This window comes from Enterobacter sp. J49, assembly GCF_002148625.1.
GTDB classification, from domain to species: Bacteria; Pseudomonadota; Gammaproteobacteria; order Enterobacterales; family Enterobacteriaceae; genus Enterobacter; species Enterobacter ludwigii.
Window position 1 is genome coordinate 1 of the sequence record NZ_MWPY01000024.1, and the last position, 230,184, is coordinate 230,184.

Annotated in this window: 214 protein-coding genes, 8 tRNA genes and 1 pseudogene (1 of these 223 only partly in view); 132 read left to right on the forward strand and 91 right to left on the reverse strand. The window is 55.6% G+C overall.

Annotation, left to right across the window (positions count from 1 at the left end):
- Positions 1-289 precede the first annotated feature (289 nt).
- Together BJP35_RS05400 and BJP35_RS24820 are read left to right on the forward strand one after the other, a co-directional pair.
- On the forward strand, positions 290-646 hold the full coding sequence (locus BJP35_RS05400) for a putative T6SS immunity periplasmic lipoprotein (RefSeq protein WP_025203316.1): 357 nt from the start codon (positions 290-292) through the stop codon (positions 644-646).
- 413 nt (positions 647-1,059) lie between these two features.
- A complete protein-coding gene (locus BJP35_RS24820; protein WP_369797172.1) occupies positions 1,060-1,134 on the forward strand; it encodes a hypothetical protein in 75 nt (24 codons plus the stop codon).
- A gap of 83 nt (positions 1,135-1,217) precedes the next feature.
- Here the strand turns inward: BJP35_RS24820 and BJP35_RS05405 are convergent, their stop codons facing one another.
- The 6 genes from BJP35_RS05405 to BJP35_RS05430 all read right to left on the reverse strand — a co-directional run bounded on the left by BJP35_RS05405 (position 1,218) and on the right by BJP35_RS05430 (position 5,464).
- Complete coding sequence (locus tag BJP35_RS05405) at positions 1,218-1,430, reverse strand: hypothetical protein (protein ID WP_014171502.1); 213 nt, start codon at positions 1,428-1,430, stop codon at positions 1,218-1,220.
- Positions 1,431-1,499: 69 nt separating this feature from the next.
- A complete protein-coding gene (locus BJP35_RS05410; protein ID WP_086462949.1) occupies positions 1,500-2,459 on the reverse strand; it encodes a LacI family DNA-binding transcriptional regulator in 960 nt (319 codons plus the stop codon).
- A gap of 77 nt (positions 2,460-2,536) precedes the next feature.
- The gene (locus BJP35_RS05415) at positions 2,537-3,442 is read right to left on the reverse strand and encodes an ROK family protein (RefSeq protein ID WP_014171500.1); all 906 of its coding nucleotides are present in this window, start codon (positions 3,440-3,442) and stop codon (positions 2,537-2,539) included.
- A gap of 41 nt (positions 3,443-3,483) precedes the next feature.
- Positions 3,484-3,813 (reverse strand): PTS lactose/cellobiose transporter subunit IIA, encoded by a 330-nt coding sequence (locus BJP35_RS05420; protein WP_014171499.1) that lies wholly within the window; start codon positions 3,811-3,813, stop codon positions 3,484-3,486.
- A gap of 2 nt (positions 3,814-3,815) precedes the next feature.
- Positions 3,816-5,138, reverse strand: coding sequence for a PTS sugar transporter subunit IIC (locus tag BJP35_RS05425; RefSeq protein WP_086462950.1), 1,323 nt, complete (start codon positions 5,136-5,138; stop codon positions 3,816-3,818).
- Between the two features lie 14 nt (positions 5,139-5,152).
- Positions 5,153-5,464, reverse strand: a complete 312-nt coding sequence (locus tag BJP35_RS05430) for a PTS sugar transporter subunit IIB (RefSeq protein ID WP_014171497.1) — start codon at positions 5,462-5,464, stop codon at positions 5,153-5,155.
- Positions 5,465-5,633: 169 nt separating this feature from the next.
- Here BJP35_RS05430 and BJP35_RS05435 point away from each other — a divergent pair, with 169 nt between their 5' ends.
- The 5 genes from BJP35_RS05435 to manA all read left to right on the forward strand — a co-directional run bounded on the left by BJP35_RS05435 (position 5,634) and on the right by manA (position 13,291).
- Positions 5,634-6,905 carry a PTS sugar transporter subunit IIC gene (locus tag BJP35_RS05435; RefSeq protein WP_020883745.1) on the forward strand — a complete coding sequence of 424 codons (1,272 nt, stop codon included), beginning with the start codon at positions 5,634-5,636 and terminating at the stop codon, positions 6,903-6,905.
- Positions 6,906-7,113: 208 nt separating this feature from the next.
- On the forward strand, positions 7,114-8,451 hold the full coding sequence (locus BJP35_RS05440; RefSeq protein WP_025203318.1) for a carbohydrate porin: 1,338 nt from the start codon (positions 7,114-7,116) through the stop codon (positions 8,449-8,451).
- A gap of 11 nt (positions 8,452-8,462) precedes the next feature.
- Positions 8,463-10,658, forward strand: coding sequence for a CBM35 domain-containing protein (locus BJP35_RS05445; protein ID WP_047743581.1), 2,196 nt, complete (start codon positions 8,463-8,465; stop codon positions 10,656-10,658).
- Positions 10,659-10,709: 51 nt separating this feature from the next.
- On the forward strand, positions 10,710-12,128 hold the full coding sequence (locus BJP35_RS05450; RefSeq protein WP_032678911.1) for a glycoside hydrolase family 1 protein: 1,419 nt from the start codon (positions 10,710-10,712) through the stop codon (positions 12,126-12,128).
- Entirely contained in the window at positions 12,125-13,291 is a 1,167-nt protein-coding gene (gene manA / locus BJP35_RS05455) for a mannose-6-phosphate isomerase, class I (RefSeq protein WP_047743579.1), read from the forward strand. The genes BJP35_RS05450 and manA overlap by 4 nt, the downstream gene beginning before the upstream one ends.
- A 77-nt stretch (positions 13,292-13,368) precedes the next feature.
- Here the strand turns inward: manA and BJP35_RS05460 are convergent, their stop codons facing one another.
- The 5 genes from BJP35_RS05460 to BJP35_RS05480 all read right to left on the reverse strand — a co-directional run bounded on the left by BJP35_RS05460 (position 13,369) and on the right by BJP35_RS05480 (position 19,879).
- Positions 13,369-14,439: an ABC transporter ATP-binding protein gene (locus BJP35_RS05460; protein ID WP_020883751.1), complete on the reverse strand. Its 1,071-nt coding sequence runs from the start codon at positions 14,437-14,439 to the stop codon at positions 13,369-13,371.
- Complete coding sequence (locus BJP35_RS05465; RefSeq protein ID WP_020883752.1) at positions 14,432-16,201, reverse strand: iron ABC transporter permease; 1,770 nt, start codon at positions 16,199-16,201, stop codon at positions 14,432-14,434. Before BJP35_RS05465 ends, BJP35_RS05460 begins: the two co-directional genes overlap by 8 nt.
- 78 nt (positions 16,202-16,279) lie before the next feature.
- Positions 16,280-17,368, reverse strand: coding sequence for an ABC transporter substrate-binding protein (locus tag BJP35_RS05470; protein WP_020883753.1), 1,089 nt, complete (start codon positions 17,366-17,368; stop codon positions 16,280-16,282).
- A 168-nt stretch (positions 17,369-17,536) separates the two neighbouring features.
- Positions 17,537-18,238, reverse strand: coding sequence for a response regulator (locus BJP35_RS05475; RefSeq protein WP_014171487.1), 702 nt, complete (start codon positions 18,236-18,238; stop codon positions 17,537-17,539).
- Positions 18,239-18,241: 3 nt separating this feature from the next.
- Positions 18,242-19,879 (reverse strand): sensor histidine kinase, encoded by a 1,638-nt coding sequence (locus BJP35_RS05480; protein WP_032678909.1) that lies wholly within the window; start codon positions 19,877-19,879, stop codon positions 18,242-18,244.
- Positions 19,880-20,057: 178 nt separating this feature from the next.
- Between BJP35_RS05480 and yjdI the strand changes: the two genes are divergently transcribed.
- Together yjdI and BJP35_RS05490 are read left to right on the forward strand one after the other, a co-directional pair.
- On the forward strand, positions 20,058-20,288 hold the full coding sequence (gene yjdI, locus BJP35_RS05485) for a 4Fe-4S mono-cluster protein YjdI (protein ID WP_020883756.1): 231 nt from the start codon (positions 20,058-20,060) through the stop codon (positions 20,286-20,288).
- A 10-nt stretch (positions 20,289-20,298) separates the two neighbouring features.
- Positions 20,299-20,571: a GNAT family N-acetyltransferase gene (locus BJP35_RS05490; RefSeq protein ID WP_047743577.1), complete on the forward strand. Its 273-nt coding sequence runs from the start codon at positions 20,299-20,301 to the stop codon at positions 20,569-20,571.
- A gap of 28 nt (positions 20,572-20,599) precedes the next feature.
- Here BJP35_RS05490 and BJP35_RS05495 read toward each other — a convergent pair whose 3' ends face one another.
- On the reverse strand, positions 20,600-21,211 hold the full coding sequence (locus tag BJP35_RS05495) for a LysE family translocator (protein ID WP_014171483.1): 612 nt from the start codon (positions 21,209-21,211) through the stop codon (positions 20,600-20,602).
- 116 nt (positions 21,212-21,327) lie between these two features.
- Between BJP35_RS05495 and BJP35_RS05500 the strand changes: the two genes are divergently transcribed.
- Entirely contained in the window at positions 21,328-21,801 is a 474-nt protein-coding gene (locus BJP35_RS05500; RefSeq protein ID WP_032670215.1) for an Lrp/AsnC family transcriptional regulator, read from the forward strand.
- Positions 21,802-21,833: 32 nt separating this feature from the next.
- On the opposite strand, the gene BJP35_RS05505 is transcribed toward BJP35_RS05500, so the two are convergent.
- Both BJP35_RS05505 and BJP35_RS05510 read right to left on the reverse strand, forming a co-directional pair.
- Entirely contained in the window at positions 21,834-23,063 is a 1,230-nt protein-coding gene (locus BJP35_RS05505) for an amino acid permease (protein WP_047743576.1), read from the reverse strand.
- A gap of 118 nt (positions 23,064-23,181) precedes the next feature.
- Positions 23,182-23,643 (reverse strand): multidrug/biocide efflux PACE transporter, encoded by a 462-nt coding sequence (locus BJP35_RS05510; protein WP_014171480.1) that lies wholly within the window; start codon positions 23,641-23,643, stop codon positions 23,182-23,184.
- A gap of 103 nt (positions 23,644-23,746) precedes the next feature.
- On the opposite strand from BJP35_RS05510, the gene BJP35_RS05515 reads away from it, so the two are divergent.
- The 3 genes from BJP35_RS05515 (at position 23,747) to BJP35_RS05530 (ending at position 26,886) form a co-directional block, all read left to right on the forward strand.
- Positions 23,747-24,613 carry a LysR family transcriptional regulator gene (locus tag BJP35_RS05515; RefSeq protein ID WP_014171479.1) on the forward strand — a complete coding sequence of 289 codons (867 nt, stop codon included), beginning with the start codon at positions 23,747-23,749 and terminating at the stop codon, positions 24,611-24,613.
- Between the two features lie 93 nt (positions 24,614-24,706).
- Entirely contained in the window at positions 24,707-25,885 is a 1,179-nt protein-coding gene (locus tag BJP35_RS05520) for an acetyl-CoA C-acetyltransferase (RefSeq protein WP_020883759.1), read from the forward strand.
- A gap of 317 nt (positions 25,886-26,202) precedes the next feature.
- Complete coding sequence (locus tag BJP35_RS05530) at positions 26,203-26,886, forward strand: porin (RefSeq protein ID WP_014171477.1); 684 nt, start codon at positions 26,203-26,205, stop codon at positions 26,884-26,886.
- Positions 26,887-27,038: 152 nt separating this feature from the next.
- On the opposite strand, the gene BJP35_RS05535 is transcribed toward BJP35_RS05530, so the two are convergent.
- Positions 27,039-28,214 (reverse strand): oligogalacturonate lyase family protein, encoded by a 1,176-nt coding sequence (locus BJP35_RS05535; RefSeq protein ID WP_020883760.1) that lies wholly within the window; start codon positions 28,212-28,214, stop codon positions 27,039-27,041.
- 298 nt (positions 28,215-28,512) lie between these two features.
- On the opposite strand from BJP35_RS05535, the gene kduI reads away from it, so the two are divergent.
- From kduI to BJP35_RS05550, 3 genes are all read left to right on the forward strand, one after another.
- A complete protein-coding gene (gene kduI, locus BJP35_RS05540) occupies positions 28,513-29,349 on the forward strand; it encodes a 5-dehydro-4-deoxy-D-glucuronate isomerase (protein ID WP_020883761.1) in 837 nt (278 codons plus the stop codon).
- Between the two features lie 63 nt (positions 29,350-29,412).
- Positions 29,413-30,174, forward strand: a complete 762-nt coding sequence (kduD, locus tag BJP35_RS05545) for a 2-dehydro-3-deoxy-D-gluconate 5-dehydrogenase KduD (RefSeq protein WP_014171473.1) — start codon at positions 29,413-29,415, stop codon at positions 30,172-30,174.
- Positions 30,175-30,469: 295 nt separating this feature from the next.
- Positions 30,470-31,903, forward strand: coding sequence for a sugar porter family MFS transporter (locus tag BJP35_RS05550; protein WP_226777985.1), 1,434 nt, complete (start codon positions 30,470-30,472; stop codon positions 31,901-31,903).
- Positions 31,904-31,941: 38 nt separating this feature from the next.
- On the opposite strand, the gene BJP35_RS05555 is transcribed toward BJP35_RS05550, so the two are convergent.
- Genes BJP35_RS05555 through BJP35_RS05570 form a run of 4 tightly spaced genes read right to left on the reverse strand, consistent with a single transcriptional unit; the run spans position 31,942 to position 36,168 of the window.
- On the reverse strand, positions 31,942-33,228 hold the full coding sequence (locus BJP35_RS05555) for an ABC transporter substrate-binding protein (protein WP_020883762.1): 1,287 nt from the start codon (positions 33,226-33,228) through the stop codon (positions 31,942-31,944).
- A 14-nt stretch (positions 33,229-33,242) separates the two neighbouring features.
- Complete coding sequence (locus BJP35_RS05560; RefSeq protein WP_020883763.1) at positions 33,243-34,370, reverse strand: ABC transporter ATP-binding protein; 1,128 nt, start codon at positions 34,368-34,370, stop codon at positions 33,243-33,245.
- A gap of 12 nt (positions 34,371-34,382) precedes the next feature.
- Complete coding sequence (locus tag BJP35_RS05565; RefSeq protein WP_047743575.1) at positions 34,383-35,285, reverse strand: carbohydrate ABC transporter permease; 903 nt, start codon at positions 35,283-35,285, stop codon at positions 34,383-34,385.
- The gene (locus BJP35_RS05570; protein WP_014171468.1) at positions 35,278-36,168 is read right to left on the reverse strand and encodes a carbohydrate ABC transporter permease; all 891 of its coding nucleotides are present in this window, start codon (positions 36,166-36,168) and stop codon (positions 35,278-35,280) included. Before BJP35_RS05570 ends, BJP35_RS05565 begins: the two co-directional genes overlap by 8 nt.
- 540 nt (positions 36,169-36,708) lie before the next feature.
- Between BJP35_RS05570 and wzz(fepE) the strand changes: the two genes are divergently transcribed.
- The gene (gene wzz(fepE) / locus BJP35_RS05575; RefSeq protein ID WP_032670189.1) at positions 36,709-37,833 is read left to right on the forward strand and encodes an LPS O-antigen length regulator Wzz(fepE); all 1,125 of its coding nucleotides are present in this window, start codon (positions 36,709-36,711) and stop codon (positions 37,831-37,833) included.
- A 40-nt stretch (positions 37,834-37,873) separates the two neighbouring features.
- On the opposite strand, the gene BJP35_RS05580 is transcribed toward wzz(fepE), so the two are convergent.
- The gene (locus BJP35_RS05580; protein ID WP_020883766.1) at positions 37,874-38,197 is read right to left on the reverse strand and encodes a cupin domain-containing protein; all 324 of its coding nucleotides are present in this window, start codon (positions 38,195-38,197) and stop codon (positions 37,874-37,876) included.
- 136 nt (positions 38,198-38,333) lie between these two features.
- On the opposite strand from BJP35_RS05580, the gene BJP35_RS05585 reads away from it, so the two are divergent.
- A complete protein-coding gene (locus BJP35_RS05585; RefSeq protein ID WP_020883767.1) occupies positions 38,334-39,026 on the forward strand; it encodes an aspartate/glutamate racemase in 693 nt (230 codons plus the stop codon).
- On the opposite strand, the gene BJP35_RS05590 is transcribed toward BJP35_RS05585, so the two are convergent.
- The gene (locus BJP35_RS05590) at positions 39,021-39,944 is read right to left on the reverse strand and encodes a LysR family transcriptional regulator (RefSeq protein ID WP_014171464.1); all 924 of its coding nucleotides are present in this window, start codon (positions 39,942-39,944) and stop codon (positions 39,021-39,023) included. The genes BJP35_RS05585 and BJP35_RS05590 overlap by 6 nt on opposite strands.
- 122 nt (positions 39,945-40,066) lie before the next feature.
- Between BJP35_RS05590 and lysA the strand changes: the two genes are divergently transcribed.
- A complete protein-coding gene (gene lysA / locus BJP35_RS05595) occupies positions 40,067-41,329 on the forward strand; it encodes a diaminopimelate decarboxylase (protein WP_047743574.1) in 1,263 nt (420 codons plus the stop codon).
- On the opposite strand, the gene BJP35_RS05600 is transcribed toward lysA, so the two are convergent.
- Entirely contained in the window at positions 41,299-42,336 is a 1,038-nt protein-coding gene (locus tag BJP35_RS05600; protein WP_032678896.1) for a LacI family DNA-binding transcriptional regulator, read from the reverse strand. The genes lysA and BJP35_RS05600 overlap by 31 nt on opposite strands.
- A 300-nt stretch (positions 42,337-42,636) precedes the next feature.
- Here BJP35_RS05600 and BJP35_RS05605 point away from each other — a divergent pair, with 300 nt between their 5' ends.
- The 4 genes from BJP35_RS05605 (at position 42,637) to BJP35_RS05620 (ending at position 46,734) form a co-directional block, all read left to right on the forward strand.
- On the forward strand, positions 42,637-43,962 hold the full coding sequence (locus BJP35_RS05605; protein ID WP_047743573.1) for a PTS sugar transporter subunit IIC: 1,326 nt from the start codon (positions 42,637-42,639) through the stop codon (positions 43,960-43,962).
- A 7-nt stretch (positions 43,963-43,969) separates the two neighbouring features.
- Positions 43,970-45,397, forward strand: a complete 1,428-nt coding sequence (locus BJP35_RS05610; protein ID WP_047743816.1) for a glycoside hydrolase family 1 protein — start codon at positions 43,970-43,972, stop codon at positions 45,395-45,397.
- A gap of 90 nt (positions 45,398-45,487) precedes the next feature.
- Positions 45,488-46,261 carry a GntR family transcriptional regulator gene (locus tag BJP35_RS05615; protein ID WP_047743571.1) on the forward strand — a complete coding sequence of 258 codons (774 nt, stop codon included), beginning with the start codon at positions 45,488-45,490 and terminating at the stop codon, positions 46,259-46,261.
- Positions 46,258-46,734 carry a GNAT family N-acetyltransferase gene (locus tag BJP35_RS05620; protein ID WP_014171458.1) on the forward strand — a complete coding sequence of 159 codons (477 nt, stop codon included), beginning with the start codon at positions 46,258-46,260 and terminating at the stop codon, positions 46,732-46,734. Before BJP35_RS05615 ends, BJP35_RS05620 begins: the two co-directional genes overlap by 4 nt.
- Here BJP35_RS05620 and galR read toward each other — a convergent pair.
- On the reverse strand, positions 46,695-47,711 hold the full coding sequence (gene galR, locus BJP35_RS05625; RefSeq protein ID WP_020883772.1) for an HTH-type transcriptional regulator GalR: 1,017 nt from the start codon (positions 47,709-47,711) through the stop codon (positions 46,695-46,697). The two genes, BJP35_RS05620 and galR, sit on opposite strands and share 40 nt — an antisense overlap.
- Before the next feature lie 424 nt (positions 47,712-48,135).
- On the opposite strand from galR, the gene aas reads away from it, so the two are divergent.
- Positions 48,136-50,295 carry a bifunctional acyl-ACP--phospholipid O-acyltransferase/long-chain-fatty-acid--ACP ligase gene (aas, locus tag BJP35_RS05635; protein WP_020883773.1) on the forward strand — a complete coding sequence of 720 codons (2,160 nt, stop codon included), beginning with the start codon at positions 48,136-48,138 and terminating at the stop codon, positions 50,293-50,295.
- A complete protein-coding gene (lplT, locus tag BJP35_RS05640; protein ID WP_025203340.1) occupies positions 50,288-51,481 on the forward strand; it encodes a lysophospholipid transporter LplT in 1,194 nt (397 codons plus the stop codon). The genes aas and lplT overlap by 8 nt, the downstream gene beginning before the upstream one ends.
- Positions 51,482-51,559: 78 nt before the next feature.
- On the opposite strand, the gene BJP35_RS05645 is transcribed toward lplT, so the two are convergent.
- From BJP35_RS05645 to BJP35_RS24560, 4 genes and pseudogenes are all read right to left on the reverse strand, one after another.
- The gene (locus BJP35_RS05645; protein ID WP_025203341.1) at positions 51,560-52,600 is read right to left on the reverse strand and encodes an NADP(H)-dependent aldo-keto reductase; all 1,041 of its coding nucleotides are present in this window, start codon (positions 52,598-52,600) and stop codon (positions 51,560-51,562) included.
- 132 nt (positions 52,601-52,732) lie between these two features.
- Positions 52,733-52,951, reverse strand: a complete 219-nt coding sequence (locus tag BJP35_RS05650) for a YgdI/YgdR family lipoprotein (RefSeq protein WP_020883776.1) — start codon at positions 52,949-52,951, stop codon at positions 52,733-52,735.
- A 128-nt stretch (positions 52,952-53,079) separates the two neighbouring features.
- Entirely contained in the window at positions 53,080-53,772 is a 693-nt protein-coding gene (gene mutH / locus BJP35_RS05655; protein WP_032678891.1) for a DNA mismatch repair endonuclease MutH, read from the reverse strand.
- Between the two features lie 154 nt (positions 53,773-53,926).
- A pseudogene (locus BJP35_RS24560) lies at positions 53,927-53,992 on the reverse strand (hypothetical protein); the annotation flags it as partial.
- 463 nt (positions 53,993-54,455) lie between these two features.
- On the opposite strand from BJP35_RS24560, the gene rppH reads away from it, so the two are divergent.
- The 12 genes from rppH to recD all read left to right on the forward strand — a co-directional run bounded on the left by rppH (position 54,456) and on the right by recD (position 72,806).
- Positions 54,456-54,986, forward strand: coding sequence for an RNA pyrophosphohydrolase (gene rppH, locus BJP35_RS05660; protein WP_013098553.1), 531 nt, complete (start codon positions 54,456-54,458; stop codon positions 54,984-54,986).
- Positions 54,987-54,998: 12 nt separating this feature from the next.
- Positions 54,999-57,245 carry a phosphoenolpyruvate--protein phosphotransferase gene (ptsP, locus tag BJP35_RS05665; RefSeq protein WP_014171450.1) on the forward strand — a complete coding sequence of 749 codons (2,247 nt, stop codon included), beginning with the start codon at positions 54,999-55,001 and terminating at the stop codon, positions 57,243-57,245.
- Positions 57,246-57,458: 213 nt separating this feature from the next.
- Positions 57,459-58,334: a prolipoprotein diacylglyceryl transferase gene (gene lgt / locus BJP35_RS05670; RefSeq protein WP_014171449.1), complete on the forward strand. Its 876-nt coding sequence runs from the start codon at positions 57,459-57,461 to the stop codon at positions 58,332-58,334.
- 6 nt (positions 58,335-58,340) lie between these two features.
- Positions 58,341-59,135 carry a thymidylate synthase gene (thyA, locus tag BJP35_RS05675; protein WP_014171447.1) on the forward strand — a complete coding sequence of 265 codons (795 nt, stop codon included), beginning with the start codon at positions 58,341-58,343 and terminating at the stop codon, positions 59,133-59,135.
- Between the two features lie 184 nt (positions 59,136-59,319).
- Positions 59,320-59,784: a prepilin peptidase-dependent protein gene (locus tag BJP35_RS05680; RefSeq protein ID WP_047743567.1), complete on the forward strand. Its 465-nt coding sequence runs from the start codon at positions 59,320-59,322 to the stop codon at positions 59,782-59,784.
- Positions 59,775-60,335, forward strand: a complete 561-nt coding sequence (locus BJP35_RS05685; protein WP_047743565.1) for a prepilin peptidase-dependent protein — start codon at positions 59,775-59,777, stop codon at positions 60,333-60,335. The genes BJP35_RS05680 and BJP35_RS05685 overlap by 10 nt, the downstream gene beginning before the upstream one ends.
- The gene (locus tag BJP35_RS05690; RefSeq protein WP_047743564.1) at positions 60,332-60,733 is read left to right on the forward strand and encodes a DUF2509 family protein; all 402 of its coding nucleotides are present in this window, start codon (positions 60,332-60,334) and stop codon (positions 60,731-60,733) included. The genes BJP35_RS05685 and BJP35_RS05690 overlap by 4 nt, the downstream gene beginning before the upstream one ends.
- On the forward strand, positions 60,718-61,041 hold the full coding sequence (locus BJP35_RS05695) for a prepilin-type N-terminal cleavage/methylation domain-containing protein (protein WP_014171443.1): 324 nt from the start codon (positions 60,718-60,720) through the stop codon (positions 61,039-61,041). Before BJP35_RS05690 ends, BJP35_RS05695 begins: the two co-directional genes overlap by 16 nt.
- 12 nt (positions 61,042-61,053) lie before the next feature.
- A complete protein-coding gene (gene recC / locus BJP35_RS05700) occupies positions 61,054-64,428 on the forward strand; it encodes an exodeoxyribonuclease V subunit gamma (RefSeq protein ID WP_047743562.1) in 3,375 nt (1,124 codons plus the stop codon).
- 139 nt (positions 64,429-64,567) lie between these two features.
- Positions 64,568-67,450: a pitrilysin gene (gene ptrA / locus BJP35_RS05705; protein WP_086462951.1), complete on the forward strand. Its 2,883-nt coding sequence runs from the start codon at positions 64,568-64,570 to the stop codon at positions 67,448-67,450.
- Positions 67,447-70,989 carry an exodeoxyribonuclease V subunit beta gene (gene recB / locus BJP35_RS05710; RefSeq protein WP_047743558.1) on the forward strand — a complete coding sequence of 1,181 codons (3,543 nt, stop codon included), beginning with the start codon at positions 67,447-67,449 and terminating at the stop codon, positions 70,987-70,989. Before ptrA ends, recB begins: the two co-directional genes overlap by 4 nt.
- Positions 70,986-72,806, forward strand: a complete 1,821-nt coding sequence (recD, locus tag BJP35_RS05715; RefSeq protein ID WP_086462952.1) for an exodeoxyribonuclease V subunit alpha — start codon at positions 70,986-70,988, stop codon at positions 72,804-72,806. Before recB ends, recD begins: the two co-directional genes overlap by 4 nt.
- 34 nt (positions 72,807-72,840) lie before the next feature.
- Here the strand turns inward: recD and argA are convergent, their stop codons facing one another.
- A complete protein-coding gene (gene argA, locus BJP35_RS05720) occupies positions 72,841-74,172 on the reverse strand; it encodes an amino-acid N-acetyltransferase (RefSeq protein ID WP_020883786.1) in 1,332 nt (443 codons plus the stop codon).
- A gap of 227 nt (positions 74,173-74,399) precedes the next feature.
- Here argA and amiC point away from each other — a divergent pair, with 227 nt between their 5' ends.
- Positions 74,400-75,653: an N-acetylmuramoyl-L-alanine amidase AmiC gene (amiC, locus tag BJP35_RS05725; protein WP_020883787.1), complete on the forward strand. Its 1,254-nt coding sequence runs from the start codon at positions 74,400-74,402 to the stop codon at positions 75,651-75,653.
- A gap of 87 nt (positions 75,654-75,740) precedes the next feature.
- On the opposite strand, the gene BJP35_RS05730 is transcribed toward amiC, so the two are convergent.
- From BJP35_RS05730 to BJP35_RS05740, 3 genes are all read right to left on the reverse strand, one after another.
- Positions 75,741-75,817, reverse strand: a tRNA-Met gene (locus BJP35_RS05730).
- A 44-nt stretch (positions 75,818-75,861) separates the two neighbouring features.
- Positions 75,862-75,938, reverse strand: a tRNA-Met gene (locus BJP35_RS05735).
- 44 nt (positions 75,939-75,982) lie between these two features.
- A tRNA-Met gene (locus BJP35_RS05740) sits at positions 75,983-76,059 on the reverse strand.
- A 209-nt stretch (positions 76,060-76,268) separates the two neighbouring features.
- Between BJP35_RS05740 and mltA the strand changes: the two genes are divergently transcribed.
- Positions 76,269-77,366 carry a murein transglycosylase A gene (gene mltA / locus BJP35_RS05745; protein WP_025203349.1) on the forward strand — a complete coding sequence of 366 codons (1,098 nt, stop codon included), beginning with the start codon at positions 76,269-76,271 and terminating at the stop codon, positions 77,364-77,366.
- Between the two features lie 76 nt (positions 77,367-77,442).
- Positions 77,443-78,249: a tRNA cyclic N6-threonylcarbamoyladenosine(37) synthase TcdA gene (tcdA, locus tag BJP35_RS05750; RefSeq protein WP_006811804.1), complete on the forward strand. Its 807-nt coding sequence runs from the start codon at positions 77,443-77,445 to the stop codon at positions 78,247-78,249.
- Here tcdA and csdE read toward each other — a convergent pair.
- Both csdE and csdA read right to left on the reverse strand, forming a co-directional pair.
- Entirely contained in the window at positions 78,240-78,686 is a 447-nt protein-coding gene (gene csdE / locus BJP35_RS05755; protein WP_014171435.1) for a cysteine desulfurase sulfur acceptor subunit CsdE, read from the reverse strand. The genes tcdA and csdE overlap by 10 nt on opposite strands.
- Positions 78,686-79,891 carry a cysteine desulfurase CsdA gene (csdA, locus tag BJP35_RS05760; RefSeq protein WP_047743553.1) on the reverse strand — a complete coding sequence of 402 codons (1,206 nt, stop codon included), beginning with the start codon at positions 79,889-79,891 and terminating at the stop codon, positions 78,686-78,688. Before csdA ends, csdE begins: the two co-directional genes overlap by 1 nt.
- Before the next feature lie 202 nt (positions 79,892-80,093).
- Here csdA and BJP35_RS05765 point away from each other — a divergent pair, with 202 nt between their 5' ends.
- From BJP35_RS05765 to rlmM, 4 genes are all read left to right on the forward strand, one after another.
- Positions 80,094-80,321: a YgdI/YgdR family lipoprotein gene (locus tag BJP35_RS05765; RefSeq protein WP_003862759.1), complete on the forward strand. Its 228-nt coding sequence runs from the start codon at positions 80,094-80,096 to the stop codon at positions 80,319-80,321.
- Positions 80,322-80,670: 349 nt separating this feature from the next.
- Positions 80,671-81,588: a glycine cleavage system transcriptional regulator GcvA gene (gene gcvA, locus BJP35_RS05770; protein WP_014171433.1), complete on the forward strand. Its 918-nt coding sequence runs from the start codon at positions 80,671-80,673 to the stop codon at positions 81,586-81,588.
- A 39-nt stretch (positions 81,589-81,627) separates the two neighbouring features.
- Positions 81,628-82,023, forward strand: a complete 396-nt coding sequence (locus BJP35_RS05775; protein WP_008499646.1) for a DUF423 domain-containing protein — start codon at positions 81,628-81,630, stop codon at positions 82,021-82,023.
- On the forward strand, positions 82,016-83,116 hold the full coding sequence (rlmM, locus tag BJP35_RS05780; RefSeq protein ID WP_025203351.1) for a 23S rRNA (cytidine(2498)-2'-O)-methyltransferase RlmM: 1,101 nt from the start codon (positions 82,016-82,018) through the stop codon (positions 83,114-83,116). Before BJP35_RS05775 ends, rlmM begins: the two co-directional genes overlap by 8 nt.
- A 57-nt stretch (positions 83,117-83,173) precedes the next feature.
- Here rlmM and xni read toward each other — a convergent pair whose 3' ends face one another.
- From xni to queF, 5 genes are all read right to left on the reverse strand, one after another.
- Positions 83,174-83,929, reverse strand: a complete 756-nt coding sequence (gene xni / locus BJP35_RS05785; RefSeq protein ID WP_047743551.1) for a flap endonuclease Xni — start codon at positions 83,927-83,929, stop codon at positions 83,174-83,176.
- Positions 83,930-84,041: 112 nt separating this feature from the next.
- Positions 84,042-85,409, reverse strand: a complete 1,368-nt coding sequence (locus BJP35_RS05790) for an L-serine ammonia-lyase (RefSeq protein ID WP_020883793.1) — start codon at positions 85,407-85,409, stop codon at positions 84,042-84,044.
- A gap of 65 nt (positions 85,410-85,474) precedes the next feature.
- On the reverse strand, positions 85,475-86,770 hold the full coding sequence (locus tag BJP35_RS05795) for an HAAAP family serine/threonine permease (protein WP_020883794.1): 1,296 nt from the start codon (positions 86,768-86,770) through the stop codon (positions 85,475-85,477).
- 513 nt (positions 86,771-87,283) lie between these two features.
- Entirely contained in the window at positions 87,284-88,648 is a 1,365-nt protein-coding gene (ppnN, locus tag BJP35_RS05800) for a nucleotide 5'-monophosphate nucleosidase PpnN (protein ID WP_032680379.1), read from the reverse strand.
- Between the two features lie 116 nt (positions 88,649-88,764).
- Positions 88,765-89,607, reverse strand: a complete 843-nt coding sequence (queF, locus tag BJP35_RS05805) for an NADPH-dependent 7-cyano-7-deazaguanine reductase QueF (protein ID WP_014171427.1) — start codon at positions 89,605-89,607, stop codon at positions 88,765-88,767.
- A 69-nt stretch (positions 89,608-89,676) separates the two neighbouring features.
- Between queF and syd the strand changes: the two genes are divergently transcribed.
- The 8 genes from syd to BJP35_RS05845 all read left to right on the forward strand — a co-directional run bounded on the left by syd (position 89,677) and on the right by BJP35_RS05845 (position 98,073).
- Positions 89,677-90,222 (forward strand): SecY-interacting protein, encoded by a 546-nt coding sequence (syd, locus tag BJP35_RS05810; protein WP_020883796.1) that lies wholly within the window; start codon positions 89,677-89,679, stop codon positions 90,220-90,222.
- Between the two features lie 630 nt (positions 90,223-90,852).
- A complete protein-coding gene (locus BJP35_RS05815; protein ID WP_032678877.1) occupies positions 90,853-91,182 on the forward strand; it encodes a YqcC family protein in 330 nt (109 codons plus the stop codon).
- Positions 91,179-91,964, forward strand: coding sequence for a tRNA pseudouridine(65) synthase TruC (gene truC, locus BJP35_RS05820; RefSeq protein ID WP_047743547.1), 786 nt, complete (start codon positions 91,179-91,181; stop codon positions 91,962-91,964). The genes BJP35_RS05815 and truC overlap by 4 nt, the downstream gene beginning before the upstream one ends.
- Before the next feature lie 15 nt (positions 91,965-91,979).
- Positions 91,980-92,429, forward strand: coding sequence for a flavodoxin (locus tag BJP35_RS05825; protein WP_014171421.1), 450 nt, complete (start codon positions 91,980-91,982; stop codon positions 92,427-92,429).
- A gap of 372 nt (positions 92,430-92,801) precedes the next feature.
- Entirely contained in the window at positions 92,802-94,157 is a 1,356-nt protein-coding gene (locus BJP35_RS05830; RefSeq protein WP_020883799.1) for an MFS transporter, read from the forward strand.
- Positions 94,157-95,497 carry an enolase C-terminal domain-like protein gene (locus BJP35_RS05835; protein ID WP_025203355.1) on the forward strand — a complete coding sequence of 447 codons (1,341 nt, stop codon included), beginning with the start codon at positions 94,157-94,159 and terminating at the stop codon, positions 95,495-95,497. The genes BJP35_RS05830 and BJP35_RS05835 overlap by 1 nt, the downstream gene beginning before the upstream one ends.
- 15 nt (positions 95,498-95,512) lie before the next feature.
- On the forward strand, positions 95,513-96,850 hold the full coding sequence (gene gudD, locus BJP35_RS05840) for a glucarate dehydratase (protein WP_020883801.1): 1,338 nt from the start codon (positions 95,513-95,515) through the stop codon (positions 96,848-96,850).
- Between the two features lie 77 nt (positions 96,851-96,927).
- Positions 96,928-98,073 (forward strand): glycerate kinase, encoded by a 1,146-nt coding sequence (locus BJP35_RS05845; RefSeq protein WP_025203356.1) that lies wholly within the window; start codon positions 96,928-96,930, stop codon positions 98,071-98,073.
- A gap of 46 nt (positions 98,074-98,119) precedes the next feature.
- Here the strand turns inward: BJP35_RS05845 and barA are convergent, their stop codons facing one another.
- Positions 98,120-100,879: a two-component sensor histidine kinase BarA gene (gene barA, locus BJP35_RS05850; protein ID WP_047743543.1), complete on the reverse strand. Its 2,760-nt coding sequence runs from the start codon at positions 100,877-100,879 to the stop codon at positions 98,120-98,122.
- A 57-nt stretch (positions 100,880-100,936) separates the two neighbouring features.
- On the opposite strand from barA, the gene rlmD reads away from it, so the two are divergent.
- The 5 genes from rlmD (at position 100,937) to eno (ending at position 108,621) form a co-directional block, all read left to right on the forward strand.
- Positions 100,937-102,235, forward strand: a complete 1,299-nt coding sequence (gene rlmD, locus BJP35_RS05855; RefSeq protein WP_047743540.1) for a 23S rRNA (uracil(1939)-C(5))-methyltransferase RlmD — start codon at positions 100,937-100,939, stop codon at positions 102,233-102,235.
- A gap of 51 nt (positions 102,236-102,286) precedes the next feature.
- On the forward strand, positions 102,287-104,518 hold the full coding sequence (gene relA / locus BJP35_RS05860; RefSeq protein WP_047743539.1) for a GTP diphosphokinase: 2,232 nt from the start codon (positions 102,287-102,289) through the stop codon (positions 104,516-104,518).
- Between the two features lie 69 nt (positions 104,519-104,587).
- A complete protein-coding gene (gene mazG / locus BJP35_RS05865; RefSeq protein ID WP_086462953.1) occupies positions 104,588-105,379 on the forward strand; it encodes a nucleoside triphosphate pyrophosphohydrolase in 792 nt (263 codons plus the stop codon).
- A gap of 223 nt (positions 105,380-105,602) precedes the next feature.
- Positions 105,603-107,240, forward strand: coding sequence for a glutamine hydrolyzing CTP synthase (pyrG, locus tag BJP35_RS05870; protein WP_014171412.1), 1,638 nt, complete (start codon positions 105,603-105,605; stop codon positions 107,238-107,240).
- Between the two features lie 82 nt (positions 107,241-107,322).
- A complete protein-coding gene (gene eno / locus BJP35_RS05875; protein WP_014885045.1) occupies positions 107,323-108,621 on the forward strand; it encodes a phosphopyruvate hydratase in 1,299 nt (432 codons plus the stop codon).
- A gap of 52 nt (positions 108,622-108,673) precedes the next feature.
- Here eno and BJP35_RS05880 read toward each other — a convergent pair whose 3' ends face one another.
- On the reverse strand, positions 108,674-109,783 hold the full coding sequence (locus BJP35_RS05880) for an SDR family oxidoreductase (protein ID WP_044857973.1): 1,110 nt from the start codon (positions 109,781-109,783) through the stop codon (positions 108,674-108,676).
- Between the two features lie 359 nt (positions 109,784-110,142).
- Positions 110,143-110,967: a MurR/RpiR family transcriptional regulator gene (locus BJP35_RS05885; RefSeq protein WP_047743534.1), complete on the reverse strand. Its 825-nt coding sequence runs from the start codon at positions 110,965-110,967 to the stop codon at positions 110,143-110,145.
- A gap of 166 nt (positions 110,968-111,133) precedes the next feature.
- Between BJP35_RS05885 and BJP35_RS05890 the strand changes: the two genes are divergently transcribed.
- Genes BJP35_RS05890 through queE form a run of 3 tightly spaced genes read left to right on the forward strand, consistent with a single transcriptional unit; the run spans position 111,134 to position 114,126 of the window.
- Complete coding sequence (locus tag BJP35_RS05890) at positions 111,134-112,693, forward strand: maltose/glucose-specific PTS transporter subunit IIC (RefSeq protein WP_047743531.1); 1,560 nt, start codon at positions 111,134-111,136, stop codon at positions 112,691-112,693.
- Positions 112,693-113,400, forward strand: coding sequence for an N-acetylmannosamine-6-phosphate 2-epimerase (locus BJP35_RS05895; protein ID WP_047743530.1), 708 nt, complete (start codon positions 112,693-112,695; stop codon positions 113,398-113,400). Before BJP35_RS05890 ends, BJP35_RS05895 begins: the two co-directional genes overlap by 1 nt.
- Before the next feature lie 54 nt (positions 113,401-113,454).
- A complete protein-coding gene (queE, locus tag BJP35_RS05900; RefSeq protein ID WP_020883810.1) occupies positions 113,455-114,126 on the forward strand; it encodes a 7-carboxy-7-deazaguanine synthase QueE in 672 nt (223 codons plus the stop codon).
- Positions 114,127-114,154: 28 nt separating this feature from the next.
- Here the strand turns inward: queE and queD are convergent, their stop codons facing one another.
- On the reverse strand, positions 114,155-114,517 hold the full coding sequence (gene queD, locus BJP35_RS05905; RefSeq protein WP_014171404.1) for a 6-carboxytetrahydropterin synthase QueD: 363 nt from the start codon (positions 114,515-114,517) through the stop codon (positions 114,155-114,157).
- Between the two features lie 306 nt (positions 114,518-114,823).
- Between queD and cysJ the strand changes: the two genes are divergently transcribed.
- From cysJ to cysH, 3 genes are read left to right on the forward strand one after another with little or no spacing between them, the layout of a single operon-like run.
- Positions 114,824-116,629 carry an NADPH-dependent assimilatory sulfite reductase flavoprotein subunit gene (cysJ, locus tag BJP35_RS05910; protein WP_047743527.1) on the forward strand — a complete coding sequence of 602 codons (1,806 nt, stop codon included), beginning with the start codon at positions 114,824-114,826 and terminating at the stop codon, positions 116,627-116,629.
- Positions 116,629-118,341 (forward strand): assimilatory sulfite reductase (NADPH) hemoprotein subunit, encoded by a 1,713-nt coding sequence (cysI, locus tag BJP35_RS05915; protein WP_047743525.1) that lies wholly within the window; start codon positions 116,629-116,631, stop codon positions 118,339-118,341. The genes cysJ and cysI overlap by 1 nt, the downstream gene beginning before the upstream one ends.
- Positions 118,342-118,356: 15 nt before the next feature.
- Positions 118,357-119,091: a phosphoadenosine phosphosulfate reductase gene (gene cysH, locus BJP35_RS05920; protein WP_014171401.1), complete on the forward strand. Its 735-nt coding sequence runs from the start codon at positions 118,357-118,359 to the stop codon at positions 119,089-119,091.
- 54 nt (positions 119,092-119,145) lie between these two features.
- Here cysH and BJP35_RS05925 read toward each other — a convergent pair whose 3' ends face one another.
- The gene (locus BJP35_RS05925) at positions 119,146-120,189 is read right to left on the reverse strand and encodes an aminopeptidase (protein WP_032678868.1); all 1,044 of its coding nucleotides are present in this window, start codon (positions 120,187-120,189) and stop codon (positions 119,146-119,148) included.
- 246 nt (positions 120,190-120,435) lie between these two features.
- Here BJP35_RS05925 and cysG point away from each other — a divergent pair, with 246 nt between their 5' ends.
- The 13 genes from cysG to rpoS all read left to right on the forward strand — a co-directional run bounded on the left by cysG (position 120,436) and on the right by rpoS (position 131,518).
- Positions 120,436-121,785 (forward strand): siroheme synthase CysG, encoded by a 1,350-nt coding sequence (gene cysG, locus BJP35_RS05930; RefSeq protein ID WP_218778079.1) that lies wholly within the window; start codon positions 120,436-120,438, stop codon positions 121,783-121,785.
- Positions 121,786-121,794: 9 nt separating this feature from the next.
- Positions 121,795-122,703, forward strand: a complete 909-nt coding sequence (gene cysD, locus BJP35_RS05935) for a sulfate adenylyltransferase subunit CysD (RefSeq protein ID WP_006811770.1) — start codon at positions 121,795-121,797, stop codon at positions 122,701-122,703.
- Between the two features lie 9 nt (positions 122,704-122,712).
- Entirely contained in the window at positions 122,713-124,140 is a 1,428-nt protein-coding gene (cysN, locus tag BJP35_RS05940) for a sulfate adenylyltransferase subunit CysN (RefSeq protein ID WP_047743522.1), read from the forward strand.
- Positions 124,140-124,745 carry an adenylyl-sulfate kinase gene (gene cysC / locus BJP35_RS05945; protein WP_014171397.1) on the forward strand — a complete coding sequence of 202 codons (606 nt, stop codon included), beginning with the start codon at positions 124,140-124,142 and terminating at the stop codon, positions 124,743-124,745. The genes cysN and cysC overlap by 1 nt, the downstream gene beginning before the upstream one ends.
- Before the next feature lie 58 nt (positions 124,746-124,803).
- Positions 124,804-125,130, forward strand: a complete 327-nt coding sequence (locus BJP35_RS05950) for a DUF3561 family protein (protein ID WP_014171396.1) — start codon at positions 124,804-124,806, stop codon at positions 125,128-125,130.
- A gap of 166 nt (positions 125,131-125,296) precedes the next feature.
- Positions 125,297-125,608, forward strand: a complete 312-nt coding sequence (ftsB, locus tag BJP35_RS05955; protein WP_008499609.1) for a cell division protein FtsB — start codon at positions 125,297-125,299, stop codon at positions 125,606-125,608.
- A 19-nt stretch (positions 125,609-125,627) separates the two neighbouring features.
- The gene (ispD, locus tag BJP35_RS05960; RefSeq protein ID WP_040018909.1) at positions 125,628-126,338 is read left to right on the forward strand and encodes a 2-C-methyl-D-erythritol 4-phosphate cytidylyltransferase; all 711 of its coding nucleotides are present in this window, start codon (positions 125,628-125,630) and stop codon (positions 126,336-126,338) included.
- Positions 126,338-126,817: a 2-C-methyl-D-erythritol 2,4-cyclodiphosphate synthase gene (ispF, locus tag BJP35_RS05965; RefSeq protein WP_014171394.1), complete on the forward strand. Its 480-nt coding sequence runs from the start codon at positions 126,338-126,340 to the stop codon at positions 126,815-126,817. Before ispD ends, ispF begins: the two co-directional genes overlap by 1 nt.
- Complete coding sequence (truD, locus tag BJP35_RS05970) at positions 126,814-127,863, forward strand: tRNA pseudouridine(13) synthase TruD (RefSeq protein ID WP_014171393.1); 1,050 nt, start codon at positions 126,814-126,816, stop codon at positions 127,861-127,863. The genes ispF and truD overlap by 4 nt, the downstream gene beginning before the upstream one ends.
- Complete coding sequence (gene surE, locus BJP35_RS05975) at positions 127,844-128,605, forward strand: 5'/3'-nucleotidase SurE (RefSeq protein WP_047743520.1); 762 nt, start codon at positions 127,844-127,846, stop codon at positions 128,603-128,605. Before truD ends, surE begins: the two co-directional genes overlap by 20 nt.
- Positions 128,599-129,225 carry a protein-L-isoaspartate(D-aspartate) O-methyltransferase gene (locus tag BJP35_RS05980; RefSeq protein WP_020883820.1) on the forward strand — a complete coding sequence of 209 codons (627 nt, stop codon included), beginning with the start codon at positions 128,599-128,601 and terminating at the stop codon, positions 129,223-129,225. The genes surE and BJP35_RS05980 overlap by 7 nt, the downstream gene beginning before the upstream one ends.
- Positions 129,226-129,341: 116 nt before the next feature.
- Complete coding sequence (gene nlpD / locus BJP35_RS05985; protein WP_020883821.1) at positions 129,342-130,466, forward strand: murein hydrolase activator NlpD; 1,125 nt, start codon at positions 129,342-129,344, stop codon at positions 130,464-130,466.
- Between the two features lie 59 nt (positions 130,467-130,525).
- A complete protein-coding gene (gene rpoS / locus BJP35_RS05990; protein WP_013098493.1) occupies positions 130,526-131,518 on the forward strand; it encodes an RNA polymerase sigma factor RpoS in 993 nt (330 codons plus the stop codon).
- Positions 131,519-131,570: 52 nt separating this feature from the next.
- Here rpoS and BJP35_RS05995 read toward each other — a convergent pair whose 3' ends face one another.
- Both BJP35_RS05995 and BJP35_RS06000 read right to left on the reverse strand, forming a co-directional pair.
- On the reverse strand, positions 131,571-131,948 hold the full coding sequence (locus BJP35_RS05995) for a DUF4440 domain-containing protein (protein ID WP_047743518.1): 378 nt from the start codon (positions 131,946-131,948) through the stop codon (positions 131,571-131,573).
- The gene (locus tag BJP35_RS06000) at positions 131,945-133,153 is read right to left on the reverse strand and encodes an MFS transporter (protein WP_047743516.1); all 1,209 of its coding nucleotides are present in this window, start codon (positions 133,151-133,153) and stop codon (positions 131,945-131,947) included. Before BJP35_RS06000 ends, BJP35_RS05995 begins: the two co-directional genes overlap by 4 nt.
- A 107-nt stretch (positions 133,154-133,260) precedes the next feature.
- Here BJP35_RS06000 and BJP35_RS06005 point away from each other — a divergent pair, with 107 nt between their 5' ends.
- A complete protein-coding gene (locus tag BJP35_RS06005; RefSeq protein ID WP_047743514.1) occupies positions 133,261-134,148 on the forward strand; it encodes a LysR family transcriptional regulator in 888 nt (295 codons plus the stop codon).
- Here BJP35_RS06005 and BJP35_RS06010 read toward each other — a convergent pair.
- A complete protein-coding gene (locus BJP35_RS06010; RefSeq protein ID WP_025203368.1) occupies positions 134,145-134,552 on the reverse strand; it encodes a MarR family winged helix-turn-helix transcriptional regulator in 408 nt (135 codons plus the stop codon). The genes BJP35_RS06005 and BJP35_RS06010 overlap by 4 nt on opposite strands.
- A 171-nt stretch (positions 134,553-134,723) precedes the next feature.
- On the opposite strand from BJP35_RS06010, the gene BJP35_RS06015 reads away from it, so the two are divergent.
- From BJP35_RS06015 to BJP35_RS06025, 3 genes are read left to right on the forward strand one after another with little or no spacing between them, the layout of a single operon-like run.
- Complete coding sequence (locus BJP35_RS06015; protein ID WP_047743512.1) at positions 134,724-135,326, forward strand: non-oxidative hydroxyarylic acid decarboxylases subunit B; 603 nt, start codon at positions 134,724-134,726, stop codon at positions 135,324-135,326.
- The gene (locus BJP35_RS06020) at positions 135,316-136,743 is read left to right on the forward strand and encodes a non-oxidative hydroxyarylic acid decarboxylases subunit C (protein WP_025203369.1); all 1,428 of its coding nucleotides are present in this window, start codon (positions 135,316-135,318) and stop codon (positions 136,741-136,743) included. Before BJP35_RS06015 ends, BJP35_RS06020 begins: the two co-directional genes overlap by 11 nt.
- Before the next feature lie 10 nt (positions 136,744-136,753).
- Positions 136,754-136,990 (forward strand): non-oxidative hydroxyarylic acid decarboxylases subunit D, encoded by a 237-nt coding sequence (locus BJP35_RS06025; RefSeq protein WP_014171381.1) that lies wholly within the window; start codon positions 136,754-136,756, stop codon positions 136,988-136,990.
- Positions 136,991-137,088: 98 nt separating this feature from the next.
- On the opposite strand, the gene mutS is transcribed toward BJP35_RS06025, so the two are convergent.
- On the reverse strand, positions 137,089-139,650 hold the full coding sequence (mutS, locus tag BJP35_RS06030) for a DNA mismatch repair protein MutS (RefSeq protein ID WP_086462955.1): 2,562 nt from the start codon (positions 139,648-139,650) through the stop codon (positions 137,089-137,091).
- A gap of 113 nt (positions 139,651-139,763) precedes the next feature.
- Positions 139,764-139,994, reverse strand: a complete 231-nt coding sequence (locus tag BJP35_RS06035) for a SymE family type I addiction module toxin (protein WP_020883826.1) — start codon at positions 139,992-139,994, stop codon at positions 139,764-139,766.
- A 174-nt stretch (positions 139,995-140,168) separates the two neighbouring features.
- On the opposite strand from BJP35_RS06035, the gene BJP35_RS06040 reads away from it, so the two are divergent.
- A complete protein-coding gene (locus BJP35_RS06040; protein ID WP_025203370.1) occupies positions 140,169-140,513 on the forward strand; it encodes a nitrous oxide-stimulated promoter family protein in 345 nt (114 codons plus the stop codon).
- Between the two features lie 66 nt (positions 140,514-140,579).
- Here the strand turns inward: BJP35_RS06040 and flhA are convergent, their stop codons facing one another.
- The 6 genes from flhA to hypA all read right to left on the reverse strand — a co-directional run bounded on the left by flhA (position 140,580) and on the right by hypA (position 146,328).
- On the reverse strand, positions 140,580-142,652 hold the full coding sequence (gene flhA / locus BJP35_RS06045; RefSeq protein ID WP_020883827.1) for a formate hydrogenlyase transcriptional activator FlhA: 2,073 nt from the start codon (positions 142,650-142,652) through the stop codon (positions 140,580-140,582).
- 63 nt (positions 142,653-142,715) lie between these two features.
- Positions 142,716-143,726 (reverse strand): hydrogenase expression/formation protein HypE, encoded by a 1,011-nt coding sequence (hypE, locus tag BJP35_RS06050; RefSeq protein WP_086462956.1) that lies wholly within the window; start codon positions 143,724-143,726, stop codon positions 142,716-142,718.
- Positions 143,723-144,844 carry a hydrogenase formation protein HypD gene (gene hypD, locus BJP35_RS06055; protein WP_086462957.1) on the reverse strand — a complete coding sequence of 374 codons (1,122 nt, stop codon included), beginning with the start codon at positions 144,842-144,844 and terminating at the stop codon, positions 143,723-143,725. Before hypD ends, hypE begins: the two co-directional genes overlap by 4 nt.
- 3 nt (positions 144,845-144,847) lie before the next feature.
- On the reverse strand, positions 144,848-145,120 hold the full coding sequence (locus BJP35_RS06060; RefSeq protein WP_032678854.1) for a HypC/HybG/HupF family hydrogenase formation chaperone: 273 nt from the start codon (positions 145,118-145,120) through the stop codon (positions 144,848-144,850).
- The gene (gene hypB, locus BJP35_RS06065; protein WP_086462958.1) at positions 145,111-145,974 is read right to left on the reverse strand and encodes a hydrogenase nickel incorporation protein HypB; all 864 of its coding nucleotides are present in this window, start codon (positions 145,972-145,974) and stop codon (positions 145,111-145,113) included. The genes BJP35_RS06060 and hypB overlap by 10 nt, the downstream gene beginning before the upstream one ends.
- Positions 145,975-145,977: 3 nt before the next feature.
- Complete coding sequence (gene hypA, locus BJP35_RS06070) at positions 145,978-146,328, reverse strand: hydrogenase maturation nickel metallochaperone HypA (protein WP_014171370.1); 351 nt, start codon at positions 146,326-146,328, stop codon at positions 145,978-145,980.
- 210 nt (positions 146,329-146,538) lie between these two features.
- On the opposite strand from hypA, the gene hycA reads away from it, so the two are divergent.
- The 9 genes from hycA to hycI all read left to right on the forward strand — a co-directional run bounded on the left by hycA (position 146,539) and on the right by hycI (position 154,402).
- Positions 146,539-147,003, forward strand: a complete 465-nt coding sequence (gene hycA / locus BJP35_RS06075; RefSeq protein WP_086462959.1) for a formate hydrogenlyase regulator HycA — start codon at positions 146,539-146,541, stop codon at positions 147,001-147,003.
- Positions 147,004-147,073: 70 nt separating this feature from the next.
- Positions 147,074-147,682: a 4Fe-4S dicluster domain-containing protein gene (locus tag BJP35_RS06080; protein WP_014171368.1), complete on the forward strand. Its 609-nt coding sequence runs from the start codon at positions 147,074-147,076 to the stop codon at positions 147,680-147,682.
- Positions 147,679-149,493, forward strand: coding sequence for a formate hydrogenlyase subunit 3 (gene hycC, locus BJP35_RS06085; RefSeq protein WP_086462960.1), 1,815 nt, complete (start codon positions 147,679-147,681; stop codon positions 149,491-149,493). The genes BJP35_RS06080 and hycC overlap by 4 nt, the downstream gene beginning before the upstream one ends.
- Before the next feature lies 1 nt (position 149,494).
- The gene (locus BJP35_RS06090) at positions 149,495-150,418 is read left to right on the forward strand and encodes a respiratory chain complex I subunit 1 family protein (protein ID WP_014171366.1); all 924 of its coding nucleotides are present in this window, start codon (positions 149,495-149,497) and stop codon (positions 150,416-150,418) included.
- A 15-nt stretch (positions 150,419-150,433) separates the two neighbouring features.
- Positions 150,434-152,143 carry a formate hydrogenlyase subunit HycE gene (gene hycE / locus BJP35_RS06095; protein ID WP_073396497.1) on the forward strand — a complete coding sequence of 570 codons (1,710 nt, stop codon included), beginning with the start codon at positions 150,434-150,436 and terminating at the stop codon, positions 152,141-152,143.
- Between the two features lie 94 nt (positions 152,144-152,237).
- Complete coding sequence (locus BJP35_RS06100) at positions 152,238-152,780, forward strand: formate hydrogenlyase complex iron-sulfur subunit (RefSeq protein ID WP_014171363.1); 543 nt, start codon at positions 152,238-152,240, stop codon at positions 152,778-152,780.
- Positions 152,780-153,547 (forward strand): NADH-quinone oxidoreductase subunit B family protein, encoded by a 768-nt coding sequence (locus BJP35_RS06105; RefSeq protein ID WP_014171362.1) that lies wholly within the window; start codon positions 152,780-152,782, stop codon positions 153,545-153,547. Before BJP35_RS06100 ends, BJP35_RS06105 begins: the two co-directional genes overlap by 1 nt.
- Positions 153,544-153,954 (forward strand): formate hydrogenlyase maturation HycH family protein, encoded by a 411-nt coding sequence (locus BJP35_RS06110; RefSeq protein ID WP_020883837.1) that lies wholly within the window; start codon positions 153,544-153,546, stop codon positions 153,952-153,954. The genes BJP35_RS06105 and BJP35_RS06110 overlap by 4 nt, the downstream gene beginning before the upstream one ends.
- Complete coding sequence (hycI, locus tag BJP35_RS06115) at positions 153,947-154,402, forward strand: hydrogenase maturation peptidase HycI (protein ID WP_014171360.1); 456 nt, start codon at positions 153,947-153,949, stop codon at positions 154,400-154,402. The genes BJP35_RS06110 and hycI overlap by 8 nt, the downstream gene beginning before the upstream one ends.
- 87 nt (positions 154,403-154,489) lie before the next feature.
- Here hycI and BJP35_RS06120 read toward each other — a convergent pair whose 3' ends face one another.
- Both BJP35_RS06120 and ascF read right to left on the reverse strand, forming a co-directional pair.
- Positions 154,490-155,914, reverse strand: coding sequence for a 6-phospho-beta-glucosidase (locus BJP35_RS06120; RefSeq protein WP_086462961.1), 1,425 nt, complete (start codon positions 155,912-155,914; stop codon positions 154,490-154,492).
- Between the two features lie 18 nt (positions 155,915-155,932).
- Positions 155,933-157,384 carry a PTS cellobiose/arbutin/salicin transporter subunit IIBC gene (gene ascF, locus BJP35_RS06125; protein ID WP_020883839.1) on the reverse strand — a complete coding sequence of 484 codons (1,452 nt, stop codon included), beginning with the start codon at positions 157,382-157,384 and terminating at the stop codon, positions 155,933-155,935.
- 214 nt (positions 157,385-157,598) lie between these two features.
- Here ascF and BJP35_RS06130 point away from each other — a divergent pair, with 214 nt between their 5' ends.
- The 4 genes from BJP35_RS06130 (at position 157,599) to BJP35_RS06145 (ending at position 162,545) form a co-directional block, all read left to right on the forward strand.
- Positions 157,599-158,612: a LacI family DNA-binding transcriptional regulator gene (locus tag BJP35_RS06130; protein WP_078774232.1), complete on the forward strand. Its 1,014-nt coding sequence runs from the start codon at positions 157,599-157,601 to the stop codon at positions 158,610-158,612.
- Positions 158,613-158,746: 134 nt separating this feature from the next.
- Complete coding sequence (gene hydN, locus BJP35_RS06135) at positions 158,747-159,292, forward strand: electron transport protein HydN (RefSeq protein ID WP_023308960.1); 546 nt, start codon at positions 158,747-158,749, stop codon at positions 159,290-159,292.
- A gap of 6 nt (positions 159,293-159,298) precedes the next feature.
- Positions 159,299-161,521 carry a carbamoyltransferase HypF gene (hypF, locus tag BJP35_RS06140; RefSeq protein WP_086462962.1) on the forward strand — a complete coding sequence of 741 codons (2,223 nt, stop codon included), beginning with the start codon at positions 159,299-159,301 and terminating at the stop codon, positions 161,519-161,521.
- Position 161,522: 1 nt separating this feature from the next.
- Positions 161,523-162,545 carry a HoxN/HupN/NixA family nickel/cobalt transporter gene (locus BJP35_RS06145; RefSeq protein WP_059306139.1) on the forward strand — a complete coding sequence of 341 codons (1,023 nt, stop codon included), beginning with the start codon at positions 161,523-161,525 and terminating at the stop codon, positions 162,543-162,545.
- Between the two features lie 121 nt (positions 162,546-162,666).
- Here BJP35_RS06145 and norW read toward each other — a convergent pair whose 3' ends face one another.
- Together norW and norV are read right to left on the reverse strand one after the other, a co-directional pair.
- On the reverse strand, positions 162,667-163,800 hold the full coding sequence (gene norW, locus BJP35_RS06150; protein ID WP_086462963.1) for an NADH:flavorubredoxin reductase NorW: 1,134 nt from the start codon (positions 163,798-163,800) through the stop codon (positions 162,667-162,669).
- Positions 163,797-165,236 carry an anaerobic nitric oxide reductase flavorubredoxin gene (norV, locus tag BJP35_RS06155; protein WP_025203384.1) on the reverse strand — a complete coding sequence of 480 codons (1,440 nt, stop codon included), beginning with the start codon at positions 165,234-165,236 and terminating at the stop codon, positions 163,797-163,799. Before norV ends, norW begins: the two co-directional genes overlap by 4 nt.
- Before the next feature lie 187 nt (positions 165,237-165,423).
- Here norV and norR point away from each other — a divergent pair, with 187 nt between their 5' ends.
- Complete coding sequence (gene norR, locus BJP35_RS06160) at positions 165,424-166,938, forward strand: nitric oxide reductase transcriptional regulator NorR (protein ID WP_086462977.1); 1,515 nt, start codon at positions 165,424-165,426, stop codon at positions 166,936-166,938.
- On the opposite strand, the gene gutQ is transcribed toward norR, so the two are convergent.
- From gutQ to srlA, 7 genes are all read right to left on the reverse strand, one after another.
- On the reverse strand, positions 166,935-167,900 hold the full coding sequence (gene gutQ, locus BJP35_RS06165; RefSeq protein WP_020883846.1) for an arabinose-5-phosphate isomerase GutQ: 966 nt from the start codon (positions 167,898-167,900) through the stop codon (positions 166,935-166,937). The genes norR and gutQ overlap by 4 nt on opposite strands.
- Positions 167,893-168,666, reverse strand: a complete 774-nt coding sequence (locus tag BJP35_RS06170) for a DNA-binding transcriptional repressor (RefSeq protein ID WP_014171348.1) — start codon at positions 168,664-168,666, stop codon at positions 167,893-167,895. The genes gutQ and BJP35_RS06170 overlap by 8 nt, the downstream gene beginning before the upstream one ends.
- Before the next feature lie 63 nt (positions 168,667-168,729).
- Complete coding sequence (gene gutM, locus BJP35_RS06175) at positions 168,730-169,089, reverse strand: transcriptional regulator GutM (protein WP_020883847.1); 360 nt, start codon at positions 169,087-169,089, stop codon at positions 168,730-168,732.
- Between the two features lie 61 nt (positions 169,090-169,150).
- The gene (gene srlD / locus BJP35_RS06180) at positions 169,151-169,930 is read right to left on the reverse strand and encodes a sorbitol-6-phosphate dehydrogenase (RefSeq protein WP_014171346.1); all 780 of its coding nucleotides are present in this window, start codon (positions 169,928-169,930) and stop codon (positions 169,151-169,153) included.
- A gap of 15 nt (positions 169,931-169,945) precedes the next feature.
- Positions 169,946-170,308 (reverse strand): PTS glucitol/sorbitol transporter subunit IIA, encoded by a 363-nt coding sequence (gene srlB / locus BJP35_RS06185; protein WP_020883848.1) that lies wholly within the window; start codon positions 170,306-170,308, stop codon positions 169,946-169,948.
- A gap of 12 nt (positions 170,309-170,320) precedes the next feature.
- Complete coding sequence (locus BJP35_RS06190) at positions 170,321-171,280, reverse strand: PTS glucitol/sorbitol transporter subunit IIB (RefSeq protein ID WP_063925522.1); 960 nt, start codon at positions 171,278-171,280, stop codon at positions 170,321-170,323.
- Positions 171,277-171,840: a PTS glucitol/sorbitol transporter subunit IIC gene (srlA, locus tag BJP35_RS06195; protein WP_014171343.1), complete on the reverse strand. Its 564-nt coding sequence runs from the start codon at positions 171,838-171,840 to the stop codon at positions 171,277-171,279. The genes BJP35_RS06190 and srlA overlap by 4 nt, the downstream gene beginning before the upstream one ends.
- Before the next feature lie 274 nt (positions 171,841-172,114).
- On the opposite strand from srlA, the gene mltB reads away from it, so the two are divergent.
- The 19 genes from mltB to BJP35_RS06290 all read left to right on the forward strand — a co-directional run bounded on the left by mltB (position 172,115) and on the right by BJP35_RS06290 (position 186,899).
- A complete protein-coding gene (mltB, locus tag BJP35_RS06200) occupies positions 172,115-173,215 on the forward strand; it encodes a lytic murein transglycosylase B (protein ID WP_025203388.1) in 1,101 nt (366 codons plus the stop codon).
- A 248-nt stretch (positions 173,216-173,463) separates the two neighbouring features.
- Positions 173,464-174,117, forward strand: a complete 654-nt coding sequence (locus BJP35_RS06205; RefSeq protein WP_086462964.1) for a metal ABC transporter ATP-binding protein — start codon at positions 173,464-173,466, stop codon at positions 174,115-174,117.
- Positions 174,114-174,974 carry a metal ABC transporter permease gene (locus tag BJP35_RS06210; RefSeq protein WP_025203390.1) on the forward strand — a complete coding sequence of 287 codons (861 nt, stop codon included), beginning with the start codon at positions 174,114-174,116 and terminating at the stop codon, positions 174,972-174,974. Before BJP35_RS06205 ends, BJP35_RS06210 begins: the two co-directional genes overlap by 4 nt.
- Before the next feature lie 14 nt (positions 174,975-174,988).
- A complete protein-coding gene (locus tag BJP35_RS06215; RefSeq protein ID WP_025203391.1) occupies positions 174,989-175,867 on the forward strand; it encodes a metal ABC transporter substrate-binding protein in 879 nt (292 codons plus the stop codon).
- 129 nt (positions 175,868-175,996) lie between these two features.
- Positions 175,997-176,494: a nicotinamide-nucleotide amidase gene (gene pncC, locus BJP35_RS06220; RefSeq protein WP_020883854.1), complete on the forward strand. Its 498-nt coding sequence runs from the start codon at positions 175,997-175,999 to the stop codon at positions 176,492-176,494.
- 89 nt (positions 176,495-176,583) lie between these two features.
- Positions 176,584-177,642, forward strand: coding sequence for a recombinase RecA (gene recA, locus BJP35_RS06225; RefSeq protein WP_020883855.1), 1,059 nt, complete (start codon positions 176,584-176,586; stop codon positions 177,640-177,642).
- Positions 177,643-177,710: 68 nt separating this feature from the next.
- Entirely contained in the window at positions 177,711-178,211 is a 501-nt protein-coding gene (recX, locus tag BJP35_RS06230) for a recombination regulator RecX (protein ID WP_086462965.1), read from the forward strand.
- 131 nt (positions 178,212-178,342) lie between these two features.
- Positions 178,343-180,970, forward strand: a complete 2,628-nt coding sequence (gene alaS / locus BJP35_RS06235; protein ID WP_086462966.1) for an alanine--tRNA ligase — start codon at positions 178,343-178,345, stop codon at positions 180,968-180,970.
- A 241-nt stretch (positions 180,971-181,211) separates the two neighbouring features.
- On the forward strand, positions 181,212-181,397 hold the full coding sequence (gene csrA, locus BJP35_RS06240; protein ID WP_000906486.1) for a carbon storage regulator CsrA: 186 nt from the start codon (positions 181,212-181,214) through the stop codon (positions 181,395-181,397).
- Between the two features lie 343 nt (positions 181,398-181,740).
- A tRNA-Ser gene (locus BJP35_RS06245) sits at positions 181,741-181,833 on the forward strand.
- Positions 181,834-181,837: 4 nt separating this feature from the next.
- Positions 181,838-181,914: transfer RNA gene (locus BJP35_RS06250), tRNA-Arg, on the forward strand.
- Between the two features lie 64 nt (positions 181,915-181,978).
- A tRNA-Arg gene (locus BJP35_RS06255) sits at positions 181,979-182,055 on the forward strand.
- A gap of 161 nt (positions 182,056-182,216) precedes the next feature.
- A tRNA-Arg gene (locus BJP35_RS06260) sits at positions 182,217-182,293 on the forward strand.
- Positions 182,294-182,451: 158 nt separating this feature from the next.
- Positions 182,452-182,528: transfer RNA gene (locus tag BJP35_RS06265), tRNA-Arg, on the forward strand.
- Between the two features lie 264 nt (positions 182,529-182,792).
- The gene (yqaB, locus tag BJP35_RS06270; RefSeq protein WP_014171331.1) at positions 182,793-183,359 is read left to right on the forward strand and encodes a fructose-1-phosphate/6-phosphogluconate phosphatase; all 567 of its coding nucleotides are present in this window, start codon (positions 182,793-182,795) and stop codon (positions 183,357-183,359) included.
- Entirely contained in the window at positions 183,356-183,784 is a 429-nt protein-coding gene (locus tag BJP35_RS06275) for a YqaA family protein (RefSeq protein ID WP_032678833.1), read from the forward strand. Before yqaB ends, BJP35_RS06275 begins: the two co-directional genes overlap by 4 nt.
- Before the next feature lie 83 nt (positions 183,785-183,867).
- Positions 183,868-185,412, forward strand: a complete 1,545-nt coding sequence (gene gshA / locus BJP35_RS06280) for a glutamate--cysteine ligase (protein ID WP_014171329.1) — start codon at positions 183,868-183,870, stop codon at positions 185,410-185,412.
- A 152-nt stretch (positions 185,413-185,564) separates the two neighbouring features.
- Positions 185,565-186,080, forward strand: coding sequence for an S-ribosylhomocysteine lyase (gene luxS / locus BJP35_RS06285; RefSeq protein ID WP_008499539.1), 516 nt, complete (start codon positions 185,565-185,567; stop codon positions 186,078-186,080).
- Positions 186,081-186,134: 54 nt separating this feature from the next.
- On the forward strand, positions 186,135-186,899 hold the full coding sequence (locus BJP35_RS06290) for a helix-turn-helix transcriptional regulator (RefSeq protein WP_047742201.1): 765 nt from the start codon (positions 186,135-186,137) through the stop codon (positions 186,897-186,899).
- Here the strand turns inward: BJP35_RS06290 and leuA are convergent.
- From leuA to BJP35_RS06355, 13 genes are all read right to left on the reverse strand, one after another.
- Positions 186,896-188,545, reverse strand: a complete 1,650-nt coding sequence (leuA, locus tag BJP35_RS06295) for a 2-isopropylmalate synthase (protein ID WP_047742203.1) — start codon at positions 188,543-188,545, stop codon at positions 186,896-186,898. The two genes, BJP35_RS06290 and leuA, sit on opposite strands and share 4 nt — an antisense overlap.
- Before the next feature lie 96 nt (positions 188,546-188,641).
- A complete protein-coding gene (gene emrB, locus BJP35_RS06300; RefSeq protein ID WP_020883860.1) occupies positions 188,642-190,189 on the reverse strand; it encodes a multidrug efflux MFS transporter permease subunit EmrB in 1,548 nt (515 codons plus the stop codon).
- Between the two features lie 16 nt (positions 190,190-190,205).
- Positions 190,206-191,378, reverse strand: a complete 1,173-nt coding sequence (gene emrA, locus BJP35_RS06305; protein ID WP_020883861.1) for a multidrug efflux MFS transporter periplasmic adaptor subunit EmrA — start codon at positions 191,376-191,378, stop codon at positions 190,206-190,208.
- A 127-nt stretch (positions 191,379-191,505) separates the two neighbouring features.
- Positions 191,506-192,036: a multidrug efflux transporter EmrAB transcriptional repressor EmrR gene (gene emrR, locus BJP35_RS06310; protein ID WP_014171323.1), complete on the reverse strand. Its 531-nt coding sequence runs from the start codon at positions 192,034-192,036 to the stop codon at positions 191,506-191,508.
- Positions 192,037-192,350: 314 nt separating this feature from the next.
- Positions 192,351-193,535 (reverse strand): MFS transporter, encoded by a 1,185-nt coding sequence (locus BJP35_RS06315; RefSeq protein ID WP_047366131.1) that lies wholly within the window; start codon positions 193,533-193,535, stop codon positions 192,351-192,353.
- Positions 193,536-193,684: 149 nt separating this feature from the next.
- Entirely contained in the window at positions 193,685-194,683 is a 999-nt protein-coding gene (gene proX, locus BJP35_RS06320; RefSeq protein ID WP_014171321.1) for a glycine betaine/L-proline ABC transporter substrate-binding protein ProX, read from the reverse strand.
- Between the two features lie 9 nt (positions 194,684-194,692).
- Positions 194,693-195,757, reverse strand: coding sequence for a glycine betaine/L-proline ABC transporter permease ProW (proW, locus tag BJP35_RS06325; RefSeq protein WP_014171320.1), 1,065 nt, complete (start codon positions 195,755-195,757; stop codon positions 194,693-194,695).
- Entirely contained in the window at positions 195,750-196,952 is a 1,203-nt protein-coding gene (proV, locus tag BJP35_RS06330; protein WP_014171319.1) for a glycine betaine/L-proline ABC transporter ATP-binding protein ProV, read from the reverse strand. The genes proW and proV overlap by 8 nt, the downstream gene beginning before the upstream one ends.
- A gap of 333 nt (positions 196,953-197,285) precedes the next feature.
- On the reverse strand, positions 197,286-198,245 hold the full coding sequence (nrdF, locus tag BJP35_RS06335; protein ID WP_086462967.1) for a class 1b ribonucleoside-diphosphate reductase subunit beta: 960 nt from the start codon (positions 198,243-198,245) through the stop codon (positions 197,286-197,288).
- Between the two features lie 9 nt (positions 198,246-198,254).
- Entirely contained in the window at positions 198,255-200,399 is a 2,145-nt protein-coding gene (gene nrdE / locus BJP35_RS06340) for a class 1b ribonucleoside-diphosphate reductase subunit alpha (RefSeq protein ID WP_086462968.1), read from the reverse strand.
- Complete coding sequence (gene nrdI / locus BJP35_RS06345) at positions 200,372-200,782, reverse strand: class Ib ribonucleoside-diphosphate reductase assembly flavoprotein NrdI (protein WP_032678828.1); 411 nt, start codon at positions 200,780-200,782, stop codon at positions 200,372-200,374. Before nrdI ends, nrdE begins: the two co-directional genes overlap by 28 nt.
- The gene (gene nrdH, locus BJP35_RS06350; protein WP_020883865.1) at positions 200,779-201,018 is read right to left on the reverse strand and encodes a glutaredoxin-like protein NrdH; all 240 of its coding nucleotides are present in this window, start codon (positions 201,016-201,018) and stop codon (positions 200,779-200,781) included. Before nrdH ends, nrdI begins: the two co-directional genes overlap by 4 nt.
- 252 nt (positions 201,019-201,270) lie before the next feature.
- Entirely contained in the window at positions 201,271-201,597 is a 327-nt protein-coding gene (locus tag BJP35_RS06355) for a DUF883 domain-containing protein (RefSeq protein WP_014171314.1), read from the reverse strand.
- A 160-nt stretch (positions 201,598-201,757) separates the two neighbouring features.
- Here BJP35_RS06355 and BJP35_RS06360 point away from each other — a divergent pair, with 160 nt between their 5' ends.
- Positions 201,758-202,102 carry a DUF2002 family protein gene (locus tag BJP35_RS06360; protein WP_006811693.1) on the forward strand — a complete coding sequence of 115 codons (345 nt, stop codon included), beginning with the start codon at positions 201,758-201,760 and terminating at the stop codon, positions 202,100-202,102.
- Positions 202,103-202,134: 32 nt separating this feature from the next.
- On the opposite strand, the gene alaE is transcribed toward BJP35_RS06360, so the two are convergent.
- Positions 202,135-202,584, reverse strand: a complete 450-nt coding sequence (gene alaE / locus BJP35_RS06365) for an L-alanine exporter AlaE (RefSeq protein ID WP_020883866.1) — start codon at positions 202,582-202,584, stop codon at positions 202,135-202,137.
- Between the two features lie 493 nt (positions 202,585-203,077).
- On the opposite strand from alaE, the gene stpA reads away from it, so the two are divergent.
- Positions 203,078-203,482, forward strand: coding sequence for a DNA-binding protein StpA (gene stpA / locus BJP35_RS06370; RefSeq protein ID WP_020883867.1), 405 nt, complete (start codon positions 203,078-203,080; stop codon positions 203,480-203,482).
- A gap of 38 nt (positions 203,483-203,520) precedes the next feature.
- On the opposite strand, the gene BJP35_RS06375 is transcribed toward stpA, so the two are convergent.
- The 3 genes from BJP35_RS06375 to BJP35_RS06385 all read right to left on the reverse strand — a co-directional run bounded on the left by BJP35_RS06375 (position 203,521) and on the right by BJP35_RS06385 (position 204,610).
- The gene (locus BJP35_RS06375) at positions 203,521-203,700 is read right to left on the reverse strand and encodes a hypothetical protein (protein WP_014171310.1); all 180 of its coding nucleotides are present in this window, start codon (positions 203,698-203,700) and stop codon (positions 203,521-203,523) included.
- A gap of 79 nt (positions 203,701-203,779) precedes the next feature.
- Positions 203,780-204,301: a rhodanese family protein gene (locus BJP35_RS06380; RefSeq protein ID WP_014171309.1), complete on the reverse strand. Its 522-nt coding sequence runs from the start codon at positions 204,299-204,301 to the stop codon at positions 203,780-203,782.
- 9 nt (positions 204,302-204,310) lie between these two features.
- Positions 204,311-204,610, reverse strand: coding sequence for a helix-turn-helix transcriptional regulator (locus BJP35_RS06385; protein ID WP_020883869.1), 300 nt, complete (start codon positions 204,608-204,610; stop codon positions 204,311-204,313).
- Between the two features lie 179 nt (positions 204,611-204,789).
- Here BJP35_RS06385 and BJP35_RS06390 point away from each other — a divergent pair, with 179 nt between their 5' ends.
- Complete coding sequence (locus BJP35_RS06390; protein ID WP_032678825.1) at positions 204,790-204,948, forward strand: YqaE/Pmp3 family membrane protein; 159 nt, start codon at positions 204,790-204,792, stop codon at positions 204,946-204,948.
- Here the strand turns inward: BJP35_RS06390 and BJP35_RS06395 are convergent.
- Entirely contained in the window at positions 204,945-205,874 is a 930-nt protein-coding gene (locus tag BJP35_RS06395) for a LysR substrate-binding domain-containing protein (protein ID WP_020883871.1), read from the reverse strand. The two genes, BJP35_RS06390 and BJP35_RS06395, sit on opposite strands and share 4 nt — an antisense overlap.
- A 320-nt stretch (positions 205,875-206,194) precedes the next feature.
- Here BJP35_RS06395 and BJP35_RS06400 point away from each other — a divergent pair, with 320 nt between their 5' ends.
- The 6 genes from BJP35_RS06400 (at position 206,195) to BJP35_RS06425 (ending at position 213,810) form a co-directional block, all read left to right on the forward strand.
- Positions 206,195-206,800: an ankyrin repeat domain-containing protein gene (locus tag BJP35_RS06400; RefSeq protein WP_020883872.1), complete on the forward strand. Its 606-nt coding sequence runs from the start codon at positions 206,195-206,197 to the stop codon at positions 206,798-206,800.
- A gap of 106 nt (positions 206,801-206,906) precedes the next feature.
- The gene (gene fdrA / locus BJP35_RS06405; protein WP_047742215.1) at positions 206,907-208,448 is read left to right on the forward strand and encodes an acyl-CoA synthetase FdrA; all 1,542 of its coding nucleotides are present in this window, start codon (positions 206,907-206,909) and stop codon (positions 208,446-208,448) included.
- The gene (locus BJP35_RS06410; protein ID WP_047742217.1) at positions 208,448-209,863 is read left to right on the forward strand and encodes a DUF1116 domain-containing protein; all 1,416 of its coding nucleotides are present in this window, start codon (positions 208,448-208,450) and stop codon (positions 209,861-209,863) included. Before fdrA ends, BJP35_RS06410 begins: the two co-directional genes overlap by 1 nt.
- A gap of 11 nt (positions 209,864-209,874) precedes the next feature.
- Positions 209,875-211,419, forward strand: coding sequence for a hypothetical protein (locus BJP35_RS06415; RefSeq protein ID WP_047742219.1), 1,545 nt, complete (start codon positions 209,875-209,877; stop codon positions 211,417-211,419).
- A gap of 44 nt (positions 211,420-211,463) precedes the next feature.
- Positions 211,464-212,414, forward strand: coding sequence for a carbamate kinase family protein (locus tag BJP35_RS06420; RefSeq protein ID WP_047742221.1), 951 nt, complete (start codon positions 211,464-211,466; stop codon positions 212,412-212,414).
- 16 nt (positions 212,415-212,430) lie between these two features.
- Entirely contained in the window at positions 212,431-213,810 is a 1,380-nt protein-coding gene (locus tag BJP35_RS06425) for an amidohydrolase family protein (protein WP_020883877.1), read from the forward strand.
- An 18-nt stretch (positions 213,811-213,828) separates the two neighbouring features.
- Here BJP35_RS06425 and BJP35_RS06430 read toward each other — a convergent pair whose 3' ends face one another.
- Complete coding sequence (locus BJP35_RS06430; RefSeq protein WP_020883878.1) at positions 213,829-214,749, reverse strand: LysR substrate-binding domain-containing protein; 921 nt, start codon at positions 214,747-214,749, stop codon at positions 213,829-213,831.
- A gap of 281 nt (positions 214,750-215,030) precedes the next feature.
- Between BJP35_RS06430 and BJP35_RS06435 the strand changes: the two genes are divergently transcribed.
- The 5 genes from BJP35_RS06435 to BJP35_RS06455 all read left to right on the forward strand — a co-directional run bounded on the left by BJP35_RS06435 (position 215,031) and on the right by BJP35_RS06455 (position 219,812).
- Positions 215,031-216,362 (forward strand): MFS transporter, encoded by a 1,332-nt coding sequence (locus tag BJP35_RS06435; RefSeq protein WP_032678819.1) that lies wholly within the window; start codon positions 215,031-215,033, stop codon positions 216,360-216,362.
- A 36-nt stretch (positions 216,363-216,398) separates the two neighbouring features.
- Entirely contained in the window at positions 216,399-217,148 is a 750-nt protein-coding gene (locus tag BJP35_RS06440; RefSeq protein WP_047742224.1) for an SDR family NAD(P)-dependent oxidoreductase, read from the forward strand.
- A 12-nt stretch (positions 217,149-217,160) separates the two neighbouring features.
- Positions 217,161-218,006: a transketolase gene (locus tag BJP35_RS06445; RefSeq protein ID WP_047742226.1), complete on the forward strand. Its 846-nt coding sequence runs from the start codon at positions 217,161-217,163 to the stop codon at positions 218,004-218,006.
- Positions 218,006-219,004, forward strand: a complete 999-nt coding sequence (locus tag BJP35_RS06450) for a transketolase family protein (RefSeq protein WP_020883880.1) — start codon at positions 218,006-218,008, stop codon at positions 219,002-219,004. Before BJP35_RS06445 ends, BJP35_RS06450 begins: the two co-directional genes overlap by 1 nt.
- Before the next feature lie 73 nt (positions 219,005-219,077).
- Positions 219,078-219,812 (forward strand): class I SAM-dependent methyltransferase, encoded by a 735-nt coding sequence (locus tag BJP35_RS06455; protein ID WP_047742228.1) that lies wholly within the window; start codon positions 219,078-219,080, stop codon positions 219,810-219,812.
- On the opposite strand, the gene BJP35_RS06460 is transcribed toward BJP35_RS06455, so the two are convergent.
- A complete protein-coding gene (locus BJP35_RS06460) occupies positions 219,806-220,408 on the reverse strand; it encodes a short chain dehydrogenase (RefSeq protein ID WP_025203409.1) in 603 nt (200 codons plus the stop codon). The genes BJP35_RS06455 and BJP35_RS06460 overlap by 7 nt on opposite strands.
- 97 nt (positions 220,409-220,505) lie before the next feature.
- Here BJP35_RS06460 and BJP35_RS06465 point away from each other — a divergent pair, with 97 nt between their 5' ends.
- From BJP35_RS06465 to BJP35_RS06475, 3 genes are all read left to right on the forward strand, one after another.
- Positions 220,506-221,414: a LysR family transcriptional regulator gene (locus BJP35_RS06465; protein ID WP_032678815.1), complete on the forward strand. Its 909-nt coding sequence runs from the start codon at positions 220,506-220,508 to the stop codon at positions 221,412-221,414.
- A 65-nt stretch (positions 221,415-221,479) separates the two neighbouring features.
- Positions 221,480-222,661, forward strand: coding sequence for a PLP-dependent aminotransferase family protein (locus tag BJP35_RS06470; RefSeq protein ID WP_047742230.1), 1,182 nt, complete (start codon positions 221,480-221,482; stop codon positions 222,659-222,661).
- An 85-nt stretch (positions 222,662-222,746) separates the two neighbouring features.
- Positions 222,747-223,265, forward strand: a complete 519-nt coding sequence (locus tag BJP35_RS06475) for a DUF6622 family protein (protein ID WP_047366118.1) — start codon at positions 222,747-222,749, stop codon at positions 223,263-223,265.
- A gap of 2 nt (positions 223,266-223,267) precedes the next feature.
- Here BJP35_RS06475 and BJP35_RS06480 read toward each other — a convergent pair whose 3' ends face one another.
- Positions 223,268-223,687: a hypothetical protein gene (locus BJP35_RS06480; protein WP_020883886.1), complete on the reverse strand. Its 420-nt coding sequence runs from the start codon at positions 223,685-223,687 to the stop codon at positions 223,268-223,270.
- Positions 223,688-223,756: 69 nt separating this feature from the next.
- Here BJP35_RS06480 and BJP35_RS06485 point away from each other — a divergent pair, with 69 nt between their 5' ends.
- The gene (locus BJP35_RS06485; protein ID WP_240485673.1) at positions 223,757-224,515 is read left to right on the forward strand and encodes a helix-turn-helix domain-containing protein; all 759 of its coding nucleotides are present in this window, start codon (positions 223,757-223,759) and stop codon (positions 224,513-224,515) included.
- On the opposite strand, the gene nudI is transcribed toward BJP35_RS06485, so the two are convergent.
- The 5 genes from nudI to BJP35_RS06510 all read right to left on the reverse strand — a co-directional run.
- Positions 224,487-224,912 carry a nucleoside triphosphatase NudI gene (gene nudI / locus BJP35_RS06490; RefSeq protein WP_032680438.1) on the reverse strand — a complete coding sequence of 142 codons (426 nt, stop codon included), beginning with the start codon at positions 224,910-224,912 and terminating at the stop codon, positions 224,487-224,489. The genes BJP35_RS06485 and nudI overlap by 29 nt on opposite strands.
- A gap of 171 nt (positions 224,913-225,083) precedes the next feature.
- The gene (locus tag BJP35_RS06495) at positions 225,084-226,253 is read right to left on the reverse strand and encodes an HlyD family efflux transporter periplasmic adaptor subunit (RefSeq protein WP_086462978.1); all 1,170 of its coding nucleotides are present in this window, start codon (positions 226,251-226,253) and stop codon (positions 225,084-225,086) included.
- Between the two features lie 10 nt (positions 226,254-226,263).
- Positions 226,264-228,462 carry a type I secretion system permease/ATPase gene (locus BJP35_RS06500; protein WP_047742233.1) on the reverse strand — a complete coding sequence of 733 codons (2,199 nt, stop codon included), beginning with the start codon at positions 228,460-228,462 and terminating at the stop codon, positions 226,264-226,266.
- On the reverse strand, positions 228,459-229,862 hold the full coding sequence (locus BJP35_RS06505; RefSeq protein WP_047742234.1) for a TolC family outer membrane protein: 1,404 nt from the start codon (positions 229,860-229,862) through the stop codon (positions 228,459-228,461). Before BJP35_RS06505 ends, BJP35_RS06500 begins: the two co-directional genes overlap by 4 nt.
- Positions 229,863-229,941: 79 nt before the next feature.
- Positions 229,942-230,184, reverse strand: partial view of a BapA/Bap/LapF family large adhesin gene (locus BJP35_RS06510; protein ID WP_086462970.1) — the end only. It continues 10,932 nt past the right edge of the window; only the last 243 of its 11,175 coding nucleotides appear in the window; the start codon falls outside the window, past its right edge; it ends in the stop codon at positions 229,942-229,944.

Here is a 230,184-nt window from a genome sequence, read left to right on the forward strand (position 1 = left end):
CGCGATCAATAACCTGCTTGACTGCTTCAATTTTAAACTCTTCGGGATAACGTTTACCGCTCATGGGCACCTCTCTTTAAGTCATCTTAAATGACTCTGAGGTGTCTGTTAAACCCGTGGCGATTCAAGCCTCTATTTTGGCTGATTACTGGTTACTGCTGGTTTATGGTATCAATAAGTGGTCTTACTATCAGAGACCAGGGCGCATGGGGATGTACAGGGGCGTTGATATGTTGCAGGATGTCCCCTCGCTTTATCAGAAAATCGTAACAGGGAAGGGGCGTTAAAAATGAAGAATAAAATATTGCTGGGTGTTGTATTCCTCTTAACGGGATGCCCTGGGCCTGGTGATCGAATGGTAGATCGCGAATCTACAACGGCATTAATCAAAGATAATCAAGTTTGTGTGGTGTCACCACTGGAGCCGCAGGAACGGATCACTGCTATTCAAATCAATAGCGATAATAGCGACTCTCTTCACAAGATTTTCGATGACAAGCCTGTTTATGTACCGAAGGGTGAGTGTCTTCCAGTATTTGGATTTAAGTTTACATCTGGAAAACGATATAACTTCGCGTATGACGTCCAATCTGATAAGTCAGAATCTCATTTAGTCACCGCAGAATTTTCGTATCCCAAAGGATAAGGGGGCAGAATGCCCCCAAGATCTTACTTCTTCAAGTCACCAGTATATTGATATTCCATTGTGACTATTGTTTCCATACATCCGCTTGAGGATGGTTGAGAACATACTCAGGTATAACCGCCGTGACCTGCCCCCCATTCATTAACACATCACAATGTAAGTTATATCTGTATAAACCACGTGAGGACATCCCCTTAAAAAAGTGTTTTTTGACAAATACATCATCTGTATCCTCCGCCAGGCCAAACCGGGGTTTTGCATTGAGACGCTGTCTTAAGGATGCTATTTAAGACGCCATCTTCTGGAACTTATGCAAGAAGTCTGGCGGTATGGAAGTATCCGAAGTGAAGCGGGAAGCCGTGGGTGTTATGTCTGAGTGAATATGGCTTCAGCGATATTTTCATGCCCGGAAAATCATAAATGGATTGCGGCAGGGCTATAACGAGTACAGACCTCATTTATCGCTTAATGATCAGACTCCATCTTAATTTGTCGCAGGACTGACTTTTAATCAAAAAAATAGGGGGGTAAATTCTTACCGCCTGGTAATAAATCCACCCCTTCAAAACAATCAGGACTGTTTTGCCGCTTTACTCTGTGGGCAATCGTTGCCGCCCTGCATCACAACTTTTTCACTGCGCGAAGCATCGCCATACACGCATAATGTACCTTCATCGGTATGAATTTGCTCTTTCAGCGGCAGGGGCGTTTCCTGGGCGATGGCATAGCAGGAGAGCGCCGGGAAAAGGGTGAGGGCACTTATGAACAGAAAGGTTTTCATCATCTCGCTCCAGAACAGGGATAACGTTTATTGTGTTATCACACCCTTAAGCCGGCAATCGCTGCGTACCCGCTAGCTTTTTTCCATCACCGACTGGCGAGGTGTGAGTTTACCAATCACGGGGGAGAGCTCTGACGTGCGAACAGGTCGGCCATCCACCAGGCTTTTAATGCGCTCAACGCACTGAGTGAGCAACTGATCCATTGGCCACGAGATACAGGTCAGCTGTGGATAGAGCTGGGTTGCCAGAGGCGAATCTTCCAGACTCAGCAGCGATACTTCCTGCGGAACGGAAATGCCAAATTCCCGGAACAGACGCATCGCTTCAGCGGCATAGGCATCACGTTTAACCACAATGGCGGAAAACTTGCTCAGGCTGTTGATGAGCGTCAGCAGCGCCTGTTCAACATCTTCATTCGCCGTTAACACCAGCTGGCGATTAAACGGCAAAGAGTAGTTTTGCAGGACGTTGCGATAGCCTTCCACCATCTTTTTACTGTTGTCATCGTGTTCGCTGTCAATCACCAGTGCGATATTGCGATGGCCCTTACCCGTCATGTAACGACAGGCGCTTTCCGTCGCAAAGGCAAAGTCATATCCCTGAGGTTTCGCATCCACCACGGGACGATCGAAGGAGATAACATTCTCTGCGCTACCGGCCGCAACCGGCCCAAAGACTACGATAGCAACGCACTGGCGCTGAAGATCATCGACGGTGACAGCCTGCTCAACAGGATCATTTACGTACTCTACGATGAGCGTTTTATTCAACGCTTTCATGGCGCGGGAGAGCGCAGGCAGCAAACGTGCTCCGCTGCTTTCATCCTTCGCAGAGAGAACCAGACCAACGTAGCTTGATGACTGACTTGCCAGGTTTTGCGCGGCAAAGCTTGGGCGATAATTAAGCTCTTCTACGGCGCGCAGCACGGCTTCACGGCTCTCTTCGCGCACGCCGCGCGTCCCCGTCAACACGCGTGAGACGGTTGCTCGTGAGACATTGGCTAATCGTGATACATCGTCAATCGTTGGCATAGCATTTTCTGCGTGGTGGGTTTTGGTTATCTTAACATAACCCACCTTAAGAATCTTAGCGCCCCCCACAGGCGGTTTCACGTTTGCGCGGCGTGCAAACCCGGTAGCCACGCCGCGCCACGCACGCCACTGGCGTCGCCGTAACGGGCCGGGACGATACGGGTACGGCAGCTTTCCGAGAAGATGTAGGGCCTGATGGCGGCCGGAAGTTCGTCGTACAGCTGGCTGACATTTGATAACCCACCGCCCAACACAATAACCTGCGGATCAAGAATATTGATCACCGAGGCCAGACTGCGGGCAAAGGCGTCGATAAAGTGGCGCCAGTGGGCCCGCGCGGTCAGGTCTCCCTGGGCCGCCGCTTCAATGATGGCCTGCGCGCTCAGTTCGCTGGGATAACGGCGGGCAAAGCCGGTGCCAGAGATAAAGGTTTCGATACAGTTATGTTTTCCGCAATAGCAGGACTGCGCCGGACCATCCGTCTCGGGGGCATAGCCAGGCAACGGGTTATGTCCCCATTCGCCAGCGATGGCGTTTGGCCCCTGAAGCAGACGCTTATGTACCGCCACGCCACCGCCGCATCCGGTACCGACAATTACGCCAAAGACGGTTTCTGCTTCTGCGCCTGCGCCATCAACCGCTTCAGACAGCGTGAAGCAGTCCGCGTCATTGGCTATCCACACGGGCTGATTGAGCTGCTTTGCTAAATCATGCTTCAGGTCGTGACCGTTGAGCACCAGGCAGTTGCAGTTTTTAATTAGCCCGCTTTGTGGGTCGATGGCCCCCGGCAGGCCAATACCGATACTGAATGGCACTTCACCTACCGCGCGCGCTTCACCGATAAACGCCAGCAGATGGTGCATAAAGGCGTCATAACTCTCTTTTTGCGTCGGACGACGCTCACGCCAAAGGCATTCGCCCTGAGGCGAAAGCAGGACGGCTTCCATTTTTGTGCCGCCAATATCGAGTCCAAGATAGTGCATACGTTCCTCGAAAAGGAGAGGCCAGCGCCTCTCCTGAATGGTTATGCCTGACGAGTGCGGTACAGCTCGATCAGCTCCGTCACCAGTTCTTTCGCCAGAATCGAGGTCATCAAATGATCCTGAGCGTGCACCATCACCAGCGTCATTTTGGTTTTGCCTTCCCCTTCGTCAGCTTCGATCAGTTGGGTTTGCACCAGATGCGCTTCACGGGCGAAGTGCGCCGCCTCTTTCATCCGCGCGTCGGCTGAGGCAAAGTCACCTTTTTTTGCGAAGCCAAGCGCTTCGTAGCAGAGACTGCGTGACTGACCGGCATTGATAATAATGCCCATGACCTGTTCTTCTAATTCCATCAGTAACCTCTGTGTTTTCACTATCAGGCGGACTGTGCCGCTTCTTCAGATTGTTCAACCGCATTTTCATGCTCTTGTTCCAGCAGTTGCTTCTCGTACGCTTTGAGGAACGGGAAGTACATGGCCGCTGAGGTCACCATGCACAGCAGGCAGAGGATCACCGGGCTAAAGCTCCAGTTGGCCGCCCAGGATGCGCCGATAGGGGCAGGCGTTGTCCACGGTGTCATCGAGACCACGCGACTGACCAGGTCGAAATCAAGGGCAAAGTAGGCGAGGGTGGCATTGACCATCGGAACCAGCACGAACGGCAGGAAAAAGAGCGGATTCATGATGATAGGGGCACCGAATAAAATCGGTTCGTTGATATTAAACATCCCCGGCACCACGCCCATACGCCCAATGGTACGCAGATGTACTGCTTTGCTGCGCAGCAGCAGTAACGCCAGCGGCAGCGTGGAGCCGACCCCGCCAATCAGCAGGTAGTGATCCCAGAATCCCTGAACGTAAATGTGCGGGATCGCCTGACCGGCAGCCATTGCTGCCTGGTTAACCGACAAGTTCGCCATCCAGAACGGGTTCATAATTCCGGTGACAATCAGCGCGCCGTGGATGCCCGCAAACCACAGAACCTGACACACCAGCACCGAGAGCAGAATGGCAGGCAGCGTATCGGAGGCGGCAACCAGCGGTTTCACCAGCGACATAATCGCTTCCGGAATAATCATGCCGAGCTGGGCCTCAATGAAGAGGTTGAGCGGGTGCAGAGTGACAACAATTGCCAGCACCGGGATCAGAATTTCGAACGAACGCGCAACGCCCGTAGGCACTTCTGGCGGCAGGCGGATGGTAATATTGTGACGCTTCAGGAAGGCATACAGCTCGGTAGAGTAGATAGCCACCAGAATGGCCGTGAAGATCCCTTGCCCGGAGAAATAGGCGGTAGAAATCTGCCCGTTTTTTAACGGCGCAGCCACCAGCAGAAATGCCATCAGCGACAGCATGCCGGCGGTAAGGGCATCCAGATCGTGATGTTTGGCCAGGCTCGCGGCGATCCCGACTGAAATGAAGATCGTCATGATCCCCATGCTGAAGTTGAACGGCAGCATCAGGGCTTCACGGTGATCCAACGAGAATTGCAGCCATGCCCGGGCGAAACCCCAGGACGTGTCGGGTGAGAAGGGCGGGAAAATAAACACCAGCATAAAGGAACCGACGATCATGAACGGCAGGGCGGTGATAAAGCCGTCACGAATCGAGGTCACATACTTCTGCTGCCCGACGGCGCCTGCCATCGGGGTAATTTTCTGTTCAATGACCTGGATAAGTTTCGCGTACAGAGAGCTCATGGGTTTTCCCTTCGTTATTTGTTATCTATCAGGGAGAGGGCGAAATCGAGAACGGCGCCCCCTTTTTGCATGCCGTAATCCATCATGTTGATAGGCTCAACACGGATCCCGTATTTATCAGCTTGTTTCTGAAGATCGCTTTGCATGTACTTCACCTGCGGTCCAAGCAGCACCACCTGATAGTGACCGACCTGCTCGGCGAATTCGGCCACGCCAAACGCTTTGATCTCCGCTTCCAGGCCACGCTTTTGCGCTTCGTCGACCATTTTTTTCACCAGCAGGCTGGTGGACATCCCGGCAGAACAACACAACATGATTTTTTTCATAACGTCTCCTTTGAACTTATGGCTGGAATATAGTCATCATGGAACAAAACGGAAAGCGCTTTCCGTTGGTGGATAAGGTAATTGTGACCGCGATCACCTGAGGGAATCTTTCCCTTTGTCCGGATGTGCGAGATCATCGCGGCTATTCACGAACTATTAAGGTCGAGTTATGAACATTCATTTGATGAATGTTGCTGTGGATTTGATTGAGCAACGTCTCACACCAGCAGCCAATATAATCACCAGAAATCAACATATTACCGCGATGCGGGACGGCTTTTCCCTCGCCATGCCTTTTGTGATTGTGGGAAGCCTGATGGTGCCACTGCTGTTTCCACCGTTCGCCATTTCAAGTGCATCGCGCCTCGGACACGTCTATCTGCTGCTGCGTCCGATGCTGTTGCCAACCTTTGAGCTGACGCTCGGACTGGTGGCGCTGATTGTCGCGTTTGGTGCCAGCGCCAGTCTGGCCAAGCAGTATCAACTGCCGGAACGGCTGTGTGGACTCACCGGTTGCCTCTCCTTTTTGCTGTTCATTGGCTTTCGGGATAACGGTGCAACGAATATTTTTCTGGGCGGGATGGGGCTTTTTACTGCGCTCATTTCAAGCGCTTACTCTATTGAAATAATAAGGTTTTTCTACAAGAGAGGGTGGTGCATTCGTCTGCCGGAGGAGGTACCGGTGATGACGCGAAATGGTTTCCAGCTGCTGATGCCGCTGCTGGTGATCATGCTCTCCATTAGCGTAATGAATGCCGTGATGCTGCAGACGACCGGACAAATTTTGCCACAGCTGATTGGCGAGGCGTTACGCCCGCTTATCGTGGCATCCGATACCCTTACGGCGGTGCTTATCTCCTTGTTTCTGTGTAATCTTTTATGGTTCGTCGGTATTCATGGCGCCCTGATCATTACGGGCATCATGAACCCGTTCTGGCTCACCTATCTGTTTGAAAACCAGCGGGCCCTGGCCGCCGGGGAAGCCGTGCTGCCACATATTTATCTGCAGGGATTCTGGGATTTTTATCTGCTGATTGGCGGTATCGGCTCTACGCTGCCGCTGGTCTTTATGGCGATGCGAAGCCGATCCCGGCAGTTAAAGAGCGTCGGGAAAATTGGCCTTCTGCCGTCGCTGTTCAACATTAACGAGCCGATATTGTTTGGTTTCCCCGTCATCATGAACCCGGTTTTTTTACTGCCCTTTGTGTTTGTACCGCTGATAAATGCCTGTATAGCTTGGTATTTAACCCAGCTTGGCGTGCTCGACAGAGCCGTCGCCATGCTGCCCTGGTCTATGCCTTCACCGCTGGGCGCAGCCTGGTCGGCGAACGGCAGCTGGAAAAATATGTGCATGTGCCTGTTCGCCTTTTTCAATGCATGGATGCTCTATCGCCCCTTCTTCAAGGTTCATGAACGCCAGTTGATGCAGCTGGAAAAATAATCCCCGCCTCCCTGCTTCTGCCCGTTCCTGATGGGCAGAAGATTATTTCGTGACATTCTTCACAAAAATTTTCTCTTTGATCTTAAATTTGTGATTCAATCCGGCAAACATGGAAAGCGCTTTCCGTTTGTGGATGTACATTTCCGAATTTGATCCTTACATTTCCCCTGTACGTTTAACCGTGAAAATAAAAATTCAAAGGGAACCTATGCAAACGTTAATGAAATCAATACCTCTGTCCTTGATTGCTCTTACTGTCATCAGCGGTTATGCCAGCGCCGATGAGAAATATGATTTCGCCCTCCACGGCTATTTACGCTCGGGTATTCTTGCCAATAGCGATGGCAACCGGGTCGATTCGGTGGGGCTGATGCCTGACGGGAAATGGCGTCTGGGTAACGAAGAAGATACCAAAATTGAGCTGATCCCGACGGTAACGCTGAAGTCGGATTCAGGCGCAGTCGCACGTATTCAGGCCAACCTGACGCACCAGACCAAATGTACCGCCGACTGGAACTGTACTGACGATGACGGCAAAGAGACCCAGTTCCGCGAAGGGTTTGCTGAATTAACGAATCTCGATTTTGCCCCGGACATGACCTTCTGGGCCGGTAAACGCTACAGCAGCTCCAACCTTTCCAGCCACCAGTTCGACTGGGAGTACATTCAGTACAACGGAACCGGGGGCGGGTTCGATAACCTGGATTTAGGCTTTGCGCGCTTTGATGCGGGTGTGTATGCCTTCTCGACCACCGACGAAGCCAAAGCTTATCCGGTAGATCTGGGGGATCAGGGCTATCCGGATGACTATTCGCTTAACCTCTGGTTTAAAAAGATCGGCGGCACCGGGCTCGATGTCGAACTTATCGGCCACCACATGAACCGCAATGAAAACCATCCTACCTCGGCTGAGAAGGGGTACGGCGTGACGGCGCTGTACAACTTTGACAGCTTCTACGGCCTGACCAACGGGTACTCCCGCATCGCTTTCCAGTATGGCAAAGGCCTGGCCGCCGCGGATTCGCTGGGTAAAAACGGCTGGGGCTGGGCAAACCTTGAGGATACGCAATCCTGGCGCGTCGTGCTGGACAGCATGGCCAACCTGGGTGACGTGGAAGTATCGACCTTTGCGTTTTATCAGAAAGACAAAAACTACCGCTGGTGGACCAACGACGATGACGGCTGGGGACGTTCCATGTGGGTAGCGGGTATCCGTCCGTATCATCAGATAACCAAAAACTTCGCCATGCAATATGAGGTGGGCTACGAATATCTGGATGATAAAAACTACATGGGCGTAAACGGTAAAGGGAAAGGTGGCCTGACCAAGGTGACCATTGCGCCGACCCTGACCTTTGATTCAGGTTTCTGGAGCCGTCCGCAACTGCGCTTCTTTGCCACCTACGCAAAATGGGATAAAGGCGTCTCGGATGCGATGGACAGAAATTACGACTGGAGCACTGGCACCCTGAGTCCGGGGGGATATTCACGTAGCGGCGATACCGATACGCTGAATTTTGGTGTGCAGGCTGAAGTCTGGTTCTGAGGAGAAAAGAGATGGCTTTCCCGATTCGAAAACTGCTTCTCGTCTCCTTACTCTCCGCGCTGGGAAGCGCGGGGGCTCTGGCGGCTGAGCAATCCCATTTTGAACACTTTATTACTCGCGATGGCGCAGCGTTAAAAGATGGCGATCGCGTCTTTCGCTTCGCCGGGATCCACGCCCCGGAGCTGCATCGTATAGAAGATGACGCACGCGGAACCTGTAAGGCCGATCCGCGCGGCTGGGGGCAATACTTTAGATGGCCGACTGCCGAAGAGCAGGAGAACTGGATCAAAGCGCTGGTGCAAACCGGTGCTAAAGCACAGCGCGTATATGTGCTTTCCGTGCAGCAGGAAAATGATGCTGCCTGCGGACGTGAGACACATATTCTGGCACCGGCAACGCCGGACGGCATGCCGCGGCTGAATGAAACGGCCATGAAAGTGTATGACAACATGATTGCCGAGGCGGATAAGCAGGGGCTGCGCCTGATTCTGCCGTTTATTGACCACTGGTGGTGGTGGGGGGGACGGGAACAGCTGGCCGCGTTTTATCATGAAAAGCCGGAAGATTTTTATCGAACTGACAGTAAAACCTACCGTGCTTATCAGGATGTGATCCGTCAGGTGATTACCCGTACCAACACCATTACGGGACGCCATTACTACGATGAAAAGGCGATCATGGCCTGGGAAACGGGTAATGAGCTGGAAAACACCAATGCTGATTTCCTGCAGAAAACGTCGGCCTGGATCCGCAAGTGGGCGCCTCATCAGCTTGTCGTCGATGGTACCTATAAAAAGGTGAATGATTTCGCGCTCAACGATCCGAACGTCGACATCATCAGTAACCACTATTACACCAACGCCGAGAACAACCACCCCGAGCAGGTTCGTAAAGATCTGGAGGCGATTGGCGGCAAAAAGGTCTATCTGGTTGGCGAATTTGGTCTGCTCGATCAAAAAGACCTTAACACTATCATGCAGGCCATTGTGCATACCGAGGTCAATGGCGCGCAGGCGGCTGGGGGCTTTATCTGGGGCTTCCGTGGTCATCGCCATGATGGTGGTTTTTACTGGCACAAAGAGTTTACCGGGCACTACAGCTACCATCTGCCTGGCTTCCCGGTCGAGGGCAAAGCAAACCAGGAGATGGAGGTCGTCAATCTGGTGCGAACCGCCTCGGCGCAAATGGCGGGGCTGAGCCAGGCGCCGGCTCTGCCGGTCCCGGAAGCGCCTAAGCTGCGCGAGAGCAACTCACCGTTTGCCATTAACTGGATGGGATCCCCCGTCGGGCGTTATTACGATGTGGAGAGAGCGACTCAGCCACACGGCCCGTGGACTCGCGTTGGTCAGGATATCTCTGACGGCAAAAATGAGTGGGATCCGGCAAAAATGGATCTCTTCCGTGATGACTATCGCAGCCTGACGTTGGGCCAGACTTACTACTACCGGGTGATCGCAAAGAACGAAAGCGGTCAGTCTGCGCCTTCAAACGTGATTCGCCTTGAGCATACGCAGAAAAACCTGCCGCCGGTCATCACTCTGCAGGAGGCGCTCTCTACCACCGTGGATAAAGGCGTTCAGCTCACCGCGGCCTGGCAGGATGACAATCTGCCGGAGCCGAAGGTCAGCCTGGCATGGCATCACGAAGGCAAGGATAACGTCCACTTTTGTGACAGCACCAAAGCGGAAACCCGTGCCTGGTTCTCGGCTCCCGGTGACTATGCGTTGACCTTTACCGCTGACGATGGACTGCTGAAAAGCAGCAAGACGGTAAACGTTAGCGTGAAGGCCACGGCGGGACCCGTGCCGGCGGACTACTGTCATTTTGGCGGCGGAACGCTGGACGTCAGCAAGGGGAAACTGAACATTACCAAGAGCGATAAAGATACGTTAGCGATTGGTGAAGACGGTTTCCTTGGCCCTTTTGCCAATGACGGAGACAGCGTGACCTGGCAGGTTAACGCCCCCTGGGACGGTAAGTTTGCCCTGCACGTGAAATTTAACGGCAAATGGGGGAGTAAGAAAAACTCGTTCATTGTGAACGGCGGAACGCCGGTGAGCATTGAATTCCCGCAAACGGATGAGAAAGGCCAGACGATGATCGTACCGGTCACGCTCAGGGCAGGGGACAACACCATTAGCTTTGGCAAGTTCTCTGGCGACTGGGGATATATGTTCATCAAATCAATTGAAGTCACTGCAGAGTAGTTATTTGGCTGCCCTGTTCGGGGCAGCCCTTTTTTTCATTCAGGAGGCGTTATGAACCGGTATCAATTCCCGGAAGGTTTTTTTTGGGGCGCAGCGGCATCAGGTCCGCAGACGGAAGGCATAGCCAATAAGCCGCACCGTTCTGTCTGGGACAGCTGGTTTGCCGAACAACCGGAGCGTTTTTTTCAGCAGATTGGTCCGCAGCACGTTTGTGAAACCTACAGTAAATATAAAGAAGACGTTGCCCTGATGAAGCAAACGGGGTTTAACTCGTTTCGAACCTCTATTCAGTGGTCGCGTCTGATCGATGATTTCAAAACCGGACAGCCAAACCGCGACGCCGTCCGCTTCTATAACGATTACTTCGATGAAATGATTGCCAACGGCATCGAGCCCATCATCAATCTTTACCATTTTGATATGCCCGAGGCGCTGCAAAAAGCATATGGCGGATTTGAGTCATCCTACGTAACCGAGCTTTTTGCCCGCTTCGCCCGCACCGCGTTCGAGCTGTTTGGCCATAAGGTGAAATACTGGATAACCTTTAATGAGCCGATCGTGCCGGTGGAAGGCGGTTATTTATATGACTTCCATTATCCGTGTAAAAAAGATGGCAAACTGGCGGCTCAGGTCGCCTTTAATATTATGCTGGCGCACGCCAGGGCGGTGAATGTCTACCGTGAAATGGGCTTGCCGGGTGAGATTGGTGTCGTGCTCAACCTCACGCCTTCTTATACCCGCAGCGACAGCGAGGCCGATAAAAAAGCGGCCTGGTATGCCGACCTGCTGTTTAACCGCAGCTTCCTCGACCCGCTGGTTAAACATGAATTCCCCAAAGAACTGTGCGAAATCTTAACCGCAAACGGCTGCTTACCAGAGGTTTCACGGCAGGATGTGGAGACGATCCTGCAGTCGAGAATTGATTTTCTGGGGGTGAATTATTATGTGCCGAGAAGGGTGAAAGCGCGGGAAAGCGTTTACGCGCTCGATTACTTCACGCCGGAAGTCTATTTCGAAAATTACATTGATCCTCAGGGACGGTTTAACCCTTATCGCGACAATAACGAGATCCACCCGGAAGCTATCTATGACATTGCCTGCAATATTCGCGATAACTACGGCAACATCAAATGGTATCTGGCGGAAATTGGCATCGCGATGGATCTGCAGTCCGAAGGGCCGGTGCAGGCCGATGGCGTGATAGATGACACCTTCCGTATCGCTCTGATGGAGGAACATCTGGCTCAGCTGCATCGTGGTATCGCTGACGGCGCCAACTGTTTTGGTGTTCATCAGTGGACCTTCATTGATAACTGGTCCTGGATCAACAGCTTCAAGCGGCGATATGGCTTCTGGCGTCTGGATTTAGCCACCGGGGAGCGACAAATCAAACGTAACGCATTGTGGTTTGCGCAGCTGGCGGCTGAAAATGGCTTCACCCCTGGCGAATGTGAAAAGGATACGCAATGAGTCAGCCTTTTTACCGGATGCGTAACGGCATCAAAAATTACGCCTGGGGCAGTCGCGTAGCGCTTAATCATCTTTTTGGCCTGCTCAACCCTGACGATCAACCCCAGGCCGAGGTCTGGATGGGAAGCCACCCCGCAGGCTGCTCGGAGATTGAAACCGATACAGGGTTACGCTCTTTACAGGACCTTATTTCACAGAGGCCGGCAGAGATGTTGGGCGCGTGCGCGGGAGAAACTGCGGGGCAGTTGCCCTACCTGCTGAAGTTGCTGTCAGCGGAGCGCGCACTGTCGCTGCAGGTACATCCCAATAAGCGCCAGGCAGAAGACGGGTTCGCCCGTCAGGGCAACCTGCCCGGAGAGGATTACACCGATGCGAACCATAAGCCCGAGCTGGTTTTTGCCCTGACGCCTTTTATGGCCATGAACGGCTTCCGGCCGTATCAGGAGATTGCTAATCACTTTTTGCGCCTGGATGCCCCGGCCCTGACGTCCGCGCTGTCGCTGTTTCGCAACAACCTGCATGCTGAAGGGCTTAAGGCCTTTTTTACGCGTCTGATGGCGCTTGAGCCGGCGGAAAAAGAGGGCGTGCTGACGTGTCTTGAAGCGCGACTTGCATGCGGGGTGTTTGCTCCGGTAGCGCCCTTTATCGAACGGCTACTGCGAGACTACCCGGGGGACATCGGGGCTCTGGCCCCGCTGTATCTGCACTGCATTACGCTTGCGCCGGGTGAGGCGATGTTCCTGCGCGCCGGTACGCTACATGCTTATGTGAATGGTACGGCAGTTGAGGTCATGGCCAGTTCTGACAACGTGCTGCGTGCGGGCTTAACCCCCAAGAACATCAACGTGGCAGAATTGGTGCGCTGTACGGTGTTTGACGAAACCCCAGCCGACCGCCTCAGGATGCATCCGCAGCGGGAAGAGGGGATGCAGCAATACCCGATCCCGGTAACGGATTTTCGCTTTAGCGTCATTGAACATTGCGAGCAGCAAAACATCCGGACAGACCGTGCGCAAATTCTGCTGGTGCTGAAGGGGAGTGCCACGCTCAGCCACGCCGAGGGTGCCACCATGACGCTGAACGCCGGTCAGTCCGCGTTCATCCCGGCGGTCACAACCTTATGGACGTTGACTCAGCACGGGCAGTCTTGCCTGGTAAGCTGATGACGTAAGGCTTTCACTGCCGTGTGCAGGCAGTATGTCGGGCATAAAAAAGGCTGCTTATCGCAGCCTTTTTACATTTAGTTTTTCGGGAAGATCCACACGTGCTTTTCAGGCAGCGAAAGGTGGCAGTGCAGCGGGTCCCGGGCCTCGTGACCATAGGCGCGAATGACAAAATCATCCCCCGGCGTGCGGAACAGGTATTCCCAACGGTCACCGAGATACATGCTGGTCAGTAACGGGAGCGCCAGCTGGTTTTCCCCCGGCCCCTCGACCACCGCCACGCGCTCGACGCGGATCACCGCGGTGGCGTCTTCACCGCTTCGTACCCCTTCACCGGCCTGGCCCCACAGCACCCAGCCTTTGCCTTCGATACGCGCTTTGCCGTCGCGTACTTCCGTTACCTTGCCGTGCAGGCGATTATTGCTGCCCATAAACTCAGCGGTAAACAGCGTTTTCGGCGAGCCGTACATCTCCTGCGGTGTGCCCTGTTGCTCGATTTTACCGTTGTTAAGCAGCAGGATACGGTCGGAAATCGACATCGCCTCATTCTGGTCGTGCGTTACCATCAGCGCGGATAAGCCCAGCTTGATAATCAGTTCACGCAGGAATACGCGAGCCTCTTCGCGCAGCTTGGCGTCGAGGTTAGAGAGCGGTTCATCCAGTAAAATGACCGGCGGGTTGTAGACCAGCGCCCGGCCAATTGCCACGCGCTGCTGTTGTCCACCGGAGAGCTGGTGCGGGTGGCGTTTGCCCAGATGGCCCAGCCCGAGCTGGTCCAGCACGTCCTGTACGCGCTGCTGGATCTCTTTGGCCGGAACCTTGCGCAGCTTGAGCGGATAGGCCACGTTTTCAAAAACGGTTTTGTGCGGCCACAGCGCATACGACTGAAACACCAGGCCCAGGTTACGCTCTTCCGCCGGGATCTCACTGCGCGGCGTGCCGTCATAGACTTTGTTTTTGCCAATGATAATCGAGCCCTGAGTCGGTTTTTCCAGGCCCGCCACCGCACGCAGCAGGGTGGTTTTCCCGCTGCCGGATGGCCCCAGCAGGGACACCACTTCGCCGCGGTTGAGGTTCATGGAGACCCCTTTTAAAACAGGATTGTCACCGTAGGTCAGGTGCAGATCGTTAACCGCTAATTCAATCATGTATTTTGACTCCGAAACGAAGGGCAATGCCCAGACCTACCACCACCAGCAGGATGTTAATAAAAGAGAGCGCCGCCACAATATCAATGGCTCCCGCGGCCCAGAGGGATACCAGCATTGAGCCGATGGTTTCCGTGCCGGGTGAAAGCAGGTATACACCCGTTGAATATTCGCGTTCAAAAATCAGGAACATCAGCAGCCACGAACCGATAAGGCCGTAGCGGGAGAGCGGGATCGTGACATGGCGGGTGATCTGGCCACGCGTAGCCCCCGTACTGCGGGCGGCCTCTTCAAGCTCCGGCGCGACCTGCAGCAGGGTGGACGAGATGAGTCTCAGCCCATACGCCATCCAGACCACCGTATAGGCCAGCCAGACGCTGAAAATGGTGCTGCGCAGCGAACGTAGCCAGACAATCAGGTTTTCGCGCATCCAGTCGCTCCAGGCGAACCCGGAAAGCCAGCCCGATTTCAGCGAGTTATCCAGCCACATTGGCAGGAACAGGAACACCCAGAGAAAGGCCAGACCCGCGAGCAGGCCAGGCACGGCGCGCGGCACCAGGACGCTGTAATCCAGGAAACGCGTGGTATTGTCCGGTTTGCGGTGCATGGCGATACCGACAAACAGGTAGCACGCCACGGCCAGCGCGCCGCCAATGACCCCAATGGACATGGAGTTGACGATGGCGCGCAGCAGGTTCGGCTGCGCCCATATCGTGCGAAAAGTACTCAGGGAAAGCTCGTCCCACAGCGAAACGCCCACGCCCCAGTTTGAGATAAACGCGCGCAATACCACGCCGAGCAGGGGAACGCCGATCGTGACGGTAAGCCAGAAGGCGACCACCGCGCCCGCCACCCAGCGCCATTTACCCAGAGGTAAGGCCCGGGCCTGAGACGCTTTGCCTTTCATGGTCACGAATCGGTTGGCGGTACGCATCAGGCGACGCTGCAGCATGACCAGCGGAATGGTGATACAGATAAGCACCACCGCAACCGCCGCCATCAGGTGGTAGGAAGGGGTACCAAGCTTGTTGGTCAGCTGGTACAGGTAGGTTGCCAGCACCATGTTGCCTTCCGGATCGCCGAGGACCAGCATCAGACCAAACACTTCAAGACCGAGGAAGAACAGCAGAACGATGGCGTACAAAATGGACGGTCGCACCATCGGCAGGCTGACCGAGGTCATCACCTGTAACGGCGACGCACCCGCGGTACGTGCGGCCTCTTCCACATCGGAACCGACGCTTCGCAGCGCGGACGAAATATAGAGATAGGCATGCGGAACATGCGTCAGGCCAGCAATGACCACGATGCTCGACATGTCGTAGATATTCCACGGTACGAAACCAATCAGCGCCTGCGCCCAGAGGGATAAAAAGCCCACCGGACCGGCGGCCACCACGTAGCCGAATCCCAGCACCATTGGCGACACGAAAACCGGAACGAGGATCAGCGGTTCAATCAGGCGGCGGCCGGGCAGGTCGGTACGCACCATCAGAAAGGCCAGCACGCCCCCTAACGGAATGGCGATGATGACCAGCCCGAAAGCGAGAATAAAACCGCTTTTCAGCGCCTTATAGAAATCAGGGTCGGTGAAGATAAAACCAAATGATTCAAGGCTCCACTCTTTTGCCGGTGAAAAGAACGGGGCGGACAAGAAGCTCTGTATCACGATAAACGACAGCGGCGTGTAGATAACCAGGGCGGTTATCAACACGACAATACCGCGCGGCAGGCTTTGCCACTTTCTGCGTAATGTATTCATGGGGTATCCCTGGTGTTGCAGCCCAGCAAAACGAACTCAGGTAACAGGAGCGCGACGACCCGCGTCGCGCTCAGACGCTTATTTGGCGGCGGCGGTACGCCACTGTTTGATGTACTCCAGGCGTTTTTTCGGCTGCAGATACTCCAGCAGGCTTTCATCAACCGGGATAGGTTTCAGCGCATTGCCGAGCACTTTCGTCAGGCCGTCGATATCATTTTTGCCGTCGATATCGTTACGAATGGACGGGATATCCGCCTGGCTTGCCAGAATACTTTGTCCTTTTTCAGACAGGACGTAGTCCAGCCACAGTTTCGCGGCATTGCTGTTTTGCGCCTGCTGGCTGATGAACGACACGCGTGATAACACCAGGGTGTAATCTTTTGGATAGGCGATCCCCAGCGACGGATCGTTCTTCGCACGCGCTTCCGCGTAGGAACCGAGGATATTAAAACCGATCAGGTTTTCCCCTGATGACACCCTCTCCATCATGGTGCCGGTTGAAGACTGAACGGCTAGGCCCCCTTTGGCGATATCGGCCAGGGTTTTGAAGTAGTTAGGATCGGCCTTGTGATCCTGCACCGAGAGCATAAAGCCCAGACCCGATTTTTCGATGTCGTAGGTGGTGACTTTGCTCTTGAATTTATCCGTCTGGCTGGCAATAAGCTTAGCCAGCGCCGCATGGGAATCTGGCACGTCGCCCGCCGGGATCAGCCGTTTGTTGTAGATAAACACGACGGGTTCATAGGTGGTGCCGTAGGCTTTATCTTTCCAGACCGCCCATTTCGGCAGCTGGCTTTGCTCCGGTGATTTGTACTCCATGGCGTAGTCGGTAGCGAGCTTCAGCCCGGTGTCCATGGAGGAGCTCCAGACCACATCGCCGCTACCGCCACCCGAGGCCTGTTCGCTGATAAAACGGTTGTACAGCTCGGTGCTGTTCATGTCGTTATATTCAACTTTTATGCCCGGATAGGTTTTTTCGAAGCCCTCAATCAGCGGCCCGGCAGCTTTGGTGTCGGTGGTGGAGTAGATCACCACTTTGCCCTCTTTGGTCGCGGCATCGACCATTTTTTGATAGTCAGCAGGATAGCCCTGCGGCAAAGCAGACAGTGCGGAAGCAGAACACAGTACGGTAGCGGTAATCAGAGAAATTCGGAAGATGTTCGACATTATAGTTAACCTTTTAGTTACATTTGAGGAACTAATTGTCAACATAGCGTATGGCTCCGCGCCGACAATAGGGGGGCGCGGGTTGCGGTTCCGAAGTGTGATTGTCGGCGTCGTTTCAGCAATTAACACCATAAAATCCGCGACGCTTAGCAAACGAACGGTTGCGGATTACGTTTTCTCCGCCGCTTTGCGGTAAAGCCTTCTGGGATGACCGATATTGCCATACAGCATTTCGATGCTGATTAACCCACTTTCCACGCAGTATTCCAGATAACGGCGGCCCGTGGTTTTGCTGATCCCGACGTATTCCACCACCTCTTCCACCGACATTGTTTTTTCGGGGTGTTCCGCAAATAAACGCTTAATACGGTCCAGGGTGTGGGGCTCAATACCCTTTGTGGACGGGGTCTGCGAGGTGTCCGCGGCGGGGAGGTTAAACAGGCGATCCAGCGCATGCTGGTCGACAACCTTCACCTGCTGCACGGTGTGGATGAAACGCATAAAACGCTCCAGCGAGGCGTGCAGACGCTGGAAAAAAACGGGCTTAATCAGGTAGTCAAACGCGCCGCTGCGCATGGCATGGCTACAGGTCTGCATATCGCTGGCTGCGGTGATAAAGATCACCGAGCATTCATAGCTTTTCAGGAGCGGGTTATCGATTAACGCCACGCCTTTACCGTCCGGGAGATAATTGTCCAGCAGTATCAGCCTCGGCTGATGCTGGCGTATCAGGTTACACGCCTGCTCAATCGACGCGGCAATGCCCACCACGCGCAAATGGAAATTTTGCTCGATATACTCGCGATGCAGTTCCGCCAGGTGCGGCTCATCCTCAACAATCACAACATCAAGTGCTCGGGTCGTGGTCATGCGTTAGCCCTGTCGAACGGGGAGTGGATTGGGAATAAACACAGAGAATATCGTGCCTTGAGGAGCGTTATCCGTTATCTCAATGCTGCCGCCCGCCTTGTTGATATAGCCTGCCACCAGAAACAGGCCAATACCGTGCTCTGTGCCCACAATGTCGTTCTCGCTTTCCGGCTTACTGCTGAATCCCTGGCGGAAAAGATGCGGTTTCATCGCCTCATCCACCCCGCAACCCCGATCGGCCACCTCTATCAGCAACTCCTGGTTGCGATCGGAAATGTAAAGCTCTACAGGTGCGGGAACCGGGGCTTTCAGGGTGGCGTCAACGGCGTTATCCAGCAGGTTGCCAATCACCGACACCAGCTCCGTTTCCGTGATGCTGGCAGGCATGCGGGTGAGCTGGCAGGCGGGATCAAACTGCAGTTCAACGCCCTTTTCCCGGGCGCTGACATATTTCCCTAGCAGCAATCCGCACAGGGCCGGCGAGACAAAATGGGCTGAGACGAAGTCCAGCACGCGCTGCGCTCCTTCTGACTGTGCCTGGATGTAACGGATCGCCTCGTCATAGTGTTTCATCTGCAGCAACCCCACCAGCGTGGCGGTCCAGTTCAGCTGTTCATGACGCATAATGCGCAGGTTATCCGCATAGCGTTTAATCTGGCTTAGCTGGCTGCTGAGAGTGTTGATATCATTCTTGTCGCGAAAGCTATAAACCCAACCGCTTTCAACACCAGGTTCAACCTCAATCGCCACGCGGTTCACAATCACCTCGCGCTGGTTAAGCACCGCAATCTGGTCGTGGCTGCCGCGGCTAACCGAGGCGTAGCGCTGAGATAAAAAACCGGGGGACGTTTGCAGAACGTCTTCCAGCGGTTTGCCGATAAGCGCTTTCTCACTTTGATGAATATCCAGCATCTCTCTGGCGGCACGGTTAATTAAAATCAGCTGCTTTTCTTCATTGACGGCAAATACCCCTTCATACATTGCTTCCAGCAGCGCGCGTTGCTGTAAGACCAGTTGCGCAATATCTTTTGGCTCAAGGCGGAACATCTGCTTTTTAAGATTGCGGGTAAACAACCAGGAAAAAATAAACAGTAACAGCAACAGACCCATACCGTATAACCCGGACTGCCAGAGAATACGCGCATTGATATTAGCAATGTACGACGTCAAATAACCGACCGAGACAATCCCAATCACCTGATGCTGCGCATTAAAGATGGGCGCTTTGCTGCGCAGTGATACCCCAATCCCACCCTTACGCACCGAAATAATTGTTTTGCCTTGTAATACCTCCGCATTATCCCCGCCGATCATCGGTAAATTGATGCGTTCCGGTGATTCTGAATGATAGAGATGCTGTTCCCGGGTATCGCCAATGACAATATAACTGGCATCACTTTCGGCCCGTATAGGCTGAATTAAACGGGCGATGGCGGGGATATTTCTGGCCGCGACGTTTTCCGCCAGACCCGGCATCAACGCGATTTCGCTGGCCTGAACCCGGGCGCGCTGGCCGAGATCGTGATGCAATTGCCGGTCAATAAAATGAAACAGGATGGTTCCCAGCAGAACTAACAGCAGGCAGGAGAAGCACACCAGCGCTAAAAAAAGTTTTACCTGAAAAGAGAGTCTGCGTTTCATACGACCTGACGCGGGGAGTCTGATTAGAGCGGTCTGCGCAGACTGACATGAGGAAATGGGGGATGCAATCTGGCGAAAACAGAGTTGTGACCTGGCTTTTCGTTTTGGGGGTTATAGCTATCAGGATCGCGTAAGGCTATGCTTCATTCAGCACCCGAATAATTACAGAGGCAATGTCGTGGATAAAGCGCTACTGGATGCAGGCTACCGGGCCTATACCGGAGAGAAAATTGACGTTTACTTCAACACCGCGATCTGCAAACACTCAGGAAATTGCGTGCGCGGGAGCGCTAAGCTCTTCAACCTGAAACGTAAACCGTGGATTATACCGGATGAAGTGGACGTCGAAACGGTTGTACATGTGATTGATACCTGCCCGAGCGGTGCGCTGAAGTATCGCCAAAAATAAGCGAGGAACCATGGATATTCTGGAAGGCCATAACAAGTTTTACGTCAACGATGCTGACGGTAACCAGGTTGCAGAGATTGTCTTCGTACCGACCGGTGAGCATCTGAGCATTATTGAGCACACCGATGTGGATCCGAGCCTGAAAGGGCAAGGTGTGGGTAAAAAGCTGGTGGCAAAAGTGGTCGCGAAGATGCGCGGTGAAAATCGAAAAATTATCCCGCTATGCCCGTTTGCCAAACATGAGTTTGATAATACGCGGGAATATGACGATATTCGGGCGTAGAAACACACCGGCAATGGCCGGTGTTTTTTCATCCGATCTGTTCAAACAGCAGCACCACCGCAATCACTACCATCATTCCCCCTGATGCTCTGCTCACCAGACGCGCGGCCTGCGGGCGGGTGGCCAGGATGGCTTTTGAACCGTATCCCACCAGCAGATAGACCAGCGTACAGGTGATGAGGTGTAGCAAGCCCAGCGCGGACATCTGCATCGCAACCGACCAGCTTCCCTTCGGGTCAGTAAATTGTGGAAGCAGGGCCAGGAACAGCAAAAAAACTTTCGGGTTAAGGCCGCTGATACATAATCCCTTCACCGCCCACTGTTTCCAGTTTGCCGCCGAGGTTGTGGCGCTTTCCGGTGCGCCAGGAGCGCGTAACAGTGAGATACCAAGCCACAGCAAGTAAAGCGCTCCCGCTATCGTCAGCCCGGATAATGCCAGCGGATGTTGCGCCATCATGACGCCCACGCCCGCGACCACAATCAGTGTCGCCAGCAGATGCCCGGACATGAGGCCCATCACTGCGGGTACCACGCGCCGCCCGTGGATGCCGGCGCTAATAGCGTAAGCCCAGTCGGCGCCCGGCGTCATGATGAGCAGGAAAGACACCACCCAAAACCCAGCCACAATACTCATTTCCATCGTCTGTAAAACTCCAGAATTACGCCCGTCAACAGAGAGAAAGCATATCGGTATCCGGACGAAATGAGTTTTCAATGTTATGCTCAAAAGACGGTGAAATTGACAAAATCTTCCACATGGACAGCATCGATCGAAAAATTCTTGCGCAGTTGCAGGCTGATGGCCGTTTATCTCTTACGGAGCTGGCTGAACGGGTGAACCTGAGCCTCTCGCCGTGTCACCGGCGCGTGCGGGCACTGGAGCAGAGCGGGGCCATTACGGGATACCGGGCCAGTCTCGATCCCGCCAAAATGGGGTTTAACTTTCTGGCGATCGTGTTTGCGACGCTGAAAGAGGGCGACAGAAAGGCGGTGAGCGCATTTGAGGAGGCGGTGGAAGAGATCCCGCAAATTGTGCTGGCGCAGCGTTTATTTGGCGATCCTGATTATCTGATGCACGTCGTGACCCGCGACCTGCCGGCTTTTCAGAAACTCTATGATGAGAAGCTCTCTGCGATGCCCGGCGTTCAGCATCTTCGCTCAACGCTGGTCATGAAAACGGTCGTGCAGGACAGGCCGTTTCCGCTCGACATCTCAGGGCGTGACGAATAACGCGCCCGGCAGAACGCCGGGCGCAGGGGCGTTTAACCTACAAACATCACTGACACGCACAGTACGCCAACGATCAGCGTCAGCAGGTTGCCGACAGATCGGTACGGTTTCAGGGACGGGATCAGGTACGTCGACAGCGTCGGCATGATAAACAGGATCATGGCGATAAGCGGACCGCTGATGGCATAAATCATCGAAATGGCATTCGGATTAATGCAGCACACCGCAAAGGTGATTAACGACACCCCCATGATGGAGATCGCGCGGTTAAAGGCGCGGCTCTTTTTCACGCCCACCTGGTTCAGCGATGACTTCACAATCTCCGTCGCCCCTTCGATCACCCCAAAATAGGTGCCGAGGAACGATTTCGACATGGCGATAATCGCCACAATAATCCCGGAAATCCCCAGCCATGCCGGAGAAGAGGGCATCATCGACAGCGCCGACAGAATGGTTACCCCTTCCTGTTTTGCCGAAACGATATAGGACGGTGGAATAGAGAGCAGGCAGCTGAACACGAAGAACAGCACGCTCAGGCAGATAATCAGGTACGCCACCTTCATGATTTTCTTGCACTTGTCCATGGCGGCGTCGCCAAACTTCTCACGGCGGTCAACGGCAAACGTCGAGATAATCGGCGTATGGCTGAAAGCGAATACCATCACCGGGATCGAAATCCAGACCTGATGCAGCGTATGGCGGTCAAATGCCATCTGGCTTGTGAGCAGCGCGGGTTGCCAGCTTCCGGTCAGATAGAGCGAGACAAACAGGAAGTAGGCAATCAGCGGAAACACCAGGAAGCCCATCACTTTTATGGTGATATGCCGTCCCATCAGGAAGATCAGATTTAACACCAGCACCACGCCAAAACTGACCAGCACGCGAACGGCGGTATCCACCGTCATGTGTTTTGCCAGTTGCTCAGTGAACGAGTTGGTGATGGCCACTGCATAAATCTGCACCACCACGAAGAAGGCGATGAAATAGAGCGTGGTGATCAGGTTGCCTATCTTCCTGCCGTAATAATGGGAAACGGCGCCGGTGATCCCTTCATTGCCTTTTGTTTTCGACGACAGGATGAATTGTGCCAGCGCGCGGTGCGGCCAGTAGGTTAATGGGTAGGCCACAAGGGCAGTGATAAACAGGACGATAGCGCCTGCGGAGCCCAGCTGAATGGGCAAGAACAGCGTTCCTGCGCCCACGGCCGTGCCATAGAGAGCGAAACTCCAGAGAGTCTCATCTTTTGACCAAATTTTCGACATTAGAGCAACGTATCAACTATCAAACCAACAGAATGGAGCGCAATTTACCATAATTATGGGTTGAGAGCGCAGTTGCTTCGAAGGAGTTTGGCCGGAGCGGGCGTCCGGCCAGAGGGAATTAGCCTGCGAGGGCGCGTCGCTGCTGGCGACGTTTAAGGAATTTCTCGCGCAGCGTATCGTAAGCCCAGTTATAGAACATGGTGTACGGCAGGAAGAACAGGAAGAAACCAATTTCCAGTGTGAATGCCTGCAGCAGCGTGACGCCCAGCACCGCGGCGACTATCGACACGCCGATCACAATAAACCCGCACTCGAATCCCAGCGCATGCAGTGCGCGGATTTTTGCCGTGCGTGTGATGCGGTGAACCGGCCAGAAACGGTCGAAGCCGACGTTATAGATAATGTTCCAGAGCATGGCCGTGGTTGCCAGGATAATGGTCAACCCACCCATCTCCACCACGGAACGTTGCATAAGCCACGCCGCCGTCGGGGCGAGGATCGCCGTGGCAATCCCTTCGAAACAGACGGCATGAAAGATCCGCTCCGGCAGTTTACGTTGGAGTGCATCCTGATGTTGCATAGTTTTAGACCTCGTGAATACGCATTTTGGCGTTGATGCGGCCTATTGTTATCGCTAAAGGTGATATATTAAAGATGGTATCCATCGATAAAGTAGATAGTGCATGCGTTATTCACCTGAAGCCCTTACCGCATTCGTTGAGACCGTCGCGGCGGGCTCTTTTTCTGCCGCCGCGCGTCGGTTACGTAAAAGCCAGTCGACCGTGAGCACATCGATCGCCAATCTTGAAGCCGATCTGGGCTTCGATCTGTTTGACCGTTCGGCCCGTCAGCCGGTGTTAACCGCCCAGGGCGAACAGGTGCTGGGTTATGTGCAGGCGATCCTCGCGGCCAGCACGCGGCTTGACGAGCTGGCGGTGTCGTTAACGGCACAAACGGAGGCGCGCCTGACGTTTGTTCTTTCCGATACCCTCAACCCGGACGTGCTGGAAGACCTGATGAACCAGTTCGACCAGCGCTTTCCCCATACCGAATTTGAATGCCTGATTGGCGAGGAAGAGGACGTTATCGATCTGCTGCAGAAGTCGCGTGCGCAGGTTGGTCTCACGGAAGCGCGTGACAGTTATCCGACCGATATTGGTTTTACCCGGTTGCCGATACAGACCCGGATGGCAATCTATGTCGCGACCAACCATCCTCTGGCCGGGCAGCAAGAAATCCAGGCCGATGAGCTGCACGGCTGGCGGGAATTGCGGCTCAGCACCTATCTGGAGCGGGAGGCAACGCTCGCACGCGGACCCGTCTGGTCGGCACCCAACTACCTGTTACTGCTGAGTATGGCCGTGCAGGGATTTGGCTGGTGCGTGCTGCCGTGCGCGCTGGTGGATGAATTTGCCGCCGCGAAATCGCTGGTGCAGCTGAATGTCCCCGGCTGGCCACGGGCGATCGGTATCGATCTGCTCTGGAATAAACGATCCCCGCCCGGCGTTGCCGGAAGCTGGCTGCGGCAGTATCTGCAGGATGCGCGCTAATCCTTGTGATTAAACTCACTATTTTTAAACAATTAAGATAATTGCTAATAACAATCCACTACTATCGTCATGTCATTTAACACAGAGGTTGTGATGAAAGATGTCGTTATAGTGGGTGCGTTGCGTACGGCTATCGGCTGTTTTCAGGGGGCGCTTGCACGCCACTCGGCTGTTGATTTGGGCAGCGTAGTGGTGAAAGCGCTGGTGGAACGCAGCGGGATTGCAGCACATGAAATTGATGAGGTGATCCTGGGACAGGTGCTGACCGCCGGTGCCGGGCAAAACCCTGCCCGTCAGGCGGCGCTCAAGGGTGGCCTGCCCAATACCGTCTCCGCTATCACCATCAACGACGTCTGTGGCTCAGGGTTAAAAGCGCTGCATCTGGCGACGCAGGCCATTCAGTGTGGTGAAGCGGATGTCGTGATTGCCGGCGGACAAGAAAATATGAGCCGGGCACCACACGTGCTGACCGACAGCCGTACCGGCGCGCAGCTGGGCAACAGCCAGTTGCTCGACAGTCTGGTGCATGACGGTCTGTGGGATGCGTTCAATGACTATCATATGGGCGTGACGGCGGAAAATCTGGCACGTGAGTATGGTATCAGCCGTGAGTTGCAGGACGCTTACGCGTTAAGCTCGCAGCAAAAAGCACGCGCGGCGATTGATGCCGGGCGCTTTCGGGATGAAATCGTCCCGGTCAGCACGCAGCGTCAGAACGGTGAGGTTGCCGTGGTGGATACCGATGAGCAGCCGCGCACCGACGCCAGCGCTGAAGGGCTGGCGAGGCTCAATCCTGCGTTTGAAACTCAGGGCTCAGTGACGGCGGGAAACGCCTCCTCCATTAATGATGGCGCTGCGGCCGTGATGATGATGAGTGAAAGCAAAGCCCTCGAGCTGGATCTGCCCGTTCTGGCCCGCATTAAGGCATTTGCCAGCGTGGGTGTTGATCCTGCGTTAATGGGTATCGCCCCGGTTTATGCTACCCGTCGCTGCCTGGAACGCGCAGGGTGGCAACTCTCTGATGTGGATCTGATTGAAGTCAACGAGGCCTTTGCCGCACAGGCAATCTCGGTTGGCAAAATGCTGGAATGGGATCCCCTGCGGGTAAACGTGAACGGTGGGGCAATCGCACTGGGTCATCCTATCGGCGCGTCCGGTTGTCGAATTCTGGTATCGCTGGTGCATGAGATGAAAAAGCGCAATGCCCGCAAAGGCATTGCGACGCTCTGTATCGGTGGTGGACAAGGTGTCGCCCTCGCCATTGAACGCTAAAATCCCGCCCGCATAAAAGAGCCTCCCTTCAGGAGGTTTTTTTTTACATAACGTATGACGAATTAACCGTTATTAGCACACTCTCACTCTGTTATTGAATAATTACGGCCTTAATTATTATCGTTGTTAACATCTTAGTGTGATCCCCCTCCGGTAATTTCACGTTAATACACCCTGTTTGTTGATGGGTGTCACGTCCATCTTTGCCAAAAAAAATGAAACAAATAATTACGATCTTTGTCACTAAAATAATGTTCTTTAAAAAATAAACTGCAGTTTCATAAATAAGAAACATTATTTCAGTTGAGGGTTTTTTCATGTTTAAGAAATCTCTGGTCCTTACTTCCCTTATCGGTACGTCCTTCATGGCTCAGGCCGTTACCGTCGATCTGCGCCATGAATATATCGACAGTGGTGCCAATGCTGACCGTGTCTCGGTCTCACATCGCTTTGCTAACGGGGTCGGTTTTTCTGTAGAAGCTAAATGGAAATCCGGTGGTGATAAAGCCGACCAGCCGTTTGCGGATGTGGTGGGTAACGGGCATGAAGATCAAATTAGCTGGCGCTGGAAAGCGACTGAGAATATTGCACTGACGCCGGCGTTTACCCTTGAAAGTAACGACAGCCGCACAATATATAAACCGAATCTGCATCTGCAATATAGTTTCGACAATGGCTTCTACGTTGCCGCGCGTTATCGTTATGAATATACCCGCTACCCGTCAAGCTCGAATAAAGATGACGACAAAGTTAACCGTGGTGATGCCTGGGTTGGCTGGGTAATGGGTGACTGGCGTACCGAACTCAATTATGTTTATGCGAAGAGTTCTGAAGGTATGGTTCGTAATAATAACAAAGATTATTCCAACGAATATAACGCCAAGCTGGCGTATAAATGGGATAAAAACTGGGCACCGTATGTTGAAGTGGGTAACATCGGCGTGAAAGACACCGATGAACGCCAGACCCGCCTTCGTTTAGGCGTGGCCTATTCTTTCTGATATCACGTTATTCCGCTGAACATTGCCGGGTAGCGCCAGTGCCTACCCGGCTTTCCCATGTCTGATAAGCGCCGCCCAACGGGCAAAAGCCCACTGAAAAAAAAGCCCTCCGAAACGGAGGGCAAGGCCAGTTACAGAAACACAAACTCAAATCATGCATGCAACATTTCAGGTTGCTCAGGAAGTTTCGCGATATAGAGGGCGGGTTGACCGTCTTTATCGGAACTGAACAGCACCGCTTTCTCGTCCGGAGTAAAGGAGGGATGCGGGTGGGTGACCTGGCGGCTATTTGCCACCGTTGCCCAGGAGGTGTCGTGACGGGCAATGCGGAAGTAGCTTTTTTTCGCCACGTCAAAGGCGTACAGATAAGGATCGTTATCGATGGTGTAACCGTGCGTATCCTTCACATCAACCGGCGTGCCTGAACCGTCGCCCACCAGCAGGGAGCCGTCAACGTTGCTCATCAGATGGGAACAGGCGGGCATTGGCATGACTGCGTCATTGACGCCCGTATCCGGATTGAAGCTGCAGATGGTGCGGCCCTTTTGGCCCTTCAGATAAGAGACATACACAAGGGCAGAACCGTTCGGCACCCAGAATTCATGGGTACAGCTTTCGCCTTCCGCATGCGTTTTCACTTTGCGCACGTGCGTACCATCTTCGTTGACCAGCCACATGCGGGCGTCGACCAGGTCGTGCGGCCCTTCATGGCAAAACGCCACCGTGTTGTCATCAAACGGACGATAGATAGGGTGGCCAAGCCAGTTTTTCTCTTCGTGGATTGTGGTGCTTAAACCGGTTTTCAGATCCACCCGCAGCAGTCGACAGTGCGGCCCCTTATGGAAGAAGTCGTGGAAAATTTTCCAGTCGTTGAGCGGCGTCCAGTCACGTCGGGCGATTTCTATCCCAACCAGTTTGGTGCAGTCGCTGTTGGCGACCCAGGTACCGTAACCGACCCAGTCATCGGGGACACGGTACACCTCGCGTTCTACCAGGGTATGGAGATCCACCTCCAGCAGCGTGCGGTCGTTCTTCACATAGTAGAAGGATTTATCATCCGGAGAGAGGAACCCGCCAAAGGTATTATCCCCCGCGCCTTCCGTCAGCTGTACCGCTTCGGCCTTCTGCAGATCCAGCAGGTAGTAGTTCCAGTGACCGTCAAACGCTCCTGCGAACAGCAGGTGGCTGCCATCATTAAAGAAGCACTTCTGGTAGAAGTAGTTGCGGTGACAGGTCACGTCGGGTGGGGTCAGGCGGGTGACTTCCACGCCTGTATCCGGATCGTGGCTGACCTCGTAGTTCAGCTTGACCCGCATACCTTTAGCCATAATGCACTCCTTTGAACGATAAAAGTAGATTAAAAAGTGAGTATTAAATTATCAAAACAATGTTTCATTATGTGTGACTGATGGCGCACTTTGTCTGTTTCATTGGCGAGATTAATGTCTGGCTCTCTTTATCGTGATCCGAACGCCATTTCTGGTATAAACAAACAGAAAAAATGAAACGTTGTTTTAAATGTAATTGAAAACCCCCTTCTCTGGAGCTAGACTGTGCTCATCATTAAAACGGAACGTCGTTTCGTTAATTTTCTGCCTGCGGGCACGATCATTTCTGGAGGTTACGGTGGACGTCAGACAAAGCATCCACAGTGCGCACGCCAAAACGCTGGATACTCAGGGGCTGCGCAATGAGTTTTTAGTCGAGCAGGTGTTCGAGGCCGATAAGTACACCATGGTCTACAGCCATATCGACCGTATTATCATTGGCGGGATTATGCCGGTGACGCAGACCGTCTCCGTGGGCGGTGAAGTGGGTAAACAGCTTGGTGTGAGCTATTTCCTTGAGCGTCGCGAGCTGGGCGTGATTAACATCGGTGGCCCCGGCACCATCACTGTAGACGGACAGTGCTATGAGATAGGTCATCGCGACGCGTTGTATGTCGGTAAAGGGGCGAAAGAGGTCGTGTTCGCCAGCATCGACAGCGGTAAACCGGCGAAGTTTTACTACAACTGTGCGCCCGCACATACCCCGTATCCCACCAAAAAAGTGACCCCGGCGGATGTCGCCCCGGTGACGCTGGGTGACAACCTCACCAGCAACCGTCGCACCATCAATAAATACTTTGTTCCGGATGTGCTGGAAACCTGCCAGCTCAGCATGGGGCTGACCGAGCTTGCTCCGGGCAACCTGTGGAACACCATGCCGTGCCATACCCACGAGCGCCGTATGGAAGTGTATTTCTACTTCAACATGGACGAGGACGCCTGCGTGTTCCACATGATGGGGCAACCGCAGGAAACGCGCCATATCGTGATGCATAACGAGCAGGCGGTGATTTCGCCGAGCTGGTCTATTCATTCGGGCGTAGGCACGAAAGCGTACACCTTCATCTGGGGTATGGTCGGTGAAAACCAGGTCTTTGATGACATGGACCACGTCGCGGTTAACGAGCTGCGCTAGCCGCAGGCAGTTAAGCATAAACCTGCCTGTTGGTGACAGGCGCTGAAAGATTAAGGAACAAACATGATTCTGGATGCATTTTCTCTGCAGGGTAAAGTGGCTGTGGTGTCCGGTTGTGACACCGGACTGGGCCAGGGTATGGCGTTAGGGCTGGCGGAAGCGGGCTGCGATATCGTCGGGATTAACATTGTTGAGCCTACTGAAACCATCGAGCGCGTCACCGCGCTGGGGCGTCGTTTTCTGAGCCTGACCGCCGATCTGCGTAAAATTGACGCCATCCCTGAACTGCTGGATCGCGCGGTGGCGGAATTCGGCCATATCGACATTCTGGTGAACAATGCCGGACTGATTCGCCGTGAAGACGCGATTAATTTCAGCGAGCGCGACTGGGACGACGTGATGAACCTGAACATTAAGAGCGTGTTCTTTATGTCCCAGGCGGCGGCGAAACACTTTATTGCCCAGGGGAAAGGCGGCAAGATCATTAATATCGCCTCTATGCTCTCCTTCCAGGGCGGTATCCGCGTGCCGTCTTATACCGCATCCAAGAGCGCGGTGATGGGCGTTACCCGTCTGCTGGCAAACGAGTGGGCGAAGCACAACATCAACGTCAACGCGATTGCGCCGGGGTACATGGCGACGAATAACACTCAGCAGTTGCGTGCTGACGAACAGCGTAGCGCGGAAATCCTCGACCGTATCCCGGCGGGCCGCTGGGGCCTTCCGGACGATCTCAAGGGGCCGATTGTATTCCTGGCCTCTCCGGCATCCGATTACATCAACGGCTATACCGTGGCGGTCGATGGCGGCTGGCTGGCGCGTTAATTGCGTATTCCGTCTTAAACCTCTGCCGGTGGGTGGAGGTTTTTTTTGCCCAAAAATTGCCATTATCCATATGGCTCAAGACGAAAAATCCATACTAAAAAATCATAAATGATATGCATCACAGTTTTATTGCTTAAAAATTAAATGATTAATAAAAACTGGCGGTATTTCATCGTTAGTTGAAATTGTAATGTCCATCACAGATCGCTATGCCACAGCGAAATAATCCATATCTTCGCGAATTACGGCCTGACACTTTTCCGCGCTATCTCGTAATTTCAGTTAACGAATTTCGCTGTTCAGGCAGGAAAATATGACATCTATAAATGACTCTACCCTTATGCCCGCCGCGTTGCGTGATACCCGACGCATGAATCAGTTTGTCTCCATCGCGGCTGCAGTGGCCGGTTTACTGTTCGGTCTGGATATTGGCGTGATCGCCGGGGCGCTGCCCTTTATCACCGATCACTTTACGTTGAGTAACCGCCTGCAGGAGTGGGTGGTCAGCAGCATGATGCTGGGTGCGGCCATCGGCGCGCTGTTTAACGGCTGGCTTTCGTTCCGCCTCGGGCGCAAATACAGCCTGATGGTGGGGGCGATTCTGTTTGTCGCCGGCTCTATTGGGTCAGCATTTGCCACGAACGTGGAAATGCTGCTGCTCTCCCGCGTGCTGCTCGGCGTGGCGGTGGGGATTGCCTCTTACACTGCGCCGTTGTACCTCTCCGAAATGGCGAGCGAGAACGTGCGCGGCAAGATGATCAGTATGTACCAGCTGATGGTAACGCTGGGTATCGTGCTGGCGTTTCTGTCTGACACTTATTTCAGCTACAGCGGCAACTGGCGCGCGATGCTGGGCGTGCTGGCGCTCCCGGCGCTGGTGTTGATTGTTCTGGTGATTTTCCTGCCAAACAGTCCGCGCTGGCTGGCGCAAAAGGGCCGTCATGTGGAAGCGGAAGAGGTGCTTCGGATGCTGCGTGATACCTCAGAAAAAGCACGTGAAGAGCTGAACGAGATCCGCGAAAGCCTGAAGCTGAAGCAGGGGGGCTGGGCGCTGTTTAAGATCAACCGTAACGTTCGCCGCGCGGTGTTCCTCGGCATGCTGCTGCAGGCGATGCAGCAGTTCACCGGGATGAACATCATCATGTACTACGCGCCACGTATCTTCAAAATGGCGGGGTTCACCACCACGGAACAACAAATGGTTGCCACGCTGGTGGTGGGGCTGACCTTTATGTTCGCCACCTTTATCGCGGTGTTCACCGTGGATAAAGCCGGACGTAAACCGGCACTCAAGATTGGCTTTAGCGTCATGGCGCTCGGTACGCTGATCCTTGGCTACTGCCTGATGCAGTTTGATAACGGCACGGCCTCAAGCGGTCTTTCCTGGCTCTCTGTTGGCATGACCATGATGTGTATTGCCGGATATGCGATGAGCGCTGCGCCCGTCGTGTGGATCCTGTGTTCCGAAATTCAGCCGCTCAAATGCCGCGACTTTGGTATCACCTGTTCCACGACCACCAACTGGGTGTCGAACATGATCATCGGCGCGACCTTCCTGACGCTGCTGGATTCAATTGGCGCGGCAGGAACCTTCTGGCTCTATACGGTGCTCAACGTCGCGTTTATCGGGGTCACGTTCTGGCTGATCCCTGAAACCAAAGGTGTCACGCTGGAGCATATCGAGCGCAGGCTGATGTCCGGCGAGAAGCTGCGTAATATTGGCGTGTAATCTGTTGCCGGGTGGCGAAGAGGCCACCCGGCTTTTTGTTAGCGCATCGCGCGTTTCAGAATACGTTCAGCCTGACGCTGGAAGTCAGCGGCGGTCTCTTCCACGGATTTCTGTCCATAATCGATGTACTGCAGAGAGGTGCCGAACTGGGCCACAATCTGCGGATCGTCAAAGTAAGGTGACACGGAAAGTTTGGCCGGCAGAGACTGCGCCAGACGCAGCCCCGCGACCGACGGATCGCTCTCTTTGATGGTGCCGTCTTCGGTCAGGAACTGCACCGCGGCTTTACTCAGCGGCACGCCACGCTCCAGACCCAGCGTGTCTACTCCCTCTTTGCTGTTCAGCAGGAAGTTAATCAGTTTCGCCGCCGCTTCCGGGTTTTTGGTGGATTTACCAATCGAGAGCATCTGCGCCGGTTTGAAGAAAAGGCCCGCATCGGTTGCGCCCGGCAGCATCGGGTAACTACCCAGCACCAGTTTTGCCGGTGGCTTCAGGTTATCGGAATACTTATTGATGGTGGAGTTCCACATGTAGGTTCCCGCCCATTCTCCCTGGATCCACGGCTTCATCTCATACATGTTACTCTTACCAAACGACGCATAGTATTTGGTGTCCGGCATGACGTGGCTATCCACCAGCGTTTTGTAGGTCTGGAAGAATTCCACCCACTGCGCTTTGCTGTAGGCGAACTTCTTGGTTTTTTCGTCCACGGCAGGGATGTTGTACTTCTGAATCATGTACGAGTTCAGCAACGCCAGCGTGTCCTGATGCTCCAGCACGACCGGGTAATACTGCTTGCCGAGTTTACTCTCGAAGGTTTTACCCGCCGCCATTAGCTCGTCCCAGGTTTTCGGGTATGCAATACCGGCTTTTTTCCAGGTCTCGTCGTTGAAGTAGAACACGCGTGCGGTGACGGAGATCGGAATGCCGTTCAGCTTGCCGTTGATGGTGGTGGACTGAAGTTCTTTGGGATCGAACTGGGTCAGGTCGATCACGTCTTTCATTTTGTTCAGGTCGTAGAACCCGTCGCCGGTTTTCGAGAAGATTGGCAGCCAGTTCCAGTTGGTCTGCATCACATCCGGCTCGGTGCCGCCCGCAATTTGAGTGGTCAGGCGGGAGAGGTGCCCATCCCAGCCGGTGTACTCTGCCTTAACGTTGATATCCGGGTTCTGCTTATGGAATTCCTCCAGCGCTTTCAACGTCACCTGATGGCGGCCATTACCGCCCCACCAGGACATGCGTAATTCGACATCTTGCGCCATCGATGGCAAAGCGGTAAGGCCCAGCGTCGCGGAGATTGCTGCGCTTAAAAGCACTTTTTTCATTTTTATAAACTCCATCAGAGAGAGAGGTTCTGTTCAGTTTTTGCGTCAAAAATATGACATTTATTCATATCAAATTTGAAATACACCTTGCGATGAAGGCCTTTATCAATCATGGGCTTAGCTTCATCGGATGGAATTCTGGCGGTCAGTTCGTAGTCCGCAACCTTCAGATAGACGAAGAATTCGTGGCCCATGTTTTCCACGCGAACCATTTCGCCACTGCAGCCCCCGTCAACGAATGGTGCGTCGGAGAGGGAAACGAATTCCGGACGTACGCCGTAGTAAATGGCCTGCCCGGCATAAGCGGAGACTTTCTCCTGCATCCCGGCGTTCAGCGGCATGGTTTCATTGCCGATGGCGATGTGCAGTTTCCCGGCGTTTTCCACCAGCTGGCTTTGACGAATGTTCATCTCCGGCGCGCCGATAAAGCCTGCCACGAACATGTTTTTCGGCTTGTGGTAGAGGTTGTCAGGGGTATCAACCTGCATGATGTGGCCGAGCTTCATCACGCAGATGCGGTCGCCCATGGTCATCGCTTCGGTCTGGTCGTGGGTGACGTAGACGGTGGTCGCCGGTTTACCGGATTTCTTCAACTGCTTGTGCAGGTCGGAAATACGAATGCGCATTGAGGCGCGTAGTTTGGCGTCGAGGTTTGACAGCGGTTCGTCGAACAGGAATACATCCGGCTTTTTCACAATCGCACGGCCTACCGCCACGCGCTGTGCCTGGCCGCCGGAAAGCTGGCGTGGCAGGCGGTCGAGTAACTCTTCCAGCTCAAGGATTTTGGCCGCTTCGTTGACCTGAGATTCAATCTGATCTTTTGGCAGTTTGCTCAGCTTCAGACCAAAGGCCAGGTTTTCGCGCACCGTCATGTGGGGATAGAGCGCGTAGTTCTGGAACACCATCGCAATCCCGCGCTCTTTCGGCGCGAGGTTGTTCACAATCTTATCGCCGATGCGGACTTCACCCCCGCTGATGGTTTCCAGGCCGGCCAGCATGCGCAGGGTGGTGGATTTGGCGCAGCCGGAGGGGCCGACGATCACCATGAACTCTCCTTCAGCGATTTTCAGGTCAATGGCATGTACCGCTTTAAAGCCGTTGGAGTAGACCTTTTCCAGTTTGTTGAAGATAACTTCAGCCATAATATTTCCCTCTTAACCTTTAATTCCGCTGCTGGTGACGCCCTGGACGAAGTAGCGCTGTGCCAGGAAGAAGACAATGATGGATGGCAGAATGGAGATGCTCGCCATTGCCAGAATTTCGTTCCACGGCGCCCCTTCGGTGACGTCGATGGACATTTTCAGAGCCAGTGCAATCGGGTATTTATCCACGCTGTAGACATAAATCAGCGGCCCGATAAAGTCGTTCATTGACCACATGAACTGGAACAGGGCGACGGAGATAATGGCCGGTTTCAGGATCGGCACCACCACGTACCACAGCACCTGAAGCGAGTTACAGCCGTCAATTTGCGCCGCCTCCTCCATGTCACGCGGCACGCCGCGTAGGAACTGGATAAGCATGAAGACGAAGAACCCCTGGGTAGCGAAGGCCAGCGGCAGGTACAGCGGCATATAGCTGTTGAGCATGCTCATTTCACGGAACATCAGGTACTGCGGGATCAGCAGCACGGTGCTGGGGAGCAGCATGGTGGTGATGAGGGTAGCGAACCAGAATTTCTTCCACGGGATTTCAAAGCGCGCAAAGCCGTACGCCACGATGGTAGAGGAGATAATGGTCAGGATCACTTTCGGGATCACATACTTAAAGGTGTTCAGCATGTAATGGCCGAAGTTGTATTCGGTACCGGTTTTCCAGCCATTCACAAAACCGTCCCAGGTCGCATGGGCAGGCCACAGGCTGAGAGTGGTGAAAATCTCGTGGTTCGGTTTGAACGACGCCGAGAACATCCACACCAGCGGATAAAGCATCAGCAGGCCGACAAACAGCAGGATCACGTAGCGCACAGCGGCGTTAATTTTCTCTCTGCGCAGCGTGCGGGCGACTTCACGCTCGGCAATCGTCCTCGCCGTGGAAAGTTGTTGGATATCAGCCATTTTTGCCTCCTTTATCGGCGGAGTAGAACACCCAATATTTCGATGACTTAAAGGCGATACCGGCAAAAATGGCCACCACCAGGAACAGGATCCACGCCAGTGCTGCGCCGTAACCCATGTCAAAGTATTTGAACGCGGTGTCGTAGATGTAGAGTGAGAACAGGTAAGTGGAATACGTTGGCCCGCCGCCGGTAATGACATACGGTCCAGTAAATTCCTGGAACGCCTGGGTGGTCTGCATAATGAAGTTGAAGAAAATCACCGGCGTGATCAGCGGCACGGTCACTTTCGTGAACATCTGCCATTTGGATGCCCCATCGATCATCGCCGCTTCATACTGCGACTGCGGTACGTTTTGCAGCGCGGCCAGGAAGATGACCATCGCGGAACCGAACTGCCAGACGCGCAGCAGGGTGACCGACATCAGGGCCAGCGAGGGCTCACCCAGCCAGTTCACCGGGTCAAAACCAAATACGCCAATAAAGCTGTTCAGCAGACCATCAATGGCAAAGAGCGCGCGCCACAAAACAGCAATGGCCACGGAGCTGCCGAGGATCGACGGAATATAGTAGGCGGTACGGAAGAATCCAATACCGCGTAATTTAAAGTTCAGAACAAACGCAATCCCTAATGCAAAGGCGAGCTTCAGGGGGATGGTCAGAAATACATACGCAAACGTCACTCCCATTGATGTCCAGAAGAGCGTGTCTTCCGTAAACATGTAGCGGTAATTTTCAATGCCGTTAAATACCGGCGGGCTCATCAGGTCGTAATCCGTAAAACTCAGGAAAAACGATGAGACGAAGGGGAAAGCCGTAAAGAGTATCAACCCAATGATGTAGGGTGATATCCACGCGAGCCCCAGCAGCTTGTTTTCATTCATACTTACCTACCTGGTAATCAATGGTTTAAAACGGAATCTGCATCTGTAACAACCTTTCAGGCTGTCGAAACCGAGCCTGAACGGCGATGTTCTGGGTAATACGTGTCACGGTTACTTCATTTAACTTTGTTTTATAAGACTTTTTTCGATTTCATCGTTGAGCCAAACGCCTGGGTTTCAATACGGTAGAACTCGTGTTCCTGGATAATAAAACGCCGTTTTATTTTATATTATTGCTATTTGTTTCTGCGTCATTCGCTTAATAGCGGAAATGTGATCAAAGTCGAAACGGTGTTTCAATAAGGTGATGAGGATGGCATTTTTGCGCTATTTCAGGCGTTCAAAGAAGAGAGAGGAGGGCGGGCGGAAAGAACCGGATGATTAATAAAGACAATACCGTGGAGAAACTAACTACTAATTCTGATAGCAGGTCTACAGCTGGATCATTCTTTCGTTCAGATAATTCTTACTTTCTTGTATCATCGGACCACTGTAACCAATCAGGCAGAAATGGTCTGCACCCTCAAAAGAAGAATGGCTATGTCAGCAATGGATTTCAAAAAAAATACGGATCTCGACTTCCCCCATTACGCGGCCCCGGCAGTCAGTTCCAAAGAAATTGACCTTCTGGGACTGTTAGAAGTTCTTCTGGCGGCAAAAAAACGTATCGTCGTGATTGCCTTCGCATTCGCACTGGTTGGACTGGCCATCGCGTTCTTACTGCCACAAAAATGGACCAGTAAAGCGGTGATCACACCGGCGGAACAGACGCAGTGGAACCCGCTGCGCCAGATGATGGTCGCCCTGCAGGTGCTCGACGTGGACGTGAAAATTACCCGTCCGGACGTGTTTAACCAGTTTATTAAAAAGTTCCAGTCGCAGTCGTTGCTTGAGGAGTACATGAAATCCTCACCTTACGTGATGGCACAGCTGGAAGGCACTGATGTGGATCCGCTTGAGCTGCATCGTGCGGTGGTCAATATCTCCGAAAAGATGAAAGCGGTAGATAACACCCTGGCAAAAGACGCGGATAAAGCGCCGTACGTCTCGTGGACATTGAGCTTCACCGCGCCGACGGCGGGGGATGCGCAAACGGTTCTTAAAGGTTACGTGGATTACATCTCGCAGATTGTTGAGCAGGAAACCATGGAGAATATCCGTAACCAGATAACCCTGAAAACCAAAGTGGTGGAGCAACAGCTGGAGCTGGATCGGGTACGTCTGACGAATGTTCACAACACCAATCTGCAGCGTCTTAACTATTCTCTGGAAGTGGCCAACGCGGCGGGCATCAAAAAGCCGGTCTACAGCAACGGTCAGGCGGTTAAAGACGATCCGGATTACTCCGTCGCGCTCGGTGCCGACGGTATCGCGCAAAAACTGCAGATTGAAAAAAATCTCAAGGACATCGCTGAGCTGAACGCGGACTTCCAGAACCGGGAATACTACCTGGCGCAGCTGAAAAAGCTGTCTGTCGAAGACGTCAAACTTGAACCGTTCAAGTATCAGCTCTCTCCATCCATGCCGGTGAAAAAAGACGGTCCGGGCAAAGCCCTGATTGTGATCCTGGCGGGACTGCTGGGCGGGCTGTTTGCCTGTGGCAGCGTATTACTGCGTGAGGCCATGCTCAGCCGCAATCCTCTGGTCGAGCCTGTAACGGAATAAAAAACGCAGACGAGAAGGGCGCTGTCATCAGCGCCCTTTTTTATTTCAAAAAATCCTCACGTACCGGCGTGAAGGTATCCAGCAGCGTGCCGGGTTTAAGACACACGCAGCCGTGCATCACATGTGGCTTTTTGTAGAGGGTATCCCCGGCCGTCACCACATGTTTTTCATCTCCAATCGTGAACTCAAACTCGCCGGACAGCACATAGGTTAACTGTTCATGAGGATGGTTATGCAGTGGGCCTGTCGCGCCCTGTTCAAAATTCACCTCCACCGCCATCATTTTACCGCCATGGGCAAGAATACGGCGCGTCACGCCGTTCCCCAGATCGTCAAGCGTGGTTTCGTTGTGGAAAATAAACATATCGTTACCCCCGAATGTATTAAAACAATGTTTCATTTAATTTATATCACCAGGGGTTAAAAAGAAACGACGTGACAAAGAACTGGAAACACGATCACAAGTTTGCTTCACTGGGATAAACACATAAGGAGGGATGATGAAAACGATCGGCCTGTTAGGGGGGATGAGCTGGGAATCGACAATCCCCTATTACCGCCTGATTAATGAAGGGGTGAAGCAACGTCTGGGGGGCCTGCATTCTGCCAGCCTGCTGCTGCACAGCGTAGATTTCCATGAAATCGAAGCCTGCCAGTCGAGCGGTGAATGGGATAAAGCCGGGGAAATACTGGCCGAGGCCGCGCTGGGGCTGGAGCGTGCGGGAGCAGAGGGGATTTTGCTCTGTACCAACACTATGCATAAAGTCGCGTCCCATATCGAAGCGCGCTGTTCGCTGCCCTTCCTGCACATTGCCGATGCAACCGGGCGGGCCATCACCGCATCCGGGTTACGTCGTGTGGCGCTGCTGGGAACGCGCTACACCATGGAGCAGGATTTTTACCGCGGTCGGTTGAGCAGCCAGTTTGGCATTGAAAGCCTGATCCCGGATGAGGCAGACCGGGCCCGCATCAACCAGATTATCTTTGATGAACTCTGCCTCGGCACCTTTAGCGAATCATCCCGGGCATATTACGTCAGCGTGATTGAAAAACTCGCGCAGCAGGGGGCGGAAGGGGTGATCTTCGGCTGTACGGAAATCGGTTTACTGGTGCCGGTTGAGCAAAGCCCGATTCCGGTCTTCGATACCGCCGCGATTCATGCCGCCGATGCCGTGGAGTTTATGCTGTCATAAACTTTGCCGATCGGATAAACGAAGCGCCACCTGACGGGCATGGGCTATCAGGTGCTCCGTAAACGCCTCCACCAGCGCTGAGACCGGGCGATGGAGGGGGCGGATCAGGCTCACGGTGAACGGGACTGACAGGCTAAACGGGCGGATGACAATATCGCGCCCGGCGTAATCCAGCGCCGTCAGTGGATTCACCACCGAAACGCCCACCCCGGCGCGCACCATGGCGCAAATGGAGGCCGCACTGTGGGTCTCGACCACCATCCTGCGCTTCACCTGATGCTCAGCAAACAGTGAATCCAGCAGCTGCCGGTAGCTGTCGGTTTGTGACAGGCTAATGTAGTTCTCACCGTGAAAATCCGCTGGCGTCAGAATCTGCTTGCGGGCAAGCGGGTGCCCGGCTGGCAGCACGCACACCTCATCTAAAGAGAGCAGTTCCGTGCGTTCCGTTCCAGCGGGCGTAGAGAGGGTTTCGGTCAGGCCTAAATCATGGCGCTGTGCGGAGAGCCACTCCTCAAGCAGCGGTGACTCCTGCGGGACAATCGTGAGATTCACCTCCGGATATCGGGCCAGAAAAGGCTGGAGCAGCGTCGGCAAAAAAGACTGTGAAAAGACGGGCAGGCAGACAATCGATAGCTCGCCCTGCCGAAACTCGCGCAGGCTTTCCGCCGCACTGACAATGCGATCCAGGCCGTACCATGAGCGCTGCACTTCCTCGAACAGGCGCAGCCCCTGTACCGTCGGGTGAAGCCTGCCCCGGGTGCGTTCGAACAGCTTCAGTCCCAGCACTTTCTCGAATCGCGCCAGCTCGCGGCTGACCGTTGGCTGCGAGGTATGGAGCATCTGCGCAGCCTCGGTGAGGTTGCCCGTGGTCATCACGGCGTGAAAAATCTCGATATGGCGTAAATTGACGGCGGGCATAGTTCACCTGAATACAAAGAACTGTCCATATCATTTTTGCATAGACTCGCGATAAAACGATATTTTTTATTCTCTTCCTGCTGTGGCGTAATCATAAAAAAATGTCACCCCGGAGAAAGACCATGCCACGCCCGCTTAACCAGACTGATACCGATTTGAATGCCGAAAACCTGCTACGCCTGCCTGCCGAGTTTGGCTGTCCGGTGTGGGTCTACGACGCGCAGATTGTTCGCGAGAAGATTGCTGCCCTGCATCAGTTTGACGTGGTGCGTTTTGCCCAGAAGGCGTGCTCCAATATCCACATTCTGCGTCTGATGCGTGAGCAGGGTGTGAAGGTCGACTCCGTCTCCCTGGGGGAGATTGAGCGCGCGCTGGCGGCCGGGTTTGATCCGAAAACCGATCCTGACGCGATTGTGTTTACCGCCGATGTGGTCGACGACGCCACGCTTGCTCGCGTCCATGAGCTACAGGTGCCGGTAAACGCCGGGTCCGTGGATATGCTGGAACAGCTTGGGCAAGTTTCTCCGGGCCACCGCGTCTGGCTGCGCGTGAACCCGGGCTTTGGTCACGGTCATAGCCAAAAAACCAATACCGGCGGCGAAAACAGCAAGCACGGTATCTGGTATGCCGATATGCCCGCTGCCCTGGACGTACTGCAGCGTTACAATCTGAAGCTGGTGGGCATTCATATGCACATCGGCTCCGGCGTGGATTACGCGCACCTTGAGCAGGTTTGTGGCGCAATGGTGCGCCAGGTGATCGAGTTTGGTCAGGATCTGGAGGCGATCTCTGCCGGGGGCGGTCTTTCCATTCCCTACCGTGAAGGGGAAGAGGCGATCGACACCGATCACTATTACGGCCTGTGGAGCGCCGCGCGTGACCAGGTCGCCGCACATCTTGGTCATGCCGTGAAGCTGGAAATTGAGCCGGGTCGTTTCCTGGTGGCTGAATCCGGGGTGCTGGTGGCGCAGGTTCGCAGCGTGAAAGAGATGGGCTCGCGGCACTTTGTGCTGATTGACGCCGGCTTTAACGATCTGATGCGCCCGTCAATGTACGGCAGCTATCACCACATTTCGGCTCTGGCTGCCGATGGCCGCGATTTAACTCACGCGCCGCGTATCGAGACGGTTGTTGCGGGCCCGCTGTGTGAGTCTGGTGATGTCTTTACCCAGCAGGAAGGGGGGAAAGTGGAAACCCGCGCGCTGCCGGAAGTTAAACCAGGCGACTATCTGGTGCTGCACGATACCGGTGCCTACGGGGCGTCAATGTCCTCAAACTACAACAGCCGCCCGCTGCTGCCAGAAGTGTTGTTTGATAACGGCAAGGCGCGGCTGATCCGCCGCCGCCAGACCATTCAGGAGCTGCTGGCGCTGGAACTCGTCTGAGTGAAGTACGGCCCCGTCGTGACCGAGTCGCGTAATACCAGCGTACCGGTGAACGGCGGGATCGCGTCGACCGGTTGGTTTTTTGCCAGCCGGATCGCCTGATCGATAGCCGTAACGATCATATTGTCGATAGGCAGGTAAACCGACGAGAGCGCTGGCTCCAGCCATTTCGCGCATGGGGCATCGTCAAAGCCAAACAGGGAAATATCCTGTGGGATCCGCAGCCCCGCCTGGTGTAGCGCCTTGGACGCACCCAGCGCCATATCATCGTTACAGGCAAACAGAGCGCTAAACGCTATACCGTCGGCAATCAGCTCTTTGCAGAGCTCATATCCTCGCGTCATTCCCGCATCGCCATACTTTATCCGCCGCTCGTCCAGACGAATGCCGTGCTTTTCCAGCGCCTTACGGTAGCCCATCAGCCTCGCTTTCCCGGTTGGCGTGTGGATCGGGACGGTGATACAGGCGATCTCCCGGTGGCCCTGGTTGATCAGGTAATCCACGGCCTTAAAGGCGGCATCCTGCTGTTCGAAGAACACGCAGCGATCGGGCGCCTGGCTGACTTCACGGTTGATGACCACCAGCGGAGTTTGCACCGAATGGATCAGCTTCATGATCGCTTTTTCGCTCATGTAGCGGGTGTAAAGCACGATGGCATCGCATTTGCGATCGGCCAGCATTTGTACCGCCTGCTCTTCCTGCTCCGGGGCGTCGTGACCATCCGTGACGATCAGCTGCTTGCCGTGGGTTTCCGTCTGCCGGGAGGCCTGCTGAAGAAGACGACCAAAGTAAAAACCATCAAAGGTAGAGACCACCAGACCAATGCTGTTGCTGGTCTGGTTTGCCAGCGAACGCGCAAGAAAATTCGGGCGGTAACCCAGCTCTTCCATCGCATTAAACACCTGCTGACGCGTACTCTCTTTAACCTGACCTGTGCCGTTCAGCACGCGCGATACCGTGGCTTTCGACACGCCCGCGCGCAATGAGACATCCAGCATTGTTGCCATTAGACATTCCTGATTCCACGTAACGATCTGCAGTTTAACACAGACCATCCGGTGCATAAGCGATGCGGGAAGGGCAAAACTTCCAGCACGATCACGCTTTTAGGTAACGATCGGTCAGTTCGAAATACCGGGTTTTAAGTGGTATGCCAAAATCGATATAAACCGCATTTTGGAATACCTGTTACGTCGTTGAGAGCTTAATCACAGAACAAAACCCGACATGAAGCTATTTTTGGTATGCCAATAGTATCCGGCTGTACACCTTATCCAATAAAAGCCCTTTTACTGAGGTATTACCCTATGGCATTACAGGAAAAACTGATCGACGCTCTGGGCAGTTTTGCCACAAAATTCAACAGTTATCGCTATATCATGGCGATCAAGTCTGCCTTTATTACCTTAATGCCGGTCATCATCGTTGGGGCATTCTCTGTCTTGATCTCCAATATGGTACTGGATCCGAAAAATGGCCTGGCGAGCTTCCAGTCCCTCTCTTTTCTCGCCACGCTAAAACCCATCACCAGCGCGCTCAATTACGCCACCCTGAATTTCCTTAACATTGGCGCGGTGTTCTTAATCGGTATCGAACTGGGCCGCATCAACGGGATCAAATCCTTATTCCCTGGCCTGCTGGCGGTGATCTGCTTTATCTGCGTGACGCCGACAACCGTCGAGATGCTGGTGGATGGTGAAATGCACGTGGTGAAAGACGTGCTGCTGCGTCAGTTCTCTGATACCCGCAGCCTGTTCCTCGGCATGTTTATCGCGATTCTGTCGGTAGAAATTTACTGCTGGCTGGAAAACCGCAAGGGGCTGAAGATCAGGATGCCGGACACCGTACCGCCAAACGTGGCGGCATCGTTCTCCGCGCTGATCCCGGCGATCATCACCACTACCGCGATTGCCACATTGGGTTTCGTCTTCCATCAACTCACCGGCATGTATCTCTATGACGCGGTCTATCAGGTGGTGCAACAGCCGCTGGAGCGCGTGGTGCAAAGCCTGCCGGGCATTCTGCTGCTGATGTTTGTCGCACAGCTTTTCTGGGTGATTGGTATTCACGGCAACCAGATGATCAAGCCGATCCGCGAGCCGCTGCTGTTAGGCGCCATCACCGTTAATATGAGCGCCTTTGAGCAGGGCAAAGAGGTGCCGAATATCATCACCATGCCGTTCTGGGATGTGTACATGAGCATCGGCGGGTCGGGGCTGACCATCGGCCTGCTGATCGCGGTCATGATTGCCACCAAACGCAAAGAGATGAAAGAGATCGCCAAGCTTTCCATGGGTCCGGGGCTCTTTAACATCAACGAGCCGGTGATCTTCGGCATGCCAATCATGCTTAACCCGATCCTCGCCATTCCTTTCATTATCACGCCGCTGGTGACCGGCTCTATCGGTTACTTTGCCACCGTAACCGGCTTTGCCGGTAAAGCCGTGGTGATGGTGCCGTGGACCACGCCGCCGCTGATCAACGCCTGGCTCTCCACCGCCGGATCGATGGGGGCGGTCATCACTCAGCTTATCTGCATTGTGACTGCCGTCATTATCTACCTGCCGTTTGTGAAGATTGCTTCACGACGTGCCGAACAGGCCGCGCTGCAACAGGCGACCGACAATGCATGAGGATGTGATGACGACAAAACAGATAACCATTCCGCAGGATTTCATTCTGGGCGCGGCCGCGTCAGCCTGGCAAACCGAAGGCTGGAGCGGCAAAAAGGCGGGGCAGGATTCGTGGATCGATCTCTGGTACAAAAACGATCGCCACGTCTGGCACAACGGCTATGGCCCGGCGGTGGCGACCGACTTTATCAACCGCTTTCGCGAGGATGTGGCGCTGATGAAGCAGGCGGGGCTGACGCACTACCGAACCTCGATTAACTGGTCACGTTTTTTAACCGACTATGAAAAAGTGACGGTGGACGAGGAGTACGCCGCCTATTACGACGCGTTGTTCGATGAGATGCACCGTCAGGGTATTGAGCCGATGATCTGCCTTGAGCATTACGAGCTGCCGGGCGTGCTGCTTGACACTTACGGCGGCTGGGCTTCCAAGCAGGTTGTTGAACTGTTTGTCCGCTATGCGGAAAAAGTCTTTGAACGCTACCACGGTAAAGTCACCCGCTGGTTTACCTTCAATGAACCGATCGTGGTACAGACCCGCGTTTATCTCGATGCGCTGCGCTGGCCCTACGAGCAGAATACCGGTAAATGGATGCAGTGGAACCACAATAAGGTTCTGGCGACGGCAAAGGTTGTACAGCTGTTTCGTGCCAAAGGCTACCCTGGCTCGGTTGGCTGTATTCTCAACCCCGAAGTCACCTATCCTCGATCGTGCGCACCGCACGATGTTAACGCCGCAGAGAAGTACGATCTGTTCTATAACCGCGTATTTCTCGATCCGCTGGTGCACGGGCGCTACCCGCCAGAACTCTTTACGCTGCTGGAACAGCATCAGGTGGCGTGGGACTACACCGCAGAAGAGCTGGAACTGATTGCGCAGAACACCGTCGATGAGCTGGGGATAAACCTCTATTACCCGCATCGGGTGAAAGCGCCGTCTCGTGCCTGGCACCCGGAGACACCGTTCCACCCGGCGTACTACTACGAACCGTTCGAACTGCCAGGACGGCGAATGAATAAATCCCGCGGCTGGGAAATCTACCCCCGCATTATCTACGATATGGCGATGCGAATAAAAAATGACTACCGCAATATCGACTGGTTCGTGGCGGAGAGCGGGATGGGCGTGGAGAACGAAGCGCAGTTTCGCAACAGTGACGGGGTCATTGACGACGAGTACCGCATTGCGTTCATTCGCGAGCACCTCTATTACACGCTGCTGGCGCGGGAGGAGGGGGCAAACTGTCATGGCTATATGCTGTGGGCCTTCACGGACAACGTATCGCCGATGAACGCCTTCAAAAACCGTTACGGGCTGATTGAGATCGATCTCGATAACAATCGCGCCAGGCGGGCGAAAAGGTCGGCGAGCTGGTTCCGGCAGCTGCGCGATGCGCGCGTGCTCACGCTCCCGGTCGATGATGAATGGAAGTAAGCGAAAACCATGCTGGTTCTGGTAAAATAGCGCACAAACTGGCCGGGAGGACGCCCGGCCTGCGCATTAACTGAAAAAACAGGTGAAAACGTGGATAAGGCTGTCATCCTGCCGGAAAAAAAACAGTACCAGGAAATTGGCGAGGATTTACGGGCGCAAATTATCCAGGGGCGCTATCCCGTAGGTTCCCGTCTGCCGCCAGAGCGAAATATTGCTGAGAAGTACGGCGTAAGTCGTACCATCGTGCGTGAGGCATTGCTGATGCTGGAGCTGCAGGGCACGGTGGATATCCGCCAGGGGTCTGGCGTTTATGTGATGCGCATTCCTGAAGAACACGAAAACGAAGAAGAGCGTTTTCTGAACAGCGACGTCGGCCCCTTTGAGATCCTGCAGGCGCGCCAGCTCCTCGAAAGCAACATCGCCGCGTTTGCTGCCAAAATGGCGACACGCGCAGACATCGACAATCTGCGCCGTATTATTGAGCAGGAGCAGCGCGCCATTGCCGCCAACGATAACAGCCAGGACAACAATAAAATGTTTCACCTGGTGCTGGCGGGGGCAACGCAAAACCAGATGCTGCTGGCAACGGTAGAGAGTATCTGGCACCACATGGACAGCAGCCCGCTGTGGCAGCAATTCAATGGGCATATCGCCAGCCGTGCATACCGCCTGAAATGGCTGGGCGACAGGCAAACTATCCTCGCGGCGCTTCGTCGTCGTGACGTGATGGGCGCCTGGCAGGCGATGTTCCAGCATCTGGAAAATGTGAAAAAGAGTTTACTTGAACTCTCCGATGAAGATGCGCCGGATTTTGACGGTTATCTTTTTGAATCTGTGCCCGTGTTTCAGGGGAAGCTGGTGTGACTATTCTGCCTCTCTATGCCGCGCCTCAGTATGCGGAACAGGTAACTGACTGGATCTGGCAGGCGTTCGGTGACGGGCTTACGCGGGCGTTTTTCCAGAGCATCGTTGAACATAGCCAGACGCCGGGCGCGTTACCGTTGACCTTTATTGCTCTGGAGGGCGAACAGCTTCTGGGTACGGTCGGGATCTGGCGCTGCGATTTAATCACCCGACAGGATCTTTGTCCGTGGCTGGCTGCGCTGTACGTTGATGAAGCGGCGCGTGGTAACGGACTGGCGGGAAAACTGCAGCAGCATGTTATCGCCTATGCCGCACAGGCCGGGTATCACGAACTGCATCTGTGGTCTGCCTGCCGCGACTTCTACGAACGTTACGGCTGGCAGTACATTGGCGATGCGCTCGAATACCCGAACAAAACGGTACATCTGTATCGCTATTCCTCTCCCGCTTCTGCTGGCGAACCTACAGAGTGACGGCGGACTAAGGTGGGGCTGAACAGGTGGGTGATATCCGGTGGCTGGCGTTGTTCGGCCAGCGCCAGTGCCAGCTCCGCAGCCTGCGTTGCCATTGTGATAATCGGGTAACGTACGGTGGTCAGGCGCGGACGCACGTAGCGGGACACCAGCACATCATCAAAGCCAATGAGTGAAATTTCTCCCGGCACCTCGATTCCGTTGTCATTTAACACCCCCATTGCCCCGGCGGCCATCGAGTCGTTATAGCTGGCAACCGCCGTGAAATTCCGTCCACGCCCCAGCAGCTCTGTCATTGCCTGTTCGCCGCCACTCTCATCCGGCTCGCCGTAGGCCACCAGCCGATCATTACACGGCAAACCGTTTTCGCGCAGGGCATCGTAGTAGCCCTGCAGGCGATCTTCGGCATCGGAAATCGGGTGATTGGAGCAGAGATAACCAATGCGGGTATGGCCCTGCTGAATCAAATGGCGGGTAGCAAGCCAGGCGCCGTAGCGGTCGTCGAGTGCCACACAGCGTTTCTCAAAACCGGGAATAATTCGGTTGATGATCACCATGCCGGGGATCTGCTTCATCAGATGAATGAGTTCAGCATCGGGGATCATTTTGGCGTGAACAACCAGCGCAGCGCAGCGGTGGCGCATCAGCTGTTCGATAGCCTGGCGTTCTTTTTGTTCGTTGTGATAGCCATTGCCAATCAGCAGAAAATTGCCGGTCTGATAAGAAACCTGTTCAACCGCTTTTACCATGGCGCCGAAAAACGGGTCAGACACATCGCCCACCACCAGTCCGATGGTTTCAGTGGACTGTTGGGCAAGGGCGCGGGCGTTGGCATTCGGATGATAATTCAATGATTCCATGGCGTTTTGCACCGCCTGGCGTGATGCGTCACTGGCTTTAGGGGAGTCGTTAATCACGCGCGAGACGGTCGCCACGGAAACACCAGCCAGACGGGCCACATCCTTTATTGTCGCCATTACATACCTTCTTAGTGGGGGTAAGCGTTTACACACGAAATAGTGTTGCGGAAAAGCGCCGTGCATTCAAGGGGCGCGGGGGTTCGCCCTCCACAAACGTGACGCAGCACAACCCTGGCCGTGTAATCGTTACACGGCCAGTCATGTCTGAATAATGTCAATCTGAACCTTTAGTTACACTTTGCCTCAGGCTGTTGCGATTGTCCGATGGCGAGGATGAGGGGGAGATTGATAGAGTCGAGATCCCAGAGGTATTGATTGGTGAGAATTCTTAGTACGGTTTCGTACTCTTCTCTTGCACCAACCTGCGCGGATGCGCAGGTTTTTTTTCGCCTCAACTTTGCAGTCGCTCCCGTATCACTTCTCGTGTAATCTGCCACCATTTACTATCAACCCTTCACACTGGCTGGCAAAGGGAGTTGAGATGCTTTTTGGGTTCTTCCGTACACTCTTCCGTATTCTCTTTCGCATTCGCGTCACTGGCGATGCTCAGGCGCTTCGCGGCGAACGCGTTCTTATCACACCAAACCATGTTTCCTTTATCGACGGCATTCTGCTGGCACTATTTCTGCCCGTGCGTCCGGTGTTTGCGGTTTATACCTCCATCAGCCAGCAGTGGTACATGCGCTGGCTCACGCCGCTGATTGATTTTGTGCCGCTCGACCCGACCAAACCGATGATGATTAAACATCTGGTGCGTCTGGTGGAGCAGGGGCGTCCGGTGGTTATTTTCCCGGAAGGGCGCATCTCGGTGACCGGTTCACTGATGAAAATCTACGACGGCGCCGGGTTTGTCGCGGCGAAGTCAAAAGCAACCGTGGTGCCACTGCGTATTGAAGGGGCGGAGCGCTCCTATTTCAGCCGTCTGAAAGGGCTGGTAAAGCAGCGCGTGTTCCCAAAAATTACGTTGCATATCCTGCCGCCAACGTCGTTACCGATGCCTGACGCGCCCCGTGCACGCGATCGCCGTAAAATTGCCGGAGAGATGCTGCACCAGATTATGATGGAAGCGCGTATGGCGGTCCGCCCGCGCGAGACGCTGTATGAATCCCTGCTGTCGGCACAGCACCGCTACGGCGCGAAGAAAAACTGCATCGAAGACATCAACTTTACCCCGGATACCTATCGCAAGCTGCTGACCAAAACATTGTTCGTGGGCCGTATTCTTGAGAAGTACAGTCAGCAGGGCGAAAAGATTGGCCTGATGCTGCCCAACGCAGGCATCAGTGCGGCGGTGATTTTTGGAGCCGTTTCCCGTGGCCGTATTCCGGCGATGATGAACTACACGGCGGGCGTGAAAGGGCTGACCAGCGCCATCACGGCAGCGCAAATCAAAACCGTCTTTACCTCCCGCCAGTTCCTCGACAAAGGCAAACTGTGGCATCTTCCTGAACAGCTTACCCAGGTACGCTGGGTCTTCCTGGAAGATCTTAAAGCGGACGTGACGACAGGCGACAAACTGTGGATTTTTGCTCATCTGCTGATGCCGCGTCTGGCCCAGGTGAAACAGCAGCCGGAAGACGACGCGATTATCCTCTTCACCTCTGGCTCTGAAGGCAACCCGAAAGGTGTCGTCCACAGTCACAAGAGTATTCTGGCGAACGTTGAGCAGATCAAAAGCATTGCCGACTTTACCGCGAAAGACCGGTTTATGTCAGCGCTGCCGCTGTTCCACTCTTTTGGTCTGACGGTGGGGCTTTTCACGCCGCTGCTGACCGGTGCCGAAGTCTTCCTTTATCCAAGCCCGTTGCATTACCGCATTGTGCCTGAGCTGGTGTATGACCGTAACTGTACCGTGTTGTTTGGAACCTCAACCTTCCTCGGGAACTACGCGCGTTTCGCCAATCCGTATGACTTCTTCCGCGTGCGCTACGTGGTTGCGGGTGCGGAAAAACTGCAGGAGAGCACGCGACAGATCTGGCAGGACAAATTTGGTCTGCGTATCCTCGAGGGGTATGGCGTGACAGAGTGTGCGCCGGTGGTCTCTATCAACGTGCCAATGGCGGCGAAACCGGGGACAGTAGGCCGAATTCTGCCTGGGCTGGATGCTCGTCTGCTGGCGGTGCCTGGTATTGAAGACGGCGGCCGTCTGCAGCTGAAAGGGCCAAACGTGATGAACGGCTATCTGCGCGTGGAAAACCCCGGCGTGCTGGAAGCACCGACCGCAGAAAACGTTAATGGCGAGATTGAAACGGGCTGGTACGACACCGGCGATATTGTACGTTTCGATGAGCAAGGCTTTGTGCAGATCCAGGGGCGTGCAAAACGCTTTGCCAAGATTGCGGGTGAAATGGTCTCGCTTGAGATGGTTGAACAGCTGGCATCGGGCGTCTCCGCCGACAAGATGCATGCCACGGTTGTGAAGAGTGATGCAAGTAAAGGCGAGGCGCTGGTGCTGTTCACCACCGACAGCGAGCTTAAGCGCGACCAGTTACTGAGCTATGCCCGCGAGCACGGCATTCCGGAGCTGGCGGTACCTCGTGATATTCGCTACCTGAAACAGCTTCCGGTGCTCGGCAGCGGTAAGCCCGACTTCGTGACCCTCAAGGGCATGGTTGAACAGGCGGAACAACATAATGCGTGAGTCAGTACACACTAACACCTCTCTGCGCTCAAAAGGCATGATGGCGGTGATTGCCGCCCAGTTCCTTTCCGCCTTTGGCGATAACGCGCTGCTTTTTGCCACGCTGGCACTGCTCAAGGCTGAGTTTTACCCCGACTGGAGTCAGCCGGTTCTGCAGATGGTGTTTGTGGGCGCTTACATTATCTTTGCACCGTTTGTTGGACAGGTTGCGGACAGCTTCCCGAAAGGCCGGGTAATGATGTTTGCCAACGGTCTGAAACTGCTGGGAGCCGCCAGCATTTGTTTTGGTTTCAATCCGTTTATTGGCTATACGCTGGTCGGCATTGGCGCCGCAGCCTACTCCCCGGCGAAGTATGGCATCCTCGGGGAGCTGACCACCGGTGATAAGCTGGTGAAAGCCAATGGGCTGATGGAGTCCTCCACCATTGCGGCAATCCTGCTTGGCTCCGTCGCAGGTGGTGTCCTCGCTGACTGGCACGTGCTGGCGGCCCTCGGCGTGTGTGCCGTGGTGTACGGTGGCGCGGTAGTCGCTAATCTGTTTATTCCGAAACTGCCGGTGGCGCGTCCGGGGCAATCCTGGCGCTTTAAGCCGATGACCGGCAGCTTCTTCAATGCCTGCCGCGTACTGTGGCGTAACGGTGAAACACGATTCTCTTTGATGGGCACCAGTATGTTCTGGGGCGCTGGCGTTACGCTGCGCTTCCTGCTGGTGCTGTGGGTGCCGGTGGCGCTGGGGATCACGGACAACGCGACGCCAACCTACCTTAATGCGATGGTGGCGATCGGGATTGTGGTGGGCGCGGGGGCAGCGGCAAAACTGGTGACGCTCGACACCGTTGCTCGCTGCATGCCGGCAGGGATACTGATTGGCGTTGCGGTGCTTTTTTTCGCGCTGCAACACGCGTTATTGCCAGCCTACGTACTGCTGATCCTGATTGGTATTCTGGGAGGCTTCTTCGTGGTGCCACTGAATGCGCTATTACAGGAGCGTGGCAAGCAGACGGTCGGGGCGGGCAATGCTATTGCGGTGCAAAACCTCGGTGAAAACCTGGCGATGCTGCTGATGCTGGGCCTGTATTCGCTGGCGGTTAAAGCCGGTGCGCCTGTGGTAGGGATTGGCGTCGGGTTCGGTGGATTGTTCGCGCTGGCGATTGCCGGCTTGTGGGTTTGGCAGCGCCGCCGCTGATTCGGGTCGTCTTCAGCGCCTTTTCACAAGCGGGTGCAAACATTAAAAACGGCAACAGAGGTTGCCGTTTTGCTTTTTTTACGGTGCCGGATAGGTATAAACCTGATGCACCGCGTCAATCTCCGCCAGCACGTCCTCGCTCAGGTCCAGATGGAAACTCTCAATGTTGGTTTTCAACTGTTCCATCGTCGTTGCGCCCAGCAGGGTGCTGGCCACAAACGGCTGACGGCGTACGAAGGCCAGTGCCATCTGGGCAGGATCGAGCCCGTGGCGCTTCGCAATATCAACGTAGGCCGCGACGGCTTTCTGCGTCTGCTCGCCGCTATAGCGGGTAAAGCGGCTGAAGAGCGTATTACGCGCGCCGGCTGGCTTCGCACCGTTCAGGTATTTACCCGTCAGCGTACCAAAGCCCAGGCAGGAATAGGCGAGCAGCTCAACCTCTTCATATTGCGTCACTTCGGCCAGACCCACTTCGTAACTGCGGTTGAGCAGGCTGTAGGGGTTCTGGATGGTGACAATGCGCGGCAGATCGTGTTTATCAGCCAGGTGCAGGTAGCGCATAACGCCAAAAGCCGTTTCGTTAGACACGCCGATGTAGCGGATTTTGCCCGCTCGCTGGCATTCGGTCAGCGCTTCCAGCGTTTCAAGCAGCGTAACGGCGGGAGCACTTTCGTTCCAGCTGTAGCCGAGCTTACCAAAGCAGTTGGTTGGACGCTGCGGCCAGTGTACCTGGTAGAGATCAAGATAATCGGTTTGCAGGCGCTTCAGGCTGGCATCCAGCGCGGCACGGATATTCTTGCGATCGAGGATCTGGTTTGGGCGGATCCCGGCATCGCTGTTACGCGCAGGGCCGCTGACTTTCGAGGCGATAACCAGTTTCTCGCGGTTGCCGCGTTTTGCCAGCCAGTTGCCGACGTAGGTTTCGGTAAGCCCCTGCGTTTCCGGGCGTGGAGGAACAGGGTACATCTCTGCGACATCAATCAGGTTAATGCCCTGGCTGACGGCATAATCGAGTTGTGCATGGGCATCGGCTTCGCTGTTTTGTTCACCAAATGTCATCGTGCCCAACCCCAGTTGGCTTATCTCCAGAGAGCTGTGGGGGATACGGTGATAATGCATAGCCGGCTTCCTTCAATAGACATGTAGACCGCGTCAGGAACCTCCCGACAAAGGAATATAAACATGGCAGAGGGGAAGCAAAAGGGGAAGAAAAAAATCAAAAAGGCCAGCAAGGTACTGACCTCTCTCTGTTTATCGCTCGATAATTTGCGAGACTTCGTCGCGATTGATCTGCATTTTATTCCCGGACTGATCGCGGTAGCTGACCAGACCGGTGTCATCATCGACTTCCGGCTTGCCGTCTGTCAGGATCATCCGGCCATCTTTTGTCGCCATCACGTAATCGCTGCTACAGCCCGATACTGCAAACGCTAATCCGACTGCTGAAATTAACACTGCCCATTTTTTCATCGTTATCGTCCTCACCTGGCTCGTATCAAATCATAGTGTAGTAATAACCCGATATTTCGACAGGAGGAAGCGGTAAAATCTTAAAAACCAGGTGATTATGTTTGAGAGCTCTCAAAATAAGTAAAAAACTACGTTTTGAGTAAGAAATGGCGAGCAAGGAGCGCTCCGGTAAAGTTCTTTTTGAGATAAAAACCGCGTGGCAATGTCAGTATCGGCTCGCCCCGGGCACCGATTGCTTCCGTGAGCGCTTTACTGTTCGCCGCCTTTGGCCGCAGCTGTAACACCTCTCCGTGTCGGGCGGTGATGCGCTCAACCTGACCGAGGACAATCATATCCATCAGCTCTTCCCAGTCCAGACGCAGCTGATGCTCTTCATCTTCATCCGGACTCCACAACAGCGGTGCGCCAACGCGGCGTTCAGCCAGCGGGATCTGACGTTCTCCTTCTACGGGGACCCAAAGCACGCGCTTCAGTTTATGGCGAACGTGACTGGTTTCCCACGTCACACCGGTATTCCCGGTTAACGGTGCAACGCAGACAAATGTCGTTTCCAGGGGCTTCCCAAGGCTATCGATGGGAATGGTTTTTAACTCTACGCCCAGGGCGGCGAAATCCTGCTCCGGTTTACTCCCTGCGCTTGCACCCAGCCACAGCTCCAGCAGCATGCCGATCCAGCCTTTATCCCGCTTCAGATCCTGAGGGATCGGCAGGCCAGCCATTGCCGCCAGCTCGCCAAGCGAAAAGCCAGCCAGACGCTGCGCCTGCTGTAGCAACTGGGTTTCGCTGGACGGCGGTGAAAGCAAGGGTAAAAGCGAATGCATGAAGGTAACCTTTTGATTAAAAAATACACTAAGAAATTGTCCCCTGTGGATAGAGTTTAACTTTTTCTGTACGAATATGCCATGTGCATGATTTATAGGTTTTTTTAGCACACTAAAAATGGATGGCGAGGGACAAAAATTCGGTTGTTCAATTCTGGTCACTGACAATGAACAGGATCTTACACCATGTTATCCACAGAAAAGTGGGATAACTGGGCATAACCCTGACTACTGTTTCAATTTACAGCCTTGACGTGCGACGAAAATCCAATTTTCAAACAAATTGTGCCTAACTTATTGGCACAATCTGTGGATAAAACCGACGCTGTTCGATCTTTCATCAGCACAACGATCCCTGATGTGACGATCGTCACGATTAAGCGGTGTGGGTTGGTTTTATGGTGATTAACTTTATGAAAATAATGATTTTATTTTCTTTCGGTAATGGAGAGGGATTGACGGCGGCTGAGGTTGTTCATCGGTAATCAGACACTTCTTCACAACTATATCCACAGAAAAGGTGAATAAAATTCCCCTCTGAGCCGCTCATCTGTTTATAACTCTGCCTGTATTTGTGAGTTATTCAAATGTTATTAGGTTGCAGCCCTGTAAGAGAGTGGTTTACCGCCTCCCTGTTGTGTGAAACAATCATTCATATATAAGGTTTAGTTTGGGGTAGTCCGGTGATTGATGACGATGGCTACCGCCCGAACGTAGGAATAGTAATTTGTAATCGTCAGGGCCAGGTGATGTGGGCCCGTCGATATGGTCAGCACTCCTGGCAGTTCCCGCAAGGCGGGATCAACCCGGGAGAGTCCCCAGAACAAGCGATGTACCGGGAGCTGTTTGAAGAGGTTGGTTTAAGCCGAAAAGATGTTCGCATCCTGGCTTCGACCCGCAACTGGTTGCGTTACAAGTTACCGAAACGTTTGGTGCGTTGGGACACAAAGCCGGTTTGTATCGGCCAGAAACAAAAATGGTTTCTACTGCAGTTGGTGGGCAACGATTCAGATATCAATATGCAAACCAGCAGTACGCCGGAGTTTGATGGCTGGCGTTGGGTGAGCTATTGGTATCCTGTTCGTCAGGTCGTGTCATTTAAACGCGATGTTTACCGTAGGGTGATGAAAGAGTTCGCAAGTGTTGTCATGCAGCTTCAGGAGATCCCGCCTAAGCCGCAGAGCGCACCTGCCTGGCGACGTAAAAGAGGTTAAGCTACGCAAATCATGCTCACCCGCTTGCGAGAAATAGTCGAGAAGGTGGCCAGTGCGCCGCGTCTGAATGAGGCGCTGAACATTCTGGTTACCGACATCTGTCTTGCGATGGAGACCGAAGTCTGTTCGGTGTATCTGGCCGACCACGATCGGCGTTGCTATTACCTGATGGCGACCCGTGGTTTGAAAAAGCCACGTGGACGCACCGTAACGCTCGCGTTTGATGAAGGTATCGTTGGTCTGGTTGGGCGACTCGCCGAACCTATCAACCTTGCCGACGCGCAAAAACACCCCAGCTTTAAATATATCCCCTCCGTAAAAGAAGATCGTTTCCGCGCCTTCCTGGGCGTGCCGATTATTCAGCGCCGTCAGCTGCTTGGTGTGCTGGTGGTACAGCAGCGTGAGTTGCGTCAGTACGATGAAAGCGAAGAGTCTTTCCTCGTCACGCTGGCCACGCAGATGGCCGCGATCCTCTCCCAGTCCCAGTTGACGGCACTGTTTGGTCAGTACCGCCATACGCGTATTCGCGCGCTTCCGGCGTCGCCGGGCGTCGCTATCGCCGAAGGCTGGATGGATGCCACTCTGCCGTTGATGGAGCAAGTGTACGAAGCCTCAACGCTTGATGAAGCGCTTGAGCGCGAGCGTCTCACCGCCGCGCTGGAAGAGGCGTCGAATGAGTTTCGTCGCTACAGCAAGCGCTTTGCCGCTGGTGCGCAAAAAGAGACGGCGGCCATTTTTGACCTCTACTCGCACCTTCTCTCCGATGCACGTCTGCGCCGCGAGCTTTTTGACGAAGTCGACAAAGGTGCGGTTGCGGAGTGGGCGGTTAAAAAGGTCATCGAAAAATTTGCCGAGCAGTTTGCGGCACTGACCGACGGTTACCTGAAAGAGCGGGCCGGTGATTTACGCGCCCTGGGGCAGCGTTTACTGTTCCATCTTGATGACACTATTCAGGGCGCGAATGCCTGGCCAAAACGTTTTGTGCTCGTTGCCGATGAACTCTCCGCGACAACGCTGGCTGAACTGCCTCATGACCGCCTGGCGGGCGTGGTGGTACGCGATGGCGCGGCGAACTCGCACGCGGCCATTATGGTGCGCGCGCTGGGAATTCCCACCGTTATGGGGGCGGATATCCAGCCATCGGTGCTGCACCGACGCACCCTGGTGGTCGACGGTTATCGCGGTGAGCTGTTGGTTGATCCTGAGCCGGTTCTGCTTCAGGAATACCAGCGCCTTATCAGCGAAGAGAATGAATTAAGCAAGCTGGCAGAGGATGACGTTAATCTGCCCGCGCAGCTCAAAAGCGGCGAGCGAATCAAAGTCATGCTCAACGCAGGTTTAAGCCCCGAGCATGAAGAGAAGCTCGGCAGCCGCATCGACGGTATCGGCTTATACCGCACCGAAATCCCGTTCATGCTGCAAAGTGGCTTTCCCTCTGAAGAGGAGCAGGTCGCGCAGTATCAGGGCATGCTGCAGATGTTTAACGACAAACCGGTCACCCTGCGCACCCTTGATGTCGGGGCAGATAAACAGCTGCCGTACATGCCGATCAGTGAAGAAAACCCGTGCCTGGGCTGGCGTGGGATACGCATTACGCTCGATCAGCCTGAGATCTTCCTGATCCAGGTGCGTGCCATGCTGCGCGCGAATGCGGCGACGGGTAACCTCAGCATTTTACTGCCGATGGTCACCAGCATTGATGAGATTGACGAGGCGCGGCGGCTGATTGAGCGTGCCGGTCGTGAAGTCGAAGAGATGATTGGCTATGCGATCCCTAAACCACGAATTGGGGTGATGCTTGAAGTGCCGTCAATGGTCTTTATGCTGCCGCAGCTGGCTAACCGTGTCGACTTTATCTCGGTCGGTACCAATGACCTGACGCAGTATATTCTGGCCGTCGACCGTAACAACACGCGTGTTGCCAGCATTTATGACAGCCTGCACCCTGCGATGATCCGGGCGTTAGCGATGATCGCGCGAGAAGCCGAACAGCACGATATTGATTTGCGCCTGTGTGGTGAAATGGCCGGAGATTCGATGTGCGTTGCAATCCTGATTGGACTGGGGTACCGCCACCTCTCCATGAACGGCCGTGCGGTTGCCCGCGTGAAGTACCTGCTGCGGCATATCGATATTGAGGATGCCCGCGAGCTGGCTGAACGCAGTCTTGAAGCGCAGCTGGCCGCCGAAGTGCGTCATCAGGTGGCTGCCTTCATGGAACGACGCGGTATGGGCGGCCTGATTCGCGGCGGTCGCTAATACGTACTTTTCCCCTCACTCCGTCCTCGTCCTTTGTGACAGGGCGGAGGTGAGGATATAACACACTCCTCTATACACATCTTTTACATCTCTGGCGCATCCTCCGCGTCCGCCTTATGCTATGATTCGCAACTTTGGAGCCTCTGCTAACAGCAGAATCGCATTTCTACCGCTGTCCACTTTCAGCGGAATAACAACATCTTGTGGTGACAGATGAACAGTGGTTATCTGCATTTTCCGGAATTTGATCCGGTCATTTTCTCAATAGGACCTGTTTCGCTTCACTGGTACGGTCTGATGTACCTGGTCGGCTTCATTTTTGCCATGTGGCTTGCTGGCCGTCGCGCCAGTCGTCCCGGCAGTGGCTGGACCAAAAACGAAGTCGAGAACCTGCTGTATGCAGGCTTCCTTGGCGTGTTCCTGGGCGGCCGTATTGGGTATGTTCTGTTCTATAACCTCCCGGTATTCCTGAACGATCCACTCTACCTGTTCCGCGTCTGGGATGGCGGCATGTCCTTCCACGGCGGGCTGATTGGTGTGATCCTGGTGATGGTGATTTTTGCCAAACGCACCAAGCGCAACTTCTTCCAGGTGTCAGATTTTATCGCGCCACTGATCCCGTTTGGTCTGGGAGCAGGACGTCTGGGCAACTTTATCAATGGTGAGCTCTGGGGACGTGTCGACCCGAGTGTCTCCTTTACCATGCTGTTCCCGGGTTCGCGTGCAGAGGACATGGCGCTGCTACCGTCTCATCCTGAGTGGCAATCCCTGTTCGATACTTACGGTGTTCTGCCGCGCCATATGTCTCAGCTTTACGAGCTGGCGCTGGAAGGCGTGGTGCTGTTTATCATCCTGAATCTCTTTATCCGTAAACCGCGTCCGATGGGGTCTGTCTCCGGTCTGTTCCTGATTGGCTACGGTGCATTCCGTATCATCGTCGAGTTCTTCCGCCAGCCGGATGCACAGTTCACCGGCGAATGGGTACAGTACATCAGCATGGGGCAGATCCTCTCCATTCCGATGATTGTCGCGGGTGTCATTATGATGATTTGGGCGTATCGTCGTCGTCCACAGCAACAACTTTCCTGAGGAACCATGAAACAGTATCTTGAACTGATGAAAAAAGTGCTCGATGAGGGCACGCCGAAAAATGACCGTACCGGTACCGGCACGCTCTCCATTTTTGGCCACCAGATGCGCTTCAATCTGCAGGAAGGTTTTCCGCTGGTGACGACAAAGCGCTGCCACCTGCGCTCGATCATTCATGAACTGCTCTGGTTCCTGCAAGGCGATACCAACGTTGCGTATCTGCATGAAAACAACGTCTCTATCTGGGACGAATGGGCAGATGAAAACGGCAACCTGGGCCCGGTGTACGGTAAGCAGTGGCGCGCATGGCCTACGCCGGATGGCCGTCATATTGACCAGATCACCACCGTGATGAACCAGCTGAAAAACGATCCGGACTCGCGCCGTATTATCGTTTCCGCCTGGAACGTCGGCGAGCTGGACAAAATGGCACTGGCACCGTGCCATGCGTTCTTCCAGTTCTATGTGGCAGACGGCAAGCTCTCCTGCCAGCTCTATCAGCGCTCCTGCGATGTGTTCCTCGGCCTGCCGTTCAACATTGCCAGCTATGCGTTGTTAGTGCATATGATGGCGCAGCAGTGCGATCTGGACGTGGGCGATTTCGTCTGGACCGGTGGGGATACCCATCTCTACAGCAACCATATGGAACAGACGCATCTCCAGTTGACCCGCGAACCGCGCGCCTTGCCTAAGCTGATTATCAAACGCAAACCGGAATCCATTTTTGATTACCGCTTTGACGATTTTGAGATTGAGGGTTATGACCCTCATCCTGGCATCAAAGCGCCCGTCGCTATCTGAGGCTGTCAATCCTGACATAACCGGTGCTGTTTAGCGCCGGTTTTTTTTCGCCTTCTTCCCGCTTTCCGACGCGTTATCCAGAATGTATGCAACGCACTGCAACCGCTTAACTTTCCTTGATAAGGGCTCGTAAAACGCTCCTCCGTTGCTCGTCAATTCCAGGCCATTTCGCCACACTCCCGGCATGAAAAAAGAGAACGGTTTTACGCTTATCGAAACCCTGGTGGCTATCTCGCTGGTGGTCATTCTTAGCGCCTCCGGGCTATACGGCTGGGACAACTGGCAACGGCAGCAACGGCTCTGGCAAACTGCCGGACAGGTGCGTGATTACCTGATATTTCTGCGCAATGACGCAAACCGGCACAACCGTGACCACCAGGTCACATTGCGGCGCGACAGGGGCGTCACCTGTCTGATGAGCGCATTCGTGCAGGGCTGTGATAAGGGCAGTCCGTTTGTATTTATTCCCCTGTGGCCGGAGGTCACGGTGAGTGAAATAACGCCGTTATTTGGCTTCTATGGACTCAGGGATACGGCATGGGCAGGGAGAATACGCCTGCAAAGTCGTGCAGGAGAATGGCTCGTCATTGTCTCGAATGGAGGGCGAATCAGGATGTGCAATGTCACAGGAGAAGGTTCATGTCCCTAAACCAGCAGGGTTTCTCACTGATGGAAGTTCTGATTGCCACGGCGATCAGCAGTCTGTTACTGATAAGCGCTTCGCGCTTTTTACCGGGCTTGCAGCGGGCTGTTTTACAGCAGTCCGGTCAGCGGGAGCTTGAGGAGGAGGTGTGGCAACGCCTTTTTTCCCTCGGCAAACAGCTTCAGCGTGCGGGGTATTGCGCCGGGAACTGTGCGGGGCAGGGACTGACGATCGGCAGGCAAGGTCGCTGTGTCATTGTACGGTGGGACGCAAACAGTAACGGTAACTGGGATAGCTCGTCTTCGGAAAACGACAGCACAGGTTTTCGTCTGGAATCAGGTGCACTGGAGACCCTGCATGGGGCGACATCGTGTGAGGGTAAAGGATGGGAGAAACTCACTGACCCCAACAGGCTTCTCATCCAGCACTTTGTGGTGAGTCAAGTTGAGCATGCGGGGTTTGCCCCCCAGTTGAATATTGAAATGACCGCCCTTCGTCAGGGCGAGCAGGGGGCCCTCTGTCAGGCTTTTTATGGCGTCACGGGGTACAACCTGTGAACCGGCAGCGCGGGATGTCCTCGCTGGCGCTGGTGTTACTTTTACTGGTGTTGGGCACGCTGATCCTCACCGGCCTCAATCAGCAGCTGGCCACGTTTAGCGCACTGGTGGGCGGTGAGAGCCGCTCGGTTCAACAGCAGGCATCCGTGCAGTCAGCGCTTGAATGGGGACGCGTTCAGAGCTGGTTATCTGAGCCTGAGATCCAGTGCAAAAAGGTATCGGCGTGGCGAGTTTGCCTGCGGCTACTGAATGAAGCGCGTGTGCTGCTTATCGCCGGGAGTGATGACCTGCAGCTATGGCGCAGAGGCGAAATCATCGACGGTAAGATCCATTTCTCGCCACACGGCTGGAGTGATTTTTGTCCGCTTAAGGAGAGTCCGTTATGCCAGCTGCCGTGAGCAGAGAAAAAGGCTTTAGCATGGTTGAGGTGTTACTGGCGATGATGCTGCTGGTGATGATTGTCACGGCACTGTCGGGTTATCAGCGGGCACTGGCGACGCGGTTCTCCATGTTTAATCAGTATCGTCAGCTCTGGCACCATGCCTGGAATCAGTCTCAGCTTTCAACAATTGCTCTCCCGGCAGGCTGGCAGGTCAGTCGGGGGCAGACAACACTCTCTGGATGTGTCAGCATCACGGTTACACTTATTTCTCCTCTGGGGCGGCGCGGCGAGATGACGCGTCTGCATTGCCCGGTTAGCCAGTAGTCGGGAGCGTCTATGTTAAGGGTCTACCACTCAAATCGTCTGGATGTGCTGGAAGCACTGATGGAATTTATCGTTGAGCGCGAGCGGCTTGACGATCCTTTTGAGCCAGAAATGGTGCTGGTGCAGAGCACCGGTATGGCGCAGTGGCTGCAGATGTCGCTTTCGCGTAAATTCGGCATTGCCGCAAATATCGATTTCCCGCTGCCCGCAAGTTTTATCTGGGAGATGTTTGTCCGCGTGTTGCCGGACATCCCGGAACAGAGTGCCTTCAACAAGCAAAGCATGAGCTGGAAGCTGATGGCATTGTTGCCGGACATGCTGCAGCATGATGAATTCGTCATGCTGCGCCACTATCTCAATGACGACACCGATAAACGCAAGCTGTTCCAGCTGGCATCACGCACCGCCGATCTCTATGACCAGTATCTGGTGTATCGCCCGGAATGGCTGACTCGCTGGGAGGCGGGCGAGCGGGTCGACGGGTTACCGGAGGCGCAAGTCTGGCAGGCGCCACTCTGGAAAGCGCTGGTGGAACATACTGAGAAACTTGGCCAGCCGAAGTGGCACCGTGCAAACCTCTACCAGCGGTTTATCTCCATACTGGAAAACAGCGCTGAGCGACCAGCCCGGCTGCCCTCTCGCGTGTTTATCTGCGGCATCTCGGCGCTGCCACCGGTGTATTTGCAGGCGCTGAGTGCGCTGGGTAAACACATCGACATACATATCCTCTTTACCAATCCGTGTCGCCAGTACTGGGGCGACATTCAGGATGAACGCTGGCTTTCGCGGCTGGTGTCTCGCCAGAGACGACGCCTGTTTGAAGAGCGTACCGTGCCACTGTTTAAAGACAGCGCGTCTGCCGCACAGCTATTTGATGAGCACGGCATTCAAAACCTGCCAAACCCGCTGCTTGCCTCTTGGGGAAAGCTGGGCCGTGACTACATTCACATGCTCTCAGACATCACGTCGTCAGGCGAAGGGGATGTGGATGCCTTCGTCGAGATCGCTCCGGATAGCCTGCTGCATAATATCCAGCTCGACATTCTGGATCTCGAAAACCGCGCCGTCATGGGCGTTACGGCGAAAGAATTTGAACGCAGCGACAGTAAGCGCAAGCTGGACGGCGACGATCGCAGCGTCACGATCCACGTTTGCCACAGCCCGCAGCGCGAGGTTGAAGTCCTTCACGATCAACTGCTGGCGATGCTGCAGGACGATCCTGAGCTGACGCCACGTGACATTGTGGTGATGGTGGCGGATATCGACAGTTACAGTCCTTTTATTCAGGCTGTTTTTGGGAGTGCGACAGGTGAACGCTACCTGCCGTACGCCATTTCTGACCGACGGGCCCGCCAGTCTCATCCGGCCTTGCAGGCCTTTATTACTTTGCTCTCATTACCGGATAGCCGGTTTATCTCCGAAGATGTCCTGGCATTACTGGATGTCCCAGTCCTGGCCGCACGTTTCAATATCAATGAAGAGGGGCTGCGCTACCTTCGTCAGTGGGTTAACGAGTCCGGCGTACGCTGGGGCATTGATGATGACAACGTTCAGGCGTTCGAGCTTCCTCCTACCGGCCAGCATACCTGGCGGTTTGGTCTGACGCGTATGCTGCTGGGCTATGCGATGGAAAGCAGTCAGGGCGAGTGGAATGAAGTCCTGCCCTACGATGAGTCCAGCGGGTTGATCGCTGAGCTGGTCGGTCATTTAGCTTCCCTGCTGATGCAACTTAACCGCTGGCGGCTTGAGTTGATGCAGCCGCGTCCGCTGGATGCGTGGCTCCCGGTTTGCAGGGCATTGCTCAATGATTTCTTCCTGCCGGACAGTGATACTGAAGCCGCTATGGCGCTCATTGAAACGCAGTGGCAGGCAATCGTCGAAGAGGGCGTGAGTTCCCACTATAACGAGGCTATCCCGTTGTCATTGCTGCGCGATGAGCTGACGCAACGGCTCGATCAGGAGCGAATTAGCCAGCGTTTCCTGGCAGGCCCAATCAATATTTGCACCCTGATGCCAATGCGTTCTATCCCGTTCAAAGTGGTGTGCCTGCTCGGAATGAATGACGGTATATACCCACGCGCCCTGGCGCCGCTGGGTTTTGATCTGATGAGTGCGAATCCAAAGCGGGGCGATCGTAGCCGTCGTGACGATGACCGCTATCTCTTCCTTGAGGCGCTCATTTCGGCTCAACGTCAGCTGTATATCAGCTATATCGGCCGCTCTATCCAGGACAACAGCGAGCGCTTTCCTTCTGTTCTGGTGCAGGAACTGGTGGATTATATCGGGCAGAGCCACTATCTGGCGGGGGATGAAGCCCGTAACTGTGATGAAAGCGCGCAGCGAGTGAAGGCGCATATCACCCGCTTCCATAGCCGCATGCCGTTTGACCCGGTGAACTACGTGGTCAGCGATCATCAGAGCTATGCCCACGAATGGCTGCCTGCGGCGAAAAAAGAGGGGAGAGCGCATACCGATTTCATTCAGGAGCTTGATCCTCGCCCGATAGACACCCTGACCTTTGAACAGCTTCAGCGGTTTTGGGGGCATCCGGTACGCGCTTTCTTCCAGCAACGGTTGCAGGTCAATTTCCGTTCTGAAGAGAGTGAAATTCCTGATGCAGAGCCGTTTACGCTGGAAGGGCTGGAGCGGTATCAGTTAAACCTGCAGTTGCTGAACGCGCTGGTTGAAGAGGAAGATGCCGACAAGCTTTACCGCCGCTACCGTGCTGCGGGGCAGTTACCCTACGGGGCGTTCGGAGAAATTGTCTGGGAGGCGCAGCGCCAGGAGATGGAATCTCTGGCAGAACGCGTGAGGGAATGCCGGCAACCCGGAACCAGTATTGAAATCGATCTCAACTGCCAGGGTGTGCAGCTCACGGGCTGGCTAACTCAGGTACAGCCGGATGGGCTCCTGCGCTGGCGTCCTTCCATGCTTAGCGTTTCACAAGGTTTGCAACTCTGGCTCGAACATCTTGTCTACAGTGCTGGCGGCCATAAAGGCGAAAGCCGTATTTTTGTCCGCAAAGAGGGCGAATGGCGCTTTCCGCCGATGGACGCAGAGCAGGCGTTACGTTATTTATCCTTGTACGTTGAAGGCTATCTGCGGGGAATGAATAAACCGCTCCTGCTACTGCCCGAGAGCGGTGGCGCCTGGATAAAAGCTTGTTATGACGCACAGAATGATGCCATGTTAACGGATGACGCTTCACTGCAGAAAGCACGGAGTAAATTCATGCAGGCGTATGAAGGTAACATGATGGTGCGCGGCGAAGGTGAGGATGTCTGGTATCAACGTTTATGGCGAACGCTTGAGCCTGAATACTTCGAGGCTATCACGGAAGAAGCACAACGCTACCTGTTACCGTTGTTCAAATTTAATCAGTCCTGAGTGCTGTATAAAAATTGCGCAGCATGGGGTGTTCATTTATGATGCACTTCTTATCACGGACTGATGTACCCAAAGAAAGAGATGTTGGTGAGTCCAGCACGCAGTTTGTTAATGATGTAGCCGTGATAAAGAGGTCGTAATGCCAGGCAGCACCTTGTTCAAAGCGTTTGTTTTGTTTGTCGCCCTTTGGGCACCTTTCACTCAGGCAGGCTCCGGTTGGCAACCCATTCAGGAAACTATCCGTAAGAGCGAAAAAGATACCCGTCAGTATCAGGCTATTCGCCTTGATAACGGGATGACTGTGCTGCTGGTTTCCGATCCGCAGGCGGTAAAATCCCTGTCGGCACTGGTGGTGCCGGTTGGGTCGCTGGAAGATCCGGAAGCCCACCCTGGGCTTGCACACTATCTGGAACATATGACGCTTATGGGTTCCAAAAAATACCCACAGCCAGATAGCCTGTCCGAATTTCTCAAAATGCATGGCGGCAGCCACAACGCCAGCACGGCGCCGTACCGTACAGCCTTCTATCTCGAAGTTGAGAATGATGCGCTGGGAGGTGCGGTAGATCGTCTGGCGGATTCTATCGCGGCTCCCCTGCTGGATAAAAAATACGCTGACCGCGAACGCAATGCCGTTAATGCTGAACTGACCCTTGCCCGTACGCGAGACGGGATGCGCATGGCGCAGGTGAGTGCAGAAACCATTAACCCGGCGCACCCGGGATCGCGTTTTTCCGGCGGTAACCTGGAGACGCTGAGCGATAAACCGAACAGCCCGGTGCTGGATGCCCTGCATGCCTTTCGCGATAAATACTACTCCGCCAATCTGATGAAAGCGGTCATCTACAGCAACAAACCGTTGCCTGAGCTGGCAAGCATGGCGGCACAGACGTTTGGCCGGGTACCGAATAAAAATATCGACCTGCCGCAGATAAACGTTCCTGTGGTCACGGACGCGCAAAAAGGGATCGTTATCCACTACGTTCCTGCACTGCCGCGTAAAGTGTTACGCGTTGAGTTCCGCATTGATAACAATACAGCGCAGTTTCGCAGCAAAACCGATGAACTGGTCACCTACCTGATCGGCAACCGTAGCCCGGGAACACTTTCTGACTGGCTGCAAAAACAAGGGCTGGTGGAAGGTATTCGTGCCGACTCCGATCCGGTTGTGAACGGCAACAGCGGCGTGCTGGCGATCTCCGCCACCCTGACTGACAAAGGTCTGGCTCACCGTGATGACGTCGTGGCGGCTATCTTCAGCTACCTCTCTTTGCTGCGCGATAAAGGCGTCGATAAACGTTACTTTGATGAACTGGCGCACGTGCTGGATCTCGATTTCCGTTATCCGTCCATTACCCGCGACATGGATTACGTTGAATGGCTGGCCGATACCATGATCCGTGTGCCGGTGGAACATACCCTCGACGCGGTCAATATTGCCGACCAGTATGACGCCGACGCGGTAAAAGCCCGCCTGGCGATGATGACGCCGCAGAATGCCCGCGTCTGGTATATCAGCCCGAATGAACCGCATAACAAAATGGCCTATTTTGTCGATGCCCCTTACCAGGTGGATAAAATCAGTGACCAGACCTTCGCCGACTGGCAGAAAAAGGCCGGTGAGATCGCGCTTAAATTGCCGGAGCTGAACCCCTACATTCCGGATGATTTCTCGCTGGTTAAAACCACGAAAGCCTATCCGCACCCGGAACTTATCGTTGATGAGCCGACGCTGCGCGTGGTGTATACGCCAAGCCGCTATTTCGCGAGTGAACCGAAAGCCGATGTGAGCGTGGTTCTGCGTAACCCAAAAGCAATGAACAGCGCTAAAAATCAGGTGATGTTTGCGCTCAATGACTACCTTGCCGGTATCGCACTCGATCAGCTTAGCAATCAGGCGGCCGTCGGCGGGATAAGCTTCTCGACCAACGCCAATAACGGTCTGATGGTCAATGCCAACGGCTACACCCAGCGTCTGCCGCAGCTGTTCCAGGCGTTACTGGAAGGCTATTTCAGCTATACCCCGACCGAAGAGCAACTTGAGCAGGCCAAATCCTGGTATGCGCAGATGATGGATTCTGCCGAGAAGGGTAAAGCGTATGACCTGGCGCTCATGCCGACGCAAATGCTTTCGCAAATTCCCTATTTCCAGCGCGAAGATCGCCGGGCACTACTGCCCTCTATCACCTTAAAAGATGTGCTGGCGTATCGTGATGCGCTGAAAACGAACACGCGTCCGGAGTTCCTTATCGTCGGGAATATGAGTGACGTACAGGCCAAAACACTGGCAGAAAATGTCCGCACGCAGCTTGGTTCGAAAGGCGACGAGTGGTGCCGCAACCAGGACGTACTGGTTGAGAAAAAACAGAATGTGATTTTTGAAAAGGCGGGTAACAGCACGGATTCTGCCCTGGCCGCTGTGTTTGTACCCACGGGTTATGATGAATTCAACAGTACCGCGCAGAGTGCGGTGCTGGGGCAGATTATTCAGCCGTGGTTCTACAACCAGCTGCGTACAGAAGAGCAGCTTGGTTACGCGGTCTTTGCCTTCTCCATGAACGTGGGTCGCCAGTGGGGGCTGGGCTTCCTGCTGCAAAGCAGTGATAAACAGCCTGCTTATCTCTGGCAACGTTATCAGGCATTCTTCCCACAGGCGGAAGCGAAGCTGCGGGCGATGAAGCCGGAGGAGTTTGCTCAGATTCAGCAGGCCGTCATCGCGCAGGTGATGCAGCCGCCGCAGACGCTGGGTGAAGAAGCATCACAACTGAGCAAAGATTTTGATCGCGGTAATCTGAAATTTGATTCGCGTGATAAAGTAGTGGCCGAGATAAAACAGCTGACGCCGCAGAAGGTTGCTGATTTCTTCCACCAGGCGGTGGTTAAACCGCAGGGAATGGCGATTCTGTCGCAGGTTTCCGGTAGTCAGAACGGGAAAACGGACTACGTTAACCCGAAAGGCTGGACGATCTGGAAGAGCGTCAGCGCGCTGCAGCAATCTATGCCCTGGAGTAAGAAAGAATGACCGATACCGCTGAGCCCCTTAATCCCTTACGTTTACCTCTACAGGGTGAACGATTGATTGAAGCCTCAGCGGGAACGGGAAAAACCTTCACCATTGCCGCGCTCTATCTGCGTCTTCTGTTAGGGCTTGGTGGTAACGCCGCTTTTCCACGTCCGTTAAGTGTGGAAGAGCTGCTGGTGGTCACCTTCACCGAGGCCGCTACCGCTGAGCTGCGCGGTCGTATTCGTGCCAATATTCATGAGCTGCGCATCGCCTGCCTGCGCCAGACCACGGATAACCCTCTCTACGCCAGCCTTCTTGAAGAGATTGCAGATAAGCAACAGGCCGCCCAGTGGCTGCTGTTGGCGGAACGGCAGATGGACGAAGCGTCCGTTTTCACCATTCATGGTTTTTGTCAGCGCATGCTGAGCCTGAATGCATTTGAATCCGGAATGCTGTTTGAACAGCAGCTCATTGAAGATGAATCTGTGCTTCGCTATCAGGCCTGTGCGGATTTCTGGCGTCGCCACTGTTACCCTTTATCGCGCGATATCGCTGAAGCGGTCCATGCGTTGTGGAAAGGTCCCGAAGAGCTTCTTCGCGCTATCGACCGTTATCTTCAGGGCGAAGCGCCGGTTATCAAATCTCCGCCACCTGCAGACGAAACGCTGGCTTCACGTCATGAAAAGATTGTCGGAAAAATTGCTGCGCTCAAGCAAAAATGGAATGCGTCCGTCGGTGAGATTGAGGCGATCATCGAAAACTCCGGGATCGACAGACGTAAATTTAACCGCGGCAACCAGGGTAAATGGATCGAGAAGATCAGCGCCTGGGCGCAGGAAGAGACGCGCGGTTATCAGCTTCCGGACGCACTGGAGAAATTCTCGCAGCGTTTTTTGATTGAGCGGACTAAAGCCGACGGCATTGTGCCTGAGCATCCCCTGTTTGTTGCGATTGAATCGCTGCTCGCTGAGCCACTCACGCTCAATGACCTGATGATCACCCGCGCCATGACGGAAATTCGCGAAGCCGTATCACGTGAGAAACGTCGCCGTGGCGAACTGGGTTTTGACGATATGCTGAGCCGCCTTGATGCGGCGCTGTGCAGTGAAAACGGCGAAGCCCTTGCCTGCGCGATCCGCACCCGCTTCCCGGTAGCCATGATTGACGAATTTCAGGATACGGATCCTCAGCAGTACCGTATTTTCCGCCGCATCTGGCGACAACAGCCCGACACCGCGCTGTTGTTAATCGGCGATCCGAAACAGGCCATTTACGCCTTCCGCGGTGCGGATATTTTCACCTACATGAAGGCCCGCAGTGAGGTAGAGGCGCATTATACGCTGGATACCAACTGGCGCTCTTCCCCGGGCATGGTGCAAAGCGTCAATGCGCTGTTTAGCCGCATGGATACGGCATTTATGTTCCGTGAGATCCCCTTTCAGCCGGTAAAGTTTGCCGCAAAAAACAGCTCGTTGCGTTTCGAATTCAACGGGATAACGCAGCCAGCCATGAACTTCTGGCTGCTGGACGGCGAAGGCTGTGGCGTCGCGGACTATCAAAATGCCATGGCCCAGCATTGTGCCGCGCAGATCCGTGACTGGCTCAGCGCTGGTGCGCGTGGCGAGGCGCTGTTGTGGAAGGAAAATGAGTCAGCCCCCGTGAAGGCGTCTGATATCACGGTGCTGGTGCGCAGTCGTCAGGAGGCTTCGCTGATCCGCGATGCGCTTACCCTGCTGAACATCCCGTCCGTGTACCTCTCAAACCGTGACAGCGTTTTTGAAACCCTGGAAGCACAGGAGATGCTGTGGCTGCTTCAGGCCGTGCTGTCCCCGGAGCGCGAAAGTACGCTTCGCAGCGCACTAGCCAGCGCAATGCTCGGTCTGAACGCCCGTGACATTGATGCACTCAATAATGACGAAGCCGCATGGGATGCGGTCGTCGAAGAGTTCGTTCACTACCGTGAGCGATGGCAGAAGCGCGGTGTGATGGCGATGGTGCGCGAGCTCATGGCGAAGCGACACCTTGCGGAGAATATGCTCGCGACAGCAGGCGGTGAGCGCCGCCTGACCGACATTTTACATATCAGTGAGCTGTTGCAGGAGGCGGGCACGCAGCTTGAAAGCGAACATGCTCTGGTGCGCTGGCTGGCGCAACAGATTGCCGACCCAAACAGCAACGCCTCCAGCCAGCAGATGCGTCTTGAGAGTGATAAACATCTGGTACAGATCGTCACGATTCACAAGTCGAAAGGCCTGGAGTATCCGCTGGTCTGGCTGCCGTTTATCGCCAATTACCGCGTGCAGGATCAGGCCTTTTACCACGATCGCGAGTCGTTCGACGCGGTGCTCGATCTCAGTAAAGCGGAGTCCAGCGTTGAGCTGGCCGAGGCCGAACGTCTGGCGGAAGATTTACGCCTGCTCTACGTGGCATTGACCCGTTCGGTCTGGCACTGCAGCCTGGGCGTGGCGCCGCTATTCCGCCGTCGTGGCGACAAGTCGGGGGAGAGCGATTTCCACCTGAGCGCGCTGGGGCGACTCATTCAGCTCGGTGAGCCCAAAGATGCTGCCGGATTACGCCAGTGCATCGAGTCGCTGTGCGGCGAGCATGTTGCACTGCACATTCCGTCGCCACCCGATAACAGCCGCTGGCAGATGCCGGACTGGCGGGAATCTGAACTGGAAGCCCGGCAGATTCTGCGCACCATTGCCGACGACTGGCGCGTTACCAGCTACTCCGGGTTACAGCAGCACGGGCAGAGCATTGCGCAGGACCTGATGCCAAAGCTGGATATTGATGCCGCCGGAGCCGGTAGCGTACCGGTTGAGCCTGCGCTTACGCCGCATCAATTTCCACGCGGCGCGTCACCGGGAACCTTTTTGCATAGCCTGTTTGAAGAGCTGGATTTTACCCAGCCGGTCTCTGACGAATGGGTCCTGAAGATGTTACAGAGTGGGGGCTATGATGCACAATGGCAGCCGGTCCTCACCGAGTGGATCCGCGCTATTCTGCACGCCCCGCTCACGGCAGAGGGCCTCTCTCTCAGCCAGTTGACCGCCAAAGATAAACAGGTGGAGATGGAGTTTTACCTTCCCATCGTCAGCCCGCTGCGGGCTGACGCGCTTGATGCGGTGATCCGCGAGTATGACCCGTTGTCTGCCGGTTGCCCGCCGCTGAACTTCCGCCAGGTGCAGGGGATGTTAAAAGGCTTTATCGACCTGGTTTTCCGTCACGAAGGGCGCTACTACCTGCTGGATTACAAATCAAACTGGCTGGGTGAGAACAGCGAAGCCTACACCCAGCAGGCGATGGCATCCGCCATGCAAATGCATCGCTACGATCTGCAGTACCAGCTCTACACTCTGGCGCTGCATCGTTATCTGCGCCATCGCATTGCTGACTACCGTTACGAAGAGCACTTTGGTGGGGTGATTTACCTTTTCCTGCGCGGTGTGGATGCGGCTGACCCGCGTTCAGGCATCTTTAGCACACGCCCGCATGCGGCACTGATCGAGAAAATGGATAACTTATTTGCAGCAAACACGGAGGAAGTGGCATGACGATGCAGGAATTGTTGCTGGAAGCGGTAGAACAGCGACTACTGCGCCACCTGGACGTACAGTTCGCCATGATGGTGTCATGTGATGAGCCTGCCGTGATGCTCGCCGCTGCCATCCTGAGTAAAGACGCAGGGGAAGGGCACGTTTGCCTGCCGCTTTCGCGTCTGGCGATGGATGAGAAAATGCCCGCGGCCCTGCAGTCCTGCTTTGCTCTGCTGGGAGAATCCGTGGACTGGCCGACGGTGTTGCACCGTTCGCCTGCCGTCAGCGCAGCCGATAGCCAGACCCCCATGATCCTGACGGGCGATCGTTTGTATCTCAACCGACTGTGGCGTAATGAACTGGCGGTCGCGCGTTTTTTCAGCGAGACCAATGCGCCTCTTCCCTGCGATGAAGCCCAACTGCGGCAAACGCTGGATACCTTGTTTACCTCTGTTGAGGCGACAGACTGGCAGAAAGTGGCGGCAGCCGTGGCCTTAACACGGCGGATCTCCGTCATCTCTGGCGGCCCGGGAACCGGTAAAACCACCACCGTGGCCAAACTGCTTGCCGCCCTGATTCAGTTATCAGGTGAGCAAAAGTGCCGTATTCGTCTGGCGGCCCCTACCGGCAAAGCGGCGGCGCGCCTGACCGAGTCGTTAGGTGGTGCGCTGCAGAAGTTGCCACTCACCGGGGAGCAGCTTGCCCTTTTCCCAAACGAAGCCAGCACGCTGCACCGGCTGCTGGGCGCTCAGCCGGGAAGCCAGCGTCTGCGCTATCACGCCGGTAACCCGTTGCATCTGGATGTGCTGGTGGTGGATGAGGCGTCAATGATCGACCTGACGATGATGGCGCGGTTGATTGATGCTCTGCCAGCGCACGCCCGCGTCATTTTCCTGGGCGATCGCGACCAGCTTGCCTCGGTGGAAGCCGGGGCGGTGCTGGGAGATATCTGCACTTATGCAAGCCTGGGATATACCGCTGAACGCGCTGAGGAGCTGTCCCGTCTGACCGGCTGTTCGCTCGCCAGTGAAAACCATTCCCTGGCGGGGGCGCTGCGCGACAGCCTGTGCCTGCTGCAAAAAAGCTACCGTTTCGGCAGCGACTCGGGCATCGGTCAGCTGGCTTCGGCTGTGAACAGAGGCGACCGGCACACGACCTGTGCGGTATTTGACGGTCAATTCACCGATATCGAGAAAAAATCGCTGCAAACCGGGGAAGAGTATCAGGCGATGCTTGATGACGCCCTGCAGGGGTATCAGCATTTCCTGACGGGTGTACAACAGCAATGCACGCCCGCACAGGCGCTCGCCGCCTTTGGCGAGTATCAGCTACTGTGCGCACTGAGGGAAGGGCCATTTGGCGTAAGCGGTCTGAACGACAGGTTCGAACAGCTGCTGGGCCAGAAACGCAAAATCCACCGCACCCCGCACTCGCGCTGGTATGAGGGACGCCCGGTGATGATCGCCCGCAACGATAGCGCGCTGGGGTTGTTTAACGGGGATATCGGGATTGCCCTCGATCGTGGACTGGGGCTGCGCGTCTGGTTCCAGATGCCGGATGGAAGCGTGAAGTCCGTTCAGCCCAGCCGTCTGCCTGAACATGAAACGGCCTGGGCAATGACGGTGCATAAGTCTCAGGGCTCCGAGTTCAACCATGCGGCGCTGATCCTGCCGACACAGCTTTCGCCCGTTATTACCCGCGAACTGATTTATACCGCCATTACGCGCGCGCGTCAGCGCCTGTCGCTGTATGCCGATGAGCGCGTACTGCTACATGCGATTGCCACCCGCACGGAACGTCGAAGCGGCCTGAGCGCGATATTTGAATCCCTTTAAGCGATAGCCCCCACCGGGTGGTGAGGGCTTCGTATTATCCCAGATCGGCCATCAGCACTTTTGACCGGCGCTGATAGTTGTACATCTCTTTCTTACTCTCCGGCAGTGATTCAATGTCCACCGGTGTAAATCCGCGCTCCTGGAACCAGTGAATGCTGCGCGTAGTCAGCACGAACAGCTTGTTCAGCCCCATCTGACGCGCCTGAGCCGCCACGCGCTCAAGCAGCATTTCACCCCGTGAAGAGCTCCGGTAGTCAGGATGCACCGCCACGCAGGCCATTTCTCCGATCTGCTCTTCCGGGAACGGGTAGAGAGCGGCGCAGGCAATGGTCAGGTTATCGCGCTGAATAATGGTGAATTTGTCGATCTCCATCTCCAGCTGTTCGCGGGAGCGCCGAACCAGAATGCCCTGCTGTTCCAGTGGGCGAATCAGCTCCAGAATTCCGCCGATATCATTGATGGTGGCGCGACGGATCTGCTCCGCGCTCTCCATCACTATCTGGGTGCCGATACCATCGCGGGAGAACAGTTCCTGCAGCAGGGCACCGTCTTCCTGATAGCTGATCAGGTGGCTACGGCGTACGCCGCTGCGACAGGCCTTCACAGCACCGCGCAAAAAACGCACGGTACCCGAGTGGTAATCCCCTTCGGCTTCCAGCGCTTCCACGCGAGCCTGGGCCTCATTCGGGAAGAGCTCTGGCACAATCACCCCTTCATCATTCACGACGCCCTGGGAAGAGCAAAACCCAATCATTTTCTCCGCCTTCAGCTTGATGGCCAACTGAGTGGCAATCTCTTCTGAGGTGAGGTTAAAGCTTTCACCGGTCACGGACACTGCCACAGGCCCCATCAGCACGATGGCACCGCTGTCCAGCTGGCGGTGAATGGCCTCTTCATCGATACGACGAATACGTCCGCTATGGCAATAGTCCACGCCATCGTCCACGCCGAGAGGCTGAGCGATGATAAAATTGCCGCTCACAACGTTGATGTGCGCGCCCTGCAGCGGTGTGTTGTTAAGGCTCATCGACAGGCGAGCGGTGATATCCAGCTGCAGCAGACCCGCCGCCTGTTTCACCAGCTCAAGGGTTTTCGCATCCGTGACGCGGGTATGTTTATGGTAAATCGGCTCGTGGTGATGCGCGGCCAGGTTGGCATCAATCTGCGGGCGCGCGCCATACACCACAACAAGGCGGATCCCGAGGCTGTGCAGCAGGCCAATGTCATTGACGATGCTGGAAAAGTTTTCATGCTCAATGGCTTCGCCGCCGAGCATGATGACAAACGTTTTTCCCCGATGGGCGTTGATATAGGGAACAGAATGGCGGAATCCCTGGACCAGTTCGGTTCTACGTTCCTTCACCATGACACAACCCTTAATGAATGTTTATTCGTAATTTCTGTATTTTTATTCGATTGTGGCCGTGTGTGCAAGCCTAAATTTTCTGCGACCCACAGAAATTGATAAGTAATCCGTGCGTTAGCGTATGAATGTTTACCCTTTTATAGATGACAGTTTATGCGTCATTCGTTAAAGTTTTCGGTCAATTTAGCGATTTTGTAAATCAATCACTTTTCTTGCTCGGGAGAAGCATGTCGGGATCCAATTCAGCAATAAGCCGCCGCCGGTTGTTAAAAGGGGCAGGGGCGATGTGGTTGCTTAGCGTCAGCCAGGTGGGTCTTGCCGCCACCAGTCAGGTGGTGGCGGTGCGCGTCTGGCCGTCGTCGACCTATACACGCGTCACGGTAGAATCCAATCGGGTGCTGAAATATAAGCAATTTGCCCTCAGCAATCCTGAACGTGTGGTGGTGGATCTCGAAGGTGTTAACCTCAACTCTGTGCTTAAGGGAATGGCGGCGCAGATCCGCGGCGACGATCCGTTTATCAAATCGGCGCGCGTGGGTCAGTTTGATCCGCAAACCGTGCGCATGGTGTTTGAGCTGAAGCAAAACGTTAAACCGCAGCTGTTTGCCCTGGCACCTGTTGCGACGTTTAAAGAGCGTCTGGTCATGGATCTCTATCCGGCGAATGCGACGGATATTCAGGATCCGCTGCTGGCATTACTGGAAGACTACAACCAGGGCAACCTGGAGAAGCAGGTGCCACCGGCCCAGAGCGGTCCGCAGCCCGGAAAAGCAGGGCGCGATCGCCCGATTGTGATCATGCTTGATCCTGGCCATGGCGGCGAAGACTCGGGCGCAGTGGGGAAATATCGTACCCGGGAAAAAGATGTGGTGCTGCAAATCGCCCGACGGCTGAAGGCGCTGATCGATAAAGAAGGCAATATGCGCGCCTACATGACGCGAAACGAAGATGTCTTTATTCCACTGAAAGTCCGCGTGGCGAAAGCCCAGAAGCAGCGTGCAGACTTGTTCGTCTCGATTCATGCCGATGCGTTTACCAGCCGCCAGCCGAGCGGTTCGTCGGTGTTTGCGCTCTCGACTAAAGGGGCAACCAGCACCGCCGCAAGATTCCTGGCTGACTCTCAGAACGCCTCGGACCTGATTGGCGGCGTGAGCAAAAGTGGCGACCGCTATGTCGATCACACCATGTTTGATATGGTGCAGTCGCTGACCATCACCGACAGCCTGAAATTTGGTAAAGCGGTGCTGGGCAAGCTAGGCAATGTTAATAAGCTGCACAAAAACAGCGTTGAACAGGCCGGGTTCGCGGTGCTGAAGGCCCCGGATATTCCGTCGATTCTGGTCGAGACCGCGTTTATCAGTAACGTGGAAGAGGAGCGTAAGCTCAGGACGGCAAAATTCCAGCAGGAAGTGGCAGAGTCGATTCTGGCAGGGATCCGGGCGTATTTCTCAGATGGGGCGACGCTGGCAAGGCTTGGGTAGTTGAGTGCGCCGGGTAACCGCCCGGCAGTTTCACACACCGCAGATACAAAAAAACACCCTGAAGGGTGTTTATTGTTTTAGAAGTGTTGGTTGCGGGGGCCGGATTTGAACCGACGACCTTCGGGTTATGAGCCCGACGAGCTACCAGGCTGCTCCACCCCGCGTCCGTCTTTCTACTCTTGTAGAAACTTACTTCTTCAAATTTGATTGGTTGCGGGGGCCGGATTTGAACCGACGACCTTCGGGTTATGAGCCCGACGAGCTACCAGGCTGCTCCACCCCGCGTCCGTCTTCCTACTGTCGTAGAAGATACTTCATCAAATTTTAATTGGTTGCGGGGGCCGGATTTGAACCGACGACCTTCGGGTTATGAGCCCGACGAGCTACCAGGCTGCTCCACCCCGCGTCCGTGGAAGCGCACTATACTCGGTTAGGTTTGTGATGCAACCCCTTTTTCACATAAATCATTAACTTTGTATGTAAATTGAACGGCGTTGCGATATTTGGACTATTTTTTGCTCAGAATTTGCCAAAGGGCATGTGATTCCGTTTCTTTAGAACAGTGGGTTTGTTATCTTCATCACGCGGTAATGGGCAACTTTAAGACGAGATATAATGAAAGGACGTTGGGCGAAGTATCTAATGACAGGGGCAATGGTAGCCATTCTTGCGGCCTGCTCTTCTAAACCGACCGATCGCGGTCAACAGTATAAAGACGGGAAGCTATCCCAGCCTTTCTCTTTAGTTAATCAACCTGATGCCGTTGGCGCACCGATCAACGCCGGAGACTTTTCCGAGCAGGTTTACCAGATCCGCAACGCGTCGCCACGTCTGTATGGCTCACAGAGCAGCGTTTATAACGCGGTACAGGACTGGCTACGCGCGGGCGGTGATACGCGCAATATGCGCCAGTTTGGTATCGACGCCTGGCAGATGGAAGGGGCGGATAACTATGGCAACGTCCAGTTTACCGGTTACTACACCCCGGTTATCCAGGCGCGACACACGCGTCAGGGCGAGTTCCAGTATCCCATTTACCGAATGCCGCCTAAACGCGGTCGTCTGCCGTCCCGCGCTGAGATCTACTCCGGTGCGCTGAGCGAAAACTACGTTCTGGCCTACAGCAACTCGCTGATGGACAACTTCATCATGGATGTTCAGGGCAGCGGCTATATCGACTTTGGCGATGGCTCCCCCCTGAACTTCTTTAGTTATTCCGGTAAAAACGGTCATGCCTATCGCAGCATTGGTAAAGTGCTGATCGACAGAGGCGAAGTGAAAAAAGAAGACATGTCGATGCAGGCGATCCGCGAGTGGGGTGAAAAACACAGCGAAGCCGAAGTGCGTGAGCTGCTGGAACAGAACCCGTCGTTTGTCTTCTTTAAACCGCAAAACTTTGCGCCAGTGAAAGGGGCGAGTGCCGTTCCACTGATTGGCCGCGCCTCGGTAGCTTCGGATCGTTCTATTATTCCTGCGGGCACCACGCTGCTGGCGGAAGTGCCTCTGCTGGATAACAACGGCAAATTTAACGGTCAGTACGAGCTACGTCTGATGGTCGCGCTGGATGTCGGCGGTGCGATTAAAGGTCAGCACTTCGATATTTATCAGGGCATTGGCCCGGATGCGGGGCACCGTGCAGGCTGGTATAACCACTATGGGCGCGTATGGGTGCTCAAGGCAGCCCCTGGCAGCGGTAACGTATTCAGCGGCTGATTGTGGTATTCTGAGTCGTACTGAATTAACAGAGAAGGGTGAGGAATAACCTCACCCTTTTGACATCTGAGGTTTTATGTCTGTAGTAATCAGCGATGCCTGGCGTCAGCGTTTTGGCGGCACGGCACGTCTATATGGTGAAAAAGCCCTGCAGCTGTTTGCGGATGCGCATGTCTGCGTCGTGGGGATTGGCGGTGTTGGCTCCTGGGCTGCGGAAGCGCTGGCGAGAACCGGCATTGGCGCGATCACGCTGATTGATATGGATGACGTTTGCGTCACCAACACCAACCGTCAAATCCATGCCCTGCGCGATAACGTCGGGCTGGCGAAATCTGAGGTGATGGCGGAGCGTATTCGCCTGATTAACCCGGAATGCCGCGTGACGGTGATCGATGACTTTGTGACGGCAGATAACGTCGCCGAATACATGAGTAAAGGCTACAGCTATGTCATCGACGCGATCGACAGCGTGCGTCCAAAAGCGGCGTTGATTGCCTACTGTCGGCGTTACAAGGTTCCTCTGGTTACCACTGGGGGGGCTGGCGGGCAAATCGATCCCACGCAGATTCAGGTGGCCGATTTGGCAAAGACGATTCAGGACCCGCTGGCGGCCAAGCTGCGCGAGCGCTTAAAAAGCGATTTTAACGTCGTGAAAAACAGCAAAGGCAAGCTGGGCGTTGACTGTGTCTTTTCGACTGAAGCCCTGGTCTACCCGCAGGCTGACGGTTCGGTGTGTGCGATGAAAAGCACGGCGGAAGGGCCAAAAAGGATGGATTGTGCCTCAGGCTTCGGTGCGGCCACCATGGTGACCGCCTCTTTCGGCTTTGTAGCCGTCTCTCACGCCCTGAAGAAAATGATGGCGAAGGCGGAACGTCAGGCCTGAGCCTGACGCGCGGCATCCTGTACCGCCTCACTGAGAGCGACCAGGCCCTGACCGCGCGAGGCGCTGAGCTGCGCCCGTAGCCCCAGCTCATCGAACAATGCCAGCGGCGAGTGCGTCAGCAGCTCCGCCGCGCTTTTCCCTTCCACGGCGGTTAACAGTACCGCCAGCAGCCCGCGAACGATACGTCCTTCGCTGTCGCCAAAGAAATGCAGTTTTTCACCGGATACCGTGCATCCCAGCCAGACGCGGTTCTCGCAGCCGGAAATCTCTTTCGCCTGCGCTTTGCGTTCGTCTGACAGCGCCGGCAACTGCTTGCCGAGCAGGATCAACTGGCGATATTTATCTTCCCATTGCAACAGCGGGGCGAAAGTCTGTTTTAAGGTCTCTTCTGTGATGACCGTGCCAAACGGATGCTCGGCTAACGCTGAACTCGTCATTAATCCACCAGTATTTCAAGGGCGCGGTCAACGGCATCAACCAGCGCATCCACATCGCTTTGCGTATTATACGGCGCAAACGACGCACGCAGCGTACCGCTAACACCCAGCGCGGCCAGTAATGGCTGCGCGCAGTGCTGGCCGGCACGCAGGGCAATGCCATACCCGGCAAGCAGCGTAACCATATCGCTATGATGAACGCCGGCAAAATCAAAGGCCAGCAGGCTTGAGTCCTGCACGCGGAACGATCGAAAACCCGGACGTTTCTGTAGCGCCTCTTCTGCAAGCGTCGCCAGACCCCGGCTCCAGCGTTCTGCCTGAGCGATATCCGTTTCAGCCAGCCATTCAAGCGCGGCACTCAGGCTGATGACGCCTGCGACGTTCGGCGTTCCGGCTTCCAGACGGTAAGGGACATCCTGAGTTTTAAAGCCCTCAAAGGTCACCTCGGTGATCATTTTTCCTCCCCCAAGCCACGGCGTCATTTGCGCCAGCAGGGCCGGTTTTCCGTACAGCACCCCGATCCCGGTTGGGCCATACAGCTTATGTCCTGAGAAGGCATAGAAATCAATATCCAGCTTTTGTACATCAGCGGGGAAATGCACCACGCCTTGGGCACCGTCGACCATCACCACCATGTCGTTAGCGTGGGCCACGTCGATGGCCAGAGCCAGATCCGGGCAACCCCCTGTGACGTTCGACATTTGTCCAAGAGCCAGAATGCGGCTGCGGGGGGTAATGAACTCAGATAAGCGCGCTACGTCTGGCAGAAGATCTGCACCCAGCGGCAGTTTCACAATGCGCGCGCCCGTTTGCTCAGCCACCATCAGCCACGGAACCAGGTTGGCGTGATGTTCAGCCTCGCTGACAATAATTTCATCGCCAGGCTTTAGCCGCGGGCGCGCATAGCACTGGGCTACCATGTTAATGGCTTCAGTTGTGCCTCGCGTCCAGACGATGTTTTTCCCGCTTTCGGCGTTGATCAGGCGTGCGACCTGATCGCGCGCGGCTTCATAGCGCGCGGTTAATCGTTGTGCTTCGGCAAACTGGCTACGGTGCACGTTCCCGGCGCTCAGGCTGTAGAACTGCTGCGTCGCCTCAATGACTGCCTGAGGCTTAAGGGCGGTGGCAGCGCTATCAAGGTAAATACCGGCATCGGCCAGCGCCGGGAACTGTGCGCGAAACTGCGCGGGACTGAAAGCGTTCATGGAATTCCTCATCTCAATAGTGAGATCGTCGCGCAATTTCATCGGCAGGGCAAGGAGGTTGATATCTATCAGATTTGTCTGCTAATCCTTACTTATCCTGGCGACTCTGAAAAAGCAGGTTATGCTAAATAAGGTTAGGTGAATGTTTAAGCCTGTTATAAATCGATGTTTGAATAGCATTAATTGCTAAAGGAGAATAAGCATGAAAAAGACAGCCGCCATTATCTCTGCCTGTGCGTTGACCTTTGCCCTGAGCGCCTGTTCCGGTAACAACTACGTAATGCATACTAACGATGGCCGTTCTATCGTCTCTGAAGGGAAACCGACAACCGATAACGACACCGGTATGATTTCGTATAAAGATGCGAACGGGAACAAGCAGCAGATTAATCGCACTGACGTGAAGGAAATGAAAGAAATCGAGCATTAATCGATCGCAGGCGAAAAAAAAGCACCGCAAATTGGCGGTGCTACATTAATCACTATGGACAGACAGGGTAAATGTACAGGAAGTGAAAAATTGGTAGCGTTGCTACCGTGGTCTGAATCGCAGACCAATTGCAAACACAACAACACAACATCACAACCGTAAGCCAAAAGCCCTTCAGAACACGCATTCCGAAAAAAGCTCTTCGTTCCGGCTCAGGAAGTGCCGCCACTATAGGTATTTGCTGGTAGTTCCTCAACGGACAAATTATAATGGCTCAGATAAAAAAAACTAATAGGTTAAACATTGTTTCCTGTTTGTTAAATCTCGTTAACATCTAAGCCAGATAACCATGTCGAAGCGATTGCCACCCCTAAATGCATTACGTGTTTTTGATGCAGCAGCACGTCACCTGAGTTTCACGCGCGCAGCCGATGAGCTTTTTGTGACACAGGCCGCAGTAAGTCACCAAATCAAGTCTCTGGAGGATTTCCTGGGCCTTAAGCTGTTCCGTCGGCGCAACCGTTCGTTACTGTTGACCGAAGAGGGGCAGAGCTATTTTCAGGATATTAAAGAGATTTTTTCCCAGCTCACGGAAGCCACGCGCAAGCTGCAGGCCCGCAGTGCAAAAGGCGCGCTGACGGTAAGTTTATTACCCAGTTTTGCCATTCAGTGGCTGGTGCCAAGACTCACAAGCTTTAACTCAGCTTATCCGGGAATCGACGTTCGAATCCAGGCGGTGGACCGTCAGGAAGACAAGCTGGCCGATGATGTGGACGTCGCCATTTTTTATGGCCGCGGTAACTGGCCAGGCTTGCGTGTCGAAAAATTATACGCAGAATATCTGCTGCCGGTCTGTTCACCGCTGCTCTTAACGGGCGAAAAGGCGCTGAAGACCCCCGCTGACCTGGCGCGACATACGCTTTTACATGATGCTTCTCGCCGTGACTGGCAAACTTATACCCGTCAATTAGGTCTTAATCATATAAACGTGCAGCAGGGCCCCATTTTTAGCCACAGCGCAATGGTGTTACAGGCTGCCATTCACGGGCAAGGCGTGGCGTTGGCAAATAACGTCATGGCGCAGTCCGAAATTGAGGCAGGCCGTCTGGTTTGTCCATTTAATGATGTGCTGGTCAGCAAGAACGCGTTTTATCTGGTTTGTCATGACAGTCAGGCAGAACTGGGTAAAATAGCCGCTTTCCGACAGTGGATTCTGGCGAAAGCGGCGAGTGAGCAAGAAAAATTCCGCTTCAGGTATGAACAGTAACTTTTGTGTGCCGGGCACGCATCACTTTAGGATTTAAACATGACCAGCCGATTCATGCTGATTTTTGCCGCGGTGAGTGGCTTTATTTTTGTTGCACTGGGCGCCTTTGGCGCACATGTATTAAGCAAGTCGTTGGGGGCGGTAGAAATGGGCTGGATCCAGACCGGCCTTGAATACCAGGCATTCCACACGCTGGCGATTTTTGGGCTGGCGGTGGCAATGCAGCGCCGCATCAGCATCTGGTTTTACTGGAGCAGCGTATTCCTGGCGTTAGGCACCGTGTTGTTCAGCGGTAGTCTGTACTGCCTGGCGCTTTCGCATTTACGCCTGTGGGCGTTTGTTACACCTGTCGGCGGCGTCAGCTTCCTGGCAGGTTGGGTATTAATGTTTATCGGAGCCATCCGTCTGAAACGCAAGGGCGTTGTTCATGAATAAGGTTGTTTTATATTGTCGCCCGGGGTTTGAGAAAGAGTGCGCCGCGGAAATTACTGATAAAGCGGCGAAGCGCGAAGTCTTTGGCTTTGCACGCGTTAAAGATAATGCCGGCTACGTCGTATTCGAGTGCTATCAGCCTGAGGATGCGGATAAACTCGCGCGTGAGCTGCCGTTCAGCTCACTGATTTTCGCTCGCCAGATGTTTGTTGCCGGTGAACTGCTAAAAGATCTTCCGCCGGAAGACCGCATCACGCCGGTTGTGGGTATGCTGCAGGGCGTCGTGGAAAAGGGTGGCGAGCTGCGTGTTGAAGTCGCGGATACCAACGAAAGCAAAGAGCTGATGAAGTTCTGCCGTAAGTTCACCGTACCGCTGCGCGCTGCACTGCGTGACGCTGGCGTGCTGACAAACTACGAAACGCCAAAACGTCCGGTGGTGCATATATTCTTTATCGCCCCTGGCTGCTGTTACACGGGTTACTCCTACACCAATAACAACTCTCCCTTCTTCATGGGCATTCCGCGTCTGAAATTCCCTTCAGATGCGCCAAGCCGTTCGACCCTGAAGCTGGAAGAGGCGTTCCACGTATTTATCCCGGCGGATGAGTGGGATGAGCGTCTGGCGAACGGCATGTACGCGGTCGATCTCGGCGCGTGTCCGGGCGGCTGGACCTATCAACTGGTGAAACGCAACATGTGGGTCTCTTCGGTTGATAACGGCCCGATGGCCCAGAGCCTGATGGATACCGGACAGGTCACCTGGCTGCGTGAAGATGGTTTCCGCTATCGTCCCACCCGCAACAACATCTCCTGGATGGTGTGCGATATGGTTGAGAAGCCGGCAAAAGTGGCCGCGCTGATGGCCTCCTGGCTGGTGAACGGCTGGTGCCGTGAGACTATCTTTAACCTCAAGCTGCCGATGAAAAAGCGCTATGAGGAAGTCTCGCAAAACCTGGCCTATATCCAGGCGCAAATGGATGAGCACGGCATTAACGTGGAGATTCAGGCGCGCCAGCTGTATCACGACCGCGAAGAAGTAACGGTGCATATTCGTCGCTGGTGGGCCGCTGTTGGCGGACGTCGCGACGAGCGATAGTACGCGTTACATTGCCCGGTGGCGTTTTGCTTGCCGGGCGATTCATCTGAAAACGATTTAACGTTCTAAGCGCAACTGCTGCAAGTTCCCGTCCAGCTGTAAATCCGTCTGTAACGTCGCCACATCCCGGCAGATAAAGGCCATCTCTTTATGCGCCTCCAGCTTTTTGCGCCATTTTTCCGGGACCTCGTCCAGCCTGGCGTAAATCCCTTCCAGACTCTGAAAATCCGTCAGCAGTTGGGCGGCACTCTTCGGCCCGATGCCTGCCACTCCCGGAACCTTCGAGCTGCTTATTCCGGCCAGCCCCCAGTAGTCAGGAAGTTGTTCCGGCGAGACGCCAAACTCACTGGCGATAAAGGGGGCATCAAGCCAGCGCTTCTGGAAGTAATCGCGGATGCGGACGGTGGGCGAAAGCAGCTGGCAGTAGCCTTTATCGGTTGAGACGATGGTGGCCTGATGCCCGGCGTTCGCGACCTTGACGGCTAACGTGGCGGCCAGATCATCGGCTTCATTGGCATGGGCTCCCCAGCAGGGAACGCCGCGCTGTTCAAAGGCGGCGCGAATGGCCGGCATTTCGGCATGCAAATCGTCAGGCATTGGTGCGCGCCCGGCCTTGTAGTCGGGAAGGCGCTGGTGTCGCCAGCCGCTGTTACGCGCTTCGTCATCAAAAACGGCAACCACATGGGTCGGTTCGCTATGGCGGATAAGTTGCTCCAGCGCGTGCAGACACGTGTCCTTACAGGGCGTACCTTGCACCGCATGGATCCGGCGAATGAGGTTGAGCGCATCGACGATAAGCAAATGAACAGCCACAGATAATCTCCCTTCTGTTTAATGGGGGAAGGGTAACATTGTCAGCGGTGGGAAACTATGTGCGGCGGGGAAAACAGGAAGAAGCCTCGCAAAACGAGGCTTCCTGAAAGGCTTAATCGCAGGTCACGATCTTCATCGCCAGGCCGCCGCGAGATGTTTCGCGGTATTTGGCGTTCATATCTTTACCTGTTTCGTACATGGTTTCGATAACTTTATCGAGGCAAACGCGCGGTTCACTGGTCCGACGCAGCGCCATACGTGCGGCGTTGACCGCCTTCACGGAGGCGATGGCGTTACGCTCGATGCAAGGCACCTGTACCTGTCCGGCAACCGGGTCGCAGGTCAGTCCCAGGTTATGTTCCATGCCGATTTCAGCCGCAATACAGACCTGTGTCGGGCTTGCGCCCAGCAGTTCTGCCAGACCCGCCGCAGCCATGGAGCAGGCGACGCCAACTTCACCCTGACAGCCTACTTCTGCACCGGAAATGGAGGCGTTCATCTTGTACAGTGAACCAATCGCACTGGCGACCAGCAGGTAGCGTGCCAGCGAGTTGGCGTTCACTTCGCGGATAAACTTGTCGTAGTACGCCAGTACCGCCGGAACGATACCGCAGGCGCCGTTAGTCGGTGCTGTCACCACGCGGCCACCCGCAGCGTTCTCTTCGTTTACCGCCAGCGCGAACATATTGATCCAGTCAACGACCGCCATAGGGTCCGTGGTCGTTTTGTCGGTGCTCACGAGCATCCGACGCAGCGCTGCCGCACGGCGTGGTACGCGAAGCTTACCGGGCAGAACGCCTTCGGTAGTGATCCCGCGTTCGATACCGCCGCGCATGACTTCCCAGACGCTGGTGAAGTGCTGCTCCAGTTCCGCTTTGCTGTGCAGGGCCAGCTCGTTTTTCATCATCAGGCCGGAAAGGGAGAGCCCCGTTTCCTGGCAGTGACGCTGAAGATCTGCCGCGGTTTTGTACGGATAAGGCACGTCAACGGAGGATGTGCTGGTTTCACCAAAGTGGTCTTCGTCGACGATAAACCCGCCGCCGATAGAGTAGTAAGTCTGGCTGTATACCGCTTTGTCACCTGCCAGTGCGGTAATACGCATTCCGTTTTCGTGCAGTGACAGGTTGTCTGCATGGAAATTCATGCAATGATCAACCGGGAATTCCACTTCATGTTCGCCATTTGCCAGCAGCAGGCGACCGTGGGTATTGACGTCCTGGATGAAACCAGGGATCGCATCAATATCAACGGTATCCGGCAGGTTTCCTGCCAGGCCCATGATAATGGCGATATCGGTATGGTGGCCCTTACCTGTCAGGGAGAGAGAGCCGTACACATCGACAACCACGCGGGTTACGTCGTGCAAAATGCCGCGCGCAATCAAGTCATCCGTGAACTGCTTACCGGCTTTCATTGGTCCGACGGTGTGAGAGCTGGAAGGACCAATACCGATTTTGAAAATATCGAATACGCTAATCATGATGCGTCCATTGCTTTCAGTCAGAGGGGGAGGAGTGCGCCGTCCTGAGACGGCGCGGGTGATAATCAGAACATGGTGTACAGGGAGTAGAAGATTGCGGAGATAGCGATAAGCCCCATGATAACCACGAAGATATTGCTAATCTGACCGCTGTACTTGCGCATGGCAGGTACTTTCTGAATCGCGTACATCGGCATCAGGAACAGAATCATCGCGATAACCGGGCCGCCCAGGGTTTCAATCATGCCCAGGATGCTTGGGTTCAGCGTGGCAACTGCCCAGGTGGTGACCAGCATGAACAGCGCGGTCATCTTGTTCAGTTTGTTGACTTCAATGCTCTTGCCTTTACCGCGCAGAGATTTAATCACCATACCGTTGAAGCCTTCACGTGCGCCTAGGTAGTGGCCGAGGAAGGATTTGGTAATGGCGATGATCGCGATGATAGGGGCCATCCACGCGATGACCGGTGCGTTAAAGTGGTTCGCCAGGTAAGACAGAATAGTGATGTTCTGCTCTTTCGCTGCCGCCAGATCCGCCGGGGAGAGGCTCAGTACACAGCTGAAGACGAAGAACATAACGGTCAGCACCATCATGATGTGCGCACGCGCCAGGATGCTGGAGCACTTCTTCTCTGCACCGTCGCCGTACTCTTCACGCTTCGCCACGGCGAAGGAGGAGATGATCGGTGAGTGGTTAAAGGAGAATACCATCACCGGGATAGCCAGCCACAGGGTCATCAGCAGGCCGTTACCGGTTGCAGATGCGCTGCTCAGGGAGAGCGTTTCCAGCGCGGCACCGTGCCACTGTGGAATCAGATACAGCGCCAGTACCATCAGTGCAGCCACAAACGGGAACACCAGGATGCTCATCGCTTTCACGATCATCTGCTCACCGAAACGGACAATGGTCATCATGCCCACAATCAGGATCAGAGACAGAATGGCACGCGGTGGTGGCGTCATGTGCAGTTGGTGCAGCATGAAGCTTTCAACGGTGTTAGTGATTGCAACGCTGTAAACCAGCAAAATAGGGTAAATCGCGAAGAAGTAGAGCAGGGTAATCAGTTTACCTGCGCCCACGCCGAAATGTTCTTCAACGACTTCAGTAATGTCTTCGCCAGGATTTTTACCGGACAGCACGAAGCGGGTCAGGCCGCGGTGCGCAAAGTAGGTCATCGGGAAGGCAATGATAGCCATGATGATCAGCGGAATCAGACCGCCGACGCCTGCGTTAATAGGAAGGAACAATACACCAGCGCCGATAGCTGTGCCGTAAAGGCCAAGCATCCACATGGTATCTGATTTGCGCCAACCACTTCGGGATTCAATCGAAGCAACGGTGCTGGTTTGAGTGGTTTCCATCTGTATCTCCTGGAGGAAGCAAATTGTCAGGTTTGTAGTCAAATCCGATGAAAAAGTGCCTGACGGTAATATGAAATTCGTTCAGTGACGGTTTTTTAATAATTTTCGCCCGTAACTATTGGCGGGCGGAAAGATACATTCTCGTTATGAATCTATCAGTGATCCCGATCCCAATTGCAATAATCCACTTTTGATGTGGGCATCTTTAGACCATTTATCTATTAAAAAAACATCGAATAGGATTTACGGGCGCGAAGGCTACCATCAACAACATGTGAGCTAAAAGAGCACCCGCGAAGATAGGTGTCTTACGCTGTAAAGAAATGGGTTTTTAGGATTTTCTGGCAGGTAATTTAGTTTAAGGCTGATAATTTACGGTTGTAAAAACGAGGTAATCGTTTGCGTGGCATCAGAGTTTGTAAAAGGTATAAGCAATATCTATGAGTTGTTTCGGTAATAAAAAAGCCGGGCCCACAGCATCGTGGCCCGGCTTTTATCAGGAGAGTGAAAATGTTACGTGCAGATTTCGTAGCAAGGAATGTACGCCGACCCGGGTAGCTTCATGCGGTGCTGGGCAACAAAGCCCTGCAACATGTCATCCATGCGGCGCATCATTTCGCGATCGCCATGGATCTTATACGGACCATACTTCTCGATAGCACGGATACCCATCTCTTTCACGTTACCCGCCACGATGCCGGAGAAGGCGCGTCGCAGGTCGGCAGCCAGGACTTCTACCGGCTGGTCCGGGTACAGTTTCAGGTTGGCCATGTTTTCGTGCGAGGGTTCGAACGGGATCTGCAGGTCCGGCGCGATGCGGATTGACCAGTTAAAGCTGTAGGCATCTCCGGTGTCGCGACGGTTCTCTTTAACCAGCGGCATCGCTTTTTTCATCTGACGCGCCACTTCTGCCGCATCGTCAATGATGATGCGATAGTGACGACGCGCGGTTTCCCCCAGCGTATGCACGATAAACTCGTCCAGTACGCGGAAGTAGTCAGCGCTCTCTTTCGGCCCGGTCAGGATCAACGGCAGAACCTGATCTTTGTTAGCCGGGTTCATCAGAATACCCAGCAGGTAGAGCAGCTCTTCTGCGGTTCCCACGCCGCCCGGGAAGATGATTATCCCGTGGGCGATACGGACAAACGCCTCAAGGCGCTTCTCGATATCCGGCATAATAATCAGTTCGTTAACCAGCGGGTTAGGTGGCTCAGCGGCGATGATCGACGGCTCGGTCATGCCGATAAAGCGCCCTTCTTTGTAACGCTGCTGAGCGTGTCCCACTGCCGCGCCTTTCATTGGCGCTTCCATCGCCCCGGGACCACAGCCGGTACAGATATTCAGCTCACGCAGGCCGAGCTGGTTTCCCACCCGACGGGCATAGAGATATTCGGTTTCGTTAATCGAGTGACCACCCCAGCAGACGACCATATTAGGGGCTTCGCCCACGTGCAGGGCGCGGGCGTTACGTAAAATGGAGAACACCAGATTGGTGATATGTACCGAGCTTTCCAGGTCGAGATGCTGGAAGCGGCCTGCGTTGTGGATCTGCCCGTTAACAAACAGGATGTCACGCAGCACGGCAAACAGGTTGGCCTGAAGGGAGCGAATGATGCGCCCGTCCACAAAGGCCTCTTCCGGCGGGTTGATCACTTCAAGTTTCACGCCACGCTCGCGGCGCAGCACGTTGATATCAAAGTTTTCGAAGCGGGACAGCAGCTCTTTACTGTTGTCGGTCAGGCTTCCGGAGTTCAGTACGGCAAGTGAACAGTTACGAAACAATTGATAAAGATCGCTGCTGGCCGTGCGTTTAAGCATGTCCACTTCCAGCTGCGACAACATATCCATTGAGCCAAGAGGGCTAATATGTGTAATCAAGTGAGCTCCTTACGGGACAATTATCGTCTTTCCCTGTTGATTACAATAGCCCTGGCTTACGACGTTTCACAACCTAAAGCGCGGAATAGACCGCGCATATTGCGAAAATATTTAGGTTACTGGCGTACAAGACGGCCGGTGGCAGGCACAAAGTCCGTGTTGGTGCGCCATGGATTGATATCCAGACCACCACGGCGGGTGTAGCGCGCATAAACGCTTAACGTTTCGGGATGACAGAAACGCTGAATATCATTAAAGATGCGCTCCACGCACTGCTCGTGGAATTCGTTGTGATGGCGGAACGACACCAGGTAGCGCAGCAGTTTTTCCCGGTCAATCTTCGGACCGCGATACTGGATCTGCACGGAGCCCCAGTCCGGCTGATGGGTGATCAGGCAGTTGGATTTCAGTAAATGACTTACCAGCGTCTCTTCAACGGTCTTTCCGCTTGCCGCATTTTCGAGGTAATCGGTACTGAATTCGTAATTATCCACTGCGATATCCTGATCGTCGATGCAGGTACCGTTGAAGTGGGCAACCGGCTGCCCTTCCAGCTCATTCAGACGATAGAGTGACACGCTCACCTTGCCCTGTGCGCAGGCGCTTAAATCCCGCTCCAGGGTATGCTGAACCTCTTCCTGACTGTCGAATTTGGTCTGGTTAAAGCTGTTGAGATAGAGCTTAAAGCTTTTGGATTCCACCAGGTTCTGGCTGGCATAATCCAGTTCAACATGGCCCACAGCAACCTGCGGCAGACCGCGGGCGTTGAGCCAGGAAAGCTCGTAGAGCGTCCAGATATCACCGCCAACAAACGGCAGCGCGTCAGCGCGCAGGCCCAGAGGATCGCGATTCAGACTGCGCGGTACGCCCTGCAGCAGGCCTGCATCGTAGGTGTCGCGGTAATCGGTCGATTTACCCAGCGTTAAGCCCGTTAACGCCTGATGATTTTCGTAAGACATGTTTCATAGCCACTTTACAGGTACACTTATGGGCTGAGTTTATCCTGTCTTACAAGAAGAGAGAAATCGGTGGACATCGAAACTGCAAATGCCCTCACTGCCTTCACGACCCGCTATTGCGATGCATGGCATGAAACGCACGGCACATGGCCGCAAAGCACTGACTTATATGGTGTACCTTCGCCATGTATTATCTCTTCTCCGGATGATTACGTTATCTGGCAACCGCAACCCCCGACGGGTGAGCAAAATGTAAATGCGGTTGAACGGGCAATGGACATTGTGGTACAACCAGCGGTTCACGCGTTTTATACCACGCAATTTGCAGGGGATATGCCTGCGCGATTTGCTGATATCACGCTGACGCTGTTGCAGACCTGGAGTGAAGACGATCTGCAGCGTGTTCAGGAAAACCTGATTGGTCATCTGGTCACGCAAAAGCGCCTTAAGCTTTCTCCGACGCTCTTTATTGCCACGCTGGACAGTGAACTGGACGTTATCTCAGTCTGCAACCTGTCTGGTGAAGTGGTTAAAGAGACCATCGGTACCCGCAATCGCGAGACTCTCGCACCCTCACTTGCGGAATTCCTCACCCGACTTGAGCCACTTCTGTAATCCACGATGCTATCGCGCGTGTGAGAGATCTCTTACAGAGTTGTGAGAGATCGCTGGATCATTCAGTATTACCTTATTTAATTAAGATTAACATTACTCTATTTTTCAATATCTTAATGAGGTATCGCCGCGTCCAGGGGGGCACGGGACGACTTACAGCGCTGCCAGCATGGGTTGTAAGACGAAGCAGAATAGCGGATTCTAGTTGTGTCGACAGGACGCCGACACGAGAAACGAACATCAGGATGATGGCGTTTCTCACCAGGAACACGTCAGGATGACGCTGCAGGAAGGCTTCAGGATGAAGCAAAAGGATCGCGCAGGATGCGTAAGGGACACCTCCAGGAAGGGAGAATGAGAGCCGGTCAGGATGGTCGGTGGGTCAGGATGGCCAGGACGTTTCAGGATGAAACAAACACATCAGGACGATGTGAGCAGGATGCACAAGGTGATGGATGACCAGGCCTTCGGGCTTCAGGAAAAGTTGTCACGGATGAGCAGGGAGCACGAATTGTAGCTGGATTGCTGCGGAACGAACCGGGAGCACTGTTTTTACAGTGCTCCCTTTTTTTATTTCTGTCTCCTGCAATGCTATGCTGCGCGCCGTTCACTTTTTCAGTTGAGGTTACTATGACGCAACACGATAGCGTTCGTGCCCGGTTGCACGCCATCGAGGCATTATTGCGCCAACATCAGCTGTGGCAGGAGACCGCGCCGCAGCCAGAAGCCTTCGCAAGCACTCAGCCGTTCTGTCTGGATACGCTGGCACCGTTCGAATGGCTCCAGTGGGTATTAATTCCGCGCATGCACGCGCTGCTCGACGGCGGCCACCCGCTGCCGCAGGCGTTCGCTGTTGCGCCTTATTATGAAATGGCGCTGGACGCGACCCACCCTGCGCGCGATGTCATGCTGATTGAGCTGGAAAAGCTGGATGCCGTGTTTGCCGGTGAAGATGCATGACGCTTGAGATCCTCTATCAGGATGAGTGGCTGGTCGCGGTAAACAAACCGTCTGGCTGGCTGGTGCACCGAAGCTGGCTGGACCGCGATGTAAAAGTGGTGGTGATGCAAACCGTGCGCGACCAGATTGGTCAGCACGTCTTTACGGCTCATCGTCTCGACAGGCCAACCTCCGGTGTGTTGCTGATGGGGCTTTCCAGCGAAGCGGGCCGCCTGCTGTCGCAGCAGTTTGAACAGCACCAGATCCAGAAACGCTACCACGCGATCGTTCGTGGCTGGCTGACGGAGAGCGCCACGCTCGATTATCCGCTGGTGGAAGAGCTGGACAAAATTGCCGATAAATTTGCCCGCGATGACAAAGGCCCGCAGCCTGCCGTGACGGATTACCGCGGCATGGCCACCACGGAAATGCCGGTGGCAACCAGCAAGTTTCCGACCACCCGCTACAGTCTGGTTGAGCTGTTGCCCAAAACCGGGCGCAAACACCAGCTCCGCCGTCACCTGAAACATCTGCGTCATCCGATTATTGGTGACAGCAAGCACGGCGATTTGCGCCAGAACCGCAGTGCTGCCGAACATTTTGGCTGCGACCGTCTGATGCTGCATGCCAGTGAACTGAGCCTGACGCACCCGTTTACCGGCGAACCGCTGACTCTCCATGCGGGGCTGGACAACGTCTGGATGCAGGCCCTGTCACAGTTTGGCTGGCTGGGGCAACTCCCCGAAAATGAAAGGGTTGAGTTTGTATCGGGCAACGTCCAGGATGAACAGCAAGCGCAATAATCAAGGAAATACATCATGGCTGAAGTGGGCATTTTTGTCGGCACAATGTACGGCAACTCGCTGCTGGTAGCAGAAGAGGCTGAGGCGATACTCGCAGGCCAGGGCCATAAAGCCACGGTCTATGAAGACCCGGAGCTGGCAGACTGGGAAAAGTACAAAGATAAATACATTCTGGTGGTTACCTCCACTACCGGGCAGGGCGATCTGCCGGACAGCATCGTGCCGCTTTTCCAGGCAATCAAGGATCAGCTTGGCTATCAGCCGGATGTTCACTACGGCATCATTGCTCTGGGCGACAGTTCTTACGCCAATTTCTGCGGCGGTGGTAAGCAGTTCGATGCGCTTTTGCAGGAACAGAGCGCGCAACGCGTCGGTGAGATGTTGCTGATTGATGCAGGTGAACACCCTGAGCCAGAGAGTGAATCGAACCCGTGGGTTGAACACTGGGCAACGCTGCTTAAATAACCCTCTGGCCGGGCAGCCCTTCGCATACCCGGGCCCCCGCGCCCACGTGGCGCGAGCGCAAACACAAAACGGTAACGTCGGTTACCGTTTTGCTTTTCTCCCGCCTTCCGGCGAATTCCGTGAACTACCTTCCACTGCTTTGGGCTTATGCCCCAAACAACTTCTCATTGACCCCTCAATGTTGTGTTCATGCACGGTGAGGGACAGAGGCACTTCTCCCTATACTTTTCCGGTCAGTCATCAAAAAGGCAGTGCGCACTATAAAACGGCATCAAGCCGTACCAAAACTGCCAAATACTAACCCTCATTCTGGTTACCCTACCGGTGCTGTACAGAATGAACTGGCGAGAGCCTGGATTCAGGAGTGCAACAATGAGTACATTAAGCCACGCGGCGAGCAGCGCTGAGAAGCGCACAAATGCGCGCTACTGGATAGTGGTGATGCTGTTTATCGTCACATCCTTTAACTATGGTGACCGTGCCACGCTGTCGATTGCCGGTTCTGAAATGGCAAAAGACATTGGTCTTGATCCGGTTGGCATGGGCTACGTTTTCTCCGCATTTTCATGGGCCTACGTTATCGGCCAAATTCCTGGCGGCTGGCTGCTTGATCGTTTTGGCTCCAAACGCGTCTATTTCTGGTCCATCTTCATCTGGTCGGCATTTACCCTATTGCAGGGCTTCGTCGATGTGTTCAACGGATTTGGCATCATCGTTGCGCTCTTCACCCTGCGCTTCCTGGTGGGCTTAGCCGAAGCACCTTCCTTCCCCGGTAACAGCCGTATTGTGGCGGCGTGGTTCCCGGCGCAGGAGAGGGGAACGGCGGTAGCAATTTTTAACTCTGCGCAATACTTTGCGACGGTGATCTTTGCCCCCATTATGGGCTGGCTGACGCATGAAGTGGGCTGGTCACATGTCTTCTTCTTTATGGGTGGGCTTGGGATCATCATTAGCTTCGTCTGGCTGAAAGTGATCCACGAACCGAACCAGCATCCCGGCGTGAATAAAAAAGAGCTGGAGTACATTGCTGAAGGCGGGGCGCTGATCAACATGGATCAGAAATCCGCAAAAGCAAAAGTGCCGTTCAGCCAGAAATGGGCGCAGATCAAGCAGCTCGTCGGCTCGCGCATGATGATCGGCATCTATCTGGGCCAGTATTGCATTAACGCCTTAACTTACTTCTTTATCACCTGGTTCCCGGTTTACCTGGTGCAGGCGCGTGGGATGTCGATCCTGAAAGCGGGCTTTGTGGCCTCAGTCCCGGCTATCTGCGGTTTTGTAGGGGGCGTGCTGGGGGGCGTGATTTCCGACTGGCTGATGCGTCGTACAGGCTCTTTGAATATTGCGCGTAAAACGCCGATTGTGCTCGGCATGCTGCTCTCCATGACCATGGTGTTCTGTAACTACGTCAGCGCTGAGTGGATGATTATTGGCTTTATGGCGATGGCCTTCTTCGGTAAAGGGATCGGTGCCCTCGGCTGGGCAGTCATGGCGGATACCGCACCGAAAGAGATCAGCGGCCTGAGCGGTGGACTGTTCAACATGTTTGGCAACATCTCCGGGATTGTGACCCCCATTGCCATCGGCTACATCGTGGGAACCACCGGCTCCTTCAACGGCGCGCTGATTTACGTTGGCGTACACGCGCTGGTGGCGGTCCTGAGCTACCTGGTTCTGGTGGGTGATATCAAGCGCGTGGAACTTAAACCTGTAGTGGAGCGCGGCTGATGACGACTCAATCAAGCCCGGTGATTACCGACATGAAGGTCATACCGGTGGCCGGACAGGACAGTATGCTGCTCAACATCGGTGGCGCACATAACGCCTGGTTTACCCGCAATATCGTGGTGCTGACGGACTCCGCGGGCCACACCGGCGTTGGGGAAGCGCCGGGTGGCGAGGTTATCCACCAGACGCTGGTAGACGCCATTCCGCTGGTCGTCGGGAAAGAGGTAGCTCGCCTCAATAACGTGGTGCAGCGGGTGCACAAGGGCAATCAGTCGGCAGACTTTGACACGTTCGGCAAAGGCGCCTGGACGTTCGAACTGCGCGTCAACGCTGTCGCCGCGCTGGAGGCTGCGCTGCTTGATTTACTGGGTAAGGCGCTGAAGGTCCCGGTCTGCGAACTGCTGGGGCCAGGAAAACAGCGCGACGCGGTGACGGTGCTCGGTTATCTGTTTTACGTTGGCGATCGCAATAAAACCGACCTGCCTTATCTGGCGCATTCCCCTGGCGACCACGAGTGGTATCACCTGCGTCACCAGGAGGCACTTTCCGGTGAGGCGGTGGTTCGGCTGGCGGAAGCCGCGCAGGATCGCTACGGATTTAAAGATTTCAAGCTGAAAGGCGGCGTATTGCCCGGCGAGCAGGAGATTGAAACTGCCCGCGCGCTCAAAAAACGCTTCCCGGATGCGCGCATCACGGTGGATCCGAACGGTGCATGGCTGCTGGATGAGGCCATTGCCTTATGCAAAGGGCTGGACGACGTGTTGACCTACGCGGAGGACCCGTGCGGGGCTGAGCAGGGCTTCTCCGGTCGTGAAGTAATGGCGGAATTCCGGCGTGCCACCGGTCTACCGGTGGCCACTAATATGATCGCCACCAACTGGCGTGAAATGGGCCACGCGGTGATGCTGAACGCGGTCGATATTCCGCTGGCGGACCCGCATTTCTGGACACTCTCAGGTGCCGTTCGCGTCGCACAGCTCTGCGACGACTGGGGACTGACCTGGGGTTGTCACTCCAACAACCATTTCGACATTTCGCTGGCGATGTTTACGCACGTTGGCGCGGCGGCTCCGGGCAACCCGACCGCCATTGATACCCACTGGATTTGGCAGGAGGGAGAAGCCCGCCTGACGAAAGAACCGCTGGTAATCAAAAATGGCAAGATTGCCGTACCAGATGCACCGGGGCTGGGCGTTGAGCTTGACTGGGATCAGGTTCATCACGCACATGAGGCGTATAAAAAACTGCCAGGTGGCGCGCGTAACGACGCGGGGCCGATGCAGTACCTGATCCCCGGCTGGACATTTGATCGTAAGCGCCCTGTTTTTGGACGTCACTGATAAAAGGATTGAACGATGAGTACTTTTACTACCCCTGTAGTCACTTCCATGCAGATCATTCCGGTCGCCGGCCATGACAGCATGTTGATGAACCTGAGCGGAGCGCATGCGCCGTTTTTCACCCGCAATATTGTCATTATCAACGATAACTCCGGGCATACCGGCGTCGGTGAAATCCCCGGTGGTGAGAAGATCCGCAAAACGCTGGAAGAGGCCGCTCCGCTGGTGGTGGGAAAAACGCTGGGCGAATATAAAAATATCCTCAATACCGTGCGAAGCACCTTCGCTGACCGTGATGCCGGCGGTCGTGGCCTGCAAACCTTCGACCTGCGAACCACCATTCACGTGGTCACCGGTATCGAAGCCGCGATGCTGGATCTGCTGGGCCAACACCTGGGCGTTAACGTTGCGTCGCTGCTGGGCGAAGGTCAGCAGCGCAGTGAAGTGGAAATGCTGGGCTATCTGTTCTTCGTTGGCGACCGCACGCTGACGCCGCTGCCGTACCAGAACCAGGCGGATGAAAAATGTGACTGGTACCGACTCCGCCACGAAGACGCGATGACCCCGGATGCGGTGGTGCGCCTGGCGGAAGCCGCGTACGAAAAATATGGCTTTAACGATTTCAAACTGAAGGGCGGCGTGCTTGCGGGTGAACAGGAGGCGGAAGCCATTACCGCACTGGCAAAACGTTTCCCGCAGGCGCGCGTCACGCTCGACCCGAACGGTGCCTGGTCTCTGGATGAAGCTATCCGCATTGGTAAACAACTGAAAGGCGTGCTGGCGTACGCGGAAGATCCGTGCGGGGCTGAGCAGGGCTTCTCGGGCCGTGAAGTGATGGCGGAATTCCGTCGCGCCACCGGTTTACCCACCGCGACCAATATGATTGCCACCGACTGGCGTCAGATGGGGCACACCCTGTCGTTACAGTCTGTCGATATTCCGCTGGCAGACCCCCACTTCTGGACGATGCAGGGGTCGGTGCGTGTGGCACAGATGTGTCATGAATTTGGCCTGACCTGGGGCTCGCACTCCAATAACCACTTTGATGTCTCGCTGGCGATGTTCACCCACGTGGCCGCTGCCGCACCGGGCACGATCACTGCTATCGATACCCACTGGATCTGGCAGGAAGGTAATCAGCGTCTGACCAGAGAGCCGTTTGAGATCAAAGGAGGCATGGTGCAGGTGCCAACCACGCCGGGTCTGGGCATTGAGCTGGATATGGATCAGGTGATGAAAGCCCACGAGCTGTATCAAAAACATGGCCTGGGGGCCCGCGACGATGCGATGGCCATGCAATATTTGATACCTGACTGGAAATTCGACAATAAACGTCCGTGCATGGTACGATAAACGCATTGGGACCGCTCCCATGAGCGGTCGTTTACGTGGTGTATGCTTAACGTAATGACTATGCGTAAGGATGGCTTATGAAGATTGTTATCGCACCGGATTCGTATAAGGAAAGCCTGAGTGCCCTTGAGGTAGCCACCGCGATTGAGCAGGGTTTTCGCGAGATTTTCCCCGCGGCTGACTTTGTGAAATTGCCGGTCGCCGATGGTGGAGAAGGTACCGTAGAAGCTATGGTGGCGGCGACGCAGGGGCGCATTGTCCATGCCTCTGTCTCAGGCCCGCTGGGTGAGCCTGTGGACGGGTTCTATGGCATCTCCGGTGACGAACAGAGCGCGTTTATTGAAATGGCGGCGGCAAGCGGTCTGGAGCTGGTCGCGCCTTCGCAACGCAATCCCCTTCTTACCACCTCCTGGGGGACCGGCGAGCTTATCCGGCACGCGCTGGATGCGGGCGTTAAGCATATTATTATTGGTATTGGCGGCAGTGCCACCAACGACGGCGGTGCCGGCATGGTGCAGGCGCTGGGGGTAAAGCTGCTGGATACCAACGAGCAGCCCCTTGGACAGGGGGGCGGCGAACTGGCAAAACTGGCCCGTATCGACCTGAGCGGGTTGGATAACCGTCTGGCGGAGTGCCGGATTGAAGTCGCCTGTGACGTCACTAATCCGCTCACCGGAGACGAAGGGGCATCCGCGGTCTTTGGCCCGCAAAAAGGCGCCACGCCGGAGATGATTGTGACCCTGGATAACGCCTTGGCGCATTACGCGCAGGTCATTGCCCGGGATCTGGATATCGACGTCATCAACCTTGCTGGCGGCGGTGCGGCGGGTGGGATGGGGGCGGCACTCTACGCTTTCTGCGGTGCGCAGCTTCGTCAGGGGATTGAGATTGTCACCGATGCGCTGCATCTGGCAGAGCAGGTGGCTAACGCCGATCTGGTGATTACGGGAGAAGGGCGCATTGACAGCCAGACGATCCACGGGAAAGTGCCGGTGGGCGTCGCGAAGGTGGCTAAACGCTTTAATAAACCGGTCATCGGTATTGCGGGTAGCCTGACGGCGGATGTCGGGGTGGTACATAATCACGGCATCGACGCGGTATTCAGCGTGATTTATACCATCTGTTCGCTGGAGGACGCGCTGGAAAATGCCAGCGACAATGTGCGGATGGCCGCACGCAATATCGCTGCAGTGCTGAAAGTGGGGCAGGCGTTCAGGCTCTAAACGGCGGGCAATCCTGTTTGCCCTCTCCCGACGGGAGAGGGCAACGCTAGTTACCTAACACCTTCATGGCTTCCCGCGTCACATTATCCATCTCGTCCAGCAGCTCCAGAAATTCCGGTTCAAGATCTCTTTCCGGCGTGCCCGCGCGAAGCTGTTGCTCCAGCAGCTGGCAGAGATTCTTCAGCCGCGGCACACCGCTGTAGCCGCAGCTACCGTGCAGCTTATGAATGGCTTCCAGCAGATCTTCCGGGTTTTCACCCACCAGCTGCTCTTCGACCTTATTACGAATTTCCGGCAGAAACGCGACCAGCATTTGCAGCATGTCGCGGGCCAAATCAGGCTTACCCGCCGCCTGGCGCAGCGCAAGCTGCCAGTCAAAGGTGGCGTTTTGATTGACGCTGATTTCCACCGGTTCGGACGATACCGTGTACGTTCCGCCGATATGCCCCGGCTTATAGCGTAACAGCAGGCTGTGCAGCTTCTCTTCGTCGATAGGTTTGGCCAGATAATCATTCATTCCGGCGCTCAGCAGCTTCTCTTTCTGACCGGCCATCGCGTGAGCGGTGACCGCAATCACCGGCGTTTGCTGCTGATGCGGGAGCTGACGGATCAGCTCGCAGGCACGAATACCATCCATGCCGGGCATCTGAATATCCATCAGAATTAAATCGAACTGCATCTGTTTCGCATGCTCAACCGCCTGCGCACCGCTGGTACACAGCTCTACGTGCTGAACCTGATCTTCAAGCAACACGCCAATCAGCTTCAGGTTGGCCGGATTATCATCCACCGCCATTACGCTCATCGGCAATTTTTGCTCATCGTCAATCAGCGGCAGGGTGTGCTGGCTCAGACGACAGTATTCCGTCAGTGCTGGCAGCAGGCGGGTCGCGGTAAGTGGCTTAAGCAGGCAGGCGGCGGCCCCGTCATTTTTTAACTCTTCCGCATTGATCTGGGCATGACACGGCAGGGCCAGCAGCAGGTAGTCGGTCATCGATGCGGCTTTCGCCAGCCGTTCCTGTTGCATGGTGAGCTCGCCGGTAAAGGTGACCGGGACCCCCAACAGCAGGATGTCGTAATGCTCCACGGCAAGCGCTGAGAAGGTAGGACTGTAGATCACCTCCAGCGGCGTGGTGCTTAAGATATCAAGCGTACACTGCGCCGCTGCGGCGTTCGGCTCAACGTAGGCAAGGCGCATTCCTTTCAGGCAATTGGTTACCGGACCGTCGGTCAGCACGTTCGGGTTAAGGTCCAGATTGATATGGAACCAGAACGTGGAGCCCCGGTTTGGCTGGCTGTGGAAAGAGATATCTCCCCCCATCTCCTTAACCAGTTTCTGTGTGATAACCAGACCCAGCCCCGTGCCGCCATGGCGTCTGGAAATACTCGCATCGGCCTGACGAAACGCCTGGAACAGACGGGACTGATCCCGCTCCGGAATACCGATGCCGGTATCGCGGATCTGAACTTCAATCTGAACCTTGTTATTACTGATGGAGCGCTTTTCCACCAGAATATCAATGTTGCCGCTTTCGGTGAATTTGATGGCGTTACCGACAAGGTTTGTAATCACCTGCTGCAGGCGCAGCGGGTCGCCAATGACGTTATCCGGCACGTCATTTTTAATGTTGAGTGTCAGCTCCAGGCCTTTATCGTGCGACGAGTGTGCGAGCAGCGTCACCACTTCATCGAGCGTGCTGCGCAGCGGGAACGGGATGCTCTCCAGGATCAGCTTGCCGGCTTCCAGCTTGGAGAAGTCCAGCACGTCGTTGATGATCGCCAGCAGGTTGTTGGCCGAGCGCTCAATGGTGTGCAGATGATCGCGCTGGGTTGGGTTCAGCTCGCTTTTTAGCGTCAGACGGGTAAAGCCAATCACGCCATTGAGCGGCGTACGCAGCTCGTGGGACATATTCGCGAGGAACTCGGATTTGATACGTGCGGCTTCCTGCGCGCGTTTTTTCGCCAGATCCAGCTCAACGTTCTGAATCTCCATCTGCTCCAGGGTTTCGCGCAGGTCAGAGGTCGCCTGGTCGACATTGTGCTGCATCTCTTCGTGATACGCTGCCAGCGACATCGCCATCGAGTTAATGCCGTTTTTGAGCATATCGAGCTCGCCCAGCATAAACCCTTCCACCCGGCTGTCGAGCTGGCCCCGGCGAATGCGGTCGACGGTGTTAACCATGTTGCGAATGGGCCCCGTCACGTCACGCATCAGGCGCCAGCCGAAGATAAGTGCAATCCCGATACAGAACAGCATCATAACGCCGGAGATGAAAATTTCTTTGTACTGCTGCAGACGCACCGACTTGAGATCCAGCTCCAGCGCCACATATCCGAGCATATTGTCGCTGGATTTGGCGTCAGACTGGGCGGATTCATCGGGTGAATAGCTTTCCGAAATAATCGGGGTGCGCAGGATCATGATATCGCCGCGTCGCAGCACGGTGAGGTGGCGCGGGAAGGGCGTACCGTCAGGAATTTTCAGGGCCGCTGGATCCAGATGAAAATTCGAGGTGACAAAGAGGCGGTTATGCTCGTCGTAAACGGAGATAGCACGCACGATATCCGAATGACGGCGGTGCAGCACGCTGATTAACTGACCTATCGATTCGCGGTTTTGCAGGTTCATCCCATACTCACTGGAGACGGCCAGCGGTTCGATAATGCTGGCACCGGCATCTTCCAGTTGCCGCTGCAAATCGTTATAGCGGTGCACCACAAAAAAGATACTCAGCAGCAAACCGATGAGAACGGTGGGGGCGAGGATCAAAATCATCATGCGCGCGCGCAGGCTGTAGTTGGTCATGGCGTTCCGTTATGGGACAATTAGGATAATTATGTTTATGTGAGAAAAATCTCGGCGATGGCGCAATTCTACTCTGCAAAGCGACGCGTGACGACGCGTCAGATCATAACTGTTGAAGCCACTGACCTCGATCCCTTTGGCCAGGGGGTTGCGCGTCACAATGGTAAGACACTGTTTATAACAGGTTTACTGCCAACAGAACGAGCAGAAATTACGCTGACGGAAGATAAACGCCAGTTTGCACGCGGGCAGGTTAAGCAGCGTCATAACGATAGCCCGGACCGCGTGAAGCCTCGCTGCCCGCATTTTGGCGTCTGCGGTGGCTGTCAGCAACAGCATGTCAGCACAGAATTACAGCAAAAAAGTAAAAGCAGCGCCCTGGCCCGCCTGCTTAAGCACGACGTCAACGAGATCATCGCCGACCAGCCCTGGGGCTATCGTCGTCGCGCGCGTTTGAGCCTGAACTATCAGCCAAAAACTGAGCGGCTGGAGATGGGGTTTCGCAAAGCCAGCTCCAGCGATATCGTCGATATCAGGCAGTGCCCCATTTTGGTGCCCCGTCTTGAGGCATTGCTTCCTGACGTGCACGCCTGTCTCTGCGGACTGGACGGCGTTCGTCACCTCGGGCACGTCGAACTGGTCATGGCTAACAATGGCCCGCTGATGGTGCTGCGCCACACCGCGCCGCTGTCGAAAAAAGATCGCGAAAAACTGGAACGCTTTTCGCATTCCCACGAGCTGGCGCTTTTCCTTGCCCCCCAAAGCGAGATACTTGAGCAACTGACAGGTGAAGCGCCCTGGTATGCGTCAAACGGGCTACGCTTAACGTTCAGTCCGCGCGATTTCATTCAGGTAAATGATGGCGTCAATCAGCAAATGATTGAGAAAGCGCTGATATGGCTCGATGTGCAGAAGAGCGATCGGGTACTTGACCTGTTCTGCGGAATGGGCAATTTCACGCTGCCTTTGGCCCGGCAGGCGGCAAGCGTTGTGGGCGTCGAAGGCGTTGAGGCGCTGGTGGCTAAAGGGCAGGAGAACGCACGACAGAACGGCTTGCAAAATGTGACATTCTTTCACCAAAATCTTGAGGAAGATGTGACACAGCAGCCGTGGGCGACGCAGGGGTTTGACAAAATTCTTCTCGACCCGGCGCGCTCAGGTGCACCGGGTGTAATGCAACATATAATTAAACTCGCGCCCAGGCGCGTGGTCTATGTTTCCTGCAACCCGGCAACGCTTGCCCGAGACAGTGAGGCATTAATCCGTGCGGGTTACCAGATTCAGCGTCTGGCAATGCTGGACATGTTCCCGCACACTGGGCATCTGGAATCGATGGTGTTGTTTGAGCACATCTAATTAGTTTGGCTTGTCGACTTCGACAGGCCCTGGTCCCTAAAGGAGAGGACAATGGTTGCGGTAAGAAGTGCACATCTTAATAAAGCTGGGGAGTTTGACCCACAAAAATGGATAGCAAGTCTGGGGATTTCCAGCCAGCAGTCGTGTGAACGCTTAACCGAAACCTGGGCCTACTGTCAGCGCACCACTCTGGGGCATCCTGACGCCGAACTGTTATTGTGGCGCGGCGTGGAGATGGTTGAAATCTTATCCATGCTGAACATGGATATCGAAACGCTGCAGGCCGCGCTTTTGTTCCCGCTTGCCGATGCGGATGTCGTCACTGAAGACGTGCTGCGCGACAGCGTCGGGCAATCCGTCGTGGCGTTGATCCACGGCGTACGGGATATGGCGGCAATCCGCCAGCTCAAAGCCGCACATACCGATTCCGTCTCCTCGGAGCAAGTTGATAACGTTCGCCGGATGCTGCTGGCCATGGTGGACGATTTCCGCTGCGTGGTCATCAAGCTCGCTGAACGCGTTGCCCACCTGCGCGAAGTAAAAGATGCGCCGGAAGACGAGCGCGTACTGGCCGCGAAAGAGTGTACGAACATCTATGCACCGCTGGCGAACCGCTTAGGGATTGGTCAACTGAAATGGGAGCTGGAGGATTACTGCTTCCGTTACCTGCACCCGGCAGAATATAAGCGGATTGCAAAACTCCTGCACGAGCGCCGCATTGACCGCGAGCACTATATTGAGGAGTTCGTCAGCGGATTGCGCCAGTCGATGAAAGAAGATAATGTGCGGGCCGAAGTCTATGGTCGACCCAAGCACATCTACAGCATCTGGCGCAAAATGCAGAAGAAACATCTCGCCTTTGATGAGCTGTTTGACGTGCGCGCCGTGCGCATCGTTGCGGAGCGTCTGCAGGATTGCTACGCCGCGTTAGGGATAGTACATACTCACTTCCGCCATCTACCGGATGAGTTTGATGACTATGTCGCGAACCCGAAACCTAACGGCTATCAGTCTATTCATACCGTGGTGCTGGGGCCTGGCGGCAAAACGGTCGAGATTCAAATTCGTACCAAACAGATGCACGAGGACGCTGAGCTTGGCGTCGCGGCGCACTGGAAATACAAAGAGGGGACGTCAGGTGGCGTACGCTCTGGTCATGAAGACCGCATTGCCTGGCTGCGTAAGCTGATTGCGTGGCAGGAAGAGATGGCGGATTCCGGCGAAATGCTGGATGAAGTGCGAAGCCAGGTCTTTGACGACCGGGTCTACGTCTTTACGCCGAAAGGTGACGTGGTCGACCTGCCAGCAGGCTCCACGCCGCTGGACTTTGCCTATCACATCCACAGTGATGTGGGGCACCGCTGCATCGGGGCGAAAATCGGCGGGCGTATCGTACCGTTTACCTATCAGCTGCAGATGGGCGACCAGATTGAAATCATCACGCAGAAGCAGCCTAACCCGAGCCGTGACTGGCTTAACCCGAACCTGGGTTATGTCACCACCAGCCGCGGGCGCTCAAAAATTCACGCCTGGTTCCGTAAGCAGGATCGTGACAAGAATATTCTGGCCGGTCGCCAGATCCTCGACGACGAGCTGGAACATATCGGCATAAGCCTGAAAGAGGCCGAGAAATTCCTGCTGCCGCGCTACAACTTCAACGAGCTGGATGAACTGCTGGCGGCGATTGGCGGCGGTGATATCCGTCTTAATCAGATGGTGAACTTCCTGCAGGCGCAGTTCAACAAGCCAAGCGCGGCGGAGCAGGATGCGGCGGCGCTGAAGCAGCTGCAGCAGAAAACCTATGCGCCACAACAGCGCAGCAAAGACAATGGCCGCGTTGTGGTGGAAGGGGTGGGTAATCTGATGCATCACATTGCCCGCTGCTGCCAGCCAATCCCGGGTGATGATATCGTAGGCTTTATCACCCAGGGACGCGGGATTTCCATTCACCGTTCAGACTGCGACCAGCTTGCTGAGCTGCAGTCGCATGCACCGGAACGTATTGTGGAAGCGGTCTGGGGCGAGAGCTACTCGGCGGGGTACTCGCTGGTGGTTCGCGTCACCGCAAACGACCGTAGCGGCCTGCTGCGTGATATTACGACCATTCTCGCGAACGAGAAGGTCAACGTGCTGGGCGTGGCCAGCCGCAGCGATACGCGCGAGCAGCTTGCCACCATCGATATGACCATCGAAATCTACAACCTGCAGGTGCTGGGCCGCGTGCTTGGCAAACTGAACCAGGTCCCGGATGTGATTGACGCACGTCGTCTGCACGGCGGGTAAGCCCACCTTTCTGTAAGCCGGGTAAGGCGTAGCCTTTACCCGGCATTTATTTTTAATCAGGACAGAATTATGACCCAAATTGACCGCCTGCTTGGTATCATGAAACGCCTGCGCGATCCGGAAAACGGCTGCCCGTGGGACAAAGAGCAGACTTTCGCCACCATCGCCCCGTACACCCTCGAAGAGACCTATGAAGTGCTGGACGCCATTTCACGCGAGGATTTTGACGACCTGCGTGGTGAAGTGGGTGACCTGCTGTTCCAGGTGGTGTTCTATGCGCAAATGGCGCAGGAAGAGGGGCGTTTTAACTTCGACGACATCTGCGCTGCCATCAGCGACAAACTGGAACGCCGTCATCCGCATATCTTTAGCGATGCCACCGCAGGCGATAGCGCGGAAGTGCTGGCGCGCTGGGAACAGATTAAAAGCGCCGAGCGCGCGGAGAAATCCCAGCACTCGGCACTGGATGACATCCCCCTGAACCTGCCTGCGCTGATGCGGGCGCATAAAATTCAGAAACGCTGCTCCGCGGTTGGCTTTGACTGGACGTCTCTTGGCCCGGTGCTGGAAAAAGTGCATGAAGAGATCGACGAAGTGATGCACGAAGCGCAACAGGCCGTGGTAGATGAAGCAAAGCTTGAAGAAGAGATGGGCGATTTGCTGTTCGCGACCGTCAACCTTTCTCGCCATCTGGGTGTAAAAGCGGAAACCGCCCTGCAAAAAGCAAACATTAAGTTTGAACGACGCTTTCGCGAAGTTGAGCGGATTGTGGCCTCGCGCGGCCTGGAAATGAGCGGAATTGACCTCGATGAGATGGAAGAAGTCTGGCAAGAAGTAAAACGCCAGGAAACTGATCTCTAACGAAATTTTGCGATCAAGCGCAATTTGTGTGATTTTTTAAATGACAAGCGCTTGATTTGCGTCAAAAACATTTACCCAAAAGGGGCTATTTTCTCACTCCTTATGTTTGTCATTGGCTGGACAGGAGACGGAGAATGAAAGTTTGTGGCGCTCGCCGTGTTCGGGTATACTACTTTCCCGTCCTGGTTATTCCATCGTTTCACCCTAACTTCTCAGGTTCAGCATGACAACGAACTATATTTTTGTGACCGGCGGGGTCGTATCCTCTCTGGGTAAAGGCATTGCCGCAGCCTCCCTCGCAGCCATTCTTGAAGCCCGTGGCCTCAATGTGACCATGATGAAACTGGATCCGTACATCAACGTCGATCCGGGCACCATGAGTCCAATCCAACACGGGGAAGTGTTCGTTACTGAAGACGGCGCTGAAACCGATCTGGATCTTGGCCACTACGAGCGTTTCATCCGCACTAAAATGACCCGTCGTAACAACTTCACGACAGGCCGTATCTACTCCGACGTTCTGCGTAAAGAGCGCCGTGGTGATTATCTTGGTGCTACCGTTCAGGTTATCCCACACATCACTAACGCTATCAAAGAACGCATTATTGCGGGCGGTGAAGGCCACGACGTGGTGCTGGTTGAAATCGGCGGTACCGTGGGTGATATCGAATCCCTGCCATTCCTGGAAGCGATTCGTCAGCTGGCGGTTGATATTGGCCGTGAAAACGCGCTGTTCATGCACCTGACGCTGGTGCCTTATATGGCAGCCGCAGGTGAAGTGAAAACCAAACCTACTCAGCACTCCGTTAAAGAGTTGCTCTCCATCGGTATTCAGCCAGACATCCTGGTTTGCCGTTCCGATCGCGCGGTTCCGGCGAACGAACGCGCGAAAATTGCATTGTTCTGTAACGTGCCGGAAAAAGCCGTTATTTCAATGAAAGATGTCGATTCCATTTATAAAATCCCGGGCCTGTTGAAATCACAGGGCCTGGACGATTATATTTGTAAACGATTCAGCTTGAACTGTCCGGAAGCTAACCTGTCTGAATGGGAACAGGTTATTTACGAAGAAGCGAATCCGGCTGGCGAAGTGACTATCGGCATGGTTGGCAAGTACATTGAACTGCCAGATGCCTATAAGTCAGTTATCGAAGCGCTGAAACACGGTGGTCTGAAGAACCGCGTCTCCGTTAACATCAAGCTGATTGATTCGCAGGATGTTGAAACGCGTGGCGTTGAAATTCTGAAAGATCTGGATGCGATCCTTATCCCTGGCGGCTTCGGCTACCGTGGTGTAGAAGGCAAGATCGCCACCGCACGCTATGCGCGTGAAAACAATATTCCATACCTCGGTATCTGCCTGGGTATGCAGGTTGCGCTGATCGAATTTGCGCGCAACGTAGCGGGAATGGAAAACGCGAACTCTACGGAATTTGTGCCAGACTGTAAGTACCCTGTCGTGGCGCTTATCACTGAATGGCGCGACGAAGAAGGTAACGTCGAAGTCCGTACCGAGAAGAGCGACCTAGGTGGCACGATGCGTCTTGGCGCACAGGCCTGCCAGCTGTCCGACGATAGCGTCGTTCGCAAGCTGTATGGCGAGCCGGTTATCACCGAACGTCATCGTCACCGCTATGAAGTCAACAACATGTTGTTGAAACAAATTGAAGCTGCGGGTCTGCGTGTTGCGGGCCGCTCCGGGGATGATCAGTTAGTCGAGATCATCGAAGTGCCAAACCATCCGTGGTTTGTCGCCTGCCAGTTCCACCCGGAATTTACTTCAACGCCACGTGACGGGCATCCGCTGTTTGCAGGTTTTGTGAAAGCCGCCAGCGATTACCAGAAGCGTCAGGCGAAGTAAAAAAAGTTAGAACGGCAACGCGTACCTCTGGTACGCGTTGTTTGTCTGGAGTTTTAGTTTAACTTGTACTGAGGAAAATCTAATGTCCAAAATCGTTAAAGTCATCGGTCGTGAAATCATCGACTCCCGTGGTAACCCGACCGTTGAAGCCGAAGTTCACCTGGAAGGTGGTTTCGTCGGTATGGCAGCTGCTCCGTCAGGTGCTTCTACTGGTTCCCGCGAAGCGCTGGAACTGCGCGATGGCGACAAATCCCGTTTCATGGGCAAAGGCGTACTGAAAGCTGTTGGCGCCGTAAACGGCCCTATTGCTCAGGCAATCATTGGCAAAGACGCTAAAGACCAGGCTGGCATCGACAAGATCATGATCGATCTGGACGGTACTGAAAACAAATCTAACTTCGGTGCTAACGCAATCCTGGCCGTTTCCCTGGCGAACGCCAAAGCTGCAGCGGCTGCTAAAGGTATGCCACTGTTCGAACACATCGCTGAACTGAACGGCACTCCAGGCAAATACTCCATGCCTGTACCGATGATGAACATCATCAACGGTGGTGAGCACGCAGACAACAACGTTGATATTCAGGAATTTATGATTCAGCCAGTTGGCGCGAAATCCCTGAAAGAAGCAGTACGTATGGGTTCTGAAGTGTTCCACAACCTGGCTAAAGTTCTGAAAGCTAAAGGTATGAACACGGCTGTTGGTGACGAAGGTGGCTATGCGCCAAACCTGGGTTCTAACGCAGAAGCACTGGCTGTTATTGCTGAAGCGGTTAAAGCAGCAGGCTACGAGCTGGGCAAAGACATCACTCTGGCGATGGACTGTGCAGCGTCTGAATTCTACAAAGACGGTAAATACGTTCTGGCTGGCGAAGGCAACAAAGCGTTCACCTCTGAAGAGTTCACTCACTTCCTGGAAGACCTGACCAAACAGTACCCAATCGTTTCTATCGAAGACGGTCTGGACGAATCTGACTGGGATGGCTTCGCATACCAGACTAAAGTACTGGGCGACAAAATCCAGCTGGTGGGTGACGACCTGTTCGTAACCAACACCAAGATCCTGAAAGAAGGCATCGAGAAAGGCATCGTTAACTCCATCCTGATCAAATTCAACCAGATCGGTTCTCTGACCGAAACGCTGGCTGCGATCAAAATGGCGAAAGACGCTGGCTACACCGCTGTTATCTCTCACCGTTCTGGCGAAACTGAAGACGCTACCATCGCTGACCTGGCTGTTGGTACCGCGGCTGGCCAGATCAAGACCGGTTCTATGAGCCGTTCTGACCGTGTTGCTAAATACAACCAGCTGATTCGTATCGAAGAAGCACTGGGCGAAAAAGCACCATACAACGGTCGTAAAGAGATCAAAGGCCAGGCATAATCGCTAAGCCTTAAAATGAAAATGCCAGTCGCAAGACTGGCATTTTTTTTGGCTATTTAAAATCGACCGCCATTTGTTCCGGAATGGTCAGCCCCTGAGTGGTTTGCACGCAGCGGGCAATATAGTCCGTAAAGCGGGGTGGCTTAGGCATGCCCATGCTAAGCAGCTTATCATTGCTGAAGCGCACGTTGAGTGTGGCAAAAGCACCGTATAAACGCATTGCTTTCAGCATCAGGCGCTCGTTGCACGGCCCAAAAATATCCTTCAGTTCGCGGCGCATTCTGACCAGCGTTTCGTAACTCACCTGAGCGTATCGATCTCCGACAGGGGCTTTCTCCAGCGCCTGCGCCATTGCCTTATCAATATCAGCAAAGCGAACGCTGTTCTCTTCCCCGGCAGAAATATGTACCACTTCCCCTGAACGTGCATCACTGGTAAGCAGCATTAACAGCGCGTCGGCACAATAGTCCACCGGAACGACATCGATTTTGTCTTCCATCGAACACATGAATTTTTGCAGCATTAACCCCATGCTAAAGACCCAGAAAATACTGCTTGAAGGTGTGCAGCCGTGACGGGTATGGCCGACGACGATAGACGGGCGGGCGATGAGCAGCGGCAGGTCAGGACAGTGCTGGCGCATCAGTTGTTCAATGGTGGATTTCGAATACGTATATTCCACCAGATGCTCGGCGTTCTCTCTGAATTCTGCACTTTCGGCGACCAGCGAATCCTGCTCCGGCGTGCAGGACATCGCCGTGCCAACGTGCAGGAAGCGCTGTAGGGTCGACACCCGTTCCATGCGGCGCGCCAGCGCCAGGGTTCCCTCGACATTCACCTTCCAGATAAGTGGGTTGTTGCCAAATGACGCGACGGCCGCGCAGTTAACGACATGCGTCACCTGTTCAAGACGCGGATCGTTCAGGAAGGCTTCCGGCTGGCTGAGATCGCCAATGAGGATATTCTCCACGCTCAGCGAGGCCAGTGCATGCTCAGGCACGTTGAACTTACGCATATTCTCCTGCACTCGCGCCAGCCCACCTTGCGGGTCGCTGGCGCGCGCAAGCAGAAGTAAATTTACGGCGCTCTCGCCGGTCAGGATTTTTTCAAGTACTGCACCACCCAGAAATCCGGTCACGCCTGTAATCAGTAAGGTTTTCATTGATACCGTCTCATTATGATTGATGAGGCGGATTGTAGGCGGGCGAAAGTAAACGGCGTTTAAATAAAAAAATGGCCAGCCTAACCATTTCTTAAGCTTATTTTAAGGTAAGGAATTCAGGGGATGAGATTGGACATTGCAGGAGGGAAGAAAATTCAATTTATCAAGATATTTATTTTAACTTACTGATTTATATATTATAAACGTGCTTCCTGTGTCGTGGAAATATTAAGTCAAAATGTAATAATAAAAATACTTTGTAACATCATTCATTGATGCGGTAAATAATTTAACGGATGCTTAAGTACACTTAAAATAACGAACTCGCAGGCTATTGATATATAGCCTGCGAAGGTTTTTTACAGCAACAGCGGAAGCGTTGCGCTGGCGGTTTGTTGGCTGACCTCGCCGTAATGACCGTCTATTGCAATAAGGGAGTGGGTAAGCAACTCGACCAGAAGCATAACGCCCACTTTGGCATTGAGTGCGCCTGCGCTAAGCGGCCCCTCGGGTTTGGCTGCAACCAGTAGCATATCGCTAAGGGACGCCAGCGGGCTACGCGGCGTATTGCTGAGCGCCAGCACGGGGACGCCACGTTTGCGCGCAAGTTTTACGACGTGAAGTAAATCCCGCGTTGAGCCTGAACTGGAGATGGCTACCACCAGCGACGCTTTAGAGAGGGTGGTCGCATTCATGGCTGCACGGTGCATATCGCTGAAGAGCTGCACAGGTTTGCCCAGGCGCAACAGCTTATAATGCAGATACTCGCCGAGGATCGCACTGGCAGCGACCCCATAAATCTGGACTGACTGCGCCTGATGCAGCGCCTGTGCCGCCTTTTCCAGCAGCGCTCTGTCGAGCAGTCTGGCGGTATCCTGCAGAGCCTGTACAGACTCTTCCACTACGCTATCAATTTCATCCCCGGCCTGACGCTCTGGCTGACCCTGCTGAATGTCCAGCGCAAGTGCCATTTTGAATTCCGTGTACCCCTTACAGCCCAGCGTGCGGCAAAGACGCGTCACGCTGGCCTCGCTGGTATGACTTTCGCGCGCCAGCTCAGTGATCGTCAGGTAAAGCACCCGGGCAGGATTGTTGAGGACAAACTCACCCAGTTTTCGTTGCGTTGGGCTGTACCCGGAAGCCTCCTGGCGTAGCTTCAGCAGCAGGTTTTCATGGTCTGACATGCGAGATCCTTAATGCATTCTTCTGTCGACTAGTGTGGCGGAAAGCGGGGGAAAGATGCCAGTCATTTCGAAAAAGTATGATCGTCCTCCTGGTTATTGATGATAATTTTCACTATTAATAATTAATATGGTAAAAATTTTCATCTATACACGAGGGGATGAAAAAATGATGCAAATGTTCAGTGGGGCTTCTTCTGGCGGATGGTTTGAGAAAGCGCAGCGCTTTGGCAAATCATTTATGTTGCCCATCGCCGTCTTGCCCGCGGCGGGTTTGTTGCTGGGGATTGGAGGCGCGTTATCAAATCCCAATACCCTCACGGCCTACCCGTTTTTAGATATTGCGTGGCTACAGGCCATCTTTACCATTATGAGCAGTGCCGGTTCGATTGTGTTCGCCAACCTCTCGGTGCTGTTTGCTGTTGGGGTCGCCGTCGGGCTGGCAAAAAATGATAAAGGAACCGCAGGACTGGCGGCATTGCTCGCTTTTCTGGTGATGAATGCCACCATCAATGCGCTGCTGATCCTGACCGGAAAACTGGCGCTTGAGAACCCGGGTGCCGTAGGGCAGGGAATGACGCTGGGGATCCAGACGCTGGAAACCGGCGTTTTTGGTGGAGTCGTCATCGGGCTCGTGACCTGCGCGTTACATCATCGGTTCAATAAAATCGCGCTTCCGCAGTTCCTGGGTTTCTTTGGCGGTTCACGTTTTGTACCGATCGTCAGCTCGCTGGCGGCAATACTTGTCGGGGCATTAATGACCGTCATCTGGCCGCATTTCCAGAAGCTGATCTTCGGTCTGGGCGGGCTTGTGGATGCCACCGGTTATCTGGGAACGATGCTGTACGGTTTCATTTTGCGCATGCTCGGGCCGTTTGGTTTACACCACATCTTCTATCTTCCCTTCTGGACGACCGCGCTTGGCGGCAGCGAGATCGTTAACGGTCAGCTGGTAGAAGGTACGCAGCGGATCTTCTTCGCCCAGCTTGCTGACCCGACAACACGCCAGTTTTATGAAGGCACGTCGCGTTTCATGTCCGGACGCTTCATCACGATGATGTTTGGTCTGCTGGGTGCCTGCCTCGCGATGTACCACACGGCAAAGCCGGAGAACAAAAAACGCGTCGCGGGGCTGTTACTTTCTGCGGCATTGACCTCGTTCCTGACGGGGATTACTGAACCTATTGAGTTCTCATTCCTTTTTGTTGCTCCGGTGCTGTACGTCATTCACGCCCTGTTTGACGGGCTGGCGTTTATGCTCGCCCATATTTTACACATCACTATCGGGCAAACCTTCTCAGGCGGTTTTATCGACTTCGTGCTGTTCGGCATTCTCCAGGGCGAGGCCAAAACCCACTGGATGTTCGTACCGCTGGTAGGGGTGCCGTGGTTCTTCCTTTATTACTTTACGTTCCGCTATCTGATTAATCGCTTTGATTTTGCCACGCCGGGGCGTGAGAAAGAGGCGATGGCGGATGAAGTGACCTTTTCGCAGAGCGAGCGTGCCGTTGCAGTGATCGCCGGGTTAGGTGGCAAAGACAATCTCGAAGAGGTGGACTGCTGCGCGACGCGTCTTCGCGTCACGGTGAAGGATGGCAGCAAAGTGAATGAATCGGCGCTGAAAGCGACCGGCGCGCGCGGCGTTATCGTCCGCGGCAACGGTGTTCAGGTCATTTATGGGCCGCATGTCACGATTATTAAAAACGAAGTGGAAGAGATCTTATCGTAATGAAAACTGTACTGGATAACCTGAAGGGAAAACTGGTCGTCTCCTGCCAGGCGCTGGAGAATGAACCTCTGCATAGCGCGTTTATTATGTCACGAATGGCGCTGGCCGCCGCGCAGGGTGGGGCGGCAGCGATCCGTGCCAATAGCGTGGTGGATATCGAAGCCATCAAGCAGCAGGTAGCGCTGCCGGTTATCGGCATCATCAAACGCGATTATCCGGATAGTGAGGTGTTTATCACCGCCACGATGAAAGAAGTGGATGAGCTGATGACGGTTTCTCCGGAAATCATTGCCCTGGATGCGACTGTGCGACAGCGCCCTGGCGGCGAAGACCTGGCGACGCTGGTCGCGCATATTCGCACGCGGTACCCGTCGGTATGCCTGATGGCGGATATTTCCTCAACAGAAGAGGCCGTGACGGCGCAGGCGCTGGGTTTTGATTGTGTGGGGACCACGCTTTACGGTTATACGGCAGAAACCGCAGGCCATGCGCTACCGGACAATGACTGCGCGTTTCTGAAAGAGGTGCTGGCTGCCGTCGACATTCCCGTGGTGGCCGAAGGCAATGTTGACACACCTGAACGGGCGGCGAGGTGCCTGGAACTTGGTGCCTTTATGGTCGTTGTCGGCGGGGCCATCACCCGTCCACAGCAAATTACTGCGCGGTTTATGGCAGCGATTGGCGCTCAAAGCACCGATGGAGCATGACCATCTGATGGGGATCTGCGATACTTATCGTTTATCCCCTTAACTGAGATGACTATGCAGTACCCGATTAACGAGATGTTCCAGACCCTGCAAGGCGAGGGTTACTTTACCGGCGTTCCCGCCATCTTTATTCGATTACAGGGATGCCCGGTTGGCTGTGCCTGGTGTGATACCAAACATACGTGGGATAAACTCGCAGATCGGGAAGTGTCGCTGTTTAGCATTCTGGCTAAAACCAAAGAGAGCGATAAGTGGGGCGCGGGAAGTGCAGAAGATCTGCTGGCGATCATTGGCCGTCAGGGCTGGACGGCGCGCCACGTGGTGATTACCGGGGGTGAACCCTGCATCCACGACCTGACGCCGCTGACCGAGCTGCTCGAAAAGAACGGCTACAGCTGTCAGATTGAAACCAGCGGCACGCATGAAGTGCGCTGTTCTCACACCACCTGGGTGACGGTTTCGCCGAAAGTTAACATGCGCGGCGGCTACGATGTTCTCTCTCAGGCGCTGGAGCGTGCTGATGAGATCAAACACCCGGTTGGCCGCGTGCGTGATATCGAAGCGCTGGATGAACTGCTCGCCACGCTGACGGATGAAAAGCAGCGGATCATCGCGCTGCAGCCTATCAGCCAGAAAGAGGATGCCACGCGCCTGTGTATTGAAACCTGTATTGCCCGCAACTGGCGGCTGTCGATGCAGACGCACAAGTACCTGAACATCGCCTAAAAAAAAGCCCGGATATTCCGGGCTTTTTTTACTCACCGCGATAGATACAGCCCGCGGTGCAGGTCTCTTTGATCATCACCGCGCTCAGCAGAGGCACCTGCGGTTTCATCTGATCCCAAATCCATTTAGCCAGCACTTCACTGGTCGGGTTTTCAAGGCCCGGGATATCATTCAGATAGTAGTGATCCAGACGATCGTAGGTCGGCTTGAATGCCGCCTTCAGCTCGGCAAAGTCCATGATCCAACCGGTATGCGGATCGACGTCACCGGTTATCTCAAGACGCACCATAAACGAGTGCCCGTGCAGACGGCCACATTTATGCCCTTCAGGAACATGCGGAAGGTGGTGGGCGGCTTCGAAGGTGAAATCTTTAAACAGTGTGGTGGACATTATTGCTCTCAGTAATGCGGAAAAAACCGCCGCATAGTACCGGAAAGCACAATTTTTATCATTAACTAAAACGGCTCTGTTGCCGCAACGTGGTGCATACGAGAAAGGGCTACTGTTTTATTACCTAATTTCAATGGGTTAGTTAATCGTTTTTATCGTTAAGAACGATAACTAAAATAGGTTAGTCCATTTGGTTATTTATTATTTCCATCCCTTCTTTAATTGTTATTATCCTCGCCGTTAACCTTATCTTCAGTTTGGATTTATTCGCTTAAAGTCCGCTTGGCTACTGGAACATAACGACGCATGACAACACAGGCCCCACCTTCAAATTTGCTTCCCCTGAACCCGGAGCAACTGGCGCGCCTTCAGGCTGCCACCTCTGATTTTTCTCCCACCCAGCTTGCCTGGGTCTCCGGCTATTTCTGGGGAATGCTTAACCAGCAACCGGGCGCTGTGGCTGCTGCACCGGCAACTGCGGTAGAAATTCCGGCGATTACGCTGATTTCTGCCTCGCAGACGGGCAATGCTCGCCGTGTGGCCGAAGCACTGCGCGACGACCTGCTGGCCGCCAAACTGAACGTGAACCTGGTGAACGCCGGGGACTATAAATTCAAACAGATCGCGTCCGAAAAACTGCTGGTGGTGGTGGCTTCAACCCAGGGTGAGGGTGAGCCGGCAGAAGAAGCGGTGGCCCTGCATAAGTTCCTGTTCTCGAAAAAAGCCCCAAAACTGAACGGGACGGCGTTCGCCGTGTTTGGCCTGGGCGACACCTCCTACGAATTTTTCTGCCAGTCCGGTAAAGATTTCGACAGCAAACTGGCGGAACTGGGCGCTGAGCGCCTGCTGGACCGCGTTGATGCGGATGTGGAATACCAGACCGCAGCCGCTGAATGGCGTGCGCGCATCGTTGACGTGCTGAAAGCACGCGTGCCAAAAGAAACGCCAGCGCAGGCTGCCGTCACCGCGGCGGGTGCAGTCAATGATATTCACACCAGCCCGTATACCAAAGAGGCACCGCTGGCAGCGAGCCTGGCGGTTAATCAGAAAATTACCGGTCGCGACTCTGAGAAAGACGTGCGGCATATTGAAATCGATCTCGGTGATTCCGGTCTGCGTTACCAGCCGGGCGATGCACTTGGGATCTGGTACCAGAACGATCCGGCGCTGGTTAAAGAACTGGTCGAACTGCTGTGGCTGAAAGGCGATGAGCCTGTCACCGTCGACGGTAACACGCAGCCGCTCTCTGAGGCGCTGCAGTGGCATTTCGAACTGACGGTCAACACGCCAAACATCGTTGAAAATTACGCCACCTTAACGCGCAGTGAATCGCTGCTGCCTCTGGTGGGGGATAAGGCGAAGCTGCAGCATTACGCCGCGACGACGCCGATTGTCGATATGGTGCGTTTCTCTCCGGCACAGCTGGATGCGGATGCGCTAATCGGCCTGCTGCGTCCGCTGACGCCGCGCCTCTACTCCATTGCCTCTTCGCAGGCCGAAGTGGAGAGCGAAGTGCATATCACCGTGGGCGTGGTGCGTTATGACATCGAAGGCCGTGCCCGTGCGGGCGGGGCATCAAGCTTCCTGGCCGATCGCGTGGAGGAAGACGGTGAAGTGCGCGTGTTTATCGAGCACAACGACAACTTCCGTCTGCCTGCGAACCCGGAAACACCGGTCATCATGATTGGGCCGGGTACCGGTATTGCACCATTCCGCGCCTTTATGCAGCAGCGCGCTGCAGATGAGGCGCCAGGTAAAAACTGGTTGTTCTTCGGCAACCCGCACTTTACGGAAGATTTCCTCTATCAGGTTGAGTGGCAGCGTTACGTCAAAGAAGGCGTCCTGACGCGCATCGACCTGGCCTGGTCCCGCGATCAGCAAGAAAAAGTATACGTACAAGACAAACTGCGCGAACAGGGCGCAGAGCTGTGGCGCTGGATCAATGACGGTGCCCACATTTATGTCTGCGGCGACGCCAATCGCATGGCGAAAGACGTTGAGCAGGCATTGCTGGAAGTGATTGCCGAATTCGGCGGTATGGATGCCGAAACGGCGGATGAATTTTTAAGTGAGCTGCGCGTTGAGCGCCGTTATCAGCGAGATGTCTACTAATGAGCGAAAAACATCCAGGGCCACTGGTGGTCGAAGGTAAACTGACAGACGCCGAGCGCATGAAGCTGGAAAGCAACTATCTGCGCGGCACCATTGCTGAAGATCTGAATGACGGTCTCACCGGCGGCTTTAAAGGCGACAACTTTCTGCTGATCCGTTTCCACGGTATGTATCAGCAGGACGACCGTGATATCCGCGCCGAACGTGCAGAACAGAAGCTGGAGCCGCGTCATGCGATGCTGCTGCGCTGCCGTCTTCCGGGCGGGGTGATCACCACGAAACAGTGGCAGGCGATCGATAAGTTTGCGGGTGAAAATACCCTTTATGGCAGCATCCGTCTGACCAACCGTCAGACCTTCCAGTTCCACGGCATTCTGAAGAAGAACGTGAAGCCGGTACACCAGATGCTGCACTCTGTCGGGCTGGACGCGCTGGCCACGGCCAACGACATGAACCGTAACGTGCTCTGCACCTCGAACCCGTACGAGTCCGAGCTGCACGCCGAAGCCTATGAGTGGGCGAAGAAGATCTCTGAGCACCTGCTGCCACGCACCCGCGCCTATGCGGAGATCTGGCTCGATCAGGAAAAAGTGGCCACCACCGACGAAGAACCGATCCTCGGCCAGACCTATCTGCCGCGTAAGTTCAAAACCACCGTGGTGATCCCGCCGCAGAACGATATCGATCTGCACGCCAACGACATGAACTTCGTGGCGATTGCCGAAAATGGCAAGCTGGTGGGCTTTAACCTGCTGGTGGGCGGCGGTCTCTCCATCGAACACGGTAACAAGAAAACCTATGCCCGCACCGCAAGCGAATTTGGTTTCCTGCCGCTGGAGCACACGCTGGCCGTGGCTGAAGCGGTTGTCACCACGCAGCGCGACTGGGGTAACCGTACGGATCGTAAAAACGCGAAAACCAAATACACCCTGGAGCGCGTGGGCGTAGAGACGTTCAAAGCGGAAGTGGAGCGTCGCGCGGGGATTAAGTTTGAGCCGATCCGTCCGTATGAATTTACGGGACGTGGCGATCGTATTGGCTGGGTTAAAGGCATCGACAATAAATGGCACCTGACGCTGTTTATTGAAAACGGCCGTATTCTTGATTATCCGGGCCGCCCGCTGAAAACCGGTCTGCTGGAAATTGCGAAGATCCATAAAGGTGAATTCCGTATCACCGCTAACCAGAACCTGATCGTTGCCGGCGTGCCGGAAAGCCAGAAAGCGAAGATTGAGAAACTGGCGCACGACCATGGGTTGATGGACGCGGTGAAGCCGCAGCGTGAAAACTCAATGGCCTGCGTGTCGTTCCCGACCTGCCCGCTGGCGATGGCGGAAGCAGAGCGTTTCCTGCCGTCATTCACCGATAAGGTGGAAGCGATTCTGGAAAAACACGGTATTCCGGACGAGCATATTGTTATGCGTGTCACCGGCTGCCCGAACGGCTGTGGCCGTGCGATGCTGGCCGAGCTGGGGCTGGTGGGTAAAGCGCCGGGTCGCTATAACCTGCACCTCGGCGGCAACCGTATCGGAACGCGTATTCCGCGCATGTTCCGTGAGAACATCACCGAGCCGGAAATTCTTGATTCTATCGACGAGCTTGTCGGGCGCTGGGCGAAAGAGCGCGAAGCGGGTGAAGGCTTCGGCGACTTTACGGTGCGTGCGGGCATTATTCGCCCGGTGCTCGATCCCGCAAGGGATTTCTGGGAGTAAACACGAGAGGTAATTATGTCCGTACTCGATCTAAACGCCCTAAATGAACTGCCAAAAGTCGATCGCATTCTGGCGCTGGCAGAAACCAATGCGCAGCTTGAAAAGCTCGACGCCGAAGGCCGCGTGGCATGGGCCCTGGAAAACCTGCCGGGTGATTATGTGCTCTCGTCAAGTTTTGGTATTCAGGCTGCGGTGAGTTTGCATCTGGTGAACCAGATTCGTCCGGACATTCCGGTGATCCTGACCGATACCGGCTACCTGTTCCCGGAAACCTACCAGTTTATCGATGAGCTGACGGACAAGCTCGGGCTGAACCTGAAAGTCTACCGTGCGGAGCAAAGTGCGGCCTGGCAGGAGGCGCGGTATGGCAAACTGTGGGAACAGGGCGTTGAGGGCATTGAGAAATACAATGAGATCAACAAGGTCGAGCCGATGAACCGGGCGCTGAAAGAGCTTAACGCGCAGACCTGGTTTGCGGGGTTACGCCGCGAGCAGTCCGGAAGTCGCGCCACGCTCCCGGTGCTGGCGGTTCAGCGCGGGGTGTTTAAAGTGCTGCCGATCATCGACTGGGATAACCGTACGGTTTACCAGTACCTGCAAAAACACGGACTGAAATACCACCCGCTCTGGGACCAGGGTTATCTGTCAGTGGGCGATACCCATACCACGCGTAAATGGGAACCGGGCATGGCGGAAGAAGAGACGCGATTCTTTGGACTTAAGCGCGAGTGCGGATTGCACGAAGGGTAAATTCTGTTCCCTTTTCCCTCACCCTCTTACAAAGGGTGAGGGACATGTTCTGTTCTACGCTTTCCCAGCTTTTGCCAGCTCTTTCACCAGCGGCAGCATCACTTTAACCACATCCCGACTGCGATGTTCAATCCGCTGCGGCAGTGCGCTATCAATATGCTGCTGATTATCCAGCAGCACGTTATGCCAGCTCGTCCCGTCCGGGAAAGCCTTCGATTTCACCCGCTGCTGATAACCGTCTTTCTTACCCAGCATCCAGTTAGTGGCTTCCACGTACAGAACAGGAATGCCCGCTTTATCGAACACTTCACCATCATTACAGCAGCCGGTTCCGCGAGGATAATCGGGATTCCCGCCCGGGTTGCTGGTGGCATACACCCCATGGCTGCGGGCGATTGCCAGCGCGCGGTCGCGCGTCAGTTTACGCACGGTACCCGGCGTACTCTGTCCGCTGTTGAAATAGAGCTTATCGCCGACGATCAGGTTATCGAGGTTAATCACCAGCAGCGTATTTTTCCTCTCCTCGGCACTCATGCGTTTCAGGAGATTCTCCGCGCCAAGTTTTCCCTCTTCTTCACCGCTGGTGGCAACGAAACGGATCCCGTATTGGGTTGGAATGTCTTTCATTCGCTCTGCCAGTTCGAGCATCACGCCCAGACCCGCCGCGTTATCATCCAGCCCCTGTAACGTCAGCCCGCCGAGATTATTGTCGGTATCGGCGTCGCTCATTGGCGCGTAGGTGTCCAGGTGCGCCATGATAATGATCTGTTCCGCCGCGCTACCTTCATGGGCCGCAATGACCGTACTGCCGGTCACGTTATGCCAGTTTTTTGTTTTATTGCGCGAGGTATAGACGTAGCGGCTGTGAAACGATCGGATATCGCTCTGGTAACCCATGTCAGCAAATTGCTGGCGAATATAATCGGCGGAAAGCATTTCCGCTGGCGTGCCGGTCATACGACCCGGAAAGACGGTCGCAATATGCCGCGCCTGCATATTCGCGATTTCACCATAGGGCTGATTTTTTGCCTGGGCCGGAAGGATAAAGCAAACGCCGAGCGCCAGGGCAGCGATACGGTGGCGCGTTGCGGAAAACATAGTGAGTCCTTAAAAACAGAGCAAAATTTTAACCCGCCTAGTATGAAACTGTGATCGACCATACACAATTTGAATTGCTCTTAAATGCCCGAAAATTCGCGTGTTAAGCACTTTTTGATCTTTGCTTTTCCATGGCGTTATTCCATTGAGTAACTACTCATTCCAATTCGTAATTTCATTCGATCTAAGCCGCCCCCTATAGTCCCACTATTCCTTGTTGTTAGTGAGTTGTAGCTTGTGGACTATCTGCCCCTTTTTGCCTCGATAAAAGACAGACCTGTGCTGGTAGTCGGCACCGGTGAGGTTGCCGATCGCAAAATCGCGTTTCTGCAGCGAGCGGGGGCGCAGGTACGGATAGTCGACGAGGCGGATTTCGACGAGTCGCAAATCGACAGCGTGGTGCTGGTGATTGCGGCAACCGATAACCGTGAGCTCAACCGCCGTATTTCAGAGGCGGCTCAGGCCCGTCACCGTCTGGTGAACGTGGTGGACGATCGGCCGCTGTGTTCGTTTATCTTCCCGTCGATTGTTGACCGTTCGCCATTGCTGGTGGCCATCTCCTCCGGCGGTACCGCGCCGGTGCTGGCACGCGTGCTGCGGGAAAAAATCGAAGCACTTTTGCCTACCAGCCTTGGGCGGATGGCGGAGAAAGCGAGCTTCTGGCGTAACCATCTGAAAACGCGCCTGACCAGCGTGACGGAACGCCGTCGCTTTTGGGAACGCGTGTTCCGCGGTCGTTTTGCCAGCCTGATGCATGCCGGGAATGAAACGGCGGCGCAGCAGATCCTCGAAGATGAGCTGGATAACCCTGGCAGTAGCGGCGGCGAGATCATTCTGGTCGGTGCGGGGCCGGGTGATGCCGGGCTGCTGACCCTGCGCGGCCTGCAGGTGCTTCAGGATGCCGATGTGGTGTTCTACGACCATCTGGTCACCGACGGGGTGCGCGAATTGATTCGCCGTGACGCAGAACAAATCTGCGTTGGCAAACGGGCGGGCGAGCACTCTGTACCGCAGCATGACACCAACCAGATGCTGGTGGCGGCGGCAAAAGCGGGCAAAACGGTGGTGCGGCTTAAAGGTGGCGACCCGTTTATCTTTGGTCGCGGCGGGGAAGAGCTGCAGGCGGCGGCTGAAGCGGGCGTGCCGTTCCAGGTCGTCCCGGGTATCACGGCGGCTTCCGCAGTGACGGCCTACGCCGGTATACCGCTTACTCACCGCGATTACGCCCAGAGCGTGACCTTTGTCACGGGCCATTACAAGGCGGACAGCACCCCGTTTGACTGGTCGCATCTGGCCCAGAGTCGTCAGACGCTGGCTATCTATATGGGCACGATGAAGGCGGCGGACATCAGTGAACAACTTATTCAACACGGTCGAGAGGCAACCACGCCGGTCGCCGTAATTTCTCGCGGCACGCGCGTCGATCAGCATGTGGCTATCGGTACGCTACAGGATCTTGCCACCCTGGCGAAAGAGGCCCCTATGCCCGCGCTTATCGTGGTAGGGGAAGTGGTGCACCTGCACAGCACACTCGCCTGGTTTCAACATACAACAGACTCAGAGGGGTTTGGCTCCTCTGTGGTGAATCTGGCTTAAGGAACGGTTATGGACCAAAAACGACTTACTCACCTGCGGCAGCTCGAAGCGGAAAGTATCCATATTATCCGCGAAGTGGCAGCCGAATTCTCCAACCCGGTGATGATGTATTCCATCGGTAAAGATTCCAGCGTGATGCTACACCTGGCGCGTAAAGCGTTTTACCCGGGTACGCTGCCGTTCCCGCTGCTGCACGTTGATACCGGCTGGAAGTTCCGTGAAATGTATGAATTCCGCGACCGTACGGCAAAAGCCTACGGCTGCGAACTGCTGGTGCATAAAAACCCGGAAGGGGTGGCGATGGGCATTAACCCGTTCGTGCACGGTAGTGCCAAACACACTGACATCATGAAAACCGAAGGGCTGAAGCAGGCGCTGAACAAATACGGTTTTGACGCGGCCTTCGGCGGCGCACGTCGTGACGAAGAAAAATCCCGTGCGAAAGAGCGCATCTACTCTTTCCGCGACCGCTTCCACCGCTGGGATCCAAAAAACCAGCGTCCGGAGCTGTGGCATAACTACAACGGCCAGATCAACAAGGGCGAAAGCATTCGCGTGTTCCCGCTCTCCAACTGGACCGAGCTGGATATCTGGCAGTACATCTATCTGGAAAATATCGAGATCGTGCCGTTGTACCTGGCCGCTGAACGTCCGGTGCTGGAGCGTGACGGCATGCTGATGATGATCGATGACGATCGCATCGACCTGCAGCCAGGCGAAGTGATCAAAAAGCAGATGGTGCGTTTCCGTACCCTCGGCTGCTGGCCATTGACCGGTGCCGTGGAGTCCAGTGCGCAGACGCTGCCGGAGATCATTGAAGAGATGCTGGTGTCGACCACCAGTGAGCGACAGGGCCGCGTGATTGACCGCGACCAGGCAGGCTCCATGGAGCTGAAGAAACGTCAGGGTTATTTCTAAGGAGCCGCCATGAACACGACCATTGCTCAACAAATTGCCAATGAAGGCGGCGTAGAAGCTTATCTGCACGCGCAACAACACAAAAGCCTGCTGCGCTTTTTGACCTGCGGCAGCGTCGATGACGGGAAAAGCACGCTGATCGGCCGTCTGCTGCACGATACGCGTCAGATTTACGAAGATCAGCTCTCGTCCCTGCACAACGACAGTAAACGTCATGGTACCCAGGGCGAAAAACTCGACCTGGCGCTGCTGGTGGACGGCCTGCAGGCCGAGCGCGAGCAGGGCATCACCATTGATGTGGCGTATCGCTATTTCTCCACCGAGAAGCGCAAATTTATTATTGCCGACACCCCGGGGCATGAGCAGTACACCCGTAACATGGCGACCGGTGCGTCTACCTGTGAACTGGCGATCCTGCTGATTGACGCCCGTAAAGGGGTACTGGATCAGACTCGTCGCCACAGCTTTATCTCCACGTTGCTGGGGATCAAACACCTGGTGGTGGCGGTCAACAAAATGGATCTGGTGAACTTCAGCGAAGAGAAGTTTGATGAGATCCGCCAGAGTTACCTGACGTTTGCTGAACAGCTGCCGGGTAACCTGGATATTCGCTTTGTGCCGCTCTCTGCGCTGGAAGGCGACAACGTGGCTTCCCAGAGCGCGAACATGCCGTGGTATAGCGGCCCGACGCTGCTCGAAGTGCTGGAAACCGTGGAGATCCAGCGCGTGGTCGACACCCAGCCGATGCGCTTCCCGGTTCAGTACGTTAACCGTCCTAACCTTGATTTCCGCGGTTTCTCCGGCACTATCGCGTCGGGCACCGTGGCGGTCGGTCAGCGCGTTAAAGTTCTGCCGTCTGGTGTGGAATCCACCATCAGCCGTATCGTCACCTTTGATGGCGATCTGCCGCAAGCCGGTGCGGGTGAAGCGGTCACGCTGGTATTGAAAGATGAAATTGATATCAGCCGCGGCGATCTGCTGGTGGACGCTCAGGAGACGCTGGCAGCGGTGCAGGGGGCTTCCGTTGATGTGGTGTGGATGGCTGAACAACCGCTGACCGCCGGTCAGAGCTACGACATTAAAATCGCGGGTAAGAAAACCCGTGCCCGCGTGGACGGTATCCAGTTCCAGGTGGACATCAATAACCTGACCCAGCGCGACGTCACCGAACTGCCGCTGAATGGCATTGGTCTGGTCGACGTGACCTTTGACGAGCCGCTGGTGCTGGATCCCTACCAGCAGAACCCGGTAACGGGTGGGCTGATCTTTATCGATCGCCTCTCCAACGTGACCGTGGGTGCCGGTATGGTGCGTGAGCCAAATGAACAAGCTACTACGGTAGCCTCTGAGTTCAGCGCTTTTGAGCTGGAGCTGAATGCGCTGGTGCGTAAGCACTTCCCGCACTGGGATGCGCGCGATCTGCTGGGAGGCAAGTAATGGCCGCCCATGATGAGAACGTCGTCTGGCATCCTCATCCGGTCACCGTCGCGCAGCGCGAGAAACTTCACGGTCATCGTGGCGTGGTACTGTGGTTTACCGGGCTATCCGGCTCTGGTAAATCCACGGTAGCGGGCGCGCTGGAAGAGGCGCTACACCAGCAGGGGGTCAGTACCTACCTGCTGGATGGCGACAATGTGCGCCACGGCCTGTGCAGCGATTTGGGCTTCAGCGACGACGATCGTAAAGAGAATATTCGCAGGGTGGGGGAAGTGGCCAGCCTGATGGCGGATGCCGGGTTAGTGGTACTGACCGCGTTTATCTCACCGCATCGTGCCGAACGCCAGATGGTGCGCGAGCGCGTCGGGCAGGATCGCTTTATCGAAGTGTTTGTCGATACGCCGCTGGAAATTTGCGAAGCGCGCGATCCCAAAGGGCTGTATAAGAAAGCGCGTGCGGGAGAGCTGCGAAACTTCACCGGCATTGACTCGGTGTACGAAGCGCCTGAATCGCCTGAAATTCACCTGGAAGGTCAACAATTGGTAACAAATTTAGTAAGCCAATTATTAGACCTGCTCAGACGGGACGATATTATCAGATCCTGAGACGGTATCGTTCGGGAGCTGTCTTCCCGAACGATGAGTCACGGTCACAGGATCAGCTATGCGCAACAGTGAGAACTACATTATTACCACCGGGTCGGAGCCGTTAGCGACCGACGACGAGACGACCTGGTCCTTTCCTGGGGCCATAGTCGGCTTCGTCTCGTGGTTGCTGGCCCTGGGCATCCCTTTTCTTATCTACGGCGGTAATACGCTGTTCTTCTTTCTCTATACCTGGCCTTTCTTCCTGGCGCTGATGCCTGTGGCGGTTGTCGTCGGTATTGCGCTGCACTCGCTGCTTAACGGCAAACTCCTTTACAGTACCGTGGTCACGATTGTGACGGTGGTTCTGATGTTTGGTCTGTTATTTTTGTGGCTCATGGGCTAACTTCAGCCATAATTCAAACCGTAAACAACTGTGTGACGATATTGAGCAAGGCGATTCTGCGGAAAAAATGTGGTACATTTGCCCGCGATGTTGCGGCATCTCTGTTACCCCGGCAAAGAGATCTGGGGGCGTTTTGGGATGATGATGCCGTTTTTCAGGGGGCAGGATGGGTAAACTAACGCTGCTGTTGCTGGCTTTGCTGATCTGGCTGCAATATTCGCTGTGGTTCGGTAAAAACGGACTGCACGACTATAGCCGGGTAAGCGATGACGTCGCGGCTCAGCAGGCAACAAACGCCAAACTTAAGGCGCGAAACGATCAACTCTTTGCTGAAATTGATGACCTCAATGGCGGGCAAGAGGCGATTGAGGAACGCGCACGCAATGAACTCAGTATGACTAAGCCGGGCGAAACTTTTTATCGTCTGGTTCCGGATGCGTCTAAACGCAATCAGGGCTCAGCACAAAACAATCGATAATCAGGCCCAGGATTACGACATGGCAGTAACTTTTTCGGACGTATGCGCCGTGGTGCCGGCTGCGGGTTTTGGCCGGCGCATGCAGACAGAATGTCCCAAGCAATACCTCTCTATTGGCGATAAAACGATCCTCGAACACTCTGTGGCGGCGCTGCTGGCGCATCCGCGGGTGACGCGCGTGATTATCGCTATCAGCCCGGGTGATGCGCGTTTCGCGCAGTTACCGCTGGCAAATCATCCGCAGATTACCGTTGTTGACGGCGGCGCCGAGCGTGCCGATTCCGTGCTGGCGGGCATTCAGGCCGCCGGTGAGGCACCATGGGTTCTGGTCCATGACGCTGCCCGTCCGTGCCTGCATCAGGATGACCTTGCGCGCCTGCTGGCGCTTAGCGAAACCAGCCGGGTAGGTGGTATTCTTGCCGCCCCGGTACGCGACACCATGAAGCGCGCTGAGCCGGGCAAGCAGGCTATCGCACACACCGTTGAGCGCGTCGATTTATGGCACGCGCTGACCCCCCAATTTTTCCCCCGCGAATTACTCCACGACTGCTTAACGCGTGCGCTTAAAGAAGGTGCGACCATCACGGACGAAGCCTCGGCGCTGGAGTATTGCGGTTTCCATCCTGAGCTGGTTGAAGGACGCGCTGATAATATAAAAGTGACGCGTCCGGAAGATTTACAGCTCGCGGAATTTTATCTTACCCGTTCGACCCATCAGGAGAAGGCATAATGCGAATTGGACACGGTTTTGATGTACACGCCTTTGGCGGAGAAGGCCCAATTATCATTGGCGGCGTACGCATTCCTTATGAAAAAGGGCTGCTTGCGCATTCTGATGGCGACGTAGCATTACATGCCCTGACCGATGCATTGTTGGGTGCTGCGGCACTGGGCGATATCGGTAAGCTGTTCCCGGACACTGACCCGGCCTTCAAAGGTGCGGACAGCCGTGCGCTGCTGCGTGAAGCCTGGCGTCGTATTCAGGCGAAAGGCTACACCCTTGGCAACGTGGATGTGACGATCATCGCTCAGGCCCCCAAAATGCTGCCGCATATCCCGCAGATGCGCGTGTTCATTGCAGAAGATCTGGGTTGCCACATGGATGATGTTAACGTCAAAGCGACGACGACAGAGAAACTGGGCTTTACCGGTCGTGGTGAAGGGATTGCCTGTGAGGCCGTGGCGCTGCTGGTGAAGGCAAGCCAATGACGGACTTCGACAACCTGACCTGGCTGCACGGTAAACCGCAGGGGAACGGGCTGCTGAAAGCCAGCCCTGAAGATTTTGTTGTGGTGGAAGACCTGGGATTTGCGCCGGATGGCGAAGGCGAACATATCCTGGTACGCATTCTGAAAAATGGCTGCAATACCCGTTTTGTGGCCGATGCGCTGGCAAAATTCCTCAAAATTCATGCCCGCGAAGTGAGCTTTGCCGGGCAGAAAGATAAACACGCCGTCACCGAACAGTGGCTCTGCGCGCGCGTGCCGGGTAATACGATGCCTGATTTAAGCAAATTTGAGCTTGAGGGCTGTAAGGTACTGGAATATGCACGCCATAAGCGCAAACTGCGTCTGGGCGCGTTGAAGGGCAACCATTTTACGCTGGTACTGCGTGAGATTTCGGACCGTGACGATGTGGAAAAACGCCTGAACGCTATCAACGCGTGCGGCGTACCAAACTATTTTGGCGCACAGCGCTTTGGTATCGGCGGCAGCAACCTGCTCGGCGCACTGCGCTGGGCGCAAAGCGATGCCCCGGTCCGCGACAGGAATAAACGCAGTTTTTGGTTGTCGGCGGCCCGCAGTGCGTTGTTTAATCAGATTGTGAGCGAACGGCTGAAAAAACCGGACGCGAATCAAGTTGTTGTCGGCGATGCGCTACAATTAGCGGGACGCGGGAGCTGGTTTGTGGCGACGGCTGAAGAAATGGCCGATGTGCAGTCGCGCGTGGATACTCAAACGCTGATGATTACCGCAGCCTTGCCCGGCACGGGCGACTGGGGTACGCAGGGCGATGCGCTGGCTGCTGAGCAGTCTGCTGTCGCTGATATGCAGGCATTACAAACATTGCTGGTGCGGGAAAAAGTCGAGGCGGCACGCCGTGCGATGCTGCTCTATCCGCAACAGTTGAGCTGGAACTGGTGGGACGACGTAACCGTCGAGTTACGCTTCTGGCTGCCGGCAGGTAGCTTTGCCACCAGTGTTGTCAGGGAACTTATCAACACGTCGGGTGATTATGCGAATATTGCTGAGTAACGATGACGGGATCCATGCGCCGGGTATACAGACCCTGGCGAAACACCTTCGCGAATTTGCGGAAGTGCAGGTCGTGGCACCCGATCGTAACCGCAGTGGAGCGTCTAACTCTCTGACGCTGGAGTCGTCGCTTCGCACCTTTACCTTTGAAAATGGTGATATCGCCGTCCAGATGGGCACGCCGACCGACTGCGTTTTTCTGGGCGTGAACGCGCTGATGCGCCCGCGCCCGGACATCGTCGTCTCCGGTATTAACGCCGGGCCCAATCTTGGCGACGATGTGATTTACTCCGGAACCGTGGCCGCCGCCATGGAAGGGCGCCATCTGGGGTTCCCTGCGCTGGCCGTTTCGTTAAACGGCCACACGCACTACGACACGGCGGCAGCGGTGACCTGTTCTCTCCTGCGGGCGCTCAATCGCGAGCCGCTGCGTACCGGGCGCATCCTCAATATTAACGTGCCGGATCTGCCGTTGAGTGAAATCAAAGGCATTCGCGTAACGCGTTGCGGAAGCCGACACCCGGCTGACCAGGTGATCCCGCAGCAGGATCCGCGCGGCAATACGCTTTACTGGATTGGTCCTCCTGGCGACAAGTGTGACGCCGGACCGGATACCGACTTTGCCGCCGTTGATGAAGGATATGTCTCGGTTACGCCGCTGCATGTAGATTTAACCGCGTATAGTGCGCATGATGTGGTGTCGTGTTGGCTGGATCGCGCAGGAGTGAACGCGCAATGGTAAGCAAACGTGTACAAACTCTTCTGGAACAGCTACGCGCTCAGGGGATCCGCGACGAGCATGTGCTCGACGCGCTCGCCCAGGTGCCGCGTGAGAAATTTGTAGACGAGGCGTTTGAACACAAAGCGTGGGAAAACGTGGCGCTGCCTATCGGGCAGGGCCAGACGATTTCACAGCCTTACATGGTGGCGCGTATGACGGAGCTGCTGGAGCTCACGCCCCATTCGCGCGTGCTGGAAATTGGCACCGGGTCGGGGTACCAAACCGCGATCCTGGCGCATCTGGTGCACCATGTTTGCTCCGTTGAGCGTATTAAAGGTTTGCAGTGGCAGGCGCGTCGTCGCCTGAAACAACTTGATTTACATAACGTTTCGACACGACACGGTGATGGATGGCAGGGTTGGCAGGCACGCGCCCCGTTTGACGCGATCATCGTGACGGCTGCTCCACCTGAAATTCCCGCTGCTCTGTTATCGCAGCTGGATGAAGGCGGCATTCTTGTTCTGCCTGTCGGGGACGAGCAACAGCTCCTGAAGCGCGTTCGTCGGCGTGGCGGCGAGTTTATTATCGATACCGTGGAAGCCGTGCGCTTTGTTCCTCTGGTAAAGGGGGAGTTGGCCTGAGACTCAGAATTATCCAGGGTTATTAAGGCAAATTCAGCGTATGGTGTGGCGCGAAAGATTCGTGTCATCACGGTAAATTTTAAGTCACTGGTAGTTAACACATTCCTGGGGGATAAATGAGCGCGGGAAGCCCTAAATTCACCATCAGCCGTGTTGCGGCATTATCACTGGTTTCGCTCTGGCTGGCAGGCTGTACAAGTTCTAATAATGCACCTGCGCCCGTCAGTTCCGTGGGGGGATCCAGCAGCTCGGGTAACACGTCCAGCGGAATGTTGATCACGCCTCCGCCTAAAATGGGTACTGCTGCGGCACAACAAAATCCGCCCATTCAGCCAATGCAGCCTCCTGTTACGCAGCCAACACAGGTTCAGCCAGTGGAACACCCTGTGCAGACTCAAAATGGCCGCATAGTGTATAACCGCCAGTATGGGAACATTCCGAAAGGTAGCTATACCGGTGGGAGCACCTATACCGTAAAACGCGGCGACACGCTGTTCTATATTGCGTGGATCACCGGGAACGATTTCCGTGACCTGGCGCAGCGTAATAACGTCCAGGCCCCGTATGGTCTGGAAGTCGGCCAGACGCTCCAGGTGGGCAATGCGACGGGTACGCCGCTCACGCCTGGCAACACCGTTTCAGCGGCCGATGTCACTGCACAAAATAACAGCGTTAAGCCTGCACAAAAATCCACCACGGTGGTTGCTTCACAACCGGTAATTACGTATTCTGAGGATTCAGGTGATCAGACTGCTAACAAAATGTTGCCGAATAATAAAGGGACTGCGACTGTTGTCACAGCACCGACTACGGCACCTGTGGTTAGCTCTACTGAACCGACTGCCAGCAGTATGACCTCCAGTTCGCCAATTTCTGCATGGCGCTGGCCAACTGACGGCAAGGTTATCGAAAACTTCTCTTCCTCCGAGGGAGGAAATAAAGGGATCGATATCGCAGGTAATAAGGGACAGGCTATTATCGCGACCGCAGACGGTCGTGTGGTATATGCCGGTAACGCTCTGCGCGGTTACGGTAATCTTATTATCATCAAACATAACGATGATTACCTGAGTGCCTACGCCCATAACGACACAATGCTGGTCCGGGAACAACAAGAAGTTAAGGCGGGGCAAAAAATCGCTACCATGGGTAGCACCGGCACCAGTTCTACACGCTTGCATTTTGAAATTCGTTACAAGGGGAAATCCGTAAACCCGCTGCAGTATTTGCCGCAGCGATAAGTTGACGGGGCATGCCAGCCAGGGTGTCTCGTTCAGGGATCACGGGTAGGAGCCACCTTATGAGTCAGAATACGCTGAAAGTTCATGATTTAAATGAAGATGCGGAATTTGATGAGAACGGAGCAGAGGCTTTTGATGAAAAAGCCTTAGTAGAAGAGGAACCCAGTGATAACGATTTGGCTGAAGAAGAGCTGTTATCGCAGGGCGCCACACAGCGTGTACTGGACGCGACTCAGCTTTACCTTGGGGAGATTGGTTACTCCCCACTGTTAACGGCCGAAGAAGAAGTCTATTTCGCACGTCGTGCTTTGCGTGGTGATGTTGCCTCGCGCCGTCGCATGATTGAAAGTAACTTGCGTCTGGTCGTGAAAATTGCCCGTCGTTACGGCAATCGAGGTCTGGCTCTACTGGACCTGATTGAAGAGGGCAACTTAGGTCTCATCCGCGCAGTTGAGAAGTTTGACCCGGAACGCGGGTTCCGTTTCTCAACCTACGCGACCTGGTGGATTCGTCAGACCATCGAACGGGCGATTATGAACCAAACCCGTACGATTCGCCTGCCGATTCACATCGTCAAAGAGTTGAACGTCTATCTGCGTACTGCGCGCGAGTTGTCCCATAAACTGGACCACGAGCCAAGCGCGGAAGAGATCGCCGAACAACTTGATAAACCGGTTGATGACGTAAGCCGTATGCTGCGTCTCAACGAGCGCATTACCTCCGTTGACACCCCGTTGGGTGGCGACTCCGAAAAAGCGCTGCTGGACATCCTGGCCGATGAAAAAGACAACGGTCCGGAAGACACCACGCAGGACGATGACATGAAACAGAGCATCGTCAAATGGCTGTTCGAACTGAACGCCAAACAGCGTGAAGTGCTGGCACGTCGTTTCGGTTTACTGGGGTATGAAGCTGCAACACTGGAAGACGTCGGCCGCGAAATTGGCCTGACCCGTGAACGTGTTCGTCAGATTCAGGTTGAAGGTCTGCGTCGCCTGCGTGAAATCCTGCAGGGACAAGGTCTGAATATCGAAGCGCTGTTCCGCGAATAAGCAATCTTTCATCAAAAAAGGCCCGTCGTGAGACGGGCCTTTTTCTTTTGCGTTACGGTTGTGCCGTTTCGTGCAGCAAACGCCACGTTATCTTGCCATCCTTCTGATTGAGCACGGCGGTTGACCAGCGCACATTGACGGGCTGATCCGGGCGAGTTTGCGTTTCCCGGTAGTGAAGCACTGCGCCGTTGGCCCACGTCTGTAGCGTCGTTATCTCATCAAGAACAATCTCCAGACCAGGACGGCTGCCGCGCTGAAGGTCCAGGAAACCGACCAGCGCGTTATAGTCAAAATGGACGCCACCTGGGGTGAGCATCATAAAATCCGGCTGAAAGTGGGCAAGCAGGGCGTCAACATCCCCTTCGCCCTTACCCAACCAGTTCTCCAGCTTAACGTGAACGTCGATAATGTCCTGTTCGAAATGGGTCATGGTTTCTCCTGTTGCACCTCTGAAAGCACCTGCGTGTTGTTAAGACGAAAGACGTACACGACGGGCAGTAATGTGATGGCCGCAGCAACACTAAACATCCCGTGCCATGCGGCGAGCGGCGTGAAAAACGCCAGTGTCAGGTTCAGCACCTGCGAGAGCAGGAATGCCCCGGCAAAAAAACTGATCTGACGATTAAGATTCCATAGCGCGCTGGCGTCAGGCATATCGTCGCGCGCCGTCGTTAAAAATGCGCTGCTTTGCGCCGTACTGCTGCAAAGACTGCCGCCCGCGCCCATTAACGTAAACGCGACGCCAGGTAACAACACTGTGGTAGTCGGGTTGACGTTAAGCAGCAGTAAAACGCCCAGCGCCTGTAACAGGCAACCCACGACAATGAGAGGCCGGGGACCCACGCGGTTAAAATAACGTCCGGTCGCGGTGATCGCCATAAACGAGGCCAGAGACCATGGCAGCATCAGCATCCCCGTTGCGGCAGGTGTCATGTGCGCCTCGCTCTGAAGATAATACATCCCCGTGACGTTCACCCCAATAAACATGCCGGGTACGCACAAATAGACAAGCATGGAAAAACGCAGCAGCGGGTCGGCCAGCAGGGGCAGGTTTAACAGCCTGCTCGCTTTCACGGGGGGCCTCTCATTCTTAAGCCACACGCAGGCCAGGAAAAACGTCACGGCGGCGACAGGCGTTGTGGCAAAAAATATCCATCGCCAGCTGAGTGCCTGAACCAGCACTCCCCCCACGGCGGGTGAGCATGCAGGCGCAAGCAATGCAACCAGCATGACCGCTGAGGAGAGCCTGGCACGCTCATGGGGTTTAAACTGTTGCCAGGTCAGCGCCTGTCCGACCGGGATCAGTAAACCCCCTCCCATGCCCTGCAGCACTCGCCAGGCAATCAGGCTCTCAAGTGAGGATGACAAACCTGCCGCAACGGAGGCGGCGCTAAAGAGAAAAAGCGAAAGCAGAATGACATGCTTCGGCCCGAGCCTGCGCGTCAGCAGGGTGCTGAAGGGGATGACGAGTGTCAGACCGGCAATATAGCCGTTACTGACCCAGGCAAGCGATGAGGGCGTGGCGTTGAACGCCTGAGCCATTGCCGGGAAAGCGACGCTGGCGATAAACATATTAATTAAATCAAGAAAAAAGCCCAGCAGATAGACAACGGCGACTTTGCTGCGATACGACATGGCGGCACCTCCAGTGAGGGGCGTATCGTATCGGGCAGGGAGGTACGGATAAACGTTATAAAGCGCGATATACTGTCAAAAAATTTTTGACAGTAATAGGGCTGACCATGATTAATTTGCAGCGTACCGCGATGTTTGTCGCCGTCGCAGATACCGGCAGTTTCACCGCCGCAGCAGAGGCAATGGGGCTGACAAAAGCGGTGGTCAGCTTCAATATCCGCCAGCTGGAAGATGAACTGGGTGTCACCCTGTTGCTGCGTTCCACCCGCCGACTGACGTTAACCGAGGCAGGGAGGCTTTTCCATCAACGGAGCGTCGTGCTTTTAAAGGACGCGGAACGCCTGAAGGACGACGTCCGTGCAAACCACGCAGGTCTCACGGGGGAGTTGCGGATCACCACCACACCGGAGTACGGCTCGCAGGTTGTGGTCCCGTTACTGGCTGAGTTTAGCCAGCAACACCCGGACCTTCGCGTGCGTCACGTTTCGTCTTCACTGCATGCCGATTTGATTTCAGAGCGCTTTGATGTCGCCATCCGGCTGGGAACCCTTGCCGATTCACGCTATCACGCGGCACTGATAACGCAGTTCACTATTTTCCCCGTAGCGACGCCCGGCTGGCTGCGTAACCATCCTGTAGAATCGCTTGAACAGCTGGCGAAAGCTGAATGGATTATTCATGAGCGCTTAGCCTCGCCGCTGCGCTGGCAGGTGAACAATGCCAGCGGTGAGCCCGCCACGCTGGAAATTAAAAAAGCACCGCGTTTGTTTGCGGACAGTGCTCAGGCGCTGATGGCTTTTGCGCTCGCGGGATGCGGTGTGGCGCTGTTGCCGGAGTGGCTGGCGCGCCATGCGCTTGATGACGGTAAGCTGGTGTCGGTTTTACCGGAATATACCTTTGCGCGGCAGGGCATCTATGCGGTTTATCCCGATGCCCCGCATGTGCCCGCGAAAGTGCGCACCTTTATCGATTTTATGCGCACCCGGGTTAACTAGTCGCGCATCATTTTTTTGACGAGTGCGGAGAATTGCGCCCGCTCGTCGTTGCTCAGCCGCCCTAAAAACGCCTCGTCCACGTCATTGCCGATCGGTTTACAGCTGGCAAGCAGCGCTTCACCTTCCGGCGTCAGGAAGACGAAACGACGGCGCTTGTCCGCCGGATCGTGCTCGCGTTTTACCAGTCCACGCGCCTCCATGCGGCTCAGCATCTCCGCGAGCGTCGCCTTTGTGCTGACCGCCACTTCTGTCAGAGCAACTTGCTCAATCCCCGGGTTTTCGGCAATAGACCGCAATACCGCGTACTGCGGTTTGGTCAGTTCCGGCAATGCATGTTGCCAACGGGCAGTATGCTGTTGAAAAAGCTGGCGTAACAGGTGAAACGCCTCTTGTCTCAGTTCCATGAACACTCCGACGAAAAATTCTCTCCCTATGATAGCCGCTCTTGCCCAGGATTTTAACGCGGCAATTTTTAGCAATTAATGTGATCGTGTACGAACAATATTGTCAGAAACAGGATCCGGGAGTAACGTATTTAACATGTTCGTATACGAACGAATTCATTGAGGTGCTGAATGAGATTGATAGTTGGAATGACGGGCGCAACGGGCGCGCCGCTGGGCGTAGCGTTGCTGCAGGCATTACGTGACATGCCGGAGGTGGAGACCCATCTGGTCATGTCGAAATGGGCAAAAACCACCATTGAGCTGGAGACGCCCTACACCGCACATGATGTGGCTGCGCTGGCCGATGTTGTCCACAGCCCGGCCGATCAGGCTGCCACTATCTCATCCGGCTCGTTTCGCACCGACGGCATGATCGTCATTCCCTGCAGTATGAAAACCCTGGCAGGCATTCGCGCAGGCTACGCCGAAGGACTGGTGGGCCGTGCGGCAGATGTGGTGCTGAAAGAGGGGCGCAAACTGGTGCTGGTTCCTCGTGAAACCCCGCTCAGCACCATTCATCTCGAGAATATGCTCGCACTGTCCCGTATGGGCGTGGCAATGGTGCCGCCGATGCCCGCGTATTACAACCACCCGCAGACCGCCGACGATATCACCCATCACATTGTGACCCGCGTGCTCGACCAGTTTGGTCTGGAGCACAAAAAAGCGCGCCGCTGGAACGGGTTGCGGGAAGCAAAACATTTTTCACAGGAGAATAAAGATGGCATTTGATGATTTGAGAAGCTTCCTGCAGGCGCTCGATGAGCAAGGGCAACTGCTGAAAATTGAAGAAGAGGTGAATGCAGAACCGGACCTGGCCGCGGCAGCCAATGCCACAGGCCGTATTGGCGACGGCGCACCGGCGCTGTGGTTCGATAATATTCGCGGGTTTACCGATGCCAGGGTGGTAATGAACACCATTGGTTCCTGGCAGAATCACGCTATTTCTATGGGACTGCCCGCGAACACCCCCGTCAAAAAACAGATTGATGAGTTTATTCGCCGCTGGGATAAATTCCCCGTCACGCCAGAGCGCCGTGCAGATCCCGCCTGGGCTCAAAATACGGTGGAGGGTGAAGACATTAACCTTTTCGACATCCTGCCGCTGTTCCGTCTGAACGACGGTGACGGCGGTTTTTACCTCGACAAAGCGTGCGTCGTTTCACGCGATCCGCTTGATGCGGATAACTTCGGCAAGCAGAACGTCGGTATCTATCGCATGGAAGTGAAGGGAAAACGCAAGCTGGGTCTGCAACCGGTTCCGATGCACGATATCGCCCTGCATTTGCATAAAGCGGAAGAGCGCGGTGAAGATCTGCCGGTCGCGATTACGCTTGGCAATGATCCGATTATTACACTTATGGGCGCGACGCCGCTGAAATACGATCAATCTGAGTATGAGATGGCCGGTGCGCTGCGCGAAAGCCCCTATCCCATTGCGACGGCACCGCTGACCGGCTTTGATGTACCGTGGGGATCTGAAGTCATTCTGGAAGGGGTGATTGAAGGCCGCAAGCGCGAAATCGAAGGACCCTTTGGTGAGTTTACCGGGCACTACTCTGGTGGCCGTAACATGACGGTGGTGCGTATTGATAAAGTGTCTTACCGCACAAAACCCATTTTTGAATCCCTCTACCTCGGCATGCCGTGGACCGAAATTGACTACCTGATGGGCCCGGCTACCTGTGTACCGCTCTACCAGCAGCTGAAAGCAGAATTTCCGGAAGTGCAGGCGGTCAATGCCATGTATACCCACGGTTTGCTGGCGATTATCTCCACCAAAAAACGCTACGGTGGCTTTGCCCGCGCAGTCGGCTTACGTGCTATGACCACGCCGCACGGCCTGGGCTACGTGAAGATGGTGATTATGGTGGATGAAGACGTTGACCCGTTCAACCTGCCGCAGGTGATGTGGGCGCTGTCCTCGAAGGTGAACCCGGCGGGCGATCTGGTGCAGTTGTCGAATATGTCGGTGCTTGAACTGGACCCGGGCTCCAGCCCGGCAGGCATTACCGACAAACTGATTATTGATGCCACCACGCCTGTTGCACCCGACAACCGGGGCCACTTCAGCCAGCCGGTACAGGATTTACCTGAAACCAAAGCCTGGGCTGAAAAACTGACCGCGATGCTGGCTGCACGCCAATAAGGAGGAAAAGATGATATGTCCACGTTGTGCTGATGAGCATATTGAGGTGATGGCAACATCACCGGTGAAAGGGGTCTGGACTGTCTATCAGTGCCAGCATTGTCTGTATACCTGGCGTGACACGGAGCCGCTACGCCGGACCCACCGCGATCATTATCCGCAAGCGTTTCGCATGACGCAGAAGGATATCGATGACGCACCACAGGTGCCGACGATCCCGCCGTTACTGGCCGACGATAAGCGCTAAAAAAAAGCCGGGAGGCGGTTTCGCCTTACCCGGCCTGTTTGTTTCAGATACCGCTACTTCCCGGCAGGCCCGGTAAGCATTGCGCCACCGGGTGCAGACTACACCAGGCTTTTCAGGCGATAAATCCACTCCAGCGCCTGACGCGGCGTGAGCGAGTCCGGATCGAGATTTTCCAGCGCCTCAACGGCCGGTGAAGTCTCTTCAGCCGGGGCTAGCAACGACATTTGCGTGCCATCAATCTGCGTGGCCGCGGCATTCGGTGACAGGCTCTCCAGCTCACGCAATTTCTGGCGCGCACGTTTTATCACCTCTTTTGGAACCCCCGCCAGCGCGGCCACGGCCAGGCCATAGCTCTTGCTCGCGGCACCATCCTGTACGGTGTGCATAAAGGCGATGGTATCGCCGTGTTCCAGCGCATCGAGGTGGACGTTTGCCACGCCTTCCATCTTTTCTGGCAACTGTGTCAGCTCGAAATAGTGGGTTGCGAACAGCGTCATTGCCTTGATCTTATTGGCAAGGTTTTCAGCGCAGGCCCATGCCAGTGACAGACCATCATAGGTTGATGTTCCGCGCCCGACTTCGTCCATCAACACCAGGCTGTATTCGGTCGCGTTATGCAGAATATTGGCGGTTTCGGTCATCTCCACCATAAAGGTTGAGCGGCCGCTGGCCAGATCGTCCGCTGCCCCGACACGGGTAAAGATACGGTCGATAGGGCCAATCTCCACTTTTTGCGCAGGAACGTAGCTGCCGATATAGGCGAGCAGAGCGATAAGCGCTGTCTGGCGCATATAGGTACTTTTACCGCCCATGTTTGGACCGGTAATGATCAGCATTCTTCTCTGTGGCGACAGGCTTAGCGGGTTGGCGATGAACGGCTCGTTCAGCACCCGTTCCACAACCGGATGACGGCCTTCGGTGATGCGAATACCGGGTTTATCGGTAAAGGTCGGGCAGGTGTAGTTCAGCGTTTCAGCGCGTTCTGCCAGGTTGACCAGCACGTCCAGCTCTGCCAGCGCGCTGGCGCTTGACTGCAGGTCTGCAAGGTGCGGCATCAGCATGTCGAACAGCTCTTCATACAGCTGTTTCTCCAGCGCCAGCGCCTTGCCTTTCGAGGTGAGAACTTTGTCCTCGTACTCTTTCAGTTCAGGGATAATGTAACGCTCAGCGTTTTTCAGCGTCTGGCGGCGCACGTAGTGGATGGGGGCCAGATGGCTTTGTCCACGGCTGATCTGAATGTAGTAACCGTGAACCGCGTTATAGCCCACTTTGAGGGTATCGAGCCCAAGGCGTTCGCGCTCGCGAATTTCCAGCTTATCCAGGTAGTCCGTGGCACCGTCGGCCAGCGCACGCCATTCATCCAGCTCTTCGTTGTAGCCCGGGGCAATTACACCGCCGTCACGCACCAGAACCGGAGGGGCGTCAATAATGGCGCGTTCGAGCAGCTCGCGCAGCTCGCTAAATTCACCCATGGTTTCACGCAGTTTCTGCACCGGCGCGCTATGCACATCGGCGAGCAGGCTGCGCAATTCCGGCAACTGCTGGAAGGCATGACGCATGCGGGCGAGGTCGCGCGGACGTGCCGTACGCAGCGCCAGACGCGCAAGAATACGCTCCAGATCGCCGACCTGGCGCAGCACGGGCTGCAGTTCATTGTAGCGATCCTGCAATGCGGCAATCGTCTGCTGACGACAGGTAAGCGTGTCGGTATCGCGAATGGGCATATGCAGCCAGCGTTTTAACATACGGCTGCCCATCGGCGTCACCGTGCTGTCGAGGACGGAAGCGAGGGTGTTTTCCGCGCCTCCGGCCAGATTCTGGGTGATCTCCAGATTACGACGCGTCGCGGCATCCATAATGATGCTGTCCTGCTGACGCTCCATCGTGATCGAGCGGATATGCGGCAGGGTGGTGCGCTGAGTATCTTTGACGTACTGCAGCAGGCAACCCGCGGCACACAGTCCGCGCGGGGCATTTTCCACACCAAAGCCAATCAGATCGCGGGTGCCAAACTGCAGATTCAACTGCTGGCGCGCGGTATCAATTTCGAACTCCCACAGCGGACGACGGCGCAGACCGCGGCGGCCTTCAATCAGCGCCATCTCGGCAAAATCTTCGGCATAGAGCAGTTCTGCCGGGTTCGTGCGCTGCAATTCAGCCGCCATCGTTTCACGATCTGCCGGTTCACTCAGACGAAAACGTCCGGAGCTGATATCCAGCGTCGCATAACCGAAACCTTTGCCGTCCTGCCACAGTGCCGCCAGCAGGTTATCCTGGCGCTCCTGCAGCAGGGCTTCGTCGCTGATCGTACCAGGCGTGACGATGCGCACGACTTTGCGCTCAACCGGCCCTTTTGAGGTTGCCGGATCGCCGATCTGTTCGCAGATGGCGACTGACTCACCCTGATTCACCAGTTTCGCAAGGTAGTTTTCTACCGCGTGATGCGGAATACCGGCCATGGGAATGGGCTCGCCTGCAGATGCGCCACGCCGGGTCAGCGAGATGTCGAGCAGCTGCGACGCACGTCTGGCATCGTCATAAAATAGCTCGTAAAAATCGCCCATACGGTAGAACAGCAAGATTTCCGGATGCTGTGCTTTCAGCTTCAGGTACTGCTGCATCATCGGCGTATGTGCGTCGAAATTGTCGATTGTGCTCATGGAGTTATGATGTCCATTTCTTTGAAAATAATACGCTTTGGGCGGCTCAGTGGCCGTTAGTTCCTTCTATTGTCGCATGAAAAAAAGGTACGGCGCAGAAAAATGTCGCGGCTTTACGAGGTGCCTTCCTGCACTAACTCAATGACAATTTTTCCATGCTCAACCCCTACTCTGACCTGCGAATGGGTGGTAAACCCCGCTTTTTCAAGCCAGTCGCCCTTTAAGCTCAGCGCCGCATGCACGCTGTAGCGTTTGGGTATCTTGGTGTTACGGTCTTCATGACGCTTTCTGAAATACCCCACTTTCAAATGACGATAGGATTTGGTGATAGCGATCTCGTGCATACGGCCTCCGGACAACGTGGACAAGGGTCATTCCTGACGCTGTATAAAATACCAGTGATTTACTGCAGGCGTGGGCTTAATACTGGAATCAGCCTTCAGAAAACAGAATGCAACACCTGAAATCAGTAGCTGAAAGGCGTATTATAAATGCACTTTATTGTCTGGTGAGCCGTTATGTCCGGAAAACGCATTGCACGTGAGAAAGCGACGATCGCGAAAATGATCGCGCTGTATGAAACACAGTGTCCCCAGGCTTCGCAGGAAGAGGGGCATTATCAGGCGCTGAAAGCGTATGCCAATAAGCGCCTGGATAAATGCGTTTTTGGTGAGGAAAAACCCGCCTGTAAACAGTGCCCCGTTCACTGCTATCAGCCTGCCAGGCGCGAAGAGATGAAGCAGGTGATGCGCTGGGCTGGCCCACGTATGTTATGGCGTCATCCCATCCTGACGGTACGCCACCTGATGGATGACCGTCGCCCGGTACCGGAATTACCGGAAAAGTATCGCCCGAAAAAGTAACCGTTCAGGCGCTTCGCTGACAACCGTATCCCAACGCCTGCATGCGGGATCTCAGCCAGAATGACGCTACACCAGGCTCTCTTTATCAATCCCGAGACGTTTCATGCGCGAGAGCAGCGTGGTGCGTTTTAGCCCCAGTCGCTGGGCGGCACCTTTCGGTCCGGCCACGACACCGTTAGTCTCTTTCAGCACGCGCATGATCAGCTGATATTCGTCTTCACCTTCCTGCGCCACGTCGGTGGCTGTAACCGGGGTTTCGGGCAGGGAAACTTCGGGCAGGGAGAGTTGCAGTACGTTACCGCGCGTCAGCAATACCGCACGTTCAATGACGTTTTCCAGTTCACGGACGTTACCCGGCCACTCCATCGAGGAGAGGGTACGTAGCGTCTCGGCGGGGATACTGTCGATGTTGCGGCCCATCCGGCGGGCTATTTTGGCGGTAAACGCTTTGACCAGCAGAGGGATATCTTCCGGCCGTTCACGCAGGGGCGGCAGGCAGATTGGGAAGACGTTCAGGCGATAATAGAGGTCGCTTCGAAACTCGCGGTCGGCGACCATTTTTTTCAGGTCGCGGTTGGTGGCGGCAATGAGCCGCACGTCAGTCTGGATAAGTTTGTTACTGCCAAGACGTTCAAACTCCTGCTCCTGCAAGACGCGAAGCAGTTTGGGCTGCAGCTCCAGAGGCATGTCGCCCACTTCATCAAGGAACAACGAGCTTTTGTCCGCCAGCTCGAAACGGCCCAGACGCTGGCTGCTGGCACCGGTAAACGCGCCGCGTTCGTGGCCAAAGAGATCGCTTTCCAGCAGGCCTGCGGGCATAGCGGCGCAGTTCATCTTCACCATGCGGCGGCTGTTACGGTTGCTGAGGTTGTGGATCGCACGGGCAATCAGCTCTTTACCGGTGCCGGTTTCACCGAGGATCAGCACCGTACTGTCACTTTGCGCCACCATCTCCACCTGTTTCAGCACGCTGTACATGGCATCGCTGCGGCCGATGATTTCGCCAAACTCGCTGTCCACGTTGTTGAGCTGTTCCGTCAGCGCCAGGTTTTCATCCACCAGCCGTTCTTTCAGACGGTGGATCTCCTGATAGGCCAGCGCGTTATCCAGTGCGATGGAGATACGCTCGGCAATCTGGCGCAACAGTTTCAGGTTGGCGGTGGTAAAGACGCCCTCTTCACACTGCGCCAGCTTCAGGACACCAAGCATAGTATTGCCGGACATCAGCGGCAGCAGGCACAGCGTCTGGATTTTATTCCCCCAGGTGTTAAACAGCATCCGCTCATAAGGCGCGAGCGCATCCTGCTCGTTGAGGTTGAGCAGCAGGATCTCTTTGCTTTTAAATACCCGCTCAGAGAGCGTGCCCGCCTCATCCACTTCACTCTGTTCGTGGGCGGGGTTTGCCTCATCAAGATAGTGGGTGGAGTAGATGTTCAGCTTGCCTTTCCGGTGCCCCCGGAGCGCAATACTGATGGCGTCGATTTTGAAATAGTGGTGGATCTCTTTTGAGACTTCGCTGACCAGCTCATCCATATCGAGGCGCGAAAGCACCGCGTTGGTGATGGCCACCAGGATCCGGAAATTGTCACGTTCGCGGCTCAGCAGGTCGTAATCCACATTATTGGTGACGCGGCTTTGAATTTGCTCTGCGACCACGGCCACAATCTGGGTGAAGGTGTGCAGACGCTCGTATTCCGCCTCGCTCCACGGCTGGTCGGTGTGACGAATAAACTCGCAGCCGCCGAAGATATGCCCTTCCACCGCCAGTGGCAGCAGGCTGTAGTGGCCGAAAGGCGGGTATAACTGACTCTGCGCCAGCATCGGCCACGCTTCGCGGAATTCCTCAAAATTGCAGTGCAGCGCCTCCGGGCGGGAAAGAATACGCCGGACAGGACCATGAGCGAGGTAGGTTTCATCCTCGTACTCAAACGCTTTGCCATTGTCGCGCGTTGAATAGTAGCTCGCGCGATGGCTTGCGCTATGCCAGAGCACAATTGCGGCGCTGTCTGCCAGCGCTGATTGCCTGACCAGCCGCGTCAGGGCATCGCTCAGCGCGCCAAGATCGGGCTGCTGTAAAAGTGTGCGCGTAATGTCAAACAGGCCCTGCTGTCCAAGATCGCTCATCGGTGTATACGGCATATTGCTTTCCAATAGAAACTGGCAAAAAAGAGAAAGTCAGTGCTGACCGCTTTTGGCGCGGTTCTAGCAAATGCGGGGTAAAGGTTCCGCGTGCGGCAGATCCAGCGTCCGCTTGACGCCATACAACCCGGTCAGGCGCACCCCTTTGCGCTCAACCACTTCACCAATCAGCGCGGCCTCTTTCCCGAAAGGATGTGCCCGCAGCTGTTCAAGTACGGATTCGGCCGCCGCGCGCTCCACGCCAATGACCAGCTTGCCTTCATTTGCAAAGTTTAGCGGGTCGAGCCCGAGGAGTTCGCACAAGCCGCGAACGGCAGGCTTAACGGGCAGCGCGCGTTCAGTGAGTTCGATACCCAGACCGCAGCGCGCCGCGAACTCATGTACCACGGCGTTAACCCCGCCGCGGGTCGCATCGCGCAGGGCTTTCACGCCTGGAAGGGAACGCAGGGTCTGGATAAGCGGGGTCAGTACCGCGCAATCACTGCGTAATTCTCCGTCCAGCCCCAGGCCTTCACGCAGGTTCAGGATCGTCGCCCCGTGGCAGCCCAGCGATCCGCTGACGATCAGCACGTCGCCGACGGCAAGCTGCTGCGCGCCCCAGTGAATGTCGGCAGGGATCGCCCCCATGCCGGCGGTATTGATGAACAGTTTGTCGGCTGCGCCACGCTGGACCACTTTGGTGTCGCCGGTGACGATGGCGATACCCGCCTCGCGTGCCGTGTGCGCCATGCTGCTGACGACCGCAGAGAGCGTCTCCATCGGCAGCCCCTCTTCAAGGATAAAGCCGCAGGAGAGAAAGTGCGGAACAGCACCGCTGACGGCCACGTCGTTTGCCGTACCGCAGACCGCGAGCTTGCCGATATCGCCGCCCGGGAAGAACAGCGGGTCAATCACGTAGCTGTCGGTGGAAAAGGCCAGCCTGTCGCCCTGCGCGGTCAGGGTGGAGAGGTCAATGCGGGCCTGATCCTCCTGCTCCGCCAGCCAGGGGTTATCAAACGCGTCCATAAACAGACGGTTAATCAGCTGCTGCATCGCCAGGCCGCCGCTGCCGTGTGCCATTTCAACCGTATTCATGCTTCAGACTCCTGATTGCGATACTGATACCACGCGGCACACGCCCCTTCGGAAGAGACCATCAGCGCGCCAAAAGCCGTTTGCGGGTTACAGGTGTTGCCAAATAACGGGCAGTGATGGGGTTTGCATTTGCCGGTGAGCACTTCGCCACAGCGGGCCCGCGGGTCGTCCCACACCTGTTGCGGCTGCGGGCGGAAGTGGGCTTCGGCGTCGAACGACCGGTAGGCTGGCGTCAGGCGCACGCCGGACTCAGCAATCAGCCCCAGACCACGCCATTCGCTGTCGCCCTCGACGCTAAATACCTCGGCTATCGCCTGCTGGGCCACCACATTTCCACTGTCGGGGACGACACGGCGGTACTGATTTTCTACTGCACTCTGGGCTGCTATTTTCTGCTCAACCAGCATGGTCACGCCTTGCAGTAGATCAAGAGGTTCGAAACCAGCCACCACTAAAGGCCGTTCGAACTGTTCAGCGATAAAGCCGTAGGCCGCCGTCCCGATAACCATGCTGACATGGCCCGGCGCCAGAAAAGCGTCAATTCCGTTGTCCGGCTCTTCAAGCAGGCTGCGTAACGTCGGGATGAGCGTAATGTGCTGGCAAAAAAAGAAAAAGTTATCAATGTCGCGGGCTTTGGCCTGCTGCAGCGTGATGGCCGTGGCGGGCATAGTGGTTTCAAAACCAAGCCCGAAAAAGACGACCTTGCGACCGGGGTTATGGGTGGCCAGCGTCAGGGCGTCCATCGGCGAGTACACGATCCTGATATCCGCGCCCTGGGCTTTTGCCTGCAGCAGCGAGCCGTTTTTGCCCGGCACGCGCATCGCATCGCCAAAGGTACAGAAAATCACGTCAGGCTGGTGGGCTATCTCAAGGCAGGCGTCGATGCGTCCCATCGGCAGGACGCACACCGGGCAGCCGGGGCCATGGATAAACTCGATGTTTTCCGGCAGAAGCTGGTCGAGGCCAAATTTAAAGATGGCATGCGTATGCCCGCCGCAGACTTCCATAATACGCAGCGGCTTTTCGGCGGTATAGCTCAGCAGTGCCGCCCGTGTTTTCAGATGTTCAATCAGCTGCATCACCTGCTCAGGCGCGCGATATTCATCAACGTAGCGCATGGTTTACCGCTCCTCGCCGTACAGCAATGCCCCGACGTCCGGCTCCACGTCGAACATATTCTGAAGGGCATCGAGCGTGTCTCGGGCCTCCGTTTCGTTGATGATGCTCATGGCAAACCCCACGTGCACTAGCACCCACTGACCGAGGCGTGAGGCGCCGGTTTCGTCGGTGCTGCCGACGAGCGTCAGGTCGACGTCGCGCAATATGCCGCACACCTCAACGCGGGCCTGATTCCCGTCAATGGCGTGAATTTGTCCGGGGACGCCTATGCACATCGTTCGCTCTCCAGCCAGTTCAGCCAGGCGTCCATCCCATCGCCGCGGGTGGCGGATACCAGCATAATGTCAATATCCGGGTTCACTTCACGGGCATAGGCCATGCATTTATCCACGTCGAAATTCAGGTACGGCAGCAGGTCAACTTTGTTCAGCAACATCAGCGAAGCGGCGGCAAACATATGCGGATATTTAAGCGGCTTGTCTTCACCTTCGGTCACCGAGAGCACCGCGACCTTATGTCGCTCACCGAGATCGAAGCTGGCCGGACAGACCAGGTTGCCCACGTTCTCAATAAACAGGATGCCGTTGTCCGCCAGCGGCAAGCGCGGCGTGGCGTCGGCAATCATTTGTGCATCCAGATGGCAGCCTTTACCCGTATTAACCTGAATGGCGGGCGTGCCGGTTTCGCGAATACGCGCGGCGTCGTTCACCGTCTGCTGATCGCCTTCGATCACCGCGCAGGAGATGCGTCCGTTCAGGCGGTGGAGCGTTTGTGTCAGCAGCGTGGTTTTGCCGGAGCCGGGGCTGGAGACCAGGTTCAGGACCAGCTGTTTACGCGTGGCAAAGCGGGCGCGGTTGCGTGCTGCAATCTGGTTGTTTTTATCCAGAACGTTGATTTCCACCTCCAGCATCTGACGCTGGCTGAGCCCCGGTGCGTGGGTACCGGCGATGCCATGCCCGTAATGCAGGTCGCCCGCAGCGGAGTGTCGGGGGGCGAAGGTGATACCGGTTAATGCCGCTGCAGGGCGAGGGGCAGGTGAAAAGGGTGCGGAGCGAAACGCGGCGTGAGGACGGTGTTCATCCCCTTCTATATACAGGTTGCCTTCAGCGCAACCGCAGGTACTACACATATTTTACTCCTTCTCGATTTCGAGACGTTGGATCTGCATGCCGTCATCCGCCACGATGCGAAGCTCGCTGCTCTGGCACTGCGGACAGCGCTGAACCTTCGATGAAAGCAGAGTGACGTATTGCTGACACTGCGCGCACCAGCACTCCGCCTGCTGTTCTTCAATATGAAGTTCACAGCCTTCCGCCAGCGTGCCGCGGCACACCAGCTCAAAGCAGAAGGTCAGGGCGCTGGTTTCAACGCAGGAAAAGGCCCCGACCTGTAGCCAGACACCGGTGACGCGTTTTGCATTGTTTGCCCGCGCCTGCTGTTCAATTAACTCGACGGCCCGCTGGCAGAGGGTGATTTCGTGCATGACGCCTCCTCAATGAATTGCCCCGATAATGCAATAACGGTGCCAGCTTGATTTTTGTTAAGGCGTGACGATGTCAATGCTGTCGAAATGACACGTCGACACGGCGCGATTGACACGCTTATTTTGATTAAAATAGTTAAAAATCAATGCATTAAAAACTGGCATGGAATCTGCTTAATAGCCGCTATCTCCATTAACCGGATACCTTTTATGACTATTTGGGAAATTAGCGAAAAAGCGGATTACATTGCGCAGCGCCATCAGCAGTTACAGGAGCAGTGGCACCTTTACTGCAACTCTCTGATTCAGGGCATCACCCTGTCAAAAGCCCGTCTTCACCACGCCATGAGCTGTGCAGCGCAGGGGGATATGCGCTTTGTGCTCTTCGGCCATTTCACGATAAACGTCACCCTGGCAGACACCTTCAACAGCCACACCATCGAGTACTACGTCGAAACAAAAGAAGGTGAAAAACAGTGTATTGCGAAGGCGCAGCTGATGGCCGACGGGATGGTCGATGGTCACGTCAGTAACCGCGATCGCCAGCAGGTGCTGGAGCACTATCTGGAAAAAATCGCGCCGGTTTATAACGGCCTGTACGCCGCTGTTGAACACGATCTCCCGGTCAACCTGAAACAGCTGATGGATGGAAATCCCTCAGCGAACGTGGCCTGACCATTGCGTGTCGAGAAGTGTCGACAAGACAGTTTTTCGTCAAAAATGACTATCACCAGAGGATGACCCGGTGAACCGTTTTGTAATTGCTGACTCGACGGTCTGTATTGGCTGTCGAACCTGTGAGGCGGCCTGTTCGGAAACGCACCGTCAGCACGGGCTACAGTCCATGCCGCGCCTGCGCGTCATGCGTAATGAAAAAGAGTCTGCGCCGCAGCTCTGCCACCACTGTGAAGATGCCCCCTGCGCGGGAGTCTGTCCTGTTAATGCCATCACCCGTGTCGAGGGGGCAGTGCAGCTGAATGAAAGTCTGTGCGTGAGCTGCAAACTGTGCGGCATTGCCTGCCCGTTCGGCGCGATTGAATTTTCCGGCAGCCGTCCACTGCATATCCCGGCGAATGCCAACTCCCCGAAAGCGCCGCCAGCGCCACCTGCGCCGGCGAAGGTGAGCACGCTGCTTGACTGGGTTCCCGGCGTGCGTGCCGTTGCGGTCAAATGCGACCTGTGCAGCTTTGATGAACAAGGGCCAGCCTGTGTGCGTACCTGCCCGACGAAGGCGCTGATTCTGGTCAATATTCGCGACATCGTTCGCACCAGTAAACGTAAGCGTGAGCTGACCATTAACAGTGATTTCGGCGATCTTTCTCTGCTTCAGGCGCTGAACGAGGGGGCGAAATGAACGCGGTGATGATGATTACCAGCGCGGTGGCCTATTTTGCCGCCGCCGCTGTGTTGGCCTTGATCTTCTCTTTCCATAAAACCCTGAGCGGCTGGATAGCCGGTATCGGCGGGGCGGTTGGCAGCGTGATGACGCTGGTGGCCGGTGGCCTCGTGTTAACAGGCGGACAATCTGTCGAAGCGGTGATGCCGCTGATACGGCACACCGTTGAAATTACGCCGCTGAATGCCATCTGGCTGGTGACCTTTGGTCTGTGCGGCGTGTTTATCAGCCTGTTTAATATTGACTGGCACCGCCATCAGCACACCCAGCCCAACGGTCTGCTGGTCAATCTGCTGATGGCCGCGGCGGTCTGTACCGTGACTGCCAGCAACCTCGGCGCGCTGGTGGTGATGGCCGAGATCATGGCGCTGTGCGGCGTGTTCCTTACGGGCTGTAGCACCTCCGGCAAACTGTGGTTTGCGCTGGGGCGTCTTGGCACGTTGCTGCTGGCACTGGCCTGCTGGCTGGTGTGGCAGCGCTTCGGCACGCTGGACTTCTCCGCCCTTAACGGCCAGTCGCTCGGGAATGATGTCTGGCTCCTTGGCGTGATCGGCTTTGGCCTGCTGGCCGGGATTATCCCGCTGCACGGCTGGGTGCCACAGGCACATGCACATGCCTCCGCGCCTGCCGCAGCGCTCTTCTCGACGGTTGTCATGAAGGTGGGTCTGTTCGGCATTCTGACGATAACGCTCACCGGTGGGCAGCCGCCGCTGTGGTGGGGCGTTGTACTGCTGGTAGCCGGGATGATCACCGCCTTCGTCGGCGGCCTGTACGCCCTGATGGAGCACAATATCCAGCGTCTGCTGGCGTACCACACCCTTGAGAACATCGGCATCATCCTGCTGGGTATTGGCGCAGGCGTTACCGGGCTGGCGCTCAATCAACCGGCGCTGATTGCGGCCGGCTTTATCGGCGGCCTGTATCACCTGATCAACCACAGCCTGTTTAAAAGCACCCTGTTCCTCGGGGCAGGTAGCGTCTGGTTCCGCACCGGTCATCGCGATATCGAAAAACTCGGCGGCATCGGCAAAAAAATGCCCGTTATCTCTCTGTGCATGCTGGTGGGGCTGATGGCAATGGCTGCGCTGCCGCCGCTGAACGGCTTTGCCGGCGAGTGGGTTATCTATCAGTCCTTCTTCGCACTCGGTCAGAGCGAGGTGTTTATCGCCCGGTTGCTCGGCCCGCTGCTGGCGGTTGGGCTGGCGATAACCGGTGCGCTGGCGGTGATGTGTATGGCTAAAGTTTACGGCGTGACCTTCCTGGGGGCACCGCGCACGCGTGAGGCCGAAAACGCCTGCTGTGCGCCGGCATTGATGGGGGCGAGCGTTGTCGCGCTGGCGCTGTGCTGCATCGCGGGCGGGGTGGCCGCCCCGTGGCTTCTGCCGCTGCTGGGTAACGCCATTCCTCTGCCGCTCACCACGGCGCATACCGCGGTGTCCCAGCCGATGATTGCGCTGCTGCTGATTGCCGCGCCGCTGCTGCCGTTCGTGCTGATGCTGTTCTTCAGACGCGACCGCCTCTCCTCTCGAGCACGCGGTACCGCCTGGGCTTGCGGTTACGCACACGAGCAATCCATGGTGATCACAGCGCACGGCTTTGCCATGCCGGTCAAAGAGAACTTTGCCGCGGTGCTGAAACTGCGGGACTGGCTTAACCCGGTGGGGTGGGTGCCGGGCTGGCAGAGCGCTACCGTGCCCGTGCTGTTCCGCCGACTGGCGTTGATCGAGCTGGCGGTACTGGTTGTGATTGTGATTTCACGAGGAGCCTGACATGAGTCTGTTACTGGCAATACTTCAGGCGCTGGTGCTATTTGCCATGGCGCCGTTGCTCTCCGGGGTGAGCCGCGTGGCGCGTGCCCGGATGCATAACCGTCGCGGGCCTGGTGTACTCCAGGAGTACCGTGATTTGTTCAAGCTGATGGGACGTCAGAGCGTTTCCCCGGACGCGGCAGGATGGGTCTTTCGCCTGACACCGTTTGTGCTGGCTGGCGTCATGCTCACCATCGCCACGGCGTTACCTGTCGTCACCGTCGGGTCGCCGCTGCCGGTGCTGGGCGATCTCATTACGCTTATCTACCTCTTCGCCATCGCGCGCTTCTTCTTCGCGATTGCAGGCCTCGATACCGGCAGCCCCTTTACCGGGATTGGTGCCAGCCGCGAGGCCATGCTCGGCGTGCTGGTTGAGCCGATCCTGCTGCTCGGCCTGTGGGTCGCTGCGCAGGTCGCGGGGTCAACCCATATCAGCTTTATCACTCATACCGTGTATCACTGGCCCGTGGACCGTTCCCTTCCGTTGCTTTTGGCGCTCTGCGCCTGCGCATTCGCGACGTTTATCGAGATGGGCAAACTGCCGTTCGACCTCGCGGAAGCGGAGCAGGAGCTGCAGGAAGGTCCGTTGACCGAGTACAGCGGTTACGGCTTTGCGGTGCTGAAGTGGGGCATCAGCCTCAAGCAGCTGGTGGTGCTGCAGATGTTTGTCGGTGTCTTCTTCCCGTGGGGGCAGATGACGCACTTTTCCGCGGCCGGCCTGGTGCTGGCGGTGGTCGTTGCCGCGCTCAAGCTACTTGTCGGCGTGCTGGTGATTGCCCTGTTTGAGAACAGCATGGCGCGTCTGCGTTTTGTGGCGACGTCGCGCATCACCTGGGCCGGTTTTGGTTTTGCATTTTTAGCGTTCGTCTCCTTGCTGGTGGCGTGATTAAAGAGAGTTTTTATGTCTGAAGAAAAGAAAGGCCAGCAGTATCTCGCCGCGTTGCACCAGGCCTTCCCGGGCGTGGTGCTGGAGGCGTCCTGGCAAACCAAAGACCAGATAACGGTGACCGTGAAAGTGAACTACCTGCCGGAAGTGGTGGAGTTTCTTTACTACCAGCAGGGCGGCTGGCTGTCGGTGTTGTTCGGCAACGACGAGCGTCAGCTGTGCGGAAACTATGCGGTTTACTACGTGATGTCGATGGAGCAGGGCGAGAAGTGCTGGCTCACCGTGCGTGTCGAAGTGGATCCCAACAAACCGGAATACCCGTCTGTCACCCCGCGCGTGCCCGCCGCCGTCTGGGGCGAGCGTGAAGTGCGCGATATGTATGGTCTGGTCCCGGTTGGGCTTCCGGATGAGCGCCGTCTGGTGCTGCCGGACGACTGGCCAGACGAACTCTATCCCCTGCGTAAAGACAGCATGGATTACCGTCAGCGTCCGGCCCCGACCACCGACAGCGAGACTTACGCGTTCATCAATGAACTCGGCAGCAAAAAGAACAACGTGGTGCCGATAGGCCCGCTGCACGTCACGTCTGACGAGCCGGGCCACTTCCGCCTGTTTGTCGACGGCGAGAATATTATTGATGCCGACTACCGCCTGTTCTACGTCCATCGCGGGATGGAAAAGCTGGCGGAAACCCGGATGGGATATAACGAAGTGACGTTCCTCTCTGACCGCGTGTGCGGCATCTGCGGGTTTGCCCACAGTACCGCCTACACCACCTCGGTGGAGAACGGCATGGGGATTGTGGTGCCGGAACGCGCGCAGATGATCCGCGCCATCCTGCTGGAAGTGGAGCGTCTGCACTCGCACCTGCTGAACCTCGGTCTGGCCTGTCACTTTGTCGGTTTTGACTCCGGCTTTATGCAGTTTTTCCGCGTACGTGAAGCCTCCATGAAGATGGCGGAGATCCTGACCGGGGCGCGTAAAACGTACGGTCTGAACCTGATCGGCGGGATTCGTCGCGATCTGCTGAAAGATGACATGATCCAGACCCGCCAGCTGGCGCAGCAGATGCGTCGCGACGTTCAGGAGCTGGTGGATATGCTGCTCAGCACGCCGAACATTGAGCAGCGTACCGTCGGTATTGGCCGGCTGGATCCGCAAATCGCCCGCGATTTCAGTAACGTTGGCCCCATGGTTCGCGCCAGCGGCCACGCCCGCGATACCCGCGCCGATCATCCATTCGTCGGCTACGGCCTGCTGCCTATGACCGTGCACAGCGAGCAGGGTTGCGACGTTATTTCGCGTCTGAAGGTGCGTATCAACGAGGTCTTCACCGCGCTGAACATGATCGACTTCGGTCTGGATAATCTGCCGGGCGGTCCGCTGATGGTTGAGGGCTTCACCTACATTCCAAACCGCTTTGCGCTGGGGTTTGCCGAAGCCCCGCGTGGAGACGATATCCACTGGAGCATGACCGGTGACAACCAGAAGCTCTACCGCTGGCGCTGCCGTGCGGCAACCTACGCCAACTGGCCAACCCTGCGCTACATGCTGCGCGGCAATACGGTATCCGATGCGCCGCTGATCATTGGCAGCCTCGATCCGTGCTATTCCTGCACCGACCGCATGACGGTGGTGGATGTGCGCAAGAAGAAAAGCCAGGTGGTGCCGTACAAAGAGCTGGAGCGCTACAGCATCGAGCGTAAGAACTCGCCGCTGAAATAGGGGATTTTGTGCAGGCTGATGCCCTCACCCTGACCCTCTTTTTGATGAGAGATCCGGGGTGCGGAGCACAGGCAGCACATAAGCAGGAGTCAACATGTTTACCTTCATCAAAAAAGTGATCAAAACCGGGACGGTGACCAGCCGCTATCCGCTGGAGCCGATGCCGGTCGATAAAAACTTTCGCGGCAAGCCGGAGCACAACCCGCAACAGTGCATCGGCTGTGCTGCCTGCGTTAACGCCTGCCCGTCAAATGCCCTGACGGTGGAAACCGATCTGAAAACGGGCGAGCTGGCCTGGCAGTTCAACCTCGGGCGCTGCATTTTCTGCGGCCGCTGCGAGGAAGTTTGCCCGACGGTGGCGATCCGTCTTTCGCAGGAGTACGAGCTGGCGGTCTGGAAGAAAGAGGATTTTCTGCAGCAGTCGCGTTTCGCGCTGTGCAACTGCCGTGTCTGCAAACGCCCGTTTGCCGTACAAAAAGAGATCGACTACGCCATCGCGCTGTTGCAGCACAACGGTGATGCCCGCGCGGAGCATCATCGCGAAAGCTTTGAAACCTGCCCGGACTGCAAACGGCAGAAATGCCTGCTGCCGTCGGATCGCATCGATATTACCCGTCATATGAGAGAGGCCAGCTGATGGAAAACCTGATCGGCCCACGCGACGCTAACGGCATTCCGGTGCCGATGACGGTGGAGGAATCCATCGCCAGCATGAAGGCCTCGCTGCTGAAAAACATTAAACGTTCGGCCTATGTGTACCGCGTGGACTGCGGCGGCTGCAACGGCTGTGAGATTGAGATCTTTGCCACGCTGTCGCCCCTGTTCGACGCCGAACGCTTCGGTATTAAAGTGGTGCCTTCACCGCGTCATGCGGACATTTTGCTGTTTACCGGTGCCGTTACCCGTGCCATGAGATCGCCAGCATTGCGTGCCTGGCAGTCCGCACCGGATCCAAAAATCTGTATCTCTTACGGTGCCTGCGGCAACAGTGGCGGCATCTTCCATGACCTGTACTGCGTCTGGGGCGGTACCGATAAAATTGTTCCTGTGGATGTCTACATTCCCGGTTGTCCGCCAACGCCTGCGGCCACGCTGTACGGTTTTGCCATGGCGCTCGGGCTGCTGGAGCAGAAAATACATGCCCGTGAACCGGGTGAACGCGACAACCAGGCTGCCGCAATTCTGCACCCGGATATGGTGCAGCCGCTGCGCGTGAAGGTCGATCGCACAGCGCGCCGGCTCGCGGGGTATCGCTATGGTCGCCAGATTGCCGACGATTATCTGCGTCTGCTGAGCCAGGGCGATCATCAGGTCACGCGCTGGCTGGAGGCGGAAAACGATCCTCGTCTTAATGAGATTGTCGCGAACCTGAATCAGGTGGTGGAAGAGGCGCGTATCCGATGAGTGAAACGGTGGTGTTCAGTCAGCTGAGCCGTAAGTTTATTGATGAGAACGATGCCACGCCGGATGCGGCGCAGCAGGTGGTCTATTACAGCCTGGCCATTGGGCATCACCTCGGGGTGATAGATTGTCTCGAAACGGCATTAAGCTGCCCGTGGCCTGACTATCTGGCGTGGATCGCCACGCTGGAGGAGGGCAGTACGGCGCGCCGCAAAATGGAAGGCGTGCCGAAGTACGGTGAGATCGTTATCGACGCCAACCACATTGCGATGCTCGCCAGTGCTTTCGACGCCGCGCTGAGCGTGCAAACCCCGCAGCAGCAGGCCTGGAGCAAAATTTTGCTCAGCATGCTGCATGATATTCATCAGGAGAGTGCCATCTACCTGATGGTGAGGAGATTACGTGACTGATGTTTTACTGTGTGTCGGCAACAGCATGATGGGCGACGACGGCGCGGGCCCGCTGCTTGCACAAATGTGTGCCGCGCATCCGCAGGGCGAATGGGTGGTTATTGACGGCGGCAGCGCACCGGAAAACGATGTGGTGGCGATCCGTGAGCTGCACCCGGACAGGCTGCTGATTGTGGATGCAACCGATATGGGACTTAATCCGGGGGAAACCCGCCTGATTGATCCGGATGACATCGCCGAGATGTTTATGATGACCACCCACAATATGCCGCTGAACTATCTGGTCGATCAGATTAAAGACGATGTGGGTGAGGTATTGTTTCTGGGCATTCAGCCTGACATCGTTGGGTTTTATTATCCGATGACGCCGCCGGTGAAAGAGGCCGTCGAAGAGGTTTACTCCCGGCTTGCCGGATGGCGTGGGGACGGCGGTTTTTCCCGACTGTGAGCAGTGCCGGGTGGTGGTAGCTTCCACCCGGCCTGGACACCTCCTCGCCCGCATCCTGTGGGAGAGGGCGGGGGAGAGAGCAACAGGCTACGCCAGATCCGCGCCGTTACTTGCAATCACCTTCTTATACCACCAGAACGATTTCTTACGCGTTCTGTCCAGCGTACCGTTGCCCGCGTCGTCGCGGTCAACATAGACAAACCCGTAGCGTTTGCTCATCTCGCCCGTGGATGCGGCCACCAGGTCAATGCAGCCCCAGGTGGTGTAGCCTATCAGCGGTACACCGTCTTCTATGGCATCGCCCATCGCACGAATATGTTCGCGCAGGTAGCTGATACGGTAGTCGTCATTAATCTCACCGTGTTCATCCATGACGTCTTTCGCGCCGAGGCCGTTTTCCACCAGGAACAGCGGCTTCTGATAGCGGTCGTACATCATGTTCATGGTGATGCGCAGCCCCAGTGGGTCGATACCCCAGCCCCATTCGCTGACCTGGATGTGCGGGTTGCGCAGGGATTTCACGATATTCGCCGCATTGGTATTACTGGCGTTCATGTCCGCCGACGCGCAGCGCGAGGCGTAATAGCTGAACGACACAAAATCGACGGTGTTTTTCAGCAGTTCATCGTCGCCAGGGTCTTTGACAATCACCACCCCTTTTTCGCGGAACACGCGGGCAGAATAGGCCGGGTAGCTGCCGCGCGCCTGCACGTCGATAAAGAACAGGTTTTCGCGGTCCTTCTCCAGCGCCATCCACACGTCTTCCGGTTTGCAGGAGTAGGGGTAGAAGTTGCCGCCGGCCAGCATGCAGCCGACCTGGTTTTCCGGGTTGACCTCATGGGCGATTTTGGTCGCCAGGGCGCTTGCCACCAGTTCGTGATGCGCGGCCTGATATTTCACCTGATCTTCGTTCTCACCCTCTTCAAACACCAGCCCCGCGCCGGAGAAAGGGCTGTGCAGCATAATGTTGATTTCGTTGAAGGTGAGCCAGTACTTCACCAGACCGTTAAATTCTTCGAAACAGGTACGGGCATAGCGGGCGAAGAAATCGACCATCTTGCGGTTGCGCCAGGATCCATACTCCGTGACCAGATGCATCGGTACGTCGAAATGGCACAGGGTGACCAACGGTTCGATGTTGTATTTTTTGCACTCTTCGAACACTGCGCGGTAGAAGGCAATCCCCTCTTTATTGGGCAGCGGCTCATCGCCGTTCGGGTAGAGGCGGCTCCAGGCAATCGAGGTACGAAATACCGTAAAGCCCATCTCCGCCATCAGGGCGATGTCTTCTTTGTAGCGATGGTAAAAATCAATCGCCTCGTGGCTCGGGTAAAACTCGTCGTCACGCAACGTAAAACGTTTTTCCTTACCGACCTTCACCGCCAGACGATTCGCGCCGTGGGGGATCATATCGACCGTCGTCAGTCCTTTGCCGCCTTCACTGTAAGCCCCTTCACTCTGGTTGGCGGCAAGCGCGCCGCCCCATAAAAATCCTTGTGGAAAAACAGACATCTTTACCTCGCTATAAATTTAGACTTGTGCTGCTTTGGCCTGAACCGGAGCGCTCTGCAGGGCGCGTGCTTTCTCAGCATCGTCTTCGACCGGGATATCTTCAAAACCTAAAATCAGGGTCAGAACAAACGAGAGCACAACCGCCAGCGCCATGACCCCGAATACCCAGACGATGGTCATCGGGTTGGCCGGATCGAAGAACTGCACGCTGGTAAACAGCCCCGGCGCCGCCATTGAGTGGCTGGCAAGACCGGCTATGCCAGCCACTGCCCCGCAGATGAAGCCGCTGATAAGGCTCGCAATCAGCGGGCGTTTCAGACGTACCGCCACACCATAGAGGGCAGGTTCTGAAATGCCTGCCATGATGGCAGAAGCCGCTGCCGCCAGCGCCGTCTGGCGCAGTTCCGGGTTTTTCGTTTTCCACGCCACCGCCAGCGATGAACCGCCGAGCGACAAATTGGCTCCGATTTCCGACGGCATAACCATTCCCTCTTTGCCCGTCTCGGCAATGGTCTGAATGATCGTCGGCGTAAATACGCGGTGCATCCCGGTCATCACCAGCAGCGGCCAGAGGGCACCCATAATGGCCACGGAGAGCCAGCCCAGATAGCCGTGAATAGTGTAGACCAGCGCTGAAATCGCGCTCCCGATCCAGATCCCGAGCGGCCCTATCAGCACGATGGCGAGCGGGGCGGCAATCAGAACGATCAGCATCGGTTTAAGGAAGTTTTTCGTGACCGCCGGCGTAATACGATCAACCCAGCGTTCGATGTACGACAGGCACCAGGTCATCACCAGCGCCGGGATGACCGTGTAGGTGTATTTCACTGCCGTCACCGGAATAAAGGCGAATTCAACGTGCTCGCCCTGTGCGGCTTTCGCCATCAGTTCGATAAAGCCCGGATGTACCAGCACGCCCGCGATGGCAATCGCCAGCGACATGTTGGTTTTGAATTTCACTGCGGCAGAGGCGGCGACCATCAGCGGCAGGAAGAAGAACGCGCCATCGCCAATCAGCGTCAGAAGGGTGAGCGTCGGTGCCCCTTTTTCCAGCGCGCCGGTCATCTCCAGGATCATTGCCAGCAGTTTGACCATTGAACCGCCGATGATCGCCGGGATCAGCGGTGACATGGTGCCGATCAGCGCATCGAGGATCCCGGCACCGATGCGGCGCAGGGTCATTTTCTGCGGGCCTTCCGGTACGGCAGGCTGCAGGTCGGTGGGCAGCAGGCTTACCACTTCGCGGTAGGCCTGAGACACGGTGTTGCCAATGATCACCTGGCACTGGTTGTCGTTGCGGACCACGCCGAGCACGCCGTTAATGCTTTTCAGGCGCGGGGCATCGGTGAGGCTTTCGTCTTTGAGGACGAAACGCAGTCGCGTCATGCAGTGGGTGACGGCGACGATGTTGTCTCTGCCGCCGAGCGCGCTGACAACATCATTCGCCAGTGCAGCGTAATTTTTGGCCATCGGATGTAATCCTGTTATCGTTGTGAGAAATGTAGGAAACCGGTTCCACATAATCATCAATAGTTTCTTTGAATGAAACAAGATCACATTTTGTACATTTTTTCATTTCGTGATGATGATCACCTGGAGGGATAAAAAGCGTGATATCGCCGCTGCGACAATTTTTCTGCAGTGCAGTACACTGCGCCCTGGTAGTTTCAAACGGAAGATTACGATGACCACGATGCTTGAAGTCGCGAAGCGGGCAGGCGTTTCGAAAGCGACGGTTTCCAGGGTATTGTCGGGCAATGGCTACGTCAGCCAGGAGACCAAAGACCGGGTGTTTCAGGCGATTGAAGAGAGCGGCTATCGCCCGAATTTGCTGGCACGAAATCTGGCGACCAAACGTACCCAGACGCTGGGTCTGGTGGTCACCAACACCCTTTATCACGGCGTCTATTTTAGCGAACTGCTCTTTCACGCCGCCCGCATGACGGAAGAGAAAGGGCGGCAGCTGATCCTGGCGGACGGTAAGCACAGTGCGGATGAAGAGCGCGAGGCCATTCAGTATTTGCTCGATATGCGCTGTGACGCGGTGATCATTTACCCGCGTTTCCTGAGCGTGGATGAGATGGACGATATTGTTGAGAAATGCGAACAGCCGATTATGGTCCTCAACCGCCGCTTACGGAAAAACAGCAGTCACAGCGTCTGGTCAGATCATAAAGCCTCCTGCCAGGACGCCGTGTCGCAGCTGATTCAGAAAGGGCACCGGGAGATTGCGTTTATCACCGGTTCGCTGGATTCCCCCACGGGCGTTGAGCGTCTCTCGGGCTACAAAGACGCCCTGGCACAACACCAGATCCCGCTGCGCCCGTCGCTGATTGCGCAGGGGAAATGGAACCCGGCCAGCGGTGCGGCGGCGGTGTCTGACCTGCTTTCGCGCGGTGAAACCTTTTCGGCGCTGGTGGCGAGCAATGACGATATGGCGATTGGTGCCATGAAACAGCTGCACGAGTGCGGGATCGCCACCCCGGATGCCGTGTCGGTGATTGGCTTTGACGATGTGGCCATCGCCCCCTACATCGTCCCCTCGCTCTCCAGCGTGCGCATTCCGGTGACGGAGATGATCAAAGAGACCATTAGCCGCCTGATCTTCCTGCTGGATGGCGGTGAGTTTAAGTACCAGCAAACCTTCTCCGGCGAGCTTATCCTGCGTGACTCGGTCATTGACGGGCCTCACCGCTGATGTCGACAGCTGTCATCGTCAGAAGTGACGATGACAGCCCTGCTGTCATTTTATAAATCGCATAAAATCAAAAGGTTAATAATTGGCACGGTTTATGTATATCTCCGCGCAGGACTGTAATGCTGGAGAAGCAGATGAACCGTTTTATTATGGCCGATGCCAGTAAATGCATTGGCTGCCGTACCTGTGAAGTGGCGTGTGTGGTTTCCCATCAGGCGGAGCAGGATTGCGCATCGCTCACCCCTGATACCTTTTTACCGCGGATCCACGTCATTAAAGGCGTGAATATCTCCACGGCCGCTATTTGTCGCCAGTGTGAGGATGCGCCGTGCGCTAACGTCTGCCCAAACGGGGCCATCAAACGCGAGAAAGGATTCGTGCATGTGATGCAGGAGCGCTGCATCGGCTGCAAAACCTGTGTGGTTGCCTGCCCGTACGGTGCGATGGAAGTCGTGGTGCGTCCGGTTGTGCGCAACAGCGGCATGGGGCTGAGCGTGCGCGCGGAAAAAGCGGAAGCCAATAAATGCGACCTCTGCTACCACCGTGATGCCGGCCCGGCCTGTATGGAAGCCTGCCCGACGCACGCCCTGGTCTGCGTGGATCGCGACAAGCTTGAGCAGATGAGCGCGGAAAAACGCCGTCGTGCCGCGTTCGACACGTCATCGTCACTGCTGTTTTAAGTCGCGATGGGCGATAACGGCGTACAGTTGCGGGTGCGCGGCAAGGTGCAGGGGGTAGGGTTTCGTCCCTTCGTCTGGCAACTGGCGCATCAGCTACAGCTGACGGGTGACGTTTGTAATGACGGAGAGGGCGTGCTGGTGCGTCTCGCGGGTAATGGGGGGGCCTTTACCGCGAGGCTGCATCAGGACTGCCCACCGCTGGCACGTATCGATGCTGTCGACAGCCAGCCGTTTACCTGGGCAGCGGTGCCGCAGGCGTTCACCATTCGCCATAGCGCGGGCGGAGCGATGGACACCCAGATTGTGCCGGATGCCGCTACCTGCCCGGCGTGCCTGGCTGAAATGCGCGATCCCCGAGCGCGGCGTTATCGCTATCCGTTTATCAACTGTACCCATTGCGGTCCCCGTTTTACCATCATCCGCGCCATGCCCTATGACCGCCCGGCCACGTCAATGGCGGCTTTTCCCCTCTGTGAGCCGTGTGAAACCGAGTACCGCAATCCCGCTGACCGCCGTTTTCACGCGCAGCCGGTAGCCTGTCCGGATTGTGGACCCGAGCTGGAATGGCGCGCGGGCGAGACCGTTGCCACCCGCGAGTCTGCGCTGAGTGCGGCGGTCCACATGCTCAAAAATGGCGGGATTGTCGCCATCAAAGGGCTGGGCGGTTTTCACCTTGCCTGTGACGCATCCAACGCGCAGGCGGTGGCAACCCTGCGGGCGCGCAAACAGCGCCCGATGAAGCCACTGGCGGTCATGATCCCGCAGGCGGAGGGAGTGCCGGAATCAGTGCAAACGCTGCTGCGCTCGCCTGCAGCGCCCATCGTGCTCACGCCAAAAGCATGGTGTCCTCCGCTTCCTGACGCGATCGCGCCAGGGCTGGACACCGTTGGACTGATGCTGCCCGCTAACCCGCTACAGCATGTGTTGATGATGGACTGTCAGCGCGCACTGGTGATGACCTCCGGCAACCTCAGCGGGCGTCCGCCGGCCATCACCGGCCAGCAGGCACTGGATGAACTGGGCGACATCGCTGACGGATTCCTGCTGCACAACCGCGACATCCTGCAGCGTATGGATGATTCCGTGATGGATCAGGACGGTATGATGCTGCGTCGCGCGCGCGGTTTTGTGCCGGATGCCATCACGCTGCCCGCCGGTTTCAGCGCTGTCCCGGCGATGGTGTGCACCGGTGCTGATATGAAAAATACCTTCTGTCTGGTGCGCGGTAACCAGGCGGTAATGAGTCAGCACTTTGGCGATCTGAGTGACGACGGTGTCGAGACCCAGTGGCGTTCTGCGCTGTCGATGATGCAGCAGATCTATGCGTTTCAGCCGCAGCGCGTGGTATGCGACGCCCATCCGGGCTATCACGCCCGACAGTGGGCGCAAGCCCAGGCTTTGCCGATCGACACCGTGCTTCACCACCACGCTCACGCGGCGGCATGCATGGCAGAAAACGGCTGGCCGCTTGAGGGCGGAGATGTCATTGCCCTGACGCTGGATGGTATCGGCATGGGCGAAAACGGCGCGCTGTGGGGCGGGGAGTGCCTGCGGGTAAACTATCTCGACTGCGAACGTCTGGGCGGTCTGCCTGCGGTTGCGCTGCCGGGCGGGGACAGGGCTGCCATGCAGCCGTGGCGCAATTTACTCGCCCACTGCCTGGCGTTTGTGCCGGACTGGCAGCAGTACCCGGAAACGCGTGACGTTCAGCGGCAAAACTGGCCGCTGCTGGCTACGGCCATTCAGCGCGGTTTAAACGCGCCGCTGGCCTCATCCTGCGGACGTCTGTTCGACGCGGTGGCCTGCGCGCTCGGCATCACGTCAGAAACCCAGAGCTATGAAGGTGAGGCCGCCTGCCGGCTTGAAGCGCTGGCCGCGCAGTGCCACGACGTTCAACATCCGGTTACGCTTCAGGCCGAAAACCTTACGCGCTTCTGGCAACAGTGGCTGAACTGGCAGGCGGAACCCTGCGAGCGGGCATGGGCGTTTCACGATGCGCTGGCGAAAGGGCTGGCGGAGCTTGTCATCTCCCATGCCCGACGACTGGGGCTTTCCACCGTATGCTTCAGCGGCGGCGTGTTACATAACCGTCTGCTGCGCGCGCGACTGCGCCATTACCTCTCAGACTTCACGCTGCTTTTTCCTCATCATCTGCCGTCAGGTGACGGCGCTATCTCCTTCGGGCAGGCGGTAGTTGCTGCCGCCCGGTCATGTTCACAAAGGATGTAAAATGTTACGACTCTTACGCAATGAACCCCGCGCGGCGTTTCTGCTGCTGGCTCTGGTAATGGCTAATCTTCTGGCATGGGGCTGGGCATGGCAAACCTTCAGCGGCAGTACGGCGCTGATGGCCGCCAGCCTGCTGGCCTGGTGTTATGGACTCCGTCATGCGGTGGATGCCGACCACATCGCGGCCATTGATACCGTCACGCGTAAGATGATGCAGCAGGGTAAACGCCCTTCCGGCGTGGGGGCATGGTTCTCTCTGGGACACTCCACCATTGTGGTGCTGGCCTCCATTGCCATTGCGGCCACCGCCACGGCGTTTCAGAAGAATATGGCATGGTTTCATGAAACCGGCAGCCTGATTGGCACCGCCGTTTCTGCAACGTTTCTGCTGGCGATGGCGCTGGTCAATCTGGTGATTTTGCGCGGCGTGTGGCGTAATTTTCAGGCGCTGAAGAACGGTCAGGTCACGCGTGACGACATCCCGCTTCCGGCATCAGGCGGAGTCATGAACTGGCTATTTGGCGCAACGTTCCGCCTGGTGAACAAGAGCTGGCAGATGTACCTGGTCGGTTTCCTGTTTGGTCTGGGGTTTGATACCGCGACGGAAATCGGTGTGCTTGGGATTTCAGCCGCCAGCGCGTCAAACGGGATGTCAGTCTGGTCCATCATGATCTTCCCGGCGCTGTTTGCCAGCGGTATGGCGCTGGTCGATACCCTCGACAATCTGCTGATGGTCGGCGCTTACGGCTGGGCGTTTAACAAGCCGCAGCGCAAGCTTTACTACAACATGACCATCACCGGTACCTCTGTGGTGGTGGCGCTGTTTATCGGCGGGCTGGAAGCTCTGGGTCTGTTGATGGATAAGTTTGCCCTCAGCGGAGGCCTCTGGGATCGCATTGGCGCAGTTAATGACAACCTCGGTAACGCCGGGTTCGTGGTGGTCGGGCTGTTCGTTGCCTGCTGGCTGATTTCCATGATCAACTATCGCTGGCGCGGCTACGATGCGCTTGTCGTACGTTCCTGACGCGGCGTCTGAACATCATTGTCGTTATCTGGATAAACGACGTTGAAAAAAAAGCCCCGGGACATCGGGGCTGTGGACCATAAAATCCAAAGGTTACGTTAGCGTGGCAGGCGAATCAGCGTTAAGCGGGTAATGATTTCAGCAGAGCGAAAGCCTCCTTCATCCGGTCTTCGCTCACCACAAAGGCGCGCATTTGTCCTTCGCTGTCGCACCCACGAGCCACCATTCCCTGAGGTTCAATGGTGAGTTGCCAGTGCAGATCCGGACGCTCGGTTTCGCCTGCCAGGTGTAGCGGGAGTGCCGGCGTTTTTACTTTTACCAGCATGGCGGGTAATTTCAGTGGCGCACTGCCGCCAGACAGGTTTTTCGCCAGGTACATGGCGCTCAGTTGAATGGGCTGCAGGAAGGGCAGGACCTGTCCGTTAATTTCAGCGCAGTCACCCAGGGCGTAAATATCGGGCTGCGTGGTTTGCAGGTAGCTGTCTACCTTCACGCCACGACCTGTTTCCGCGCCGGCGCGATGCGCCAGCGCCGTTTCCGGACGCAGGCCCGTGGCGGCAACCACCACATCCGCCTCAACGCTGCGGCTGCGGTCGAGCGTTGCATGAATCCCATTCCCGGTTTTCTTCAGGCTTTGCAGCTGGGATTTCAGCAGCAGATGTACGCCCATATCGGTCAGACGATGCTGTAAGCGACTACTTACTTCTGCGGGCATCAGCGCCGGCAAAATGCTTGCCGCATGGTCGACCAGGGTGACGGATTTACCCGCCCGGCTAAAATCCATCGCCAGCTCTGTGCCAATCAACCCTGCGCCGACAATCATCACCCGCTTCGCGTCACGCAGCAGGGTTTCACTGGCCTGATACGCCTGCTGGCTGTTGAGGGTGATCATCAGTTCCCGGCCTTCCACCGGCGGCACAAAAGCAGACGCCCCTGTCGCCAGTACCAGCTTGTCGTATTGCCAGGTTTTGTCTTTTGCTTTCACCACATGGGCGGCGGCGTCGATATCGGTTATCCAGGTGTGCGGAAATAACCGCAGACTAAACTGTTCCGCGAACGCCGCCGCGGTCTGGCGGGTGAGGTCTTCGGCTCGCTGATTCTGGCTGATAACGTGGCTTAAATCAGGCTTGTTGTACTCGTCCATGCTGTCGGCGGCAATGAGCGTCAACGGCACGCGGGCGTCTTGCTTGCGAATGTTTTTCACCAGCTGGCGGGCGGCAAAGCCCGAGCCGATGATAACGATACCGTTGTTCATTGTGCCTCCGTCGCCAGTTCGTCAAAGACCTCTTTTCCCAGGGAACATTCCGGGCAGAGGAAATTGTCCGGCACGTCGCTCCAGGGGGTACCGGGGGCAACATCCTGCAGCGGCTCGCCCTGTGCCGGGTCGTAAATCCACTGGCAGACGCTGCACTGCATGCGAGGGCCACCGTCAGCGACGGCTGTGGCGCAGGCTTGCTGCGGCGCGGGGTTTTTAGCGTTCATGTCGGGGAGCGGCGCGAGCGCCCACTGACGCGCAATGTCACGGCCATGCTGGCGGCACAATTCAAGCGCGTCGATGTCCGGGCGCCATTTCGCCTTCAGGCTCATGGACATCTCAAAACCGGCATCCTGCAAACGCGTGGAGAGCCGGTCTACTGCGCCGCCGCTCCAGCCGTGGGAGCCAAATGCACTGGCCCGTTTATTACGAAAGCGCAGGCCGGTCATCTCTTCCACAAGGCCCGCAATTTTCGGCATCATCACGTTGTTCATCGTGGAGGTGCCCACCAGCACGCCCTTGGAGCGAAAGACGTTGGTCAGGATCTCGTTTTTATCGCTACGCGCCACGTTGAAGATTTTCACCGCCACGTTCGGATCGACTTCGTTAATACCCTGCGCAATGGCGTCCGCCATCATGCGGGTGTTATTAGACATGGTGTCGTAGAAAAGCGTGATACGGTCTTCCTGGTAATCCGCGGCCCATTTGAGGTACAGCTCCACGATCTGGGTGGGGTTTTCGCGCCACACCACGCCGTGAGAGGTGGCTATCATATCCACGGGCAGGTTAAAGCCGAGGATTTCGGTGATTTTTGGCGTCACCAGACGGCTGAACGGCGTCAGGATATTGGCGTAGTAGCGCTGACACTGTTCGAACAGCTCGGTTTGATCCACTTCATCGTTGAACAGGCGCTCGTCACAATAGTGCTGGCCGAAGGCATCGTTGCTGAACAGCACCGCATCGCCGGTCATGTAGGTCATCATACTGTCGGGCCAGTGCAGCATCGGGGTTTCAACGAAGATCAGCTGTTTGCCGTTGCCGATATCCAGCGTGTCGCCGGTTTTGACGGTGTGGAAATTCCACTCCGGGTGGTGGTGATGGCCGTTAATCGAGTCGATGGCGTTGGTGGTGCAGTAAATCGGGGTGTCGGGAATGCAGGACATTAACTCGGTCAGCGCCCCGGCATGATCCTCTTCCGCATGGTTAATGATGATGTAGTCGATATCCGCAAGATCGATTTCACTGCGCAGATTTTGCACGAACTCCCGGCTGAATTTGTGATCGACGGTATCGATGAGCACGTTTTTGCCTTCACGGATGAGATAGCTGTTGTAGCTGCTGCCGCGCAGCGTTTTGTACTCCGTTCCGTGGAAGTCACGCACTTCCCAGTCACGTTGGCCAACCCAATGAATGTTATTTTTAACCAGAATAGACATAGCAACCTCAATTAATACGGCGTTTTTCAAATAAGATGACTAGCCTTTATCAAGTTGCGTGCCAGTTTTTCATGTTGCTGTTTTTTATGGTTTTTAAATTTTATTACTCGTAATGGGTAGTCAATATGACTATCTGATTTATGGTCATTGTGACAATATGAATGGTCAAAATGACAGTGAGGCGCAGATGAGCTTTTCCGTGGACGTACTGGCAAAAATTGCCATTGAACTGCAAACCGGTATCGGTCATCAGGACCGTTTTCAGCGGCTGATTTCGACGCTGCGCCACGTGCTGGCGTGCGATGCGTCGGCACTGCTGCGCTACGACGCCCGGCAGTTTATTCCGCTGGCTATCGACGGGCTGGCGCAGGACGTTCTTGGGCGACGCTTCTCCCTGGAAGGCCATCCGCGTCTTGAAACCATCGCCCGGGCCGGTGACGTGGTGCGCTTTCCGGCGGACAGTGATTTGCCCGACCCTTACGACGGGCTGATCCCGGGGCAGGAGAGCCTGAAAGTTCATGCCTGTATCGGTCTGCCGCTGTTTGCCGGACAAAACCTGATTGGGGCATTAACCCTCGACGGCCTGTCGCCGGATCAGTTCGACACCTTTAGCGATGAAGAGCTGCGGCTGATTGCCGCGCTGGCCGCCGGTGCGCTGAATAACGCGCTGCTGATCGAACAGCTGGAGAGCCAGAACATCCTTCCCGGTAGCCCGTCGACGTTTGAACCGGTGGCACACACGGAGATGATTGGGCTGTCACCGGGGATGGTGCAGCTAAAAAAAGAGATCGATATCGTGGCGGCCTCGGACTTAAACGTGCTGATTTTCGGGGAAACCGGCACCGGTAAAGAGCTGGTGGCGAAGGGCATCCACGAAGCCTCGCCGCGCGCGGTCAACCCGCTGGTGTACCTCAACTGCGCCGCGCTGCCGGAAAGCGTGGCGGAAAGTGAACTGTTTGGTCACGTCAAAGGGGCGTTTACCGGGGCGATCAGCAACCGCAGCGGCAAATTCGAAATGGCGGATAACGGCACGTTGTTCCTCGATGAAATTGGCGAACTGTCGCTGTCGCTTCAGGCCAAACTGCTGCGCGTCCTGCAGTACGGCGATATTCAGCGCGTCGGCGACGATCGCAGCCTGAGAGTCAACGTGCGTGTGCTGGCGGCAACCAACCGTGACCTGCGCGAAGAGGTGTTGGCCGGGAATTTCCGCGCTGACCTGTACCATCGTCTGAGCGTGTTTCCGCTTACCGTGCCGCCGCTACGCGAGCGCGGCGACGATGTGGTGCTGCTGGCGGGGTTTTTCTGCGAGCAATGTCGGTTACGAATGGGGCTTTCCCGCGTGGTATTAAGCCCCGGTGCGCGAGCCCATCTGATGCGATACGGCTGGCCGGGTAACGTACGCGAACTGGAACATGCGATTCACCGCGCCGTGGTGCTGGCGCGGGCGACACGTTCGGGAGATGAGGTGGTGATCCACGCGCGGCATTTCGCATTGCACGATGATACCGCTTCGTTCGTTACGCCTGCCGCGCCGGAAATGGCCCATGAGAACCTGCGGGAAGCAACAGAAGCGTTTCAGCGTCAGACGATCGCCCGCGCGCTGGAGCAGAATAACCGCAGCTGGGCGGCGTGCGCGCGAGCGCTGGAAATGGACGTCGCCAACCTGCACCGGCTGGCGAAACGTCTGGGACTCAAAGGTTAAATAATCCCGGCCTGGTAGAAATCCTGCAGGTTGATGGCGCCGCACAGCTTGCCGTGCTCATCCACCACCGGCGCGGCGGTGATTTTGCGCTTCATCAGCACCTCTTTGGCTTCGATGGCGCGGCTCTCGGCGTTCAGGGTCAGCCCGCCCCGGGTCATCGCTTCCGAAACCTGGGATTCCAGCTTGCCGCCGCCCACCAGCCAGCGGCGCAGGTCGCCGTCGGTAAACACGCCTTTAACGCTACCGGTTTCATCGCACACCGCCACCAGACCCAGCCCGGTGCGGCTCAGTTCCAGCATCGCATCCATTACGCTGGTGTTGAGTTTGACCTGCGGAATGGCCTCGTCGGTCCGCATCAGATGATGAACTTTATTGAGCAGTCGCGCACCGAGCGCGCCCGCCGGGTGCGAGCGGGCAAAATCTTCTTCGTTAAAGCCGCGTGCCTGCATTACCGCCATTGCCAGCGCGTCGCCCATCATCAGCGTATTCACGGTGCTGGAGGTGGGGGCGAGGTGCATCGGGCAGGCTTCGCGCTCAACGGAGATATCAAGCGTGGCCTTGGCCGCCAGTGCCAGCGGTGAGCGGGATTTACCGGTCATCGCCAGCAGCGCGACCGATTTTTCCTGCAGACGCGGGATGATGAGATCCAGCTCTTTGGCCGAACCGGAGTAGGAGATAAACAGCATCACGTCGCGGCTTTCAATCATCCCCAGATCGCCGTGCAGCGCTTCGGCCGGATGCACGAAGAACGCCGGTGTGCCGGTGCTGGCAAGCGTAGCGGCAATCTTTTTGCCGATATGACCGGACTTGCCGATCCCGGAGACCACCACTTTACCTTCGCACTGGATAATGGTGTTTGCCGCGCGCACAAAATCCTCGCCCAGACGTTCCGGCAGGCGGCTGGCTTCCTGCAGCTCCAGCATCAGGGTCTGGCGGCCTGCGTTTAACAGAAAATCACTCATCTCTCTCTCCGGTTACAATCACGTCGATCCCTTTCTCTTCCAGCGCTTTTTTGAACGCCGGGTCGATACCTGCGTCGGTAATGAGCTTATCGACGCTTTCAAGGCTGCAGACAATGTTGGGACTTTTACGGCCAAACTTCGACGAGTCTGCCATCAAAATCACTTCGCGCGCGGCGTTGCACATCGCTTTGCTGACGCTGAACACCTCGTTAAAGGTCGTCACGCCGGCGTTCAAATCGATACCGTCCGTGCCCATAAAGAGTTTATCAAAGCTGAAGTGTTCAAAGGCGTTTTCCGCCAGTTGACCGTGAAACGACGCAGATTTTTTACGGAACGTCCCGCCGGGCATCAGAATGGTTTGCTCGCTGTCGAACTCCGACAGGGCGTTGACGATGTGCAGACTGTTGGTCATCACCGTGATGTTGTTAAAGCGGCTGAGCATCGGGATCATCTGCAGCACGGTGCTGCCTGCATCAAGGATAATGGAGTCGCCATCATGGATAAATTTTACGGCGGCCTCGGCAATCAGCGCTTTCTGGTGAGTATTGATCAGCGTTTTGTGATCGATAGGCGGGTCGGCTTCATCTTTGTTGAGCATCACGCCGCCGTAGGTTCGAATGACTGCACCAGAGTTTTCGAGCAATACCAGATCCTTTCGTATTGTCGTGCCGGTGGTGTCAAAGTAGTGGGCCAGTTCTTCTACCGAGCATTTTCCCTGCTTTTGCAGATGCTCCAAAATGGCCGCCTGACGCTGACGTGGTTTCATAGGCGCTCAATTCCTTAGGTTGCGAAATGATAATTTCGCAAGCTTATCGCGTTCACAACGAAATTATCCATGTTTCAGATTAAGCGCTAATGATAGAGCATTCTGACAGAGCGAATCATGGGGAAAGATCACATCGGGTTGTAATTCCTGCAGCGATATCCCGTTAATCGCCTGGATTTTCGCCGGGCGGGCAAAAACGGTCATCCCGCGCATGATGAGGGAATCGCAGACCCTATTGTGTTCGTCCAGCGCAATGGCAACCACCACGCGCGGTTTGAAACGCCCGCCGGAACGCCCGACGCCCACGCGCCCTTTCTGACACAGGGCATCAAACGCGCGGTTAAACTGGCGGATTTGCCAGCCGCCAAAGATCAGCTGGCACATCCAGGCGATGGCGGCAACGGTAATGAGTGCGGTAACCATACGAGCTCCTTGTTGTTCCCTCTCCCGAAGGAGAGGGGGATACGGGCATCAGCGTGTTCGATCAGAACATCACCTGCCCGCCGGTGACATTAATGGACTGCCCGGTGCAGTAAGAGGCTTTGGGGCTGGCATAAAACAGCAGCATGTTCAGCACGTCCTGATAATCGCAGCCGCGCTTCAGCGGCACTTTGTCGATGTAATACTGCTCCACTTCCTCCTCTTTCAGCCCGAGCTTGGTGGCATATTGCGGCAGCAGGGACTGGAACATCGGCGATTTCAGCAGGTTGCCCAGCATCAGCGAGTGAACGGTAATGCCATATTCGGCCAGATCGAGGGCCAGAGATTGCGTCAGCCCTACGCCGCCAAATTTCGCCGCGCTGTAACCGGAGTTGTGTTTGCTGCCCACTTTGCCCGATTTCGAGTTGATCTGGATGATGCGCCCCTGAATGCCATCGCGGATCATCAGACGGGAAAACTCGCGTGCGCAGAGGAAATAGCCCACCAGGTTAACCTGCAGGGAGCGGTCGAAATCCCCCAGTTCGAAATCGCTGATAAAGGCCGCTTTGGCTATCCCTGCGCTGTATACCAGCAGGTCGGTACGGCCAAAAATCTCGTCCACGCCGCGGGCCAGCGCCATCACGCTCTGCTCGCTGGTGGCATCAGCACCAAATCCGTAGGCCATCCCTTCACCCAATTCGGTGTTGATGGTGTCCGCCACGCGTGCGGCTTTTTCACTCTGAATATCCACTACCGCCACGCGGTAACCCTCTGCAGCAAGCCCACGGCAGAGGAACTCGCCTAAGGTTTGTCCCCCACCAATGACAACGGCAACCTGACTCATATCTTTCTCCTTAAATTACGCAACAAACTTCAACGTGCAGCCTGGGGTGACAGCCTGCGGAACCGGGCCATCCACATGAACCGTGCCGGGATATTCCGCCTGCGGCTGGCCATCAAAACGCAGGGTGATATGGCCGAGCTCCCGCAGGTTCTGTCCGGCCACGTCGCCGACGGCGGTCACGGCGTAGCGCGCGTCACCCAACTCCAGCTGGCTCCCGGCCTTCAGCTCGCCGTTCATCTCGCCGTGACAGTGGATAAAGCAAAACTCTTCGATATCCGCGGGCGCGCCTTCGCGGAAGGTAATCAGCATTTTGTCGCTGAGCGCATCGGCCGCGCTCTGGCCAATGCGGGTGATGGTGGTCTGGTAAATTACGGTCATCACAGGAACCTCTTATTGGTAAATAAAGCCGGAGACAAACCAGGCAATCAGCACCGTCGGTGCGCCGGTCAGGAAACGGCTGACCAGTACAGACGGCACGCCAACGCGCACGGTGTCCTGGCGCGCTTCTGCCAGCGACAGCCCGACAGGAATGAAATCACACGCCGCCTGGGCATTAATGGCAAACAGGGCGGGCAGAGCCAGATGCGGGGGAATGTTGCCAAGGCCAATCTGCACGCCAATCAGCACGCCGATAACCTGCGCAATGACCGCGCCCGGGCCGAGAAACGGCGACAGCAGCGGGAAGGAGCAGATCAGCGCCAGCGTCACCAGCCCGAGCGGGTGGCTCGCCAGCGGGGCGAGGCCGTGGGCAATCCAGTCGCCAAGACCCGAGGCCATGATGATGCCGATCAGCGCCGAAACGAATGCCATAAACGGCAGAATGGTTTTCAGCACCGTGTCGATGGTGTCGCGCCCGGACTGGAACAGCACGGCCACGGCAGAGCCCATCCCCATTCCGACTTTTGCCAGCAGGCCGTCACTCTGTTCGGTGATTTTTTTACTCGTGTCGTAATCACGCGGGGCCGCTTTCTGAGGAGCAGCAGACCCTTGTGCCAGGTGAATGTTTTCCTCCTTCACGCCGGAGACATAAATGTCCTCCAGGATGTACTGCGCCAGCGGACCTGATTTACCGGTGGAATGGATATTCACGGTAGGAATACGCCGCTTGGGGTAGATGCCGCAGCGCAGCGTGCCGCCGCAGTCAATCACCGCCACGCCAATTTCCGCTTCAGGCGGTTCGCCCTCTTTGAAGCCGTCGACCGCTTCCCAGCCGGTCAGCTCACGCAGTTTGTCGACAATGGCCGGACGTGTACCTGCGGTGATATAGACGATTTTTTTGCCTTCAGTGGTGTCGAATTCCAGCGGGCCGCCCCAGCCACCCGTTCCTTTTTCAATGCGAATACGGCTCATGCTGCGGCTCCTGAAAGATGGACTTTCTGTTCAAGCTGGATACCCATTTTCTTCTCGAAAATGGCGGTGGTGAGGTCCGTGACCCAGCCGCGGAAAAAGTTGGTGACCAGACCGACCAGCAGATAACTCACCGCCAGCGGACCGAGCGGCAGGCCAAGCGTGGTCAGGCCGCTGGCAATGCCCAGATAGACAAACAGCTCGCCGGGGTTGATATGCGGGAACAGGCCATTCATGGAGTGGCAGCTGTAGGAGGCTGCGGCGTAATAGCTTGGCTTGTATTTTTCAGGCATAAAGCGGCCGAGGCTCAGCGTCATCGGGTTGCAAAAAACAAACGTGCCGATGAAGGGCAGAACCAGGTAACGGGACAGCGGATTGCCGGCGCAGCGCTGGGCAAAGCGTTCAATGCGTTGCTGGCCGATAAAGTTAATCAGCGCGTTCATGATGACCAGCAGGCTAATCAGCAGGGGCAGGATCCCGGTCACCATGCCGGTGAACACTTCTCCGCCTTTCTGAAACAGCCCGATGAACCACTCGGCGCCGTGGGTGATGGTTTCTATCATTCTTCTCTCCTGTGGGGCTTTTTTGTTTTTGTATAACTGAGGCTAATAATAATCACTTTGAAAGGTTTTAAAGTGTTAATTAGATCTCACAATGAAAGAAAAATGGATTGTTTTGAAAGTTAATTGCCGACGGGAGTCTTGAGTGGACGAAAATTGCACAGATTTGCGATGGGGAGCGTAAAGATTTGGTGGGGGAGGTGCGTACCACTTCCTTGAGGTGTTGCGGATGCTTTACCATACTGGGTTCTTATCGAACCCGTTAAATGGATGTCACATGTTCAAGCGTCGTTATGCAGCGTTATTACCTGCGCTTATTCTGCTGTCTGCCTGTAGTAGCAAACCCAAGACCGAAGCCGTGCAGCAAACGGCTGGCGCGCCTTCCGGAGGATTCCTGCTGGAGCCGCAGCATAATATGATGCAGATGGGCGGCGACTTTGCGAATAACCCGGCGGCCGAGCAGTTCATCGATAAAATGGTGAGCAAACACGGTTTTGACCGCCAGCAACTGCATGAAATTCTGTCGCAGGCGAAGCGACTGGATTATGTTCTGCGTTTGATGGATCGCCAGGCACCGACGGCTCAGGTACCGACCGGGCCAAATGGCGCATGGCTGCGTTATCGCAAACAGTTTATTACGCCGGATAACGTGCAAAATGGCGTGGTCTTCTGGAACCAATATGAAGATGCGCTGAACCGTGCGTGGCAGGTGTATGGCGTACCGCCTGAAATCATCGTCGGGATTATCGGCGTGGAAACCCGCTGGGGCCGCGTGATGGGCAAAACCCGTATCCTCGATGCGCTGGCGACGCTCTCCTTCAACTACCCGCGTCGCGCTGAATATTTCTCGTCTGAACTGGAAACCTTCCTGCTGATGGCGCGCAATGAACAAGATGACCCGTTAGATCTCAAAGGCTCGTTTGCCGGTGCGATGGGCTACGGCCAGTTTATGCCGTCCTCCTATAAGCAATATGCCGTCGACTTTAACGGAGATGGTCATATCAACCTGTGGGATCCGGTGGATGCCATCGGCAGCGTGGCGAACTACTTTAAAGCGCACGGCTGGGTGCCGGGCGGTCAGGTGGCGGTGCAGGCTAACGGCCAGGCACCAGGGCTTGAGAACGGCTTTAAAACCAACTACAGCGTTTCGCAGCTGGCCGCTGCAGGCTTAACGCCAACGCAGCCGCTGGGAAATACGCAACAGGCGAGCCTGCTGCGTCTGGATGTCGGTACGGGTTATCAGTACTGGTATGGGCTGCCTAACTTCTACACCATCACCCGCTATAACCACAGCACCCACTATGCGATGGCCGTATGGCAGCTGGGGCTGGCGGTGTCACAGGCGCGCGTGCCTGCCGCGTCGCCATTCAGTCAGTAACGCTTGATGTTCAACCCTCTTCCGCCGGGAGAGGGTTGGGCTGATATCCAGAAACATTTCGCCACACTCCCGTTAATCTCCGCTCATTTACATCCGCATTATTTTTCATTATTGTTATGTTATAACATTAGACGTGGTGGTGAGATGTCTACTTCCTTTTTTTCTCTGTCTGCGCCGGTCCGGCTTCTGATGGCGCTGGCGCTGATTGTCTTTATCGGACTGGCCGTGTGCTGGGCGGTGGCATTGCCATGATTGTGATGAATCAACTCACGGCGGGTTACGACCGCGAGCCGGTCACGCGTCCTCTGTCCGGGGTGATTGAATGCGGGAGCATGACCGCCATCCTCGGGGCCAACGGCTGCGGTAAATCAACGCTTCTGAAAACCCTCGCCGGGTTTATCCCGCCGGTAAGCGGCAGTTTTCACTGGCAGAAAAAACGCCCGGTAATGGGCTGGCTGGCACAGCGTCATGCCCTGGAGGCGCAATTTCCGCTAACCGTACAGGATGTGGTCAGCATGGGCTGCTGGCCTGAAGCATCGCTTTTTTCTGGCCTTCGCCGTGAAATGCGGCTGCGCATTGCCGGCGCGCTTGAGCGGGTGGGGCTTGGAACGATGGCGCTAACGACCATTGATGAGCTCTCCGGCGGTCAGTTTCAGCGCATGCTGTTCGCGCGGGTATTAGTGCAGCATGCACCGCTGGTCATGCTCGATGAGCCCTTTACCGGCGTTGATGAAGCTACCTGTAATGTGCTGATGGACCTGATGCTGGAAATGTATATGCAGGGGCAAACGGTGCTTGCGGTGCTGCACGACAGCGAGCGTGTATCGCGCCACTTCCCGCAGACGTTACGGCTGGACGCTGACATTCCCCAGTGGAAAACCGAGCGGGTGAGGGTGGCATGATCTGGCATATCTTTTTTCAGCCTTTTATTGAGTATGGCTTTATGCGCCGCGCGCTGGTGGTTTGCCTGGCGTTGTCCGTCAGTACCACTGCTCTGGGCGTTTTCCTTCAGCTGCGCCGGATGAGTCTGATGGGCGATGCCCTCTCTCACGCCATTTTGCCCGGCGTCGCGGTGGGGTATTTGCTCAGCGGTATGTCGCTGCTGGCCATGAGCGTGGGAGGCTTTATTGCCGGTATTACCGTGGCGCTGGTGGCCGGGCTGGTCAGCCGTCGAACGCCGCTTAAAGAGGACGCCAGTTTTGCCGGGTTCTATCTTGGCTCGCTGGCGCTGGGCGTCACGCTGGTATCACTGCGCGGTTCGAACGTCGATCTTCTGCACCTGTTGTTTGGCTCCATCCTGGCGGTGGATAACGATGCCGCGCTGTTTGTGGCAGGCGTTTGCATGTTCACCCTTATCACGCTGGCGATTTTCTACCGTGGGCTGGTGACCGAGGCCTTTGACACCGCCTGGCTGCAGGTAAACGCCCGCCATGTTCCCGGCTTATTACACGGCCTGTTTCTGGCGCTGCTGGTGCTTAACCTCGTTGCCGGTTTTCAGGTGCTTGGCACGTTGATGGCGGTCGGGCTGATGATGCTCCCTGCGGTAGCGGCACGCTGCTGGGCACGCACCTTACCCGGACTGCTATTGATGGCGGGTATCAGCGGTATTTTCTGCGCGTGGCTCGGACTCAGTCTCTCCTGGGCCGCCAGCCTGCCCGCGGGGCCGTCCATCGTGCTTACCGCCAGCGCGCTGTTCTTTATTTCCATTTTATTTGGCACGCGCAGCAGGCTGGCTGGCAGCCTGCGTGCGCTTTTTTAACGCAAGGGGAAACGATGAAACGTACGGGATTCGTAGTGGCGCTCGCGCTGGGGATGATGTCGCAAACGGTGATGGCGAAAACGCTCAATGTGGTGACCAGCTTTTCCATTCTGGGGGATATGACCCGGGAGGTGGGCGGTGACCATGTGAACGTCACGACGCTGGTGGGGCCGGACGGCGATCCGCATACCTTCGAGCCCTCGCCAAAAGATAGCGCGGCGCTAAGCAAGGCAGATGTTGTGGTGGTCAATGGTCTGGGACTGGAAGGGTGGCTGGATCGCCTGGTGAAAGCCTCCGGGTTCAAAGGCCAGCTTGTGGTGGCGTCGCGTGGTGTGCAGACGCATACCCTCGAAGAAGAGGGCAAAACCGTCACTGACCCGCACGCCTGGAACAGCGCGGCGAACGGGGCGCTGTACGCGCAAAATATTCTCAACGGGCTGGTGAAAGCCGACCCAGAAGATAAAACCGCGCTGGAAGCGACCGGAAAACCGTACATCGCGCAGCTTAAGCAGCTGGATAGCTGGGCCAAAACGCGTTTTAGCCAGATCCCGCTGGTGAAACGTAAAGTGTTGACCAGCCATGACGCGTTCGGCTATTTCAGCCGCGCCTACGGGGTGACGTTTATGGCGCCCCAGGGGTTGTCGTCAGAGAGCGAGGCCAGCGCGGCACAGGTCGCTGAGATCATTAATCAGATTAAAGCGGACGGCGTGAAAACCTGGTTTATGGAAAACCAGCTCGACCCGCGGCTGGTTAAACAGATTGCTACAGCCACCGGCGCGCAGCCGGGAGGCGAGCTTTACCCGGAAGCGCTCTCGGCAAAAGGAGGCGTGGCAGAGACCTACATTAAGGCGTTCCGCCACAATGTGGATACCCTCGCTGACAGCATGAAATAATCCTCGCCACCGCCGGTGCGCTCGCATCGGCTTTTTTCTGAAGCCCCCTCGTAAATCCCGCAGCGCATCCCCATATCTGACGAGAAAGTGCTATCTTGTGCTGCATGTTTTTCTAAGGCTGGAGCGAGAATGACTGACCATGAATTGATGCAGCTTAGCGAAGTGGTAGGGCTGGCGCTTAAGCAACGCGGGGCGACCCTCACCACCGCGGAGTCCTGCACCGGCGGCTGGGTGGCGAAAGCGATTACCGATATTGCCGGCAGTTCCGCCTGGTTTGAACGTGGTTTTGTGACCTACAGTAATGAAGCTAAAGCGCAAATGATCGGCGTGCGGGAATCTACGCTCGAACAGCATGGCGCGGTCAGCGAGCCGGTGGTGATTGAGATGGCTATTGGTGCGCTCAAAGAGGCGCGCGCGGATTATGCAATATCGATTAGCGGCATTGCGGGCCCGGACGGGGGCAGTGACGTGAAGCCTGTCGGCACCGTCTGGTTTGGTTTTGCTACCGCCAGAGGTGAAGGGATCACCCGCCGGGAGTGCTTTAGCGGCGATCGCGAAAGCGTGCGTCGTCAGGCAACCGTTTATGCATTAAAAACGCTCTGGCAACAATTTCTACAAAATACTTGATACTGTATGACCATACAGTATAATTGCACCAACAGAACAGAAATCCACGGTGAAGCACAGTCGCTTCTCCCGGCATGACAGGAGTAATAATGGCTATCGACGAAAACAAACAGAAAGCGTTGGCGGCAGCACTGGGCCAGATCGAAAAGCAATTCGGTAAAGGCTCCATCATGCGCCTGGGTGAAGACCGTTCCATGGATGTGGAAACTATCTCCACCGGTTCGCTTTCTCTGGATATCGCGCTGGGCGCTGGCGGCCTGCCAATGGGCCGTATCGTAGAAATCTACGGGCCCGAGTCCTCAGGTAAAACAACCCTGACGCTGCAGGTTATCGCTGCGGCACAGCGTGAAGGTAAAACCTGTGCGTTTATCGATGCCGAGCACGCGCTGGACCCTGTTTATGCTCGTAAGCTGGGCGTTGATATCGACAACCTGCTGTGTTCTCAGCCGGACACCGGTGAGCAGGCGCTGGAAATTTGTGACGCGCTGGCCCGTTCCGGTGCGGTTGACGTTATCGTGGTCGACTCCGTTGCCGCTCTGACGCCAAAAGCTGAAATCGAAGGCGAAATTGGTGACTCTCACATGGGCCTCGCGGCACGTATGATGAGCCAGGCAATGCGTAAGCTGGCCGGTAACCTGAAGCAGTCCAACACGCTGCTGATCTTCATCAACCAGATCCGTATGAAAATTGGTGTGATGTTCGGTAACCCGGAAACCACTACCGGTGGTAACGCGCTGAAATTCTACGCGTCTGTCCGTCTGGATATCCGCCGTATCGGCGCGGTGAAAGAGGGTGAAAACGTAGTGGGTAGCGAAACCCGCGTGAAGGTTGTGAAGAACAAAATCGCAGCGCCGTTCAAACAGGCTGAATTCCAGATCCTCTACGGTGAAGGCATCAACTTCTACGGCGAACTGGTTGACCTGGGCGTGAAAGAGAAGCTGATTGAAAAAGCGGGCGCATGGTACAGCTACAACGGCGACAAGATTGGTCAGGGTAAAGCAAATGCAATCTCCTGGCTGAAAGAGAACCCGGCTGCGGCGAAAGAAATTGAGAAGAAAGTGCGTGAGCTTCTGCTGAACAACCAGGACGGTACGCCTGATTTCGTGGTGGATAACGCGGGTGCTGAAGAAACCAACGAAGATTTCTAATTCTCTCGTTTAAAGATGAAGGGCTGCTAATGCGGCCCTTTTTGCATTTCTGAATCAGCAGGTTTTTTATGAGTGAATCGACTTCACGCCGCCCTGCCTATGCACGCTTACTGGACCGTGCGGTGCGCATTCTTGCCGTCCGTGATCACAGCGAACAGGAGTTGCGGCGAAAACTGTCGGCCCCCGTCATGAGTAAAAACGGGCCGGAAGAGATTGATGCGACTGCGGAAGATTACGACCACGTCATTGCCTGGTGCTATGAGCACCGCTATCTGGATGACGAGCGTTTCGCTTCCCGGTTTCTTGCCAGCCGTGGCCGCAAAGGATATGGCCCCGCGCGTATCCGCCAGGAGCTGAACCAGAAAGGGGTCGCCCGTGAAACCATTGAAAAGGCCATGCGCGAATGCGACACAGACTGGTGCGCGCTGGCAAAAGAACAGGCCATTCGCAAGTACGGTGAACCCTTGCCACGTGAATTTTCAGAAAAAGTTAAAATCCAGCGCTTTTTGCTCTACCGCGGCTTTCTGATGGAAGATATTCAGGATATCTGGCGTAATTTTGCGGATTGAACGCATGCGGGATTTTACTTCCCACTAAAGAAAACTTATCTTATTCCCACTTTTTCCAGTAGCTGGTCTGTCCAACGATTTACCGATACAGGCTTGCTACGACATTTCGTTAGCTTGATTTCAGGATAATTATGAGCAAGAGCACCGCTGAGATCCGTCAGGCGTTTCTCGATTTTTTCCATAGTAAGGGACATCAGGTAGTTGCCAGCAGCTCCCTGGTACCGAACAACGATCCGACTCTGCTGTTTACCAACGCCGGGATGAACCAGTTCAAGGATGTGTTCCTTGGTCTCGACAAACGTAATTATTCCCGCGCCACAACCTCACAGCGTTGCGTGCGTGCGGGCGGTAAACACAACGACCTGGAAAACGTCGGTTACACCGCGCGTCACCACACGTTCTTCGAAATGCTGGGTAACTTCAGCTTCGGCGACTACTTCAAACACGATGCCATTCAATATGCGTGGGAACTGCTGACCGGTGAAAACTGGTTCAACCTGCCGAAAGATCGTCTGTGGGTTACCGTCTATGAAACCGATGACGAAGCCTACGAAATCTGGGAAAAAGAGGTTGGTATCCCGCGCGAGCGTATTATTCGCATCGGCGATAACAAAGGCGCACCTTATGCGTCTGACAACTTCTGGCAGATGGGCGATACCGGCCCTTGCGGTCCGTGCACCGAGATCTTCTACGATCACGGCGACCATATCTGGGGTGGTCCTCCAGGCAGCCCGGAAGAAGACGGCGATCGCTACATTGAGATCTGGAATATCGTCTTCATGCAGTTCAACCGTCAGGCTGACGGTACGATGGAGCCGCTGCCGAAACCGTCCGTTGATACCGGTATGGGTCTGGAGCGTATCGCGGCTGTTCTGCAGCACGTTAACTCCAACTACGAAATTGACCTGTTCAGCACCCTGATTAAAGCCGTTGCGCAAGTGACGGGTGCAACCGATCTGAACAACAAATCGCTGCGCGTTATTGCAGACCATATCCGTTCCTGCGCGTTCCTGATTGCCGACGGCGTGATCCCGTCGAATGAAAACCGTGGCTATGTGCTGCGTCGTATCATTCGTCGTGCTATCCGTCACGGCAACATGCTGGGCGCGAAGGACACCTTCTTCTATAAACTCGTTGGGCCACTGATTGGCGTGATGGGCGCAGCCGGTGATGAGCTGAAACGTCAGCAGGCGCAGGTTGAGCAGGTTCTGAAAACGGAAGAAGAGCAGTTTGCTCGTACTCTGGAGCGCGGACTGGCGCTGCTGGATGAAGAGCTGGCGAAACTTAAGGGCGATACGCTGGACGGCGAAACCGCTTTCCGCCTGTATGACACCTACGGTTTCCCGGTTGACCTGACGGCGGACGTTTGCCGTGAGCGCAACATTAAAGTGGACGAAGCAGGCTTTGAAGCCGCAATGGAAGAGCAGCGCCGCCGTGCGCGCGAGTCCAGCGGTTTTGGTGCTGACTATAACGCGATGATCCGCGTTGATGGCGCATCAGAATTCAAAGGCTACGAAAATCTGGAACTGACTGGCAAAGTGACCGCCCTGTTTGTTGACGGTAAAGCCGTAGACAGCATCAACGCGGGTCAGGATGCGGTTGTCATTCTGGACAAAACGCCGTTCTACGCGGAATCCGGCGGCCAGGTTGGCGATAAAGGCGAACTGAAAGGCAACGGTTTCAGCTTCAGCGTAAGCGACACGCAGAAATACGGTCAGGCGATTGGCCATCAGGGCAAACTGATTGCCGGTTCTCTGAAAGTGGGCGAGGGTGTCCAGGCGAACGTTGATGAAGCTCGTCGTGCGCGCATTCGTCTGAACCACTCAGCTACGCACCTGATGCACGCTGCCCTGCGTGAAGTTCTGGGAACGCACGTTGCACAGAAAGGTTCTCTGGTTAACGATAAAGTTCTGCGCTTCGACTTCTCTCATTTTGAAGCGATGAAGCCGTCTGAAATCCGCGCGGTGGAAGATCTGGTGAATGCGCAGATCCGTCGTAACCTGCCAATCGAAACCCATATCATGGATCTCGAGGCGGCGAAGAAGAAAGGCGCGATGGCACTGTTCGGCGAGAAATACGACGACCGCGTTCGCGTGCTGAGCATGGGCGACTTCTCGACTGAGCTCTGCGGCGGGACGCATGCCTCCCGTACCGGCGACATTGGTCTGTTCCGCATTGTTTCCGAATCAGGAACGGCGGCGGGCGTGCGTCGTATTGAAGCGGTAACCGGTGAAGGCGCGATTGCCAGCCTGCATGCGCAGAGCGATCAGCTGCACGACATCGCGCAGTTGTTGAAAGGTGATAGCCAGAACCTGGGCGAGAAAGTGCGCGTTGCGCTGGATCGTACGCGTCAGCTGGAAAAAGAGCTGCAGCAGCTGAAAGAGCAGGCTGCGGCGCAGGAGAGTGCAAACCTCTCCAGCAAAGCTGTAGACATTAAGGGCGTCAAACTGCTGGTCAGCGATCTGGCGGGCGTTGAGCCTAAGATGCTGCGTACTATGGTCGACGATCTGAAGAACCAGCTCGGTTCCACAGTTATCGTGCTGGCGACAGTGGCAGAAGGTAAGGTTTCTCTGATTGCGGGCGTCTCTAAGGATGTGACCGACCGCGTAAAAGCAGGGGAACTGATTGGTATGGTCGCCCAGCAGGTGGGCGGTAAGGGTGGCGGTCGTCCGGACATGGCGCAAGCCGGTGGTACGGATGCGGCGGCACTTCCTGCGGCATTGGCCAGTGTTGAAAGCTGGGTGAGCGCGAAACTGTAATAACTACAAAGCACAAGCAGACGCCATAGCGGTAACGTTATGGCGTCTTGTTCACTGCGCTATCGATAACGATAAAGTCAGGTTGAGTTTGTGTATATCGGCTAAACTTACGTTTAACAGAATGTGATGCCGTGACTGCTTACACTTTACGTGTTTGTCATCGCTTACTTTTTGGCGTTATATGATGGATAATGCCGGGATACAAGAGACCCGACTCTTTTAATCTTTCAAGGAGCAAAGAATGCTGATTCTGACTCGTCGAGTTGGTGAGACCCTCATGATTGGGGATGAGGTCACCGTGACAGTTTTAGGGGTAAAGGGTAACCAGGTACGTATTGGTGTAAACGCTCCTAAAGAAGTATCTGTCCACCGTGAAGAGATCTACCAGCGTATCCAGGCTGAAAAATCCCAGCAGTCCAGTTACTGATATTGTCGCGTCTCGCTGTCGGGCGAGACGCAACCTCTCCCGCCATTTTTCCTGCTTAAAGTTACCGTTTAATTTCAATCGCTCTGTTTTTAACCACTCTCTTACCCTTAACTCGCCTCAACATCACTATTCTGTCATCAGTTTTCTGAGAAGATGCCTGCAAAATCCGCTTATAAAACACCCTCTTTGCAGCTTTTGCATGCGAATTGCGTGTGATTTGTGCAAACGATAAAAGCTTTTGGAAAATTGTTTGACTTATAAGTCCCAGAAAGTAATATATGCGCCACGCAGCGACGAGAAGCTCTTAACGAGTTACTCGGAGCACTCGAAAGAGGCGTTGTGTGGTGAGGTGGCCGAGAGGCTGAAGGCGCTCCCCTGCTAAGGGAGTATGCGGTCAAAAGCTGCATCCGGGGTTCGAATCCCCGCCTCACCGCCATTTTGCATCCGTAGCTCAGCTGGATAGAGTACTCGGCTACGAACCGAGCGGTCGGAGGTTCGAATCCTCCCGGATGCACCATCTATTACTTCATATTGCTTTCGAAGTGATATGAATATCGAGTAGTACAATAGTAAATCCCGATGCATCCGTAGCTCAGCTGGATAGAGTACTCGGCTACGAACCGAGCGGTCGGAGGTTCGAATCCTCCCGGATGCACCATCTTCTCCGAGATAACAGCAAAGCTGTTGTTTCAAGGTCTGCGGGTTAGCCGCAAGCACCAGGGAGGATAACGTTGCTTTAGCAACGGCCCGAAGGGCGAGGCGCAGCCGAGTAATCCTCCCGGATGCACCATTTACTATTTCTGAAAGCAGTACCCTGATGCATCCGTAGCTCAGCTGGATAGAGTACTCGGCTACGAACCGAGCGGTCGGAGGTTCGAATCCTCCCGGATGCACCATCTTCTCCGAGATAACAGCAAGGTTGTTGTTTCAAGGTCTGCGGGTTAGCCGCAAGCACCAGGGAGGATAACGTTGCTTAGCAACGGCCCGAAGGGCGAGGCGCAGCCGAGTAATCCTCCCGGATGCACCATTTACTGTTTCAAAAGCATTTCCCGATGCATCCGTAGCTCAGCTGGATAGAGTACTCGGCTACGAACCGAGCGGTCGGAGGTTCGAATCCTCCCGGATGCACCATCTTCTCCGAGATAACAGCAAGGCTGTTGTTTCAAAGTCTGCGGGTTAGCCGCAAGCACCAGGGAAGATAACGTTGCTTAGCAACGGCCCGAAGGGCGAGGCGCAGCCGAGTAATCCTCCCGGATGCACCATCTTCTTTTCTGTACCACTCTCTTTCTCCCTGGTTATTCCTTCGACGTTCCGTCAGCAATCATTTCTCTTTGAGCGACAAAAACCACCGTTTACGATAAAGTAATGCTTTGTTAATCGTTTAGCGAGAGCACGATGTACGCACAGTATGACGGTTTGATCTTCGATATGGATGGCACTCTCCTGGATACCGAACCCACGCATCGTCAAGCCTGGACTGATGTCCTTGCTCGTTACGGTATGCGTTTCGATCTTCAGGCGATGATCGCCCTCAACGGAGCCCCAACCTGGCGTATAGCGCAGGCCGTGATTGAACGTAATCATGCCGATCTCGACCCGCACCTTCTGGCCCGTGAAAAAACCGATGCGGTAAAAGCGATGCTTTTAGATACCGTGCGCCCGTTACCGTTAATTGACGTCGTAAAAGCATGGCACGGGCGTCGCCCTATGTCCGTTGGCACGGGCAGTGAAAGCGCTATTGCGGAAGCGCTGCTCACCCATCTTGGCCTGCGTCATTATTTCTCTGCGGTGGTTGCCGCCGATCATGTTCAAAATCACAAGCCCGCACCGGACACTTTCCTGCGTTGTGCAGAACTGATGGGTGTGCCTGCGGTGAAATGTGTTGTGTTCGAAGATGCTGATTTTGGTATTCAGGCCGCGCGCGATGCCGGGATGGATGTTGTGGACGTCCGCTTACTGTGAGTGACGCGCTGTCACTTTTATCATTATTCGCCAGCAGTTTTTTAAGCGCCACGCTCTTGCCGGGAAATTCGGAAGTAGTGCTGGTGGCGATGCTGTTGTCTGGCGTGAGTCAGCCCTGGTTGCTCGTGTTAATAGCAACAATGGGTAATAGCTTTGGAGGGCTGACTAACGTTATTCTTGGGCGTTTCTTTCCGCTGCGTGAAAAATCGCGCTGGCAGGAAAAGGCAGTCGGCTGGCTAAAACGCTATGGCGCTGCCACGCTGTTATTAAGCTGGATGCCTGTAATAGGTGATTTACTGTGCCTGCTGGCGGGATGGATGCGCATCTCCTGGGGGCCAGTGCTCTTTTTTTTGTGCCTTGGCAAGGCGTTGCGCTATGTTCTCGTGGCATGGGCAACACTACAGGGTATGACGTGGTGGCACTAATTGGTGGAATGAATACGCGACCTTCAATCGTCAACCATTACAATTATGCTGAGTAACAATACTTTGACAGGCGGGAGGTCAATTTGATCCCGGACGTATCTCAGGCGCTGGCCTGGCTGGAAAATCACCCTCAGGCACTGAAGGGTATTCAGCGTGGTCTTGAGCGTGAAACGCTGCGCGTTAACGCGGACGGTAGCTTAGCGACAACGGGTCACCCGAAGGCGTTAGGCTCGGCGCTGACACATAAATGGATCACAACCGATTTCGCTGAAGCGCTGCTGGAATTCATCACGCCAGTGGATGGTGATATTGATCATATGCTGACGATTCTGCGCGACATCCATCGCTACACTGCCCGCAATCTGGGTGATGAGCGTATGTGGCCGCTCAGCATGCCGTGCTATATCGAACAAGGCCAGGAGATTGAACTGGCGCAATACGGCACGTCAAATATCGGTCAGCTGAAAACGCTGTATCGTGAGGGGCTGAAAAACCGCTACGGTGCGTTGATGCAGACCATTTCTGGCGTGCATTACAATTTCTCTTTACCCATGGCGTTCTGGCAGGCGAAGTGCGGCGAAACGGATAAAGACGCGATCTCCGCGGGTTATTTCCGCCTGATCCGCAACTACTATCGTTTTGGCTGGGTCATTCCGTATCTGTTTGGGGCATCGCCTGCGATATGCTCGTCATTCCTGCAGGGGAAACCGACCACGCTGCCGTTCGAGAAGACAGAGTGTGGAATGTACTATCTCCCGTACGCCACCTCCCTGCGTCTTAGCGATCTGGGTTATACCAATAAGTCGCAAAGCAATCTCGGTATTACGTTTAACGAATTGCACGAATATGTGGCAGGATTGAAGCGGGCGATCAAAACGCCGTCGGAAGAGTACGAGAAAATCGGCCTCGAAAAAGACGGTAAGCGCCTGCAGATCAACAGCAACGTGCTGCAGATTGAAAATGAACTGTACGCGCCTATTCGTCCGAAGCGCGTTACGCGCAGCGGTGAAACCCCGTCGGATGCACTGCAGCGCGGCGGGATTGAATACATAGAAGTGCGCTCGCTGGATATCAACCCGTTCTCACCCATCGGCGTTGATGAGCAGCAGGTTCGCTTCCTGGATCTGTTTATGGTCTGGTGCGTACTGGCGGATGCGCCGGAAATGAGTTCAGAGGAACTGCTCTGTACCCGTACCAACTGGAACCGCGTGATTCTGGAAGGGCGCAAGCCGGGTCTGACGCTGGGTATTGGCTGCGAGACAGCGCAGTTCCCGCTGACGAAAGTGGGTAAGGATCTGTTCCGCGACCTGAAGCGTGTTGCCCGGACCATGGACAGCATTGACGGTGGGGAAGCCTATCAAAACGTCTGCGACCAGCTGGTTGAATCGTTTGATAACCCGGAACTGACGTTCTCAGCGCGTATTCTGCGTTCTATGATTGATCAGGGTATTGGCGGCACCGGGCGTTCGCTCTCTGCGGAATACCGCGAGATGCTGAAGCAGGAGCCGTTAGAGATTCTGAGTGAAGCCGATTTTGTGGCAGAACGAGACGCGTCTGTCGTGCGTCAGAAAGAGGTTGAAGCGGCGGATACGGAGTCGTTTGAGGCGTTTCTGGCGAAACAGGCTTAACAGAAAAGAAAAAGGCCACATCGCTGTGGCCAAAATATACATCTCTGAATTCAGGGATGATGATAACAAATGCGCGTCTTTCATATACTCAGACGTGCATTTTGTAGAAGAGTTCAGTTTATTTTAAAAAAAATCACTATCGGAGGTGACGTATGCCGTTATTAGATAGCTTTACTGTCGACCATACCCGTATGGAAGCACCTGCAGTACGTGTGGCGAAGACCATGCACACCCCGCACGGCGACACGATCACCGTATTCGATCTGCGCTTCTGCGTGCCTAACAAAGAAGTGATGCCAGAGAAAGGCATTCACACCCTGGAGCACCTGTTTGCCGGGTTTATGCGCGACCACCTGAACGGTAATGGCGTGGAGATCATCGATATCTCTCCGATGGGTTGCCGTACCGGTTTCTACATGAGCCTGATTGGTCAGCCTGAAGAGAAACGCGTCGCGGATGCCTGGAAAGCGGCAATGGAAGATGTGCTGAAGGTGAAAGAGCAGAACCAGATCCCTGAGCTGAACGTATATCAGTGCGGAACTTACCAGATGCACTCTCTGGAAGAAGCCCAGGAGATCGCGCGTCATATCATCGAGCGTGACGTTCGCGTAAACAGCAACGAAGAGCTGGCGCTGCCAAAAGAAAAACTGCAGGAACTGCACATCTAGTGCACCTTTTCCCTCTCCCTCAGGGAGAGGGTAGGGTGAGGGGTGTTTAACCTCATGACCACAACCTCAACCTTCTCCTTTACCCATCGCCCACTTGTTCCTTATGCCCATGATTACCTTCATGGCGACAGCGAGCCGTGGCATCAGCACGACTGCGCGCAATTGCTGCACACCCTGAGTGGGGTGGTGAGAGTCGATACCGCATCAGGTTGTTGGGTGGTGCCGCCCGGACGTGGCGTCTGGCTACCCGCGGGCACTCCGCACTCTTTGCGTATTACCGGTAACGTTGCGGCGCGTACGCTGTTTATCGATCCCCTGGCGCGAGCCGATCTTCCGGCAACCTGTCAGATAGTCCAGATCTCCGGTCTGTTACGCGAACTTATCCTCACCTCGCTGACGCTTGAGGCGTCCTACTCGCCTGGCAGTCGTGATGAGCGCGTATATGAGCTCATTCTGGATGAAATCCGCACGTTGCGGGTGCTGCCGTTTCACCTGCCTGAGCCGGAAAGCGAGCCGTTGCGTACCCTTTGCCAGCAGATCCGGCTGTTGCCGGGGGAAAGCTGGGGCAGCATGCAGGCCGCAAACACGCTTGGTATGAGTGAACGCACGATGAACCGCCATTTCAAGCAGCAGACGGGGTTAAGCTACGGTGAGTGGCTAAGAAGGGCGCGCCTGATGGAAGCGCTGCTGCGCCTGGGACAAGGTCAGCCAGTGCTACGCGTGGCGCTGGATCTGGGCTACGGCAGCCACAGTGCCTTTACGGCGATGTTTCGCCGGGTGATGGGGATATCACCCAGCGATTATTTCAAAGACAGCTAGCTGACAGCATTGAACAGGGCCTGAAGAGACGCGCGGGCCACGTCGCTGTCAATGCCCACGCCCCAGCGGCTGCTACCATCCTGAAACAGACAGCGGATATACGCCACCGAGCGGCTGTCGCTGCGCTCCCCAAGCGTATGTTCGTGATAGTCCTTAATCACAAATGGGGTCGTGACCCAGCGGCTTAGACCATTGGCCGCCGCGGATAACAGCCCGTTGCCTTGCCCCTCCAGCTGGCGCATCCCGCCCTGCGTCGTGACGCTTGCCGTCAGATGTAACTGCCCGTCCTGCTGGCTGTCGCTACGGTAAGCGTGCAGGGCAAAGCCTGGCGTCTCTACCAGCCCATAACGGGTGCGGAACAGTTGCCACAGCGCATGCTGCGTCATCTCTTTACCGTGCTGGTCGGTTTCCTGCTGTACGTGCTGGCTAAAGTCCTGCTGCAGGGCGCGGGGTAATTTCAGACCGTGGTTTTGTTCAATAAGCCACGCGCTGCCGCTTTTTCCTGACTGGCTGTTAACCCGGATCACCGCTTCGTAGGTGCAACCAATATCCTGTGGGTCAACCGGCAGATAGGGCATCTCCCAGCGTTCGTCAGGCTTGCGGGCATCAAAGCCTTTCTTGATGGCATCCTGATGTGAACCCGAAAATGCGGTATACGCCAGCCGTCCTGCCCACGGATGGCGCGGATGCACCGGCAGCTGGTTGCAGGTTTCTACCACCTCCACCACGTGATTCATGTCGCTAAAGTCCAGATTCGGGCTAATCCCCTGGCTGTAGAGGTTCATCGCCAGCGTGACCAGGCAGACGTTACCGGTTCGTTCCCCGTTACCAAACAGACACCCTTCGACACGGTCTGCACCGGCCATCAGGGCCAGCTCCGCGCTGGCGACACCGGTGCCGCGGTCGTTATGCGGATGGACGCTGATGCAGACATCGCTGCGGCGGCTGAAATGACGGCAGAAATACTCAATCTGATCGGCATAGACATTCGGTGTACTGACCTCAACGGTGGCCGGTAAGTTGATCACCATCGGGCGTTCGGCGCACGGCTGCCAGATGTCCGCCACGGCTTCGCAAATCTCCAGCGCAAAGTCCGGCTCGGTAAAGCAGAAAGTTTCCGGAGAGTATTCGTATTGCCAGCGGGTGACGGGATTCTCTTCGCACAGCGTGCGGATAAGACGCGTGGAACGGGTCGCCAGCTCAACGATTTGCGCTTTATCCAGGCCGAACACCAGTCGGCGGAATAGCGGGGCGGTGGCGTTATACAGGTGTACGGTGGCCTGCTTCGCCCCGCGCAGCGACGCAAAGGTACGCAGGATAAGGTCTTCTCGCGCCTGGGTTAATACCTGAATGGTGACGTCATCCGGAATGCGGTTTTCGTCGATCAACTGACGCACAAAATTGAAATCCGTCTGCGAGGCAGAGGGGAAAGCGACTTCGATTTCTTTGAATCCGCAACGCAGTAACAACGCCCAGAACTGCAGTTTGCGGTTGCTGTCCATCGGCTCGGCAAGGGCCTGATTACCGTCGCGTAAATCGGTGGAAAGCCAGCGCGGCGCCTGCGTGAGGCGTTGCTCAGGCCAGCGGCGATCGGGCAGGGAAATAGCAGGTTGAGGTTGGTATTTGTCGGAAGGTGTTTTCAGCATGGTGCGCTCCTGTTGTCTTTTCACTATCGTGAATCGATTTCAGGAGCGCTGCTTTATCGTTACTGACAATCGCTGTCGCGATCTGGACACCGCACGTTAGTGCGCACCGCCGCCACCGCCTCCGGCGCCAAACGGTGGTCGGGCAAACCATACCAGTCCCAGCAGGATGATAAAGATCCCCGCCGATATCCAGAATATCTCGTTTGCCGAGATAATCAGGCCCTGGTTGGTAATCTGCTGGGCGATCCAGCCGGATGCCTGCTGCTCCGTCATTCCCATTCCCTGAAGCTGACTGTACATCTGCTGCGAGTTAGGGTTAAACGGGTTCACCGCTTCGGTCAATTGCGCATGGTGCATCGACTCGCGGTTGGTCCAAAGGGTCGTGGTGATCGACGTCCCGATGGAGCCTGCCAGCGTACGCGTAAAGTTCGACAGGCTTGATGCCGCCGCCATGCGCTCAGGCGGTAAGCCGGAAAGCGTAATGGTCGTCAGCGGCATAAAGAAGCACGCCACGGCGAAGCCCTGAATGAACTGCGGCCATGCGGATGCGCCAAAGTCCATGCCCGGCTCGAACGTATACGCGCGCCAGTAGAAGCACACCGCGTACATGATAAAGCTGAAGGTCACCAGCCTGCGCATGTCGAGCTTGTGAGCGAAGCGGCCGATAATCGGCGACAGCAGGACCGGAATTAACCCCACTGGCGCAGAAGCCAAACCTGCCCAGGTTGCGGTGTAGCCATATACCTCCTGCAACAGCTGCGGCAGCAGAACGATTGCGCCGAAGTAGAGCATGTAGGCCAGGCTGATACACAGGCAGCCGATGGTGAAGTTTCGCGACTTAAACAGCGAGAGATCGACGATCGGATTATCGTCCGTCAGCTCCCAGACGATCAGGAAGCTCAGCGATATCACCGCCACAACGGTCAGGATGATAATCTCTGTCGAGTTAAACCAGTCCAGCTCTTTACCCTGATCGAGCATCACCTGCAGGCTACCGATCCCGACCACCAGCAGTGCCAGGCCAATGGCGTCAATTCGCCGCTGCTCTGTTCGGGTTTCGCGACCGCGCAGCGTTTGCAGGGTCAGCATCACCACCAGCGCACCAATTGGCACGTTGATGAAGAAGATCCAGCCCCAGTGGTAGTTGTCGCTGATATAGCCGCCGAGGATAGGCCCGCAAATCGGTGCGACAATCACCGTCATTGACCACAGCGCCAGCGCGATAGAGCGCTTAGCGGGCGGATAGTTGTTCAGCAGCAAACTCTGCGACAGCGGAATCAGCGGCCCGGCCACAATCCCCTGAATGACGCGGAAGATGATCAGCATCGTCAGGCTGTTGGACATGCCGCACGCCCAGGAGGCGAGCACGAACAATACCGTTGACCACAGGAACAGCTTTACTTCACCGACGCGCTTCGCCAGCCAGCCGGTGATAGGGATGGAGATGGCGTTTGCCACCCCAAACGAGGTAATGACCCAGGTCCCCTGGCTCAGTGACGAGCCAAGGTTACCGGCGATGGTTGGGATCGCCACGTTTGCGATGGTAGAGTCCAGCACCTGCATGAATGTCGCCAGCGACAGCGCAATGGTCATGATAACCAGTTGCGCCCCCTCCAGCGGTTTTTGCGGCTTTTGCTGTTGCATAACGCTCACCTTCGGATTAACCGGCGTTTGCCTTCACGATGTCATCGATCAGTTTATTGACCGGATCGAGGCTAATTTCACGGGCGTTACTTTCATAAGCCGGGGTGCTGCGCACCTGACTTGCCAGGATCTGACCATCGCGGTTGGCGGTATCAACCGTTACCAGCGTAGAGAGGCCAATACGCAGCGGATGGTCCGCCAGCTGTTTTGCATCCAGTTCAATACGTACGGGCAAGCGCTGAACCACTTTGATCCAGTTCCCGGTGGCGTTTTGCGCTGGCAACAGGGAGAAGGCACTGCCGGTCCCCATATCCAGGCCGACCACTTTCCCGGTGTACTTCACGTCATCACCGTAAATATCGCTGATCACCGTCGCGGTCTGGCCGATACGCATATGGGCAAGCTGCGTCTCTTTAAAGTTCGCATCAACCCACAGGTTGTCCGCCGGAACGACCGCCATCAGCGGCGTGGTTGGGCTAATTTGGGCGCCAGGCTGGACGGAACGACGAGAGACGTAGCCGGTCATCGGGCTGACAATTTTAGTACGCTGCAGGGCAAGCCACGCGTTGCGCACGTCGGTGGCAGCCTGTTGCACGGCAGGCTGGTTTTCCAGGCTGGTGCCCAGCACCATCGCCTGGTTGGCGTTGTACTGTTGAATCGCCACGTCCAGCTGCGCCTGTGCGCTGGCAACGGCATCACGCGCGTGCTGCAGCTCTTCACGGCCAATCAGGTTGGCAGTGCCGAGGGGAACGCGACGGTTCAGGTCGCTCTGCGCCTGCGCCAGTGCGGTTTTCTGCACGTCGATGTTGGCCTGCAGCTGCTTGCTGTTGATCATCAGCTGGCGGGTCTGACGGACGCTGGAGGCCAGCGCGGTCTGGGCTTTTTCAAAAGCCTGTTGGGCGTCGGTCGGATCGAGCGTGACCAATACATCCCCTTTTTGCACAAAATCGGTGTTATCAGCCCAGACTTTCGTCACGCTGCCCGATACCTGCGCCATAATTTGTACCTGGTTCCCTGCCACGTATGCATCGTCTGTCTCTTCAGCATGACGCAATACTAAAAACCAATAGATCCCATATGCCACGGCAATAATAATAAAGAGCAATGTCAGTACAATAAGGGCGCTTTTGCGTTTGCCCTTTTTATTGACCGGTTGCTGCGGGGTAGTGCTCTCCGCATTTGCGCTCATTGTTGTTCTCCACGATCTTCTTATTTTCACATCGGCTGAGCCGAGCTGTTGTCAGAAAGGCCAGCAGTGTGACGTGCTGGCCTGTCGGTTTTCTTATGAGTCTGGGATTGTTGAGCGTGTTGTCGCGTTAGCGCAGCGCCTCTAGAACAGCGCCGTCTTCATCCATCTGGTCCAGACGGGTCAGCAGCTTGCGAGTAATGTGCTCAAGCTGGTCGCGCTCGGTGGTGCTGAGGGCAGACCACAGTTGATGCAGGCAATTATGCTGAGGTGGCAGCACCTCACGCAGGAATTGGTGACCTTTGTCGGTCAGCTGCAGATGCAGGCAGCGGCGATCGTTATCGCTTTCACGGCGTTCAATCCAGCCGCGTTTTTCCAGTTCATCGGCAATACGGGTGGCATTAGTACGGGATGAACCCAGCGCGCAGCTCAGCTCTGACGGCTGAATGCTGTGATTTTCCTGAGACTCCAGCGTAATTAACGCCATAAACAACGTCTCGTTAATCCCTTGAGCTTTCAGCATTTTATTACGATTTTCCAGTAGCTTACCCTGCATGTGCATGCACAGGCGGGTCAGCAGGATCTCCTGATACGGGAAGTCCTCATGACGACTGGCGCGGAATTTAAGCATTTGTTCAATGGGCGTAAACGAACTATCCATTTGGGCATAACCTCATTAATTACAGCCGATATAGTAACGATAGTGACAAATAATGTAAATGAATTATTTGTGCGGTTATATCCGCCAAACTTATGTCACCATCAGAAAGCGCCGGGTAAGTCCGTGACCCGGTGAGCACAGAGAGCGTTGGGAGTGAACCCGCGGAAGAGAGGATGTGAGGACGGGGGTCTGAACTATTCATGCCGGTAGAAAATATGTCACCCACATTAAAATTTCTGGGATAAATGATTACGTTTACATTAACAGACTGCAGGGCCCCTTTACACCCTAAGAGGCCCAAAGCAATGTAAAACTTAGTTAATTACGTCCTGGCGATGGTACCCACGCCACCATACTAGCAGATTCAGCGCGGCGACGATTGCCCCTATCCCACACACGCCTGACCAACCGGCATGCTGCCACGCCGAGGCTGAAATTAACGAACCCGCTGCGCCGCCAATAAAATAGCTGGTCATGTATCCGGCCGTGAGGCGGTTACGCGCCTCTGGCTTCACGCGGTAGATGACGGTCTGGTTAGTGATATGCACACCCTGCACGGTGAGGTCGAGTACCAGAATACCGACGATCAGCGCCAGTACAGAGGTATGGCCATACCAGATGGCTGCCCAGGAGAGCAGGAGCAGAATCAGCCCGGCAGAGGTCGTCAGATGGGATTTGCCTTTATCCGCCAGTCCGCCCGCCGGACGCGCGCCCAGAGCTCCCGCAGCGCCCGCCAGACCAAACAGACCAATCACCGCTTCGGAATAATTGAACGGCGGCGCGGCCAGCAGAAACGCCATTGAGGTCCATAAGATGCTGAAGTTGGCGAAGGTCAAACAGCCCAGCAACGCACGTGTACGCAGCAGTTTATCGTGTGTGAAGAGGCTGAAAACGGAGGCGAGAAGCTGCGGATAATTAAGGTGATTTTCCTGCTTCACCTTTGGCAGCCCGCGCCACAGGGCAAGCGCCATCACGGCCATCAGTACGCTCGCCACCCAATACACGGTACGCCAGCCACCAAGACTCGCCAGCAGCCCGGCGACGGTCCGCGCCAGCAAAATCCCCAGCAGCAGGCCGCTCATGATTGTTCCCACCACCTTGCCGCGCTTTTCCGGTGAGGCGAGAGTGGCGGCGAGCGGAACCAGAATCTGCGCCACGACGGAGAACAGACCCGTTAACGCGGTGCCGATAATCATCATCGTTAACGAGTGGCTGCTGGCGGTGATCAGCATCCCGCCTGCGGCCAGCAGGGTCATGGAGACAATCAGCATCCGACGCTCAAACATATCGCCCAGCGGCACGAGGAAAAGCAGCCCGGCGGCATAGCCAAGCTGCGCGGCGGTGACAATAAAGCCAGCTGAGCTGGCAGAAAGGTTAAATGCGCGGGCGATGGTATCGAGCAGTGGCTGCGCGTAGTAGTTACTGGCGACTGCCAGACCCGTTGCCACGGACATTAAAAGGATGAGTGCCGGGCTAAGCCCTTGAGTTGTTTTAGTCATCAGGTTCAGGAATCGTGAGTTAAGTGATTATTTTTCCGTGAACCATAATAGCGAATGATTGTGAATGTGGTGGGATTGTTACGTGCTGGATTGTGCGGTTTAGGGGAGTTAACCCTCTCCCGTGGGGAGAGGGCAGGTCTGAAGGGCTCTTATGACTTCTGCGCGTCCATCGCTTCTTTTACCCAGCCATCAAACTGCTGCTGGTGGGCTTTGATCCAGCCATCCACGTGGCCTTTGATGTCAGCTTCGGACGATTTCCCCGCGTGCATCATTGCGTTCTGGGCGTTGATGTCCGCCAGAGGCAGTTTCATCACCGAGAACAGCTTCGCTGCCGCCGGGTTTTTCTCAGCCCAGGCTTTGTTAGCAACGATATGCATCGTGTTTACCGGGAAGCCATAGTTCATGCCGTTTGGCAGTTTGGTGTCGATATCTTTCTGCTCGCCCGGCAGGGAAGAGAAGGGCACCTGCAGCCACACCACGTCTTTCCCCGGCTTCAGCACGTCGCTCACCCAGTACGGTGTCCAGGTGTAATAGATAACCGGTTTACCCTCTTTGAAGCGGGCAATGGTGTCGGCCATCATCGCCGAGTAGTTACCGTGGCTGACGTCGACCGTTTTCGCCAGGTCAAAGGCTTTGTTCTGGTGATTAATCACCGCCTCACAGCCCCAGCCCGGCGAGCAGCCCATCATGTCAGCTTTGCCGTCACCGTTGGTGTCGAACAGTTTGGCAATCTTCGGATCTTTCAGCTGCTCGATATTGGTGATGTGGTACTGGTCGGCTGTTTTCTTATCGATCAGATACCCCTGGGCCGCACCGGTCACGAAGGTGCCTTCGCGGTAGAATTTCTTATCCCCGCCGGCGGCGGCATACATGTCGTCGTGCAGCGGCTGCCAGTTGACGGCGGTAAAGGTGGCGTCACCGGAGGCAATCGAGGTGTAGCCCACGTTGTAATCCACTTCACTTGGGGTGTTGACCGTATAGCCCAGTTTTTCCAGCGCGCGGCTGACTAACAGCGTCTGGAAGGTCTCTTCTGAAATGGTGCTCTGCACCGGTTGCACGGTAATGCCTTTGCCCGGCAGGTCTGCAGCAAACGTGCTGGTGGAGACAAGGGTGGCAAACGCTGTGGCAAAAAGTACGCGATGTCGCATCGTTGTTCCTTATTTTCTGAATGGGCGGGTGATTAACCCGACAGGGCCGGTGCTATACCAGCGACGGTTGCCGCGACTGCGTGAATCACGACCGACAGCCTGCGTCAGGCGGTCAAGGATAATGGCGAGGATCACAATGCCGACGCCGCCCACGGTGGCCAGTCCCATATCAAGACGACCAATGCCGCGCAGCACCATCTGACCCAGTCCGCCGACGGCGATCATTGAGGCAATCACCACCATGGAGAGGGCCAGCATCAGCGTCTGGTTGACACCCGCCATGATGGTTGGCATCGCCAGCGGAAGCTGAACTTTAAACAGCATCTGGCGCGGGCTGGCACCAAATGAACGCGACGCCTCGATAAGATCGGCCGGTACCTGGTTAATCCCGAGTATCGTCAGACGAATGACCGGCGGCAGGGCGAAGATAATGGTCACCACGACGCCCGGCACGTTGCCGATACCAAACAGCATCACGATCGGCACCAGGTAGACAAACGCGGGGGTGGTCTGCATCGCATCCAGCAGCGGACGAATAATCTTCGCCGCCCGCGGACTGCGCGCCAGCCAGATCCCCATCGGCAGGCCGATAGCGACGCAGAAGAGCAGTGCGGTGAGCACCAGCGCTAAGGTGATCATTGCCTGCGACCAGGCGCCAATCGCGCCGATGGCAATCAGTGAGATCAGCGTGGCGACACCCATGCCGGCGCTGCCAAACTGCCAGGCAATCAGGGAGAAGAGCACAATAGCGACCGGCGCGGGCATGCCGAGCATCAGCTGCTGGAAACCGTTCAGGATGTAATCCACCGGTACGCGGATCCCCTGGAAGACTGGACGGAAGTGAGTCACTACCCAGTCGATCCCCTCCGTGACCCAGCTATCCAGCGGGATCAGCGTCTTATGAAACGGATCCATAATATTGAAGTGCTCTGGCGCAGGAGCCGGTGCACTGTTGAGCCAGTCCGCCGCGCCGCCATCGGTTGGCGCAGGCGTGGAAGACCCCCACGCATCGGCAGATTGAGCAGCGCTGTCCGCCGCCTCGGTGGTTCCCCACGGGTTAGATTGATCAGCCATTGTTTGTCCCCTCGCGATCTAAAGCCTGCAGCAACATGCGTTTTGAGATGATGCCGACGTACTGTTGTTCCTCACTGACTACCGGTACGGCACACGGGGCCTGACCAACGTGAGAGAGCAGCTCGCTGAGCGGCGTTTCGGCGTCCACGGCAAGCGGGGAGTCGATAACCGCCGCATCAATACCCTGATTTTCGCTGAGCGCGGTTTTCAGGGAGTCGATGGAAACAATGCCAACAAATTTATTACCGCGTTCGATCAGATAACCGTATTCCCGATCTTCATCCTGCAACAGTTTCAGTGCAGAGCGCGGACCAAAGCCCGGTGTTTTGCGGATAAGACCGTTCGGTGAACGACGGGCGATATCTTTCGCACTAAAGACCTGGCTAATATCCACGCCGCGGAAGAAGGTGCGCACATAATCATTGGCCGGATTATTTAGAATTTCATCCGGCGTGCCGACCTGCACTACTTCACCATTTTGCATAATGGCAATACGGTCACCAATACGCATGGCTTCATCAAGATCGTGGGAAATAAAAACAATGGTACGTTGATGTTTAGCCTGTAATTTTACCAGCTCATCCTGCATCTCGGTGCGAATTAATGGATCGAGTGCCGAGAAGGCTTCATCCATTAATAAAATGTCTGGGTTAATGGCTAATGCGCGGGCTAATCCGACACGCTGGCGCATCCCGCCAGAAAGCTCATCCGGGTAGGCATGCGCATAATTCTCGAGGCCCACCTGACGTAATGCATCCAGCGCTTTTTCCTGACGTTCATTAGCGGTAACGCCCGCTAATTCCATGCCAAAGGCGGCATTATCCAGCACCGTCATATGCGGCATCAGCGCAAATGACTGGAACACCATTGCAATCTTCTTTCTGCGCACCTCGCGAAGTTCAGCCTCTGATATTCTGGCGATATCAATGCCATCAATCAGTACCTGTCCACGGGTGGGTTCAATCAGGCGATTGAGAAGGCGAACCATAGTGGATTTACCCGAACCGGATAACCCCATGATGACAAAAATCTCGCCTTCTTCAATGGCCAGACTGGCGTCTTTAACGCCAAGCGACAGCCCGGTTTTTTCCAGAATTTGCTCTTTTGAAAGGCCTTTCTCAATATATTTGAATGCGCGCTGAGGATGCTCGCCAAATACTTTATAAAGATTTTTCACTTCTAATTTAATTGCCATGCAATAGAGAGTGTCCTGTTATTTGTTTATGTCGATATCATTACCATGGTAAATAGTTAACTGGCATTACCCTAACATACTGAGAATCTGAGACAACCCTGGGTTTGCTTATGGCAGGAATTTTGCCGTAAGCGAAACGGCTGAATTTCCCATGAGTAAAGGGCTGAGCGTGGTTTGAATTTTTCTGAATTTTTTGCTTTTGCACAGCGACATTTCGCCTGAATCGGAGTGATTCAGGCGAATATGAACGGGGAATTACAGTGTAGTTGCCCGTGAAATATTAGGGAGGAAATTGTTAGATTTATATTAAATTAATGAACGTTAATCCGCTCATTAAAAATCCCAGTCCTCATCTTCGGTCTCCACCGCTTTGCCCATCACATACGACGAACCAGACCCGGAGAAGAAATCGTGGTTTTCATCGGCGTTGGGTGACAGTGCCGCCAGGATCGCCGGGTTCACGTCGGCCATTTCCGGTGGGAAAAGCGCTTCGTAGCCGAGATTCATCAGCGCTTTATTGGCGTTGTAGCAAAGAAACGCTTTTACCTCCTCCTCCCAACCGGTACCGGCGTACAATTCTTCGGTATAACTCAGTTCGTTCTCGTACAAATCCATCAGCAAATCGAGGGCAAAACCTTTTAACGCTTCGCGCTTATCTTCGCTGACGTTCTCCAGTCCCCTCTGATATTTATAGCCGATGTAGTACCCGTGTACGGCTTCATCACGAATGATGAGGCGAATCAAATCGGCGGTGTTGGTCAGCTTGCCGCGGCTCGACCAGTACATCGGTAACCAGAAGCCCGAATAGAACAGGAAGGATTCGAGAAACGCGCTGGCAATTTTTTTCTTCAGCGGTTCGTCGGCCTGATAATACTCCAGCACCAGGCTGGCCTTTCGCTGCAATGACTCGCTTTCTTCGCTCCAGGTGTACGCCGCGTCCACATCTTTGGTCTGGCACAGCGTCGAAAAAATCGAGCTGTAGGAGCGGGCATGGACCGCCTCCATAAAGCTGATGTTCGACATCACCGCCTCTTCGTGAGGCGTCAGCGCGTCGGCCATCAGCGCAGGGGCACCGACGGTATTTTGAATGGTGTCCAGCAGCGTCAGGCCGGTGAACACACGTATCGTCAGCTGCTGTTCGGCGTGGCTGAGGGTTTGCCAGGCCGGAATATCGTTTGAAAGCGGGACTTTTTCCGGCAGCCAGAAGTTGCTGGTCAGGCGGTTCCACACCTCCAGGTCTTTATCATCCTGAATTTTATTCCAGTTAACGGCACTCACGCGTGACAGTTTCATCCTTTCTCCTTACAGCGCGCAGGACACGCAGCCTTCAATTTCGGTGCCTTCCAGCGCACGCTGGCGCAGGCGAATGTAGTAGAGGGTTTTGATCCCTCTCTTCCAGGCGTAAATCTGCGCCCGGTTGATGTCACGCGTGGTGGCGGTGTCCGGGAAGAAGAGCGTCAGCGACAGCCCCTGATCCACGTGTTTTGTCGCCTCGGCGTAGGTATCAATAATTTTCTCAGGGCCAATCTCATACGCGTCCTGATACAGGGCCAGATTGTCGTTGGTCATAAACGGGGCAGGGTAGTAAACGCGCCCGGTCTTACCTTCCTTGCGGATCTCAATCTTCGACACAATCGGGTGGATACTCGACGTGGCGTGGTTAATGTAAGAGATTGATCCGGTTGGCGGTACGGCCTGCAGATTCTGGTTATAGATGCCGTAACGCATTATATCGTCCCGCAGCTGCTGCCACATCTCGCGGGTGGGCAGGAGAACCCCGGCATCGGCAAACAGCTGGCGCACTTTGTCGGTTTTCGGCTGCCAGTCTCCTTCCAGATATGGCCTGAAGTACTCTCCGCTGGCGTAACGCGACTGTTCAAAGCCCGCAAAGCGCTGGTTACGCTCGCGCGCCAGCATCATTGAGGTATGCAGCGCATGCCAGGTAATGGTGTAAAAATAGAGGTTGGTGAAATCCAGTCCTTCCGGGCTACCGTAGGCGATACCTTCCCGCGCCAGATAGCCGTGCAGGTTCATCTGCCCAAGGCCGATGGCGTGCGAGGCGGCATTACCGGCTTCAATCGACGGCACGCTGCGGATGTGGCTCATGTCTGACACCGCGGTCAGCCCGCGAATGGCGGTCTCCACCGTGCGGCCAAAATCGGGGGAGTCCATGGTGTGGGCAATATTCAGCGACCCGAGGTTACAGGAGATGTCTTTGCCGATGTCGGCGTAGTCCAGGTTTTCGTCATACGTGGATGCGCTGTTCACCTGCAATATCTCGGAGCAGAGGTTGCTCATATTGATTCGCCCGGCAATCGGGTTCGCACGGTTGACCGTATCTTCATACATGATGTACGGATAGCCGGACTCAAACTGAATTTCGGCCAGCGTCTGGAAGAAATCGCGGGCGTTAATGTACTTCTTACGAATGCGATCGTCGGCCACCAGATCGTGATACAGGGCGCTTATCGCCACATCACCAAACGCTTTCCCGTAAATACGCTCAATGTCGTATGGCGAGAAGAGCGCCATCTCGGCATTTTCTTTGGCGAGCGCAAAGGTGATATCCGGAATCACCACCCCAAGCGACAGGGTCTTAATGCGGATTTTTTCATCGGCGTTTTCACGTTTGGTATCCAGGAAGCGCAGGATATCCGGATGGTGCGCGTGCAGATAGACCGCCCCCGCGCCCTGACGCGCCCCCAGCTGGTTGGCATACGAGAAAGCATCTTCCAGCATTTTCATGACCGGAATCACGCCGGAGGACTGGTTTTCGATACGCTTAATTGGCGCACCGGCTTCACGCAGGTTCGACAGCAGAAACGCCACACCGCCACCGCGTTTAGAGAGCTGCAGCGCCGAATTCACCGCGCGACCAATCGACTCCATATTGTCTTCGATGCGCAGCAGGAAGCAGGAGACCAGCTCGCCGCGCTGAGCTTTTCCGCAATTGAGAAAGGTCGGTGTGGCGGGCTGGAAACGGCCGGAGAGCATCTCATCCATCAGGCGTTCTGCCAGCGTTTCATCGCCCTGCGCGAGCGTCAGGGCAACCATCACCACGCGGTCCTCGAAGCTTTCAAGATAGCGTTTGCCGTCGAATGTTTTCAGGGTATAGCTGGTGTAAAACTTCCATGCGCCAAGAAACGTCTGGAAACGAAAACCGCGGATATGGGCCTGCCCGAACAGCGTCTCCACAAAGGCACGATCGTACCGGGCCAGCACGCGCTCTTCGTAATAGCCTTCCTTGACCAGATAATCGAGACGTTCATTCTGGCTTGCAAAGGTCATGCTGTTGGGGCGGACGTGGGTGGCGATAAACGCCTCCACCGCCTCATGATCTTTGCCAAACTGAATGTGCCCCTCACGGTCATAGAGGTTCAGCATCGCGTTTAATGCGTGGTAATCCGGTGTCGCCTGAATTACACGTTCTGCGGTTGTCGTTGCCAAAATTCGTTCACTCCTTTACGCACGTTCTCTACGTCCTGCTGTGTCCCCATCAGTTCAAAACGATAGAGATACGGCACGCCGCATTTTTGAGAAATGACATCCCCGGCACGGCCAAAGGCATCGCCGAAATTGCGATTGCCCGCCGCGATAACGCCGCGAATAAGCTGTCGGTTGTGGGGATCGTTGAGAAAGCGGATCACCTGGCGAGGCACGGCCCCCGCGGTGCCACCTCCACCATAGCTCGGGACCACCAGAATGTAGGGGTCGTCTATCCGGATCCGTTCCCGCTCATTAAGCGGGATACGTATCGCAGGCAGCCCGACGCGCTCAATAAAGCGGAGCGTGTTTTCCGAGCTGCTGGAGAAGTAGACCAGCCCACTCATGCCCTGGCGGCCTGGGCGGCGAGGCGGTTAATCATGTCGGGGCGAAAGCCGGACCAGCTGGTCTCCCCGGCGACGACGACCGGCAGCTGGCGAAAACCTTGTGCCCGCAGGGTATCGGCAGCTTCGGGCTGCAGGTCTATGTTTACCATCTCAAAGGCCACTCCACGGCTTTCCATTGCACGTTTTGTCGCGTGGCACTGAACACAATCGTTACGAGTGTAAATAATAATGCTCATGATTCGTATTTCCATTTAAAATGAGAGAGCGGCGCGAATCATCGCGTCAGGTTGTGTGTATCTTGCTAAAGGGAATACTAGATGTAGTTGTCGTAAGATTCAACCATACAAGATATGGGAATTTCAGATTGATATGGCCCCGATGATGAGCACAGCGGGGCAGGGCGGGCTGTACGGCTTTTTCAGGCGCGCAGGCAAAGAAAAGCCCCGGGGGCTGACGCGACCGGGGCGGATACGGACAGGCTGAGACGACTATTTGCGCAGGCTAAGCAGCGCCCCCACGAAGATACCCACCGCGGCTACCGTACCAAGCGTACAGAGGGGTTTTTCGCGAACGAAGGTATTGGCGCAGCTGATGGCATCGCAGGCAGCCTGCGTGGTGCGCGAACGCCCATTCATGCGGGCGCGGGTTTCACGTAGCAAAGACTGAGCCTTACGTTTTGCGGCATCCGCTTCGTCCTTCGCACCGGAACCCCAGGATTTCAGCACTTCTTCCAGCGAGTCCGCTAATTGGCTGACATCGTTACGAATATCCTGCGTGTCGTCGTTAATATCGTTTCGGTTCGGTCTGTTAAACATACGATCCTCCGTAATTTTGCGTTCCCGTTTAGTTTAGTCCAGAAATTTAATATCTGAAGCGCGTCACGCGTTATCTGGCAGTTTATGGAATATTCTGAAAGCCCTGCTAATGCTGAATACTGTAAGGTTGCCGGGCAGGAAAAGATAACGAGGAAAAGATATGTATTTACGACCTGATGAGGTGGCGCGCGTTCTTGAAAAAGAGGGATTCACCATGGATGAGGTGACATCAAAAGCGTATGGATATCGCCGTGGCGAGAATTATGTTTACGTTAATCGTGAAGCAAGAATGGGACGTACCGCTCTCATTATTCACCCGACGCTGAAAGACAGAAGTTTGTCATTTGCTGAGCCTGCCTCGGATATTAAAACCTGCGATCATTATCAGCAATTCCCACTGTATTTAGGTGGTGAAACGCATGAACATTATGGTATTCCGCATGGCTTCAGTTCGCGTATGGCGCTGGAGCGGTTTTTGAAGGGACTGTTTGGCGACGTACAGTAAATCTGCGACTGGCATTCGCCAGTCGCCTCACATCATGCTTTGGCCTGGCTGTACTGGCTGACCTTAAACAGGCGGCGACAGTAGTCGAGAAAATAGCCATACACCGCACCCATCAGCATTGAAATCACGATATTTGAACTGACCGCTGCGACGATTTGATGCCAGTCTGCGCCCACTGTCAGCAGAATAGCCACATAAACCGGCGACTGGAACGTCACGTATGCCAGAACGTCGGCGAGGTTTTTCACCCACCCTGACGGGCTAATACGACGCGCAAAGCGCATGACCGCATCGCGGTATAATCCGTAAGGCCACGCAATAATAATGTTGACCGGAATTGCCACCAGACGAGAAGAAAGTGACTGCTCAAAGGACATTCCGGAGAGGAAAATTTCGATCAGCATGTTCACGACGGAACAGTAAACCACCATCGCGAAGGTATCCGCTACCGCATGGCGCAGGCGAGATTGCGGTGAGAACATGTCTGAACTCCTTGAGAAGAACACAATAGAAACGATTTTCCCTCAGCGGTTAGTGCTTTAGGTTGGTTTGTCAGTCGTGTATAGCGTATATCTCTGCCTTTGAACTAACAACTAGTTATTAATTTTTATTTAGTCGCGTTTTGTCCACAAAATTCTCTAAAATTGCGTGTTTTTTGTTCGGTTCGTTATAATCTGTCCCTGCTGTCAGTTTTTGTATGTAAATCAATCTGTTGATCTTGAGCATGCCGAAGCGAACGTTCTGCCCGAACGACGACAGTGCGGCATGCTTTGATTTGGATTAAATCTAACCGTTTATACTGAGATAAAGATTGAATCCGGCGGTATCGACAGTTATCCGCGGATATTATTAAACGCGATATTTTAAAACATTTACATTTTTAGCAAGACGTGCCCGCGGGTAGATATTCCAGGCGAAATGAATTATTCTCTTGTCGATTTTTCGATTTACCCTAAAGAAAAGGTTTTCAAATATATGTCTTTGACGTTACAGAATCTTAATAATATCCGAACTCTGCGTGCGATGGCGCGTGAATTATCCCTGGACGTTCTTGAAGAAATGCTGGAAAAAGTCAGGGTCGTTGCTGAAGAGAAACGGAGTGAGCTGGCGGAATTAGAGCAACAACGCGCTGAGCAGCAGGAAAAAATTAATGCCCTGCTGGAACTGATGAAAGCTGATGGTATTTCACCGTCCGATCTCCTCGGTTCAGATATGGCGCAGGCCGGTAAGCCAGCGAAAAAACGTAAACCGCGTGAAGCGAAATATCGCTTTATTGATCTCAACGGTGAAGAGAAAACATGGACCGGTCAGGGACGTACGCCAAAGCCTATTGCCAATGCGCTGGCAAACGGTAAATCACTGGATGATTTTCTGATTTAATCCATGAGCCGGGCGGAAGACACCGCCCGGTTGCCTGTTTAGCAGACGCCGAAATCACCCTCTTCGGTATACAGGGCCAGGTCTGCGGCCTTCAGGGTAAATTTCTCGCCTTGCTCATTGCTGGCCTGAACCGCCACAACGCTATCGCCGTTCACTTCGAGTACTTTCAGTTTTGGGCCGCCTTTACGCGGTTGCACATAATCACCGACAGAAAACATACTACCTCCTCATCGTTTCAATGATCTTCACCTTAGCCCACGTCTGATGCCGGGTACAGCGTATTTCACCGATTACTGCTTACGAGGTACGCCGGTTCCAAGGCATCACTTTCAGCAGTCTCGCCATTCCGCAAAACCCGGTCAGACCGGCAAACAGCAGCCCGGCACCCACAAAGCCGCTCAGCAGGAAAAAGCCGCTGGAGAGCGTAAAGCCCAGCACGACCCCGCACAAGGTGAGCAGCCCGGCGGCAATTTGCACCTGACGCATCAACGGCAGCGGCTGTGATGTATCTTCCTGCGTGATCAACCCGGCCTGCTTCCACCCCTGAATTCCGCCTTCAACGATAAACGCCTGAGCAGGCGCGGCAGCCTGAGCAAGGCGGGCTGCGTTCGAGGATGTCCGGGCGCCAGACTGGCAGTGAAAAATCACCGTTTCGCCCGCGTGCGTCTCAAGCCCGCCGGGTAAGGTGTCCAGCGGCACGGACCGGGCGGCGGGAATATGCTCGCGGGCATATTCGTCGGGATCGCGAATATCGATCAGTTTTGCACCTTCAGCAACGAGCGCATTGGCCTGCTGGGGTGAAATGAGCGGTAGTGACATGGTGGCTCCTTACGGGCAATAGAGGCTTTTCAGGGTGCTGATCAGCTGATGCACCGCATCGTTTTTAATGAAATACAGGATGCGCTGCGCTTCACGGGTGCTGTCGATAAGCCCCTCTTCACGCATACGCGCCAGATGTTGTGACGTGGCGGATGGGCTAAGCCCCGTCGCCCGCGCCAGATCGCCCGCGCTGGTACCCGGTGTACCGCACAGCATGCAGAGGATCAGCAACCGACGCGGATTGCTCATCGCTTTTAACAGGGCTGCGGCCTGTCCGGCGCTGGCCTGAAGTTGTTCGAGTTCAGTCATATTAGTTTAGTCTTTTCTTAATTAAGGAAACTCTAAACTAATGAGGAGGATTAAGCCAGTGTCAAAAGCGTAAAAGAGGGTAAAAGGGCGATAAAGAGATGGCGCAGGCCGTTAAACTGGCTACGCTTAGAGAATGTTCTCTTTTGTATTTTCAATTGGTTAGCTTGCACGGAGTCGTTATGGGTTTTTGGCGTATTGTCTTTACTATTATCCTGCCACCGCTGGGCGTGCTGCTTGGCAAAGGGTTTGGCTGGGCGTTTATCATTAACATCGTTCTGACCTTACTGGGCTACATCCCTGGTCTTATTCACGCGTTTTGGGTGCAAAGCAAAAACTAAGCGCGCCACAGTAGATCGCTGTATATCCCGGTCAGCACGCCCTGTGGACCAAACTGCTGTTTGATCCAGCGCGTGACCTGGCCGGTCGCCGCATGCTGCGTGGCAAGCAGCATGCGTGAATCCTGACGCGGATTATTGATTCGCCGCGTGACCAGCAGCCCGTCCTCCACCGCCTCGCGGGCCATATACTCCGGTAAAAAACCAATCCCGTCCCCAAGGATCTGACACTGGCATTTGGTGTTGAAGTCGGGCACCAGAATCGCCTCCTGGCCGTGCAGCAGCCAGCCGACCTTCTTGTTTATAGTGTGCGCCGTGTCTTCCACCATGATGTTGGGGTACAGACGCAGCTGGCTTTCGGCTATCGGCTCCGGCACGAAGGCCAGAGGGTGTTCCGGCGCGATGGCGAATACCCAACGGATGGCACCGATCTCGGTGTAATCAATGCCGCCGCCGTCGAGCAGCGTATCCGGTGCGCCAATCGCGATATTGGCCTGGTTGTTGATGATGGAGTCCCAGACGCCGTTGTAGACCTCGGTCGTGACGGTGATCTGGCAGGTAGGAAACTGTTTTTTCAGCACCTGCAACAGCCGCGCCGTATGGCGTGGGGTGTACAAAAGCTGATTGATGCAGATGCGGACCCGCGCCTCAATGCCCTGCGAAATGGTGTCTATCCCGCGCTTGATGGCATGAAAATCATTCAGCAGGTCGGTCGCTTTACGGTAAAAGTAAAACCCCGACTCGGTCAGCTCAATGCTGCGCGTATTGCGTACAAACAGCACCACATCCAGCCCGGTCTCCATACGCTTGATGGTGTAACTGATGGCAGAGGTGGTTACGCCAAGCTCGGTGGCGGCTTTGCTGAAGCTGCCAAAGCGTGCGGCCGTGGTGAAGGCCAGCAGGTTCTCTTCAGTAAAGATGGAATTCATATTACGGCTCCTGGTAGCCATCAGTTTTGAACATATTTTAACAGCGCTGTTACAACGCATATGACGGCGGTCACAGTTCTGATTATTTGCGTCGAGCCGCGTCATATCAGGCTTCATCAGGCATAAGCAGAATGCTGTCTGAGGCGAATAAAAGCGCTAAAACATAAGTAAAAGATTGCACGGCCGCACATTTTGGCTGAATTGTTGAATTTAACTCAATAATGAATTGACTGTCGATGAATGATTTTTAAGCGGATTCTTTTCTCACCAGGCTGTTGCTATTCTCAGGTCATGAGCAATACATCATGGGGAGTCTGAATATGTCTGCGAACGAACTCGTTACTGAATTTTTGCTGGCGGCAGAGCAGGGCAATATTGACGGGCTAAAAGCCTGCCTGGAAAAAGGTGTCGATATTAATGCCACTCAACGCCAGAAAAGAACGGCCGTTATTATTGCCAGTCTGAAAAAGCATTATGACTGCGTGGCATTTTTAATTGCCGCCGGAGCAGATATTGATCAACAGGATCAGACCTGTTTTAACCCCTTCCTGATTAGCTGCCTGACAAATGATTTAACCCTGCTGCGAATAGTCTTACCCGCCAACCCGGATCTTGATCGCCTGACCCGCTTCGGTGGCGTCGGCATTACGCCTGCCAGCGAGAAAGGGCACGTTGAGATTGTGCGCGAGCTGCTGGAGAAAACCGATATTAACGTCAACCACACCAACTTCGTGGGCTGGACGCCGCTACTGGAAGCGATTGTCCTCAACGATGGCGGCGCGAAACAGCAGGAAATTGTAAAGCTGTTACTGGATAACGGCGCAAATCCGCACATGACCGATAAATACGGCAAAACCCCGCTCGAACTGGCGCGGGAAAAAGGCTACCACCAGATAGCAGACCTGCTGCTGGCCGCAGGCGCGTAATTCCTTCGGCCAGCCTTTTCCGGCTGGTCGCTCATTCAGACAGTATTTTACCGACGTGCCTATTGCACGACGGCGGCCCCCTTTTATCCTCATTCAGGAGAAAATAATGCCCACCAAAATCGTCATAAAAAAGAATACTTATTTTGACTCGGTGTCATTGATGTCGGTTTCCACAAAGGCCAATAAATTGCCGGGCGTTGAGCAGGCTTTTGTGGCTATGGCGACAGAAATGAACAAAGGCGTATTAAAAAATCTCGGGCTATTAACGCCGGAATTAGCGGATGCCAAAAACGGCGACTTAATGATCGTGATTAAAGGCGAGGCGGCGAATGACGAAACGCTGGCAGCCATCGAAGCGCTTTTCACCCGCAAGGAGAGCGGCGGGAGCCATGAAGCGCGTTATGCCACCCTTGCCAGTGCGAAAACCCATCGTCCTGAGAGCAACCTGGCGGTGATTTCGGTAAACGGCACGTTTGCCGCCCGCGAAGCACGTCAGGCGCTGGAAAACGATCTCAACGTCATGCTCTTCTCCGACAACGTCAGCCTTGATGACGAGCTGGCGCTGAAGCAGCTGGCACACCAGAAAGGGCTGCTGATGATGGGGCCGGACTGCGGCACGGCCATTATCAACGGTACCGGGCTGTGCTTCGCCAATGCGGTGCGTCGCGGACCGATCGGTATTATCGGGGCGTCCGGGACCGGCAGCCAGGAGCTGAGCGTGCGGATCCATGAATTCGGCGGCGGCGTGTCGCAGCTGATTGGCACCGGCGGGCGCGATCTGAGCGAAAAGATAGGTGGCCTGATGATGCTGGATGCCATCGCGATGCTGGACGCTGACGACGCCACCCAGGTGATTACCCTCATCTCTAAACCGCCTGCGCCGTCGGTGGCAGAAAAAGTGCTGGCCCGCGCCCGCACCTGCCGCAAACCGGTGGTGGTCTGTTTCCTCGGTCGTCATCAGCCGCCGGCTGATGAAGGCAACCTGCAGTTCGCCCGTGGCACCAAAGAGGCGGCGCTGAAGGCCGTGCTGTTAACGGGGGTGAAAAAAGAGTCTCTCGACCTGCATCCGCTGAACTGGCCACTGATCGAAGAGGTGCGTGCCCGGCTGACACCCCAGCAGAAATACATCCGCGGCCTGTTCTGCGGCGGCACCCTGTGCGATGAGGCCATGTTCGCCGCGCTGGAAAAGTTCGACGACGTCTACAGCAACATTCAACCCGATCCGGCGAAACGGCTGGACGATATCAACGTCAGTAAAGCCCACACCTTCCTTGATTTTGGAGATGACGATTTCACCCACGGCAAACCGCACCCGATGATCGATCCGACCAACCGCATCAGCCGCCTGTTGCAGGAGGCGCGTGACCCCGAGGTGGGCGTGATCGTGATGGACTTTGTTCTGGGCTTTGGCGCGCACGAGGATCCGGTCGGCGTGATGCTTGAGGCCATAAAAGAGGCGCAGGCGACGGCGAAAGCCGATAACCGTCCGCTGGAAATTCTCGGCTATGTGCTCGGAACCGACCAGGACTCACCGTCCCTGGCACAGCAGTGTCAGCTTCTGACCGAGGCAGGGGTGATCTGGGCGAGCAGCAGCACCAACACCGGATTACTGGCACGTGAATTTGTCTTTAAAGGGGAGACTGCCTGATGACGACCTTATTTAACCAGCCGTTGAACGTGATTAACGTCGGTATCGCGCTGTTCAGTGCGGATCTCAAAAAGCAGCATATCCCCGTGACCCAGCTCGACTGGACGCCGCCGGGGCAGGGGAATTTGCAGGTTGTAGAGGCGCTGGATCAGCTGGCCCTTGCGCCACTGGCTGACAAAATCGCCGCCGCCAATAAGATTGCCCTTGAGCGCATTATCCAGTCCCATCCGGTGCTGGTGGGCTACGACCAGGCGATCAACGTCGTGCCGGGCATGACCCGCACCACCATTCTGCACGCCGGTCCGCCCGTCAGCTGGGAAAACATGTGTGGCGCAATGAAAGGGGCCGTGACCGGGGCGCTGGTGTTTGAAGGGCTGGCGCGCGATATCGTCGACGCGGAGCGCGTGGCGGCGTCAGGGGCGATCACCTTCTCGCCCTGTCACGAGCACGACTGCGTAGGCTCAATGGCGGGCGTCACTTCGGCATCGATGTTTATGCACATCGTTGAGAACAAAACCTACGGCAACCGGGCGTTCACTAACCTTAGCGAGCAGATGGCGAAGATCCTGCGCATGGGCGCCAACGACCAGAGCGTTATTGACCGCCTGAACTGGATGCGTGACGTGCTCGGCCCGATGCTGCGCGATGCCATGAAAATCATTGGTGAAATCGACCTGCGCCTGATGCTGGCCCAGGCGCTGCACATGGGCGACGAGTGCCACAACCGCAACAATGCCGGCACCACGCTGCTGATCCAGGCGTTGACGCCCGGGCTGATTCAGGCCGGGTATCCGGTGGCACAGCAGCGTGAGGTGTTTGAGTTCGTCGCCAGCAGCGACTACTTCTCCGGCCCGACGTGGATGGCGATGTGTAAAGCCGCTATGGATGCCGCACACGGTATTGAGTACAGCACCGTGGTCACCACCATGGCGCGTAACGGCTACGAGTTCGGCCTGCGCATCTCCGGGCTGCCGGGGCAGTGGTTCACCGGCCCGGCGCAGCAGGTGATAGGGCCCATGTTCGCGGGCTACAGGCCGGAAGACTCCGGGCTGGATATTGGCGACAGCGCCATTACCGAAACCTACGGTATCGGTGGTTTTGCGATGGCCACAGCCCCGGCGATCGTGGCACTGGTGGGTGGCACGGTGGATGAAGCCATCGATTTCTCCCGTCAGATGCGCGAGATCACCCTCGGTGAAAACCCGAACGTCACCATTCCGCTGCTCTCGTTTATGGGCATTCCAACCGCCATCGACATCACAAAAGTCGCGGGCAGCGGCATTCTGCCGGTCATTAACACCGCCATTGCCCACAAAGACGCAGGTATTGGCATGATTGGGGCGGGCATCGTTCACCCGCCGTTTAGCTGTTTTGAAAAGGCGCTGTTGACCTTCCGCGATCGCTACTTTTTATAAGGCATGCATCCATGAAAAACATGAAACTGGAGTGGAAAAGAGGTGACTGGGCGGCGTATTTCGGGTTGATGACCAACAACCTGACCAATTTGCTGACCATGATGGGGCTGCTCATTTTTGTCGTCGGCATCCCGAAGGAGATTGTTTATGGACGCATTGCGCCAGCCTTCGGGCTGGCGGTGCTGGTCGCGAGCGTCTGCTACGCGTGGTTTGGCCTGCAGATGGCGCGCCAGACCGGGCGTACGGATGTCACCGCGCTGCCGTCTGGCCCAAGCGCGCCGTCAATTTTCACCGTGACCTTTCTGGTGCTGATGCCGGTCTACCAGCAAACCGGTGATGCGGATTTCGCTATCCAGATTGGTCTGGTGTGGTGCTTCGTGGAGGCGATGATTCTGGCGGGCGGTTCGTTCCTTGGGGAAACCATCCGCAAGATGATCCCGCGTACCGTCCTGTTGTCGTGCCTGTCCGGGCTGGGCCTGCTGCTGCTGGCGATGAACCCGATGCTGCAGGCGTTTGAGGCACCTACCGTGTCGTTCATCGTGCTGCTGCTGATCTTTATTAACTGGTTTGGTAAAAAGCCGATCTTCGCCAAAATCCCGACCGGCCTGCTCTTGCTGATTGCCGGTACCGCGCTGGCGTGGATCTCCGGTCTGCAAAGCCCGGAGGCCATCAAAGCCTCAATGTCGTCGTTTGGCTTTAACCCGCCGGAAGTGCATGTCGACAGCTTTATGCAGGGACTGCCGCACGCATTACCGTACCTGGCTTCTGCCGTCCCGCTGGGTCTGGCGAACTACATTTTTGACCTGGAAAACATCGAAAGCGCCCACGCGGCGGGGGATGAGTACCCGACCCGCAAGGTGATGCTGGCAAACGGGCTGGCCTCCATGCTCGGGTGTCTGATGGGTAACCCGTTCCCGGTGACGGTTTACGTCGGCCACGCGGGCTGGAAAGCGATGGGGGCCAGCATTGGCTACACGCTGGCCTCCGGTGTGACCATGTTTATCGTGCCGCTGTTCGGGCTGGGGGCGTTTATGCTCGCCATCATACCGATGACCGCCATCGTGCCGATTCTGGTGTTTATCGGGGTGGTGACCGCTAACCAGGTAGTAAGGGAAACGCCCAAAGTGGAGGTCCCCGTGATCTTCATCTGCCTGTTCCCGTGGATCGCTAACTGGGCGCTGACCATGATGAACAGCGTGATGGGCGCGGCGGGGACCAGTGCGGCGAAAATTGGCACCGACGTGCTGCACAGCAAAGGGATCTACTACCAGGGACTGGTGCATCTGGGTAACGGCGCACCGCTCGCCAGCATGCTGTGGGGCTGCATCGCTATCTTCGCCATCATCAACAAACCGCTGCGCGGAGCCGTGGCCGCCGCCGTTGGGGCGTTGCTGGCGCTGTTCGGCGTGATCCACGCGCCAGTGGTTGGCTTTGCCGAAGGCAGTTCGCTGATGTTTGTCACGGCCTACCTGATGATGGGGGGCATGTTTGTGGTGAAGCATTTTCTTGATAGCCGCGACGTGGTGAGCGCGGCAGCGCCGGTTTCGGAGTCCTGATAATGGCTGATGTCCTCACCCCGCACCATTTCAAAGGAAACACTATGAAAGAGCTCATGGTCGTCGCCATTGGCGGCAACAGCATTATCAAAGATAACGCCAGTCAGTCCATTGAACACCAGTCACAGGCCGTGAAATTGGTTGCAGAGTCAGTGCTGGAGATGCTGGCGTCTGACTATGACATCGTGCTCACTCACGGTAACGGCCCCCAGGTGGGGCTGGATCTGCGCCGCGCTGAAATTGCTCACGAGCGGGAAGGGCTACCCCTCACGCCGCTGGCAAACTGCGTGGCGGATACCCAGGGCGGTATCGGCTACCTGATCCAGCAGGCGCTCAATAACCGCATGGCCGCCCACGGCGAGCAAAAAGCGGTCACGGTCGTCACGCAGGTGGAAGTGGATAAACACGATCCGGGTTTCGCCCATCCCACCAAACCTATCGGCGCGTTTTTCAGTGAGACGCAGCGTGATGCGCTCCAGCATGCCCATCCTGACTGGCATTTTGTTGAAGACGCCGGGCGCGGTTATCGCCGGGTGGTGGCCTCACCGCAGCCGCTGCGTATCGTTGAAGCAGAGGCTATCAAGACCCTGACGCAAAAAGGCTTTGTGGTGATCGCGGCGGGCGGTGGTGGTATTCCGGTGGTGCGCACAGCGCAGGGGGATTACCAGAGCGTCGATGCGGTGATTGATAAAGATCTCTCGACCGCGCTGCTGGCCCGCGAGATCCATGCCGACGTGCTGGTGATCACCACCGGGGTGGAGAAAGTGTGCATCAACTTTGGTAAGCCGGACCAGCAGGCGCTGGATACGGTGAATGTGGCGCAGATGAAACGCTACGTGGCGGAGGGGCACTTCCCGGCGGGCAGCATGCTGCCGAAGATCGTCGCCTCGCTGGCGTTTCTGAACGACGGCGGCAAGCGCGTGGTCATCACCTCGCCGGACTGCCTGCCTGCGGCGCTGCGCGGTGAGACCGGTACCCACATTGTGAATGCGTAAGTAAAAGGAAGAGAAGATGAGTGAGAATAAAAGCCGACGCGAGTTTATTAGCCAGAGCGGCAAAATGGTTACCGCCTGCGCCCTGTTTGGCACCACCGGCTCCGTCGCGTATGCTGCAGAGACCGCGAAACCACGTTGTGAGACAGGCAAACCGATGAACATTACCGCCAGACACTACTACCTGGATAACGTGCTGCTGGAGGCCGGGTTCAACGTTGACGGCGGCGTGGCGACAAGCACCCGCACCGAGCTGAAAACACTCGAAATTAATGACGGCAAAATTGTCGCCCTGCGTGATAACAAAAGCCATGGCGATGCCACGCTGCCACACTATGATGCAGGCAGTAAGCTGATGCTGCCGGCGATGCGCGACATGCATATTCACCTGGATAAAACCTTTTACGGCGGTCCCTGGCATTCCCTTAACCGCCCGGCGGGCACGACCATTCAGGACATGATCCGTCTTGAACAAAAATTGCTGCCAGAGTTACAGCCCTACACGCAGGAGCGTGCGGAAAAGCTTATCGACCTGATCCAGTCGAAAGGCTCCACTCTCGCCCGCAGCCACTGCAATATTGAGCCGACATCCGGCCTGAAGAATCTGGAAAATCTCCAGGCCGTCTTAGCGCGCCGCAAGCCGGGGTTTGACTGTGAAATTGTCGCCTTCCCGCAGCACGGCTTGCTGTTATCGCACTCCGAAACGCTGATGCGCGAGGCCATGCAGGCTGGCGCACACTACGTGGGCGGTCTGGATCCAACTAACGTGGACGGTGCGATGGAAAAATCCCTCGACACGATGTTCCAGATTGCGCTGGATTATGACAAAGGGGTGGACATCCACCTGCATGAAACCAGCCCGGCAGGCGTCGCGGCGGTGAACTACATGGTAGAGACCGTGGAGAAAACGCCCGCGCTGAAGGGCAAACTGACCATCAGCCACGCCTTCGCGCTGGCCACGCTCAACGAGCAGCAGGTCGATGAGATCGCCACCCGCATGGCGGCGCAGCAGGTGACCATTGCCTCTACGGTGCCGATTGGCACCCTGCATATGCCGTTGAAGCAACTCCGTGACAAGGGGGTGTTCGTCATGACCGGCACCGACAGCGTCATTGACCACTGGTCGCCGTATGGGCTGGGCGATATGCTGGAAAAAGCCAATCTTTACGCCCAGCTCTATATTCGCCCGAATGAACAGACGCTCTCCCGCGCGCTGGGTATCGCCACCGGTGATGTGCTGCCGTTGAACGACAAAGGCGAGCGCGTGTGGCCAAAAGCGCAGGACGATGCCAGCTTTGTGCTGGTGGACGCTTCCTGTTCCGCCGAGGCCGTGGCGCGGATTTCACCGCGTACCGCGACCTTCCATAAGGGCCATCTTGTGTGGGGCACCGTCTCCTGACGCCACGTCGGGGTATTGCTACAGGTGATACCCCGACAGACGCAGCTCGCGATCAATCCACTCAACAAACTGCTGGATCTTCCAGGTGCGCTCGTTCATGTGCGGCATCACCAGATGATGCGCATTAATGGCGATCCCCGTTTCATCTGGTAGCACCTGCACCAGGGAGCCATCGTTCAGGTGATCGGTGGCCATCATCTTGCTTTCCAGAATAAATCCCAGCCCCATGCGCGCGGCTTCAAAGCTCATGTAGGAACGATCAAAACTCAGGCTGAAGTTGAGCCAGGGTCGATCGATATTGTGCCAGGCAAACCATTTTTCCCAGTTGACGAGGGTGCTGGTCGACGAGATAAGCGCCTGTGAAAGCAGGTCCTGCGGCGTGTTGACGGGATGTGCACGCAGATATGCCGGTGAGGCCAGCACCACCAGCGCATCGTTTTTAATGGTCATGACCCTGTAAGCGTCCCAGTCCGGGATGCCGTGGCGAATATCAATATCGATGTTATCGCGTGCAAACTGCAGGTTCTCATAGGAGCAGGAAAGATTGACCGTAATATCCGGGTATTCACTGCGAAATTTGCCGAGCCGGCGCAACAACCACGTCAGGCCAAACGTTGGTGAAGAGTGAACGCGCAATACCGGATTATCAGCCTCTTTCATCACCTGTTCGGTTGCACGGCCGATGGCGCTCATCGCTGCGGAGACGTCGCGCAGATATTTTTCCCCCGTCGGGGTCAGGGTCACGCCTTTGCCGCTGCGGATAAATAACTTCTTCCCCATCCAGGATTCCAGCGAGGCGATCTGATGACTGACGGCTGACGCGGTGACGTTAAGCTGTTCGGCTGCCAGATGGATACTGAGAGAGTTGGCCACGGCGATAAAGGACTGAATATTTCGCAGTGAGGGTATGGGGAGGGTCTGGCGATCCTGCGCGGGCATGGCCCACTCCTTTTAAACGAGACAATTTTAAAAAACATAACATTGCGGCATCGCGTCAGCAATTTTTACCCGGCTGAATGGATTAAACATGATCCTGTTCACAGTGTTTTATCGATGAATATTGATGAGAGTTACATTTTATTTTTATGACCTGCATCGCGTATCAAATTTATCTCAGCAATAAATGAGTTTTATTGAATGGTGTTTCGTTCGATAGCCGATATATTGACGTTGAACGCATAAATAAAACGACTCACGTTGTTCGAATAATGAGGTAAAACATGTCTCGTATAGAACAAGTTGCCCCCTACATAGCGACAAAGAAAACCAATTACCGTTTCGTTGTGCTGGCATTAATTTTTATTGTGTATGCCATTAACTATGCCGACCGAACAAATATTGGTGCTGTACTTCCTTTTATCATCGACGAGTTTCATATCAATAATTTCGAAGCCGGTGCGATCGCCAGTATGTTCTTTTTGGGATACGCCCTGAGCCAAATACCGGCGGGCTTTTTTATCGCCAAAAAGGGCATTCGCGGGATGGTGGCGCTGTCGATATTTGGCTTCTCGGCGTTTACCTGGTTGATGGGGACTGCGACCTCAGTGCTGGGCCTGAAGTTTATCCGCCTGGGGCTGGGGTTAACCGAGGGGCCATGCCCGGTGGGGTTGGCATCAACGATCAATAACTGGTTTCCACCAAAAGAGAAGGCCACAGCGACCGGCGTCTATATTGCTGCCACCATGTTTGCCCCCATCCTGGTGCCGCCGCTGGCAGTGTGGATTGCCATGACCTGGGGCTGGCGCTGGGTCTTTTTCTCTTTTGCTATTCCGGGGCTGGTCATTGCTGTCCTGTGGTATTTACTGGTACGTACCCGGCCTTCCGAGAGCCCTTTCGTGTCAAAGGCCGAACTGGAGACCATTACCGCAGGTCAGGCGACACCGGATGCCAGACGGGAAAATATCGTGATTTCCCCCGGCTTCTCCCGCCTTGACCGTCTGATTCGCGTACGGGATCTGTCGCCCATCAGCACGGTAAAAGGTCTGTTCACATCGAAAAATATTCTCGGTGACTGTGTGGCCTACTTCATGATGGTCAGCGTGCTGTATGGCCTGTTGACCTGGATACCGCTTTATCTGGTGAAAGAAAAAGGCTTTACGTTCATGAGCATGGGCCTCGTCGCGAGTATGCCGTGTATCGGCGGTTTTATCGGCGCGATTTTTGGCGGCTATGTCTCCGATAAATGGCTCGGGCGCAGGCGTAAACCGACCATGATGTTTACAGCCATCAGCACCGTACTGATGATGGTCATCATGCTGAATATCCCGCAAAGCACCGTTGCGGTTTGTGTCGGCCTCTTTTTTGTTGGTCTCTGTCTGAATATAGGCTGGCCCGCCTTCACCGCTTATGGAATGGCCGTCGCGGACAGCAAAACGTATCCCATCGCCGCATCAATTATTAATAGCGGCGGTAATCTCGGCGGATTTGTTTCGCCGATGCTGGCAGGTTATCTGCTGGATAAAACTGGAAGCTTTAATTCTGTCTTTATTTATTTCGGTATTTGCGCAGCAATTGGATTAGTCATGATTATCTTGCTGGAAGAACCGAAGTAATAAATAAAACCTCTCTTACAATACTGGAGTAAATATATGCTTCTGAAAGATAAAGTCGCCGTGATTACCGGCGCGGCTTCTGTGCGCGGTTTGGGTTTCGCCACGGCAAAATTATATGCCGAGCAGGGCGCGAAAGTGGTCATTATTGATTTAGATGCCGAGGCCAGCCAGCGTGCGGCTGCATGTCTGGGTGAAGGGCATCTGGGGCTTGCGGCAAACGTCAGCAACGAGTTGCAGGTGAACGCAGCCATTGAGCAGGTTCTGGGTCAATATGGGCGCATCGACATTCTGGTGAATAACGCCGGGATAACCCAGCCGCTCAAACTGATGGATATTAAGCGCGACAATTACGATGCCGTACTGGATGTCAGCCTGCGCGGTACGCTGCTGATGTCCCAGGCGGTGATTCCCACTCTGCGCGCACAGAAGTCCGGCAGCATTGTCTGTATCTCTTCAGTTTCGGCACAGCGCGGCGGCGGTATTTTTGGCGGCCCGCACTACAGCGCTGCAAAAGCCGGCGTGCTGGGGCTGGCCAAAGCCATGGCCCGTGAGCTTGGGCCGGATAACGTGCGCGTGAACTGCATCACCCCGGGGCTTATCCAGACGGACATCACCGCTGGCAAGCTGAGCGATGAGATGAAAACCGCCATTCTGGCGGGTATTCCGCTCAACCGTCTTGGTGATGCACAGGATGTTGCCCGTGCCGCGCTGTTCCTGGGGAGCGATCTCTCTTCTTATTCCACCGGTATCACGCTCGACGTGAACGGCGGCATGCTGATCCATTAAGGGGAGACGAGAATGACGAATACGACAGTTCAACAGGTTGCCGCGGCCGCGTGGCGCATTCGCCGCTACGCGCTGCGAATGGGCGAAGTACAAGGTCAGGGCTATATCGGTCAGGCGCTGGGCTATGCCGACGTGCTGGCAACTGCGTTTGCGCACGGTATGACCTTCAGGGCTCAGGAGCCGGAGTGGGAAGGCCGCGACCGCTTCCTGCTCTCCCACGGACATTACGCCATTGCGTATTATGCGGCGCTGATCGAGGCGGGGATCGTTCCTGAAGAGGAACTTGAAACCTACGGCTCGGATGACAGCCGCCTGCCGATGTCCGGCATGGCAACGTATACACCCGGCATGGAGATCTCCGGCGGTTCTCTGGGGCAGGGACTCAGCATTGGTGTGGGAATGGCGCTGGGGCTGAAACACAAACAGAGCACGGCGTGGGTAATTAACTCCATGTCTGACGGTGAGCTGGACGAAGGTTCAACCTGGGAAGCCGCCATGTCAGCCGCGCATCATGGGCTCTCGAATCTGATTGTGCTGGTGGACATTAACCGGCAACAGGCGGACGGTAATTCACATAACATCCTCGGTTTTGAGCCGCTGGAAGATAAGTGGACCTCCTTTGGCTGGTATGTACAACGCGTTAACGGTAACGATATCCCCGCGCTGGTGTCGGCGTTTGATAATGCCAGACGCTATCCCGAACAACAGCCGCGCGTCATCTTGTGCGACACGCTGATGGGCAAGGGCGTACCTTTCCTCGAGCAGCGTGACAAGAACCATTTTATTCGCGTGGATGCCGATGAGTGGCAAAAGGCGCTCGCCGTGCTCGATGCGAATAAACCAGAAGGAGTCCTGTAATGAGCCAGCCTGTCGAAAATAAACCGCGTTTAACCACCTCCGCCATGATTGCCTCGATTGCAGAGGAAGGGCAGGAAACCCGGGCCGCGCCGTTTGGCCACGCGCTGGTGAAACTGGCGGCTCAGCGTCAGAACATTGTCGGCATGACGGCAGATTTGTCGAAATATACCGACCTGCATATCTTTGCCCAGGCATACCCTGAACGTTTCTTCCAGATGGGAATGGCGGAACAGCTGTTAATGGGGGCGGCAGGTGGGATGGCCAAAGAGGGCTTTATTCCCTTTGCCACCACCTATGCCGTGTTCGCCACCCGCCGTGCCTACGATTTTATTCATCAGGTCATTGCTGAGGAACACCTCAACGTCAAGATTTGCGCCGCGCTACCGGGGTTGACCACCGGCTACGGGCCAAGCCATCAGGCAACGGAAGATATTGCGATCATGCGCGGCATTCCGGGCATGACCATTATCGATCCTTGCGATGCGATTGACACTGAACAGGCGGTGCCTGCCATTGCCAGCCACGAAGGGCCGGTTTATATGCGTTTGTTACGCGGTAAGGTTCCGGTGGTGCTGGATCAGTACAATTACCGGTTTGAAATAGGCAAAGCCGCGCTGCTGGAAGAGGGCAGTGATGTGCTGATTATCGCCTCAGGGCTGATGACCATGCGCGCACTGGAGGCGGCAAAGCAGTTGCGCAAGGATAATGTCAGCGTGGCGGTACTTCACTCACCCACGATTAAGCCCCTGGATGAAGCGACCATTCTGGCACAAGCCGCGAAACCCGGACGTCTGGTTATTGTGGCTGAAAACCACAGTAGCGTTGGCGGGCTTTGTGAAGCCGTGGCGTCGCTGTTGATGCGCCATCGCGTTAACGTCGACTTTGACACCGTTGCGTTGCCGGATGCTTTCCTTGATGCGGGTGCGCTACCGACCCTTCACGCGCGTTACGGGATTTCGACTGCCGCCATGGTGGAGAAGATCCGGCGCAGACTCTGATTTTCAGACGGGTATGTTGTCAACGGGCGAGGGGTGTTTTACCCTCGCCTCTGTTGCGATAAAGGAGTCCGTCATGGCACAAAACATCTACGACAACCCGGCGTTTTTTGAAGGCTATGCCCGGCTACCGCGTTCGGTGCAGGGTCTGGACGGCGCACCGGAATGGCCTGCGCTGAAAAGCATGCTGCCACCGTTATCCGGCAAGTCAGTTATCGATCTTGGCTGCGGTTACGGCTGGTTCTGTCGCGCTGCACGCGCGCTGGGGGCGGCAGAAGTGACCGGCGTTGATCTCTCCGAAAAGATGCTCGCCCGGGCGGCTGAACTGACGGATGACGCGAAAATTCACTATCAGCGCAGCGATCTGGCATCTCTGGCGTTACCTGAGAACAGCGTTGATTTGATCTACAGTTCACTGGCGCTGCACTACCTGCCGGCGCTGGATTCCCTGTTTGAGAAAATCCGGCGGGCGCTTAAACCCGGCGGCAGCTTCGTCTTTTCAATGGAACATCCGATTTATACCTGCGCCACACGTCAGGGCTGGCTGACCGACGACAACGGCGAGCGTTTCTGGGGCGTTAATCGCTATCAGGATGAGGGCGAGCGCGTCAGCAACTGGCTGGCAGACGGGGTGATCAAATACCACCGTACGCTCGGTACCACGCTCAATGCGCTTATTAAGGCGGGGCTGACAATAACGGAAGTGAACGAATGGGGACCAACGCAGGCACAAATTGATGCCTGGCCCGCGCTGGCCGAAGAGGCGGAACGTCCGATGCTGGTCCTGATTTCTGCCGCTAAGGCTCAGTAACCCACTTTATACACCCGTCCATTCTGCACTCCTTCCACGCTGCGACGATAGGCCTGCGCCACCGTTGCGGCGGGAACACTTTCAAAGCCCGGGAAGAAGCCTTCGTACGCTTCCGCTGATTCGGTAAGCACCGTCGGGCTAATCAGATTGATGCGGATCCCGCGCGGCAGTTCACAGGCCGCGGCGCGGACAAACCCTTCCAGGGCGGCGTTCACCGTGGTGGCATTCACCCCCTGAGCGATAGGCTCATGCGCCACGATCCCGCTTATCAGGGTGATGGAGCCGCCTTCGTTGAGATAATGCTGGCCGGTCAACGCCAGACGAACCTGTCCCAGCAGCTTATCCTGCAAGCCCTGGTTGAAATCGCTGTCTTTCATGGTCGCGAGCGGGCCGAAGTGCAGGCCGCCACTGGCAGAGACAATCGCATCCACCGCACCGATGTTTTCAAACAATGCCTGCACGCTGGCCTGAGAGGTGATATCCACCTGATAGTCGCCCTGCGTGCGACCCACGCGGATCACGTCGTGGCGACGGCTCAGCTCTTCTGTTACCGCACGACCGACCGTACCGCTGGCACCAATAATCACGATTTTCATAGCTGACTCCTTAGGTTGTGAGCCTTCATTCTTTAATAAATCAAAACTCAGATAAACTGGGCTAAAGTTAGAGGATTGCTAACCAGGGGTTTGGAATATGGATAAGCTTCGCAGCATGGAGACCTTCATTGCTGTCGTTGAGAGCGGCAGTTTTACCGGCGCGGCAGGCCGGCTGGAGATGTCGGCGGTGATGGTGGGGAAGTACATTGCGTTGCTGGAGTCTCAGCTCGGCACCCGGCTGCTGGAGCGAAACACGCGGCGTCAAAGTCTGACGGACGCCGGGCGGGTCTATTTCGACGAGGCAAAGCGGGTGCTGGAGCAGGTCTCTATCGCCGAAAGCGCGGTTGAGCGACTGCGTGCCGCCCCAGCCGGGACCTTGCGGGTCACGGCACCCACCTCGTTTGGCGGTTGTGTGATAGCCCCCCTCACGGCGACCTTTTTGCAGCGCTACCCGGACGTGCGCGTGGAGCTGGATCTGACCAACCGGATGGTGGATCTGGTGGATGAAGGGGTCGATCTGGCCATTCGCATCGGTGATATTCATAACGACGATCTGGTGGCGAAGTACCTCTGCCCGTACCGAATGGTGATCTGCGCGGCCCCGGCGTATCTGGCGCGTTACGGCACGCCGCGAACGCCTGCCGATCTGGCGGATCATCTCTGCCTGTCACACACGGTGTGGACCGCACGTAACGAATGGCGGCTGCCGGGGGTTGAAGGCGAGATGCGCTGGAAGCGCGATGCCATTCTGCGCTGCAACGATGGCTATGGGCTACGGATGGCGGCGAGAGCGGGGGCGGGATTATTACTGCAACCCGAAGTGCTGGTGGCAGAAGAGCTGGCGAGCGGCAGGCTGGTGCAGGTGCTGGAGAACTACACGCCTGCGCCACGACCGGTACATTTGCTGTGGCGCCAGGATTTACGTCCGCTACCCAAGCTCACGCAATTTGTCGCGCATATTCTGCAGGGCGCGGAATATTTCGGCCATGCAGTTGAAGAAAAGTAATTATCAAAGCCGCAGACTTATGCTACTAAGATTAGGCACATTATAAAAAAGAAGGTAAGCAAAGAATGTCTGTGAATAAACTCGCCAGCAGCGCACAGGGCCTGCAATCATCTGCCATCCGTGAATTATTAAAACATAGCAAAATGGCCGGGGTGATTTCGCTGGGTGGCGGTATTCCTAACCCTGCACTGTTCGATCATGAAGGCCTGAAAATTGCCGCTGATGCCGTATTATCACAGCATTTTGGTGAAGCTTTTCAGTACGGTCTGACCGAAGGCATCCCGGGGCTGCGTGAAGAAATTAAGCTCATCTGTGAAGGCCGCGGGATCGCCTGCAAGGCCGATGACGTGGTCATTACGTCCGGTTCGCAACAATCTCTCGACGTGCTGGCGCGGGCGTTAATTAACCCGGGCGATACCGTCGTCGTCGAACGTCCAACGTATCTCGCGGCACTGCAGGTATTTGGTCTGGCACAGGCCAAATTTGAATCCGTGGGCACCGATGGCGACGGAATGAAAGTGGATGAACTTGAAGCGCTGGTGGCGAATAAAACCATCAAGGCGGTTTATATTGTTCCGACATTTGGTAACCCGGGTGGGGTAACGCTTTCTGAGGTGCGTCGTAAACAGCTGGTGGAATTATCGAAGCGCTATGACTTCGTTATTATCGAAGACGATCCGTACAGCGAAATTAATTATACCGATGAAGTGTTCCGCCCGTTAATTGCCCATGCCAAAGATATCGGCAATGAAGAGAACGTCGTCTATACCTCGACTTTCTCCAAAATCCTCGCCCCGGGCACTCGTGTGGGCTGGGTGCTGGTACCGGAGTGGCTGAAACGCGCGGTGGTTAATCTCAAGCAAACCACCGATCTGCACACCAGCACGCTGTCACAGCTGATGACCTACGAGTACCTGAAAACCGGTCGTCTGGCCGATCAGATTAAAATGATCCGTGAAGCCTACCGCCAGAAATACCAGACCTTTGCAAATGAACTGGAGGCGGAACTGGGTGATGTCATGACGTTCCATAAGCCGAAGGGCGGAATGTTCCTGTGGGCCAAAATGAACAATGGCATCAACACCACGTGCTGGCTGGAAAAAACGTTAAGCAACGGCGTGGTTTTTGTGCCGGGTGAGTTCTTCTATTGCAATGAGCCAGACCATACGACGCTCCGCATGTCGTTTGTCACGCCAACCGATGAAGAGCTGAAAGAGGCGGTTCGTCGCCTGAAAAAATCGCTGTAACAGACCTGCGCATAATGGCACCTGTGCTGTTATGCGCATTACTTGTGCAGTGCGGCCAGCGCCGCAAGCGTTCATGGTGAATCCCATGTTTGAATTTCTGATCGGTATCCTCACGCACACCCCCGTCTGGGTGTGGGTTCTGTTTATCTTTCTTATCTCACGCGGCCTCAATGCCCGTAAGCCTGCCACCGTGACGCTGGAAAGGCTGGCCATCATTCCTGCCATCTTTCTTATCTGGGATATCTACGATCTGGTGGTCTATCGCGATCTTACTCTCGCGACGGTGGCCCTTTGGGTTGCGGGGATTGTGGCGGGCGCGGCGCTGGGGTATGTGCTGATTAAGCAGACGGTCATCACCCGCACCGACGCGCCGCGCACCCTTTATCGCCAGCCTGACTACACGGCACTGCCGTTTATGATGCTGGCATTTGGGGTGAAATACGTGCTGGGGGTGATGAACGCCCTCTCTCCCCAGACCTTGCAACAGCCCGCCATGAGCGCGCTGGCGATAGTCTCCGGCGGGGTATTTGCCGGGGTCTTTATCGGGAAGTTTACGCGCTATGTAGGGGTATATCTCAGCAGCGCACCGCAACCGGCTGAGTAACGTTAGCCCGTTGCATGGGCCAGCGCGCGAGCAGAAGCTTCACCGTTAGCTACTCGCGTGACTTCGTGGATCCGGCAGATTTTTCCTGCGCACAGCGTGGCAAACATATAAACCTCTATTTCAGCCTGATGGCCTTCGGGATACGTGACGGTCACGATATGCCGGTCAGCCAGCAGTGTGTCATGACACCCTATCTGTTCCACGCGGAAGGCGATATCGCGGATCTGCGAACGCACGTGCTCCAGGTGCTGAATAAAGCCAGAATAATCAAGAGAGTGACCGTCCGTGATCTGCTGATACTCTGGCGAAAAAACGTCTTTCGGATCAATCTCGCCTTTAAACAGGCCGGTCAGTAAACGGGACATTTCCTCACGCAAAATAGCATTGTCAGACTGGGTAATCAGGCGGGTGATGATGTTCATGATGACTCCTCGTTGCGTTGAGCCGCCATTATCCTTGACAGACAGAGACGTAGTTTCTGTAATAAGCCAATGAATACCGATTTTCGGCCAAATAACGTGGTCAGCTTCGAGACACTTTTGCATTCAGGTGGATACCATACGCCGTGGCACAGCCATCAGGCCGGTCAGCTCTGGCGGATTACGACGGGTCTGCTGGTTGTCGAAACAGCGTCTGGGCGTTCGGTTGTACCGGCGCAACATATCGGCTGGATCCCGCCTGGTCAGGAGCATGCTGCCTTTTCCGGAAGTGCGATTGACGGTCATGCGATCTATCTGGATCCCGCAGGGTGTGAAGCACTGCCCGGTGAAACGACGCTTTTCGAACCCGACGAGCTCACCAGCGCGCTGTTTTCACGCTTAAACGCTGAAGGAAGCGGGTACGATCCGCGAAAGCTCACCCTGCTGCTGGATGAACTGGCGCGGTGCCGTCAGGTGCGCTATCTGCTGCCCATGCCAGCCGATCCCCGATTAAAGAAGGTAGCCAGCCATCTGATGCTACGTGTGGACGACAACCAGACGGTTGAGCACTATGCCTCCCTTGCGGGAATGAGCGTGCGGACATTCCACCGTCGGTTTAGCGCGGAAACGGGAATGAACGTTGTTAACTGGCGGCAACTTGCCCGCGTAATGCGGGCAATGGAGTGGCTGGCAGCAGGTAAACCGGTTGGCTGGATCGCGCTGTCGTGCGGCTACAACAGTATCAGCGCGTTTATTGAGGTTTTCAGGGCCTTTACCGGCAAAACGCCCGGGCAGTGGGCGCTTAAAGAAGCCCCTTCTGTGCGAAGGTAATGCGCGTGGCTTCGTTCAGATCCAGTGCTTTGATCGCTTCCGGGCGGACCCAGGCAACCTCCTGAAACTCGTCGTTAAACGTCACCTGCCGATTTGCACTTATGCAGTCGAAAATCAGGTAAATCATATAAATCTCTTCCGTGGTGCCATCGGCATAGGTTTTCACCCGAATGTCGTCGCGAAACGCCCAGGGTTTGACCTCCGTGATCTCCAGCGCGTCGCCCAGCTCTTCGCGAATTTCACGGCGCAGCGCCTGCTCCATGGTTTCTCCCGGCTCCATCCCGCCGCCCGATAACGCCCACTGGCCGGGAAATACGCCGCGGTCATCGGCCATTTTGCACAGCAGATACGCCCCGTCGTTCTGAATGATGGGGCAGACAATAGTTCGTTGACGCATGGTTTCTTCCTGAAAAATGAGTTTGGGCTATTTTAACAGAAGGCGGAAAGGGAAAAGGTAAACGAGGTCAGACTTTCGCCGCTGGCTTAAGCGGTATTGTTGCGGGTTATGGATGCCATGACTCCGGCCCTCTTCCACGAGGAGAGGGCCGGAGAAACAAACCGCCAGTGATTAGCGCTCTCGCAGCGCCTCTTTCGCCCGGTTGAACGGCTTGATCATGTAATCCAGCACCGTTTTCTCACCGGTTTTAATGTCCACCGTCGCAATCATCCCCGGCACGATTGAGAAGTGCCTGCCTGCTTTATTCACCAGGTAATCCTGGCTGGTGCGGATAAATACCCGGTAATAGAACACCTCCGGCTTGGCTTCGTCCTGAATGGTGTCCGGCGAAATGGTTTCAACCACGCCGTGCAGCCCGCCATAAATGGCGTAATCGTAGGCGGTGATTTTTACCAGCGCTTCCTGATTCGGGTGGATAAAAGCGATATCGCGCGGGGAGAGGCGGGTTTCGATCAGCAGGTGATCGTCCACCGGCACAATCTCCATCAGCTCGCCGTTAGGCGGGATGACGCCACCGATGGTGGTGACTTTGATGTTTTTCACGATCCCGCGCACGGGAGATTTCACCGTTAAGCGGGTCACTGAATCCTCGCGGCCTTTGAGGATCGCCGAGACCATATCCACTTCAGCGTTGGCCTTGGATAACGCCTCGCGGGCCTGCACATAATACTGGGATCGCACGTCGGTGAGTTTCAGCTCCAGATCGCTTTTCTGCCGCTGCAGGCGCAGTACCTCCACGTGGCTGGCGGCGCCGGTTTTCACCAGACGCTGAGTGATCGCCAGCTCCTTATTCGCAAGATCCAATGCCGCACGCAGCTCCCGCTGGGTATCTTCCAGCTGCGCACGGCGTGAATTATAGAGCCGGGTTTCGGCAGCGGTCAGATCGGTCCACTTCGCCAGCGAAGGGGGAAATTTCAGCGGCAGATCGTTTACCTCGGCGTACAGTCGCACGCTGGAGGCCAGCGAGGCACGGTAGCGCGCCGCGCTTTCACCAACGTTAGATTCTGAACGCGTGGGATCGAGCCGCGCCAGCACTTGTCCGGCCTGCACCTGGTCACCCTCATGGACGTTCAGCTCGGTAAGGATCCCCCCGTCGAGCGACTGTAAAACCTGCTCGCGCGAACTGGGGATCACTTTGCCCGTGCCGGTTGAGACTTCATCCAGCACGCCAAACCACGCCCAGACGCCGAGTACCACGAACATCAGTAAAGAGAAGATAACAATCCGCCGCGCGCCGGTGTAGCCGCTTTCGGAGTCGAGCGCATTGTCCAGGTCGTCCATTGCGGCGACGTCACGCTGACTGATTTTCATTTTTCCACTCCCGTCCGGTTGCTGCCTGCTGCTGCTGTTGTTGCATGCGGCTGTTGTTCAGCGCCTGTGCTTTCGGCGCGTCCATCACCAGCATTCCCTCTTTGAGCACCACGACCCGCTCCACCAGTTCCAGCACCGGCACGCGATGCGTGGCGACAATCAGGGTGCGGTTGCCAAGCCAGGCGCTCAGACGCTGGATAAATTCCCGCTCGGTGTGCTCATCGAGCGACGCAGTCGGTTCATCCATCAGCACAATATTGGGGTCGCGAAGCAGCATGCGCGCCAGCAGAATGGATTGCCGCTGGCCGCCGGATAACCCCACGCCGTTCTCCATAATCGGGTAGTCCAGACCCTTCGGCAGTTTCTGCACAAAGCCCGCAGCGCCGGTTAACTCCAGCACCTCGAAAATCTCCTCATCGGTGGCGCGCGGCATGCCGAGGGTGATGTTTTCGCGCAGGGTGCCGTAAAAGAGCCGGGCGTTCTGGGTCATAAAGCCGACGTTGCGCCGGACATCGGCGACATCGAGGTGCGGGAGGCTGAAGTTATCGAGCCGCAATTCACCGCCGGCGAGATCCATTCCGCCCGCCATCGCCTGCAGTAGGGTCGATTTTCCGGCGCCGTTACGCCCGAGGATCGCCACTTTTTCACCTGGCTTAATCTCCAGACGGTTAATGCGCAGGGCCATGCGCGGATCTTCCGGGTGATAGCGGAACTGCGCCTGCTCGAAAAGATAGTGACCGCGCAGTACGTCCTGGCGGATCGGCGTCTCCTCACGCTGGTTTTCTGTGGGGAGCTGCATAATGCTGTCCAGTCCCTCTTTCGCCGCTTTGACCTGCTGCCAGCGCGCCAGCACGCCGCACAGGGTAGCCATCGGAGCGATCATGCGCGAGGCCAGCATCGAGGCGGCGACCACCGAACCGGTCGTCAGCGTGCCGTCGATCACCATCGGCGCACCGACCACGATCACCCCGGCATAGACCAGGCTCTGAATCGTCATTCCCCAGCTGATCAGATTCTGGGTCAGTTCACGGGTGCGCAGGCCAGATTCAGCGGTGATCTGGATGTAGCTGTTCCACTGCTGCAAAAAGCGGTTTTCCGCCTGCATCAGCTTTATGTCCTCCAGCCCCTGCACGCTCTCCACCAGCACGGCGTTGCGCAGGGTGGATTCGTGCGCCGACTGCTTCGCGAGCTCTGCCAGCTTTTTCTGCAGCAGCAGACCGGGCAGGACCATGATCACCGCGGCGACCGGTGCGATCCACGCCAGTTGGGGAGCGATGATTGCCAGCACCACCACGAACAGGAAAAAGAAGGGCAGATCGACAATTGTGGAGATGGTGGAGGAGGTGACCATCTCGCGGATCTGCTCCAGCTCGCGTAGCTGGGAGATAAAGCTGCCGGTCGAGCGAGGGATGGCGCTGTTGCGCAGTCGCAGGGCGTGACCGAAGACCCGATCCGATACGCGCAGATCGGAGCGTTTGCCCAGCAGATCCATAATGTGCCCGCGTGCCACGCGCAGCACAAAGCCAAACAGGGTGGCGATCAGCACGCCGATGGTCAGGACATACAGCGTCGGGTAGGACTGCGCGGGGATCACCCGGTCATACACCTGCATGGAAAAGACAATCCCCGACAGGGACAGGACGTTAATGAACAGCGCGGCGAGCATCACCCAGCTGTAGGGGCGCAAGTCGCGCATTACCAGCCGGTAAAGCCAGTCCGGACGGTATTTCGAAATATAGGCATCCACGCGGCTGTCTTTCAGCGCGGACAGTGGGCGCAGGGCAATGACGTGGCGGATGGCGGGCAGCATGGCGGCCATCGAAAGCCGGTTGGTGTAGGTCCGATCGTCGAAAAAGCTGACCTCCAGCGTATCGTCGCCATCGAAATGTTCGATCACGCCGATCCTGCCGTCGTTCATTGCCGCCACGACCGGCAGACGCCAGCTGTTGATCGCCTGCTGATCCGCCGTCAGCAGCTGAAACGACAGCCCTGCTTCACGGGCCAGCTGAGTCAGTGCAGGCACCATCGGTTTGCCTTTTAGCCACGGCGCGCCCGCGAGCAGCGCACCGGGGGAGCAGGCGACGCGGTAGCGCGTGGCGACAAAACCAAAGGCCTGCGCCCACTGCGCCAGGGCCTCATCCGTCATGGTCTCACCTTGCGGGATATCGCGTTGCTTCATGGCTGGATCTCCACGGTCTGGATGGTGCGGTTATCAAGATCGAACGCGTGACGCAATTGCCCGGTGTTATAGAGGCAGTTGAGCTGCAGCTGGTGCAACTGTCCGAGGGTCTGCTGCTGGGTAAAACGCGCCTGATAGACCTCCTGCTCGGCATTAAGCACATCGAGCAGCGGGCGCGAACCCAGATCCAGATATTGCTGCTGATAGAGTTCACGGGTGCGGGCGCTGAGCGCCTCCTGACGGCCCTGAATCTGCAGCGTGCTCAGCAGGCTTAATACCTGGCTGCGCGACTCCAGCAGCTTCTGGCGTACCTCGAGGCGGGTACGCTGAATGGTGGACTGTGCGGCTTCTACCGCGTGGCCTGCGGCGTTACGCCGGGCGGTGAGGCCGCCACCCTGATAGAGCGGCATCTGCACTTTCACCCATGCAGAGTATTGGGTGCGATCCCGCGTTTCGTTACCCGCATAGCGTTCGTTCAGGTAGTGGCGCACCTCCGGCTCCAGCGAGACGGTCGGTGTCATCTGGGCGTCGGCGTAGTCGAGATTGGCCTGGGCAACGTTAGCCTGCGCCCAGGCGGCTAATACTGCCGGGACCAGGCGATCGTCCGGCTCGGCAATGTCGCAGCTGCGGGCCAGCTTTTGTGGAAAATCGTTGCTGATCGTGTTGAGAGTGTTCCAGCCAAGGAAGCTCATCAACGTAGCACGGGCGCTGTCGAGGCTGGCCTGGTACTGCATCAACTGGGCGCGCGCACCTTCGATACGAGCATCGGTCTGCACCACGTCAGAGAGTGAGGTGGCGCCTTCGTCATTACGCTGGCGGGTGAGGGTACCAATCGAAGAGAGCGCCTCAAGCTGCTCTTTGGCGGTGTCGACCATTTGCTGCCAGGTTTGCACCTGCACCATCGCGATGGCGGTATCATGAGCGATGGTGTCGATGCTGACCAGCACGTTGGCCTGCTGCTGGGCGACGCCGGCACTTTCTGCACGCACCTGGCTTGCCACCTTGCCAAAGTCGTACAGCATTTGTGAGAGGGAGAGCACCAGCGACGGAGTAAAGCCATTATCGTCGCCGTCATGGGTATAACCGTTATCCATGCCGGCATTAATTTGCGGATAGTATTTCGATTTGGCGACATCCACCTCTTCGCTTTGTTGGTAGAGTTTCCCCACGGCTTCACTGATGGCCGGGTGCCAGGTGACGGCGCGGTTGACGGCTTCGCCAAGCTGCAGCGTGCCGGGGGCAGCCTTGCTGACGACAGGCGCCACGCGGCCATTCAGAGAGGGGAGTTCCTGCGTTTCACGGAGTTGTCCGGTATTGATCATCGCCGCCGGCGTCGCGGAGAGGGCGGGCACAGATATCAGGCAGCACGAGAGCCACCAGTAAGGCATCTTCATTCCCATGTCTTATCCCTAATAAAAATGTACTGCTTTATTGTTTATGCCCGGGCGCTGTGCGCCCGGGTCATTTGTGCAGGTGCTATCAGGTAACGATGTGTTGCTGGTTCACTAACTCGTCGTAGGTGGTCTGGACGTTATCCAGCGTCACGAGCGTCGTATTAGTGTAGGTGCTCCCTGAACCATCACGGTCGATGGAGATCACGGTATTGCCATTACTATTAGTAACATGCAGATAATTACCGAGCGTTGAGCTGCTCCCGTTCCAGCCCACCAGCAGATCGCCGATATCGATTTTGTCCCCCTGCGTGAGCGAGAAGTTGGTCCA

Excerpts from the sequence above, each read along its gene's own strand:
- BJP35_RS05400 (WP_025203316.1), top strand. The coding sequence starts at position 290 with ATGAAGAATAAAATATTGCTGGGTGTTGTATTCCTCTTAACGGGATGC.
- BJP35_RS05405 (WP_014171502.1), bottom strand. The coding sequence starts at position 1,430 with ATGATGAAAACCTTTCTGTTCATAAGTGCCCTCACCCTTTTCCCGGCG.
- BJP35_RS05410 (WP_086462949.1), bottom strand. The coding sequence starts at position 2,459 with ATGCCAACGATTGACGATGTATCACGATTAGCCAATGTCTCACGAGCA.
- BJP35_RS05415 (WP_014171500.1), bottom strand. The coding sequence starts at position 3,442 with ATGCACTATCTTGGACTCGATATTGGCGGCACAAAAATGGAAGCCGTC.
- BJP35_RS05425 (WP_086462950.1), bottom strand. The coding sequence starts at position 5,138 with ATGAGCTCTCTGTACGCGAAACTTATCCAGGTCATTGAACAGAAAATT.
- BJP35_RS05430 (WP_014171497.1), bottom strand. The coding sequence starts at position 5,464 with ATGAAAAAAATCATGTTGTGTTGTTCTGCCGGGATGTCCACCAGCCTG.
- BJP35_RS05435 (WP_020883745.1), top strand. The coding sequence starts at position 5,634 with ATGAACATTCATTTGATGAATGTTGCTGTGGATTTGATTGAGCAACGT.
- BJP35_RS05440 (WP_025203318.1), top strand. The coding sequence starts at position 7,114 with ATGCAAACGTTAATGAAATCAATACCTCTGTCCTTGATTGCTCTTACT.
- BJP35_RS05445 (WP_047743581.1), top strand. The coding sequence starts at position 8,463 with ATGGCTTTCCCGATTCGAAAACTGCTTCTCGTCTCCTTACTCTCCGCG.
- BJP35_RS05450 (WP_032678911.1), top strand. The coding sequence starts at position 10,710 with ATGAACCGGTATCAATTCCCGGAAGGTTTTTTTTGGGGCGCAGCGGCA.
- manA (WP_047743579.1), top strand. The coding sequence starts at position 12,125 with ATGAGTCAGCCTTTTTACCGGATGCGTAACGGCATCAAAAATTACGCC.
- BJP35_RS05460 (WP_020883751.1), bottom strand. The coding sequence starts at position 14,439 with ATGATTGAATTAGCGGTTAACGATCTGCACCTGACCTACGGTGACAAT.
- BJP35_RS05465 (WP_020883752.1), bottom strand. The coding sequence starts at position 16,201 with ATGAATACATTACGCAGAAAGTGGCAAAGCCTGCCGCGCGGTATTGTC.
- BJP35_RS05470 (WP_020883753.1), bottom strand. The coding sequence starts at position 17,368 with ATGTCGAACATCTTCCGAATTTCTCTGATTACCGCTACCGTACTGTGT.
- BJP35_RS05475 (WP_014171487.1), bottom strand. The coding sequence starts at position 18,238 with ATGACCACGACCCGAGCACTTGATGTTGTGATTGTTGAGGATGAGCCG.
- BJP35_RS05480 (WP_032678909.1), bottom strand. The coding sequence starts at position 19,879 with ATGAAACGCAGACTCTCTTTTCAGGTAAAACTTTTTTTAGCGCTGGTG.
- BJP35_RS05490 (WP_047743577.1), top strand. The coding sequence starts at position 20,299 with ATGGATATTCTGGAAGGCCATAACAAGTTTTACGTCAACGATGCTGAC.
- BJP35_RS05495 (WP_014171483.1), bottom strand. The coding sequence starts at position 21,211 with ATGGAAATGAGTATTGTGGCTGGGTTTTGGGTGGTGTCTTTCCTGCTC.
- BJP35_RS05500 (WP_032670215.1), top strand. The coding sequence starts at position 21,328 with ATGGACAGCATCGATCGAAAAATTCTTGCGCAGTTGCAGGCTGATGGC.
- BJP35_RS05505 (WP_047743576.1), bottom strand. The coding sequence starts at position 23,063 with ATGTCGAAAATTTGGTCAAAAGATGAGACTCTCTGGAGTTTCGCTCTC.
- BJP35_RS05510 (WP_014171480.1), bottom strand. The coding sequence starts at position 23,643 with ATGCAACATCAGGATGCACTCCAACGTAAACTGCCGGAGCGGATCTTT.
- BJP35_RS05515 (WP_014171479.1), top strand. The coding sequence starts at position 23,747 with ATGCGTTATTCACCTGAAGCCCTTACCGCATTCGTTGAGACCGTCGCG.
- BJP35_RS05520 (WP_020883759.1), top strand. The coding sequence starts at position 24,707 with ATGAAAGATGTCGTTATAGTGGGTGCGTTGCGTACGGCTATCGGCTGT.
- BJP35_RS05530 (WP_014171477.1), top strand. The coding sequence starts at position 26,203 with ATGTTTAAGAAATCTCTGGTCCTTACTTCCCTTATCGGTACGTCCTTC.
- BJP35_RS05535 (WP_020883760.1), bottom strand. The coding sequence starts at position 28,214 with ATGGCTAAAGGTATGCGGGTCAAGCTGAACTACGAGGTCAGCCACGAT.
- kduD (WP_014171473.1), top strand. The coding sequence starts at position 29,413 with ATGATTCTGGATGCATTTTCTCTGCAGGGTAAAGTGGCTGTGGTGTCC.
- BJP35_RS05555 (WP_020883762.1), bottom strand. The coding sequence starts at position 33,228 with ATGAAAAAAGTGCTTTTAAGCGCAGCAATCTCCGCGACGCTGGGCCTT.
- BJP35_RS05560 (WP_020883763.1), bottom strand. The coding sequence starts at position 34,370 with ATGGCTGAAGTTATCTTCAACAAACTGGAAAAGGTCTACTCCAACGGC.
- BJP35_RS05565 (WP_047743575.1), bottom strand. The coding sequence starts at position 35,285 with ATGGCTGATATCCAACAACTTTCCACGGCGAGGACGATTGCCGAGCGT.
- BJP35_RS05570 (WP_014171468.1), bottom strand. The coding sequence starts at position 36,168 with ATGAATGAAAACAAGCTGCTGGGGCTCGCGTGGATATCACCCTACATC.
- BJP35_RS05580 (WP_020883766.1), bottom strand. The coding sequence starts at position 38,197 with ATGTTTATTTTCCACAACGAAACCACGCTTGACGATCTGGGGAACGGC.
- BJP35_RS05585 (WP_020883767.1), top strand. The coding sequence starts at position 38,334 with ATGAAAACGATCGGCCTGTTAGGGGGGATGAGCTGGGAATCGACAATC.
- BJP35_RS05590 (WP_014171464.1), bottom strand. The coding sequence starts at position 39,944 with ATGCCCGCCGTCAATTTACGCCATATCGAGATTTTTCACGCCGTGATG.
- lysA (WP_047743574.1), top strand. The coding sequence starts at position 40,067 with ATGCCACGCCCGCTTAACCAGACTGATACCGATTTGAATGCCGAAAAC.
- BJP35_RS05600 (WP_032678896.1), bottom strand. The coding sequence starts at position 42,336 with ATGGCAACAATGCTGGATGTCTCATTGCGCGCGGGCGTGTCGAAAGCC.
- BJP35_RS05605 (WP_047743573.1), top strand. The coding sequence starts at position 42,637 with ATGGCATTACAGGAAAAACTGATCGACGCTCTGGGCAGTTTTGCCACA.
- BJP35_RS05610 (WP_047743816.1), top strand. The coding sequence starts at position 43,970 with ATGACGACAAAACAGATAACCATTCCGCAGGATTTCATTCTGGGCGCG.
- galR (WP_020883772.1), bottom strand. The coding sequence starts at position 47,711 with ATGGCGACAATAAAGGATGTGGCCCGTCTGGCTGGTGTTTCCGTGGCG.
- aas (WP_020883773.1), top strand. The coding sequence starts at position 48,136 with ATGCTTTTTGGGTTCTTCCGTACACTCTTCCGTATTCTCTTTCGCATT.
- lplT (WP_025203340.1), top strand. The coding sequence starts at position 50,288 with ATGCGTGAGTCAGTACACACTAACACCTCTCTGCGCTCAAAAGGCATG.
- BJP35_RS05645 (WP_025203341.1), bottom strand. The coding sequence starts at position 52,600 with ATGCATTATCACCGTATCCCCCACAGCTCTCTGGAGATAAGCCAACTG.
- BJP35_RS05650 (WP_020883776.1), bottom strand. The coding sequence starts at position 52,951 with ATGAAAAAATGGGCAGTGTTAATTTCAGCAGTCGGATTAGCGTTTGCA.
- mutH (WP_032678891.1), bottom strand. The coding sequence starts at position 53,772 with ATGCATTCGCTTTTACCCTTGCTTTCACCGCCGTCCAGCGAAACCCAG.
- ptsP (WP_014171450.1), top strand. The coding sequence starts at position 54,999 with ATGCTCACCCGCTTGCGAGAAATAGTCGAGAAGGTGGCCAGTGCGCCG.
- lgt (WP_014171449.1), top strand. The coding sequence starts at position 57,459 with ATGAACAGTGGTTATCTGCATTTTCCGGAATTTGATCCGGTCATTTTC.
- thyA (WP_014171447.1), top strand. The coding sequence starts at position 58,341 with ATGAAACAGTATCTTGAACTGATGAAAAAAGTGCTCGATGAGGGCACG.
- BJP35_RS05680 (WP_047743567.1), top strand. The coding sequence starts at position 59,320 with ATGAAAAAAGAGAACGGTTTTACGCTTATCGAAACCCTGGTGGCTATC.
- BJP35_RS05685 (WP_047743565.1), top strand. The coding sequence starts at position 59,775 with ATGTCCCTAAACCAGCAGGGTTTCTCACTGATGGAAGTTCTGATTGCC.
- BJP35_RS05695 (WP_014171443.1), top strand. The coding sequence starts at position 60,718 with ATGCCAGCTGCCGTGAGCAGAGAAAAAGGCTTTAGCATGGTTGAGGTG.
- recC (WP_047743562.1), top strand. The coding sequence starts at position 61,054 with ATGTTAAGGGTCTACCACTCAAATCGTCTGGATGTGCTGGAAGCACTG.
- ptrA (WP_086462951.1), top strand. The coding sequence starts at position 64,568 with ATGCCAGGCAGCACCTTGTTCAAAGCGTTTGTTTTGTTTGTCGCCCTT.
- recB (WP_047743558.1), top strand. The coding sequence starts at position 67,447 with ATGACCGATACCGCTGAGCCCCTTAATCCCTTACGTTTACCTCTACAG.
- recD (WP_086462952.1), top strand. The coding sequence starts at position 70,986 with ATGACGATGCAGGAATTGTTGCTGGAAGCGGTAGAACAGCGACTACTG.
- argA (WP_020883786.1), bottom strand. The coding sequence starts at position 74,172 with ATGGTGAAGGAACGTAGAACCGAACTGGTCCAGGGATTCCGCCATTCT.
- amiC (WP_020883787.1), top strand. The coding sequence starts at position 74,400 with ATGTCGGGATCCAATTCAGCAATAAGCCGCCGCCGGTTGTTAAAAGGG.
- mltA (WP_025203349.1), top strand. The coding sequence starts at position 76,269 with ATGAAAGGACGTTGGGCGAAGTATCTAATGACAGGGGCAATGGTAGCC.
- tcdA (WP_006811804.1), top strand. The coding sequence starts at position 77,443 with ATGTCTGTAGTAATCAGCGATGCCTGGCGTCAGCGTTTTGGCGGCACG.
- csdE (WP_014171435.1), bottom strand. The coding sequence starts at position 78,686 with ATGACGAGTTCAGCGTTAGCCGAGCATCCGTTTGGCACGGTCATCACA.
- csdA (WP_047743553.1), bottom strand. The coding sequence starts at position 79,891 with ATGAACGCTTTCAGTCCCGCGCAGTTTCGCGCACAGTTCCCGGCGCTG.
- BJP35_RS05765 (WP_003862759.1), top strand. The coding sequence starts at position 80,094 with ATGAAAAAGACAGCCGCCATTATCTCTGCCTGTGCGTTGACCTTTGCC.
- gcvA (WP_014171433.1), top strand. The coding sequence starts at position 80,671 with ATGTCGAAGCGATTGCCACCCCTAAATGCATTACGTGTTTTTGATGCA.
- BJP35_RS05775 (WP_008499646.1), top strand. The coding sequence starts at position 81,628 with ATGACCAGCCGATTCATGCTGATTTTTGCCGCGGTGAGTGGCTTTATT.
- rlmM (WP_025203351.1), top strand. The coding sequence starts at position 82,016 with ATGAATAAGGTTGTTTTATATTGTCGCCCGGGGTTTGAGAAAGAGTGC.
- BJP35_RS05790 (WP_020883793.1), bottom strand. The coding sequence starts at position 85,409 with ATGATTAGCGTATTCGATATTTTCAAAATCGGTATTGGTCCTTCCAGC.
- BJP35_RS05795 (WP_020883794.1), bottom strand. The coding sequence starts at position 86,770 with ATGGAAACCACTCAAACCAGCACCGTTGCTTCGATTGAATCCCGAAGT.
- queF (WP_014171427.1), bottom strand. The coding sequence starts at position 89,607 with ATGTCTTACGAAAATCATCAGGCGTTAACGGGCTTAACGCTGGGTAAA.
- BJP35_RS05815 (WP_032678877.1), top strand. The coding sequence starts at position 90,853 with ATGACGCAACACGATAGCGTTCGTGCCCGGTTGCACGCCATCGAGGCA.
- truC (WP_047743547.1), top strand. The coding sequence starts at position 91,179 with ATGACGCTTGAGATCCTCTATCAGGATGAGTGGCTGGTCGCGGTAAAC.
- BJP35_RS05825 (WP_014171421.1), top strand. The coding sequence starts at position 91,980 with ATGGCTGAAGTGGGCATTTTTGTCGGCACAATGTACGGCAACTCGCTG.
- BJP35_RS05830 (WP_020883799.1), top strand. The coding sequence starts at position 92,802 with ATGAGTACATTAAGCCACGCGGCGAGCAGCGCTGAGAAGCGCACAAAT.
- BJP35_RS05835 (WP_025203355.1), top strand. The coding sequence starts at position 94,157 with ATGACGACTCAATCAAGCCCGGTGATTACCGACATGAAGGTCATACCG.
- gudD (WP_020883801.1), top strand. The coding sequence starts at position 95,513 with ATGAGTACTTTTACTACCCCTGTAGTCACTTCCATGCAGATCATTCCG.
- BJP35_RS05845 (WP_025203356.1), top strand. The coding sequence starts at position 96,928 with ATGAAGATTGTTATCGCACCGGATTCGTATAAGGAAAGCCTGAGTGCC.
- barA (WP_047743543.1), bottom strand. The coding sequence starts at position 100,879 with ATGACCAACTACAGCCTGCGCGCGCGCATGATGATTTTGATCCTCGCC.
- rlmD (WP_047743540.1), top strand. The coding sequence starts at position 100,937 with ATGGCGCAATTCTACTCTGCAAAGCGACGCGTGACGACGCGTCAGATC.
- relA (WP_047743539.1), top strand. The coding sequence starts at position 102,287 with ATGGTTGCGGTAAGAAGTGCACATCTTAATAAAGCTGGGGAGTTTGAC.
- mazG (WP_086462953.1), top strand. The coding sequence starts at position 104,588 with ATGACCCAAATTGACCGCCTGCTTGGTATCATGAAACGCCTGCGCGAT.
- pyrG (WP_014171412.1), top strand. The coding sequence starts at position 105,603 with ATGACAACGAACTATATTTTTGTGACCGGCGGGGTCGTATCCTCTCTG.
- eno (WP_014885045.1), top strand. The coding sequence starts at position 107,323 with ATGTCCAAAATCGTTAAAGTCATCGGTCGTGAAATCATCGACTCCCGT.
- BJP35_RS05880 (WP_044857973.1), bottom strand. The coding sequence starts at position 109,783 with ATGAAAACCTTACTGATTACAGGCGTGACCGGATTTCTGGGTGGTGCA.
- BJP35_RS05885 (WP_047743534.1), bottom strand. The coding sequence starts at position 110,967 with ATGTCAGACCATGAAAACCTGCTGCTGAAGCTACGCCAGGAGGCTTCC.
- BJP35_RS05890 (WP_047743531.1), top strand. The coding sequence starts at position 111,134 with ATGATGCAAATGTTCAGTGGGGCTTCTTCTGGCGGATGGTTTGAGAAA.
- BJP35_RS05895 (WP_047743530.1), top strand. The coding sequence starts at position 112,693 with ATGAAAACTGTACTGGATAACCTGAAGGGAAAACTGGTCGTCTCCTGC.
- queE (WP_020883810.1), top strand. The coding sequence starts at position 113,455 with ATGCAGTACCCGATTAACGAGATGTTCCAGACCCTGCAAGGCGAGGGT.
- queD (WP_014171404.1), bottom strand. The coding sequence starts at position 114,517 with ATGTCCACCACACTGTTTAAAGATTTCACCTTCGAAGCCGCCCACCAC.
- cysJ (WP_047743527.1), top strand. The coding sequence starts at position 114,824 with ATGACAACACAGGCCCCACCTTCAAATTTGCTTCCCCTGAACCCGGAG.
- cysI (WP_047743525.1), top strand. The coding sequence starts at position 116,629 with ATGAGCGAAAAACATCCAGGGCCACTGGTGGTCGAAGGTAAACTGACA.
- cysH (WP_014171401.1), top strand. The coding sequence starts at position 118,357 with ATGTCCGTACTCGATCTAAACGCCCTAAATGAACTGCCAAAAGTCGAT.
- BJP35_RS05925 (WP_032678868.1), bottom strand. The coding sequence starts at position 120,189 with ATGTTTTCCGCAACGCGCCACCGTATCGCTGCCCTGGCGCTCGGCGTT.
- cysD (WP_006811770.1), top strand. The coding sequence starts at position 121,795 with ATGGACCAAAAACGACTTACTCACCTGCGGCAGCTCGAAGCGGAAAGT.
- cysN (WP_047743522.1), top strand. The coding sequence starts at position 122,713 with ATGAACACGACCATTGCTCAACAAATTGCCAATGAAGGCGGCGTAGAA.
- cysC (WP_014171397.1), top strand. The coding sequence starts at position 124,140 with ATGGCCGCCCATGATGAGAACGTCGTCTGGCATCCTCATCCGGTCACC.
- BJP35_RS05950 (WP_014171396.1), top strand. The coding sequence starts at position 124,804 with ATGCGCAACAGTGAGAACTACATTATTACCACCGGGTCGGAGCCGTTA.
- ftsB (WP_008499609.1), top strand. The coding sequence starts at position 125,297 with ATGGGTAAACTAACGCTGCTGTTGCTGGCTTTGCTGATCTGGCTGCAA.
- ispD (WP_040018909.1), top strand. The coding sequence starts at position 125,628 with ATGGCAGTAACTTTTTCGGACGTATGCGCCGTGGTGCCGGCTGCGGGT.
- ispF (WP_014171394.1), top strand. The coding sequence starts at position 126,338 with ATGCGAATTGGACACGGTTTTGATGTACACGCCTTTGGCGGAGAAGGC.
- truD (WP_014171393.1), top strand. The coding sequence starts at position 126,814 with ATGACGGACTTCGACAACCTGACCTGGCTGCACGGTAAACCGCAGGGG.
- surE (WP_047743520.1), top strand. The coding sequence starts at position 127,844 with ATGCGAATATTGCTGAGTAACGATGACGGGATCCATGCGCCGGGTATA.
- BJP35_RS05980 (WP_020883820.1), top strand. The coding sequence starts at position 128,599 with ATGGTAAGCAAACGTGTACAAACTCTTCTGGAACAGCTACGCGCTCAG.
- nlpD (WP_020883821.1), top strand. The coding sequence starts at position 129,342 with ATGAGCGCGGGAAGCCCTAAATTCACCATCAGCCGTGTTGCGGCATTA.
- rpoS (WP_013098493.1), top strand. The coding sequence starts at position 130,526 with ATGAGTCAGAATACGCTGAAAGTTCATGATTTAAATGAAGATGCGGAA.
- BJP35_RS05995 (WP_047743518.1), bottom strand. The coding sequence starts at position 131,948 with ATGACCCATTTCGAACAGGACATTATCGACGTTCACGTTAAGCTGGAG.
- BJP35_RS06000 (WP_047743516.1), bottom strand. The coding sequence starts at position 133,153 with ATGTCGTATCGCAGCAAAGTCGCCGTTGTCTATCTGCTGGGCTTTTTT.
- BJP35_RS06005 (WP_047743514.1), top strand. The coding sequence starts at position 133,261 with ATGATTAATTTGCAGCGTACCGCGATGTTTGTCGCCGTCGCAGATACC.
- BJP35_RS06010 (WP_025203368.1), bottom strand. The coding sequence starts at position 134,552 with ATGGAACTGAGACAAGAGGCGTTTCACCTGTTACGCCAGCTTTTTCAA.
- BJP35_RS06015 (WP_047743512.1), top strand. The coding sequence starts at position 134,724 with ATGAGATTGATAGTTGGAATGACGGGCGCAACGGGCGCGCCGCTGGGC.
- BJP35_RS06020 (WP_025203369.1), top strand. The coding sequence starts at position 135,316 with ATGGCATTTGATGATTTGAGAAGCTTCCTGCAGGCGCTCGATGAGCAA.
- BJP35_RS06025 (WP_014171381.1), top strand. The coding sequence starts at position 136,754 with ATGATATGTCCACGTTGTGCTGATGAGCATATTGAGGTGATGGCAACA.
- mutS (WP_086462955.1), bottom strand. The coding sequence starts at position 139,650 with ATGAGCACAATCGACAATTTCGACGCACATACGCCGATGATGCAGCAG.
- BJP35_RS06035 (WP_020883826.1), bottom strand. The coding sequence starts at position 139,994 with ATGCACGAGATCGCTATCACCAAATCCTATCGTCATTTGAAAGTGGGG.
- BJP35_RS06040 (WP_025203370.1), top strand. The coding sequence starts at position 140,169 with ATGTCCGGAAAACGCATTGCACGTGAGAAAGCGACGATCGCGAAAATG.
- flhA (WP_020883827.1), bottom strand. The coding sequence starts at position 142,652 with ATGCCGTATACACCGATGAGCGATCTTGGACAGCAGGGCCTGTTTGAC.
- hypE (WP_086462956.1), bottom strand. The coding sequence starts at position 143,726 with ATGAATACGGTTGAAATGGCACACGGCAGCGGCGGCCTGGCGATGCAG.
- hypD (WP_086462957.1), bottom strand. The coding sequence starts at position 144,844 with ATGCGCTACGTTGATGAATATCGCGCGCCTGAGCAGGTGATGCAGCTG.
- BJP35_RS06060 (WP_032678854.1), bottom strand. The coding sequence starts at position 145,120 with ATGTGCATAGGCGTCCCCGGACAAATTCACGCCATTGACGGGAATCAG.
- hypB (WP_086462958.1), bottom strand. The coding sequence starts at position 145,974 with ATGTGTAGTACCTGCGGTTGCGCTGAAGGCAACCTGTATATAGAAGGG.
- hypA (WP_014171370.1), bottom strand. The coding sequence starts at position 146,328 with ATGCACGAAATCACCCTCTGCCAGCGGGCCGTCGAGTTAATTGAACAG.
- hycA (WP_086462959.1), top strand. The coding sequence starts at position 146,539 with ATGACTATTTGGGAAATTAGCGAAAAAGCGGATTACATTGCGCAGCGC.
- hycC (WP_086462960.1), top strand. The coding sequence starts at position 147,679 with ATGAACGCGGTGATGATGATTACCAGCGCGGTGGCCTATTTTGCCGCC.
- BJP35_RS06090 (WP_014171366.1), top strand. The coding sequence starts at position 149,495 with ATGAGTCTGTTACTGGCAATACTTCAGGCGCTGGTGCTATTTGCCATG.
- hycE (WP_073396497.1), top strand. The coding sequence starts at position 150,434 with ATGTCTGAAGAAAAGAAAGGCCAGCAGTATCTCGCCGCGTTGCACCAG.
- BJP35_RS06100 (WP_014171363.1), top strand. The coding sequence starts at position 152,238 with ATGTTTACCTTCATCAAAAAAGTGATCAAAACCGGGACGGTGACCAGC.
- BJP35_RS06105 (WP_014171362.1), top strand. The coding sequence starts at position 152,780 with ATGGAAAACCTGATCGGCCCACGCGACGCTAACGGCATTCCGGTGCCG.
- BJP35_RS06110 (WP_020883837.1), top strand. The coding sequence starts at position 153,544 with ATGAGTGAAACGGTGGTGTTCAGTCAGCTGAGCCGTAAGTTTATTGAT.
- BJP35_RS06120 (WP_086462961.1), bottom strand. The coding sequence starts at position 155,914 with ATGTCTGTTTTTCCACAAGGATTTTTATGGGGCGGCGCGCTTGCCGCC.
- ascF (WP_020883839.1), bottom strand. The coding sequence starts at position 157,384 with ATGGCCAAAAATTACGCTGCACTGGCGAATGATGTTGTCAGCGCGCTC.
- BJP35_RS06130 (WP_078774232.1), top strand. The coding sequence starts at position 157,599 with ATGACCACGATGCTTGAAGTCGCGAAGCGGGCAGGCGTTTCGAAAGCG.
- hydN (WP_023308960.1), top strand. The coding sequence starts at position 158,747 with ATGAACCGTTTTATTATGGCCGATGCCAGTAAATGCATTGGCTGCCGT.
- hypF (WP_086462962.1), top strand. The coding sequence starts at position 159,299 with ATGGGCGATAACGGCGTACAGTTGCGGGTGCGCGGCAAGGTGCAGGGG.
- BJP35_RS06145 (WP_059306139.1), top strand. The coding sequence starts at position 161,523 with ATGTTACGACTCTTACGCAATGAACCCCGCGCGGCGTTTCTGCTGCTG.
- norW (WP_086462963.1), bottom strand. The coding sequence starts at position 163,800 with ATGAACAACGGTATCGTTATCATCGGCTCGGGCTTTGCCGCCCGCCAG.
- norV (WP_025203384.1), bottom strand. The coding sequence starts at position 165,236 with ATGTCTATTCTGGTTAAAAATAACATTCATTGGGTTGGCCAACGTGAC.
- norR (WP_086462977.1), top strand. The coding sequence starts at position 165,424 with ATGAGCTTTTCCGTGGACGTACTGGCAAAAATTGCCATTGAACTGCAA.
- gutQ (WP_020883846.1), bottom strand. The coding sequence starts at position 167,900 with ATGAGTGATTTTCTGTTAAACGCAGGCCGCCAGACCCTGATGCTGGAG.
- BJP35_RS06170 (WP_014171348.1), bottom strand. The coding sequence starts at position 168,666 with ATGAAACCACGTCAGCGTCAGGCGGCCATTTTGGAGCATCTGCAAAAG.
- gutM (WP_020883847.1), bottom strand. The coding sequence starts at position 169,089 with ATGGTTACCGCACTCATTACCGTTGCCGCCATCGCCTGGATGTGCCAG.
- srlD (WP_014171346.1), bottom strand. The coding sequence starts at position 169,930 with ATGAGTCAGGTTGCCGTTGTCATTGGTGGGGGACAAACCTTAGGCGAG.
- srlB (WP_020883848.1), bottom strand. The coding sequence starts at position 170,308 with ATGACCGTAATTTACCAGACCACCATCACCCGCATTGGCCAGAGCGCG.
- BJP35_RS06190 (WP_063925522.1), bottom strand. The coding sequence starts at position 171,280 with ATGAGCCGTATTCGCATTGAAAAAGGAACGGGTGGCTGGGGCGGCCCG.
- srlA (WP_014171343.1), bottom strand. The coding sequence starts at position 171,840 with ATGATAGAAACCATCACCCACGGCGCCGAGTGGTTCATCGGGCTGTTT.
- mltB (WP_025203388.1), top strand. The coding sequence starts at position 172,115 with ATGTTCAAGCGTCGTTATGCAGCGTTATTACCTGCGCTTATTCTGCTG.
- BJP35_RS06205 (WP_086462964.1), top strand. The coding sequence starts at position 173,464 with ATGATTGTGATGAATCAACTCACGGCGGGTTACGACCGCGAGCCGGTC.
- BJP35_RS06210 (WP_025203390.1), top strand. The coding sequence starts at position 174,114 with ATGATCTGGCATATCTTTTTTCAGCCTTTTATTGAGTATGGCTTTATG.
- BJP35_RS06215 (WP_025203391.1), top strand. The coding sequence starts at position 174,989 with ATGAAACGTACGGGATTCGTAGTGGCGCTCGCGCTGGGGATGATGTCG.
- pncC (WP_020883854.1), top strand. The coding sequence starts at position 175,997 with ATGACTGACCATGAATTGATGCAGCTTAGCGAAGTGGTAGGGCTGGCG.
- recA (WP_020883855.1), top strand. The coding sequence starts at position 176,584 with ATGGCTATCGACGAAAACAAACAGAAAGCGTTGGCGGCAGCACTGGGC.
- recX (WP_086462965.1), top strand. The coding sequence starts at position 177,711 with ATGAGTGAATCGACTTCACGCCGCCCTGCCTATGCACGCTTACTGGAC.
- alaS (WP_086462966.1), top strand. The coding sequence starts at position 178,343 with ATGAGCAAGAGCACCGCTGAGATCCGTCAGGCGTTTCTCGATTTTTTC.
- csrA (WP_000906486.1), top strand. The coding sequence starts at position 181,212 with ATGCTGATTCTGACTCGTCGAGTTGGTGAGACCCTCATGATTGGGGAT.
- yqaB (WP_014171331.1), top strand. The coding sequence starts at position 182,793 with ATGTACGCACAGTATGACGGTTTGATCTTCGATATGGATGGCACTCTC.
- luxS (WP_008499539.1), top strand. The coding sequence starts at position 185,565 with ATGCCGTTATTAGATAGCTTTACTGTCGACCATACCCGTATGGAAGCA.
- BJP35_RS06290 (WP_047742201.1), top strand. The coding sequence starts at position 186,135 with ATGACCACAACCTCAACCTTCTCCTTTACCCATCGCCCACTTGTTCCT.
- leuA (WP_047742203.1), bottom strand. The coding sequence starts at position 188,545 with ATGCTGAAAACACCTTCCGACAAATACCAACCTCAACCTGCTATTTCC.
- emrB (WP_020883860.1), bottom strand. The coding sequence starts at position 190,189 with ATGCAACAGCAAAAGCCGCAAAAACCGCTGGAGGGGGCGCAACTGGTT.
- emrA (WP_020883861.1), bottom strand. The coding sequence starts at position 191,378 with ATGAGCGCAAATGCGGAGAGCACTACCCCGCAGCAACCGGTCAATAAA.
- emrR (WP_014171323.1), bottom strand. The coding sequence starts at position 192,036 with ATGGATAGTTCGTTTACGCCCATTGAACAAATGCTTAAATTCCGCGCC.
- BJP35_RS06315 (WP_047366131.1), bottom strand. The coding sequence starts at position 193,535 with ATGACTAAAACAACTCAAGGGCTTAGCCCGGCACTCATCCTTTTAATG.
- proX (WP_014171321.1), bottom strand. The coding sequence starts at position 194,683 with ATGCGACATCGCGTACTTTTTGCCACAGCGTTTGCCACCCTTGTCTCC.
- proW (WP_014171320.1), bottom strand. The coding sequence starts at position 195,757 with ATGGCTGATCAATCTAACCCGTGGGGAACCACCGAGGCGGCGGACAGC.
- proV (WP_014171319.1), bottom strand. The coding sequence starts at position 196,952 with ATGGCAATTAAATTAGAAGTGAAAAATCTTTATAAAGTATTTGGCGAG.
- nrdF (WP_086462967.1), bottom strand. The coding sequence starts at position 198,245 with ATGAAACTGTCACGCGTGAGTGCCGTTAACTGGAATAAAATTCAGGAT.
- nrdI (WP_032678828.1), bottom strand. The coding sequence starts at position 200,782 with ATGAGTGGGCTGGTCTACTTCTCCAGCAGCTCGGAAAACACGCTCCGC.
- nrdH (WP_020883865.1), bottom strand. The coding sequence starts at position 201,018 with ATGAGCATTATTATTTACACTCGTAACGATTGTGTTCAGTGCCACGCG.
- BJP35_RS06355 (WP_014171314.1), bottom strand. The coding sequence starts at position 201,597 with ATGTTTAACAGACCGAACCGAAACGATATTAACGACGACACGCAGGAT.
- BJP35_RS06360 (WP_006811693.1), top strand. The coding sequence starts at position 201,758 with ATGTATTTACGACCTGATGAGGTGGCGCGCGTTCTTGAAAAAGAGGGA.
- alaE (WP_020883866.1), bottom strand. The coding sequence starts at position 202,584 with ATGTTCTCACCGCAATCTCGCCTGCGCCATGCGGTAGCGGATACCTTC.
- stpA (WP_020883867.1), top strand. The coding sequence starts at position 203,078 with ATGTCTTTGACGTTACAGAATCTTAATAATATCCGAACTCTGCGTGCG.
- BJP35_RS06375 (WP_014171310.1), bottom strand. The coding sequence starts at position 203,700 with ATGTTTTCTGTCGGTGATTATGTGCAACCGCGTAAAGGCGGCCCAAAA.
- BJP35_RS06380 (WP_014171309.1), bottom strand. The coding sequence starts at position 204,301 with ATGTCACTACCGCTCATTTCACCCCAGCAGGCCAATGCGCTCGTTGCT.
- BJP35_RS06385 (WP_020883869.1), bottom strand. The coding sequence starts at position 204,610 with ATGACTGAACTCGAACAACTTCAGGCCAGCGCCGGACAGGCCGCAGCC.
- BJP35_RS06390 (WP_032678825.1), top strand. The coding sequence starts at position 204,790 with ATGGGTTTTTGGCGTATTGTCTTTACTATTATCCTGCCACCGCTGGGC.
- BJP35_RS06395 (WP_020883871.1), bottom strand. The coding sequence starts at position 205,874 with ATGAATTCCATCTTTACTGAAGAGAACCTGCTGGCCTTCACCACGGCC.
- BJP35_RS06400 (WP_020883872.1), top strand. The coding sequence starts at position 206,195 with ATGTCTGCGAACGAACTCGTTACTGAATTTTTGCTGGCGGCAGAGCAG.
- fdrA (WP_047742215.1), top strand. The coding sequence starts at position 206,907 with ATGCCCACCAAAATCGTCATAAAAAAGAATACTTATTTTGACTCGGTG.
- BJP35_RS06410 (WP_047742217.1), top strand. The coding sequence starts at position 208,448 with ATGACGACCTTATTTAACCAGCCGTTGAACGTGATTAACGTCGGTATC.
- BJP35_RS06415 (WP_047742219.1), top strand. The coding sequence starts at position 209,875 with ATGAAAAACATGAAACTGGAGTGGAAAAGAGGTGACTGGGCGGCGTAT.
- BJP35_RS06420 (WP_047742221.1), top strand. The coding sequence starts at position 211,464 with ATGAAAGAGCTCATGGTCGTCGCCATTGGCGGCAACAGCATTATCAAA.
- BJP35_RS06425 (WP_020883877.1), top strand. The coding sequence starts at position 212,431 with ATGAGTGAGAATAAAAGCCGACGCGAGTTTATTAGCCAGAGCGGCAAA.
- BJP35_RS06430 (WP_020883878.1), bottom strand. The coding sequence starts at position 214,749 with ATGCCCGCGCAGGATCGCCAGACCCTCCCCATACCCTCACTGCGAAAT.
- BJP35_RS06435 (WP_032678819.1), top strand. The coding sequence starts at position 215,031 with ATGTCTCGTATAGAACAAGTTGCCCCCTACATAGCGACAAAGAAAACC.
- BJP35_RS06440 (WP_047742224.1), top strand. The coding sequence starts at position 216,399 with ATGCTTCTGAAAGATAAAGTCGCCGTGATTACCGGCGCGGCTTCTGTG.
- BJP35_RS06445 (WP_047742226.1), top strand. The coding sequence starts at position 217,161 with ATGACGAATACGACAGTTCAACAGGTTGCCGCGGCCGCGTGGCGCATT.
- BJP35_RS06450 (WP_020883880.1), top strand. The coding sequence starts at position 218,006 with ATGAGCCAGCCTGTCGAAAATAAACCGCGTTTAACCACCTCCGCCATG.
- BJP35_RS06455 (WP_047742228.1), top strand. The coding sequence starts at position 219,078 with ATGGCACAAAACATCTACGACAACCCGGCGTTTTTTGAAGGCTATGCC.
- BJP35_RS06460 (WP_025203409.1), bottom strand. The coding sequence starts at position 220,408 with ATGAAAATCGTGATTATTGGTGCCAGCGGTACGGTCGGTCGTGCGGTA.
- BJP35_RS06465 (WP_032678815.1), top strand. The coding sequence starts at position 220,506 with ATGGATAAGCTTCGCAGCATGGAGACCTTCATTGCTGTCGTTGAGAGC.
- BJP35_RS06470 (WP_047742230.1), top strand. The coding sequence starts at position 221,480 with ATGTCTGTGAATAAACTCGCCAGCAGCGCACAGGGCCTGCAATCATCT.
- BJP35_RS06475 (WP_047366118.1), top strand. The coding sequence starts at position 222,747 with ATGTTTGAATTTCTGATCGGTATCCTCACGCACACCCCCGTCTGGGTG.
- BJP35_RS06480 (WP_020883886.1), bottom strand. The coding sequence starts at position 223,687 with ATGAACATCATCACCCGCCTGATTACCCAGTCTGACAATGCTATTTTG.
- BJP35_RS06485 (WP_240485673.1), top strand. The coding sequence starts at position 223,757 with ATGAATACCGATTTTCGGCCAAATAACGTGGTCAGCTTCGAGACACTT.
- nudI (WP_032680438.1), bottom strand. The coding sequence starts at position 224,912 with ATGCGTCAACGAACTATTGTCTGCCCCATCATTCAGAACGACGGGGCG.
- BJP35_RS06495 (WP_086462978.1), bottom strand. The coding sequence starts at position 226,253 with ATGGACGACCTGGACAATGCGCTCGACTCCGAAAGCGGCTACACCGGC.
- BJP35_RS06500 (WP_047742233.1), bottom strand. The coding sequence starts at position 228,462 with ATGAAGCAACGCGATATCCCGCAAGGTGAGACCATGACGGATGAGGCC.
- BJP35_RS06505 (WP_047742234.1), bottom strand. The coding sequence starts at position 229,862 with ATGGGAATGAAGATGCCTTACTGGTGGCTCTCGTGCTGCCTGATATCT.